Origin of the sequence: Pseudodonghicola xiamenensis DSM 18339 (assembly GCF_000429365.1) — a bacterium.
Taxonomy (GTDB): domain Bacteria; phylum Pseudomonadota; class Alphaproteobacteria; order Rhodobacterales; family Rhodobacteraceae; genus Pseudodonghicola; species Pseudodonghicola xiamenensis.
The window spans coordinates 168,444-396,715 of record NZ_AUBS01000001.1; the positions used below are offsets into that span (position 1 = coordinate 168,444).

General features: G+C 64.3%; 204 protein-coding genes and 2 tRNA genes (2 of these 206 cut by a window edge). 114 read left to right on the forward strand and 92 right to left on the reverse strand.

All coding sequences use genetic code 11. The features are described 5' to 3' along the window. The 4 genes from alr to G455_RS0100825 all read right to left on the reverse strand — a co-directional run. A protein-coding gene (gene alr / locus G455_RS0100810; RefSeq protein WP_028091938.1) for an alanine racemase crosses the window boundary here: on the reverse strand, positions 1-732 show its 5' portion. 309 nt of this gene lie to the left of the window's left edge; only the first 732 of its 1,041 coding nucleotides appear in the window; its start codon is at positions 730-732; the stop codon falls past the left edge of the window. Between the two features lie 161 nt (positions 733-893). Next, positions 894-2,384: a replicative DNA helicase gene (locus G455_RS0100815; protein ID WP_028091939.1), complete on the reverse strand. Its 1,491-nt coding sequence runs from the start codon at positions 2,382-2,384 to the stop codon at positions 894-896. A gap of 301 nt (positions 2,385-2,685) precedes the next feature. Continuing rightward, a complete protein-coding gene (locus G455_RS0100820) occupies positions 2,686-3,363 on the reverse strand; it encodes an orotate phosphoribosyltransferase (protein ID WP_028091940.1) in 678 nt (225 codons plus the stop codon). A 302-nt stretch (positions 3,364-3,665) separates the two neighbouring features. After that, on the reverse strand, positions 3,666-4,754 hold the full coding sequence (locus tag G455_RS0100825) for an alpha/beta hydrolase (RefSeq protein ID WP_028091941.1): 1,089 nt from the start codon (positions 4,752-4,754) through the stop codon (positions 3,666-3,668). Positions 4,755-5,403: 649 nt separating this feature from the next. Here G455_RS0100825 and G455_RS0100830 point away from each other — a divergent pair. The 12 genes from G455_RS0100830 to G455_RS0100885 all read left to right on the forward strand — a co-directional run bounded on the left by G455_RS0100830 (position 5,404) and on the right by G455_RS0100885 (position 19,247). Further along, complete coding sequence (locus G455_RS0100830) at positions 5,404-7,617, forward strand: adenylate/guanylate cyclase domain-containing protein (protein ID WP_028091942.1); 2,214 nt, start codon at positions 5,404-5,406, stop codon at positions 7,615-7,617. Beyond that, positions 7,604-8,311: a methyltransferase domain-containing protein gene (locus G455_RS25405; protein ID WP_051312077.1), complete on the forward strand. Its 708-nt coding sequence runs from the start codon at positions 7,604-7,606 to the stop codon at positions 8,309-8,311. Before G455_RS0100830 ends, G455_RS25405 begins: the two co-directional genes overlap by 14 nt. After that, positions 8,308-9,996 (forward strand): transporter substrate-binding domain-containing protein, encoded by a 1,689-nt coding sequence (locus G455_RS0100840; RefSeq protein WP_028091943.1) that lies wholly within the window; start codon positions 8,308-8,310, stop codon positions 9,994-9,996. The genes G455_RS25405 and G455_RS0100840 overlap by 4 nt, the downstream gene beginning before the upstream one ends. Continuing rightward, a complete protein-coding gene (locus G455_RS0100845) occupies positions 9,993-10,637 on the forward strand; it encodes a hypothetical protein (RefSeq protein WP_028091944.1) in 645 nt (214 codons plus the stop codon). Before G455_RS0100840 ends, G455_RS0100845 begins: the two co-directional genes overlap by 4 nt. Positions 10,638-10,821: 184 nt before the next feature. Further along, entirely contained in the window at positions 10,822-11,742 is a 921-nt protein-coding gene (locus G455_RS0100850; RefSeq protein ID WP_028091945.1) for an NAD-dependent epimerase/dehydratase family protein, read from the forward strand. Between the two features lie 53 nt (positions 11,743-11,795). Further along, positions 11,796-12,911, forward strand: a complete 1,116-nt coding sequence (locus G455_RS25410) for an acyltransferase family protein (RefSeq protein WP_051312078.1) — start codon at positions 11,796-11,798, stop codon at positions 12,909-12,911. Positions 12,912-13,084: 173 nt separating this feature from the next. Continuing rightward, entirely contained in the window at positions 13,085-13,726 is a 642-nt protein-coding gene (locus tag G455_RS25415) for a DUF6962 family protein (protein ID WP_154664311.1), read from the forward strand. Next, a complete protein-coding gene (locus tag G455_RS0100865; RefSeq protein WP_028091947.1) occupies positions 13,723-14,844 on the forward strand; it encodes a cyclic nucleotide-binding domain-containing protein in 1,122 nt (373 codons plus the stop codon). Before G455_RS25415 ends, G455_RS0100865 begins: the two co-directional genes overlap by 4 nt. 86 nt (positions 14,845-14,930) lie before the next feature. Continuing rightward, the gene (locus tag G455_RS0100870) at positions 14,931-15,854 is read left to right on the forward strand and encodes a fatty acid desaturase family protein (protein WP_028091948.1); all 924 of its coding nucleotides are present in this window, start codon (positions 14,931-14,933) and stop codon (positions 15,852-15,854) included. Between the two features lie 41 nt (positions 15,855-15,895). Further along, positions 15,896-17,113, forward strand: a complete 1,218-nt coding sequence (locus G455_RS22995; protein ID WP_051312079.1) for an SAM-dependent methyltransferase — start codon at positions 15,896-15,898, stop codon at positions 17,111-17,113. A gap of 2 nt (positions 17,114-17,115) precedes the next feature. Continuing rightward, positions 17,116-18,315: a glycosyltransferase gene (locus G455_RS0100880; RefSeq protein ID WP_028091949.1), complete on the forward strand. Its 1,200-nt coding sequence runs from the start codon at positions 17,116-17,118 to the stop codon at positions 18,313-18,315. Next, positions 18,315-19,247 (forward strand): diacylglycerol/lipid kinase family protein, encoded by a 933-nt coding sequence (locus G455_RS0100885; protein WP_051312080.1) that lies wholly within the window; start codon positions 18,315-18,317, stop codon positions 19,245-19,247. Before G455_RS0100880 ends, G455_RS0100885 begins: the two co-directional genes overlap by 1 nt. Here G455_RS0100885 and G455_RS0100890 read toward each other — a convergent pair. The 6 genes from G455_RS0100890 to G455_RS0100915 form a co-directional block, all read right to left on the reverse strand. After that, positions 19,244-20,422: a hypothetical protein gene (locus G455_RS0100890; RefSeq protein ID WP_028091951.1), complete on the reverse strand. Its 1,179-nt coding sequence runs from the start codon at positions 20,420-20,422 to the stop codon at positions 19,244-19,246. The genes G455_RS0100885 and G455_RS0100890 overlap by 4 nt on opposite strands. A 163-nt stretch (positions 20,423-20,585) precedes the next feature. Further along, positions 20,586-20,661 (reverse strand) — tRNA-Val (locus tag G455_RS0100895). A 94-nt stretch (positions 20,662-20,755) separates the two neighbouring features. Continuing rightward, positions 20,756-21,343 (reverse strand): DoxX family protein, encoded by a 588-nt coding sequence (locus G455_RS0100900; protein ID WP_229861697.1) that lies wholly within the window; start codon positions 21,341-21,343, stop codon positions 20,756-20,758. Next, a complete protein-coding gene (locus tag G455_RS23000; RefSeq protein ID WP_051312081.1) occupies positions 21,340-22,074 on the reverse strand; it encodes an HvfC/BufC N-terminal domain-containing protein in 735 nt (244 codons plus the stop codon). The genes G455_RS0100900 and G455_RS23000 overlap by 4 nt, the downstream gene beginning before the upstream one ends. Continuing rightward, a complete protein-coding gene (gene bufB, locus G455_RS0100910; protein ID WP_028091953.1) occupies positions 22,071-22,949 on the reverse strand; it encodes an MNIO family bufferin maturase in 879 nt (292 codons plus the stop codon). The genes G455_RS23000 and bufB overlap by 4 nt, the downstream gene beginning before the upstream one ends. A 59-nt stretch (positions 22,950-23,008) precedes the next feature. Continuing rightward, positions 23,009-23,314: a BufA1 family periplasmic bufferin-type metallophore gene (locus G455_RS0100915; RefSeq protein ID WP_028091954.1), complete on the reverse strand. Its 306-nt coding sequence runs from the start codon at positions 23,312-23,314 to the stop codon at positions 23,009-23,011. 155 nt (positions 23,315-23,469) lie between these two features. Here G455_RS0100915 and G455_RS0100920 point away from each other — a divergent pair, with 155 nt between their 5' ends. Continuing rightward, the gene (locus G455_RS0100920) at positions 23,470-24,024 is read left to right on the forward strand and encodes a sigma-70 family RNA polymerase sigma factor (RefSeq protein ID WP_028091955.1); all 555 of its coding nucleotides are present in this window, start codon (positions 23,470-23,472) and stop codon (positions 24,022-24,024) included. Next, complete coding sequence (locus G455_RS0100925) at positions 24,006-24,608, forward strand: NrsF family protein (protein WP_028091956.1); 603 nt, start codon at positions 24,006-24,008, stop codon at positions 24,606-24,608. The genes G455_RS0100920 and G455_RS0100925 overlap by 19 nt, the downstream gene beginning before the upstream one ends. A gap of 21 nt (positions 24,609-24,629) precedes the next feature. Here G455_RS0100925 and G455_RS0100930 read toward each other — a convergent pair whose 3' ends face one another. The 4 genes from G455_RS0100930 to G455_RS0100945 all read right to left on the reverse strand — a co-directional run bounded on the left by G455_RS0100930 (position 24,630) and on the right by G455_RS0100945 (position 29,502). Continuing rightward, the gene (locus G455_RS0100930; protein ID WP_028091957.1) at positions 24,630-26,252 is read right to left on the reverse strand and encodes a thiamine pyrophosphate-binding protein; all 1,623 of its coding nucleotides are present in this window, start codon (positions 26,250-26,252) and stop codon (positions 24,630-24,632) included. A 210-nt stretch (positions 26,253-26,462) separates the two neighbouring features. Then, positions 26,463-28,001 carry a tripartite tricarboxylate transporter permease gene (locus G455_RS0100935; protein ID WP_028091958.1) on the reverse strand — a complete coding sequence of 513 codons (1,539 nt, stop codon included), beginning with the start codon at positions 27,999-28,001 and terminating at the stop codon, positions 26,463-26,465. A gap of 10 nt (positions 28,002-28,011) precedes the next feature. Continuing rightward, the gene (locus tag G455_RS0100940; RefSeq protein WP_028091959.1) at positions 28,012-28,443 is read right to left on the reverse strand and encodes a tripartite tricarboxylate transporter TctB family protein; all 432 of its coding nucleotides are present in this window, start codon (positions 28,441-28,443) and stop codon (positions 28,012-28,014) included. Positions 28,444-28,524: 81 nt separating this feature from the next. Beyond that, on the reverse strand, positions 28,525-29,502 hold the full coding sequence (locus G455_RS0100945) for a Bug family tripartite tricarboxylate transporter substrate binding protein (protein WP_028091960.1): 978 nt from the start codon (positions 29,500-29,502) through the stop codon (positions 28,525-28,527). A 180-nt stretch (positions 29,503-29,682) separates the two neighbouring features. Here G455_RS0100945 and G455_RS0100950 point away from each other — a divergent pair, with 180 nt between their 5' ends. The 3 genes from G455_RS0100950 to G455_RS23005 are packed head-to-tail and all read left to right on the forward strand — an operon-like array spanning position 29,683 to position 32,826. Beyond that, complete coding sequence (locus G455_RS0100950) at positions 29,683-30,354, forward strand: response regulator transcription factor (protein WP_028091961.1); 672 nt, start codon at positions 29,683-29,685, stop codon at positions 30,352-30,354. After that, a complete protein-coding gene (locus G455_RS0100955; protein ID WP_035365883.1) occupies positions 30,347-31,747 on the forward strand; it encodes a sensor histidine kinase in 1,401 nt (466 codons plus the stop codon). Before G455_RS0100950 ends, G455_RS0100955 begins: the two co-directional genes overlap by 8 nt. After that, positions 31,744-32,826: an ABC transporter substrate-binding protein gene (locus G455_RS23005; RefSeq protein WP_084436949.1), complete on the forward strand. Its 1,083-nt coding sequence runs from the start codon at positions 31,744-31,746 to the stop codon at positions 32,824-32,826. Before G455_RS0100955 ends, G455_RS23005 begins: the two co-directional genes overlap by 4 nt. A 21-nt stretch (positions 32,827-32,847) precedes the next feature. Here the strand turns inward: G455_RS23005 and G455_RS23010 are convergent, their stop codons facing one another. The 5 genes from G455_RS23010 to G455_RS0100990 form a co-directional block, all read right to left on the reverse strand. After that, positions 32,848-33,576 carry an NAD(P)H-dependent oxidoreductase gene (locus G455_RS23010; RefSeq protein WP_051312082.1) on the reverse strand — a complete coding sequence of 243 codons (729 nt, stop codon included), beginning with the start codon at positions 33,574-33,576 and terminating at the stop codon, positions 32,848-32,850. Positions 33,577-33,587: 11 nt separating this feature from the next. Next, positions 33,588-34,859, reverse strand: a complete 1,272-nt coding sequence (locus G455_RS0100970; RefSeq protein WP_028091963.1) for a TRAP transporter large permease — start codon at positions 34,857-34,859, stop codon at positions 33,588-33,590. Further along, positions 34,859-35,431, reverse strand: coding sequence for a TRAP transporter small permease (locus G455_RS25420; protein WP_051312083.1), 573 nt, complete (start codon positions 35,429-35,431; stop codon positions 34,859-34,861). Before G455_RS25420 ends, G455_RS0100970 begins: the two co-directional genes overlap by 1 nt. A 62-nt stretch (positions 35,432-35,493) precedes the next feature. Then, entirely contained in the window at positions 35,494-36,492 is a 999-nt protein-coding gene (locus G455_RS0100980) for a TRAP transporter substrate-binding protein (protein WP_051312084.1), read from the reverse strand. 165 nt (positions 36,493-36,657) lie between these two features. Then, positions 36,658-37,560, reverse strand: a complete 903-nt coding sequence (locus G455_RS0100990; RefSeq protein ID WP_028091965.1) for a cupin domain-containing protein — start codon at positions 37,558-37,560, stop codon at positions 36,658-36,660. Positions 37,561-37,818: 258 nt separating this feature from the next. On the opposite strand from G455_RS0100990, the gene G455_RS0101000 reads away from it, so the two are divergent. From G455_RS0101000 to htpX, 5 genes are all read left to right on the forward strand, one after another. After that, the gene (locus G455_RS0101000) at positions 37,819-38,598 is read left to right on the forward strand and encodes an IclR family transcriptional regulator (RefSeq protein WP_028091966.1); all 780 of its coding nucleotides are present in this window, start codon (positions 37,819-37,821) and stop codon (positions 38,596-38,598) included. 338 nt (positions 38,599-38,936) lie between these two features. Then, a complete protein-coding gene (locus G455_RS0101005; RefSeq protein WP_028091967.1) occupies positions 38,937-39,857 on the forward strand; it encodes a DUF6282 family protein in 921 nt (306 codons plus the stop codon). A gap of 96 nt (positions 39,858-39,953) precedes the next feature. Further along, complete coding sequence (locus tag G455_RS0101010) at positions 39,954-40,706, forward strand: HpcH/HpaI aldolase family protein (RefSeq protein WP_028091968.1); 753 nt, start codon at positions 39,954-39,956, stop codon at positions 40,704-40,706. 149 nt (positions 40,707-40,855) lie between these two features. Next, on the forward strand, positions 40,856-42,373 hold the full coding sequence (locus tag G455_RS0101015) for a bifunctional aminoglycoside phosphotransferase/ATP-binding protein (RefSeq protein WP_028091969.1): 1,518 nt from the start codon (positions 40,856-40,858) through the stop codon (positions 42,371-42,373). A gap of 96 nt (positions 42,374-42,469) precedes the next feature. Then, a complete protein-coding gene (gene htpX / locus G455_RS0101020) occupies positions 42,470-43,396 on the forward strand; it encodes a zinc metalloprotease HtpX (protein WP_028091970.1) in 927 nt (308 codons plus the stop codon). A gap of 39 nt (positions 43,397-43,435) precedes the next feature. Here htpX and G455_RS0101025 read toward each other — a convergent pair whose 3' ends face one another. Beyond that, positions 43,436-45,070: an acyl-CoA synthetase gene (locus G455_RS0101025; RefSeq protein ID WP_028091971.1), complete on the reverse strand. Its 1,635-nt coding sequence runs from the start codon at positions 45,068-45,070 to the stop codon at positions 43,436-43,438. 285 nt (positions 45,071-45,355) lie between these two features. On the opposite strand from G455_RS0101025, the gene G455_RS0101030 reads away from it, so the two are divergent. Then, a complete protein-coding gene (locus tag G455_RS0101030; protein WP_229861698.1) occupies positions 45,356-46,267 on the forward strand; it encodes a class I SAM-dependent DNA methyltransferase in 912 nt (303 codons plus the stop codon). An 80-nt stretch (positions 46,268-46,347) separates the two neighbouring features. Here G455_RS0101030 and ilvD (G455_RS0101035) read toward each other — a convergent pair whose 3' ends face one another. Next, entirely contained in the window at positions 46,348-48,198 is a 1,851-nt protein-coding gene (gene ilvD, locus G455_RS0101035; RefSeq protein WP_028091973.1) for a dihydroxy-acid dehydratase, read from the reverse strand. A gap of 102 nt (positions 48,199-48,300) precedes the next feature. On the opposite strand from ilvD (G455_RS0101035), the gene G455_RS0101040 reads away from it, so the two are divergent. From G455_RS0101040 to tig, 3 genes are all read left to right on the forward strand, one after another. Next, positions 48,301-49,230, forward strand: coding sequence for a LysR family transcriptional regulator (locus G455_RS0101040; protein WP_028091974.1), 930 nt, complete (start codon positions 48,301-48,303; stop codon positions 49,228-49,230). 513 nt (positions 49,231-49,743) lie between these two features. Next, a complete protein-coding gene (locus G455_RS0101045; protein ID WP_028091975.1) occupies positions 49,744-50,853 on the forward strand; it encodes a porin in 1,110 nt (369 codons plus the stop codon). Positions 50,854-51,047: 194 nt separating this feature from the next. Then, positions 51,048-52,382 (forward strand): trigger factor, encoded by a 1,335-nt coding sequence (gene tig, locus G455_RS0101050; protein ID WP_028091976.1) that lies wholly within the window; start codon positions 51,048-51,050, stop codon positions 52,380-52,382. A 171-nt stretch (positions 52,383-52,553) separates the two neighbouring features. On the opposite strand, the gene G455_RS23025 is transcribed toward tig, so the two are convergent. The 7 genes from G455_RS23025 to rpsF all read right to left on the reverse strand — a co-directional run bounded on the left by G455_RS23025 (position 52,554) and on the right by rpsF (position 56,912). Continuing rightward, complete coding sequence (locus tag G455_RS23025) at positions 52,554-53,435, reverse strand: acyl-homoserine-lactone synthase (RefSeq protein WP_084436951.1); 882 nt, start codon at positions 53,433-53,435, stop codon at positions 52,554-52,556. Positions 53,436-53,639: 204 nt separating this feature from the next. Beyond that, entirely contained in the window at positions 53,640-54,341 is a 702-nt protein-coding gene (locus G455_RS0101060; protein ID WP_028091977.1) for an autoinducer binding domain-containing protein, read from the reverse strand. Positions 54,342-54,389: 48 nt separating this feature from the next. Further along, positions 54,390-54,791 carry a helix-turn-helix domain-containing protein gene (locus tag G455_RS23030; RefSeq protein WP_051312085.1) on the reverse strand — a complete coding sequence of 134 codons (402 nt, stop codon included), beginning with the start codon at positions 54,789-54,791 and terminating at the stop codon, positions 54,390-54,392. 205 nt (positions 54,792-54,996) lie between these two features. After that, complete coding sequence (locus tag G455_RS0101070; RefSeq protein WP_028091978.1) at positions 54,997-55,479, reverse strand: transglycosylase SLT domain-containing protein; 483 nt, start codon at positions 55,477-55,479, stop codon at positions 54,997-54,999. A 202-nt stretch (positions 55,480-55,681) separates the two neighbouring features. Further along, positions 55,682-56,290: a 50S ribosomal protein L9 gene (gene rplI, locus G455_RS0101075; RefSeq protein ID WP_028091979.1), complete on the reverse strand. Its 609-nt coding sequence runs from the start codon at positions 56,288-56,290 to the stop codon at positions 55,682-55,684. A 12-nt stretch (positions 56,291-56,302) separates the two neighbouring features. Beyond that, a complete protein-coding gene (gene rpsR / locus G455_RS0101080; protein WP_008328567.1) occupies positions 56,303-56,530 on the reverse strand; it encodes a 30S ribosomal protein S18 in 228 nt (75 codons plus the stop codon). Between the two features lie 28 nt (positions 56,531-56,558). Then, positions 56,559-56,912, reverse strand: coding sequence for a 30S ribosomal protein S6 (gene rpsF / locus G455_RS0101085; protein ID WP_028091980.1), 354 nt, complete (start codon positions 56,910-56,912; stop codon positions 56,559-56,561). 383 nt (positions 56,913-57,295) lie between these two features. Between rpsF and G455_RS23035 the strand changes: the two genes are divergently transcribed. Both G455_RS23035 and G455_RS0101095 read left to right on the forward strand, forming a co-directional pair. Then, on the forward strand, positions 57,296-57,772 hold the full coding sequence (locus G455_RS23035; RefSeq protein ID WP_051312086.1) for a hypothetical protein: 477 nt from the start codon (positions 57,296-57,298) through the stop codon (positions 57,770-57,772). Between the two features lie 119 nt (positions 57,773-57,891). Then, positions 57,892-58,470: a YceI family protein gene (locus G455_RS0101095; protein ID WP_028091981.1), complete on the forward strand. Its 579-nt coding sequence runs from the start codon at positions 57,892-57,894 to the stop codon at positions 58,468-58,470. 1,103 nt (positions 58,471-59,573) lie between these two features. On the opposite strand, the gene G455_RS0101105 is transcribed toward G455_RS0101095, so the two are convergent. Beyond that, positions 59,574-60,797: a cytochrome b/b6 domain-containing protein gene (locus tag G455_RS0101105; protein WP_028091983.1), complete on the reverse strand. Its 1,224-nt coding sequence runs from the start codon at positions 60,795-60,797 to the stop codon at positions 59,574-59,576. Between the two features lie 142 nt (positions 60,798-60,939). Between G455_RS0101105 and fabD the strand changes: the two genes are divergently transcribed. The 9 genes from fabD (at position 60,940) to G455_RS0101150 (ending at position 68,493) form a co-directional block, all read left to right on the forward strand. After that, positions 60,940-61,878, forward strand: a complete 939-nt coding sequence (gene fabD, locus G455_RS0101110; RefSeq protein ID WP_028091984.1) for an ACP S-malonyltransferase — start codon at positions 60,940-60,942, stop codon at positions 61,876-61,878. A gap of 92 nt (positions 61,879-61,970) precedes the next feature. Then, the gene (gene fabG / locus G455_RS0101115) at positions 61,971-62,708 is read left to right on the forward strand and encodes a 3-oxoacyl-ACP reductase FabG (protein ID WP_028091985.1); all 738 of its coding nucleotides are present in this window, start codon (positions 61,971-61,973) and stop codon (positions 62,706-62,708) included. Between the two features lie 215 nt (positions 62,709-62,923). Continuing rightward, on the forward strand, positions 62,924-63,157 hold the full coding sequence (locus tag G455_RS0101120) for an acyl carrier protein (RefSeq protein ID WP_028091986.1): 234 nt from the start codon (positions 62,924-62,926) through the stop codon (positions 63,155-63,157). A 264-nt stretch (positions 63,158-63,421) separates the two neighbouring features. After that, on the forward strand, positions 63,422-63,604 hold the full coding sequence (locus tag G455_RS26310) for a hypothetical protein (protein WP_154664313.1): 183 nt from the start codon (positions 63,422-63,424) through the stop codon (positions 63,602-63,604). 119 nt (positions 63,605-63,723) lie between these two features. Next, entirely contained in the window at positions 63,724-64,104 is a 381-nt protein-coding gene (locus tag G455_RS0101130; RefSeq protein ID WP_028091987.1) for an arginase family protein, read from the forward strand. 121 nt (positions 64,105-64,225) lie between these two features. Beyond that, a complete protein-coding gene (fabF, locus tag G455_RS0101135; protein WP_028091988.1) occupies positions 64,226-65,491 on the forward strand; it encodes a beta-ketoacyl-ACP synthase II in 1,266 nt (421 codons plus the stop codon). A gap of 1 nt (position 65,492) precedes the next feature. Beyond that, positions 65,493-66,653: an endolytic transglycosylase MltG gene (gene mltG / locus G455_RS0101140; RefSeq protein ID WP_028091989.1), complete on the forward strand. Its 1,161-nt coding sequence runs from the start codon at positions 65,493-65,495 to the stop codon at positions 66,651-66,653. A 216-nt stretch (positions 66,654-66,869) separates the two neighbouring features. Next, the gene (locus tag G455_RS0101145; RefSeq protein WP_028091990.1) at positions 66,870-67,199 is read left to right on the forward strand and encodes a hypothetical protein; all 330 of its coding nucleotides are present in this window, start codon (positions 66,870-66,872) and stop codon (positions 67,197-67,199) included. After that, the gene (locus tag G455_RS0101150) at positions 67,123-68,493 is read left to right on the forward strand and encodes a DNA-packaging protein (RefSeq protein WP_084436970.1); all 1,371 of its coding nucleotides are present in this window, start codon (positions 67,123-67,125) and stop codon (positions 68,491-68,493) included. Before G455_RS0101145 ends, G455_RS0101150 begins: the two co-directional genes overlap by 77 nt. A 21-nt stretch (positions 68,494-68,514) precedes the next feature. Here the strand turns inward: G455_RS0101150 and G455_RS0101155 are convergent, their stop codons facing one another. Then, positions 68,515-69,519 (reverse strand): hypothetical protein, encoded by a 1,005-nt coding sequence (locus tag G455_RS0101155; protein ID WP_229861699.1) that lies wholly within the window; start codon positions 69,517-69,519, stop codon positions 68,515-68,517. Between the two features lie 133 nt (positions 69,520-69,652). Then, positions 69,653-69,826: a hypothetical protein gene (locus tag G455_RS26315; protein WP_154664314.1), complete on the reverse strand. Its 174-nt coding sequence runs from the start codon at positions 69,824-69,826 to the stop codon at positions 69,653-69,655. Between the two features lie 171 nt (positions 69,827-69,997). Here G455_RS26315 and G455_RS0101165 point away from each other — a divergent pair, with 171 nt between their 5' ends. From G455_RS0101165 to G455_RS23045, 4 genes are all read left to right on the forward strand, one after another. Further along, positions 69,998-71,335 (forward strand): NAD(P)-dependent oxidoreductase, encoded by a 1,338-nt coding sequence (locus G455_RS0101165; RefSeq protein ID WP_028091993.1) that lies wholly within the window; start codon positions 69,998-70,000, stop codon positions 71,333-71,335. A gap of 54 nt (positions 71,336-71,389) precedes the next feature. Then, complete coding sequence (locus G455_RS23040; RefSeq protein WP_051312087.1) at positions 71,390-72,616, forward strand: glycosyltransferase; 1,227 nt, start codon at positions 71,390-71,392, stop codon at positions 72,614-72,616. Further along, positions 72,617-73,921, forward strand: coding sequence for an NAD-dependent dihydropyrimidine dehydrogenase subunit PreA (gene preA / locus G455_RS0101175; RefSeq protein ID WP_028091994.1), 1,305 nt, complete (start codon positions 72,617-72,619; stop codon positions 73,919-73,921). A gap of 236 nt (positions 73,922-74,157) precedes the next feature. Next, on the forward strand, positions 74,158-75,531 hold the full coding sequence (locus G455_RS23045; protein WP_084436952.1) for an MFS transporter: 1,374 nt from the start codon (positions 74,158-74,160) through the stop codon (positions 75,529-75,531). 12 nt (positions 75,532-75,543) lie between these two features. Here the strand turns inward: G455_RS23045 and G455_RS0101185 are convergent, their stop codons facing one another. After that, entirely contained in the window at positions 75,544-76,161 is a 618-nt protein-coding gene (locus tag G455_RS0101185; RefSeq protein ID WP_028091995.1) for a TetR family transcriptional regulator C-terminal domain-containing protein, read from the reverse strand. 188 nt (positions 76,162-76,349) lie between these two features. On the opposite strand from G455_RS0101185, the gene G455_RS0101190 reads away from it, so the two are divergent. From G455_RS0101190 to G455_RS0101215, 6 genes are all read left to right on the forward strand, one after another. After that, positions 76,350-77,600 carry a Zn-dependent hydrolase gene (locus G455_RS0101190; RefSeq protein WP_028091996.1) on the forward strand — a complete coding sequence of 417 codons (1,251 nt, stop codon included), beginning with the start codon at positions 76,350-76,352 and terminating at the stop codon, positions 77,598-77,600. 150 nt (positions 77,601-77,750) lie between these two features. Next, positions 77,751-79,205 carry a dihydropyrimidinase gene (gene hydA / locus G455_RS0101195; protein ID WP_028091997.1) on the forward strand — a complete coding sequence of 485 codons (1,455 nt, stop codon included), beginning with the start codon at positions 77,751-77,753 and terminating at the stop codon, positions 79,203-79,205. Positions 79,206-79,412: 207 nt separating this feature from the next. Beyond that, complete coding sequence (locus tag G455_RS0101200; protein ID WP_028091998.1) at positions 79,413-80,195, forward strand: ABC transporter ATP-binding protein; 783 nt, start codon at positions 79,413-79,415, stop codon at positions 80,193-80,195. Positions 80,196-80,222: 27 nt separating this feature from the next. Then, entirely contained in the window at positions 80,223-81,137 is a 915-nt protein-coding gene (locus G455_RS0101205) for an ABC transporter permease (RefSeq protein ID WP_028091999.1), read from the forward strand. A 55-nt stretch (positions 81,138-81,192) separates the two neighbouring features. After that, complete coding sequence (locus tag G455_RS0101210) at positions 81,193-82,038, forward strand: ABC transporter permease (protein ID WP_028092000.1); 846 nt, start codon at positions 81,193-81,195, stop codon at positions 82,036-82,038. A gap of 81 nt (positions 82,039-82,119) precedes the next feature. Next, positions 82,120-83,109, forward strand: a complete 990-nt coding sequence (locus tag G455_RS0101215) for an ABC transporter substrate-binding protein (protein WP_028092001.1) — start codon at positions 82,120-82,122, stop codon at positions 83,107-83,109. A gap of 284 nt (positions 83,110-83,393) precedes the next feature. On the opposite strand, the gene G455_RS0101220 is transcribed toward G455_RS0101215, so the two are convergent. Beyond that, entirely contained in the window at positions 83,394-84,146 is a 753-nt protein-coding gene (locus tag G455_RS0101220; RefSeq protein ID WP_035365887.1) for a DsbA family protein, read from the reverse strand. A gap of 2 nt (positions 84,147-84,148) precedes the next feature. Then, a complete protein-coding gene (locus tag G455_RS0101225; protein ID WP_028092003.1) occupies positions 84,149-85,519 on the reverse strand; it encodes a M48 family metalloprotease in 1,371 nt (456 codons plus the stop codon). On the opposite strand from G455_RS0101225, the gene G455_RS0101230 reads away from it, so the two are divergent. The 8 genes from G455_RS0101230 to G455_RS23055 all read left to right on the forward strand — a co-directional run bounded on the left by G455_RS0101230 (position 85,518) and on the right by G455_RS23055 (position 98,278). Next, complete coding sequence (locus G455_RS0101230) at positions 85,518-86,663, forward strand: pyridoxal phosphate-dependent aminotransferase (RefSeq protein ID WP_028092004.1); 1,146 nt, start codon at positions 85,518-85,520, stop codon at positions 86,661-86,663. The two genes, G455_RS0101225 and G455_RS0101230, sit on opposite strands and share 2 nt — an antisense overlap. 340 nt (positions 86,664-87,003) lie before the next feature. After that, positions 87,004-88,245, forward strand: a complete 1,242-nt coding sequence (locus tag G455_RS0101235) for an N-acetylmuramoyl-L-alanine amidase (RefSeq protein ID WP_028092005.1) — start codon at positions 87,004-87,006, stop codon at positions 88,243-88,245. A 67-nt stretch (positions 88,246-88,312) separates the two neighbouring features. Then, positions 88,313-89,863: a sulfotransferase gene (locus tag G455_RS26610; RefSeq protein ID WP_161629380.1), complete on the forward strand. Its 1,551-nt coding sequence runs from the start codon at positions 88,313-88,315 to the stop codon at positions 89,861-89,863. A gap of 124 nt (positions 89,864-89,987) precedes the next feature. Continuing rightward, entirely contained in the window at positions 89,988-92,537 is a 2,550-nt protein-coding gene (locus G455_RS0101245; RefSeq protein WP_028092006.1) for a penicillin-binding protein 1A, read from the forward strand. 149 nt (positions 92,538-92,686) lie between these two features. Continuing rightward, positions 92,687-94,645: a calcium-binding protein gene (locus tag G455_RS26320; protein WP_051312088.1), complete on the forward strand. Its 1,959-nt coding sequence runs from the start codon at positions 92,687-92,689 to the stop codon at positions 94,643-94,645. 134 nt (positions 94,646-94,779) lie between these two features. Beyond that, entirely contained in the window at positions 94,780-95,904 is a 1,125-nt protein-coding gene (gene prfB / locus G455_RS0101255) for a peptide chain release factor 2 (protein WP_028092008.1), read from the forward strand. A 130-nt stretch (positions 95,905-96,034) separates the two neighbouring features. Next, positions 96,035-97,441, forward strand: a complete 1,407-nt coding sequence (locus G455_RS0101260) for an amidase (RefSeq protein WP_028092009.1) — start codon at positions 96,035-96,037, stop codon at positions 97,439-97,441. Between the two features lie 30 nt (positions 97,442-97,471). Then, positions 97,472-98,278, forward strand: coding sequence for a DUF2189 domain-containing protein (locus G455_RS23055; protein ID WP_035365888.1), 807 nt, complete (start codon positions 97,472-97,474; stop codon positions 98,276-98,278). Between the two features lie 11 nt (positions 98,279-98,289). Here G455_RS23055 and G455_RS0101270 read toward each other — a convergent pair whose 3' ends face one another. Beyond that, the gene (locus G455_RS0101270; RefSeq protein ID WP_028092010.1) at positions 98,290-99,087 is read right to left on the reverse strand and encodes a helix-turn-helix domain-containing protein; all 798 of its coding nucleotides are present in this window, start codon (positions 99,085-99,087) and stop codon (positions 98,290-98,292) included. 356 nt (positions 99,088-99,443) lie between these two features. Between G455_RS0101270 and G455_RS25430 the strand changes: the two genes are divergently transcribed. Continuing rightward, entirely contained in the window at positions 99,444-99,713 is a 270-nt protein-coding gene (locus G455_RS25430; RefSeq protein WP_154664316.1) for a hypothetical protein, read from the forward strand. Between the two features lie 141 nt (positions 99,714-99,854). Here G455_RS25430 and ilvN read toward each other — a convergent pair whose 3' ends face one another. The 4 genes from ilvN to G455_RS0101295 all read right to left on the reverse strand — a co-directional run bounded on the left by ilvN (position 99,855) and on the right by G455_RS0101295 (position 104,680). Next, positions 99,855-100,415: an acetolactate synthase small subunit gene (gene ilvN / locus G455_RS0101280; RefSeq protein WP_028092011.1), complete on the reverse strand. Its 561-nt coding sequence runs from the start codon at positions 100,413-100,415 to the stop codon at positions 99,855-99,857. Positions 100,416-100,489: 74 nt separating this feature from the next. Then, positions 100,490-102,241: an acetolactate synthase 3 large subunit gene (locus G455_RS0101285; protein WP_028092012.1), complete on the reverse strand. Its 1,752-nt coding sequence runs from the start codon at positions 102,239-102,241 to the stop codon at positions 100,490-100,492. Between the two features lie 331 nt (positions 102,242-102,572). Next, positions 102,573-103,250 (reverse strand): response regulator transcription factor, encoded by a 678-nt coding sequence (locus tag G455_RS0101290; protein ID WP_035365889.1) that lies wholly within the window; start codon positions 103,248-103,250, stop codon positions 102,573-102,575. Beyond that, on the reverse strand, positions 103,247-104,680 hold the full coding sequence (locus tag G455_RS0101295) for a cache domain-containing protein (RefSeq protein WP_028092014.1): 1,434 nt from the start codon (positions 104,678-104,680) through the stop codon (positions 103,247-103,249). Before G455_RS0101295 ends, G455_RS0101290 begins: the two co-directional genes overlap by 4 nt. Before the next feature lie 239 nt (positions 104,681-104,919). Here G455_RS0101295 and G455_RS0101300 point away from each other — a divergent pair, with 239 nt between their 5' ends. The 3 genes from G455_RS0101300 (at position 104,920) to G455_RS0101310 (ending at position 109,454) form a co-directional block, all read left to right on the forward strand. Continuing rightward, positions 104,920-106,008 carry a TRAP transporter substrate-binding protein gene (locus G455_RS0101300; RefSeq protein ID WP_028092015.1) on the forward strand — a complete coding sequence of 363 codons (1,089 nt, stop codon included), beginning with the start codon at positions 104,920-104,922 and terminating at the stop codon, positions 106,006-106,008. A 136-nt stretch (positions 106,009-106,144) separates the two neighbouring features. After that, on the forward strand, positions 106,145-107,080 hold the full coding sequence (locus tag G455_RS0101305) for a TRAP transporter small permease subunit (RefSeq protein WP_028092016.1): 936 nt from the start codon (positions 106,145-106,147) through the stop codon (positions 107,078-107,080). 19 nt (positions 107,081-107,099) lie between these two features. Continuing rightward, on the forward strand, positions 107,100-109,454 hold the full coding sequence (locus G455_RS0101310; protein ID WP_028092017.1) for a TRAP transporter large permease subunit: 2,355 nt from the start codon (positions 107,100-107,102) through the stop codon (positions 109,452-109,454). A gap of 448 nt (positions 109,455-109,902) precedes the next feature. On the opposite strand, the gene G455_RS0101315 is transcribed toward G455_RS0101310, so the two are convergent. The 5 genes from G455_RS0101315 to G455_RS0101335 all read right to left on the reverse strand — a co-directional run bounded on the left by G455_RS0101315 (position 109,903) and on the right by G455_RS0101335 (position 114,108). Then, a complete protein-coding gene (locus G455_RS0101315; RefSeq protein ID WP_028092018.1) occupies positions 109,903-110,724 on the reverse strand; it encodes an arginyltransferase in 822 nt (273 codons plus the stop codon). Positions 110,725-110,804: 80 nt separating this feature from the next. Then, the gene (locus G455_RS0101320; RefSeq protein WP_028092019.1) at positions 110,805-111,260 is read right to left on the reverse strand and encodes an RDD family protein; all 456 of its coding nucleotides are present in this window, start codon (positions 111,258-111,260) and stop codon (positions 110,805-110,807) included. A 73-nt stretch (positions 111,261-111,333) separates the two neighbouring features. Next, positions 111,334-111,804, reverse strand: coding sequence for a DUF2852 domain-containing protein (locus tag G455_RS0101325; RefSeq protein ID WP_028092020.1), 471 nt, complete (start codon positions 111,802-111,804; stop codon positions 111,334-111,336). Positions 111,805-111,943: 139 nt separating this feature from the next. After that, the gene (locus G455_RS23065) at positions 111,944-113,542 is read right to left on the reverse strand and encodes a serine hydrolase (RefSeq protein WP_035365892.1); all 1,599 of its coding nucleotides are present in this window, start codon (positions 113,540-113,542) and stop codon (positions 111,944-111,946) included. A gap of 95 nt (positions 113,543-113,637) precedes the next feature. Next, entirely contained in the window at positions 113,638-114,108 is a 471-nt protein-coding gene (locus G455_RS0101335) for a YbaK/EbsC family protein (protein WP_028092021.1), read from the reverse strand. Positions 114,109-114,191: 83 nt separating this feature from the next. On the opposite strand from G455_RS0101335, the gene G455_RS23070 reads away from it, so the two are divergent. The 4 genes from G455_RS23070 to G455_RS0101355 all read left to right on the forward strand — a co-directional run bounded on the left by G455_RS23070 (position 114,192) and on the right by G455_RS0101355 (position 119,504). Continuing rightward, on the forward strand, positions 114,192-117,035 hold the full coding sequence (locus G455_RS23070) for a [protein-PII] uridylyltransferase family protein (RefSeq protein WP_051312114.1): 2,844 nt from the start codon (positions 114,192-114,194) through the stop codon (positions 117,033-117,035). Then, positions 117,032-117,304, forward strand: a complete 273-nt coding sequence (locus tag G455_RS0101345) for a hypothetical protein (protein ID WP_028092022.1) — start codon at positions 117,032-117,034, stop codon at positions 117,302-117,304. Before G455_RS23070 ends, G455_RS0101345 begins: the two co-directional genes overlap by 4 nt. Positions 117,305-117,765: 461 nt before the next feature. Beyond that, positions 117,766-118,965 (forward strand): RSP_2647 family RNA methyltransferase, encoded by a 1,200-nt coding sequence (locus G455_RS0101350; RefSeq protein ID WP_028092023.1) that lies wholly within the window; start codon positions 117,766-117,768, stop codon positions 118,963-118,965. Next, positions 118,962-119,504 carry an RSP_2648 family PIN domain-containing protein gene (locus tag G455_RS0101355; RefSeq protein WP_028092024.1) on the forward strand — a complete coding sequence of 181 codons (543 nt, stop codon included), beginning with the start codon at positions 118,962-118,964 and terminating at the stop codon, positions 119,502-119,504. The genes G455_RS0101350 and G455_RS0101355 overlap by 4 nt, the downstream gene beginning before the upstream one ends. Before the next feature lie 23 nt (positions 119,505-119,527). Here G455_RS0101355 and G455_RS0101360 read toward each other — a convergent pair whose 3' ends face one another. The 6 genes from G455_RS0101360 to G455_RS0101385 form a co-directional block, all read right to left on the reverse strand. After that, complete coding sequence (locus tag G455_RS0101360) at positions 119,528-120,526, reverse strand: LLM class flavin-dependent oxidoreductase (RefSeq protein ID WP_028092025.1); 999 nt, start codon at positions 120,524-120,526, stop codon at positions 119,528-119,530. A gap of 25 nt (positions 120,527-120,551) precedes the next feature. Continuing rightward, positions 120,552-121,241: a M48 family metallopeptidase gene (locus G455_RS0101365; protein ID WP_028092026.1), complete on the reverse strand. Its 690-nt coding sequence runs from the start codon at positions 121,239-121,241 to the stop codon at positions 120,552-120,554. A 176-nt stretch (positions 121,242-121,417) separates the two neighbouring features. Further along, positions 121,418-122,602 carry a vWA domain-containing protein gene (locus G455_RS0101370; protein WP_028092027.1) on the reverse strand — a complete coding sequence of 395 codons (1,185 nt, stop codon included), beginning with the start codon at positions 122,600-122,602 and terminating at the stop codon, positions 121,418-121,420. A 6-nt stretch (positions 122,603-122,608) separates the two neighbouring features. Next, positions 122,609-122,776, reverse strand: a complete 168-nt coding sequence (locus G455_RS25845; protein ID WP_028092028.1) for a hypothetical protein — start codon at positions 122,774-122,776, stop codon at positions 122,609-122,611. A gap of 6 nt (positions 122,777-122,782) precedes the next feature. Then, positions 122,783-124,201, reverse strand: coding sequence for a DUF2927 domain-containing protein (locus G455_RS0101380; protein WP_084436954.1), 1,419 nt, complete (start codon positions 124,199-124,201; stop codon positions 122,783-122,785). 221 nt (positions 124,202-124,422) lie between these two features. Next, positions 124,423-125,268 carry an AAA family ATPase gene (locus G455_RS0101385; RefSeq protein ID WP_028092030.1) on the reverse strand — a complete coding sequence of 282 codons (846 nt, stop codon included), beginning with the start codon at positions 125,266-125,268 and terminating at the stop codon, positions 124,423-124,425. A gap of 732 nt (positions 125,269-126,000) precedes the next feature. Here G455_RS0101385 and dksA point away from each other — a divergent pair. Then, positions 126,001-126,423: an RNA polymerase-binding protein DksA gene (dksA, locus tag G455_RS0101390; RefSeq protein ID WP_028092031.1), complete on the forward strand. Its 423-nt coding sequence runs from the start codon at positions 126,001-126,003 to the stop codon at positions 126,421-126,423. Positions 126,424-126,553: 130 nt separating this feature from the next. Beyond that, positions 126,554-127,735 (forward strand): FAD-dependent monooxygenase, encoded by a 1,182-nt coding sequence (locus G455_RS0101395; protein WP_028092032.1) that lies wholly within the window; start codon positions 126,554-126,556, stop codon positions 127,733-127,735. Between the two features lie 34 nt (positions 127,736-127,769). Here G455_RS0101395 and xth read toward each other — a convergent pair whose 3' ends face one another. Continuing rightward, a complete protein-coding gene (gene xth / locus G455_RS0101400; protein ID WP_028092033.1) occupies positions 127,770-128,549 on the reverse strand; it encodes an exodeoxyribonuclease III in 780 nt (259 codons plus the stop codon). Between the two features lie 321 nt (positions 128,550-128,870). Between xth and G455_RS0101405 the strand changes: the two genes are divergently transcribed. Genes G455_RS0101405 through G455_RS0101415 form a run of 3 tightly spaced genes read left to right on the forward strand, consistent with a single transcriptional unit; the run spans position 128,871 to position 131,107 of the window. Next, positions 128,871-129,095, forward strand: a complete 225-nt coding sequence (locus tag G455_RS0101405) for a DUF6749 family protein (RefSeq protein WP_028092034.1) — start codon at positions 128,871-128,873, stop codon at positions 129,093-129,095. A 27-nt stretch (positions 129,096-129,122) separates the two neighbouring features. Beyond that, positions 129,123-130,214 carry a DUF6902 family protein gene (locus tag G455_RS0101410; RefSeq protein WP_028092035.1) on the forward strand — a complete coding sequence of 364 codons (1,092 nt, stop codon included), beginning with the start codon at positions 129,123-129,125 and terminating at the stop codon, positions 130,212-130,214. Then, positions 130,211-131,107 (forward strand): DMT family transporter, encoded by an 897-nt coding sequence (locus G455_RS0101415; RefSeq protein ID WP_028092036.1) that lies wholly within the window; start codon positions 130,211-130,213, stop codon positions 131,105-131,107. The genes G455_RS0101410 and G455_RS0101415 overlap by 4 nt, the downstream gene beginning before the upstream one ends. A 33-nt stretch (positions 131,108-131,140) precedes the next feature. Here the strand turns inward: G455_RS0101415 and G455_RS0101420 are convergent, their stop codons facing one another. Next, complete coding sequence (locus tag G455_RS0101420) at positions 131,141-131,464, reverse strand: HesB/IscA family protein (protein ID WP_028092037.1); 324 nt, start codon at positions 131,462-131,464, stop codon at positions 131,141-131,143. 79 nt (positions 131,465-131,543) lie between these two features. Here G455_RS0101420 and G455_RS0101425 point away from each other — a divergent pair, with 79 nt between their 5' ends. The 8 genes from G455_RS0101425 to G455_RS0101460 all read left to right on the forward strand — a co-directional run bounded on the left by G455_RS0101425 (position 131,544) and on the right by G455_RS0101460 (position 140,358). Further along, entirely contained in the window at positions 131,544-132,686 is a 1,143-nt protein-coding gene (locus G455_RS0101425) for a deoxyguanosinetriphosphate triphosphohydrolase (RefSeq protein WP_028092038.1), read from the forward strand. Positions 132,687-132,705: 19 nt separating this feature from the next. Next, positions 132,706-134,550 (forward strand): cation:proton antiporter, encoded by a 1,845-nt coding sequence (locus G455_RS23075; protein ID WP_035365894.1) that lies wholly within the window; start codon positions 132,706-132,708, stop codon positions 134,548-134,550. 118 nt (positions 134,551-134,668) lie between these two features. After that, positions 134,669-136,414: an arginine--tRNA ligase gene (argS, locus tag G455_RS0101435; RefSeq protein ID WP_028092039.1), complete on the forward strand. Its 1,746-nt coding sequence runs from the start codon at positions 134,669-134,671 to the stop codon at positions 136,412-136,414. Positions 136,415-136,504: 90 nt separating this feature from the next. Beyond that, positions 136,505-137,521 carry an SPOR domain-containing protein gene (locus G455_RS0101440; protein WP_028092040.1) on the forward strand — a complete coding sequence of 339 codons (1,017 nt, stop codon included), beginning with the start codon at positions 136,505-136,507 and terminating at the stop codon, positions 137,519-137,521. After that, a complete protein-coding gene (gene nagZ / locus G455_RS0101445; protein WP_028092041.1) occupies positions 137,518-138,525 on the forward strand; it encodes a beta-N-acetylhexosaminidase in 1,008 nt (335 codons plus the stop codon). The genes G455_RS0101440 and nagZ overlap by 4 nt, the downstream gene beginning before the upstream one ends. Continuing rightward, on the forward strand, positions 138,515-139,312 hold the full coding sequence (locus tag G455_RS0101450; protein ID WP_028092042.1) for a segregation and condensation protein A: 798 nt from the start codon (positions 138,515-138,517) through the stop codon (positions 139,310-139,312). Before nagZ ends, G455_RS0101450 begins: the two co-directional genes overlap by 11 nt. Continuing rightward, positions 139,309-139,983 carry an SMC-Scp complex subunit ScpB gene (scpB, locus tag G455_RS0101455; protein WP_028092043.1) on the forward strand — a complete coding sequence of 225 codons (675 nt, stop codon included), beginning with the start codon at positions 139,309-139,311 and terminating at the stop codon, positions 139,981-139,983. The genes G455_RS0101450 and scpB overlap by 4 nt, the downstream gene beginning before the upstream one ends. A 96-nt stretch (positions 139,984-140,079) precedes the next feature. After that, the gene (locus tag G455_RS0101460; RefSeq protein ID WP_028092044.1) at positions 140,080-140,358 is read left to right on the forward strand and encodes a hypothetical protein; all 279 of its coding nucleotides are present in this window, start codon (positions 140,080-140,082) and stop codon (positions 140,356-140,358) included. A 39-nt stretch (positions 140,359-140,397) separates the two neighbouring features. Here the strand turns inward: G455_RS0101460 and G455_RS0101465 are convergent, their stop codons facing one another. From G455_RS0101465 to G455_RS0101500, 8 genes are all read right to left on the reverse strand, one after another. Then, entirely contained in the window at positions 140,398-141,474 is a 1,077-nt protein-coding gene (locus G455_RS0101465; RefSeq protein ID WP_028092045.1) for a 2'-deoxycytidine 5'-triphosphate deaminase, read from the reverse strand. Positions 141,475-141,529: 55 nt separating this feature from the next. Next, positions 141,530-141,606, reverse strand: a tRNA-Pro gene (locus tag G455_RS0101470). A gap of 58 nt (positions 141,607-141,664) precedes the next feature. Continuing rightward, positions 141,665-142,489 (reverse strand): MerR family transcriptional regulator, encoded by an 825-nt coding sequence (locus tag G455_RS25850; RefSeq protein ID WP_028092046.1) that lies wholly within the window; start codon positions 142,487-142,489, stop codon positions 141,665-141,667. A gap of 14 nt (positions 142,490-142,503) precedes the next feature. Then, entirely contained in the window at positions 142,504-142,806 is a 303-nt protein-coding gene (gene ihfA / locus G455_RS0101480) for an integration host factor subunit alpha (RefSeq protein ID WP_028092047.1), read from the reverse strand. A 98-nt stretch (positions 142,807-142,904) separates the two neighbouring features. Then, complete coding sequence (locus tag G455_RS0101485) at positions 142,905-143,876, reverse strand: beta-ketoacyl-ACP synthase III (protein WP_028092048.1); 972 nt, start codon at positions 143,874-143,876, stop codon at positions 142,905-142,907. A 4-nt stretch (positions 143,877-143,880) separates the two neighbouring features. Beyond that, positions 143,881-145,020 (reverse strand): phosphate acyltransferase PlsX, encoded by a 1,140-nt coding sequence (gene plsX / locus G455_RS0101490; protein ID WP_028092049.1) that lies wholly within the window; start codon positions 145,018-145,020, stop codon positions 143,881-143,883. A gap of 22 nt (positions 145,021-145,042) precedes the next feature. Further along, positions 145,043-145,249, reverse strand: coding sequence for a 50S ribosomal protein L32 (gene rpmF, locus G455_RS0101495; protein ID WP_028092050.1), 207 nt, complete (start codon positions 145,247-145,249; stop codon positions 145,043-145,045). Between the two features lie 208 nt (positions 145,250-145,457). Continuing rightward, positions 145,458-145,994 carry a YceD family protein gene (locus G455_RS0101500; protein ID WP_028092051.1) on the reverse strand — a complete coding sequence of 179 codons (537 nt, stop codon included), beginning with the start codon at positions 145,992-145,994 and terminating at the stop codon, positions 145,458-145,460. 108 nt (positions 145,995-146,102) lie between these two features. Here G455_RS0101500 and G455_RS0101505 point away from each other — a divergent pair, with 108 nt between their 5' ends. The 3 genes from G455_RS0101505 to G455_RS0101515 all read left to right on the forward strand — a co-directional run bounded on the left by G455_RS0101505 (position 146,103) and on the right by G455_RS0101515 (position 149,382). Beyond that, positions 146,103-146,570: an outer membrane protein assembly factor BamE gene (locus G455_RS0101505; RefSeq protein ID WP_028092052.1), complete on the forward strand. Its 468-nt coding sequence runs from the start codon at positions 146,103-146,105 to the stop codon at positions 146,568-146,570. A gap of 118 nt (positions 146,571-146,688) precedes the next feature. After that, entirely contained in the window at positions 146,689-147,417 is a 729-nt protein-coding gene (locus tag G455_RS0101510) for a GNAT family N-acetyltransferase (protein WP_028092053.1), read from the forward strand. A gap of 156 nt (positions 147,418-147,573) precedes the next feature. After that, entirely contained in the window at positions 147,574-149,382 is a 1,809-nt protein-coding gene (locus tag G455_RS0101515; protein WP_028092054.1) for an ABC-F family ATP-binding cassette domain-containing protein, read from the forward strand. Positions 149,383-149,389: 7 nt separating this feature from the next. Here the strand turns inward: G455_RS0101515 and G455_RS0101520 are convergent, their stop codons facing one another. From G455_RS0101520 to tyrS, 3 genes are all read right to left on the reverse strand, one after another. Further along, the gene (locus tag G455_RS0101520) at positions 149,390-150,601 is read right to left on the reverse strand and encodes an MFS transporter (RefSeq protein ID WP_028092055.1); all 1,212 of its coding nucleotides are present in this window, start codon (positions 150,599-150,601) and stop codon (positions 149,390-149,392) included. A 135-nt stretch (positions 150,602-150,736) separates the two neighbouring features. After that, positions 150,737-151,492 carry an SDR family NAD(P)-dependent oxidoreductase gene (locus G455_RS0101525; RefSeq protein WP_028092056.1) on the reverse strand — a complete coding sequence of 252 codons (756 nt, stop codon included), beginning with the start codon at positions 151,490-151,492 and terminating at the stop codon, positions 150,737-150,739. A 236-nt stretch (positions 151,493-151,728) separates the two neighbouring features. Next, a complete protein-coding gene (tyrS, locus tag G455_RS0101530; RefSeq protein ID WP_028092057.1) occupies positions 151,729-152,985 on the reverse strand; it encodes a tyrosine--tRNA ligase in 1,257 nt (418 codons plus the stop codon). A gap of 62 nt (positions 152,986-153,047) precedes the next feature. On the opposite strand from tyrS, the gene G455_RS0101535 reads away from it, so the two are divergent. Beyond that, positions 153,048-154,157, forward strand: coding sequence for an anhydro-N-acetylmuramic acid kinase (locus G455_RS0101535; protein WP_028092058.1), 1,110 nt, complete (start codon positions 153,048-153,050; stop codon positions 154,155-154,157). 75 nt (positions 154,158-154,232) lie between these two features. Here G455_RS0101535 and G455_RS0101540 read toward each other — a convergent pair whose 3' ends face one another. Beyond that, entirely contained in the window at positions 154,233-154,652 is a 420-nt protein-coding gene (locus G455_RS0101540) for a cupin domain-containing protein (protein ID WP_028092059.1), read from the reverse strand. Between the two features lie 70 nt (positions 154,653-154,722). On the opposite strand from G455_RS0101540, the gene G455_RS0101545 reads away from it, so the two are divergent. Then, positions 154,723-156,141: a protein adenylyltransferase SelO gene (locus G455_RS0101545; protein WP_028092060.1), complete on the forward strand. Its 1,419-nt coding sequence runs from the start codon at positions 154,723-154,725 to the stop codon at positions 156,139-156,141. A gap of 78 nt (positions 156,142-156,219) precedes the next feature. Here G455_RS0101545 and G455_RS0101550 read toward each other — a convergent pair whose 3' ends face one another. Then, on the reverse strand, positions 156,220-157,113 hold the full coding sequence (locus G455_RS0101550; RefSeq protein ID WP_028092061.1) for a DMT family transporter: 894 nt from the start codon (positions 157,111-157,113) through the stop codon (positions 156,220-156,222). 127 nt (positions 157,114-157,240) lie between these two features. On the opposite strand from G455_RS0101550, the gene G455_RS0101555 reads away from it, so the two are divergent. Then, positions 157,241-157,942 carry an endonuclease/exonuclease/phosphatase family protein gene (locus G455_RS0101555; protein ID WP_028092062.1) on the forward strand — a complete coding sequence of 234 codons (702 nt, stop codon included), beginning with the start codon at positions 157,241-157,243 and terminating at the stop codon, positions 157,940-157,942. Between the two features lie 9 nt (positions 157,943-157,951). Here the strand turns inward: G455_RS0101555 and G455_RS0101560 are convergent, their stop codons facing one another. Further along, complete coding sequence (locus tag G455_RS0101560) at positions 157,952-158,371, reverse strand: Fur family transcriptional regulator (protein ID WP_028092063.1); 420 nt, start codon at positions 158,369-158,371, stop codon at positions 157,952-157,954. Between the two features lie 378 nt (positions 158,372-158,749). Here G455_RS0101560 and G455_RS23080 point away from each other — a divergent pair, with 378 nt between their 5' ends. Both G455_RS23080 and G455_RS23085 read left to right on the forward strand, forming a co-directional pair. Further along, positions 158,750-160,027 carry a DEAD/DEAH box helicase gene (locus G455_RS23080; RefSeq protein WP_035365895.1) on the forward strand — a complete coding sequence of 426 codons (1,278 nt, stop codon included), beginning with the start codon at positions 158,750-158,752 and terminating at the stop codon, positions 160,025-160,027. Positions 160,028-160,224: 197 nt separating this feature from the next. After that, positions 160,225-161,160, forward strand: coding sequence for a bifunctional helix-turn-helix transcriptional regulator/GNAT family N-acetyltransferase (locus tag G455_RS23085; protein ID WP_051312090.1), 936 nt, complete (start codon positions 160,225-160,227; stop codon positions 161,158-161,160). A 32-nt stretch (positions 161,161-161,192) separates the two neighbouring features. Here G455_RS23085 and G455_RS0101575 read toward each other — a convergent pair whose 3' ends face one another. Both G455_RS0101575 and G455_RS0101580 read right to left on the reverse strand, forming a co-directional pair. Continuing rightward, a complete protein-coding gene (locus tag G455_RS0101575; protein WP_051312091.1) occupies positions 161,193-162,236 on the reverse strand; it encodes an AbrB family transcriptional regulator in 1,044 nt (347 codons plus the stop codon). 95 nt (positions 162,237-162,331) lie between these two features. Continuing rightward, positions 162,332-162,721, reverse strand: coding sequence for a GFA family protein (locus tag G455_RS0101580; RefSeq protein WP_028092065.1), 390 nt, complete (start codon positions 162,719-162,721; stop codon positions 162,332-162,334). Positions 162,722-162,885: 164 nt separating this feature from the next. Here G455_RS0101580 and G455_RS0101585 point away from each other — a divergent pair, with 164 nt between their 5' ends. The 3 genes from G455_RS0101585 to G455_RS0101595 all read left to right on the forward strand — a co-directional run bounded on the left by G455_RS0101585 (position 162,886) and on the right by G455_RS0101595 (position 165,974). Continuing rightward, positions 162,886-163,782, forward strand: a complete 897-nt coding sequence (locus tag G455_RS0101585; RefSeq protein ID WP_229861700.1) for a DMT family transporter — start codon at positions 162,886-162,888, stop codon at positions 163,780-163,782. A 67-nt stretch (positions 163,783-163,849) separates the two neighbouring features. Next, positions 163,850-165,127: a phosphopyruvate hydratase gene (gene eno, locus G455_RS0101590; protein ID WP_028092067.1), complete on the forward strand. Its 1,278-nt coding sequence runs from the start codon at positions 163,850-163,852 to the stop codon at positions 165,125-165,127. A gap of 4 nt (positions 165,128-165,131) precedes the next feature. Continuing rightward, entirely contained in the window at positions 165,132-165,974 is an 843-nt protein-coding gene (locus G455_RS0101595; RefSeq protein ID WP_028092068.1) for a sulfotransferase family 2 domain-containing protein, read from the forward strand. A 78-nt stretch (positions 165,975-166,052) separates the two neighbouring features. Here G455_RS0101595 and G455_RS0101600 read toward each other — a convergent pair whose 3' ends face one another. The 3 genes from G455_RS0101600 to mazG form a co-directional block, all read right to left on the reverse strand. Next, positions 166,053-166,502 carry a GNAT family N-acetyltransferase gene (locus G455_RS0101600; protein WP_028092069.1) on the reverse strand — a complete coding sequence of 150 codons (450 nt, stop codon included), beginning with the start codon at positions 166,500-166,502 and terminating at the stop codon, positions 166,053-166,055. Beyond that, on the reverse strand, positions 166,499-167,440 hold the full coding sequence (locus G455_RS0101605; RefSeq protein ID WP_028092070.1) for a nucleoside hydrolase: 942 nt from the start codon (positions 167,438-167,440) through the stop codon (positions 166,499-166,501). Before G455_RS0101605 ends, G455_RS0101600 begins: the two co-directional genes overlap by 4 nt. Before the next feature lie 146 nt (positions 167,441-167,586). After that, positions 167,587-168,408, reverse strand: coding sequence for a nucleoside triphosphate pyrophosphohydrolase (gene mazG, locus G455_RS0101610; RefSeq protein WP_028092071.1), 822 nt, complete (start codon positions 168,406-168,408; stop codon positions 167,587-167,589). A 67-nt stretch (positions 168,409-168,475) separates the two neighbouring features. Here mazG and G455_RS0101615 point away from each other — a divergent pair, with 67 nt between their 5' ends. The 3 genes from G455_RS0101615 to G455_RS0101625 all read left to right on the forward strand — a co-directional run bounded on the left by G455_RS0101615 (position 168,476) and on the right by G455_RS0101625 (position 171,123). Further along, complete coding sequence (locus tag G455_RS0101615; protein ID WP_028092072.1) at positions 168,476-169,642, forward strand: M20 aminoacylase family protein; 1,167 nt, start codon at positions 168,476-168,478, stop codon at positions 169,640-169,642. Positions 169,643-169,666: 24 nt separating this feature from the next. After that, entirely contained in the window at positions 169,667-170,629 is a 963-nt protein-coding gene (speB, locus tag G455_RS0101620) for an agmatinase (RefSeq protein ID WP_028092073.1), read from the forward strand. An 89-nt stretch (positions 170,630-170,718) separates the two neighbouring features. Further along, positions 170,719-171,123, forward strand: coding sequence for a DUF1499 domain-containing protein (locus tag G455_RS0101625; protein ID WP_229861701.1), 405 nt, complete (start codon positions 170,719-170,721; stop codon positions 171,121-171,123). On the opposite strand, the gene G455_RS25855 is transcribed toward G455_RS0101625, so the two are convergent. Beyond that, positions 171,058-171,357, reverse strand: coding sequence for a hypothetical protein (locus G455_RS25855; RefSeq protein WP_084436955.1), 300 nt, complete (start codon positions 171,355-171,357; stop codon positions 171,058-171,060). The two genes, G455_RS0101625 and G455_RS25855, sit on opposite strands and share 66 nt — an antisense overlap. Before the next feature lie 77 nt (positions 171,358-171,434). On the opposite strand from G455_RS25855, the gene prfA reads away from it, so the two are divergent. The 3 genes from prfA (at position 171,435) to G455_RS0101640 (ending at position 174,282) form a co-directional block, all read left to right on the forward strand. Further along, the gene (gene prfA / locus G455_RS0101630) at positions 171,435-172,487 is read left to right on the forward strand and encodes a peptide chain release factor 1 (protein WP_028092075.1); all 1,053 of its coding nucleotides are present in this window, start codon (positions 171,435-171,437) and stop codon (positions 172,485-172,487) included. Continuing rightward, positions 172,484-173,326: a peptide chain release factor N(5)-glutamine methyltransferase gene (gene prmC, locus G455_RS0101635; RefSeq protein ID WP_028092076.1), complete on the forward strand. Its 843-nt coding sequence runs from the start codon at positions 172,484-172,486 to the stop codon at positions 173,324-173,326. The genes prfA and prmC overlap by 4 nt, the downstream gene beginning before the upstream one ends. Positions 173,327-173,562: 236 nt before the next feature. Continuing rightward, a complete protein-coding gene (locus G455_RS0101640; protein ID WP_028092077.1) occupies positions 173,563-174,282 on the forward strand; it encodes a DUF4167 domain-containing protein in 720 nt (239 codons plus the stop codon). 71 nt (positions 174,283-174,353) lie between these two features. Here G455_RS0101640 and rsmA read toward each other — a convergent pair whose 3' ends face one another. The 5 genes from rsmA to lptG form a co-directional block, all read right to left on the reverse strand. Next, on the reverse strand, positions 174,354-175,196 hold the full coding sequence (gene rsmA / locus G455_RS0101645; RefSeq protein ID WP_028092078.1) for a 16S rRNA (adenine(1518)-N(6)/adenine(1519)-N(6))-dimethyltransferase RsmA: 843 nt from the start codon (positions 175,194-175,196) through the stop codon (positions 174,354-174,356). A 109-nt stretch (positions 175,197-175,305) separates the two neighbouring features. Beyond that, entirely contained in the window at positions 175,306-176,277 is a 972-nt protein-coding gene (gene pdxA, locus G455_RS0101655; RefSeq protein WP_028092079.1) for a 4-hydroxythreonine-4-phosphate dehydrogenase PdxA, read from the reverse strand. Next, on the reverse strand, positions 176,274-177,542 hold the full coding sequence (locus G455_RS0101660; protein WP_028092080.1) for a peptidylprolyl isomerase: 1,269 nt from the start codon (positions 177,540-177,542) through the stop codon (positions 176,274-176,276). Before G455_RS0101660 ends, pdxA begins: the two co-directional genes overlap by 4 nt. Continuing rightward, positions 177,527-179,698 (reverse strand): LPS-assembly protein LptD, encoded by a 2,172-nt coding sequence (locus tag G455_RS0101665; protein ID WP_189658317.1) that lies wholly within the window; start codon positions 179,696-179,698, stop codon positions 177,527-177,529. Before G455_RS0101665 ends, G455_RS0101660 begins: the two co-directional genes overlap by 16 nt. Next, a complete protein-coding gene (gene lptG, locus G455_RS0101670; protein ID WP_028092082.1) occupies positions 179,695-180,798 on the reverse strand; it encodes an LPS export ABC transporter permease LptG in 1,104 nt (367 codons plus the stop codon). The genes G455_RS0101665 and lptG overlap by 4 nt, the downstream gene beginning before the upstream one ends. Before the next feature lie 238 nt (positions 180,799-181,036). Between lptG and G455_RS0101675 the strand changes: the two genes are divergently transcribed. Together G455_RS0101675 and G455_RS0101680 are read left to right on the forward strand one after the other, a co-directional pair. Then, positions 181,037-182,515: a leucyl aminopeptidase gene (locus G455_RS0101675; RefSeq protein WP_028092083.1), complete on the forward strand. Its 1,479-nt coding sequence runs from the start codon at positions 181,037-181,039 to the stop codon at positions 182,513-182,515. Positions 182,516-182,520: 5 nt separating this feature from the next. Then, positions 182,521-182,982 (forward strand): DNA polymerase III subunit chi, encoded by a 462-nt coding sequence (locus G455_RS0101680; protein ID WP_028092084.1) that lies wholly within the window; start codon positions 182,521-182,523, stop codon positions 182,980-182,982. A 91-nt stretch (positions 182,983-183,073) separates the two neighbouring features. Here G455_RS0101680 and G455_RS0101685 read toward each other — a convergent pair whose 3' ends face one another. The 3 genes from G455_RS0101685 to G455_RS0101695 all read right to left on the reverse strand — a co-directional run bounded on the left by G455_RS0101685 (position 183,074) and on the right by G455_RS0101695 (position 186,426). After that, the gene (locus G455_RS0101685) at positions 183,074-183,655 is read right to left on the reverse strand and encodes a retropepsin-like aspartic protease family protein (protein WP_028092085.1); all 582 of its coding nucleotides are present in this window, start codon (positions 183,653-183,655) and stop codon (positions 183,074-183,076) included. A 54-nt stretch (positions 183,656-183,709) separates the two neighbouring features. Further along, positions 183,710-184,342 (reverse strand): MarC family protein, encoded by a 633-nt coding sequence (locus tag G455_RS0101690; protein ID WP_028092086.1) that lies wholly within the window; start codon positions 184,340-184,342, stop codon positions 183,710-183,712. Positions 184,343-184,572: 230 nt separating this feature from the next. Then, positions 184,573-186,426: an ABC-F family ATP-binding cassette domain-containing protein gene (locus tag G455_RS0101695; protein WP_028092087.1), complete on the reverse strand. Its 1,854-nt coding sequence runs from the start codon at positions 186,424-186,426 to the stop codon at positions 184,573-184,575. A gap of 119 nt (positions 186,427-186,545) precedes the next feature. Between G455_RS0101695 and G455_RS0101700 the strand changes: the two genes are divergently transcribed. After that, complete coding sequence (locus G455_RS0101700) at positions 186,546-187,751, forward strand: multidrug effflux MFS transporter (protein WP_028092088.1); 1,206 nt, start codon at positions 186,546-186,548, stop codon at positions 187,749-187,751. A gap of 118 nt (positions 187,752-187,869) precedes the next feature. Next, positions 187,870-188,292 (forward strand): nucleoside-diphosphate kinase, encoded by a 423-nt coding sequence (gene ndk / locus G455_RS0101705; RefSeq protein WP_028092089.1) that lies wholly within the window; start codon positions 187,870-187,872, stop codon positions 188,290-188,292. 92 nt (positions 188,293-188,384) lie between these two features. Here ndk and G455_RS0101710 read toward each other — a convergent pair whose 3' ends face one another. Both G455_RS0101710 and G455_RS25440 read right to left on the reverse strand, forming a co-directional pair. Beyond that, entirely contained in the window at positions 188,385-188,726 is a 342-nt protein-coding gene (locus G455_RS0101710; protein WP_028092090.1) for a TfoX/Sxy family protein, read from the reverse strand. Between the two features lie 35 nt (positions 188,727-188,761). Continuing rightward, positions 188,762-189,502: a GntR family transcriptional regulator gene (locus G455_RS25440; RefSeq protein ID WP_051312092.1), complete on the reverse strand. Its 741-nt coding sequence runs from the start codon at positions 189,500-189,502 to the stop codon at positions 188,762-188,764. A 348-nt stretch (positions 189,503-189,850) separates the two neighbouring features. Here G455_RS25440 and G455_RS0101720 point away from each other — a divergent pair, with 348 nt between their 5' ends. The 9 genes from G455_RS0101720 to G455_RS0101760 all read left to right on the forward strand — a co-directional run bounded on the left by G455_RS0101720 (position 189,851) and on the right by G455_RS0101760 (position 204,899). Further along, a complete protein-coding gene (locus tag G455_RS0101720) occupies positions 189,851-191,584 on the forward strand; it encodes an AMP-binding protein (protein ID WP_051312093.1) in 1,734 nt (577 codons plus the stop codon). 23 nt (positions 191,585-191,607) lie between these two features. Further along, on the forward strand, positions 191,608-194,892 hold the full coding sequence (locus G455_RS0101725; RefSeq protein ID WP_028092092.1) for an acetyl-CoA carboxylase family protein: 3,285 nt from the start codon (positions 191,608-191,610) through the stop codon (positions 194,890-194,892). Between the two features lie 191 nt (positions 194,893-195,083). Continuing rightward, positions 195,084-196,199 carry an alpha/beta hydrolase gene (locus G455_RS23095; protein ID WP_035365897.1) on the forward strand — a complete coding sequence of 372 codons (1,116 nt, stop codon included), beginning with the start codon at positions 195,084-195,086 and terminating at the stop codon, positions 196,197-196,199. Between the two features lie 139 nt (positions 196,200-196,338). After that, positions 196,339-197,334, forward strand: a complete 996-nt coding sequence (locus G455_RS25445) for a calcium-binding protein (protein WP_051312094.1) — start codon at positions 196,339-196,341, stop codon at positions 197,332-197,334. Positions 197,335-197,476: 142 nt separating this feature from the next. Next, positions 197,477-199,375 (forward strand): TonB-dependent receptor domain-containing protein, encoded by a 1,899-nt coding sequence (locus tag G455_RS0101740; RefSeq protein ID WP_161629381.1) that lies wholly within the window; start codon positions 197,477-197,479, stop codon positions 199,373-199,375. A gap of 31 nt (positions 199,376-199,406) precedes the next feature. Next, positions 199,407-200,510: a calcium-binding protein gene (locus G455_RS25450; RefSeq protein ID WP_051312095.1), complete on the forward strand. Its 1,104-nt coding sequence runs from the start codon at positions 199,407-199,409 to the stop codon at positions 200,508-200,510. Positions 200,511-200,895: 385 nt separating this feature from the next. Next, the gene (locus G455_RS0101750; RefSeq protein ID WP_205620448.1) at positions 200,896-202,092 is read left to right on the forward strand and encodes a cytochrome c; all 1,197 of its coding nucleotides are present in this window, start codon (positions 200,896-200,898) and stop codon (positions 202,090-202,092) included. Positions 202,093-202,105: 13 nt separating this feature from the next. Next, positions 202,106-202,579: a (2Fe-2S)-binding protein gene (locus G455_RS0101755; protein WP_028092095.1), complete on the forward strand. Its 474-nt coding sequence runs from the start codon at positions 202,106-202,108 to the stop codon at positions 202,577-202,579. Further along, positions 202,572-204,899 carry a xanthine dehydrogenase family protein molybdopterin-binding subunit gene (locus G455_RS0101760; protein ID WP_035365898.1) on the forward strand — a complete coding sequence of 776 codons (2,328 nt, stop codon included), beginning with the start codon at positions 202,572-202,574 and terminating at the stop codon, positions 204,897-204,899. The genes G455_RS0101755 and G455_RS0101760 overlap by 8 nt, the downstream gene beginning before the upstream one ends. Before the next feature lie 76 nt (positions 204,900-204,975). Here the strand turns inward: G455_RS0101760 and mtlD are convergent, their stop codons facing one another. Then, entirely contained in the window at positions 204,976-207,156 is a 2,181-nt protein-coding gene (mtlD, locus tag G455_RS23110; RefSeq protein ID WP_051312096.1) for a bifunctional mannitol-1-phosphate dehydrogenase/phosphatase, read from the reverse strand. A gap of 373 nt (positions 207,157-207,529) precedes the next feature. After that, positions 207,530-208,915, reverse strand: a complete 1,386-nt coding sequence (locus tag G455_RS23115) for an MATE family efflux transporter (RefSeq protein WP_051312097.1) — start codon at positions 208,913-208,915, stop codon at positions 207,530-207,532. 787 nt (positions 208,916-209,702) lie between these two features. Between G455_RS23115 and cyoA the strand changes: the two genes are divergently transcribed. The 6 genes from cyoA (at position 209,703) to G455_RS0101800 (ending at position 215,644) form a co-directional block, all read left to right on the forward strand. Next, complete coding sequence (gene cyoA, locus G455_RS23120; protein ID WP_051312098.1) at positions 209,703-210,776, forward strand: ubiquinol oxidase subunit II; 1,074 nt, start codon at positions 209,703-209,705, stop codon at positions 210,774-210,776. A gap of 1 nt (position 210,777) precedes the next feature. After that, the gene (gene cyoB, locus G455_RS0101780) at positions 210,778-212,760 is read left to right on the forward strand and encodes a cytochrome o ubiquinol oxidase subunit I (RefSeq protein ID WP_028092097.1); all 1,983 of its coding nucleotides are present in this window, start codon (positions 210,778-210,780) and stop codon (positions 212,758-212,760) included. Further along, complete coding sequence (gene cyoC / locus G455_RS0101785) at positions 212,757-213,389, forward strand: cytochrome o ubiquinol oxidase subunit III (protein ID WP_028092098.1); 633 nt, start codon at positions 212,757-212,759, stop codon at positions 213,387-213,389. Before cyoB ends, cyoC begins: the two co-directional genes overlap by 4 nt. Beyond that, complete coding sequence (gene cyoD, locus G455_RS0101790; protein ID WP_028092099.1) at positions 213,389-213,757, forward strand: cytochrome o ubiquinol oxidase subunit IV; 369 nt, start codon at positions 213,389-213,391, stop codon at positions 213,755-213,757. Before cyoC ends, cyoD begins: the two co-directional genes overlap by 1 nt. Positions 213,758-213,824: 67 nt before the next feature. After that, a complete protein-coding gene (locus tag G455_RS0101795; protein ID WP_028092100.1) occupies positions 213,825-214,559 on the forward strand; it encodes an SURF1 family protein in 735 nt (244 codons plus the stop codon). Between the two features lie 245 nt (positions 214,560-214,804). Next, positions 214,805-215,644 carry a tryptophan 2,3-dioxygenase gene (locus G455_RS0101800; protein ID WP_028092101.1) on the forward strand — a complete coding sequence of 280 codons (840 nt, stop codon included), beginning with the start codon at positions 214,805-214,807 and terminating at the stop codon, positions 215,642-215,644. Between the two features lie 76 nt (positions 215,645-215,720). Here G455_RS0101800 and G455_RS0101805 read toward each other — a convergent pair whose 3' ends face one another. Together G455_RS0101805 and ilvD (G455_RS0101810) are read right to left on the reverse strand one after the other, a co-directional pair. Next, positions 215,721-216,596 carry an NAD(P)-dependent oxidoreductase gene (locus G455_RS0101805; protein WP_028092102.1) on the reverse strand — a complete coding sequence of 292 codons (876 nt, stop codon included), beginning with the start codon at positions 216,594-216,596 and terminating at the stop codon, positions 215,721-215,723. Further along, positions 216,593-218,320: a dihydroxy-acid dehydratase gene (gene ilvD / locus G455_RS0101810; RefSeq protein WP_035365900.1), complete on the reverse strand. Its 1,728-nt coding sequence runs from the start codon at positions 218,318-218,320 to the stop codon at positions 216,593-216,595. Before ilvD (G455_RS0101810) ends, G455_RS0101805 begins: the two co-directional genes overlap by 4 nt. A 184-nt stretch (positions 218,321-218,504) precedes the next feature. Here ilvD (G455_RS0101810) and G455_RS25455 point away from each other — a divergent pair, with 184 nt between their 5' ends. Beyond that, positions 218,505-219,284, forward strand: a complete 780-nt coding sequence (locus tag G455_RS25455) for a 2-keto-4-pentenoate hydratase (protein ID WP_028092104.1) — start codon at positions 218,505-218,507, stop codon at positions 219,282-219,284. A 37-nt stretch (positions 219,285-219,321) separates the two neighbouring features. On the opposite strand, the gene G455_RS0101820 is transcribed toward G455_RS25455, so the two are convergent. From G455_RS0101820 to G455_RS0101835, 4 genes are all read right to left on the reverse strand, one after another. Next, positions 219,322-220,614, reverse strand: a complete 1,293-nt coding sequence (locus G455_RS0101820; protein WP_028092105.1) for a TRAP transporter large permease — start codon at positions 220,612-220,614, stop codon at positions 219,322-219,324. Position 220,615: 1 nt separating this feature from the next. After that, positions 220,616-221,137, reverse strand: coding sequence for a TRAP transporter small permease (locus G455_RS23130; protein ID WP_051312099.1), 522 nt, complete (start codon positions 221,135-221,137; stop codon positions 220,616-220,618). A 21-nt stretch (positions 221,138-221,158) separates the two neighbouring features. Then, positions 221,159-222,193 (reverse strand): TRAP transporter substrate-binding protein, encoded by a 1,035-nt coding sequence (locus G455_RS0101830; RefSeq protein WP_051312100.1) that lies wholly within the window; start codon positions 222,191-222,193, stop codon positions 221,159-221,161. 681 nt (positions 222,194-222,874) lie between these two features. After that, positions 222,875-223,840 (reverse strand): 2-hydroxyacid dehydrogenase, encoded by a 966-nt coding sequence (locus tag G455_RS0101835; protein ID WP_028092107.1) that lies wholly within the window; start codon positions 223,838-223,840, stop codon positions 222,875-222,877. A gap of 1,212 nt (positions 223,841-225,052) precedes the next feature. On the opposite strand from G455_RS0101835, the gene G455_RS0101840 reads away from it, so the two are divergent. Then, positions 225,053-227,494, forward strand: a complete 2,442-nt coding sequence (locus tag G455_RS0101840) for a Hint domain-containing protein (protein ID WP_028092108.1) — start codon at positions 225,053-225,055, stop codon at positions 227,492-227,494. A 122-nt stretch (positions 227,495-227,616) separates the two neighbouring features. Here G455_RS0101840 and G455_RS0101845 read toward each other — a convergent pair whose 3' ends face one another. Together G455_RS0101845 and G455_RS0101850 are read right to left on the reverse strand one after the other, a co-directional pair. Beyond that, positions 227,617-228,222 carry a nucleotidyltransferase family protein gene (locus G455_RS0101845; protein WP_028092109.1) on the reverse strand — a complete coding sequence of 202 codons (606 nt, stop codon included), beginning with the start codon at positions 228,220-228,222 and terminating at the stop codon, positions 227,617-227,619. Then, on the reverse strand, positions 228,222-228,272 hold the end of the coding sequence (locus G455_RS0101850) for a winged helix-turn-helix transcriptional regulator (RefSeq protein ID WP_028092110.1). 333 nt of this gene lie beyond the right edge of the window; the window shows 51 of its 384 coding nt (coding positions 334-384); the start codon falls outside the window, past its right edge; its stop codon occupies positions 228,222-228,224. The genes G455_RS0101845 and G455_RS0101850 overlap by 1 nt, the downstream gene beginning before the upstream one ends.

Below are 228,272 nucleotides of genomic sequence, written 5' to 3' on the forward strand. Positions count from 1 at the left end.
ATTGCCATAGCCGACGGATTCGCCCGGGGCGACATCACGGATCTGCGCTACCGGCAGATCCAGCCGCACCACCGTCTTGGCATCTTCATAGGGGCGGCCGCCGTAAAGGCCGATGCCGGGGCGAGTCACGTCGAAGTGGTAGTCCGCCCCCAAGAGCAGCCCGCCAGTCGCCGCCAGCGACCGGGGTACATCCAGGCCATCGGTCATCTCGCGGAAAGCCGTCAGCTGGCGCTGGTTCATGAAATGATCCGGCTCGTCGGCGCAGGCCAGATGCGACATCAGCAGTGCCGGTTTCTGTTTCAGCGCCACATCGCGCAGGGCGGCCCATTCTTCGGGTTCCAATCCCAGCCGGTTCATCCCGGTATCGAGCTGAATGCCGAAGGATTGGCGCGGCAGCGATTCCACATGGCGCAGCACCTGATCGACCGAATTCAGCATCGGTGTCAGAGAGTTGTCGCGGATCAGATCGGTGTCGCCGTCCATATGGCCGGACAATACCGCGATCATCGGCCCGGGGCCCACGGCCTCGCGCACTGCGGCGCCTTCCTCGGCGACGGCAACGAAGAAACGCCGGGCGCCGGCGTCGGCGAGGGTGCGCGCGACGCGGCCCGCCCCCATACCGTAGCCGTTGGCCTTGACCACGGCGGCGGTTTCCACATTCGTTTTTGCGTCCAGCGCGCGCCAGTTGTCGGCGATGGCGCTCAGATCAATGGTAAGATGTCCGGTACTCATGTGCTGTTCATGCCACTGGGGGCGCTAGGGTCAAGCGGAAAACGTTGGCTGCGTCAGCATGGGCGGAAAGCCGGGAGGATCGGGGCGCCATACTGTCCGGATTGCGATCAGATCAGTGTTGGCGGGGTCGCTTCTGACCACCCCGCCACGGTGGGCGCGGCTCAGAACTCGGGGCCCGAATCCTGTTGTTGCCAGGGTTTGACTAGGTTGCCGAAACGGGTGAATTGCGCCTCGAAGGACAGTTCCACCGTACCGATGGGGCCGTGGCGCTGCTTGCCGATGATGACCTCGGCCTTGCCATGCAGCCGCTCCATGTCGGTCATCCATTTTTCCATTGCAGTCAGATCGGCCTCATCGGGCTTTTCGCGTTCCTTGTAGTATTCACCACGATAGACGAAGAGCACGCAGTCGGCGTCCTGTTCGATCGAGCCCGATTCCCGAAGGTCGGACAGCTGCGGTCGCTTGTCGTCGCGGCTTTCCACCTGACGCGACAGCTGCGACAGGGCGATGACCGGGATGTTCAATTCCTTGGCGATGGCCTTCATCCCCATCGAGATTTCGGCGATTTCGTTCACCCGGTTATCGGCGGTGCCGCGGCAGAGCTGCAAGTAGTCGATGATCAGCAGGTCGAGCCCATGGGTTCGTTTCAGCCGTCGTGCCCGGGCAGCAAGCTGGGAGATCGGCAGGGCAGGGGTGTCGTCGATGAAGAGCGGGCAGGATTCCAGCGTCTTCGCCGCCTCGACGAACTGGCGGAATTCGCCTTCGGTCATGTCGCCCTGACGGATCTTGTGGCTCGAGATCTCTGCCGCTTCGGCGAGGATCCGACCGGCAAGCTGTTCGGCGCTCATTTCAAGGCTGAAGAAGCCCACGACACCGCCATCGACCGCACCCTCGGTGCCGTCGTGCTTGACCCCGCGCCGATAGGCCTTGGCGACGTTGAAGGCGATGTTTGTGGCGAGCGAGGTTTTCCCCATCGACGGACGTCCGGCGAGGATCAGAAGGTCAGAGGGGTGCAGACCGCCGAGCTTCTTGTCGAGATCGACCAAGCCGGTGGAAATCCCCGCCATGCCACCGCCGCGCTGATAGGCGGCGTTGGCAACGTTGACCGCATCGGTGACCGCGCGCAGGAAGGATTGGAACCCGCTTTCCGACTGGCCCTGTTCGCCCAGCTTGTAAAGCCGCTGTTCCGCCTCGACGATCTGCTCCTTGGGTTCGGAGGAGACATCGACCTTGCCGGCCTTGCTGGAAATCTCCTGCCCCAGCGCGATCAGCTCGCGGCGGATGGCCAGATCATAGATCATCTGGGCATAGTCGCGCACCGCGAAGGAAGAGATCGCCGCCCCCGCCAGACGCGCCAGATAGGCCGGCCCACCAAGTTCCTTCAGCCCTTCGTCCTGTTCCAGAAACGCCTTCAGCGTCACCGGTGAGGCCAGCGCGTTCTTGGCGATGCGGGCGGCGGCGATTTCGAAGATGCGGGCGTGGACCGGATCATAGAAATGCTGCGGCCCGATAATCGCGGCGATACGGTCGTAGACGTCGTTGTTGGTGAGGATCGCGCCAAGAAGCTGCTGCTCCGCCTCGATCGAATGAGGCATGGTGTCCGGTTGCTCGGTCTCGGGCGTGGCCGGCGTGAGGCTTGTGATCTCGTTCATTTCTGTCCCGTTTGCCTGTCTCTTGCGCCTCTGCACCCCCGTGGTCCGGGGGGTGGTCTGGGGTTCGGTCTTTGTAACCGTTTCCGCCATAAACCCCTATGTGGAAATCCCCGGGGGTAAGCCTGTGGACTGCCTGTGAGTATTCCCGAGCGGGACTCAGGAAGGGCAGGCAATTCCTCCGGTTATGGTAGCATACCCGGAGGTGTCCGCAAAATGTGGTGAGATGAGACGGCGGGAAAATGATTCCCCGCCGGAGTTTTCCACAAAACGCACCCCGGGTTATCCCCAGGGCGCTGCGGGATCACGCCTTATGCGCTTCTTGCCAGCCGCGCGGGTCGTTGAGGAAAGCCTCGACCCCCTCGATGGTGGCCTGATCGAAGGCGCCGGAGGCCTTGGCCTCGGCCAGCACATCCCACCAGGTGCAGAGGTAATGCAGTTTGACGCCGTGATCGCCCAGGGTCTTTTCGGTTTCCGGGAAGATGCCGTAATAGAAGATCACTGCGGTGTGGCCACAGGTGGCGCCGGTGTCGCGGATCGCATCCACGAAACTGAGCTTGGACCCGCCGTCGGTGGTCAGATCCTCGACCAGCAGAACCCGCTGCCCTTCGGTCATCGCGCCCTCGATGCGGGCGTTGCGGCCATAGCCCTTGGGCTTCTTGCGCACATAGGTCATCGGCAGCGCCATCCGCTCGGCCACCAGTGCGGCAAAGGGGATGCCCGCCGTTTCGCCGCCGGCGATATTGTCGAAGGCCTCGAAGCCGGCCTCGCGCATGATCGTGACGGTCAGGAAATCCATCAGCGTCGCGCGGATGCGCGGGAAGGAGATCAGCTTGCGGCAGTCGATATAGGTCGGCGACGGCAGGCCGGAGGCCAGGGTGAACGGCTCGGCCGCGTTCAGATGCACCGCGCCGATTTCCAGAAGCATCCGGGCGGTCAGGCGGGCCATTTCTTCGGAAGAGGGGTAGGAGGAGGGGATCATCGCAAGACTCCTTAGAGGCGGCTGGGTTGCTGCGGGGCTTAGCCGAGCGGCGCGCAAAAGGAAAGCCGGCACGACCCCGTCCTTTCCCTCCCGCAGGACATGGCGTCTCCGGCTCGGCGCAGAGGGGGCTTGGTCGCCGGCGGCGGGGTCTCGGGCCGGTAGCAAACTCTGCCGGCGATGAAAAGCCCCCCTCGCTCTCGGCTGAGGCGTCGATAAACCCGGGGGGCAGCTTATTCGGTCGAGGTCGTGCCGGCCTCGCAACGCGGGACGCCCACCGCCGTGCCGGCAGGCGCCCCCGATGGTTATGCCAGGTGATCGTCGAAGAAGGCCTGAAGCGTGTCGAAGGGGATGATGTCGACCTGATCATAAAGATCGACGTGATCGGCTCCTTCGATGATCATCAGCTGTTTCGGCTCTGCCGCAGCGGAATAGGCATCTTCGCTGAAATAGAGAGAATGCGCCTCGGAGCCGGCGATCAGCAGCATGGGCCGAGGGGCGATTTCCGCGACATAGCTCAGCAGCGGCATATTCATGAACGACAGGGGATTGGTCACCGTCCAGCCGGCGTTCGAGTTCACCGAGCGTTCGTGATAGCCCCGTTCGGTCTTGTAATAGCCGTAGTACATCCGGATCACAGGATCCTCGATCCCGTCCAGGCTGTCCGGCAGCCCCCCGGCCAGAGCCGGCCTGCCGGTCTGCGCGTCGGTCCAGCGTTGGCGGCTCATCTGCTCCAGCGCGGCGGTGCGCTGCTCGGCGGTCATGCTGTCGTAATATCCTTTCGCCATCACGCGGGACATATCGTACATGCTGGCGGTGGCGACCGCCTTGACGCGCTTGTCCGCCGCGACGGCGTTCAGCGCCATGCCGCCGAAGCCGCAGATGCCGATCAGCCCGATCCGCTCGCGGTCGACAGCCGGGTGCAGACCGAGATAATCGACCGCGGCCATGAAGTCCTCGGTGTTGATATCGGGGGAGGCGACATCGCGCACCTCGCCACCACTTTCACCGACATAGGACGGATCGAAGGCCAGGGTGGCAAAGCCGCGCTCGGCCATGGTCTGGGCATAGAGACCGGCGGATTGTTCCTTGACGGCGCCGAACGGGCCGGCCACCGCAAGGGCGGGCAGCGGCTGCTGCCCGCGCGCGACCGGCAGGTAGAGGTCGCCGACAAGGGGGACGCCATAGCGGTTGGTGAAGGTGACCTTCGTGTGTTCAACGGCATCGCTCTTGGCAAAGGTCTTGTCCCAGCCGTCGGCGGCCCGCGCCGGGCTCGGAACTCCGGCGCCTGTCGCGGCTCCCAAGGCGGCAGCGGCGCTCGCCATCTTCAGCAGGGTGCGGCGGTCGGCGGTGTCCGGGGTGAAGTCGGTTTGCGAAGTGGTCCGGTCGGTCATTTTGCGGTCTCCTGACGGGGCAGCGGTTTTCATCAGGTCATATGCCTGCCGCGGAGGCTCATGATTAGGCGGCCAGAGCTGAATGGAGACATGAGGATATTTCATGAATGATCGCGAGGGCGGCGGCGGCAAGTAGACCGACCAGGCGTTCGCCGGGCGGTGCCTTCGATGTGAGCGCTGCTTCGAGAGCATTGCGGGAAGGCCGCTCGATCCCTGGTCTGTGGGGCACTCCCCCTCTTTTGCCCATCTCCTCACAGGCCTTCCTGGCGCGGATCGGAGGTTTCCGGGAGGCGGTCTGCATTTGTTAAGAAATTTTCTTTATCGGTAAGCTATCCAGGACAGTGGAAGATATCCGGGACACCGGGTGCGATGACGGGAGGGAGCAGAGCGATATTCTTGAGCTGGCAGCGGTGACGGTCGTCAGAAGGACGGCGTGGTTTCAGAAAACCGGGCCTATTCCATTCCGATCGTGGCATGATCCTCTGGATGGTCGCCGGGCTCGGTCCCCGGGGGGGAGGCGTTCAACGCCCCCGTGCAATCGTGAAATTGGGGCATGGCGGTGCCGGCGAGGACCGTCGCGAAAGACCACCGGGACGGGGCGGACACAGGCGGAGCCTCTTGTTTGCTGGTCCAAGGACGAAAGCGGAAAATGACAGGCCAGACCTCCGACGACGACTTGACCCTCCGCAAGACCGCCGACCGGCTAGACCCGGTTCAGCGGCGCAGCGGTTTCTCCTTTCCGCTGAAACCGGCGGTTCTCTTGATCGTCATGGCGCTGACGGTTCCGGTTCTGCTCGCTATCATCGAGATCAACTATCGCTCGACCGACCGGGTTGTCCGGGATCACGCCACCGCCCTGGTCGAGCGGTTTCGCCGGGCAACGGTCGAGGATATCGTCAGCGAATTCGACATATTGACTGGGCAGATCGCGGTGGCGGCCGAACTGGGGCGCCAGGAGCCGGGGTTTTTCGCCGAGGATCGTGCGCTTGGATATCTGTTCCGGGTGCTGCAGCACAGCCGAACGGTTCTCAATGTCTATGTCGGGCTCAGCGATGGTTCGTTTCGGCAGGCGCGGCGCATCGGCGATCCGTCGCAGCCGATCCTCGGGGCGGTTCCGCCTCCGGGGACGGAATATGCCTATCGGCTGCTCGACCCCGGGGCGGATGGGCCGTTGCGCGATCGCTATATCTTCCTCGACAAGGCTCAGACCGTGCTGGGGGAGGTGGCAGAGCCGAGCCAGTATGATCCCCGCAACCGCGCCTGGTATCGCGAGGCCGTTGCGGCGGGGAGGACGATGATGACCGATCCCGAACTGTTCTGGGCGCTGGGCCTTGTCGGCTTTTCGGTCGCTGCGCCCTTCGGCCCCGAGGCGGCGCCTGACGGGGTGGTCGCGGTCGATGTGACGCTGGACCGGTTTTCGGATTACCTGGCCGATCATCCGCTCAGCCCCGGCAGCGTGAGCTATCTGCTGGACGAAAGCGGCAATGTCTTGGCGGCCTCGGACGGGGCGGCGATCTATGGCAGCTCGAACCAGGCGGTGCATCTGCGCCATGTGGCGGATGTGGGCAATCGGCTGGTCGCCATGGCTTATGCCAGCCGGCCGCTGGGGGGGGCCGAGACGGTCTATCCGTTTGCGCAGGCCGGTGAGGATTATATCGTTGGCCTGTCGGATTTCGGCGAGGCCTTCGGCAAGCCCTGGCGGTTGCTGGTGGTGACGCCGCTGTCGGATTTCACGGCCGCGCTCAGCCGGCACAACCGGCAGATGGTCGTCTTCGGGCTGTGTGCGGTGGCGGTGCAGCTTCTGGTCATCTACCTGATCGCCAGCCGCGTCGCCTCGCCTCTGCGGGGGCTGGCCGCCAAGGTCGAGCGGATCCGGTCACTGCAGCCGGCGGACGATCTGCCGGTGGTCCGCTCTCCAATCCGCGAGATCGCGGCGCTGTCGCATGCGATCGAGACGCTGGACATCGCGGTGCAGGCCTTCGCCCGTTTCGTGCCGGTCGGCCTGGTCCGCCAGTTGCTGACATCGGATCAGCGGCTCGAGATCGGCGGGCAGAGCAAGTTCCTGACCATCTTCTTCTCGGATATGGAGGGGTTCTCGACCTTGGCCGAACGGATGGCTTCGCGCGAGTTGCTGGACCGGATTTCCACCATGCTCGAACTGGTGTCAAAATGCGTGCATCAGGAGCAGGGAACGATCGACAAATTCGTCGGCGACGGGGTGATGGCCTTTTGGGGCGCGCCGGCGCCGCTTGAGGATCACGCCTGGCACGCCTGCGTGGCGGCGCTCAGGGTGCAGCGGGTTCTGGACCAGCTCAACCAAAGTTGGCGCGATGCCGATGCGCCGCAGATGCGGCTGCGGGTCGGTATTCATTCCGATGCGGTGCTGGTCGGCAATGTCGGGTCGCGCGAACGGATGAGCTATACGGTGTTGGGCGACGGGGTGAATATCGCCGCTAGGCTGGAAACCCTGAACAAGGATTACGGCACTCTGATCTGCATCAGTCAGGACACTTTCCGCGAGGCAGGGGATCGCCTGTGCGTCCGACCCGTTGACGAGGTGTCGCTGAAGGGGCGGCGCGCGCTGACCACGGTCTATGAATTGCTTGGGGTCTGCGGCGCCGAACCCGAACTGGCGCCTGGGGCCGAGGATATCGAGTTGGCGCGGGTGACGCGCCGGGCCTTCGATGCGCTGACCGCCGGAGACCGTGACGCCGCGCTCGCCCGCTATCGCGAGGTATTGGCACTCCGGCCCGAGGACCCGGTGGCGCGGGTACAGATCGCGCGTCTGCTGGCCGGGCATGGGCAAACGGACAGGCAGACCGACGGGGCAAACATCACGGAGATTGCCGATGACGAATATTGACCGAACCGCCGCTGTGGCCGCTTTCCGGCCAAGCATTCATACCTCGGCCGTTCTGCATCAGCTCTTGTTGCAGGGCGACCGGCTGCGCGGTGCCCGGGTGCTGGACATCGGTTGCGGTAGCGGGGTGCTGCTGGAGGCGGCGGCGGAGCGTGGCGCCCAGAGCGTCTTTGGCGTCGATGTCGAAGCCGCTGCCATCGACGAGACGCAACGCCTGCTGTCGGCCTTTGGCAAAGGGGTCGCGGTGGAAACTGCGGTCGGTCATCTTTACGGCCCCGTGGCGGGGCGTCGCTTCGATCTGGTGTTGGCGAACCTGCCGCAATTCCCGATGCGGGCCGCCTCGGTCGATGGGCGGCTGCCGAGCTGGAGCGATGGCGGAGACGACGGGCGCCGGCTGCTGGGGCCGATGGTGGCGGGGCTCGGACAGCACCTGGCGGCAGGCGGCTGTGCGATTGTCGCTCATAATGCCTTTACCGGTTTGGAGGAGACCCGAAGGCTTGCCGCCGCTCAGGGGCTGGTGCCCGAGATTGTCGATACCGTGATGATCCCGCTGGCGCCGGAAAAACTGGCCTGGATGACCCCGGCGGTACTGGACCGCGAGGCCGGGCGGACCATTCACAGGTTTGGCGGGCATGTCTTCGCCGAGCTCGTCGTGCTGTTGATCCAGGCGCCGGGCGGGCGGGAGCGGGGCATTTGATCGGCCGTCTGTTTCTTCGGCCTGTTGCTGCGGTGCTTGTCGCTCTGCTGGCTCTGACGACGGTGCCAGCAGGGGCGGCGCCAGAAGGGGCAGAGCCCGCTGCGGGGCCTGCCGACGTGGCGCTCGACCGTCTGCTGGGCGATGTCCGGGCGCGGCTTCCCGCCGCCTGCGCGGATCCGGCGGCCGACAGGCTGGTGGGGGTGCTGTGTTCGGGGCGGCTGAGGGTCGGGGTGCGCGACACCTACCCGCTCTTCGCTACGGAACAGGGCGGTCGGCGCTCGGGCTATGATATCGACGTGGCCCGCGCGCTTGCGGATCGGCTGGGGGTGGTGCCTGAATGGGTGCCGGTGCGTCCGGCCACACGTATTTCCACTCTCGCCGAAGGCGGCGCCGATGTGGTCATCGCGACGATGGGGCATAATACCCGGCGCGATACCCAGGCGCGGTTCATCCGGCCGCATTATTACCGGTCGGAGACGATCATCGTCGGACCCAGGGAGGTGCCGCTGCGCGGGTGGGGGGATTTGCGCGGTCGGACGGTCTGCACCACCATCGGGAATTACGCCAATGCGCATATCGTGTCGCGCGACGTGCGGGTGATGCTGTTCGACGGCGCCAGCCGGTTGCCCGAGGCGCTGCGCGACGGCACTTGTCGCTTCGCGGCCCATGACGACAGTTTCTTCGCGTCCTACCTCGGGTCCGACGGCGCGCTGCAGCCGGGGTTCGAACGCAAGTTCGGGTTCGATCCGGTTCCCTGGGGGATGGCTGTCGCCGCTGCTGGCAGCGCAGAGCTTGCCCGAGCGCTGGAACTGGTCAGCCAGAGCATGCACCGGGATGGGACGTTTCTGTCTATCGCCCGCAAGACCGGCATCTTCACGACGTTCCTGGAGGATCAGGAACAGCTCTGGCGCAGTCCCGCCTGTGCCCGGACACCGACAGACTGCCTGATCCCGGCGTTGAACACGGTGCCGCCGCCGACCGCTTTCGCCTCCCAGGTCGAACGGGGGCTGGCCTGGTCTGAGCGCCACCTGGGCCTGTCGCCGGCGCTGCCGATGCTGCTGACCCAGCCGGCCTGGGATCTGTTCGTTGCCGGGATCGTCAATTCGATGATCCTGGTCTTGGGAGCCTTGGCCGCCACGCTGGCCTTCGCGCTGCTGGTGGGCATCGTGTCGGCGCTGCCGTTCCGGGCAACCCGTCTGCTGTCCTGGCTGGTGGTGGTGGCGCTGCAATCCTCTCCGGTCCTGCTGACCCTGGTGGTGGTGACCGCGGTCGCGCATGTGCTGTTCACCTATTCCGCCGCGGTGGCGCTGGGCGCGGCGATTGTCGCGCTGGGGCTGATGAATGGCGCCAACGCCGGGCAGGCCATCGGTGAGGCGGCGGAAAGCCTGCGGCGCGAACAGGGGCTTGGCCGCAAGCTGACCCTGCCGCTGTTCGGGGCGGCGCTGATCCGTTCACTGACGCAGATCCTGTCGTTTCTGGTGAATGCTGCCAAGGGCACCCCGGTGGCCAGCTTCACCGGCGCGCCCGAGCTTTTGGCGGCGTTGACCGATATCATGTCCTTTTCGGCCGGGCGCGGCGATACCTATGCGATCGTGCTGGTCTTCTACATCGGGGTGGTGACGCTGGTGGTCTGGGGCTGCAATCGCGCCCGGGCCTATGTCGAAAGAAGGAGCCTGGCGGGATGAGCACGCTTCTTGATCTGCTGCGCTCGGGCTATCCGGGCGATCTGGCCGCCGCGATGGTGGTCAATTTCCGGATCGCCGGTCTGGCGCTTGTCATGGGGTTGGCGCTGGGCCTGCCGTTGGCTGTGGGGCTGGCCGGTGGGCGGGGCTGGCGCCGCATCATCGCTCCGGTTCTCGGGGTCATGCGGGCGGCGCCGACCTTTGTTGTCATGTTCTATCTTCTGAACGTCATTCCCCACGATCTCAGCCTGGCGGGGATCGACCTCGCCCCCTCGGGGCCGATGATCGTTGCGCTGTCGCTGGTGCCCTATGCGGCGGCCTATGGGGCCGACAACGGGGGAGAGGCGCTCTCCAGTTTCCGGCGCGGCTCTGTCGAGGGGGCGCTGCTGTTCCTGCCCAATATCGTGCGGGCCTTTTTCGTACTGGTGATGTCATCGAGCACTGGCGCTGCCATCGGTGTGAGCGAGGGCGTCGCCGTGGTCCTGCGCGAGGCTGACCGCTGGCCGCAGCTCGGTGACAAGCTGATCGTCTTCGCGATCGGGGTTTTCGCCTTCGGCCTGGTGTTCCAGTCGGGCTTTGCCCTGATCCGTCTGGCGGTGCACCGGATCGGTCGGCGTCATCGCCGCGCCGCGGGGTCGGCATGAACGGCAGGTGCGTGGGCCGGGCCGGAGCGGCTGGTTCCATGGGCCGGATCATGGGCGGGCGATCCGGGGAGGAACGTGTTGACGACGGGCGGTCTGAACGGATTACGTTGACTGTAATGCGAATGTCACCTCCGGATGTCGCTGCGCTGGCGGCACCGCAGCATTTCGTTCGAGGAGGAGCGGTTTGAAAATTCTCGTGATCGGAGGATGCGGGTTCATCGGCTCCCATATCGTCGATGCGCTTTGCGCGCGGGGTCTGTCGCTGCGGGTGCTGGACCGCAGCCCGGAGCGGTTTCGCCCGCAGCTGCCGGGGGTGGAATATCTGCTGCACGATCTGACCCGGGCACCGCTTCCGCCCGGGGCGCTGGCCGATGTCGGCACGGTGGTGCATCTGGCCAGCACCACCGTGCCTGCGACCTCGAACCAGGATCCGGGGCTGGATATCGCGGAGAACCTGATCCCGACCGTGCGCCTGATCGAGGCGATGCGGCAGCGGGGGACGCGGCGGCTGATCTTCTTGTCCTCCGGCGGCACCGTCTATGGTGTGCCTGAGCGCGATCCGATCCCCGAGGACCATCCGCTCAACCCGATCAGCTCTTACGGGATCGTCAAGCTGGCGGTCGAGAAATACCTCTACATGGAGCAGCAGTTGCACGGGCTGGACTATGTGGCGTTGCGCGCCTCGAACCCCTATGGGCCGCGCCAGGGACGCAGCGGCGTGCAGGGGGTGATCGGCACCTATCTGAGGCGTCATCTGCACGATGAACCGATCGAGGTCTGGGGCGATGGCAGCGTGGTGCGTGACTTTCTTCATGTGACCGATCTGGCCGAGCTCTGCGCGCGCGCGGTGCTGTCGACACGGACAGGCGTGTTCAACGCCGGCAGCGGCGAGGGCACGTCAATCGCCCGGATCGTCGAGCTCATCGGCAGGATCGTCGGCCGCGAGACTGCGCCGGTCTTCCGCCCCGGGCGCAGCTTTGACGTGCCGCGTGTGGTGCTGGACGTGCGCCGCGCCGCGGAGAGTTTCGGCTGGCAGCCGCAGATCCCCCTGAGCCAGGGGATCGAGGACACATGGGCCTGGGTCCGGCAGCAAGAGGAGCTTTGAGCCGATGCCGCGCGAGGTGGGGAGGACTATCGCATGAAGGGGGGACAGGGATCATGACCGATGGCGTGGGATCCAGCGGCCGGCTGGAACATCTGACCGGCCTGCGGTTTTTCGCGGCGCTTCTGGTGTTCGGAGTGCACTTTCGCTGGGACACCAGCCCCGAGGCGCTGCGGGCCGTCGCCGCTCAGGGCTATGTCGGGGTGTCCTTCTTCTTCATCCTGTCGGGCTTCGTGCTGACGCATTCCTACAGCCACTGCATTCGCGCCGGGCAGATTTCCCTGCTGTCCTACTGTCTGCTCAGGGTAGCGCGGCTGACACCGCTTCACTTCCTGACCGGGCTGCCCTTCGTCTATTTCGCCATCGTGCAGAACGAGGCGATCTATTCGGAACAGTTCGGCATCCTGAAAACGCTGCTGAACCTGAGCTTTCTGCAAAGCTGGGTGCCGGTGTCGGATTACTATTTCTCGCTGAACGCGCCGTCCTGGTCGCTGTCGGACGAGATGTTCTTCTATGTCTGCTTCTTCTTTCTCGTGACGCTGGCACCGGGGCGGCTGGTGAAGCTGACGGCCGCGCTGGGCGGGGTGGTCGTGATGGCGGCGCTGCTGGTTCAGACCTTTGTGGGCGAAACGCAGATCGCCGGGAAATACCCGTTTTCCCATTGGCTGTTCTATGTCTTTCCGGGGTTCCGGATCCTGGAGTTCATGGTCGGCATGCTGCTGCATGATCTCTGGGCGCAGGGGCCGCATCTGCCGACGTGGCTGATCCCGCTGTCTTATCTTCTGCTTTTGGGGGCGATGTGGGGCGCCCCGGAGGTTGCAGCTCCGTTTCGCTATTCGCTCTATTACCTACCGGTGGTCTCGCTGTTCTTCTATGTGCATCTGGCGGATCGCTCTGGCTGGCGGAGCTTCTATTCCAGCCCGCTGATGGTGCTGCTGGGCAATGCCTCTTTCGCGTTCTACCTGATCCATCAGCCGATGCTGCATCTGATGAACCTGTTCCTGCGACCGGCCATGCCGGGAGATGCCGTGTTCTTTCCGGTTTCGTTGACGATCACCGCCATCGCCTCGGTTCTTCTCTATTGGTTTTACGAGATGCCTGCAGAACGGGCGCTCAAGTCGCTGATCCGGCGACGGGCCGGGGGACTGAGACCCTATGTGGCGCGCAGGTAACCCCGGCGGCGGGAATGTCTTGGAGTGAACATTTGTCTCGTATTAAATCGAACCTGAGGGCATGACGATGATGATGAACCGTGATCCGGTGCGTGGCCGTTACCGCAGGCGGAGCGCCAGCAAGGACAACAGGATGCCGCGCCGGGGTGTCGGGCGGCCAGCAGGGGACCGCGATGCTTGACGAACTTGCCCTTTCGGCCTTGACGGATGCGATCCTCGCCTGTGAGCTGTTCTTTCTTGCCGGGCTGAGCCTGCGGGCCGGAGGGCAGCTGCTGTCCCCGGCCTGGTTGTGGGGGATGACCCTGGCCTTGATCGGGCTGGCCTCGTTGCTGGGGACGATAGACCACGGTTTTTTCGAGGCAATCGGCCATCCGGGACATCGCGACATGGTGGTGGCCACGCGGCTTGTCATCGTCGCGGGCAGCTTGGGAATGATCGTGACCTCGGCCATGCAGTATCTGTCCGGGGCCTGGCGCCTGGGGGGGATGGTGCTGGCGGTGGGCGCTGCGCTCTATCCTGTCTCGATGATCCTGACGTCGGATGATTTCCTGTCCGTCATCCTCTATTATTCCGCAGGTTTGCTGTTGCTGCTTGTCCTGAGCGTTCTCAATCTCAGGGGCAACAGGGGGACGGGGCCGATGATCCTGGGCATCGTGCTGACCCTGGGCGTGTCGGGGATGATCCCGGCGCAAAGCGGTGGCTTCTGGGGGCTTGGCCTCTATGGCAGCTATCATGTGCTGCTGATGCCGACTGTGATCTTGCTCTATCTGGGCGGTCGGGGGTTCCGGCAGACACGTGGGGGGCCGGGCAAATGATCGACATGTCGCCACTCAGCCGGGCGGATCTGAAAGAGATCGTCCCGAACCTGACCTCCTTCATGCCCGAAAAGCTGATCGACGCCGTTGGCGCGGTATCGCACGAACTGACAGTGGCGCCGGGCCAGACCCTGATCACCGAGGGAGAGACGAGCAACACGCTCTATCTGATCCGCGAGGGCACTTTCGGCATCTACCGGAGCACCCCGAACGGCGAAGGGGAGATGCGTGTCGCCGAGATCGGCCCGGGCCAGCCCTTCGGCGAAATGGCTCTGCTGGACGGAGAACCGCGCGCGGCCTCGGTTCGGGCCGAAACCGCAGGTCTGCTGTTGGAGATCGCTCCGGAGGCCCTGCGCGCCCAACCCGAGGGAGAGGTCAAGTTCCAGGAGCTCAAGGGCGCGCTGGCGACCTTCGTCACCCGGCGCATGCGCACCACCACGCAAGAACATGTCGAGGCGCTGGAACGCGAACTGGCACTGAAGAGCGAACAGGAGCAATTCGGCCGTTTCTTCATCTATTCTCTGACCATGATGTCCATCGGCACGCTGGTGAACAACGCGCTTGCGCGCAAGGAGGTGGATGTCGACATCTACACGCAGATCTTTGCCTGGCAGTATCTGGCCATCCTTCTGGTGCCGAGCTTTCTGGTGATCCGGCACATGGGAATTTCGATCCAGTCGCTGGGGCTGACCACAAAAGGGCTGAAACGCTCTCTGAGCGAAGGGGCAGTGATTTCGGGCGCGCTCTATGCGCTGACATGGATGATCGCGGCGGGGCTGAGATATTTCGATATGTTGCCGGGCCGGGCGCTGCCCTTCGATCTGCTCGGGACGCTGAGCTATTTTCTGCACAGTGCGCTGCAGGAGATTATCGCGCGTGGCTTCCTGCAATCGTCCTTCCAGCGGTTTCTGGGGGATGCCAATGGCCTGTGGTCGGTGCTGCTGGCCTCGACGCTGTTCGGGATGTTCCACCTGCATTTCGGTATCGCCGCCGTTGTCATGACGATCGCCACCGGCTGCGTTTTCGGCCTGATTTACATGCGCCATCAGAATGTCGCAGGTGTTACACTTGTCCATTATGTGATGGGCGTCGCCGCCTTCAATACGGGATTGATATAATCCAGCTCGAAGTCACCTCATAACGCGGGGCGCGGGCGGCGCATGTGCAGATGCCCGGACACGCCCCCGGAAAGCGATGGGTTTAAATGATTGATCGTACCTTCTTCATTCCACGACCATCCCGGTATTACCGTGATTTCCTGATCTATCTTTTCGGCTTTGCCGCCGCCTTTGTCTGGGGGATCGAGACAAGCTGGCCCATGATCATCCTGCCCTGGGCGCTGGCGGTGCTTTGCCTGCACCGCGCTGGGCTGTTCTGTCACGAGGTGGTTCATCACGGCAAGACCGCCAGCCTGCGCGGGTTCCGGGCGCTTTATACCTGGACCGTTGCACTGATCGTGATGGTTCCGCCGCTGCGGTTCGGGCTGCCGCATCTGGCACACCATCGGCTCGGGGTCTTCGGCACTCACGACGATCCGCAATATCCGCTGGTGCGCGGCAACCGCTTTGCCATGATCATGGTGCTGCTGGTCATTCCCTTCGTGGTGCCTTTCACCAATCTGCTGATGACTGTCACCGGGGCGCTGGGGGCCTTTCGCCTCGAACGCGCGCTGGATCGCTGGTCGACGGAAAAGCTGGGCTTCTCGCTCAGTTCGGAACTCGATGCCGCGCAACAGGCCGAGGTCAGGCGGCACGCCCAGGTGACGCTTGTGCTGTTCGCCGCCTTCGTGCTGCTCTTGCCCGGGGCGCTGCCCTTCTACTATGCCGTTCTGGTGGCCGGCTGGGCGTTGATCACCGCGCGCATCCCGCTGGAACATGAATTGGAACGGCTGGCCCAAAGTTCTGGTCCGCATGATCAGATGGCGGACAGCTTCACCATTGAATCGCCGCTTGCCTTGCTGATCCAGCCGGTGGGGTTCCGCTTTCACACCGCTCATCACATGTATCCCGGGGTGCCCTATCACAACCTGCCGGCGCTGCATGAAGAGCTCAAGCGCAGCTCTCCCGATTATCGCAACAGCATCATTTCGCTGAGGACCGCGATCCGCGGCCCGAAATCCGTTCGCTGAGCCCCCTTGCCGCAAACCAGAGCCACAAGGCAGATTAGTCCATGAAAAACGTTATTCACGAACTCGCCGAGGCCATGACCGCCGCCGAACCCGAGGCCCGGTTCGAAGTCCGATACTGGGACGGAACCGGTTTCAAGATCGGGGAGGAGCCCGAATTCGTCCTGATCTTCAAGACGCCAGCGGCGCTGTCGCGGGTGGTCTCTGACGCCTTCATGGGCTTTGGCGAAAGCTACATGGCCGGAGATATCGAGGTTGAGGGCGATATCAAGAAACTGTTCTATCTCGGCTTCAAGATCGACTTTGCCGAACGCCCGATGTCGCTGATGCTGCGGCTGAAGCTGGCCTATCACTTTCTCAAGGCCCGCAATACCATTGCCAGATCGCGCGAGAATATCTCGTTCAGCTATGACATCGGCAACGATTTCTACGAGCTGCTGCTGGGCCAGGGGATGATCTATACCTGCGCCTATTTCAACTCGCCCGAGGAAAGTCTGGATCAGGCCCAGTGGAACAAGCTGGAGCTGGTCTGCCAGAAGCTCTGCCTGAAGCCGGGCGATCATATCGCCGATCTGGGCTGCGGTTGGGGCGGGTTCCTGATGCATGCCGCCGAAAACCACGGGGTGAGCGGCGTGGGGTTCACCATTTCCGCCGAACAGCGCGAATACGCGATGAAGAAGATCGTCGAACGCGGCCTGTCGGACAAGATCGAGATCCGCCTGCAAGATGCCCGCGAGGCGGATGGGCTTTACGATAAGGTGGCTTCGATCGGGATGATGGAGCACATGGGCAACGCCCAGATCCCGCCAGTGTTCGAGAGGATCGCCAAGTTGTTGAAACCCCAGGGGCTGGCGCTGGTGCACACCATCGGCAACGACATGGAGCGCCCGATCGACCCCTGGATCGACAAATATATTTTCCCCGGCACCCAGGCCTCGCCGCTGACGACGATGGTCAAGGCGATGGCCGACAACGGTCTGGACATGGTCGATCTGGAGAACCTGCGGATGCATTATCCGCCCACGGTGGAATACTGGCTGAAGAATTTCGACGACAATATCGACCGGATCACCGAGATGTACGACGATACCTTCGTCCGCAGCTTCCGGCTCTATCTCGAAGTGGCGAGTTCGTCTTTCAGTTGGGGCGACAACCGGCTTTATCATCTGCTGATGACCAAGGGGCTGAACAACCGTCTTCCCGCGACGCGGGCGCATCTTGTGCCCACGACCTTCAGGCAGCCCACGACCGAAGGCCTGTGACCATGACGTTGCATGTCGCCGTGATCTATACCGATGCCGGCGGCGGCCACCGGGCCAGCGCGCATGCGCTGAAGGCCTGTCTCGAAGCGACCGGTCGCTATCGGGTCAGCCTGATCAACCCCTACAAGGCTCTGATCCCGCATCTGGATATCTTCGCCCGCCTTGGCCGACGCAGCGGCGAGGATGTCTATAACGAGGTGATCCTGAGGCATGGCCGCAGCGGGTTGGCCTGCTGGCTGTTCTACGCCGGGCTGAAGCTGAACTACACGCTCTTCGAAGCGCCGGCGACCCGCATCCTGGCGCATCACTTCGAACGGATAGAACCCGATATCGCGCTGTCGGTAATGCCGCTGAGCAATCGGGTGCTGCTGGATGCGCTGGCCCGCTATCGCGCCACGCGTCGGCGGGGCCGGTTACCGCAGGGCGCGGTGCTGATCACCGATTGGGCAGAGCTGGCCCGGGGCGTCTGGTTCCCCAACCGCAGCGATTATCACGCCATCTGCGGCACCGAGGAGGCGGCGGCCAGCGCCCGCCGGCAACGCCGGCTGGCGCCGCGGGTTCATACCATGGGCGGGCTGCTGGTTCGGCCCGAATTCGCCGCGGCGGCGCGTCGGCCCGCTGCGCATGAAACGCTGGGGCTCGATCCGGCGCGCCCGGTGGTGAGCGTGCTTTACGGCGCTCAGGGCAGTGATCGGATGGTCGATCTGGCAAGCGAAATGGCACGTGTGCCGCACCAGGCCCAGGTGGTGTTCCTCTGTGGTCGCAACCAGGCGATCGCGGCGCGGATCGGGGCGATGGAACTGCCTTATCCGGCGCATGTGGTCGGGTTCACCGAACGGGTCCCCGATTATCTTTCGGTGAGCGATCTGTTCATCGGCAAGCCCGGCCCCGGCAGCGTCAGCGAGGCTCTGGCGCTGGGGGTGCCGGTACTGCTGGACCGAAGCCTCGCCCTGCCACAGGAGAAGGCGGTTCTGCGTCATGTTCTTGCGCAGGAGCGGGGGCAGGCGTTCCGGTCGCTGGAGGAGTTCCGGGCGATGTATCGGGCCGCTTTGTCGGCGGCAAAGGGCGCGCGACCACCAGGGCTGGCCAATACGTCGAACAGCGATGTGGTGAGCATTCTGGACAGGATTGCCGCTGCGCGCGAACCGGTTGCCGCCGGGGCGGGGCCATTCGCCTCCGTGCCCGAGATGAGGCCGGATTGATGAGCGGTCTCGGCGGGGGGCTCGAAGGCGGTATCGGCGGGCCCGGCTCGGAGCGGGTGCTGCGCTTTCGCATCATTCACAACCCCCGTGCGGCGATGAAACGCGCGGTCCGGTTCAACGCGGTTCTGGCCGAACTGCGCGCCGCCGGGCACGAGTATGAGATCGTGACAACCGCCAGGGCGGGGGATGCGGCCTCATTCGCCCGCCAGACGACCCGTGACATGGCCGATGTGCTGGTGGTGGCCGGCGGTGACGGCACGGTGAACGACGCGCTGCAGGGCATCGGGCCCACAACGCCACCATTGGGGATCTTGCCGTTGGGCACCGCGAATGTCCTGGCGCATGAAATCGGCATCGGCACCGATCCGGGGCGGATCGCGCGCTGCCTGATGCAGGGCGCGATCCTGCCGGTGCGTCCGGGGGTGGTGAACGGGCATCGCTTCATGATGATGGCGGGCGTCGGGCTGGACGCGCAGGTGGTCTCGGACCTTAGGCGCGGCATCAAGAGACGGTTTGGCAAGGCGGCCTATCTGATCGAGGTGACCCGAACGCTCAGACGCTGGCCCTGCGATGATATCTGCCTGACTGCCGATGGCGGGGAGGATCATCGTGCCGCCACGGTGGTGATCAGCCGCGGGAAACGCTATGGTGGGCGTTTCGTGCTGGCGCCGGGCGGCGATATCGCCATGCCGCGTTTTCATATCACCCTGTTTCCCACTGGCCGGCCGATATCGGTTTTCGCCCGTTTCGTGGCGATCCCGCTGGGGTTGGTGCATCGGCTCAAGCTGGTGCAGCAGTTCGAGACCGAGGGGGTGATGATCGAAGGCCCGGCCGGTGATCCGGTGCAGGCCGATGGCGATATCGTGGCCAGGCTGCCGGCGCGGATCGGGCTCTGCCCCGAGCCGGTCTATCTCTGTGTGCCCCGAGGTTAGGCGATGGCCGGCTCGGCCCGGGGCGCAGGTGCATCTGTCAATCCGCAGAGCTGGGCCAGCCTGCGGCAGGCCTGCATCCAGTCGAAATCACGCCGCGCTGCCTCCGGCGGTTCGGGAACCTGCGCCACCGCGTGCCGCAAGGCCGCGACCGCACCATCCAGATCATCGTAGAAATGGGCGTTGGGATAGGCGTGGAACGGCAGGTTGCCGGGACATTCCGGCAGCACCACATGGCGCCCGGCCACCAGTGCATCCGCCGTGGCCGTGCACAGAACCTCGCTTTTCGAGGGGTTCAGCATGACGCGATAGCCGCCGATGTCTTCCCAGAACCGGCGGTTTGGTCCCTTGAGAGTCAGTGGTGCGGGCTCGCGGCGCAGAAGGTCGCGAAAGGCGGCCTCATCCCGGCCCGCGCCGATGACATCCATCGGCAGCGCCGCGCGTCTGGCGATCCGGGCCAGATCCTCAAGCCCCTTTTCCCACAGGAAGGCGCCCAGGAAATAGACCGCATCGGTTTCGGGCCCGACTGGCGGCACATGGGCATAGCCGCGCGACACCCCGGTGATCCGCTCGACCGGCATGGTCAGGCCGGGCAGCGTCAGCGCCGGCGACAGGCTGAGCGGCAGGTCGATCCGCAGCCGCACGGCGCGCCCGTGCAGAAAGGACACCAGTTGCGCGACGCGCCCGGGGATGGGCAGGTCGGAGGAGCGGATATAGGTCTCGTAATCGGTCATCGACAGGCCCAGGGTGCGATCCGCCCGGATATGCCCGCGCCGTCGGGTGAACGGATACCAGCACAGATGTTCGGGTTCGCTCGCGATCAGGCTTTGTGCGGGGGGGGCTGCGCCAAACACATCCTCCATTGGCACGATGGACTTCAGCCGGGCGGCATAGGTGCTGCGATAGGGTCTGCATTCGGGCAGCTCGGGACAGCCGAGCGCGGCCGCCTCGGCCCGCAACCAATCCACCTGTTCGCCGAAATCGGCAAACCGCCGTTCGCCCCACAAGCGGTTCTGTGATGCGGCATCGAGCCAGGGCAGAAGATAAGCGACCCGATACCCGAGCGCAGCCAGTCCGCAGGCATGCCAGAGCGAAATGAAGGAGGGGCCGGTCATCCAGGGCAGCGCCGCGGATGTCAGAACCACGGCGTCGTAGCGCCCTGCCTCGCGGTTGCGCATCGGTCTTCCCCCGGTTCCCCAACGGCCCCGGTCAGCTTCCCTTGCGGTGGCGGACAACGCAATGGCAAATCGGCCGGGATCGGCAGATGTTCTGGAAAATTATAGAAAGAGGAAACCCGGGTGGTCCGGAGAGGCGGGCGTGAGGCCCGAAACCGGGAGGGAGTGGTGGGTGATGAGAGACTCGAACTCCCGACATCTTCGGTGTAAACGAAGCGCTCTACCAACTGAGCTAATCACCCGTGGCGCACTGATTACCCATTCGCGGCGAAGGGTGCAAGAGCGGTTTCCACTTCGCTGAGACGATTGCGCGCCCGGTGCGGCGCCAGGCGTGCATCAGTGCCCGGACAGGCCCCCGGCACGGCGCCGGACACGGGCCAAAATGCGGTCGAGCGAGGCATATCCGCCGCCGGTCGTCACCAGCACGGCCAGCAGCCAGACCCAGACCAGCCGTTGGTCGAAGACCACCCCGTCCGGGTGACGGTCGAAGAGCGCGCCCAATGTCTCGGGGCCGATGCCATGGCCATAGATGTCGGTAAGCGTCATCACCACGACAAAGCCGATCATGCCAATCGACGACAGCCGGGTGAAGAGACCGAGCAGGATGAAAAGCGGCAGCATGAACTCGGCCAGGGTGCCGGCGGCGACGATCAGATGGGCGACGGGCCCCAGCGCCGAGACGTCATAGCCGGCCTGTTCGAATTGGCGTGGAAAGATCTGGGCATAGGCGTTCAGCGACAGCCCTCCCATGTCGATCTTGGTTCGGGCCGAGGCCCAGAAATATCCCAGCAGGAGCGAGGAGAACACCAGCCGGCCGGACAGGCCGATCAGCGCGGGCGCACGCCCCGGGGGTGGCGTCTCGAGGCGGATCAGCCGATCGAGCAGATGCCGGGGCATGGGGCGGGACAGGCGACTGTCGGTCATGGGTGGTCTCCTTCGGGGGCGATCAGCGCGCCGGCGGAGAACAGGCAGGCAAAGATCGCTGCATGATCGGCCTGGGTCGGCAGAGCATGGGCCAGGGGTTCGCCTCGGGCAAGGGCCTTCAGGGTGGCATCGGTGCCGCGCGGGGCGGGCTGGGCGCAGACTTCCATCGCCGGGCGGCAGATCAGAACCTCGCCCGCAGGGGCCTGGGCCAGGGCGGGCAGGTCGCTGTTTCGGGCCCAGATCGACAGCGCGGGGTGGCGGGTCACGATCACCCGGGCCGAGGGATGCGGTCGCGGGCGGAGACGGGCGAGCCGGTCGGGGGAGAGCCGCGCCAGATCGCCGCCTGCCAGAGGTGCCGCATCGGCGGCGTGACAGGAGAACCGCAGCGCCTGTTCCAGCATCGCCACCTCGGGCAGATAGAGCAGGGCTGCCACCGGGGGAAAGCTGCGCAGCCAGTCGGGGAAGTCCGCGCCATAGTAGGCCAGGACCGGGCTTTTGGGCGGATGCGCGCGCAGGAACTCCCGCGCCATCGCGGCGAAGAACCGCGCGCCCACCAGGGTTTCGATCACCGGAAACGCCTGCCGCAGCGCGTCGATCAGCGAAACGGTGACGGAATTGCGATAGATGCCGAAACGCGCCTCTGCCGACGGTGCTCGCGGTGCCCGGATGCCATCGGGAACCGGGACCTTTGGTGCCAGCAGCGCCCGGCTGAATGCCGCCTGACGGCTCATGCCGCCCGCCTTGCGCGCAGCAGCGCATCGGCATGGGCGGCCTCGGCCTCGAGGGTCGCGAAATCGGGCACGTCGTTGTCCCGTTCGATCAGTGTCGGGCAGGGGCCGATCCGGGCGAGGGTGCGGGCAAAGAGCGTCCAGACCGGATCGGCGACGGGCTTGCCATGGCTGTCGATCAGCAGCGGCTCGGCGTCGGCGTCGGCGTCGGCGTCGGCGTCGGCGTCGGTGTCGGGGGGGGCCTGTTCTTCATGTCCGGCAAGATGGATTTCGCCGACATGATCCAGCGGATAGGCATCAAGATAGGCCTCGGCTGACAGACCGAGGTTGATCGCGGAAATGAACACGTTGTTGATGTCGAGAAGCAACCCGCAGCCGGTGCGGCGCTGAACCTGCGCCAGGAAATCGGTCTCGGTCATGGTGCTTTCGGCGAAGGCCAGATAGCTGGAGGGGTTTTCCAGCAGCATCTGCCGCCCCAGAACCTGCTGCACCTCGTCCACATGGGCGCAGACGGTGTCGAGTGTCGCGGCCGTATAGGGCAGCGGCAGGAGATCGTTGAAATAGGCGCCGCCGTGCGACGACCAGGCGAGGTGTTCTGAGAACTGCGCTGGTGCGAGCCAGTCCATGAGCGCGCGCAACCGTCCGAGGTGGGTCCGATCCAGCGGCCCATCGCCGCCGATGGACAGGCCGACCCCATGCGCCGAGATCGGAAAGCGGTCGGACAGATCGGCCAGCATGGCGCGGCGGGGACCGCCGTCGAACATGTAGTTTTCGGCGTGGACTTCCAGCCATGTCACCGCGCCCGGTTGGCGCAGGTCGTCGAAATGCTGCGGCTTGAAGCCGATACCGGCGGTAGCGGGCAGGCAGGTGGCGTGCATGTTGTCCTCCTTTCTGGACGGTGGCGCGACGGCTGGGGTGCCGCCGCGCCCCCCGGGGCTCAGCCTTCGGGCAAATCGCGGTCGAGCGCCGTCAGCGAGCCCATGCGCGGGGTGCCGTCGGCCATCGCCGGCAGCTCCATCGTGGTGCAGGTGCCTTCGGGCACCAGCAGCCAGGCGTTGCCCTGGTAATCCAGTTTCGAGGTGCCGGCGCAGGTGGTGCCCGGACCCGCTGCACAGCCGTTCTGCCCCGCCATCGCGACGCCAAAGCATTTCTCCTGGCCAGCGGCATGGGCGGGCAGGGTCATCTGGGCCAGTCCCGCCGCGAGGGCACCGGCAAGCGCGAGGTGTTTGGTTTGGATGCTCATGTCTGGATACTCCGTTTTGAGGTGCAGACTTCGCTGTCTGCATCGGGGTATTCGGGCGCCGGAGCGGATTTGTTACGCGGCTCGCGCGTCTGTGAAAGACCGAAATATTTCCGGTGGGCTGTAACGCGGCGGCCGGACTTCGCGTATACTGGGGTATGACAGCGAAAGATGCCGAGATCGAAGTGTTGATGCGGCAGGGGCTTGCGGGGGATCGCAGAGCCTATGCCCGCTGCCTTGCGCTGTTGGTTCCCAGAATGCGGGCAATGGCGCATCGCGATCTGCCGGCGCATCTGACGCATCTGGTCGAGGATGTGGTCCAGGAGGCCCTGTTGTCGATCCATCTCAAGCGCGGCAGCTGGGATCTGGCGCGCCCCTTGTTGCCCTGGGTCCGGGTGATCATACGCCACAAGGCGATCGACATGCTGCGTGCGACCCCGCGCGCCCGGCATGACCCGATCGAGGATTACGCCGATCTGGGGGCGCCCGAGGTCGATCCGCTGGCGGGGCTGCATCTTGAACAGGCGCTGGCGCGGCTGTCGGATCGTGATGCGGCGTTGGTGCGCCAGCACGCGGTGCAGGGGGTGGATGCGGACAGCCTGTCGCGCAGCTTCGATCTGAGCCCGGGCGCCCTACGGGTGGCCCTGCATCGGGCGCTGCGGCGCCTGGCCGAGGCGGCGAGAAAGGAAGAGGAATGGAAACCGACGAGCTGATCGCCGCCTTGGCGGCGGATGATACCGCCCCAAAACGCCCGCGGCTGGTCTGGCGGCTGTTGCCGGGGGCGGTGGTGTCGGTGATCCTGATGGCGCTGTTCTGGGGTGTCCGGCCCGATTGGGGACAGGCGGTGCAGAACCTGCCGGTGTTGACCAAACAGGGCCTGCCGGTCGTGCTGCTGCTTCTGGCCGCGCTGCTGTTGCGCCAAGGCGCGCCGGGGAGAAAGCCGATGCTTGGCCTTTTCGCGGGGATCGCTGGCGCGGTGGCCCTGGCCTGGGGGATCGCCGTGCTGCGGGGCGGCGATATCATGGGGCAGAGCGCCTGGCAGTGCCTGCTGTCGATCCCGGTACTGGCGCTGCCGATGGCGGTGCCTCTGTTTTGGGGACTGCGCCATCGGGTCGAACCGCAGCCGGCGCGGACCGGCATGGTGGCTGGGCTGTTCGCGGGGGCCGCCGGCGCCGCCATCTACGCGCTGCACTGCGATGAGGACAGCGCAGCGTTTTTCCTGTTGTGGTACGGGCTTGGCATTGCGGCTTGCGGCGTTGCCGGGCGCATCGCGGGGGCCCGGCTGCTCGGGGTTTGAGGGCTGCGGCGGCCCGGCGGCTCAGATGCGCATGCGCGGGACATCGTTTGGATCGAGCCGCAGATCGACCAGCACCGGACGGTCACGTGCTGCGATCGCGGCAAGCGCTGCATCGAGATCGCCGGGAGAGCGCACCTCGATCCCAAGCCCGCCCAGCGAGGTGGCGACCTCGGCGAAGGAGGGCCAGTCGAATTGGGTCAGTCCCGGGTCCATCTGCCGGTCAAGGAACTGGATATGCTCGGCCCCATAGGCGGAGTCGTTGGCGACGATGACGATCAGATCGAGCCCGAGCCTGACAGCCGTGTTGAACTCGTTCAGCCCGCCCATCATGAAACCGCCATCCCCGGTGAACAGCACGACCGGCCGGTCCGGCGCGGCAAGGCCGGCGCCGATCGCTTCTTGCAGGCCGAGCCCGATCGAGCCGAAATTCGCCGTGACCACGAAGCTTTGCGGGTCGGGGGCGGAGATCCGGCACCAGACCTCGGTCATAAAGCGGCCGCCGTCGGTGACCAGGATGCGATCCTTCGGCAGCGCCTGTTCCAGCCGCTCCAGCGTTGGGACATAGCCGATATAGCCTTCGTTGGTGCGCATCGGCGGGGTCGGATGGGCCCTCAGGGTTTCGGTATCGAGCTCTCGGGTGAAGCCGCTCGGCGCGATCTCCGCTTCGTCGAGCCAATAGACGATGGTTTCGGCGGTGAGCCCGGCATCGGCCAGAAGCGCGGCATCGGGATGGGTGCCGCCGCCGATGGCGGTGGGTTCGATATCCACCTGTACGATCCGCTTGTCCCGCATCAGCTTGCCGCGGTCGGTGGTGAAATCATGCAGACCGGTGCCGAAGCAGACGATGCAATCGGCCTTTGCGATCAGATCATAGGCGGCCGGGGTCGACAGGGTGCCGAAGATGTCCATGTTGTAGGGATGCCCGCTGAACAGCCCCTTGGCCTTCAGCGTGGTGGCCAGAGGCGCTTCGAGCCGGTCGGCCAGACGGATCAGCTTGTCTCGCGCCCCGGTGGCGCCAGCGCCGGCCAGGATCAGCGGGCGCCGGGCCGAGGCGATCATGCCGATGGCTTCGTCCAGCGTGTCGCCCTCGGCCACGCCGCCTGGGGTGGTGAAGACATCCAGCACGCGGCAGTCGTGCGTGATCTCGGTCCACATGAAATCGGCAGGCATATTCAGCACCACCGGGCGCCGTTCGACCCGGGCGCGGTAAAAGGCGCGGGCGACATCGCGGCCGGCGGTTTCCGGCGCCCGCAGCTGTTCGAAGCCGGCACCGGTGGCCTTGACCAGCTCGCGCTGGTCGATGCCCTGCAGGTGGCGGGGATTGATGACCGGGGTGTCGCCGGCCAGCAGCACCATGGGGATATGGCCGCGGGCGCCTTCGGTCAGTGCGGTCATGCAGTTGGTCAGGGCCGGTCCGTGGGTGACCGTCGCCACCCCGACCTGACCCGACACATGGGCATAGGCCAGCGCCATCAGGACCGAACTGCCCTCATGGGCGACGGGGACGAACCGTCCGCCGCAGTCGCGCACGAAGTGATCGACCAGGAAGAGATTGGCGTCGCCCATCAGCCCGAACATCGTCCCGGTGCCATGGTCGCACAGGGCGCGGGCAATGGACTGATAAACATGGATCTTGTCACTCATCGGGGTCTCTCCTGCCGGTTTGGGCCTGAATATCCCAAGTCCGATGCGTGGAATGCGCAAACTGAGGCGGCAGGGGCGGGATCTTTGCGTGACATCGGAGGAAAGGCGCCCGCAGGCGCGCAAATCGCGCATGACAGGGGCTGTCGCACGAAAAAGCCGCCGGCCGCAACGTCAACGTCCGGCCGGCGGCGTATCAGCTACGGGCGCGGATCAGTCGCTGATCGCGCCTTCTTCGTCGCCCCGCTCGTGCATCGAGGCCTTGACCTTGCGCCCGACTAGGATCGGCAGGACAAAGCCAGCGATGGCGATCACCCAGAGCGCCATGGCGAGCGGGCTGTCGATCAGCGTCCACCAGTTGCCATTGTCGATGGTGATGGCGCGACGCAGGTTGTTTTCCATCGCGTTGCCCAGCAGCGTGCCCAGGATGACCGGCACCAGTGGCACGTCGAGCTTGCGCAGCAACCAGCCCAGCACGCCGAAGCCGATCATCACCAGCAGGTCGAAGGAGGAACCCGAAATACCGTAGATTCCGACGAAGCTGACCATCGCCACGATGGGCATCAGGATGCGTGGCGGGATCAGCAGCAGCCGGGTGAACAGCCCGACCATCGGGATATTCATCGCAAGCAGCATGATATTGGCGATGAACAGCGCCGCGATCAGCCCCCAGACCACATCGGGATTCTGGGTGAACAGCAACGGACCGGGGGTGATGTTCAGCGACAGCAGCACTGCCAGCAGCACCGCCGTGGTGCCCGACCCGGGCACGCCCAGTGCCAGCATCGGTACCAGCGCACCGCCGGCGGCGGCATTGTTGCCGGCTTCCGGTGCGGCAACGCCGCGCGGATCGCCCGTGCCGAAGCTGTTGTCCTTGTCAACCAGCCGCTTTTCCACCGAATAGGAGATGAAGCTGCCCAGCGAGGCACCGGCACCCGGCAGAACCCCTGCGATGAAGCCAAGAACCGAGGTGCGCAGCATGGTGGGCGTGCAGCTCTTGATCATCTGCCAGGGCGGGGTGAGCCGGCCGATCCGGACGCTGCGGCCCTCGGCATCCGATTGCCCATGGCGCTCTTCGAGGAAGATGAATACCTCGGACAGGGCGAACAGACCGACGATGGCGACGAGGAAATCCAGCCCGTCGTACAGGTGCACCTCTCCGAAGGTGAAGCGCGGCACGCCGGTCTGGGTGTCGACCCCGATCATCGCCAGTCCCAGGCCCAATGCAGCGGCGAAGGCGGATTTCGCCTGGTTGGTCGAGGAAACGCCGCCCAGCGTCATGAAGGCGAGCGCGAAGAGGGCGAAATATTCGGCCGGGCCGAACAGCAGCGCTATCTTGACCAGCTGCGGCGCCAGCAGGATGAGCCCCCAGGTGGCCAGGAATGCACCGACGAAGGAGGCGATGCCCGATAGCGACAGCGCTTCACCGGCCATGCCCTTGCGTGCCATGGGCTGACCGTCGAGAACGGTCATCATCGCCGGTTCGTCGCCGGGAATGCCCAGCAGGATCGAGGAAATCCGCCCGCCGTACATGGCGCCGTAATAGACCGAGGTCAGCAGGATCAGCGAGGGCGTGGCGCCGAGCCCGAGGGTGAAGGCGAGCGGGATCAGGATGGCGACGCCATTTGACGGGCCAAGCCCGGGCAGCGCCCCCATGATGGTGCCGAGAAAGCAGCCCAGTAGTGCCAGCAGCATGTTCTGCCAGGTCAGCGCGACGGCGAAACCGTCGGCGAGATGTGCCAAAGTGTCCATTCCGTCCTCCTCAGAAGCCCAGCGGGCCGCGGGCCAGCGACAGGCCCAGGACCAGGTGGAAAACGACATAGATGCCGATCGATGTGCTGATGCCGGTGATCACCGCCCCGGGGAGCGAACTGCCCAGGCGCCAGGTCAGATAGGTGGCGGCGCAGGCGGTGGCGACGATGAAGCCCACCACTGGCAGCAATTGGGCATAGAGGATCATCACCACCACGGCGGCCGATATCTCGGCCAGACGCAGCAGCGAGGGCCAGCGCGGCTCGGGGTCAGGACGCAGGGCGATCAGGGCGCTCGACAGGCCGAGGATGGCGGCGATGATCAGGGGAAAGGCCTTGGGGCCGACGGCATCGGAAAGAAAGCTCTCCTCGATGGACAGGGCCGCGATCGCGAAGCCGACCGCGAGAAGAATGCCGAAGATCCCGAAGATGCGGTCGCTCATGGCGGACTCCATTTCGGTATGTGGAAAAGAAGCGCCGCAACCGGGTGCGGCGCTTTGGGGCTGTCTCGGTTGGGACAGGCCTTACTTGATGATGCCGATGTCGCGCGAGATCGACTGAATCTGCGCTACGCTGTCGGTTACGAATTGCTGGAAGGCCGCGCCCTGAAGGTCGAGCGGCGCCAGACCGTTGGCCTCCATCACTTGTTTCCATTCGTCCGATGCGTAAAGCGTCGAAAGTTTTTCGACCCAGGCGTCATAGGCCGCGTCCGACATGCCGCCGGGGGCGTAGAAGCCGCGCCAGTTGGCGCCGATCGCGTCCACGCCCTGTTCGCGGGCGGTGGGAAAATCGGCGAAGGCCCCGTCCAGACGCTCGGGCGACAATACGGCGAGGACCCGGATATCGCCGGAATCGACGAAGCCCTTGGCCTCGGAGATATCGCCGGTGAAGGCCTGGACCGACCCGGCCAGAAGCTGGGTCACTGCCTCGCCGCCGCCGTCGAAGGCGATGTATTTGACCTTGCGGACATCTTCGATCCCATAGGCATTGGCCGCGATCAGCACCTTGAGGTGATCCCAGCCGCCCACTGCCGAACCGCCGGCGATCGCGACCGAGCCCGGATCCGCCTTGAGCTTATCGAGCAGTTGCGGCAGGGTTTCGATCTTGCTGTCGGCGGCCACGGCGATAACCCCGTAATCAGCGCCGATGGCGGCCAACCAGCGTACCTGGTCGGTGGTGTTGCCCGGATAGGCGCCCTGGGCCAGCCGCGTGGCGGTGGCGGAGGAGGCCGCGACGATCAGGTTGTCGTCATGGCCGCGCTTGTTCACCACTTCGGCAAAGGCCACACCGCCGCCGCCGCCGGCGCGGTTGACGACCTGCATGGTCTTGTCGATCAGGCCCTCGTCCTGAAGTATCTTGCCGATCTGGCGGCAGGTGAAGTCCCAGCCGCCGCCGGGGTTGGCCGGGGCAATGCATTCCGGGGTTTCCTGCGCCGTCGCGGCAAAGGCCGAAGCCGTCACGAAAGCAGCCGCCAAAAGGCTGCGTGTCAGAGTCTTTTTCATTTGTGTCCTCCTCTTGCCGGGCACGTTCCGCCTCCGTGCGGTGGCCCGATCTGATCCCTGTCGCGGCAGCGGCTTTGCAGCCCTCCTGTCGCGGGGTACAAGGGGAGTACCGAAAGTTGCTGTCACGAACCTGTCAGGATGGCAGTCGGAACGGATGGGATCAGAGAAGAGGCGGGATGGATGCGGGTGCTGATGGTCGAGGATGCCGTCGATCTGGCCGAGGCGGTGATCGCGCGCCTGGCCCGGTCCGGTTTTGTCTGCGATCTGGCGACCGGGGTCGAGACGGCCTGTGATTTCCGTGCGGTGCAGCGATATGATGCGATCATTCTCGATATCAACCTGCCGGATGGTTCGGGCCTGAGCCTGTTGCGCGATCTTCGGGCGGAAGGGGATCGGACCCCTGTCTTGATGCTCACAGCGCTGATCTCGGTCGACGATCGGATCGTCGCATTGGATCAGGGGGCCGACGACTATCTTGGCAAGCCCTTCGATCAGCGCGAGCTGGAGGCCCGGCTGAGGGCGCTGGTGCGGCGCGAGGCCGGCAGCAAGCAGGAACAGATCCATCTTGGTGGGCTGAGCTATTTCCCGGCGGACCGGAGTGCCCTGCTGGATGGGCGCCGGTTGGAATTGACCCGGCGCGAGGCGGCGCTTCTGGACATATTGTTGCGCCATCAGGGCAAATATCTGACCAAGACGCGGCTGTATGATTCCCTTTACGGCTTCGAGGACGCCGATGTCGGAGTGAACGCGATCGAGCTCTATATCGGGCGATTGCGCAAGAAGCTGGCCGGCAGTGGCGTGTCCATCGCCACCCAGCGCGGTGTCGGCTACCGGATTGGCGCCGATGGTTGAATTTCACCTGCCACGCGGTCTTGCCGCGAGGGTGTTGGGGGCGGTGCTACTGCTTCTGCTGACCGGCGGGCTTCTGGTTTCGGGCTCGGCCTGGTTGAACGGGCGCCAGGCGGCACGGCAGGCCTATGATCGCATTCTTCTGGGCGCGGCGAGCGATATTGCCGAATCGACCCGAATCCAGGACGGGCGCCCCGTCGTCGATCTGCCGGTGTCCGCCTTCAAGCTTCTTGCCCAGGCGCCTGAGGATCGTGTCTACTACGCGGTGCATGGCCCGAGCGGCGGTCTCGTTACCGGGCTGGATCTGGCGGCTGTGGTGGCCCCGCGTCCGCGGAGCGGGGCGGCGGCAGAGTATTTCGACGCGCCGCTGCAGGGGGAGCGGGCGCGTTTCGTGCAGCTTGTCCGGCGCTTTGCCGAACGCGACTTCTCGGGTGAGATCGTGGTGATCGTGGGACAGACCTTGCGGGCACGGCGTGGGATGGCGCTGGGGCTGGTGCTGGATGCGCTGTGGCCGATGGCGGCGGCGGGGCTGGCGCTGATGCTTCTGGCCTGGGTCGTCATCCGGTCGGCGCTTCGTCCGCTGAAGGCGCTTTCGGCGGATTTGTCCCATCGCGATCCCTATGATCTAACCCCGATGCCGGCTGAAAGCCTGCCATCGGAGCTGCAGGTGATGATCGAGTCGATGAACCGTTTCATGGGGCGGCTCGACCGTCAGGTCAGGGCGATGCGGACGCTGATTTCGGACAGCGCGCATCAGCTGCGCACGCCGGTCGCCGCGATCCGCATCCAGGCCGAGGCGGCGCTTGAGGAGCCAGAGCCGGAAAGCCGCAATCGGGTCCTTGCGCGGCTGCTGGCGCGGACCCGGTCGCTCAGCACCCTGCTGGATCAGCTATTGTCCCATGCGCTGGTGATGCACCGCGCCGACAGCGCCCCGCGGGCGCTGCTTGATCTGCGTGAGATCGCGCTTGATATCGTCGAACGGCGGGATCACGAGGTTCTGGCGCCCGAGGTCGAATTGCGGCTGGTGATCGGCGAGACCCCGGTGATGGTATGGGCCGATGCGTTTTCCGTGGGCGAGGCGGCGCAGAACCTGCTGGTCAATGCGCTCAAGCACGGTATCGGCCCGGTCACCCTCGGGGTGGAGCAATGCGGCGCCGAGGCCATCTTGTGGGTGCGCGATGCCGGGCACGGGCCCGATCCGGCCATCGCCGAGCGGTTGGGCCGCAGGTTCGAACGCAGCCCGGCTTCGGGGGAAAACAACGTCGGCCTGGGCCTGTCGATCGTCAAGGCGGTGGCCGCCGCCTTTGACGGGCGGATCGGGATGCAGACCGGGGAGCTGGGGTTTCAGGTCTCGTTGATCCTGCCGTCGGCAGATGTGAAGGAGACGGTGGAATGAGGCATGCGGCAAGACGGGGGCTGGCGGACCTGCTGTTGGCGGCGCTGTCGCTGTTGGCCATCCTGACCGCCCCGACGGTGGTGGAGGCGGCTGGCCCCGAACGCGGTGCCGTCTTCGGCGAGGGGGGGACGCCCCTGATCTTCCGTTCGACCACCGACATGACGATCATCCGGCCTGTGCTGGAGCGGTTTGTCGAACGGAATCCGGATCTGGCGGTCCATTATGAACAATGGGCGTCGAACGCGCTGTTCGACAACAGCCGGGCCGCCTGCGAGGGGGAGGGTGGGGGCGATCCTGCCGATGCGGTCCTGTCCTCGGCGGTTCAACATATGGTCTGGCTGGTGAATGCCGCCTGCGGCTCGCCCTATGTGTCGGCGAATACGGCGGCTCTGCCCGAGGCACGGCGCTGGCGGGACGAATTGTGGGGGATCACGGAAGAACCGGCGGTGATCATCTACAACACAGGGGCGATCCGCGGGCAGGATGTGCCTCGCAGCCGGTTTGCCCTGCTCGACATGATGCGGACGCAGCCTGATCTGTTGCGCGGCCGGATCGCCACCTATGATCTTGCCGAGTCCGGGTTGGGCTATCTTTTCGCCCATAGCGACAGTCTCGAAGCGACCAGCTTCGGCGCGCTGCTCGAAGGATTCGCGCGGACCGAAGCCGTTGCCACCTGCTGTTCGTCCGAGATCATTCGGGATGTGGCCGAGGGGAAATTCCTGATCGCCTACAACGTGTTGGGATCCTATGTGACCGAGCGCCGTTCCCCGGAGGTGGGGGTGGTCATGCCCGAGGATTACACGCTTGTCCTGTCGCGGGCCTATATGATTCCGCGTCAGGCCCGCCAGAAGGAGGCCGCGGCCCGGCTGCTGGACTTCCTGTTGTCGCCGGAGGCGCGGAAGATCCTCACAAAGATCGGTCTGGTGGCGCATATGGACCCGGCTGAGACCGGGCTGCCGCTCAGCGCGCGGCGTGCGATTGCGCTGTCGCCCTCCTTGCTGGTGGCGATGGATCGGCATCGCCGGGATCGGCTGTTGTCCCTGTGGGAGGGGGCCTTTGTGCCGCCGTTCCGGCCCTGAACCGCACTTGCCGATGGCTGGTCAGCCCTTGCGGCGCCAGGCGCCTTCGGGCACTTCGTCCAGCGCGGTGCGCCAGGCCTCGGTCCGGGTCACCGGGCGGGCGGCCATGTCCAGCGCTGCCTGGGCCAGTGCATCAATGCTGGCCTGTCGGGTTTCGGCGGTGGTTCTGGGGACGCCATAGGCGACACAGAGATCGGCCACTTCATAGCCCATGTATTCCAGCGCCAGCTTGCGCGTGGGCATCAGCAACGGTTCAATCGGGCCATAGACCCCGTTGTCGGAAAACCGTTCGGGGGTGCCGCCGGTTGTCACGCTGATCAGCGCGCGCCGGCCCTTGAACAGGCCGGTGTCGAAGCGGCGACCGTCGACATAGGCGAAACCATAGCTCAGGACGCGGTCGATCCAGCCTTTCAGAAGCGCCGGCGGGCCGCCCCACCAGATCGGGAATTGCAGGATCAGGTTGTCGGCCTCGGCCACGCGGGCCTGTTCACGCGCGATATCGGGGGCATAGCGGTGATGGCGCGCGGCATGGGCCTGTTCGGCCTGCACGTGAAAGCGATCCGGATCGGCCCTTTCGGTCACGTCATGCGGCCCGATATCGGCCCGGAACCTCTCGGCGGCGAGATCCGAGACGGTGACCCGGTGTCCCGCCGCCCGCAGCGCCTCGGCGGCACCGTCGGCCAGGGCGTGATTGAAAGAGCCTGGATCGGGGTGGGCGACCACGATCAGGACGTTGCGGGGATCAGACATTGGAACGTCCTTCAGAACAGGGAGCGGGGGATGAACAGCGTCAGCGGCGGGATCAGCGCGATCAGCGCCAGGATTGCCAGGCAGATCCCGATCAGCGGCAGCGCCTCGCGGATCACCCGGGTTACCGGTTCTCCGGAAATCGCGGCGGCGATGAACAGCAATATCCCGACAGGTGGGGTTGCCATCCCGACCACCACGTTCAGCACGACCATGGTGCCGAACTGCACCGGATCCATGCCGATCATCGCCTGGAACTGCAGCAGGATCGGCATGGTCAGGATCAGGATCGAGATCGGTTCGAGGAACATCCCCAGGATCAGCAGGAAGATGTTCAGCAACAGCAGGATGATCCAGGGGTTTTCGGTCAGTGACATCATTGCCTGGGCGATCAGCGTTGGCACCTGTTCCAGCGTGAAGACGAAGGAGACGATACTTGCCATCGAGGTGATGAACAGGATCGATGCCGAGACCAGAGAGGTGGCGACCAGGGCCTCCCACACGCGCTTGACGGTGAGATCGCGATAGATGAAGCCGATCAGCAGCGCATAGCCGACGGCGACGGCGGCAGCTTCGGTTGGGGTGAAGATGCCAGCCTTGATCCCGATCAGGATGATCAGGGGCAGGATCAGCGCGGGCAGCGTCCGCTTGGTGGCGGCGAGGCGCGCGCGCCCGTTGATCCGTTCGGTGACCGGAAAGCCGTCGCGCCGGGCGCGCCAGCTTGCATAGGTCAAAAGGCCGGCGGCGATGCCGATCCCCGGCACGACGCCGGCCAGGAAAAGCTGGCCGATCGAGGCGCCGGAAAGCACGCCGTAGATGATCATGGTGATCGAGGGCGGGATGATCGGCCCCATGACCGAGCTGACGGCGATCAGCGCGGCCGCATAGGCGGGGGGCATGCCCTGCCGCGACATCGTGGGGATGAGGATGGTGCCGAGCGCCGAGGCCTCGGCGGTGGCGCTGCCCGAGATGCCGGCGAAGAAGCCCGAGGACAGGATCGACACCGAGGACATGCCGCCCCGGCGGTGCCCGACCATGGCGCGGGCGAAGGCGACGATCCGTTCCGTGACCCCGCCGACGTTCATCAAGGCGCCAGCCAGCAGGAACAGCGGGATGGTGAGCAGGACGAATTGGTCGATCCCGGCCATCATCCGCTGGGGCAGCATCAGCGCCATCATCCCGTTGCCGGACAGATAGAGATAGGCGGTCCCGCCGATACCGAGGGCCAGTGCGATGGGAATGCCGGAAACCAGAAGTCCTGCGAAGATAAGAAAGAAGCTACCCATTATGTGTCTGCCTTGGCGGTCGTGGCGGCATAGTCCGCGGTGTTGTCCAGAAATTGCGGCCGGAATGTCGCGATCAGATCGGCGATCACATGCAGGGCCATCAGCGACAGGCCCACGGTGACCGAGATATAGACGTAGCGGATCGACAGGCCGAGCTCTTCACCCCGCAGGGCGGTCCAGATGAAGTCGAGTGCCGGGATGGTCTGATTGCCGAAGCGGGACGCGAAATCATAACCGTGCCAGGCCATCAGGCCGAGAAAGCCGAGGATGGGCACGGCCATGACCGCGCGCAGCAGCCACCGGCCGCGCGGGGGCAGGGCGGCGGGCAGGAAGTCGAGCGCGACGAATTCACCGCGCGAATAGGCCAGGCCGAGCACGAGGAAGGTCTGCCAGACTAACAGATAGCGGCACAGTTCCTCGGCCCAGATCAGGCTGTCACCGATGACATATCGGGCGAAGACCTGGGCGATCATGATGCCGACGATCAGTGCCATGCAGAGACCCGCGAGAAAGCGGATGACATGCACATAGGCGCCGACTACGCGGGCAAGCGTTGTGTCAGAATGTTGCAAGGGGCTGCTTTCCTCTGCAGAGAAACCCGCGGGGCCGGGGTGGTCCCGCGGGCGATCCGGGCCTAGCTGGACTGATTGGCGGAGGCGATCAGTTCGGCAATGAGCGGATCCTTCGCCGCCCATTCCGAGGTCAACCCGGCGACCCGCTGGCGCATCTGTTCGAGATCGTTCAGCCCGACGACATCGACGCCCCGGGATTTCAGCACTTCGCGGCCTTCCAGGTCCTGGGTCTTGGCGTAAGCCAGCGTCTTGGTGACGGATCGCCGGCCGGCTTCGGTGACGGCGGCCTTTTCCTCGTCGTTGAGCCCGTCCCAATAGCGCTGGGACATCAGCGTCACCATATGCCAGGGATAATGCCCGGTCAGGGTGAAATGCTTGCCGACCTCCCACAGGTTTTCACCCAGCATCGAGGAGACATTGATCTCCACCGCGTCGATCACGCCGGTTTCCAGCGCGCCGTAGACCTCGCCATAGGGTAGCCCGACGGGCGAGCAGCCGACGGTTTCCCAGATCTCCTTGTGCAGCGGAACCGGTACGATGCGGGTTTTCAGGCCGGCGAAGTCGTCCAGTGTCAGAACATCTTTCTTCACCGACAGGAAGTTCCGTTGTCCGGTATCGGCGGTGGCCAGGCCGATCAGGCCCGCAGGTCGCAGATCGTCGAGGATCTTCTGCCCGACATCACTGAGAGCGAGGTCTCCGAAATGATCGTAGTCGCGTATCAGGAAGGGCATTTGCCAGGCGTTCATGCCGGGGCGGCCGGTCACCAGCGGAATCAGCACGCCAGAGACGGCAGTGACGTCCATCGTGCCGGCCACGGTGCCCTCAAGCAGTTGCTTGTCACCGCCCAATTGCCGGTTCGGGAAAATGCTGACCTTGAATGCGCCGGGCATCAGCTCTTCCAGCGCCTCGGCGAAGCTGGTCGCCAGCATATGGCCGGGATGCACCTCGTTCGCACCATGGGCGATGCGCATCATCTTGCCGGCGGCGCGGGCGACATGAGGGGCCGCCAGCACGGCGCCCATGGCGACGCCGGTCTGCAACAGGGTTCTTCTGGTAATCATCGGGTTTCTCCTCCCTAAAAGTCACTTCCGGCCAAGGGGGCCGGGCCTGAATGCGGCCAGGCCGCTGTGTCGGGCCAGGGTCTTGATGCGCAGAGATCTTGATGCGCGGTCTTGCTGTGTGGGCACGCCGGTCAGGCGTGCCATCCTCCTGCTGTCCGGCCCTGGTTATTGCGGCATCGGATAGTCTTCAGCGTTCAGCACCCAACCCGGCTTGTTCGAGAAATCCTCTCGCGGGGGGCTGAAGATGTCGACAAGCAGATTGCTGCCGGCGCCGCTGGCGCGGGTGGTGTGGATGACCGGGGGCGGGATCACCAGAAGCGAGGGCGCCCCCATCGCAAGCGCCTGATCGTCGTGCCAGTCGGCCATGTCGCTGGTCCAGGGCCAGCGTAGATAATGGGTGAACTCCCCCGTCAGCGCCAGTGAACCCTGTTCGAAATCGTCATGGTGGTGGGGCGACATCTTCGACGGATCGCGCGGGCCGTCGAAGGGATCGAGAACATTCACCATCAGCGTGGTGCAGCGGTAAATACGGCCGAACCGCCCCTCTTCCGGCGGCACGTCGAGCGAATAAGAGCGGACTTTCCAGCCGTCTTTCGGTTCCGGCCAGGGTTGGAACGGCGGAATGTGATCGCGCGGCTGATCATAGCCGCGGGCATTGCCGCAGGCTTCGGCCAGATCGGAGTTCTGTGTCGAGAACAGCCGGATCAACTCCCCGCTCTGGGGCAGGCTGACCGTGCTGTCGCCGGGCGGCACGAAGGCGATCGAAAAGCCGGGAACCGCGACGGTTTCGCCGTTCCAGGTGATCTCGGCGCCGGACTTGGGCAGCAGAACGCAATATTCGTCGATCTGGCCTTGACGGGAAAAGATCGCGCCGGGGACGGTCTTGGTATAGGCAACCAGGAAATTTTGCCCGCGGTGCAACCAGCTTTGGCCGGCGTCGTCGTCGATCTGCGGGGCGGTTTCGTAAAACCGCGCCTCCTGCGGTTCGGTCACCAGGCCGGTCTGCGACAGCATGCTGCCCGTCCTGGCCGAGGACAGAGAGGCGCGGGGATCGGATTTGTCGTACATGGATTAGCGTCCTTTTCTCACGGGCGTCATGGTCTGCAGTCGCCGGGCGAGGTGCGCATGGGCCGAACGCTGCCGGATGCTGAAATTCGCGTCGGTCAAGGTCTCCTCCTTCCGTAACCGCATTAATGTTCTGCTAAGCGATACATCGTTCTTTTCATCGGAACATATTTGCGTAATTATCGTGCTGTCAAGCATTGCGTGTTCACTTTGCGTCGCACACCTTTGCCCGACGGTGAAACTTCAAGGGGATCAGGGATCATGACAGCCGAAAGCGCGGAGAAGTCCGACACCATCCAAAGTGTCGTGCTTGCCCTTCAGGTTCTTGAGACATTGGCCAATGCCAATGGCGATATGGGGGTCACCGCGCTGGCCTCGGCGCTCGACACCACCAAAAGCCGCATCCACCGGCATCTGCGTACGCTGGTGTCGCTGGGATATATCTCTCAGTCGGAGTTGACTGAACGCTATCGGATCGGCGCCAGGTTGATCGCATTGGGGCGGGCTGCCTCTGGATCGGCGGATCTGACATCTGTCGCCCAGCGGCATATGCGGGCGCTGCGCGATCGCACCGGCCAGGCGGTGAGCCTGGGCCAGGTCGAGGCAAACGGGATTCGCATTCTCAACACGCTGCCGGGAAAGATGCCGATCGAGGTGGGCGTCCGGCCGGGATCATTGCTGAAGTTCGGCAATTCGGCGCAGGGAAAGGTGGCGCTGGCCTCGATGCCCGAGGCTCGGCGGCAGGAACTGATTCCCGAAACGATCGCGGCGGAGACGGCATTCACCATCACCGACCGGGCGGCCCTGATGTCGCATATCGCCCAGGTTGCGGAATGCGGCTGGGCGACAGCCCCGAACGAGACGATGCTGGGGCTGAATGCGCTGGCCTGTCCGATCCTCAACGCGGATGGTGAGCCGGTTGCCACCGTCGCCATCGTCAGCCTGACGCAATACATCGAAACCCCGCCGCAGGCCGAGCAGATCGAGGCCGTGCGCGAGGCTGCCGCACGGATTTCCAGCGAATTGGGGTATTCCGCCTGAGGCGCCGGGCTGGGCGCGTGCCTGGTCGCAGCAGCCGGGGCGGTGGCACGCCAGCGTTCTGATGGTCATGCCCTCATAGGTCTGCCCCGCTTTGGCGAGAGCAACGGGATCATTTCAAAATTCCTGGCCGGACCCGCAACAGGTTCGCTCCTGTACCCCATCGGGGTGCCGGGAAGCGGCATCCGTGTTTCCCCCGCCCATCGCGGGTTTGGGGCTGATCCTGTGCGGCTTGACATCGCGACGCCGGGAAAATAGCTAATAGATGTTTCGTCTGACAGAACATTGGTTCGCTTAACGTGACGACAGGACGGAAAGTCGGGACCCTCGGGAGGTAAGAGATGACATCCATTGAAACGATCGAGCGCGAGGAAGCAGCGCGGATCAGCGAGATTCTGAAGGGAAGTGTCGATCCGCATGTTCACAGCGGGCCATCGATCGCGCCGCGCGCGATCGATCATCTCGATCTTGCCAAAGTGTATTCCGACGCGGGCTTTGCCGCCGTCGTCACCAAGGATCACGATTATTCCGGCGTGATCTGCGCCCGGATGATCCGGGATCACCACCCTGAGCTGACCACTCAAGTGTTCTCGGGGATCGTGCTGAACAACGTGGTTGGCGGCATCAACCCCTATGCGGTCGAACATACCGCGGCGATGGAGGGGAAAATCGTCTGGCTGCCGACGCTCGCCGCCGAGAATCACCTCGAATGGGAAAAAAGCTCGGGCTGGTCGCATCCGGCCTCGACGCAGAAAATCCGTCCGGCGACGGCGGTGCCGCTGTTCGAAGACGGCAAGCTGCGTCCGGAAGTGCTGGATCTTCTGGATGTGGTCGCCGCGACCGGGATGGCGCTGGCCAGCGGCCATATCCATGTCTCGGAAACCAAGATCGTCTTTGCCGAGGCGCGCAAGCGCGGCATCGAGCGGCTGATCTTCACCCATCCCGAGGATATCGTCGGCGCCTCGCTCGAGGATACCAAGGAACTCGCCGATCTGGGCGCCTATGTGGAACATTCTCTGGCCTTCTTCCTGGAAGGGTCGAAATTCCGCACCCGCAGCAACGAGGAGCTGCAGGTCTTTATCGACCTCGTCGGCGCAGAGCGCACCATCCTGTGTTCCGATCTGGGGCAGGTGGGCACGCTGTCGCCGCTGGAAGGGTTCCGGCGCGGGGTCGCGACCTGTCTGTCGCTCGGGTATTCCGATGCGCAGATCCACGACATGGTGGCGACCAATTCCGCAGCCGTTCTCGGGCTTGATGAGTGAGCGGCGCCGATGAGCCGCATGGCATCCCCCACGGTTCAGGGGGGGGGCGCTGGCGGTTTCGCAGTGCAGAACAGACAGATGTGAGGGAGAGGTGAAATGACCGGGGATCTAAGATCGCGTATTCGCGCCGGAGAGTTGCTGATCGGCAGTTTCATCAAGACGCCGGTGCCGCATATGGTTGAAATCCTGGGACATGTCGGGCTGGATTTCGCAGTGATCGACCAGGAGCATGCTCCGATCGAACTGAGCCAGATGGACATGATGGCAATGGCGGGGCGGTCGGTCGGCCTGCCGTTGCTGTCGCGGCGCTGGGGCGCGCAGACCGACTGGATCGCGCCATTGCTGGATCTGGGGCTGGCCGGGGTGATGGTGCCGCATGTGCTTGACCGCGCCGGAGCAGAGCAAGTCTGTGATGCGGTACGCTTTTCGCGCGGCAAACGCGGGCTGTCGCCATCGCCGCGCGCCGGGAATTACGGCGGGATGAGCATTCCGGCCTATCGCGATCATTGCGATGCCGGCAGCGTCGTCATGGTGCAGATCGAGGATGAAAGCGCACTTGATCATCTCGACGATATCGCGGCGATTGCGGACATCGACCTGATGTTCATCGGGCCGGCGGATCTGTCGCAATCCATGGGGGTGGGCTTTCCCTCGGCTGAATTGGACCAGGCGATCGAAAGGATCATCGCGGCGGGCAAGAAGGCTGGCGTTGCCATCGGTTTGTTCGTGGGCGATGCGGCCCAGATCCCGGCGTGGCACGCGAAGGGGATCACGCTTTTCGTTTGCGGGTCGGATCAGGCTCTGTTGCGCAAATCCGCGACCCAGCTGATGGCGACCGCCCGCGGCTGATATCAGGCCAGGGTCGGACAGATGAAAGCCTCCGGCTCTGGCCGGGGGCTTTGTTGTTTCGGGGTTGATCGTCGTCAAGATGTCGTCCGCCTGATACGGATAGAAGGGATACTGACAGCACCAAACGGCAGGGCGGAGCGCAGAAAGCGATGCAGACAGAAGATCAAAGCGGTGTGATCGGGTTTCTGAGCGATCCGGCCAGCCATGGCGCACCGGGCCCGGTCGAGGTGGTGCAAACCCATATCTCGGTCATCTTCCTGGTGGGCGAGCGTGCCTTCAAGCTCAAGCGTGCGGTGCATCTGCCCTATGCTGATTTCTCCACCCCCGCGATCCGGCTCGCCGCTTGCGAGAAGGAGGTCGCGTTGAACCGGCCCGCCGCGCCTGAGCTGTATCTGGGCGTGCGGCGGATCACCCGGGGGCCCGACGGCCTGGCCTTCGATGGCACGGGAGAGCTGATTGACGCGGTGGTCGAGATGATGCGCTTTGATCAGGACAGGCTGTTCGACCGGATGGCACAGCGGGGCGAACTGGATGCCGGCACGATCCGCGCCCTGTCGTCCGAGATCGCCGCCGCCCATGCCCGGGCCGAGATCGTCCAGGGACAGGGCGGGGCTGCCAATATCGCCGGGGTGCTTGACATCAACCGGGCGGGGTTCGGCGAAAGCGCGGTGTTTTCGGCGGCGGCGGTGGCGGCGCTTGATGATGCCTTTCGGCAGCGGCTTGCCACCCATGCCGATTTGCTGGACGCGCGGGCCAAGGCGGGGCGGATCCGGCGCTGTCATGGGGATCTGCATCTGCGCAACATCTGCCTCTGGCAGGGGCAGCCGCGGCTGTTCGATTGCATCGACTTCAACGATCAACTGGCGACGACAGATGTACTCTATGATCTTGCCTTCGTTGCGATGGACCTTTGGCATCGGGGGTTGAGGGGGTTCGCCAACTTTCTGGTGAACCTCTATCTCGACCGCAGTGGCGACGAGGCGGGCTTTGCGCTGTTGCCCTTCTTCATGGCGTTGCGGGCGGCGGTGCGGGCCCATGTGATCGCCACCCAGGCTGAGACGGGGGCAGCGGATCAGGCAGAGGCGGCGCGCACCACCGCGCGGGAGTATTACGATCTGGCGATGGAAATGCTGGCGCCGCAGCCGGCGCGGCTGGTGGCGATCGGCGGGCTCAGCGGTAGCGGCAAGTCGACAGTGGCCGAGGCACTGGCGCCCTTGATCGGACCGGCACCCGGCGCACGGCTAATCGAAAGCGATCGGGCGAGGAAGGCGTTGTTCGGCGTCTCGCCGGAGACCCGGCTGCCGGACGAGGCTTATCGCGCGGAAGTTTCGGATCAGGTCTATGGCAGCATGGCGGCACGGGCCGGGGGCTTGCTGCAAGGCGGTTGTCCGGTGCTGGCCGATGCGGTCTTCGACCGGGCCGATCGGCGCGCCGCCATCGCCCTGGCGGCGGCAGAGGCGGAGGTACCCTTTACCGGCCTCTGGCTTGACGTTGCGCCCGAGGTTCTGCGGCAGCGCGTAGCGGCCCGCCGGGGCGGTGTTTCGGATGCCACGGTGCAGGTGCTCGAGGCCCAGCTTGCCCGCGATCCAGGGCCGATGGACTGGCTGACAGTCGACGGTGGCCAGCCGGTCGATCAGGTGGTCGCGGCGATGCAGCGTCATCTGTGATCTGCCGCACTGCGGCGATTGCATGGGCGCGATCCATGCCTATATCCAGACCGGGATCGCCCCTCCCACGGGGGGAGGGCTGAAGGACAAGGACCGATGGGGTATTTCAAGACCGCACTTCTGATGGCCGCGATGACGGCGCTGTTCATGGGGCTGGGCTATCTGCTTGGCGGCTCGGGCGGGATGCTGATCGCGCTGATCTTCGCCGGCGGGATGAACGTTTTCACCTGGTGGAACTCCGACCGGATGGTGCTGCGGATGTATAACGCGCGGCTGGTCGGTTCGGCCGATCGCAGCGGGCTGGCGCAACTGGTCGCGGGGCTGGCGCGCAACGCCGGCATTCCGATGCCGGCCGTCTATATCATCGAACAGTCGCAGCCCAACGCCTTCGCCACCGGACGCAACCCGCAGAATGCCGCCGTCGCGGTGACGACCGGCTTGATGCAGAGCCTGTCGCGCGAGGAGTTGGCCGGCGTGATCGCCCACGAGCTGGCGCACATCCGCAACCATGACACCGCGATCATGACGGTGACCGCGACCTTCGCCGGGGCGATTTCGATGCTAGCGAACTTCGCGCTGTTCTTCGGCGGGTCGCGCGAACGCATGGGCATTGTCGGTACGCTGGCGATGATGATCCTGGCGCCGCTGGCTGCGGCTCTGGTGCAGATGGCAATCAGCCGGACGCGTGAATATGCCGCCGACCGGGCGGGGGCGCAGATCTGCGGCAACCCGCTGTGGCTCGCCTCGGCGCTGGAGCGGATCGAGGCCGGCGCGGCCCGGATCGACAACATGGCGGCCGAGCGCAATCCGGCCACCGCGCATATGTTCATCATCAATCCGCTGCATGGGGCAGGGGCGGACAACCTCTTTGCCACCCACCCGGCGACCGCCAACCGCATCGCCGCCCTGCGAAAGATGGCCGCGGCCGCAGGCCAATCCGCACCGCGCTCGGCGCCGCGCAGCAGCACTGCGCCTTGGGGGGCAGGCGGTTCGGACAAATCTTCGCGCGGTCCCTGGGGGTGAGCGAAAGCCCCACCGCCCGAGGGGGCGGCGGGATGCCGATCAGGCCATCAGCTCTTTCGCCCGGTCGCGCAGGACGAATTTCTGGATCTTGCCGGTCGAGGTCTTGGGCAATTCGCCGAAGACGATTGTTTTCGGCGCCTTGAAGTGGGCCATGTGTTCGCGGCAGAAGGCGATGATCGTCGCCGCGTCAGCCTGCTGGCCCGGTTTCAGGGTGACGAAGGCGCAGGGCGTTTCGCCCCATTTCTCGTCGGGGCGGGCAACCACGGCGGCCTCGAGCACCGCCGGGTGGCGGTAAAGCACATCCTCCACTTCGACCGAGGAGATGTTCTCACCGCCCGAGATGATGATGTCTTTCAGCCGGTCCTTCAGTTCGACATAGCCGTCGGGATGCATGACCCCCAGATCGCCCGAGGCGAACCAGCCGCCGCGGAAGGCTTCGGCGGTGGCGGTCGGGTTCTTCAGATACCCGCGCATCACGTTGTTGCCGCGCATGAAGATCTCTCCGATGGTCTGGCCGTCCGAGGGTACTGGCTCCAGCGTTTCGGGATCGGCCACCATCAGTTCGGAAAGCGCGCCGTTCTTCACCCCCTGACGCGCCTTCAGCCGGGCGCGTTGATCGGCAGGCAGGCTGTCCCATTCCGATTTCCAGGCGCAGACCACGGCGGGGCCATAGACTTCGGTCAGCCCGTAGACATGGGTGACCTCGATCGCCATCGCCTCCATCGCTTCGATCACCGCAGCGGGCGGCGAGGCGCCGGCGGTCATTACCTGCACCGGATGGTCGAAGGCCTTGAGGCTGGCGTTTTGCACCAGCATGTTCAGGATGATGGGGGCGCCGCAGAAATGGGTCACGGTTTCAGCGGCGATCAACTCGAAGATCGGCTCGGCGCGGACATGGCGCAGGCAGACGGCAGTGCCGGCATTGGCGGCAATCGCCCAAGGATAGCACCAGCCGTTGCAATGGAACATCGGCAGCGTCCAGAGATAGACCGAATGCAGCGGCATATGCCAGGACTGCAGCTGCGCCAGCGCGTTCAGATGGGCGCCGCGATGGTGATAGACAACACCCTTTGGATTGCCGGTGGTTCCCGACGTGTAGTTGAGCGAGATCGCGTCCCATTCATCGGTGGGCGGCGTCCACTGGAAATCACGGTCGCCCTCGGCCAGCAACGCCTCATAGGTCAGGGCACCAATGCGGCGACCGCCGTCAAAGGTGGGATCCTCGATATCGACGACCAGCCGCTCAGGGCCTTCGGACAGCTCTAGCGCGGCGGCGACCACATCGGCGAATTCGGCATCGACCAGCACGACCTTGGCTTCGCCATGATCGAGGATGAAGGCGATTGCCTCGGCATCGAGCCGGGTGTTGATCGCGTTCAGCACCGCACCGGCCATGGGGACGCCGAAATGGGCTTCGAACATCTCGGGGATATTGGCGGCGATCACCGCGACGGTGTCGTTCTTGCCGATGCCGCGATGCATCAGCGCACTGCCGAGCGCCCGGGTTCGGGCATAGGTTTCGGCCCAGGTCCGGCGTACCGGCCCGTGCACCACCGCCAGACGGTCGGGATAGACCGCTGCCGTCCGTTCGATAAAGCTCAGCGGCGTGAGCCGTTCGTAATTCGCCGCACAGGCGTCGAGATTCTGGTCGTAGATGGATGGTGTCGCGGTCATCTGCTCTCCCCTTGCGAAATCCGATTCGCGTTCTTCGCGTCCCCGCAGCCGGATTGACGGCTGGCGACCGGCTCGGCCGGCTGGCCGACTATCGTGGAAAGCTGCGGTGGTGTCGAGCGGTGCAATGCGCGGAATTGCATGGATAATCCCGGGGAACGGGACAATGCGCAAAGAGCCGCCGGATCGGGGGCAACAGAACTCTTGACCGGGAATGCGGTGCGCGTAAGGGGCGGTGGCGGGCGTTGGGTCCCGTGTTGTTTCGTGACTTCGATGATCCCTGTTTCGATGTCTTCCGGCGATTTGATCGCCGACCGTCGCGCCGATTATGCCGAGGCCTTGCTGCCTGAGGATCCGGTCGCCGCTTGTGATCTATATGCGCAGGCCCTGGAACTGGTGCCGGGCTGGGCCGCCGGCTGGTTCCGGCTGGGAGAAATCCGCGCCGAGGCCGACCTGGCGGGGGCGGCCCATGCGTTCGAACAGGCGCTTGCGGCTGACCCTGACGACCGGCTGGGGGCCAGCCTGCAGCTTGATCTGCTGCGCAATCGGTCGCTGGCCGATACCATGCCCTCGGCCTTTGTCGAGACGCTGTTCGACCAATACGCCGCAGACTTCGACGGTGCGCTGGTCGACAAGCTGGGCTATCGCGCGCCGCAGTTGCTGGCGGCAGGGCTGGTGGCCCCCTTTGGCCGGGTGCTGGATCTGGGCTGTGGTACCGGGCTGATGGGGCGGGAGCTGCGCGCCGGCGCCGATTGGCTGGAAGGCTGGGATATTTCGGCCGAGATGCTGCGGGAGGCGGAGACGAAAGGGCTCTATGACCGGCTGGACAAACGGGATCTGAGCGAACTGGCCCCGGAAGAAGAGCGGTGGGATCTGATCACCGCGGCGGATGTCTTCGCCTATCTCGGTGCGTTGGAGCGGATTGTCGGCTGGGTGGCGCAGGCGCTGCGTCCGGGGGGGCGGTTCGCCTTCACCGTCGAGGCACATGAGGGGCTGGGCGCCTATGTGTTGCGGGACAGCCGGCGGTACGCCCATGCTGCCGGGCCGCTGGTGGCGCTCCTTGATTACGCCGGGTTCGAGGTGCGGATGGAGCGCCGGGTGCTGCGGCAAGATCGCGGTGCGCCGATTTGGGGATTGGTGGTGCAGGCGGTCAAGCGACCGGCGGGGCGCGGCGATGATAGCCCGAGGGTGAAAGCGTGATGCTGAAGGCCTGACTAGGGGACAGAAGAAGAACCCCCGACGGGAAAGACGCCGGAGGCCTGAGCCTCCGGCGCATCACCTTATTTCTTGCCCTGGATCTGGCGTACGTCGCGGACCGCGCCGCGGGCGGCCGAGGTGGTCAGCGCCGCATAGGCCTGCAGCGCGCTCGACACCTTGCGCTTGCGCTGCTCGTCGGGCTGCCAGCCCTTTTCCTCGCGCTTGGCGCGGCGCTCGGCCAGCACCGCATCGTCGACGGCCAGATGGATCTTGCGGTTGGGGATGTCGATCTCGATGATATCGCCTTCCTCGACCAGACCGATGGCACCGCCCTCGGCCGCCTCGGGCGAGACGTGGCCGATCGACAGGCCCGATGAGCCGCCGGAGAACCGCCCGTCGGTGACCAGCGCACAGCTTTTGCCCAGACCCTTCGACTTGAGGTAGGAGGTGGGATAGAGCATTTCCTGCATGCCGGGGCCGCCACGCGGACCTTCATAGCGGATCAGCACCACGTCGCCCGGGTTGATCTTGCCGGTCAGGATGCCGTTCACCGCCGAATCCTGGCTTTCGAAGATGCGCGCAGGTCCCGAGAAGGTGAGGATCGAGTCATCCACACCGGCGGTTTTCACGATGCAGCCATCCTCGGCGATATTGCCATAGAGCACGGCCAGACCGCCATCCTTGGAAAAGGCATGGTCAGCATCGCGGATCACGCCGTTTTCGCGGTCGAGATCGAGCGTGTCGAACCGGCGCGATTGCGAAAAGGCGACTTCGGTCCGCACTCCGCCGGGGGCGGCGCGGAAGAATTCATGCACGCTGTCCGAGTTGGTGCGGGTGATGTCCCAGCGATCCAGAGCATGGGCCAAGCTTTCGGCATGGACCGAATTGACGGTGGTATCCAACAGCCCGGCGTGGTCAAGCTGGCCCAGGATCGACATGATGCCGCCGGCGCGGTGCACGTCTTCCATATGGACGTCGTTCTTGGCAGGCGCCACCTTGCACAGCACCGGAACCTGACGGCTGAGCGCGTCGATATCGGACATGTCGAAATCGACCTCGCCCTCATTCGCGGCGGCCAGCAGGTGCAGCACGGTATTGGTCGACCCGCCCATGGCGATATCGAGCGACATGGCGTTCTTGAAGGCGGGCACCGTGGCGATGTTGCGCGGCAGAACGCTGGCGTCGTCCTGTTCGTAATAGCGCCGCGCCAGATCGACGATCAGGTGGCCGGCCTCGACAAACAGCTTTTCGCGGTCGGCATGGGTGGCGAGCGTCGAGCCGTTGCCCGGCAGCGACAGACCCAGCGCCTCGGTCAGGCAGTTCATCGAGTTGGCGGTGAACATGCCCGAGCACGACCCGCAGGTGGGGCAGGCGGCCTGTTCGATCGCGGCGACCTGTTCGTCGGAATAGCTGTCGTCGGCAGCGGCGACCATGGCATCGACCAGGTCGAGCGCAGTTTCCTTGCCCTCCCAGACGACCTTGCCGGCCTCCATCGGTCCGCCCGAGACGAAGACGACGGGGATGTTCAGCCGCATCGCGGCCATCAGCATGCCGGGGGTGATCTTGTCGCAGTTGGAGATGCAGACCATCGCATCGGCGCAATGGGCGTTGACCATATATTCAACGCTGTCGGCGATGATCTCGCGCGAAGGCAGTGAATAGAGCATGCCATCATGGCCCATGGCGATGCCGTCATCGACCGCGATGGTGTTGAATTCCTTGGCCACGCCGCCGGCCTTTTCGACCTCGCGCGCGACGAGCTGGCCCAGATCCTTCAGATGGACGTGGCCGGGCACGAATTGGGTGAAGCTGTTGACGATGGCGATGATCGGCTTGCCGAAATCGCCGTCCTTCATGCCGGTGGCGCGCCACAGACCCCGGGCGCCCGCCATGTTGCGGCCGTGGGTACTGGTTCTCGAACGATATCTGGGCATCGAACCCTCCCTTTTGAATGAGTCGGCGCACCCTATACGCCTCGCTTCTGCGAGTGAAATATATTATTGTGCGCGAATTGGGTCGGTTGGGATATAAGTGACATGGATGTGCGCCAGCTCAGGCATTTTGTTGCCGTGGCCGAGACCCTGCATTTTGGCCGGGCGGCGGCGCGGCTGGGGATAACGCAGCCGCCTTTGAGCCAGTCGATCCAGGCGCTTGAGCGGGAGCTGGGGGCGCCGTTGTTCGAACGGACCCGCCGCAGTGTGGCGCTGACACCTTTCGGGGCGGACTGGCTGCCACATGTGCAACAGGCGCTGGATGGGGTAGAGGCTCTGGCCGAGACGGCAGATCGGATCCGGCTGGGGCGGGCGGGGCGTTTGGAGCTGTCTTTCGTCAGCACGGCGGACTACAGCATCCTGCCGCTGCTGGTGGCGCGGTTCCGGGCGCTTTACCCTGAGGTGGAAATCGCCCTGACCGAGGCCACCAGCGATCGGCAGGTCACGGCGCTGAGCGAAGGGCACGGGCAGGTCGGGATCATCATTCCACAGGGGGAGGCGGTGTTGCCGGAAGGCTTTGCCTATCGTCGGCTGGTGTCCGAACCGCTGATCGCTGCAGTCCCGGAAAGCTGGATCGAAAGCGGGCGGCTGCGGACGGTGTCGGGGCGGTTGCCGGCGGAGGCGGTGATTTCCTCATCGCTGATCGTCTTTCCCCGGCGTGCGGCGCCCTCGTTCTACGATCTGGTGACGGGCTATTATGCTGCCTGTGGCGGCTCTGCCCATGTGGTGCAGAATGCCATTCAGATGCAGACCATCATCAGCCTGGTGTCCGCCGGCATGGGGATCGCGCTGGTGCCCGCGTCGCTCAGGCACCTGGCGCGCTCCGGCGTGCGGTATCTGCCGCTGGCCGCCGAGGCCCCGCAGTTGGAGACGGGCATCGTCTGGCGGCGCGATGATATGACGCCGACGCTGGGAAATTTCCTGCGGATGATCGACAGCCTGCCCGAGCTTGCCACAGACGAGCCTTCGGGCTGAGCCGGCATGGGGCGTGACAGGACACCATATTATATGATGTATCGTGATGCGTCGCGTCTGAATTTCCCCTTGAAGGGATGAAGGCGGGGCCTGGTCGCTCCGGCAAGCTGTCGCGTCATCGGCCGCGGGCGGACCTGATGTCAGTGACCGCAGACATCAAGATGTTCGCTGCGCTCGGGCGTGACGTTGCGGTCCCGCATCCGAGGATCTCGTGGTGAACAAAAGTTTGTGAACGGTTGCGGACGCCGCTGGCGGAGTTTCGCGCATAGCTGATTTTTGAGATTTGAAAATCTATATATATCAAGGTATAGCGCGGTTCTCTTCGCGCATCTGTGTCCGTTTTTCGTTGTGATCATCTGTGACGGGCATGAGGGTGAAAGCTGTTTGATTCATGCATCTCTCGCCATTTTTTTGCTGCCAGACCTGTTGCTAAACTGAACGTATCTGTTCAGTTGTCCCGCAAGCGCGAGTCGTTCGCGACTCACGCTGGAACACAACTCAGGAGATACACTGATGAGCGATTATTTCCGCGCTGGCCTGTCGGCCGTGGCGCTGGCCGCTGGTTTGGCTGGCCCGGCCCTGGCAGGCCCGACCTACGAGAACGCTTCCGGCGGCACTTTCACCTTCTACGGTCAGTTCGACCCGACCTGGATGTCGTTCGATGACGGTGTGAACAGCTACAACGACCTGGCGGACAACACCAACTCGAACAGCCGCGTGGGTTTCTACGTGCGCCAGCCCTTCGGCGCTTATAAGTTCCAGTTCCACTTTGAAACCGCTCTGGGTCTCAAATCCTCGGCCGCGGTCAACCAGACCACCGAGCCGAAGGACATGAAATGGGATCGCACCCGGCTGCGGCATGTTGATTTCAGCTTGGCCGGCGACTTCGGTAAAGTGTCGGCCGGTCAAGGTAGCATGGCCAGCGATGGCGCTGCTGGTAGCGACCTGTCGGGCACCACTCTGGTCGTGAGCCAATCGCTGATCGACGCCGCCGGCGCCTATCAGCTGACCACCAGCGGCGGTGCGCTGTCGGGCATCAAGCTGGAAGACGCTTTCGCCAACTTCGACGGTGGCCGCAAAGGTCGTATCCGGTATGACACCCCGTCGCTGAACGGCTTCGTCCTGTCGGCGGCCTATGGTACCGAAATCCTGAAGTCCAACGTCGATGACGACTATTACGACATCGCCGTGCGCTACAACAACAAGTTCGGCGACTACGAACTGGCAAGCTCGCTGGCCGTCGCTTGGACCGACCGTGACAGCGCAGACGACATCCGCGATACCGTCGCATCGGTTTCGGTCAAGCACGCATCGGGCCTGAACGGCACCGTGACCTATGGCGACCGCGACACCACCGGCAACTATTACTATGCCAAGCTCGGCTATGAAGCCCGGTTCTTCTCGGTCGGGACCACCTCGATGGCGGTGGATTATTACAGCGGCGACGATCTGATCTCCAGCGGGTCGGAATCCGAATCCTGGGGCGTCGGTGTGGTGCAGAAGTTCGACAACTATAACGTCGAGGCCTATGCCAGCTATCGTGACTACAGCTTTTCGGACAACAGCGGCACGTCCTATAACGACGCCAACCTGGTTCTGGTCGGCGCTCGCTGGAAATTCTGATCCGGCAATCTGACCTGAAGGTCTTTTTTCGGCCCGCCGCGACATGCGGCGGGCCGTTTTGTTTGTGCCATCGCCCCCGGGTTTTCAGCGCCAAAGCCGCAATGGGCCTTGCACAGCGGGGCAGGGGCACATAGAAGGCGACAAATTTGCTGTGCGCGCGGGTTTCGCGCGCTTTCGACTCTATGGGGAATAGGATGCAGGTCACCGAAACGCTGAACGAAGGGCTCAAGCGCGCCTACACGCTGATGGTCACGGCGCAGGAGCTGGACGAGAAAGTGAACGAGAAGCTGCTCGAGGCCCAGCCGGAAATCGAGATGAAGGGCTTCCGTAAAGGCAAGGTTCCGATGGCGCTGCTGAAAAAGCAGTTCGGCCAGCGTCTTCTGGGCGAAGCCATGCAGGAAACCATCGACGGTGCGATGAACCAGCACTTTGAAGACAGCGGCGACCGCCCCGCGGTCCAGCCCGAGGTCAAGATGACCAACGAGGACTGGAAAGAGGGCGACGACGTTCACGTCGAGATGTCCTATGAAAAGCTGCCGGAAATCCCCGAGGTCGATCTGGCTTCGATCAGCCTGGAGCGCCTGGTCGTCAAAGCCGATGACGCATCGGTGGACGAGGCCCTGTCCAATCTGGCCGATGCCGCCAAGGATTACAAAGCCCGTGATGAAGGCGCCGCCGCCGAGGATGGCGATCAGGTCGTCTTCGATTTCGTCGGCAAGGTCGACGGCGAGGCATTCGAGGGCGGTTCCGCCGAAGATTACCCGCTGGTCCTGGGCTCGGGCCAATTCATTCCCGGCTTCGAAGAGCAGCTCGTGGGTGTGAAGGCCGGCGAGGAAAAAGACGTTACCGTCACCTTCCCCGAAGAATATCAAGCCGAACATCTGGCCGGTAAGGAAGCCGTGTTCACCTGCACCATCAAAGAGGTGAAGGCGCCGGCGGCGGCCGAGCTGGACGATGAGCTGGCGAAGAAATTCGGGGCCGAAGATCTCGATGGGCTGAAAGGTCAGATTCGCGAACGCCTGGAAGCTGAATATGCCGGCGCCGCCCGTGCCGTTCTGAAGCGTGATCTGCTGGACAAGCTGGACGCGCTGGTCAGCTTTGAGCTGCCGCCGAGCCTGGTCGAGGCGGAAGCCGGCCAGATCGCCCATCAGCTCTATCATGAAGAGCACCCGGACGATCACGGCCATGATCACGGCTCGATCGAGACGACTGACGAGCACAAGAAGTTGGCCGAACGCCGCGTGCGTCTGGGCCTGCTGCTGGCCGAGCTGGGCCAGAAAGCCGAAGTGCAGGTGACCGACGCCGAGATGACGCAGGCGATCATGAACCAGGCTCGCCAATACCCGGGTCAGGAACGTCAGTTCTTTGAATTCGTGCAACAGAACGCCCAGATGCAGCAGCAACTGCGCGCGCCGATCTTCGAAGACAAAGTCATCGACTATGTCTGCGAGCTGGCGAAGGTTGACGACAAGGAAGTCAGCAAGGACGATCTGGAGAAGGCCGTCGAAGCGCTGGAAAGCGACGACTGATCATTTAGGATCGGGTACCGTCCTGTCGGGCCGCCCCAGTGGGGCGGCCTTTTTCGTACCGTCCACCGGGAGGAGAGGCGTGGCGCCACGAAAAAGGGCCGCCCCGAAGAGCTGGCCCTTTTCCAGATGAAGATCGCAGGTGCCGTTCGCTGGGGAGCTGTCGGCTGGGGCTCAGTCAGTCGGTGCCGCGATCGAGCTTTCCTGGCGGCGTTCGGCCCTTGCCTGGCTCAGTTGCTTGAGTTTTTCCGAGGGCGGGATGCCCATGTTCCGTGACAGGGTCTCGGCCAGGGCGAGCGCGGCGTTCATTTCTTCCGGGCTGTCCGCCTGGGTCACCTGTTCATAGCAGTATTGTTGCAGCGCGCCGAGGCTGTCGTCTCCGGTGCTGTCGATCGGCGCCGGCTTGTGCGTCTTGTCGAACAGGGCGCGGGCCTGATCGTCTGTCAGGAAGACGTCGTGATCGATGCCGGCGAATTCGCGGATGCCGTCGATCCGCTCGTCGGAACAATCCATCAGCGCTGCCATGGCGGTCACCACGCCCATCGGCTTCGGCGTGCCCAAATAATCGTATGGGGCATTGCGCGAACGTTTCATCACCCGGTTCATCACCGGGTCGATCACCGCCACCGCATCCAATACACCAGCCTCGCGCGCGTATTCGAAGGCACCAACCATGACCTCGCTGGTGACATAGGAGATCGAGTTGCGCTTCTTCGTGCCGGTCAGTTTCTTGGTATCGACACAGAACCGGGTGGCTTCCCAGATCCGGGAGCTGCGCAGCGGCGGCTCGCCATCGAGAAGTTGATAAAACACATCGGCCAGCATGTGTGGCCCGGTGGTTTGAAGAAGGCGCATGCATCCCACGACATCGCCATCCTCGTCCAGACAGACCACATGCGCGGGATCGAGCGCGTCGAATTCGTCGATCTCCTTGCCGTCGGTCACATGAACGTCCCACCCAAGGCGTCCCTCAAAAACCCGTGCCCTTAGGCGATACATCTCGTCCAGGATGTCCGGGAACTTATGTTTGTTTAAGCCGTCGATCACGATAATCATGGTTTTCCCCTACCGCATAGTCGTGTGTTTACGGATCGTTAGCTATATTGGACGATTTCTCCATTAGGGGATTCCCGTAAACGCCGTTACGTGGTTGGGGGAGGCATGGCGATGGGAGGCCCGGCTTCAGCCTAGACGCGGAAAAATCCATATTTTACAAGAAGGTGTTGGGGATGTCGGTCGGACGGCGGGTTTCCGCGCAGCTTATGCGGGATAGATCAGTCCGAGGCCGATTGCACGACCGACAGCCTGCGCAGTGGTCAGCGCGCTAAGCTTTTCTCGACCCGATCGCAGGTGCACTTCAACGGTGCGGTGAGAGATCGACAGGATATCTCCGATGTCCTGCTGGCTTTTGCCCGCAGCGGTCCACTGCAGGATCTGCAGCTCGCGGCTGGAGAGGGTGGGGCGACGCAGCGCCGAATGCAGTACGCCCGAGCGCATGACATTGTCGTGCATGTGAACGGCCGCGAACTGCAGTTCACCGATGACCTCGCGCTTGAGCTTTTTCCAATCGGTTTCTGAGCAATCGCGGGTAACGCTGAGCAGCCCGCATTCGCCATAGGGGCCGCGTACCGGGACGGTCAGGCCGCGATTGGTGATGCCGAAGTCGCGGGCATCATAAAAGACGGCGCGAAACTTCTCATCATCGGCAAAGCGGCTCCAGTCCACGGGGGCGATGCTGCGCACGCTTTGATAGATGGTTGGGTCGAAGCGGTGCATCCCCTGTTTCATATAGTGGAATTTCCACTGCTCGGGGTAATTGGCATAGCCCTGCACATCGCCGGTAATGGGATGGGTCGTGGCGTAAGAGGCGTAATCGAATTCCAGCTTGTCGCAGAGCTCGTCCAGGAAGGCGGTGAAATTATCCTCCGCCTCGGGAACGGCGCTCAGATCGATCAGATCCAATTCGATGACTCCTTGTTCCGGGCCCCCGTGCCCCGGATGGGGGAGGGCTTAGCTGGCCAGCCCCATATTCTTCTGCTTTGGGTTAACAACAAGTGACTGCATGAAGCTCAGAACAGCATTTCGTTGCGGCCCGGGCAATTTTCTGAACAATTCCATCATCAGGATGGCGTCGTGGTCGGACAGAAACTCCAGGTGATCGACGGCATCGTCGGTGTCGATGCTGCCGTCTTCGGCGGGGCGAATGCCTTCGAAGAAATAAAGCACGTCAACACCGAGCTTTTCAGCCACCGCCCAGAGCCGGGAGGCGCTGACCCGGTTGGCGCCGGTTTCATATTTCTGAATTTGCTGGAATTTTACCCCGATGGCGTCGCCCAGCTCTGTCTGGCTGATGCCGAGAGCATAGCGACGGGCGCGAATGCGCTGTCCGACGAGAACATCAATCTTGTTCATACTTATCACCTGCAGTTTGCGATTGGCATGGGCGCGATCAGCAGCACTAAATAACATTTTCCCCCACGTCTTCAGCCGGTAGGAGCCGGCAAGACGCGCATTATCTTGCCGCAAGGCAAGCGTTAAAACAATTGAAATCGCCTTAGAGTTGTTCTCTTTCTCGTGTTCTGGGGCTGTCGCATGACGACAGGGAAGGGGGGCGGCGTCAGATCAGCCCGGTTTCCTGCAGCAGTCCGCGTCGCTTGGCCTCGTAATAATAGCCGCGGGCATACCAGCTGACGGCCCTGTCATAGCTGCCGTCGGACACCAGCCAGGCGCCGCGCAGGTATTTGACGGCATATTTCAGGTTGGTATCGGCATCGAGAAGCTGCCTGTCGCGACCGCGAAAGCCCATGCCGCGCGCGGTCCGGGGATGGATTTGCATCAGCCCGTAATAGGGACCGTTGCGCGCCTCAGGGCGGTGGGTGCTTTCGCGAATGACGACGCGCTGAACCAGAGGGCGGGGAACATCGTAATGATCGGCCCATTTGTTGATCAGCCGGCGCAGCTCGGGTGTTTCGTTCGGATAGAGCGGCGGGTCGGCGGGGTCGTTGCGGCTGGAGCGGTGCAGGCGCGGACCGCAGGCGGCGGCCAGAAGCGGCGAGGCAAGCAGTAGAAGAGCACGGCGGCGGCTGGGACTGTGTGGCATGAGACCATCCGGAGTGATGAGCGTCCCGCGATTATAGCGGAAAGCCGCGTTCACAAGAAGGTGCGCCGCTATCTGGCCGGTATCGTGGGCGGCGGATTGCCTGATGAGATGCCCGCGGTGCGGTGACCGGTGCCAGAACCGGCCACGAAAAAGGCCACGCGAGCGATCGCGTGGCCTTGGTGTTCCTGTGATCCGGAGCGGATCAGGACGCGCTGTCTTCCGCCGCCGGAGCGGGGGCTTCGTCGTCGTCCGAGGCTGCGCCGCCGATATCGTCGAACAGTTCCGAGATCTCGAACTCGGCTTGCGCCTCTTCTTCGGCCGCCAGTTCCTGGATCGACTTGCCCGACGCTTGCAGCTCGGCCTCTTCGGGCGAGCGGGCGACGTTGACGGTGATCACGACGTCGACTTCGGGGTGCAGGGTCACATGCACGGCATGCAGACCCAGTTCCTTGATCGGGGTCGGGATGACGACTTGCTTGCGGTCGATGGTGAAACCGGCTTCGGTGGCGACCTCAGCGGCGTCGCGCGGGGTGACCGAACCGTAGAGGTTGCCGCCATCGGAGGCGGAGCGAATCACCACGAATTGCTGACCGTCCAGCTTTTCGGCCAGAGCCTCGGCTTCTTTCTTGGTCTCGAGGTTGCGTGCCTCGAGCTGGGCCTTTTGCACTTCGAAAGCCGCGATATTGGCTTCCGATGCGGTCAGGGCCTTTTTCTGCGGCAGCAGATAGTTGCGGGCGTAGCCGGACTTGACGTCGACCACATCGCCCATCTGACCCAGTTTGGCCACACGTTCCAGAAGGATAACTTGCATCTGCCTATCTCCTTACTTCACGGCGTAGGGCAGCAGGGCGAGGAAGCGGGCGCGCTTGATAGCGCGGGCCAGTTCACGCTGCTTCTTGGCCGAAACGGCGGTGATACGCGACGGCACGATCTTGCCGCGTTCGCTGATGTAGCGCTGCAGCAGCTTGGTGTCTTTATAGTCGATCTTGGGTGCATTGTCGCCCGAGAAGGGGCAGACCTTGCGGCGGCGGAAAAACGGTTTTGCAGCCATGTCTTAGCGTCCTTTCTTCAAGCGTTGATCAGCGGCGTTCGCGGCGGTTGTCCCGCTCGTCACGCTTTTGCATCTGGATCGAGGGGCCTTCTTCGTGGGCGTCGACCTTGATGGTCAGGACGCGCATCACGTCGTCATGCAGACGCATCAGGCGCTCCATCTCCTGAACTGCGGCGGCGGGCGCATCGCTTTTCAGGAAGGAATAGTGGCCCTTGCGGTTCTTGTTGATCTTGTAGGCCATCGTCTTGACGCCCCAGTACTCGCTGTCGACGATCTTGCCGCCGTTATCAGCCAGAATGGCGCCGAAATGTTCGATGAGGCCTTCAGCCTGCGCGTTGGAAAGATCCTGACGCGCGATCATGACATGCTCGTAGAGGGGCATGTAGACTCCTGTTTCTGTCAAGGCGCATTTCATAGGTGGGGCCCGATCCTTCCGCGGCCCCGCCACGAGAGACTGCGCGGTTATCGAATGATGCGAAAGGATGGCCCCGTATACAGGTTTTCCGGGGCGGGGCAACCCCCAGGGGCCGGATGGTCTGAACTGTTCGGCGCGGGTGATGAAGCGCCGCGCTGAAACGGTTTCGGGCGGACCTGGGCCCGGTGGCGGCTTGCCCGGCGAATGCCCGGGGGAGGCCGCATTAATGCCCTTTTTCAGAGCAGACTGGTGGATGTGGCGCAAGTGCTGCGAGATCGTCCGTCATCGCGGGCGGAAGGACCGGAGAGGGGCGGATCATGCCGAATAGCCGAATTGCAGGACGCTGGCCGATGTCTCCGGTGGTCCGGAGTCGGGCGCTTGCTGTCGCCTTCTGGCCCTGGCCTGTGCTGGCGGCGGCGCTGTTTCGCGGTCTTGGCAGCCTCATGGTGGTGACCGCTGCGGCGATGTGGTTCCTGCCGGGAAGCCAGACCGAGGCCGATCTCGTGATTATGAAGCTGGGGGTGTCGTTGTTCTTCCTGCTGTCGGGACTGACGGTGATGATGATCTATGACGCGGTGCCGCGTCCGACCGTCTGGTTCGATCCGGTCCGTCGCGAGGTTCGGGTGCTGGCGCCGGGCGCCGGGGGGCGGCCGATGACGGTGTCGCGGCGCAGCTATGAAAGCCTGGGGCGGGTGCGCTTCGATCGTCGTAGTGTTGCGCTTTACGATATGGACGGGCGGCTGCTGCTGAGAGTGGGGCTTAGGGATGTTGGCCAGCGTGCGGCATTGCGCGCGCAACTTTCGAGACTTGTGAATATTTGCAACTGACATTTCGGCGATTGTTCGCCAAATCACAGATCCTGTTGGATTTTGTGACCTTGCCTTGACGCGTGGGGACGTCATGTTGGGGGCCATGTGAAATCGCACATCCAATGGAGATGCTGAAGATGAAAACCCCCCTTCTGGCCGCCGCCTTCGCGACCCTTGCTGCCACCGCCGCCTTCGCGGCCCCTGAGAAATATGTGCTTGATTCGAGCCACAGCCAGATCGTGTTCCATTACAACCACCTTGGCTTTTCGACCGGCTACGGCATGTTCTCGGGCTTCGAGGGCACCATCATGTTCGATCAGGACGAGCCCGCCAACTCGAGCGTCGAAGTGTCGATGCCGGTCAGCTCGATGATCACCGGCTGGGAACCGCGCTATGAACATTTCATGTCGGCGGACTTCTTCGGTGCCAGCGAGGACAAGACCGTTACCTTCAAGTCCACCGGCATCGAGGTGACCGGCGAGAAAGAAGCGCTGATCACCGGCGATCTGACCCTGAACGGCGTTACCAAATCGGTGGTTCTGGACGCGGTGCTGACCCAGGCCGGCGAACATCCGATGGCGAACAAGCCCTGGGCCGGGTTCACCGCCACCACCACGCTGATCCGCAGCGATTATAACCTGGGCATGTTCGCGCCCTATGTGAGCGACGAGGTGGAAGTGAACATCTCGATCGAAGCGATGAAGGCAGAAGACTGATCTGACCTGATCCGTTTCGGAACGACCTTCGGAAGCGACAGACCGCCGGTCCCCTTGGGGCCGGCGGTTTCTGTTTCGGGGCTGGGATGGGGAGACTGTCCGGGCGATGGCGATGTTTGTCGCGGCGCAGAGGGGGCGCTGCCCCCAACGGCCTCTGGCCGTTTCCCCCGGGATATTTGTATCCAGGTCGAAGGCGGGCGCGTTGATTTGGGGGGTGCTGGCGAGGGGGAGTTGCCCGCCGCCGGGCCCTGGGCTGCGGAGACATCAATCCACGTCCCGAGACGGGAGGATGCGAGGAGGAGGGCGGCCACGCAATTGCGCGCAGTTTGCCGTATTGCGTTGCGATCTTGCGAAGATGTTTGAACGTTTTGAAGACGCGCGCGATAGGGCGCCGCGTCAACCATGCGTTCCCCTTTGCGGCCCGGCTGTGTCGGGGCATGCCATGAGCTGCTAAGAGCTCAGGGATGGCGCGCGCATCGTGATCACGGTCGGCCACCGCCCCGTCGGGCGCGGGGTGGGCGGTGAGGAGAGCGCCGAGGGCAGCCTTGTCGGAGGTCTGGCCTGGCGACCGCGTGATCGCCGCAGGCAGGCCACTGATCGATCATCGTGTTGATCCTGGCGCCCAGTCCGCCGAGAGAACGCGCCTCGCGGCAGATTATTCGGGGGGAGGCGCCCGCAAGCCGAGGGATGGCGGGATCTTTCTCTGCTTTGCGCCCATGACCATCATGCTGATGGGCGCGGATGATCGGGTTATCGGCGATCTGCAGGTTGTCCGGGGTTTTCCGCGAGGGAGCAAAGATCTGCACCGGGACATCGGCCTTGATCCAAGGGGCGATTGTGGGGGGCGTCGTGCGCAGGCCGGTCGCGCCAGGGGACGCCGGTTCTCAACTCTTGGAAAATGCCATTGAGGCCTTGCGGGCCATGCCGCCTGGTTTGGTGGCTTGGTGGGGGTGGTTTATCCCGCTCCTGAGGTCGTTCAAAACAAGACGGGCCATGCCCGCCTTCGTTGTGGAGCGAGGGGCCGCCTCTCCGGGGATGCCCGTTCATGGGGGCATGTCCTGGTGCTGAGGCCGCCGCATAGGTTTGCGACGGCCTCAGGGGGATCAGTGGTCGCGCGTGGCGGTCAGGTCGACATCGACTTTTACGTTGAAGCCCAGCGAACTTTCGTTGGCCATGTTGGAGCCGATGCCGAAGGCCATGCGGTCCAGCGTGGTCGAGCCCTTCATCGTCGCGCTGTCGCCGTCGAGCGTCAGGCTAAAGGGGAGGCTGATGTCGACGGTGGCACCTTTGAGGCTGAGCGGTCCGGTGGCGATATAGCCGTCGGCAGTTTTCTCGATCTTGCCGGAGAAGGCCGCAGTCGGAAACTTCTCGGCGTCGAAGAAATCGGTGCCCATGGCCTGCGAGGTCACCGAGCCGAGGGTGAGCGAGCCGATGGCGATCTGTACGTCGACCGTGCCGGCAGGGCCAGGGGCGGCGGGATCGTCGAAGGTGATCGCCGCGGTCCAGTCAGCGAAGCTGCCCTCGATCGGCTTGCCCATCTGCTGGACGGTGATGGCGAGCGTGCCGTTTTCGACCTGCCAATCGGAGGCGACTTCGGCCAGTTTGGTGGCTTGCGGCGTGCCCTCGGGCGGGGTCAGCATGCCGGTGGCCGCACCACTGCCGAGGGCGAAGATCCAGATGGCGAGGGCCAGAACGGCGGGCAGCAACCCGTGGTGGCTCGCGGGCGGCTGCGGGCCTTCACCACAACCGGGCAGCATCCGTTGCAGGGTGAAGTCGCGGTCGATGACGAAGTGTTTCAGGGCACCGCCGATATGGGCGGCCAATGAGCCGACCAGCACCCACATGAGGATGACATGCAGCCCTCCGGCAACATAGGAGACTGCATCGCTCTTGGGGACGAAGGGTAGCGACTGGCCGAAGGGCCAGAGGATCGGAGCAAAGCCGCTGTGGGCGGCGTGGTCGATCCAGCCGGTCAGAGGCACCAGCACCAACGAGCCATAGAGCAGCCAATGGGCGATTTCGGCCGCCGTCGCCTCGAGCCGGTTCTCGGCGTTCAGCAGGCCTGGTTTTTTCTGGGTCAGCGCCCAGAGAATGCGGAGCAGCGCCACGAAGAAGATGGAGACGCCGATGGTCTTGTGCAGCGAAAACACCAGCGCCGCGCGGGCAACGTCGGCATCGGTGGCGGTATAGGCCGGATCGCGGATTTGTTCGGACAGTTCCGAGGCGAACCAGCCGAGTGGTAGGACGCTCAGGATCAGCAGGGCAGTGAGCCAGTGAAAGGTTTTGGTCACGCCACCGTAACTGCGTGGGGTATTGGCGAGGGTCATGAATGCTCTCCTAGCAATTTGTTGCAAGGTAGTATGGGCTTAAGGGATTCGGGCAATGCCCCGGTTAGCACAATCGGGGCGCGCCATTGCACAGAGCTGGCGCGCAGTCTATTTCGAATGCGAATTAATCAGGAGGATCGGCATGAACCGTGCATTCGTTTTCCCCGGGCAGGGGGCGCAGACCATCGGCATGGGGCAGGCGCTGGCTGCGGCCTATCCGGCTGCCAAGGCCGTGTTTGATGAGGTGGATGAGGCCCTGGGCGAAAGCCTGAGCAGCCTGATCTGGGAGGGTGATATCGAAACCCTGACCCTGACCCAGAATGCCCAGCCGGCTCTGATGGCGACTTCGCTGGCGGCGATGCGCGCGCTCGAGGCCGAGGGGATCACGATCGCGTTAGCGGCCTTTGTGGCGGGGCATTCCTTGGGCGAATATTCGGCATTGGCCGCTGCCGGGGCGATTTCGGTCGCGGATACGGCCCGGCTGCTGCGCACCCGTGGTCAGGCGATGCAAAGCGCGGTGCCAGTCGGCGAGGGGGCGATGGCGGCGATCCTGGGGCTCGATCTGGAGGCGGTGCGCGCCGTGGCCGAAGAGGCTGCCCAGGGCGAGGTTTGCCAGGCGGCGAACGACAATGATCCGACGCAGGTCGTGGTGTCGGGTGCCAAGGCGGCGGTGGAACGTGCTGCGGTTATCGCCAAGGAGAAGGGCGCCAAACGGGCGATCATGCTGCCGGTGAGCGCCCCGTTCCATTGCGCCCTGATGCAGCCTGCCGCGGATGTGATGGCCGAGGCGTTGGCCGGGGTCGAGATCGCTGCGCCGGCGGTGCCGCTGATCGCCAATGTGCGCGCCGAGGCGGTGAGTGATCCCGATCTGATCCGGGCGCTGCTGGTCGAGCAGGTGACCGGCTCGGTCCGCTGGCGTGAGAGCGTGCAGTACATGGCTGCCCAAGGGGTGACCGAGGCCTGGGAAATCGGTGCCGGCAAGGCATTGTCCGGCATGATCCGCAAGATCGACCGGGAGATCGCCTGCAAGGCAGTGGGCACGCCGGAGGATGTGAAGGCCGTGGTGGAGAGCCTGGGCTGACCATTCGCGGTTAAGCGCCGAGATTTTTCAAAAAATCTTGGCAAAAGTTTTTGAAAACTTTTGCGCCGCCGGGGGCGGCTGGGAGAGATGAGATGTTCGATTTGATGGGGAAAACGGCGCTGATTACGGGCGCTTCGGGCGGTATCGGCGGGGCGATTGCCAAGGCGCTGCATGGCGCGGGCGCTACCGTGGCGCTGTCCGGCACGCGCGAGGCGCCGTTGCAGGAACTGGCCGCCGAACTGGGCGAACGTACCTTTGTGCTGCCTTGTAACCTGAGCGATGCAGCCGAGGTCGAGGCGCTGCCGAAGCGCGCCGCCGAGGCGATGGGCAGCGTCGACATCCTGGTCAACAACGCCGGGATCACCCGTGACAATCTGTTCATGCGGATGTCCGATGACGAATGGCAATCGGTGCTGGACGTCAACCTGACCGCGGCGATGAAGCTGAGCAAGGGCGTGATGCGCGGCATGATGAAGGCGCGTTGGGGGCGGATCGTGAATATCTCCTCGATCGTCGGGGCCACCGGCAATCCGGGGCAGGCCAATTATGCAGCCGCCAAGGCGGGGCTGATCGGCATGTCGAAATCGTTGGCCTATGAGGTCGCCAGCCGGGGAATCACCGTCAATGCGGTGGCGCCGGGCTTCATCGCTACTCCGATGACCGACAAGCTGACTGACGATCAGAAAGCCAAGATCGACGCGCAGATTCCCGCCGGCCGGATGGGCCAACCCGAGGAAATCGCGGCGGCGGTTCTGTACCTTGCCAGCCCAGAAGCGGGCTATGTCACCGGTGCGACCTTGCATGTGAACGGCGGAATGGCCATGCTTTAAGGGACGGTGCGGCGGGGAAGCGAAAGCGTTTGCCTCTGCGCCGGACTGTGCTATAGGCGGCGAATATTTGGGGCGGTTCCCGTGTCGCGGGCGACCGTCCGTCCATATCCCGGCCCACCGGGATCGAGCCGCCCGACCGGGCATATATCGACAGCCATCCCGACCGGGTAAGGGCGAAACTGGGGCGCAAAGCCCCGATGGAATGAGGAAGAGACATGAGCGACGTCGCAGATCGCGTGAAGAAGATCGTTGTTGAGCATCTGGGTGTTGAAGAGGACAAAGTGACCGAGAACGCGTCGTTCATCGACGATCTGGGCGCTGACAGCCTTGACACCGTTGAGCTGGTGATGGCCTTCGAAGAAGAGTTCGGCATTGAAATCCCGGACGATGCGGCCGAAACCATCCAGACCTTCGGCGACGCGGTGAAATTCATCACCGAAGCCTCCTGATCTGACCTCGGATCACTGGAATTCGAAAGGCGCTTTCCCATAGGGGGAGGCGCCTTTTTCCTGTTTGATCATTGCTTTTCCTGGCAGTGGGCTCTTGTCCGGCGTTCCCTGCGGGCATCTTTTCGGCGTTGCGGCAGGAAAGGATAAGAGGTGATGGCGCAGCTGGGGGATATGTTCGGCGCGGCGAGGTTTCGTGGTCTCCGTGGGGGCCGGCGGCGGAACTCGAGGCACTGGAGGCCGATATCGTGATCTTGGGAGCCGATTGTGCCACGCCTTCCCCCCTCGATTGGTGCTTGTTGTGCTGGTGGAGCCGCGACGATCCGGGCCGGGGCTGCAGCCTATTCCGGCGATCCGGGCAAGGTGAGCTTTGATCTTCTGGGGCCGGTCCTGCCCGAAGGGGTGCGGGTGGTCGACGCTGGCGAACTGGCGGTCGATCCCGACGGGTAGTGCGGGCAACCGGGCTGCCATTGCCGTGGTGACGCGGCAGATTCTCGCCGCCGGGGCAGAGCTGGTGCTGCTGGGCGGTGATGATTCCCTGACAGTCCCGCTGATCGAGGAGCTTGGCGATGGGGGGCGAGCCTTTGACCATTGTGCAGATCGACGCCCCTGTCGACTGGCGCGAGTCGGTCGAGGGGGAACTGCAGGGGGCGCGACTGGGGGCATCTGATCGCGGCGCATCAGTTCGGCGATCCGCAGGCGGTGGTCGATTTGATCCCCAAGGGCGCGCGGGGGGGGCGATCTGCCTTGATTGCGATGCACTTGATCCCTTGATCATGGCGGTGGTGATCGCACCGATGGCTGGCGGCTTGAGCTATGGCCAGGGGCTGGGGTTGATCCGGGCGGTGGCGGCGCGGGGGCAGATCGTTTCCTTTGAGATGCTGGAGTTCACGGCCGCGCGCGATCGCGACGGCGAAGGCGCCCGCACGGCGGCGCAGCTTCTGACCTAGGTCCCGGGGGTGATCGGCGGGTGACGATAGGGGATTGGGCGATTATGCCGTTTCTCTTGCCCCCGGGGGCGAGGGCGGGGTAAGAGCGGTTCTCAAACGAATTGAGGCAAGAGGGCTGTAGATGCGCAGAGTCGTTGTAACCGGGCTGGGATTGGTGACTCCGCTGGCCTGCGGGGTCGAGGAAACCTGGACCCGGCTGCTGGCAGGACAATCCGGCGCGGGTCCGATCACGCGGTTCGATGCGAAGGCGAGCGGCGTGAGCACCACCTATGCCTGCGAGGTTCCGCTGGGCGATGGAACGGACGGCACCTTCAATGCCGACGACTGGATGTTGCCGAAGGAACGGCGCAAGGTGGATGACTTCATCCTTTATGGTGTCGCAGCGGCCGATATGGCGGTGCGCGATGCCGGCTGGATGCCGGAAGATGAGGAAAGCCGCGAGCGCACCGGTGTGATGATCGGGTCGGGGATCGGCGGGTTGAATTCGATCGCGGAAACCGCGGTGCTGATCAAGGAACGCGGCCCCCGCCGGGTGTCGCCCTTCTTTATTCCAGGCGCGCTGATCAACTTGATTTCCGGGCAGGTCAGTATCCGTTTCGGCTTCAAGGGGCCGAACCACGCGGTGGTGACTGCCTGTTCGACCGGGGCGCATGCCATCGGCGACGCCACCCGTCTGATCAAATACGGCGACGCCGACGTGATGATCGCCGGCGGCGCCGAGGCCGCGATCAGCGAGATCGGGATTGCCGGGTTCAACGCCTGCAAGGCGCTGTCGACAAAGTACGGCGACAACCCGCAGGCGGCCAGCCGCCCCTATGACGCCGATCGCGATGGCTTTGTGATGGGCGAGGGCGCCGGTATCGTGGTGCTTGAAGAATATGAACATGCCAAGGCCCGTGGCGCCAAGATCTATGCCGAGGTGCTGGGCTATGGGCTGTCGGGCGACGCCTATCACATTACTGCTCCGGCGGAGGATGGCGATGGCGCCGAACGGTCGATGCGGGCGGCGCTGAAGCACGCCGGGCTGGAGCCGGGCGATGTCGATTACATCAATGCGCATGGCACCTCGACCATGGCCGATACCATCGAGCTGGGCGCGGTCGAGCGGCTGCTGGGCAATGCGGCCGCCAAGGTCACCATGTCGTCGACCAAGTCGATGACCGGGCATCTTCTGGGGGCTGCGGGTGCGATCGAGGCGATCTTCTCGATCCTGGCGATCCGCGATCAGGTGGCGCCGCCGACCATCAACCTGGACAATCCGGCGGTGGATACGCCGGTCGATCTGGCGCCGAACCAGAAGCGTGAACGCGAGATCAATATCGCGCTGTCGAACAGCTTCGGGTTCGGCGGCACCAACGCGAGTGTGCTGTTCGGAAAGATCGACTGACATGTGGCGCAGCCTGGCTTCTAATATGTTGACGGTTCTGGCCGTCGCGCTGTTCCTTCTGGGGGGGCTGATCCTCTGGGGGCAGAGGGAATATGTTGCCCAGGGGCCGCAGGATCACGCGGTTTGCGTGCGGGTCCCGGGGGGCGCGACCATGGGGCGGATCAGTCAGGAGCTGGAGGAGCAGGGCACCATCAGCAGCGGCACGATCTTCCGGCTGGGCGCGCAATATACCGAGAAGAGCAGCCAGTTGAAGGCGGGCAACTTCCTGGTGCCGGCGCATGCCTCGATGGAGGAGATCGTCGACGCGGTCACCCGGGGCGGGGCCAGCACCTGCGGCGCCGAGGTGGTTTATCGCATCGGGGTGACGCGCAGCCGCGCCGAATTGCGCGAGTTGGACCCCGAGACCATGGCCGAGGTGGAACTGGCGAAGTTCGATCTGGGCAGCGCCGAGGTGCCGGAAATCTTTTCGCAGAAGGCTGCGGCGCCCGATACCGCCTTCCGTATCGCGGTGGCCGAAGGGGTGACCAACTGGCAGGTGGTCGAGGCGCTGAAGGCGATCGACATCCTGAGCGGGGCGGTGACCGATGTGCCTGCTGAGGGCATGCTGGCACCGCACAGCTATGAGATCACCCGCGGCACCGAGCGCGAGGCGCTGCTGGGCCAGATGCAGGCGCTGCAGCAACAGCGGATCGACGAGGCCTGGGCCAAACGTCAGGAAGGGCTGCCCTTCGACACGCCGGAACAGATGCTGGTGCTGGCCTCGATCATCGAGAAGGAGACCGGTATCCCCGATGAGCGCGGCGCGGTCGCCAGCGTTTTCGTCAACCGGTTGAAATCGGGCATGCGGTTGCAGACCGATCCGACGGTGATCTATGGGATTACCAAGGGCGAAGGGGTTTTGGGGCGCGGTTTGCGGCAGAGCGAACTTCGTCGTGTAACGCCTTGGAATACATACGTGATCGAAGGCCTGCCCCCGACGCCTATCGCCAATCCCGGGCTGGCCAGCCTGGAGGCGGCGGTGAACCCGGATCAGACCGACTATGTGTTCTTCGTGGCCGACGGGACCGGTGGCCATCTGTTTTCCTCGACCTTGGCCGAGCACAATCGGAATGTCGCCAAATGGCGCCAGATCGAGGCTGAACGGGCGAAACAGAACGACTGATCCTGCAGCTCCGATTGGGTTCCAATCAGGAAATTGTTAAGAGGACCGTGCGGTTAGCCGCCGGTCCTCATTTCGTTCCGGCTTGACTTTGCGTGCGGTTTCTCCTATAGGTTGTGTCATGCTAGAGGAATTGGACATCGGCCGCGGGGGTTCCCGCCGGCCGTTTTTTCGTTCTCTCGTGCGGAGATCACGCAGGCATGAGGTCAATGGACACAGATGATCCTGATTACCCCGGAGGAGCGGGTTTCGAAGACTGCTGATCTGCTGCGCTCGCTCGAACAATCGGTGCAAGAGCTGCGGCAGGTGGCGGAAGGCCTGAAGGCGAATATCGAGGCCGGGGAGCACACAGATGTCGCCGCACGCACGCGCGAATTGGAACAGGCGGGGCGCCTGATCCGGTCCTGTCAGAAAGTGGAGGAATGTTTTGTCGAACAGCAACAACGCCAAACCGGTATCGCTCAGGGCGGATATGCGCTCGACCTCGATGCCGCCAGACTTGAGATCGGGTGCCGTCTGGCTCGCCTCCGCGCCTGCTGCGATCCGTGAGCAGTTCCTGGAGGAAATCGGTGAGGGAGGGCTTTGTGCCCTCCCTTTTTTGTTCGAGTTCTGGGCCTTGCCGCATCAGCTCCCGCCCGGGGGGGACTGGCGCGCCTGGGTGATCATGGGCGGGCGCGGGGCCGGAAAGACCCGGGCCGGTGCCGAATGGGTGCGCGCGCAGGTCGAGGGCGCGCGGCCGCTGGACAAGGGGCGGTGCCGGAGGCTGGCGCTCTTGGGCGAGACCTATGATCAGGTGCGCGACGTGATGATCAAGGGCGACAGCGGCATTCTGGCCTGTTCGCCGTCGGATCGGCGGCCGGTCTGGAAGGCGTCGGAACGGCGGCTGATCTGGCCCAACGGTGCCGAGGCGCAGGCGTTTTCGGCGCAGGACCCCGACGGGCTGCGCGGTCCGCAATTCGATGCCGCCTGGGCTGACGAACTGGCGAAGTGGCCGAAGGCGGAGGAGCCTTGGGACATGCTGCAATTCGCGCTGCGGCTGGGGGACGATCCGCGCGTCTGCGTCACCACCACACCGAGGAACGTCACGGCGCTGAAATCGCTGCTCGCCGCGTCCTCGACCGTGGTGACCCAGGCCCCGACCGAGGCGAACCGGGCCAATCTGGCAGCCTCGTTCCTGGCCGAGGTGCGGGCGCGCTATGCCGGCACGCGGCTGGGGCGGCAGGAGCTGGACGGGGTGCTGCTGGAGGATGCGGAAGGCGCACTTTGGACCTCAGGCATGCTCGAGGGCGCGCGGGTCGACAAGGTGCCGGCGCTGGATCGGGTGGTGGTGGCGCTGGATCCGGCAGTGACGGGTGGGGCCGCGGCGGACGCCTGTGGTATCGTGGTGGTCGGTGCGCAATTGCAGGGGCCGCCGCAGGACTGGCGCGCCTATGTGCTGGCGGATCGGACGGTGCGCGGCGTCGGTCCGGCGGATTGGGCGCGGGCCGCCATCCGCGCGATGGAGGAGTTCGGCGCCGAACGGCTGGTGGCCGAGGTCAATCAGGGCGGCCAACTGGTCGAGGAAGTGCTGCGCCAGGTCGACCCGCTGGTGCCGTTTCGTGCGGTGCGAGCGAGCCGGGGCAAGGTGGCGCGGGCAGAGCCGGTGGCGGCGCTCTACGAACAGGGGCGGGTGATGCATCTGCGCGGGCTGGTGGCACTGGAGGAGCAGATGTGCCGGATGACCCAGCGCGGATACGACGGGCCGGGATCTCCCGATCGTGTGGATGCGCTGGTCTGGGCGTTGCATGATCTGATGGTTGCCCCGGCGTCGCGGTGGCGACGGCCCCGGCTCAGGGTCTTGTGACGGGCGGGCGGCTTCTGGTGGTTAGCGCATCCAGAAGCCGTTTGCCTTGATCCTGTTGCGGATCGCCTGTTCCTTGCGGGGCAGGTTGTCCTGCTCGAACAGCGCACGGACCTTCTGACCTCGCCCCTGATAGATCAGCCGTTTGATCGGCTCATATTGCTTGAGCACCTTCTTGATCCTGTTGGGGGCTGTCACCTGGTCGAGCACCTCGATCACCCGGTCGCTTTCGCGCGCATAAAGCAGCGGGAACATGCGATAATGGCAGCTCACCTCACCATCCAAAAGCCCTTCGGGCAGCGCATCGCGCCCCCCGCCGAAGGAATGGATCACCAAGGGCAGCGCCACCTGGTCGAGCCAGGGATCGAGGCTCTGGCCCACCAGTTCGCGCGGCGGGTTGTCGCGGATCGACAGCGTATAATCGGTGAACCGGTCGCCGAAGAGCTTCGGGCAGCGATAGAAGAACCAGCCAGCGTTGAAATAAAGATAGCGTTGCCAATATTCGTCCGGTTGGCTCAGGTCGAGGCTGCTGTCGAAATCCAGCCCGAAACGGTCATAGAGGGATTTCCAGATCGCGCCGAAGCCCGGGCCGTATAGCGTCGGTTCTGGCCAGGTTCCTTCGCGCCTGAGCGAGGCGCCGGGATAGGAGAAGTCGAAGGGCACGCGCATCAGATCGCCGGTGATCAGCGTATCACTGTCGAAAAAGACGAAAGGCTCTCCTTCGGGCAGGAGTGCGAGTGCTTCGATCTTGTTGCCCTGAGGGTAGCTTTCGCCAAAATGACGGCTGTCGAAGGGCAGCACCTCGGCCCCGAGTTCCCCCAGCGCGGAGAGCACCTCGGCGTTGCGGATTGTCGGGTCGCCCGACCATAGCGGTCCGGGTTGTGGCACGGCGACGATCAGCCGACCGGGAAAACCCGGGCTCATCGCGCGCAGCGAGGCGGCGAAAAGCAGTGCCTCGTATTGTAGCCGGCCAGATTGGCCGATGATCAGAATATTGAAGCTTTGGCTCGACACTGGTTCTTTCGCCATAATTTTCCTGCCGCTCCGGTATTTTCATGGCACCTGTCTTTGCGGTCAGTATAGGGGGGGTGGCCTGCGCTCAAAAGACCGCAATTGCATTGTTTCCGAGATCGGGCTTGCGGGGATGGGGCCATGTTCGCCATCACGACAGCAACGTCAGCCCGAATTCCATCATCCGGGATGATGTGGCCCAGGTGGGGAATGTCCTTGTCGCTTTGTCGGTGGCTTCGTGGTGCCGGTCCTGTTCGGTGACCGGATCACCGGTCGCGCCGGCTTTCGGCAAACGGATCGGCTGATGTCCTGTCAGAGCTTTCACGCGGCCCCTGGACCGGGACAGGCGTTGTCGGCGGCTGCCCGTTTTCGCGGCATGTCTGCCGGGACGGTGCATTTTCTTGTGTCGAGCTAAATTTTACCAATTGATAAAAAATGTGGCTGTGGCAGTCTGACCCAAAAGATCAAAACAAAGATCAGAACAGGGAGACACCCAATGGCGAACGGCCATCAGGCATCCGGGGTTGCGGCGCATCGCTTGCCGCCCGAAGAGATTGCCACCAACTTCACCGATCTGCATGCCCCGCTGGCCCCGCATGAGGCGGCGGTCGCGGCGGACCGCTGCTATTTTTGCTATGACGCGCCCTGCATGACAGCGTGTCCCACGAGCATCGACATCCCGATGTTCATCCGGGAGATCCAGACCGGCCACCCCGAGGCCGCGGCGCGCACGATCCTGGCCCAGAACATACTGGGCGGCATGTGTGCTCGGGTCTGCCCGACCGAGACGCTGTGCGAAGAGGCCTGTGTGCGCGAGACGGCGGAGGGCAGCCCGGTCGAGATCGGCCGGCTGCAACGTTATGCAACCGACCGGCTTATGGCCTCGGGCGTGCATCCCTTCACCCGCGCCGACGCCACCGGCAAGACCGTGGCGGTGGTGGGGGCGGGGCCCGCGGGGCTGGCCTGTGCGCATCGCCTGGCCATGCTGGGCCATGACGTCACCCTGTTCGATGCCAAGCCTAAGGCGGGCGGGCTGAACGAATACGGTATCGCCGCCTACAAGAGCACCGATGATTTTGCCGCGCAGGAGGTGGAGTGGCTGTTGAAGATCGGCGGGATCACCGTCGAGACCGGCAAGGCGCTGGGGGCGGGGCTGACGCTCGATGCGCTCAAGGCCGATTACGATGCCGTCTTCCTCGGCATCGGTCTGGCCGGGGTGAATGCCCTGTGTCTGGCGGGCGAAGACATGGAAGGGGTGCGGGACGCGGTGGAATTCATCGCCGATCTGCGCCAGGCGGGGGATCGGTCTGCCATCGCGGTAGGGCGCAACGTGGTTGTCATCGGTGGTGGTATGACGGCGGTGGATGCTGCCGTTCAGGCCAAGCTGCTGGGCGCCGAAACGGTTACCATCGCCTATCGTCGCGACCGCGAGGCAATGCCGGCCAGCCGCTATGAGCAGGACCTGGCGGCCTCGAAAGGGGTCAGGCTGATGTTCAACGTCATGCCCCGGGCGCTGATCGGTGAGGCCGAGGTCGAAGGCGTGATGCTGGAATATACCGATGTGGTCGACGGGTGTGTCTCGGGCACCGGCGAAACTCTGCCGTTGCACGCCGATCAGGTGTTCAAGGCGATTGGCCAGACCCTTCTTGGCGCGCCGGAGGGGCTGGAGATCGCAGGCGGAAAGATTGCGGTGGACGCGCAGGGGCGGACCAGCGTCGCGGGCATCTGGGCCGGCGGCGACTGCGCCAGCGGCGGCGAGGATCTGACCGTGACCGCGGTTGCCGAGGGGCGGGATGCGGCGATGAATATCCATGAAGAGCTGACATCGTGCTAGGATCGGGGGCGGGCGTTGGTTCGCCCACCCATCCTCGAGCCAGGAGGCAGCATTTTGGAGACTCTTTTCCTCACGCTGGGAGCAGTGTTTTACCGTCACAACGGCCGTTTGTTCATCGAGGCGCAGACCGCCAGTGGCCTGAAGGCGTGGCATCAGCATTTCGACAGGGTGATCGCCTGTTCGATCTGCAAGGCCGGCTTGCCTCCGAAGGGCTGGGTCGATGCGGAGGCTGAGGGGATCGTTCTGCCCGAGTTCGAGTTGATCGAGTTGCCGGACGGGTATCACCTGCCGGTGTTCCTGAAGACGCGGGCCGAGGTGCGTCAGATCATGCTCGATGCGCTGTGCCGTGCCGATTACCGGCTGTTCGCCATCGGTGGGTGGGTTGGCGACTGGGGCGTTGTCGGCGCGCGATTGGCCAGCGACAACGGGTTGCCGCACGGTATTTGGTTCGACCGGGTGGAATCCCAGGTCTTCGCGGCCTCGCATGATGGCAGCCTGAAGGGGCGGCTGAAAGCGCGGATCAAATCGGCGATCACCGCCAGGACCGAGCTGGAGTTGCTGGGCCGGGCCGATCTGGCGCTGCTGCACGGGCAAACCGTCTATGACAGCTTCGTAGACTGGACCCGAAATGCGCAGATTGTCGAGGATATCCATCTGGAAGCCTCGGATCATATCCCGGAGGCGGAGCTGGCGGAAAAGCTTGGAAGCGCCGAAACGGATGTGTTGCGGATCGCCTATGTCGGTCGGGCGGACCGGATGAAGGGCGGGCTGCTCTGGGTCGAGGCCCTGGCGCGGCTGGCCAAGACCGGGGTGGATTTCGTGGCGGAATGGGCCGGTGATGGCCCGTTGCTGGAGGAAATGCGCGATCTGGCCGATCAGCGAGGGATCGCGGATCGGATCCGCTTCCATGGTTTTGTGTCGGATCGCCAAAAGGTGCTCGGCATCCTGCGGCGGGCGCATCTGCTGCTCTTCTGTCACATGACGGATGAATCGCCCCGCAACCTGATCGAGGCGCTGTTTGCGGCGACGCCGCTGATCGGGTTCCGGGACACTTATGCCGGGCGTCTTGTTTCTGAACAGGGCGCTGGAATTCTGGTCGACCGCAGTGATGTGGCGGCGCTGGCCGAAGCCCTGTCCGGGCTGGAGGCTGACCGCGCGAAACTGTGTGATCTGATTGAAAAGGCGGGCCGTTCCGGTCTGCACCTGACGCGGAGCCAGGTCTTCGCGCATCGGGCAAAAATAGTCAAAGACAACCTGGGACACGATAGGGAGGCCGCTTAGATGGCTGATTTGACGACTGAATTTCTGGGTATTACCAGCCCGAACCCGTTCTGGCTGGCTTCGGCGCCGCCTACCGACAAGGAATACAACGTCCGCCGCGCCTATGAGGCCGGATGGGGTGGTGTGGTGTGGAAGACGCTGGGCTCGGAGGGGCCGCCGGTGGTGAACGTCAACGGGCCGCGCTATGGCGCGATCTATGGCGCCGACCGTCGCCTGCTGGGTCTGAACAACATCGAACTGATCACCGACCGGCCGCTGCAGACCAATCTGGAGGAGATCACCCGGGTCAAGAAGGACTATCCCGACCGGGCGCTGATCGTCTCGATTATGGTGCCCTGCGACGAGGAGAGCTGGAAGGCGATCCTGCCGCTGGTCGAGGAAACCGGTGCTGACGGGATCGAGCTGAACTTCGGCTGCCCGCACGGCATGGCCGAACGCGGCATGGGCTCGGCCGTGGGGCAGGTGCCGGAATATATCCAGATGGTGACCGAGTGGTGCAAGAAATACTACTCCAAGCCGGTGATCGTGAAGCTGACGCCGAACATCACCGACATCCGCAACCCGGCGCGGGCGGCCTTCGCCGGCAATGCCGATGCGGTATCGTTGATCAATACCATCAACTCGATCACCTCGGTCGATCTGGACCTGATGGCACCGCAGCCCACCATCGACGGCAAGGGCACCCACGGCGGCTATTGCGGCCCCGCAGTGAAGCCCATCGCGCTGAACATGGTGGCCGAGATCGCCCGCGATCCGCAGACCCATGGCAAGCCGATCAGCGCCATCGGCGGCGTGACGACTTGGCGCGATGCCGCCGAGTTCATGGTGATGGGGGCCGGCAATGTGCAGGTCTGCACCGCTGCCATGACTTATGGCTTCAAGGTGGTGCAGGAGATGATCTCGGGCCTCAGCCAGTGGATGGATGAAAAGGGCTATAGCTCGACCGCCGATTTCATCGGTCAGGCGGTGCCCAATGTCACCGACTGGCAGCATTTGAACCTGAACTACATCGCCAAGGCCAAGATCGACCAGGACGCCTGCATCAAATGCGGCCGTTGCTATGCCGCCTGCGAGGATACCAGCCACCAGGCGATCTGGATGAAGGAAGGTCGGGTGTTCGAGGTCAATGATGCCGAATGCGTCGCCTGCAACCTCTGCGTCGATGTCTGCCCGATCGAGAATTGCATCAGCATGGAGCAGATGGCGCCCGGCGCTGTCGATCCGCGCACCGGCAAGGTGGTGCCGGCGGAATATGCCAACTGGACCACGCATCCGAACAACCCTGCCGCCGTCGCGGCGGAATAGGACTGAAACCCCTTTGCGGGGCAGGGCGCGTGGACGGACGGTTCGCGCGCCCTTTTTGCATCCGCTTCCCGCGGCTGCGTCGATGTCTTGCCGCCCCCGACATATACCCCCTTGCAGTCGTCGGGCGGAGGGCAGATATGCGCGCCGTCGCCAATCCGGCACCATCATGGCAGCTCTGGCCTTGAAACTGCGACCGGAGATAGGCAGGCTGCACGAAATTTACTGGTAACGGGCTGATGGTTCGACAGATTCTTCCGATTTCCGCCCTGTTGCTCGGTTCCGCGCTGCTGCTGTTCGCCGGCGGGATGAATGTGCTGATTCTGCCGATGCGGGGCACTTTCGAAGGATTCAGCGCCGCCTCTCTGGGGCTTTTGGGCTCGGGCTGGGCAGTGGGCTATGTGCTGGGCTGCGTGTTCATGGCGCGGCTGGTGGCACGGGTCGGGCATATCCGATCGTTCAGCGTGATGGCGGCCTTCGCGGCGATCGCGGTTCTGCTGTCGCTTCTGATTCTGACTCCCTGGGCCTGGGTGCCGTTGCGCGCGCTTTCAGGCTTTTGTTTCGCCGGGGCCGCCATGATCGTCGAAAGCTGGCTGGGAGAGCGCGCCGAGCCGCAATCACGCGGGCGCATCTTCGGGATCTACACCATGGTCAACCTCGCTGCCTCGACCGCCGGGCAACTAGTGCTGACGCTGGGGGACACCACTGGGATCGTATTTTTCGTGTTGCCGGCGATCTTCTATTGCCTGGCGCTGGTGCCGACGGCGATTTCCTCCTCGGCCAGTCCGCGGCCTCTGGCGCGGGTCAGCTTGGATCTGCGTGCGCTTTGGCGCAATTCGCCGGTGGCGGTGTTCGCGGTCTTCTGCATCGGCATTTCCAACGGCGCTTTCGGTACGCTTTCGGCAGTCTATGCCAATGAGGTGGGGCTGCATCTGACCGCGGTGGCGCTGTTCGCCAGCCTGCCGGTCCTGGCCGGCGCGCTCAGTCAGGTGCCGATCGGCCTGGTTTCGGACCGGATGGACCGGCGGCTGGTTTTGGTGCTGGTGGCGGTGTTGGCGCTGGTGGCAGATCTGGCGTTTATCTTCCTGCGGCCCGATGGGCGGCTGGAAAACCTTGTCATGGCCTCGGTGTTCGGGGCGGCGATCTATGCGATGTATCCGATCATCATCGCCCATGCCAACGACCATGCCGCAGAGGGCAGCGCGATCCAGGTCAGCGGTGGGCTTCTGATGGTCTTCGGGCTGGGCTCGATCGCCGGGCCGATGGCGGCGGGCTACAGCATGGCGGCGTTCGGTCAGACCGGGCTGTTCGTCACATCGGCGGTGGCGCATGTGCTGATCATCCTGTTCGGTGCAATACGGATGTCAATGCGCGCGCCGGTGCATGAGGCCGAGAAAGCGGCCTTTGTCACCGTACCGCAGGGGCGCATGGCCACGCCCGAGACCCATGTTCTGGCCGCCAGCCCGGAGGAGGCGGAAGAAATCATCGCCGCCGAGGAGGATCGCCTGGCCGAAGAGGGCACCGGGCCGGCGCATGAGGCGGCCGCAGCGGCCACGGCGGCGGTGGCGGCGGCGACAGAACGGCCGCCTCGGGTGTCTGAGGAAGAGCCCTGAGAGGGGCGCAGGTCAGGCGCCGGCGGGGCTGAGCAGGCGGCGATAGAGCGTTTCGACGAAATCCGGCGCCGCTGCGAACGGATCCTCCTGGCCCAGGACCGCCCGCACCTGCACGTCGAAATCGGCGTAATGCTGCGTCAGCGACCAGATCGAGAAGATCAGATGATAGGGGTGAACCGGCGCCAGTCGCCCGGCGTCGATCCAGCCCTGGATCACTGCGGCTTTCTCGTCGACCAGTTGTTTCAGGTCGGTCGCGAGCACCTGGTGGATGCGGGGGGCGCCTTGGACGATCTCATTGGCGAAGAGCCGGCTTTCGCGCGGATAATTCCGGCTCATCTCCAGCTTGAGACGCACGTAGGAGAGAATTTCCTCCAGCGGATCGCCCTCCGGGGTCAGCGTGCGCAGCGGGTCGAGCCAGGTGTAGAGAAGCTGCGACAGAACCGCATCATACATCGCCTCTTTCGAGGGGAAATAATACAGCAGGTTCGGTTTGCTCAGCCCCGCGACCGCGGCGATCTGGTCGACGGTCGCGCCGCGAAATCCCTGGGAGGAAAACACATCGAGCGCTGCCTCCAGAATGGTCAGACGGTTCTTGCGCTGAATGCGTGTGGGGGCTTTGTCCTTGGGCATTGGCGCTGCCATCTCCGTTCTGTCCGTCTGTGCCTGTTTTCTTGTCGCGCCACTTTGCGGCGTCGGCGATTTCTTTACCGGATTACGGCAATTTCTTGACTGGTTCGCAACCCGTGTTAGCCTCGGTTTGACCGTTTGGTCAAATCAAAGAACCAGGACACATAATAGACGGGGAGCCAGTTTCAGCCATGTCCGCTCCGGCAGAAAATCTCAAAATCAACAGTGACCGGCTGTGGGACAGCCTTATGGAGATGGCCAAGATCGGCCCCGGTGTTGCCGGTGGCAACAATCGCCAGACCCTGACCGATGAAGATGCCGAGGGTCGCGCGCTGTTCCAGAAATGGTGCGAAGACGCGGGAATGGCCATGGGTGTCGATAAAATGGGCACCATGTTCATGACGCGCCCCGGAGAGGATCCCGATGCGCTGCCGGTCTATATGGGCAGCCACCTCGATACCCAGCCGACGGGCGGCAAATACGATGGCGTCCTGGGCGTGCTCGGCGCGCTGGAGGCGGTGCGTACGATGAACGATCTGGGGCTGAAGACCAAACACCCGATCGTCGTCACCAACTGGGCCAATGAAGAGGGCGCGCGCTTTGCCCCGGCGATGCTGGCCTCGGGCGTCTTCGCCGGCATGCATTCGCTGGATTATGCCTATGGTCGCGCCGATCTCGAGGGCAAGACCTATGGTGAGGAGCTGAAGCGGATCGGCTGGCAGGGCGAGGAAGAGGTCGGCGCCCGCAAGATGCACGCCTATTACGAGCTGCACATCGAGCAGGGCCCGATCCTCGAGGCCGAGGGCAAGGACATCGGTGTCGTCACCCATTGCCAGGGTCTGTGGTGGCTGGAATTCACCCTGACCGGCACCGCGGCGCATACCGGATCGACCCCGATGCCGATGCGGGTGAATGCGGGCCTTGCCATGAGCCGTATCTTCGAGATGGTACAGGCGGTGGCGATGGAGAACCAGCCGAACGCCGTGGGCGGTGTGGGGCAGGTGACCTTCACCCCCAATTCGCGCAACGTGCTGCCGGGCAAGGTGGTTTTTACCGTCGACATCCGCACCCCCGATCAGACCAAGCTGGACGCCATGCGCGCCAAGATCGAGGCGGAAGCGGCCAAGATCTGCGAAGCCCTGGGCGTCGGCTGTTCGGTCGAGGCGGTCGGTCACTTCGATCCTGTCACCTTCACGCCGGAGCTGGTGAGCAATGTGCGCAACGCCGCCGAGCGTCTGGGCTATAGCCACATGGATATCATCTCGGGCGCCGGTCACGATGCCTGCTGGGCCGCCAAGATGGCGCCCACCACGATGATCATGTGTCCCTGCGTTGACGGATTGTCGCATAACGAGGCCGAAGAGATCTCCAAGGACTGGGCGGCGGCGGGCACCGATGTTCTGCTGCATGCGGTGCTGGAGACGGCTGAGATCGTCGAGTGAGGCCCGGAGACTGAGGGCGCTGGGGGCGCTGCCCCCAGACCCCCGGGATATTTGAAGCCAGAAAAAGAAGGGCGCGGTTGAACGCCCGGCGGCGGTCATGACGTCAGGAGCGGTGACTGGCCTGTCAGAAACAACATGGGAGTTCTGAAGATGAGCAAAGTGATCAAGGGCGGCACGGTGGTGACCGCGGATCTTACCTATAAGGCGGATGTGAAGATCGAGGATGGCAAGATCGTCGAGATCGGTCCCGATCTGAGTGGCGACGAGATCCTGGATGCGGCAGGTTGTTATGTGATGCCGGGCGGGATCGACCCGCATACCCATCTGGAAATGCCCTTCATGGGAACGCATTCGTCGGATGATTTCTATGCCGGGACGCGTGCGGCGCTGGCGGGCGGCACCACCATGGTGGTCGATTTCGCGCTGCCCGATCCGGGCGAGAGCCTGCTGGACGCGGTGAAGAAATGGGACAACAAATCAGCCCGCGCCTGCTGCGATTATTCCTTCCACATGGCGATCACCTGGTGGGGTGAGCAGGTCTTCAACGAGATGAAGATCATCACTGAAGAGAAGGGCATCAACACCTTCAAGCATTTCATGGCCTACAAGGGCAGCCTGATGGTGAACGACGACGAGATGTTCGCCAGTTTCAAGCGCTGTGCCGAGCTGGGCGCGACGCCTCTGGTGCATGCCGAGAACGGCGATCTGGTGGCGGAGATGACCGCCAAGTTGCTGGCCGAGGGCAATACCGGGCCGGAGGGCCATGCCTATTCCCGCCCGCCGCAGGTGGAGGGCGAAGCCACCAATCGTGCCATCATGATCGCCGATATGGCGGGCGCGCCGCTTTATGTGGTGCATACTTCCTGCGAGGAGAGCCACGAGGCGATCCGGCGCGCCAAGCTGGCCGGCAAGCGGGTCTGGGGGGAGCCCCTGATCCAGCATTTGGTGCTGGATGAGAGCGAATACTTCAATGAGGATTGGGATCATGCCGCCCGCCGGGTGATGTCGCCGCCCTTCCGCAACAAGAAGCATCAGGACAGCCTGTGGGCCGGGCTTGCCTCCGGCACGCTCTCCTGCGTGGCGACCGATCACTGCGCCTTCACCACCGAGCAGAAACGCTATGGCGTCGGCGATTTCTCGAAGATCCCGAATGGCACCGGCGGGCTGGAGGACCGGATGCCGGTTCTGTGGACCTACGGGGTCGAGACGGGGCGGATCACCATGAACGAATTCGTCGCCGTCACCTCGACCAATATCGCGAAAATCCTGAACTGCTATCCGCAGAAGGGGGCGATCCTGGTGGGGGCGGATGCCGATATCGTGGTGATGGATCCGTCGATGGGCAAGACCATCACGGCAGAGGCGCAGGCCTCTTCGATCGACTATAACGTCTTCGAGGGAATCGAGGTCAGTGCTCTGCCGCGTTTCGTGCTGAGCCGCGGCTACGTGGCGGTGGAGAATGGCGAGCTGAAGGCCAAGGAAGGCCATGGCGAATTCGTCGCGCGCGATCCGAACGCGACGGTGAACACCGCGCTGAGCAAGTGGAAGGAGCTGACCGCGCCGCGGCCCGTTGTGCGTGCCGGTATTCCGGCGACCGGGGTGTGAGCCGATACCGCCCGGTCATGCTGTTGCATCATCGGGCGGTCGGTCTGTTGCCGGGCGCGGCGGTTTCGCTGTCTCGTCGTTCTTGGCGACAGAGGCAGGTCGGGCCTATGTTGACGAAAGGGCCGTTTGCCTCGGGGACGGGGCCGCGGTTCAGGACAACCGACCAGATAATAATCAAGAACAAGATCGCCCGCCGAGGGGAGTGGCATGACAACAACCGTGATCGAGGCCTCGGGTCTTGAACTGACATTTCAGACCAGCGATGGGCCGGTGCACGCGCTGAAAGATGTGAACTTGCAGATCGAAAAGGGCGATTTCGTCAGTTTCATCGGCCCCTCGGGTTGTGGCAAGACCACCTTTCTGCGGGTGATGGCGGCGCTGGAACAGCCGACTGGCGGCAGCATCACCGTCAATGGCATGACGCCGGAGGAGGCGCGCAAGAACCGGGCATACGGCTATGTGTTCCAGGCTGCCGGGCTTTATCCATGGCGGACGATTGCCAAGAATATCAAGTTGCCGTTGGAGATCATGGGCTATTCCAGGGCCGATCAGGATGCGCGTGTCGAGGCGGTGCTGAAGCTTGTCGATCTGGAAGGGTTCGGTGGAAAATATCCCTGGCAATTGTCGGGCGGTATGCAACAGCGGGCCAGTATCGCGCGGGCGCTGGCCTTTGATGCCGATATCCTGCTGATGGACGAACCCTTCGGCGCGCTTGACGAGATCGTGCGCGATCACTTGAACGAACAGCTTCTGCAGCTCTGGGCGCGAACCGAGAAGACCATCGGATTTGTCACCCATTCGATCCCGGAGGCGGTTTATCTGTCGACCAAGATCGTGGTGATGAGCCCGCGGCCGGGGCGGATCACCGATGTGATCGAAAGCCCGCTGCCGAAGGAGAGGCCGCTTGAGATCCGCGATACGCCTGAGTTCATCGAGATCGCCCACCGCGTGCGCGAGGGGCTGAGGGCGGGGCATTCCTATGACGAGTGATCTGCCGAAGATCGGGGAGGGGTGGGCATGAAATCTGTCCTGGCCGTCCTGACCGTGCTCGCCGCCATCGTGGCGATCTGGTACGCCGCCTGCGTGCCGATGAATATCAAAGGGGTGCTGACCGATCTTGAGCGCGCCGGGGCGCAGGTGGTGCCCGAAGGCGCCGTCGCCCGCCGCGACAGGGGCGCCTTCGGACTGGTGGCGAAGAACAGCTTTGCCATTTCCGCCACCTGGGCGCAGGAGCGTCCGCGTCTGCCGGCACCGCATCAGGTGGCGGTGGAGCTGTGGCAGACCACGGTGATGAAGAAGATCACCTCGAAACGCAGCCTGGTCTTTCACGCCTGGGTGACCTTGAGCGCAACGCTGATGGGCTTTGCCATCGGCACCGGTCTTGGCATCCTGCTGGCAGTGGGCATCGTGCACAGCCGGGTGATGGACATGTCGGTGATGCCCTGGGCCATCGTCAGCCAGACCATCCCGATCATCGCGCTCGCACCGATGATCATCGTGGTGCTGTATTCCATCGGGGTGCAGGGGATCCTGCCGAAGGCGATCATCTCGGCCTATCTCAGCTTCTTTCCGGTCGTCGTCGGTATGGTGAAGGGGCTCAGAAGCCCCGACGCGATGCAGATCGATCTGTTGAAGACCTATAACGCCAGCCCGGCGCAGGGGTTCTGGAAGCTGCGGCTTCCCTCGTCGATGCCCTATCTTTTCGCCTCTTTGAAGATCGGTATCGCCTCCTCCCTGGTCGGGGCCATCGTGGCCGAGCTGCCGACCGGTGCGGTCGCGGGGCTGGGCGCGCGGCTGCTGGCGGGCAGCTATTATGGTCAGACCATCCAGATCTGGTCGGCGCTGTTTGCCGCGGCGATCCTGGCCTCGGTGCTGGTCGGACTCCTCGGGGTGATCCAGCGGATCACGCTGAAGCGGATGGGGATGGCATGATGGCGGATGAGAATTTGACGGTCTTTGCCGAGATGCTGCAGGGGAGGGCGCCGCGATGATCGAGGTGATCCTGGCCCTGATCCTCTGGGCTTTCGGTTGGTGGGTGAACGTGCGGCTGGCCGAGGGGCCTATGGCCCGGACCCGGGCGGTCAGGCTGGCGGTACCGGTGATCTTCGGCATCACCGTGCTGCTGGTCTGGGAATTGCTGGTGCGTGGGTTGAACGTGCCGATGGTGATCCTGCCGGCGCCTTCGCTGATCGTGACACGCTTCGTCACCAGCCTGCCGGTGCTCTGGGTCGATTTCCGCCAGACCATCCTCAAGGGGGCGCTGTCGGGCTATGTGATCGGCTGCGGCGCGGCGCTGCTGGTGGCGGTGTTGGTCGACCGCAGCGATTTCCTGCGCCGCGGGCTGTTGCCGGTGGGCAATCTGGTCGCGGCGCTGCCGATCATCGGCACCGCGCCGATCCTGGTGATGTGGTTCGGCTTCGACTGGCAGTCCAAGGCGGCGGTGGTCGTGGTCTCGGTGTTCTTCCCGATGCTGGTGAATACCGTCGCGGGGTTGGCCCAGACCAGCGCCATGCAGCGCGATCTGATGCGCACCTATGCCGCCGGATATTGGCAGAGCTTTTTCAAGCTGCGGTTGCCGGCGGCGATGCCTTTCATCTTCAACGGGCTCAAGATTTCCTCGACGCTGGCCCTGATCGGCGCCATCGTGGCCGAGTTCTTCGGCTCGCCCACCATGGGGATGGGGTTCCGCATCTCGACCAGCGTGGGGCAACTGGCGCTGGATATGGTCTGGGCCGAAATCGTGGTGGCCGCCCTGGCTGGGACCGCCTTCTACGGCATTCTGGCAGCGATGGAGCGGGCGGTGACCTTCTGGCACCCGTCGCAGCGGGGCTGAAACAGACAAGTGATACAAGACCCCGGTCAGCGGGGCTTATGAAATAACCAAGAAGATACCCAACAAGGAGTGGTAAGACAGATGAAAAAACTGATTGGTGGGGCGATCGCCGCCTTCGCGCTCAGCACCAGCGCGGCGCTGGCGGCCGATGCGGTCAAGCTGCAGCTGAAATGGGTCACCCAGGCGCAGTTCGCCGGCTATTACGTGGCCAAGGACAAGGGCTTTTATTCCGACGAGGATCTGGATGTCACCATCCTGCCGGGCGGCCCCGATATCGCACCGACCCAGGTGATCGCCGGCGGCGGTGCCGATGTGATGATCGATTGGATGCCCTCGGCGCTGGCGGCACGGGAAAAGGGGCTGCCGCTGGTCAATATCGCCCAGCCCTACAAGCATTCCGGCATGATGCTGACCTGCTGGAAGGATGCCGGCATCGAAAAACCGATGGATCTGGTCAATCGCACCCTGGGCGTCTGGTTCTATGGCAATGAATACCCGTTCCTCAGCTGGATGGCGCATCTGGGTATCAAGACCGACGGCAAGGGCCCCGACAGCGTCGAGGTGCTGAAGCAGGGCTTCAACGTCGATCCGCTGCTGCAGCGCCAGGCCGATTGCATCTCGACCATGACCTATAACGAATATTGGCAGGTCATCGACGCCGGCGTCACGCCTGAGGAGCTGATTACCTTCAAATACGAGGATCAGGGCGTCGCCACACTGGAGGACGGTCTTTACGTGATGGAGGAAAAGCTCTCCGATCCGGCCTTCGAGGACAAGATGGTCCGCTTCGTGCGCGCCTCGATGAAGGGCTGGAAATACGCCGAGGAAAACCCTGACGAGGCGGCCGAGATCGTGCTCGACAACGATGCCTCCGGCGCCCAGACCGAAAAGCATCAGAAGCGCATGATGCGCGAGGTCGCCAAGCTGACCGCAGATTCCAACGGCACGCTCGACCCGGCGGATTACGAACGTACGGTGAAAACGTTGCTGTCGGGCGGCTCCGATCCGGTCATCACCAAGGAGCCCGAAGGCGCCTGGACCCATGTCATCACCGACAAGGCCCTGAACTGAGCCTGATCCCGATCGCGCCCGCGTGACCGGACAGATTGCGCCGCCCGTTCCGGTTCGTCGGGGCGGGCGGCTTTCAGTGAAGGGAGGGCGGGCGCCATCCGGTCGGCGCCGAAGTCAGTCTATTCGCCACTGAACCGCTTGCGGGATTTCGTTGCACGCCTCCCGGGGCTCCGCCCGTTCGTGGCGTCCAGTCTTTTTCTGGCCTCAAATATCCTTGGGGGGAGGCCGGGCTGTAAGGCCCGGTCCGGGGGGCAGACAGCCCCCCGCGCGGCCGGGGCTGCGCCTCAGCCGTCCTTGCGCTTCTCGGCGACGATGCGGGCCATCTGCGCTGCCGGCAGATAGCCACGCAGCATCTCGTCTTGCAGCACGAAGGTCGGCGTGCCCGAGATCTTCAGCTTCTGCGCCAGCGCGTGATTGCGGCGCAGCTCCTCGTTGACTTGATCGCTGTTCATCTCGGCCAGGATGGCATCGGCATCCAGCCCCAGCCCCTCGGCTAGGCGCGACAGGACCACATTGGTGGTATCGCCCTGCATCTCCATCAGCGCGTCATGCACCTGGGCATAGGCGTCGGGGCCGGCGACGATGCGGGTGGCGATGGCAAAGCGCGACGAGGCGACCGAGGCCTCGCCTAGGATCGGAAATTCCTTGACGATCAGGCGGATATTGCCGTCCTTGCGCAGCAGCTCGGCAACCTCGGGCACCGCCTTGCGGCAATAACCGCAGCGATAATCCATGAATTCGACCAGGGTGATATCGCCTTCGGGGTTACCTCCAACCCAGGAATAGCCATCGTTGAAGATCGCGTCGTGATTGGCCTGGACCATATCCACATCGGCCTGGGCCGCGGCCTGGGCCTGACGTTGCTCCAGCGCGTTGACCGCCTCCAGGATCACTTCCGGGTTCTCCATCAGATACTCCCGAACCTCGTTGCGGAAGGCGGCGCGGTCCTCGTCGCTCATCGCAGTCAGTTCGGTGGCCTGTGCCTGTCCGGTCAGAAGGGCCAGTGCGGTCACGGCCGGAGCGGCAAATCGGATCATGATTATTTCCTTTTCTGGAGCTTGTCTGATGTAGTCAGCACATCCTGCGCCCGTTGCCAAGGTGGCGATCCGCGCGGCAATTGCATCGCCGCCCGGCGGGCATGGATCGCCGCATCCTCAGGCCTGCCCTGCAGGGCATAGCGTTCGGCGGTCAGCAGCGCGGCCATGCCGGGCTGGCCATCCTGGGCATAGGCCAGGGCCAGATCGTGCATCACCCGGACATCTCGGAAATCGCGGGCGCGGGCCGCCTCCAGGCTTTTCAGCCCGGCTTTGCGCTGGCCGGCGGCCCGTTGCGCCCGGCCCAGCCCGGCCAGGATCAGCGGTTCGTTGGGGGCCAGCGCATTGGCTTGCTCATAGGCCGCGACCGCGCTTTTCCAGTTGCGCGTCTCCATCAGGAACTGGCCCTTGAGATCGTAATAATAGCCGTCCTCGGGCCGCAGCGCGATCGCCGCGTCGATCGCGGCCAGCGCGCGCGGCAACTGGTTCAGCCGGTGATAGGCCACCGCCTGGCGCATCAGTCGAATATCGTCATAGGGGTCGTCCTTGGCACGCAAGAGCGTCCAGTTCGGGGCCCTGGTGAAGGCGGATAATTTGCCGCGAACCCGGGCGAACCAATATTCGTGCTGCGGGTTCGGCGCAAAGCTGCGGGTCTGGGCGGCGACAAAATCCTGGGCGGCGCGCAGCCTGTCCCGGGTCAGTGGGTGGCTTTGCATATAGGGATCCTGGTTCGCCACGCTCAACATCTCCTGCCCGGCGAAGGCCTCGTGCAGGTCGACCAGCCCCTGGGGATCGACGCCGGCGTAACTCAGATAGGCCTCTGCCGCCTGATCCGCAGCCGATTCCTCGGCCCGGGTATGGGCCAGGAACGATCGCAGCGCCGAGGATTGCGTTCCCAGTGCCAGCCCGACGGCCCCCTGGCTGCCTCCGGCAGCAGCCGCGGCCAGCGCCAGCAGCGCCCCGAGACCGGCAGCGCTGCGGGCGTTTTGCATATTGGCCATCCGGCGTGCCAGATGACCGTTGGTGATATGACCCAGCTCGTGGGCGATCACCGCCTGCAGCATCGGCGCGCGGTCGATCTTCAGGATCAGCCCGGAATGAACGAAGACCGTCCGGTGATCCAGCACGAAGGCGTTGAAGGTGGGGTCGTCGACCACCAGAACCTGCACCTGCCGCGAACTCAGCCCGGCGGCGCGCAGGATCGGAAAGGACAATTCGGTCAGCCCATGTTCGATATCGGCATCGCGAAGCAAGCCAAATGCCGCCGCGGGCCGGCTCCAGGCCAGGCTCAGCAGCGCGCAAAGAATTAGCGCCGGGATTGACGCCGGCCGGAAGAAACGGTCAAAACCCATGCCGCAACCATGGGAGCAGATCATGCGAAACTCAACCCGATCCCAGGTCGATCCCTTCATTGTGATGGACGTGATGGAGGCCGCTCGCCAGGCCGAGGAGGCCGGCCGCCACATCATCCATATGGAGGTGGGACAGCCCAGCACCGGTGCCCCAAAAGGCGCGACCGAGGCGCTTAAGCGTGCGCTCGACAGCGATGCGCTCGGCTATACCGTGGCGCTCGGCCTGCCGGCGCTGCGCGCTCGTGTCGCACAGCTTTACGGGGAATGGTACAACGTCGATCTGAACCCGGAGCGGGTCGTGATCACCCCGGGCTCGTCTGGTGGCTTCATCCTGGCCTTCACCGCGCTTTTCGATTCGGGCGACCGGGTTGGCATCGGCGCACCGGGCTATCCCTCCTATCGTCAGATCCTCAAGGCGCTGGGGATGGTGCCCGTCGATCTGCCGGCCGCGCCGGAAAACCGCTATCAGCCGGTGCCCGCCGATTTCGCCGGGATGGATCTGGCCGGCCTCATGGTCGCCTCGCCCGCCAATCCCACCGGCACCATGCTGGATCACGCCAGCCTCGGCGCGCTGATCGAGGCGGCGCAGGGGCAGGGCGCGTCCTTCATCAGCGATGAAATCTACCATGGCCTAGAATACGAGGCGAAGGCGGTCACCGCGCTGGAACTCTCGGATGACGTCTATGTCATCAACTCCTTCTCGAAATATTTCTCGATGACCGGCTGGCGCGCCGGCTGGCTGGTGGTGCCCGAGGATCACGTCCGGGTGCTGGAACGCATCGCCCAGAACATGTTCATCTGCGCCCCGCACGCCAGCCAGGTGGCGGCCCTGGCCGCGATGGATTGCACCGAGGAGCTGCAGGCCAACCTCGCGGTCTATGCGAAGAACCGCGCGCTGATGCTCGATGGTCTGCCGAAGGCCGGCTTCGACAAGATCGCGCCGCCCGATGGCGCCTTCTACATCTACGCCGATGTCTCCGAGCTGACCCAGGACAGCCGCGCCTTTGCTGCCGAAATCCTCGACAAGGCCGGCGTCGCCGTCACCCCGGGGCTCGATTTCGATCCCCTGCGCGGCGCCACCACGCTGCGCTTCTCCTATGCCCGTTCCACCGCGGATATCGAAGAAGGCCTGGCCCGCCTCGCAGCCTTCATGGCAGCGCGGGGCTGAGCAGAAAAGGCTCCGGGGGCGGGACATGGTCACTGGGCTGCTCCCAGCGCCTCCCGGGGTTCCGCCCGTTCGCGGCTGAAACGCTCCTCTGGAACGTTTCCAAGACGCCACGCGCCCCCCCCTTTTTCTGGCTGCAAATATCCCCGGGGGCGCGGCAACGCTGCGGCGGGGGCGGCGCCCCCGTCCTGCAATCGACCAGCTTCCGCCGGCTGGCCGCTCTGCGGTGGGCGGGCATAGGGTTAAATCCGACATTTCCAACCTCCACGGCCTCCGCTATCCTGCGCGGCAACGGCATTCGACAAGGCCGGAGCAGAAATGTCCGAGTAGGCGGGGCGCGGTTTTGAACAGGATTTTCGCGGCGATATTTGTCGTTCTCGCCCTCGTGGTATCGGTGGAGCCGGCGGTGGCGCAACAGGGGCCGGAACGGTTCTCGGCGTTGGCGCGGATCAATCCGGGCCACAGCTCCATTGTTGCCGCAGGACGCCATGGGGTGCGGGTCGGCCTGGGGATGAGCCAGGGGGTGCCCTATCGCCTGTTCACCCTCGACGGGCCGCCACGGCTGGTTCTCGACTTCCAGGAAATCGACTGGACCGGGCTGACCCCGGGGGCCTTGCTGCAGACCGATCGCATCCTGCGGGCTCAATTCGGCTCTTATGTGCCGGGCTGGTCGCGCATGGTGCTGGAACTGGCGCAGCCGATGGCGGTGACCCGTGCCGGAATGGCGATCTCCCCCGAGACCGGGGCGGCGGAGCTGACGCTGGAGCTGATGCCGGTGACCCAGGCCGACTTTGCCGCGCAGGTGGGGGCGCCGCGGGACGCGCGTTGGGATTTGCCGGCGCCGCAGGAGTTGCCGAAACCGGCTCCGAAACAGGCCGACGCGCCGCTGCGGGTGGTGATCGACCCGGGCCATGGCGGCATTGACCCGGGGGCCGAGGCTGGCGGCAGTTCGGAAAAGGATCTGATGCTGACCCTGGCGCGAGAATTGCGCGAGGTCTTGCTGCGTTCGGGCGGGTTCGATGTGGTGATGACCCGCGACGATGATCGTTTCGTGTCGCTGGAGCGGCGGGTGACGCTGACCCATCAGGCCGGGGCCGATGTCTTCATCTCGCTGCACGCCGATTCGCTCTCCGAGGGGCTGGCGCATGGGGCGACGGTCTATCTCCTGGCCGAGGACGCCTCGGACGTGGCATCGGCGCTGCTGGCGGAACGCCACGACCGTGCCAATCTGCTGTCGGGCGCCGATCTGAGCGAGGCGGACGACGAGATCACCGATGTGATGCTCGATCTGGCCCGGCAGGAGACCCGACCAAGGACCGAGGCGCTGGCTCAGGCGCTGCTGTCGGGGATGACCAATGTGGGCGGGCCGATGAACCGGCGGCCTTTGCGGGGGGCATCCTTTTCGGTGCTGAAAGCTGCCGATATCCCTTCGGTTCTGATCGAGGTGGGGTTTCTGTCCAGTCCGCGGGATCTGAAGAACCTGCAGGATCCAGACTGGCGCGCGGGGATCGCGCGGGGCATCCGCAACGGGCTGGTGAACTGGCGCAAGACCGATTTGGCGCGCCAGCCGCTGGTGCGGCAATAAAGGCCAGCCGCTGGTGCGGTGATAAAAGCCAGCCGCTGGTGCAGTGATGAAAACAGGGAAAGAAATCATGGACGAACGCCTGCGCATCATCAATCTGGGCCTGCCCAAATCCGGCACCACCACGTTGGGGGTGGCGCTGTCTCAGGCCGGGCTGAAGGTTGCGGATTGGCGTATCCGGGCGGGACAGACCGAGGACCGCGAGATCCTGTTCGGTTTTGTAGGTGATCACCTCTATCGCGGCTATTACGAGACCGGCGACCCGCTGGCGCTGTTGTCCGAATTCGACGCGGTGACTGAGATGAGCATCGCCTCGCATGGGTTTTCTCTCTGGCCGCAAACGGATTGGGGGTTGATCGAGGCAATCCGCAGGCACCATCCGAATACCAAATTCCTGCTCAGCCATCGGGAACCGGAGGCCCTGGTGAAATCCATGTTGGGGTGGTCGAACCTGGGAACCCTGCGCCTGCCGGAACAGAGCGTGCCCGGTCTTCCCGCCGGATACGGTGTGACACCGGCGCAGCTCGTGCGGTGGGTGGAGGGGCATTATTCCTTTTGTCGCAGGGTATTCCGGGGGGATGCCGATTTTCTGGAGTATGATCTGACCGATCCGGAGGCCTCGGGCAAGATCAGTGCCTTTCTGGGGATCGAGCTGCCCTGGTGGGGGCGCGCCAATGCCAAGGACCGCGGTGAGGAAAAAGACATGCCCTCGCCGGCGGTGCAGCGGAGCGGGGCGGCGCCGCGACGGCGGGTTTCTCTGCACGTCGGGGCGCATTATTGCGGAGCTACCGGCTTGCAGGCCTGTCTGCGGACCAACCGCGCGGCGCTGGCCGAAAAGGGCTGCGCGGTTGCCCTGCCGGACACTGGCGGCGAGGGGCTGCGTCTGAAGTTGCCTGAGCTGCGCCACCCGGCAGAGGAGGTGGATCAGATCACGTCTCGCGCCCGGCGCGAGATCAACCGCTTTGCAGGCAAGGCGGACAGGTTGATTCTGTCGGACGTGGGCATCCCCGGGCGCACGGTGCATTTCTATGGTGGCCGGTTTTATCCCGCGACGGAGGTGAGGACGGCGGCTCTGGCCCGGGCATTTGGTCAAGACCTGGATCATCTTCTTTATGTCATAAGCCCTTATGATGTGTTTTTCAGCCGCTTTCACCGGCAGCGCGCAGGCCGTCGGGCGGTGCCTGAGATCGCCGAATTCACTGCCGGGCTCGATGGGATGGACCGTGGTTGGCCTGAGCTGCTCGAGATCCTGCAAACGGCTTTCCGACCGAAGCGTTTCACCGTGATCGAGGCTGGGGCCGAGACCGGCTCCGATCTGGCGGTACGGTTGCTGGGGGGGCAGGCGCTGCCGGTTGCCGCCCAGGTCGATCCGGCGGGAGAGGCGACCGGCGGTGTCTCGATTACCGACCGTGCGCTGGTGGCCATCCAGCAGGGGTTCGCCGCGGATCCCAAGCTTTCCCGGGAAGAGATCGACCGGCTGATCGCCAGCCATGCCGAAGACCACAGTGATCTGGGATTCGCCCGCCTGCCGGAAGCCGCCGCGCACCGCTGGCGCGATCGTTACATGGCCGATCTTGACCGCATCGCCACGATGCCGGATATCGCGCTGGTGCGTTGCTGATCGGGCGGTCCCGGTCGGTTCCTGCGTGATCCCTGCGCCAACCGGCGCCGATGGCCGGTTCGTGTTTTGACCCCCGCAACGCGGATGCCTATATAGGGGCACCTGTGCGATAAAAGGCTTCATAGTGCTTCGGTTCATCTTTTCCTTCTTCGGGGCGATCTTCAGCTTCGTGACCCTGAGCATCTTCATGGTGGCGCTGCTGATCGGGGGCATCTTCTGGATGTATGCCCGGGATTTGCCCAGCTATGCGGCGCTGGCGCAGTATCGTCCGCCCACCATCAGCCGGATTTATTCCGGCGAAGGGCAGTTGATCGACGAATTCGCGCAGGAACGCCGGCTGTTCACCCCGTCGGACGAAATTCCCGATCTGGTGAAAGAGGCCTTCATCTCGGCCGAGGACAAGAATTTCTACACGCACAAGGGCTACGATCCGCGCGGCATTCTCGCAGCGGGGTTCGAGGCGATTCGTTCGCGCGGCAAGAACGTGCGCGGCGCCTCGACCATCACCCAGCAGGTGATGAAGAACTTCCTGCTGTCCGGCGATCGCCAGGCCGAACGCAAGATCAAGGAAATCATCCTGGCCGCCCGCGTCGAACACGCGCTGAGCAAGGATCAGATCCTCGAGCTGTATCTCAACGAGATTTTCCTGGGGCAGAACTCCTATGGCGTCACGGCCGCGGCTCAGACCTATTTCAACAAGACGCTGAGCGAACTGGCCCCGCATGAGGCGGCCTTCCTGGCCGCGATGCCCAAGGCGCCGTCTGATTTCCACCCGGTACGCAACAAGGCGCGGTTGAAGCTGCGCCGCGACTACGTGCTGCGCGAGATGAGGGAAAACGGCTATATCGACCAGGCGACCTATGAACACGAGGTCGCCCAGCCGGTGCGTTCGGTTCAGAATGGCGATTTCCCCAGCTTCAAGAGCAACCTGCCGCCGCGCGATTATTTCACCGATGAAATCCGCCGCCAGCTCAGCCAGGATTTCGGTGAGGGGGAATTCTTCACCGGTGGCTTTACCGTGCGCGCCACCGTCGATCGGGAGATGCAGATCGACGCTGCCCGCGCCCTGCGCGAACAGCTCGAACGCTATGACCGCGGGCGCGGTGTCTGGCGCGGCACCGGCAAGACGATTGCCGCCGATGAGCTGACCAGCGAAGAGGCCTGGCGCGCGGCGCTGGCCAAGATCGAGGTCCCGCGTGATGTCGAACTGCCCAGCCGGTGGTATCCCGCCGTGGTGCTGTCGGTCGGCAAGACCGATGCGCGGATCGGCATCGAAGATGTGCCAGAGGACCAGGATGGTCACTGGATTCCGGCGCAGGACGTGCAATGGGCCCGCAAGCGGCTCGAGGGCGGCAGGCTGTCGTCCAAGGCCAAGGTGGCCGGAGATCTGCTCTCGGTCGGCGATGTGGTGCTGGTGCGTCAGGTCACCGACAAGGAGGGTGCCTTTGTCCGCTGGTCGCTGCGCCAGGTGCCCGAGGTGCAGGGCGGCTTTATGGCGATGGACGTCAACACCGGCCGGGTGATCGCCATGCAGGGCGGGTTCTCCTATCAGGATTCCGTGTTCAACCGGGCCACTCAGGCGATGCGCCAGCCGGGCTCGTCCTTCAAGCCCTTCGTCTATGCCGCCGCGCTCGACAGTGGCTATAGCCCGGCGACCATCGTGGTCGACGCGCCGATCGAGATCAACACGCCGCAGGGTCTGTGGCGGCCGCGGAACTCTTCCAACAAGTTCTATGGCCCGACCCCGCTCAGGACCGGGATCGAGATGAGCCGGAACCTGATGACCATCCGTCTGGCGCAGGAGGTCGGCATGCCGACCGTCGCCAGCTATGCCGAGCGGTTCGGTGTCTATGATCACATGGGGCAGTATCTGGCCAATTCTCTGGGCGCCGAGGAGACCACGCTCTATCGTATGGTCGCGGCCTATGCGATGTTCGCAAACGGTGGTGAGCGGGTGGAACCCACGCTGGTCGACCGGATTCAGGACCGCTATGGCAAGACCATCTATCGTCACGACAAGCGCGACTGTGTCGATTGCGAAATTCGCAACCTGCCATCGGGCGAGGGCCCCGAAATCGTCTCGAACCGCAGCCGGGTGATCGACGCGATCACCGCCTATCAGCTGACCTCGATGATGAAGGGGGTGGTCGATCGCGGCACCGCGAGCGGTGTGGTTAAGCTGCCGGTTCCGACCGCGGGCAAGACCGGCACCACCAATGACGCCCGCGATGTCTGGTTCATCGGCTTCACCTCGAACGTGGTGGCGGGCTGCTATATCGGTTTCGATACGCCGCGGCCACTGGGGCGCAGCGCCTATGGATCGTCGATGTGCGGCCCGGTGTTCCAGGAATTCATGCAGCAGGCGGTGAAGAAATTCGGCGGTGGCCCCTTCGATGTGCCGCCGGGGGGGCATTTCATCAAGATTGACCGCTATACGGGTGCGCGACTGTCGGACGATGCCGGCGGCCCGGCGGTTGTGGCGGAATATTTCCGTGATGGCGAAGAGCCGATCTTCGGCCTGGCCTATGATGGGGGCTTTGCCATGGGCTCCAACCTGCCGCTGGTCGACGAAGTCACCTCGGGCGGGCGGCAAGTCACCACCTCGACCGGCGAAAAGGCGGTGGTCGGTCCCAAGGCCGATTTCGGCACCGTCAGCTCGGGCGGGTTGTATTGATCTCTGGCTGCCCTCTGCGCCGGCAGATGGCAGCCGATAATCCTTAGATCAGAGAGAGTTGCCTTTCCGGGTACATGAGTGCTTGCCGGCGACTGCACTGCACATATAGCGTGGCGAAGACCGCCAAAGCTATATGTGGAAGTTATGACATGATGTCTCTGGGCTCTCTCGCCGTTACCGATGTGCTCGAAGGATATGCGCCGCTGTCGGCGCTGAAGGCCCGCAACGCAGGAGTTGCCGAAGTCGACGGCAGGACATTGGTCTATCTGGGCGGCTATACTGACGGCACGACGCCGGTCTTCGAGCTGGGAGCGGACGGCCGTCTGGCGGCGCTTGCAGGCAGCGAGGGCGAGGGGCTTGACGCCAATGGCATATCTTCCGCGATCACGGTGAAGGGCAAGCCGTTCCTGTTGGTGGCGGAACCGTCCAGCCATTGGGTCATTTCCTATCGCATCGTGAAATCGGGCGACAATCAGGGCAGCCTGAGATACGCTGATCTGCTGGGCAACATCGACGGCTATGATTTCGAGCATGTAGACGAGGTGGTGCCGTTCAAAACCGGCGGCACGCAGTATTTCGCGGTGACGGGCTCGACTTCGATGTCGGTTTTCTCGGTCGGGCCCTATGGGGACATGAGTTTCCAAGCCAGCGTCGATGCCTCGGAGATCCCTGCGCTCGACGGGGTCGTCGGGGTGGCGGTCACGCAGGTCGATGGCCAGACCATCGCCATCGCGGGATGGGCCGAGGCGGTCGGGGCCTGGGACCATGTCGGCGGCGTCAGCAGTTTCATCGTCGGTGAGGATGGTACGCTTGCGGAGGCGGAGACCTTGGCGCTTCCCGGGGTGGGCTATCCCGCAGATATCGTTGCGGTCGAGGCGGGGGGAACATCCTTCGCGATTTTCCACATGGCGGAAAGCGATCTGCTGCGGGTCTATGCGCTCGATGCCGAGGGCCACATGACCGAGCAGTCTTCCTATGATCTCTTTGCCTCGGACGGCTTGACCGACCTTGCCGATCTCAAGGCGACCGAACTGGACGGTGTTCCGGTCCTTGTCGCCAGCGCACCGGGGCAGGACACGCTGGCGATCTATGGCGTGGCAGCGGACGGATCGCTGGTCTTGTTGCAAAAGCTGGTCGATGCGGTGGCCCTCGACGAGATCGACGATCTGAGCCTGGCCAATGTCGACGGGCATTATTTCGTACTGGCCGACGGCGCCGGCTTCTACGATATCGCGGTGACGACGGTCGAAATCGCCGGTGGCGACGATGTGGTGAAGGGGACGGCCAGAGCCGATACGCTGCTGGGGCTTGCCGGCGCCGACCAACTGGTCGGGCTGGGCGGTAACGACTGGTTGCTTGGCGGTATCGGGGACGATCTGTTGAAAGGCGGTAATGGCGCCGACTGGCTTGAGGGCAGCGCCGGTGATGATCGGCTGATCGGCGGCAAGGGCTCGGATCGGCTCGAGGGCGGCGTGGGGGGCGACCTGCTGCGCGGCGATGGCGGTGTTGATACCGTCAGCTATGCTGGCTCCGGCGCGGCGGTCGCGGTCAACCTCAGGGCCGGGACCGCGACCGGAGGGGACGCCACCGGCGATCGTCTCTTATCGATCGAGAATCTGGTCGGCACCGGCTTTGCCGACAAGCTGACCGGTTCCAACAAGGCCAACCTTCTTGATGGCGGCGATCGCAAGGATGTGCTCAAGGGGCTTGGCGGCGACGATCTGCTGCTGGGCGGGAATGGCAACGATCGGCTTGAGGGTAGCCGCGGCGACGACATCCTCGACGGCGGCGACGGCGACGATGTGCTTTTGGGCGGCGCAGGGAACGACCGCATCATCGGAGGCCCCGGCTTCGATGTCGCCAAGGGCGGCGCCGGGGATGATATCTTCGTCTTCGACGATCGCAGCCTTTACCTGAAGATCAAGGACTTCACCCCGGGCGAGGATCGGATCGACCTGTCGGGGCTGAGCGCGCTTGACAGTTTCGACGCGGTCCTGGACCGGCTTGAGGACACCACGGACGGGGCCTCGATTTTGGCCGGCGGGCAGATGATCATGCTGTCCGGTGTTCCGCTGGCCGAACTCGGGGCAGAAGACTTCCTGTTCTGATTTCGCCGGGGGCTCTCAGGGCAGGGCCGCACGAGAGTGGCCGTTTTTGTCTTTCCTGACGCCGGGGTGCTTGCCCGCATCCCGGCGCTGGTCTATCACCCACTCTCAATTCACGCACTACTGCAGGATCTCCCATGCGCGCCGAGACGCAGAACATCGTTTCCGACATCGAGAAATCGCTGAACCTTCTGGGGCAGCGGATGAACCGCGAGACCGCGCCGCACCGGCTGGAGGAGTTCAACGCGCGGGTCGAGGACCCGAACCTCTGGGACGATCCCGAAGCGGCACAGAAGCTGATGCGCGACCGGCAGCTTCTGGTTGACGCGATGGGCATCTATGACGGCATCCAGCAGGAACTGTCCGACAATGTCGAGCTGATCGAGCTGGGCGAGATGGAAGAGGATGACGAGGTCATCAAGGAGGCCGAAGAGGCGCTGAAGGCACTGCGGGAGACCGCCGCGCAGAAAGAGCTCGAGGCGTTGCTGGACGGCGAGGCCGACGCCAACGACACATTCCTGGAAATCAATGCCGGCGCCGGCGGGACCGAGGCCTGCGATTGGGCGGCGATGCTGCAACGGATGTATGTTCGCTGGGCCGAAAAGCGCGGCTACAAGGTGGAACTGCAATCGGAAGAAGCGGGCGCCGAGGCGGGGATCAAATCCTGCGCCTACAAGATTTCCGGCCATAATGCCTATGGCTGGCTTAAGTCCGAAAGCGGCGTGCACCGGCTGGTGCGGATTTCGCCTTTCGGAAAGGGCACGCGCGAAACCTCTTTCGCCTCCGTCTGGGTCTATCCGGTGGTCGACGACAATATCGAAATCGAGGTGAACCCGGCCGATATCCGGATCGACACCTTCCGGTCGTCGGGGGCGGGCGGTCAGCACGTCAATACCACCGACTCGGCGGTGCGGATCACCCACTTCCCCACCGGCATCGTGGTGACCAGCTCAGAGAAGTCGCAACACCAGAACCGCGACATCGCCATGAAGGCCCTGAAATCGCGGCTCTATCAGCTCGAACTCGACAAGCGGAACGCGGCCATCAACGAGGCGCATGAAAGTAAGGGCTCGGCCGGTTGGGGCAATCAGATCCGGTCTTATGTGCTGCAGCCCTATCAGATGGTGAAGGACCTGCGCACCGAACACGAGACCTCGGACACCAAGGGCGTGCTTGATGGTGATCTCGATGGCTTCATGGCGGCGACGCTGGCGATGAACGCCACCGGCAAGAGCCGGGCCGAGGCGCGCGGCGAAGGCTGAAAAAAGGTGCGCTGACTGGGGCTTGGGCCTTGGCATGCGGGCCGTTCCTCATTGTTGCGCAGCTTAGGGTTCCCATGCTCATTTGTCGCGTCTAGGGTGAACTCGTCATCTCCCTGAAGACGAGTATTTCATGACCCTGACCCGACTGAGTGCCGCGCAACTCCTGGCCGACCTCGGCTCCCGCCGCGTGTCCGCGGAGGAGCTTATGCAGGAAACCCTTGCAAGGATCGACGCGGTGAACCCCGCCGTCAACGCCATCGTGGCGCTGCGCGATTCCGATGAGTTGATGGAAGAGGCGCGCGCCGCCGATCAGGGGCCGCCTCGCGGCCCGTTGCATGGTCTGCCGATCGCGGTGAAGGATCTGGTCGACGTCGCTGGTATCGTATCGTGCCATGGCTCGGCCGCCATGGCGGGCCATATCCCCAAGGCGGACGAACTGCTGGCTGCGCGGCTGCGGGCCGCCGGCGCCATTCTGATCGGCAAGACCAACGTGCCGGAATTCGGCCTTGGCTCGCATACGTTCAACGCCGTCTATGGTGCTACCAAGAACCCCTATGACCCGGCGATGAGCTGCGGCGGGTCCTCGGGCGGGGCAGCGGTGGCACTTGCCACCGGCATGACCGCGCTGGCCGATGGATCGGACATGATGGGATCGCTGCGCAACCCGGCGGCCTGGAACAATGTCTATGGCTTCCGGCCGAGCTGGGGGCTCGTACCCTCTGAGCCGGCTGGCGACCTTTTCCTGCATCAGCTTGCCACGCTGGGGCCGATGGGGCGCAGCCCCGAGGATATCGCGCTGTTGCTGGATGTGATCGCCGGCCCCGATCCGCGCCAGCCGAACAATCTGCGGCATCAGCCGGCGGCGCCGCTGACACCGGTGGACCCGAAGGGGATGCGTATCGGCTGGCTGGGCGACTGGGGCGGCGCCTATGCGATGGAGCCGGGAATTATCGAACTTTGCGAAAGCGGTCTGAAGGTCTTCGAGGAGATGGGCGCGCATGTCGAGACGCTGGCGCCGCCGTTCTCTGCCGCAGCCCTGTGGGAGGCCTGGATCACCCTGCGTTCCTGGCAGGTGGGTGCCGGGCTGGCGCCGCTGATGGAGCAGCCGGCGCAACGCGCCAAGCTGAAGGATACCGCCATCTGGGAGGCCGAACGCGGCCTGGGGCTGAGCGCGATGGAGGTGCATCGTGCCAGTGTCATCCGCTCCGACTGGTTCCGCAAGGTGGTCGCGCTGCTCGAGGATTACGACGCCCTGGTGTTGCCCACCGCCCAGGCCTGGCCGTTCGACGTGAACGTCCCTTGGCCGACCTCGATCGCGGGGCGGGCGATGGATACCTATCACCGCTGGATGGAAGTGGTGGTACCGGTCAGCATCACCGGCCTGCCTTCGCTCGCCGTGCCCGCTGGCTTCGGCGATCAGGGACTGCCGATGGGCTTTCAGATTTTCGGCCGTCGCGGCGCGGATGTTCAGATCCTCGCGCTCGGGGCGGCTTACCACGCGGCGACCGAATGGCCGCAGAAGAGGCCGGCCATGTAGACCGCACCAAAGGGAGGAGGACCCACATCAATGGAAAAGCAACTGGGGGCGCCGCCGCTCAGGCCGATGACTTTTGCCATGCTGGCAGAGGCTCTGGCCTGCGGTTGGGCCGATTTTCGCCGCGCGCCGCTCTGCGGGGTGATCTTTGCGGGGGTCTATGTTCTGGCCGGCTGGGCCATGCTGGCCGTGACCTATGCCACCGGCACCACCTTTTGGCTGGTTCTGGCGGGGATCGGCTTTCCCCTGCTGGGGCCCTTCGCGGCGGTGGGGCTTTACGAGATTTCCCATCGGCTGGAGCGGGGAGAGCCGTTGCGGTTCGGTCCGGTGATGGGGGTGGTGCTGCATCAGCGGCGCCGGCAATTGCCGTCGATCTGCGCCGTTATTGTGATGGTGTTCCTGTTCTGGTTCTTCCTTGGGCACATGATCTTTGCCTTGTTTCTTGGGCTTTCGACGATGACCAATATCTCCAGCTCCTTCGAAGTGTTCATGACGGTGGACGGGATGAAGATGCTGGCCTTCGGCACCTTGGTGGGCGCGCTCTTCGCCTTGCTCGTCTACATGATCACTGTGCTGTCGCTGCCGATCCTGCTGGATCGCGAGGTCGATTTCGTCACCGCCATGATCACCAGTTTTGCCTATGTGCGCGATAACCCCGTCACCATGATCAGCTGGGGGGCCTTGGTTGCGGCGCTTACCTTCGTGGCGATGGTTCCGGGGTTTCTGGGTCTTCTGATCGTCTTGCCACTGTTGGGGCATGCGACCTGGCATGTCTATCGTCTGGCGCGTCAGCCCGAGACGGCGACCGCGGGCACATCGACCGGAAGGGAACGGGCCTGATCTGGCAGGGGCTATCTGAACGGCGTGTCGATCTGGAGCAGGCGACGGTGAAATGGTAGCAGCCCGTCGGCGGTGACGAAACCGGAGCCGCGCGCGGCTTCGAGCGCGGGGCCGATCTTGCGGCCCAGATATTCAAAGGTCATCCGGGTCATGCGGGTGCTGGTCAGCGTTTCGCGCATGGCACGGGTGGTATAGCCGACCCAGAAGTTGTTTTCGAAGGAAGGCACCCGGTACATGTAGTTGTAGGAGCCGGTCAGGCTGTTGCGCCGCGACAAGATCATGGCGATACCGTCCTCCTGCAGAGAGATATAGCCGCGAAATTCCCGGGTGCGGGCGTCGCAGGGTAGGCCTTGCGCGCGCATCGCCTCTTTCGCCTCGAACCCGCGCACCAGGGTCAGGCCGCCCTCGCGGAAGGCATAGATCAGACCGACCACGAATTGCGACTGGTCGGTGAAGCTGCGCCGTGAGAAGCGGTAGAAGCCTGAGGGGAGCTGTTGCTGTGAAATGGTGACCGAGGCTTTGCCCATGAATTCAGCCAGGAACGGGCTGCCGAGGAACTGGGTATTCTGGGTCAGCCCGTCGACCGGTTCCAACAGAATACGGGCATCGACATCGAAGAACTGGCAGATGCGGTCGAGCACGTCGGGGCGGGGAAAGCTTTCGCCCGAGAGGTAGCGATTCAATTGCGTCCGGTTGATGCCCAACTGCCGGGAGAGATCCGAGATGGAGGCGTATTTCTTCGATAGAATGCGCAGGTTGGCGCCGAACATGTTGCGAAGCTCGGAGGGGGAACGCGAAGACTTGTACATGGCGGCACCAGGTCGGTAAGAAAGCAATTTCTGCGAATGATAATCTATCGCAGGTTGAGCTCGGCTATTGCCAGTTTCCTCTAAAATGGTACAGAATTACTGGACATGCAACAGAGACCTGACGCTAATTAAGGTCAATTCTGTCTTTGTCTGACACAAATTTCTCCACCCCGATACGGTTTTTCCCATATTACGGTCGCCCGGTTTTGTCCCAGAATTGACCTCATGTGCGGAGCGGGGTTCGGACAATGTTTGGTGTAGTTCTTTGGAGTGATTCAGCGGACCGCAAGGCGGTAATCTGGTGCGAAGACCACGGCGAGCTGGCGTATTATCGGCAGTCGGCGCCGGGGGAAAGGGTGGCCTTCGATGTCGGCGACTGGGTTCAGTTCGACGTGACGATGGAGAGCCATATGCGGTACGCCCATAATCCGCGGCTGGTGGCTGAGGGGATGTTCGATGGGTTGCCGCAGTCTCTGACGGGCGCGTCGGAGGCGGGGGCAGAGCGGGCGGTCGTGCGGCCGATTCCGACACCGCCAGGGGCGGAGGTGATCCGCTTTTCCCTTGATCGAAAACGCGGAAAGAAAAACATGGTGACGAATACGGACTGGGCCTGCAACCGGGCCTAGGATCGTCATATTCGGGTCTGGTGGGGGACGGACGGGCCGACGTCCGGGGAACAAGTTCTCCGGACGTCGGTTCGAAACGCCGCCCCGTGCCTGACTGCCGTTTGGCTGCCGGCGGGGACGATGCGCTGAGGAGGATGTGTTTCAGTCGCCGCGCAGAAGTGCGGCCACGCCAGTACGGGCCACTTCGGTCAGCCCCAGCGGCCGCATCAGATCGGCGAAGGCGTCGATCTTCTCCGGGGCGCCGGTGATCTCGAAGATGAAGCTGCTCAGCGTGCTGTCGACCACGTTTGCGCGGAAGATATCCGCCAGCCGCAGGGCCTCGACCCGCTTGTCGCCTTGGCCGACCACCTTCAGGATCGCCAGTTCGCGTTCGACCGAGGCGCCATCCACGGTGAGGTCGTGCACCTCATGCACCGGTACGATGCGGCCAAGCTGGGCCTTGATCTGTTCGATCACCTGAGGCGTGCCGGTGGTGACGATGGTGATGCGCGACCGGTGGCCGGTATGATCAACCTCGGCCACCGTGAGGCTGTCGATGTTATAGCCACGGCCCGAGAACAGGCCGATGACCCGGGCCAACACACCGGGTTCGTTTTCCACCAGCACCGCCAGCGTGTGGCGTTCGATCACGTCGGAGAAAGTGGGGCGCAGGTTATAGGCGGAATGCTTGCTTGCGCCTTTTTTAATATGTAGGGCAGACATCTTGTCCCTTTCCTTGTCTCGCAGATCGCCAAGAAAATTCGAATTTTCTTGGCAAAATTCTTCGAAGAATTTTGCTACACCAGCGCCGCGCCCTGGGTGTCGATCACCCCTTGCGTCTCCGCCTCACCCAGCAGCATTTCGTTATGCGCCTTGCCCGAGGGGATCATCGGGAAGCAGTTTTCGTGCTTCTCGACCAGACAGTCGAACAGGACCGGCCCGTCATAGGTGATCATCTCCATGATGGCGTCGTCCAGATCGGCGGGATCGGAACAGAGGATACCCTTGGCACCGAAGGCTTCGGCCAGCTTGACGAAATCGGGCAGGGCCTCGGACCAGCTGTGCGAATAGCGCGATCCGTGCAGCAGCTCCTGCCATTGCCGCACCATGCCCAGCCGTTCGTTGTTGAGGATGAACTGTTTCACCGGCAGGCGGAATTGTGCCGCGGTGCCCAGTTCCTGCATGTTCATCAGCCACGAGGCCTCGCCGGCGACGTTGATCACCAGCGCGTCCGGATGGGCGATCTGCGCCCCGATCGAGGCAGGGAAGCCATAGCCCATGGTGCCCAGGCCGCCCGAGGTCATCCAGCGGTTCGGTTCGTCGAAGTTCAGGAACTGCGCCGCCCACATCTGGTGTTGGCCCACCTCGGTGGTGATGTAACGGTCGTATTTCTTGGTCAGCTCTTCCAGGCGCTGCAGCGCATATTGCGGCTTGATGGTCTTTTCGCTGCCCTTGTAGGACAGGCAGTTCACCGCGCGCCATTTGGAGATCTGTTCCTGCCAGCCGGCCACCGCCTGCGCGTTGGTCTTGCGCCCGCGCGATTTCCAGATCTTGAGGATATCTTCCAGCACATGGCCGACGTCGCCGACGATCGGGATATCGATCCGGATGATCTTGTTGATCGACGAGGGGTCAATGTCGATATGGGCTTTTTTCGACTTCGGGCTGAAGGCATCCGTGCGGCCGGTGATCCGGTCGTCGAAACGTGCCCCGATGGCGATCATCAGATCGCAATCGTGCATCGCCATATTTGCCTCGTAAAGCCCGTGCATCCCCAGCATGCCCAGCCAGTTCGACCCAGAGGCCGGATAGGCGCCAAGCCCCATCAGCGTCGAGGTGATCGGAAAGCCGGTGGCATCGACCAGTTCGCGCAACAACTGGCTCGCGCCGGGGCCCGAGTTGATGACGCCGCCGCCGGTGTAGAACACCGGGCGCTTGGCGGTTTCCATCGCGGCCACCAGTTCGGTGATCTCTTCCAGATCGCCCTTGAGCTTGGGGTGGTAATGTGAGGTCGAGGGGTTCGGCCGCTCATAGTGGCCGGTGGCGAATTGCACATCTTTCGGAATGTCGATCAACACCGGGCCCGGGCGGCCGGCGGTGGCGACATGAAAGGCCTCGTGAATAGTCGCCGACAGGCTGTCAGGATCCTTCACCAGCCAGTTGTGCTTGGTGCAGGGGCGGGTGATGCCGACCGTATCGGCCTCCTGGAAGGCGTCCGAGCCGATCAGGAAGGTCGGGACCTGGCCGGTCAGAACGACGATCGGGATCGAATCCAGCAATGCATCGGTCAGCCCGGTCACCGCATTGGTTGCCCCGGGGCCCGAGGTGACAAGAACGACGCCGGGCTTGCCGGTGGACCGGGCATAGCCTTCGGCTGCATGCACTGCCCCCTGTTCGTGCCGTACAAGAATGTGACGGATATCATTTTGCAGGAAGATTTCGTCATAAATCGGCAGCACTGCGCCGCCGGGATAGCCGAATACCGTGTCCACACCCTGATCCTTCAGGGCCTGAACCACCATTTTCGCTCCGGTCATCTCACGTGTCATCTGCTTTGCTCCATCCGCGACATCGTTTGCCTCTTTGGGCTTGCCTTGCTGGCCTCGGGGGTCAGCGCAAAAAAAAACCCTCGTTGTGAACGAGGGCGCATGGGTCAGATTATGGTCTACCGTTACCGGCCCATGCGCTTGGATCCTACAATTACGATTAGTGCGGCCATGGCCACGGGCTCCTCTTTGCTGCGGCGCAGATTAGGAGCGGGCGCAAGGGGCGTCAACCTGCAAAATGGGATTAAAATGTCGCTCTCTGCGGCAAAACGTTTCATTTGTTGCTTGGGTCGCGGGAAGTCGGGAAATTTCCGGCAATCTAGGGCTGTGGGCCTTACAGGCGAACGACTCCGGTGCCTTGCAGAACGCCATGTTCCAGCGCGTAGCGCGTCAGCCCTGCGGTCGAGGAAATGCCAAGCTTGCGCTTGATGTTCTTGCGGTGGGTCTCGACCGTGCGGACCGAGATATCGAGCAGCTGCGCCACCTCCTTGTTGGATTTGCCCTGGGCAAGCTGCAACAGGATGGTCTGTTCACGGTCGGTCAGCTGTTCCCGTTCGCCCCCGGCCACCGGCGCCAGCGATCCGAGCGCACCGGTGCAGAAGTACTGCTCGCCGCGCATTACCGCGTCGATCGCCTGCTTGATCTCCTCCGTGGGCACGTCCTTGAGCACATAACCCACCGCGCCATGCGAGACGGCAGAAGAGACATATTCCGGGCTGTTGTGCATCGACAGGATCAGGATGCGGGCGTTCGGTGCCCGTTCCAGCAGCATTTCCGTGGCACTCAGTCCGCCAAGACGGGGCATGTTCAGATCCATCAGGATCACGTCGGGCGCAAGCGCCTGCGCCCGGTCCACCGCCTCTTGCCCGTCGCAGAGTGCCCCGACCACCTCGATATCGTCATAGCTTTCCAGGATGGCTTCCAGCCCCTCGACCACCATGGGATGATCGTCGACGATCAGGATGCGCACGGGAGTGGAGGAGGCGGGCCGGTCCGGCTCGGCAAGGGTCATGTGGCGGCGTCCATATTGTTGGTTTGGGTGTCTTCGGGGGGCAGCAGGTGGCTCAGAGGCAGATGGGCCTGAATCTCGGTGCCGCCATGCGCGCCGCGTGATGACAGAATGCGCAATGTGCCGTCAAGCTGCTCGACCCGTTCCTGCATGTTGCGCAGGCCCAGACCGGGGCCTTTACGGTCGGCCTGGGCGGGCAGGCCGCGGCCGTTGTCGGAAATGGTCAGTGTCACCCCTTTCTTATGCGCCCGCAGATGCAGCTGTACGAGGGTGGCGCCAGAGTGGCGTTCGATATTGGTGAGCGCCTCTTGGGCGATACGATAGAGGGCGATCTTGGCCTCCTGATCCAGGCGGTTGCGGAACACCACGGTCGAGAAACTGACGGGGATGCCTGTCTGGTCCTGAAAGGTCTCGGCCAGCGCCTTCAGGGCCGGACCCAGGCCCAGATCGTCCAGCACGCCGGGGCGCAGATCGCGGCTGATGCGGCGCACCTCTGAAATCGCGTTGCCAAGATAATCTATTCCTTTGTCGAGCGGTATCAGCGCCTTTTCGGGGGCGCCTCGCGCCAGACGTCGCCTCGCGTTGTCGAGCGCATAGCGCACACCGACCAGGATCTGGCTGATGCCGTCGTGCAATTCGCGCGCGACGCGGCGGCGTTCTTCCTCCTGGGCATCAAAGACCCGCTGGGTCAGCTTCTTCAGCTTGGCGTCGGCCAGCCGGCGTTCGTGGATGTTCAGCGTCAGCCCCGATGAAAAGACCAGAAGCAACGCCGCCAGCGTGATGACACCGATATAGAGAAAGGTGCGCCGGATGCGGGCCTGCACCTCGGCGCGGGAGGCGGTGATCGAGGCCAGGACGTCGTCGATGTAGACCCCGGTTCCCACCACCCATTGCCAGTCCTGCAAGCCCAGAACATAGGTGATCATCCGGGCGTCTTCCCCGGTAGAGGGCTTGGGCCAGAGATGTTCGTGCCAGCCCGCGCCATGGCGGGCGATGCGGATGAACTCGTCGACGATGGGGGTGCCTTCGCTGTCCTTGAGACCGGCCCAGTTGCGGCCGATGAATTCGGTCTGGCGCGGTGAAACCAGATTGTTGCCGTCGTAATCATAGACGAAGAAGAAGCCTTCCTCGCCATAGATCATTGCCGACAGGATTTGCAGCACCCGCTCCTTGGAACGTTCGTCATCGGGCGCGGCGGGGCCATAGATGAAATAGAACGCGTTGCGGGCCTGGGTGACGTAATTGCGCAGCTCCTGCTTCTTGGCCTCGATCAGCTTGGTTTCCAGAGACTTGATTTCGCTTTCGGCCAGTTGGCGCGCCTGGCCTGCCACCAGAAGGGCAATCGCACTGGCGGCCAGGACCAGCGGCAGCGCGGTCAGCAGGAACAGCTTTTGCGGATAGCTCAATGACAGGCGGAAGGGCAGTCGCGACATGGGCGCACAATCGCGCAGAGCCGGAATCGAATCAATGGGCCAGATTGCTGTGTGTCAAAGCCGGGGGGCTGCGTAAAACTTATGCGTAAAAAGCGGTCAGTATGGCCGGTTTCGCGCAGATTTCCCGCATCGTCTACCGAGTACTTGGTATTCCGCGACACCGGTCGACCGGATAACTTGCTCCGATCTGCCCCGCCTCCGGTGGGGCCGAGATCTGTTTCAAGGGGAGGAAAACCGTAATGGATCGTCGCTCGTTTCTGAAAAACTCCGCTCTAGGGGGCACTGCTGCAGCCGCCACCGCCCTGGCCGCGCCGGCCTATGCGCAGGGCAAGCGTACCCTGACGCTGGTCACCACCTGGGGCCGCGGTCTGGCCGGCGTGCATGACAGCGCGCAATATGCCGCCGACATGATCACCGCCATGAGCGATGGCGATCTGACTGTCGAGGTGAAGGCCGCGGGCGAGTTGGTCGGTGCGTTTGAAGTCTTCGATGCCGTCTCTTCGGGGCAGGCCGACATGTATCATGGTGTCGACTATTACTTCCTGGGGCAGCACCCGGCGCTCTCGTTCTTCTCGAACGTGCCCTTTGGCATGACCTTCCAAGAATTCAACAACTGGTACTATCACCAGGGCGGTCAGGAGCTGCAGGACCAAGTGTCGGAAATCTTCGGCCTGAAGACCTTTGCCACCGGCAACACCGGCCCGCAGTCGGGCGGCTGGTTCCGCAAGGAAATCCATGGCCCCGAAGATTTCCAGGGCCTCAAGTTCCGGATGCCGGGGCAGGGTGGTCTGGTGCTGGGCAAGCTGGGCGCCAGCGTGCAGAACCTTCCCGGCTCGGAAGTGTATCAGGCGCTGTCTTCGGGCGCGATCGACGGCACCGAGTGGATCGGTCCCTGGGCCGACGAAAAGGCCGGTTTCCAGGAGATCACCAAGATCTATTACACCGCCGGCTTCCATGAATCCGGTCCGAACCTGTCGCTGGCGATGAACCGCGACGTTTATGACTCGCTGACCCCGGCACAGAAGCAGATCGTGGCGCAGACCGCCGCGGCCTCGAACATCTGGACGATGTCGCTGTTCATGGCCAACAACGCTTCGGCGCTGCAGCGTCTGCAGGCCTCGGGCGTGAAGATCATGGAATTCCCGGATTCGGTGTGGGATGCCTTCGGCAAGGCCTCTGCCGAGGTGATCGCCGAGCATATGGACGATCCGCTCTATGCCGAGATTCACGATAGCTACATGAGCTCGATGAAGTCCTCGGCCGACTGGATCCAGCGGTCGGAAGGCACCTATACCCAGCAACGTAACCGCGTCATGGCTGCGATGTAATCGCATCCGCGCGCGCAATTCGGTCCCCGCCCCTCTGGGCGGGGCCTTTTGCCTTCCCGAGACGTGACGCCGGCACAGACTGGCGGCGTCTTGTGAAGGTTCGGCAATTTCGCAAAACGCGATGGGGAGACTAACCATGCAGGATGGTGAGGTCGTAGGCCTGGCCGATGTATTTGCCGCCATCGGCCACGGGCTGGTGCTGCTGGCACAAAACATCGCCATGTCCTTCTACAATTTCGGCTATGCGGTGTCGCACCCGCAGCTCTGGCTGGACTGGTCCGATAAACAGGCGATCATGCGTTTCGTCTATTATGGTGGCTCGTCAGAGTTCTTCTTCGTGGTGTTCACGGCCTTTCTGCTGCTGACCATCGCCGGGCTGATCTGGCGCCCGGTCATGTGGGGCACGGTTCGGGTGCTCGAAGGTTTTGCCAACACGGTCGGACGGTTCTTTGCCTGGGCCGGTTTGCTGATGGTGTTGCAGCAGATCCTGATCGTCTTCGTTCAGCGCATCTTCGCCCGCCCCGATATCTCGATCGGGCTGGGCATTCCTATCGACATGGATATCAGTTGGTTTGCCGAGGAACTGAAGCTTTACAACGCCATGGTGGTCACCCTCTGCGTCGCTTACGCCTTCGTGCAAGGCTCTCATGTGCGGGTCGATCTGTTCTATTCCGTCGTCAGCTATCGCACCAAGCGGATCATCGACATGGTCGGGTCTATGATCTTCATGATGCCGATGGCGGTGTTGGTCTGGCTCTATGGTTGGTTCTTCCTGTGGCGGCATCTGATCGTGCCGAAACCCTCGGCCAGCGATCAGCTCGACCGGTTGCTGATGAAGGCCCGGGCGCTGCGCTGGAACGTGGAAACCATCGGTTTCAGCCCGAATGGCTTCAACGGCTATTTCCTGTTCAAGATCCTGCTTTGCTGCTTTGCCGCGATGGTCTTCCTGCACGCGATTGCGGTGTTCTACCGGGCCTATCTCGAGTTCCGCGAAGGGCCGGAAAGCGAAAACAAATACCTCGACCGCGACACGCTCGGCGAGGGCGAAGAAGCCTACGAAGGCGCGCATTAAACCTTAAAGGGCAGCTCACATGCTATTCGGACTTGATGGCGTCGAAATCGGCCTGATCATTCTGTTCCTCTGCCTCTTCGGAGGTATCCTTTCCGGCTTCCCGGTGGCCTTTGCCATCGGCGGTGCCGGGATCATCTCTTTCGGAATCATCGCCGGGCTCGACAGCGCCGGGCTGTTGATCCACCAGGCGATTGATACCGGATCGCAGGCCTATCACGATCTGATCGGCGCCGGCATCCGGCCCGATGACATATCGGTGTTCCGATACCCCGACCTGCCACGGATCGCCGAGCCGGTGTTCAATGGCGGCTGGCAACAGGCGATGGACCGCAACATCTCGTTTATCGTCAATCGGATGAATGAACGCGTCCTGGCCGGCCAGTCGATCGAGACGCTGCTGGCTGTGCTGATGTTCGTGATGATGGGCATCACGCTGGAACGCTCCAAGATCGCCAACGATCTGCTGACCACCATGGCGCGGGTCTTCGGCCCGCTGCCGGGCGGCCTGGCGGTGTCCATCGTGGTGGTCGGTGCCTTCCTGGCCGCCTCGACCGGCATCGTCGGCGCCACCGTTGTGACGATGGGGCTTCTGGCGCTGCCGACCATGCTCAGGAACAACTATTCGCCGGAACTGGCCACAGGCGTGATTGCCGCCTCGGGGACGTTGGGGCAGATCATCCCGCCCTCGATCGTCATCGTGCTGCTGGGCACGCTGGCCGGCGATCTCTATGCCACCGCGCAGGAGACCCGGGCGACGGTGGCGGGCTGTACCGATGCGTTGACCTATCTGGGCAAGCCGGCGGTGGTTTCGGTGGGCACCCTGTTCCAGGCGGCATTGCTGCCGGGTATCCTGCTGGCGCTGCTCTATGCGCTTTATGCCTTCGGCTTCGCACTGCTGAACCCGCACAAGGCGCCGGCGGTGTCGATCGAAGGCGGCCATAACGAACCGATCACCCGGGGCGAGGCGCTGGGCTGGTTCCTGGCCGCGCCCATCGGCCTGATCGGCGGCGCCATCCTGCTGGCCAACGTCGGGCTGATCGGCAGCCAGGATCTGACGGTGTCGAGCTATTCCAACATCGGCGAGGCGGCGAGCCTACGCACCAATGTTTCGGATCAGTGCAAGGCCTCGATGATCGAGCTGCACGGTCAATCGGCCTGGGACAAGGCGGTTGCCGAACAGGCCGCGATCGACGCCAGGGGGGGCGATCTGGAAAGCCACAAGCTGAGCGAGGAGGAACTGGCGCAGGCCCGAGCTGACAAGATCGCCGCCGCGGCACCGATTGGCACCGGTATCGGCATCCTGATCGTGATGCTGGGTCTGGTGCTGGTGCTGGCGCGGGGGATCTCGCCGTCCTCCGATCCCAAGCCGCTGATCGTCGGGGCGGTGGGGCTGTTGCTGGCCGCGCTTGTCGACGTGATGCTGATCGCGCCGACCGCCTCGTCGGGGGTCACCGTGCTGCTGGAGGCGATCCCCTTCGCGCTGGCGCTTTATGGCGCCAAGCATGGTGCTGCGCGGCTGGCCAGAAACGATCTGATCCGGGTGGTTTTCCCGCCGCTGGTGCTGATCGTGGCGGTGCTGGGCTCGATCCTGGGCGGGATCACCAACCCGACGCCGGCGGCGGCGCTGGGGGCGGGCGGTGCCATCATGCTGGCGGCCTATCGCCGGCTGCAGGACGAGGGCCGCTCGGGCCAGATCATCATCTGGTCGACCTTCGCGATCATCATCTGCGTGCTGATCGGGGTGAATTTCGATCTGCGGGTGAATCAGGACGGGGCCAGCGTCGAGAGCTGGATCGCTTTCCTGGCCGCCTATGGCGCCTATCTCTACGCGCTGTTCGGTCTGATCTATGGCTGCTGGGTGCTATATGCCGGCGGTGTGCTGACCCCGGTGGTGCGCGAGACGGCGAAAGTCAGCTCGATGGTCTTCACCATCCTGATCGGATCGCAACTGCTGAACCTGGTGGTGATCTCCTTCGGGGGCGAGCATTACATCCAGCAGTTTTTGAAGAGCTTCGACAATGAGTTCACGGTCTTCCTGATCGTGATGCTGGTGCTGTTCCTGCTGGGCTTCGTGCTGGATTTCCTTGAAATCATCTACATCGTGATCCCGATCGTCGGGCCGGTGATCTATGGCGGCTCGTTCGATCCGAAATGGGTGACCATCATGGTGGCGGTGAACCTGCAGACCTCGTTCCTGACACCGCCCTTCGGCTTTGCGCTGTTCTATCTGCGCGGCGTGGCGCCGGCCGAGGTGACGACAGGCCATATCTATCGCGGCGTGCTGCCCTTCGTGCTGATCCAGGTCGCGGGGCTGGCGCTGTTGTGGTTCTTCCCCGGCATCGTCACCATCGTGCCGGAGCTGATGCCGAAATAGGCCAGTCGCGGACAGAGAGATCGAAAAGGGCCCTGCGGGGCCCTTTTCACGTTCGGGCCGGGGCGAAGGTGCCGGCCTTGGGGGGGCAGGGGTGCTGCCCCTCTGCGCCTTGCGGCGCATTCACCCCGGGATATTTGCAGCCAGAAAAAGGGGGAGCCCCGTCTTGGAAACGCTGCGGTGGAGCGTTTCAGGGGCGAGCGGGCGGCGCCCCGGAAGGCGCAGGGAAAATAGTCCTGAGGACTGTTTCAGCCACGAACGGGCGGAGCCTCGGGGAGGCGCCCGGACAGACGTTCAGCGGCCGGTTCGGCGGGAAAACCCTATCCCCGGAGCAGTCTTGGTTCCTCCTCGGGCCTGTGGCGCCCGGGGGGAGGCGGTTGGCACGCAACGAGGGGGCGATGTCGCCGGGACCGGCACCTAGAAGGGCCGCGGTTGGCAGGGCAGGCCCGGATCAGCGCCGGGTCGGGTGGCGGTCGGGCAGCGAGATATTGGCGACCTGTTCGGCGATCGGATCGGTCGAGAGCGGGTGGATGGTGGCGGAGAAGGTCTCCGGATCGGTCATCTTCTGCCACTGGCCGCCGACGTAGACCTCGAGCCCGGAGAACTTGGACTTGTAGCCCATCTTCGGGCTGCCCGGCACCCAATAGCCGAGATAGACATAGGGAAGATCGTTTTCTCGCGCGATCTCGATATGATCGAGGATCATCCAGGTGCCGAGCGAGGCCTTGGGCTGGTCCGGGGTGTAGAAGGAATAGACCATGCTGAGCCCGTCATCGAGCACATCGGTCAGCGAGACTGCGATGAGCGCGCGACTGGCCGGGTCGGTATATTCGATCACCCGGCTGCGGATCGGGGTTTCCTCGATCATCGCGGCGAATTCGAAGACATCCATATCGGCCATGCCGCCATCGGCGTGGCGCGCATCCAGATAGCGGCGGAAGAGATCATATTGATCCTCCGTCGCCCAGGGCGAGGTGGCGCGGCGGCTGAGATGGGCGTTGCGCCTGGCGATGCGCTTCTGTGTCTTGGTGGGGGTGAAGGCCGCGACGTCGATCCGGGCCGAGAGGCAGGCGGCGCAATCGGAACAGGAGGGGCGGTAAAGCACGTTCTGCGACCGGCGGAACCCCTGTTGCGACAGCGCGTTGTTGAGCCGCTCCGCCCCTTCGCCCTGCAGCGCGGTGAACAGCTTACGCTCCATTCTGCCGGCCAGATAGGGGCAGGGTTGCGGGGCCGTGACGTAGAATTGCGGCGCGATGGGAAGTGTATGGCGCATGGGTCTTCCGCGGCTGTGTGACGGGATGATAACAACCGATTTCAGACCCGCCAAGTGGCGATTGCGTGACCTTTTCGTCCCTAGAATGTGGCGCGACGGTTCAGCATGACTGTGTTGACGAAGAGGTCGGGCAGCCCCTGGCCGCGGGCGCTGGTCAGCATCATCACCACCGAGATCAGTTGAAAGATCGGCAGCGCGATGCAGACGCTGAAACCGAGCGTGTGCAGGAAGGCCTGTCCGAGATCGAGCCTCTGGCCGCCGCCATCGCGCAATTCGATCCCGGCGAAGCGCATGCCCCAGGTGGCCGAGCCGTTGGCCAGCGTCACCAGGCGATAGGCGAAGCCGAGGGTGACAAACAGGAAGGGCCAGATCAGCAGGCCGACGAAGGCGGTCACCAGCACCACCCCGAGGGTCAGCGCCAGGGTGATCAGACTGTCGACGAGCCAGGCAATAAGCCGTCTGCTGGCAACCCCCTGATAGAATTGCGGCTGGCGGTCGGGGTCCGGCAGATGCGGGCTCGGGGCGGTATAGGTCATCGGGGCGTGATCTTGTGTAGGGGGGAAAGAAGGCCCCGGCGGGTGCCGGGGCCCTTGAAAGAGCCGGTCGGGATCAGCGCTGTTGGTCCGGCGCCTCATCGGCCTCGGTCGAGGCCTCTTCGGCGGCGCGGCGGGTGCGATCGTCCATGAACTGGTCGAATTCGGCCTTGTCCTTGGCCTCGCGCAGGCGGGTCAGGAAGGCTTCGAAATCGGTCTGCTCCTGCTCCAGCCGGCGCAGGGTTTCCGCGCGATAGGCGTCAAAGGCGCTGTTGCCCGAGGACATGGCGAGCCCGCTGTGCCGGCCCATGCCACGACCATGGCCGAAACCGTGACGGGAGGAGCGGTGCGAGCAGGACGAGCGGAACATGTGTTTTCCCCAGATCATATAGAACAGAATAGCAAGGCCAACCGGCCAGAAGAGGACGAAGCCAAGAACCATGACAGCGATCCAGGCGCCTTTGCCCTTGCTGTCTAGCCAGCCTTCGATCCGCGAAAACCAGCCGTAACGGGCGTAGCCGGCGGCTGGGTCGGTAAGCATGGTCATTGTCGGTGTCTCCAGAACAGATGCGATGTGAATGCCTTTCACATTATCGAAGATCGGAACCCGACAGCCGGTTTGCAAGAGGTATGTGAATGTTTTTTACATTTGCCTGAAGTTTCCTTTTGGAACAAATATTTGCGACCTATTTGTGGGTCTTGAACTGACCCAGGCCGTTTTCGTTCAGGTGTTCGACCGTCATCAGGAAGGGCCTGTCGTCGTCCTCGGACTGGAAATCCACCCGGGAGATCGAGCCGGCGGGCTGGTTCTCGGTCACCGGGTAGACGACGAAACTGTCACCGTCCCAATGGGTCATCGGCAGGACGCGGCCGTCGGGGCCGAGCCGCAGGATCAGCCCCTGATCGCTGGCCTCGACCAGGGCGGTGCCGAAATAGGGGCTGGCGTATTCCGCTATGTAGGTGGCGTCGGGGCGGGCGGGAACCGGGTTGGCCGGGGGGCTGACGCCGACCAGGCTGCCGACCGGGGCGGAGAGTGCCGCCATGCGCGGGGCGTAGCCTGCGAACCAGTCACGGCTGTCGACCCCGAGTTCGGCGCGGTCCGCGAAGGAGGCGGCGATCGCCTCGGGTGCGCCGGTGGGTAGCGCATTGCTCAGCACCACGATCCCGAGGTCAAGATCGGGGATCAGCATATAGGTGGTGGAGGCCCCTAGGGCGAAGGCGCCGGAATGGCTGATCACCACCCGTCCGCTGGGCCGGGTGCCGACGCCGAAGCCATAGCCATAGAGGCTGGGGCGCGCATCGGGCGATATCGGCAGCCCGTCGATCGCCTGCGGCGAGATCGCCGGGATCAGCGCATCGGCGGCAATCAGTTGCCGGTCGCCGACCTTGCCGGTGGCCAGCACCATCGCCATCCAGCGCGCCATGTCGTTGACTGAGGAGCTGACGCCGCCCGCCGGGCTTTGCGCATCGGGCTGGCGCTGGTCGGAGACGGTGAAATGGTCTCCGTCACGCACATGGCTGGCCGCCCGGTTGGGACGGGCCATGTAATCGGCGTGGCGCGAGCTGGTCGATCCCATCCCGAGCGGGGTGTAGATCGCCTGCTCCGACAGACTGGCCCAGTCGGTGCCGGCGGCCACGGCCACCGCCTCGGCGCCGGCGGTCAGGCCGAAGTTGGTATAGGCGTAATGGGCGCGGAACGGGTATCGGGGCAGGATCGCCAGCCGGTCGAAGATCGCGCGGCGGTCATAGCCGATATCCTCCAGATCGTCGCCGGCATGATCAGGCAGGCCGGAGCGGTGAGCATAGAGATCGCCAATGGTCACATGGTCGTCGATCCAGGGATCGCCCAGGTCGAACCAGGGCAGGAAATCATGCACCGGGCTGTCCCAGCGGACCGTGCCGGCCCCGACCTCGGCGGCGACCACGGTGGCGCCAACCGATTTCGACAGCGAGGCGAGCAGGAAGACAGTGTCGGCATCGACGGGTTCGGGCTGGTCCACCGCGCGCAAGCCGAAGCCACGGGCATAGACGGTCTGGCCGTGATGCACTACCGCGATGGCCAGGCCGGGCACGCCGCTGCGCTCAAGTATCTGCTGGCCCAGATCATCGAGCGTGGCGATGGCCGCGTCGATCCGGCTGTCGGGCACCGGCAACAGAATGGTCTGAGGCGGCGCCGGCATCGGATCGGGCAGGGCCAGGGGGGGCAAGGTGACATCGGCCCGGGCGGCCGTCAGGCTCAGCCCGAGGATAAGCGCCACGGGGGCACCAAAACGCTGAAAATACAATACATTTGTCCTTCGTCGAGGGATGCCAACAGCGGCACCTGCGAAAGACATTAGCCGCCGCGCAGGCTTCGGCCAAGCCTGGGGACGGCCCAGTGTTAGCCAGCGGTAAATTCAGCCTTGCGCGCGCCGGTCAGCCGTTCGAGATCGTCGATCGAGATCGGAAAGACGTGATGCGGCGTTCCGGCGGCGGCCCAGACCAGGTTGAACGCTTCGAGCCGCGGATCGAGGAAGGCGCGGATCGGATTGAGATGCCCGACAGGAGAGACGCCGCCGATGGCAAATCCGGTCTGCGCCCGCACCAGCGCCGCATCGGCCTTGCCCAGCGGTTCGCCGGCGATTTCGGCCGCTTTGGCGGCATCGACCTGATTGCCGCCGGCGGTCAGGAACAGGATTGCCTCGCCGCTCTCTTCGCCCTTGAAGATGATCGACTTGGCAATCTGGTCGACTTCGCAGCCGATGGCGGCCGCAGCGTCGGCGGCGGTCCGGGCCAGCTCGGTTTCACGGATTTGCGGATCAAGTCCGGCGGCCTCCAGGGCGGCACGGACGCGTTTCATGCTTTTGCTCATGGGCGCAGGATTGCCGCCTGGCAGCCAGAGTTCAAGCGTTTCCCGCATTGACGCCACGCCCGTCGCGCCGCACCCTGCGGCGCATGACCAACCCGCTGAATATCGCGCGGCTGCCGCGCCCCTTCGATCCGGCGCTGGGGGAGGAAACCCGCGCCACCCTGCCGGGGGTAACCGGTGATCACGCGCGGCTGATTGCCGGCGCCGGCGGGACCAGCCCCTATCTGAAGGGGCTGATCACGCGCGAGGCCGCATGGCTGGAGGCGGCGCTCGACGATCCCGAGGCCGCGGCGGCGGCGGTGCTGGAGGAGTGTCGCGAACTCGCCCCCGATCAGTTGAAAGCCGGCCTGCGCCAGGCCAAGCGGCGGGTGGCGCTGATCACCGCGCTGGCCGATCTGGCCGGTGCCTGGCCGCTGGAGCAGGTGACCGGGCTGTTGACCGATTTCGCAGGGCTCGCCTGCGATCTGGCGCTGAAGGCTGAAATCGCCGCGCTGATCCGGCGCGGAAAGCTGCCCGGGCAGGGGCCCGAGGATGTGGCCGAGGCTGCCGGTCTCACCGTGTTGGCGATGGGTAAGATGGGTGCGCACGAGCTGAACTACAGTTCCGACATCGACCTGATCTGCCTGTTCGACGAGACCCGATATGGCCTTGATGAGTATCAGGAGGCGCGCGCCAGCCTGATCCGCGCCACCCGCAACATGGCGGCGCTGTTGTCGGACAAGACGGCGGATGGCTATGTCTTTCGCACCGATCTGAGGCTTCGGCCCGATCCTTCGGTCACTCCGGTCTGCATCTCGATGGCGGCGGCGGAAACCTATTACGAAAGCCTCGGGCGCACCTGGGAGCGCGCCGCCTATATCAAGGCGCGGCCCTGTGCCGGCGACCTGGTGGCGGGAGAGCGGTTCCTGCAGACCCTGCGTCCCTTCGTCTGGCGCCGGCATCTGGATTTCGCCGCCATTCAGGATGCCCATGACATGCGGCTGCGCATTCGGGCGAACAAGGGCACCGGCGGGCCGATCGTGGTGCCGGGGCATGACATGAAACTGGGCCGTGGCGGCATCCGCGAGATCGAATTCTTCACCCAGACCCGGCAATTGATCGCCGGCGGTCGCGATCCCGATCTGCGCCTGCGCGGCACGGTCGAGGGGCTGGCCGCGCTGGCCGGCAAGGGCTGGGTGGAACCCGAGATCGCCAGGGAACTGACCGACCATTACCGCGCCCATCGCGAGGTGGAGCACCGGATCCAGATGATCCACGACGCCCAGACCCACCGCATGCCGGCAACCGAAGACGGGATCGAACGGATCGCCTGCCTGATGGGGATGTCGCAGCAGGAGCTGCGCAACCAGGTGGCCGACCGGCTGGCCCGCGTTCACGCGCTGACCGAGGATTTCTTCGCCCCTGACGCGGTGCCGGAACCGGAAGCAGAGGAAGAGGCGGCCGAGGGGCTCGATACCTCGATCATGGCGCGCTGGCCCGGCTATCCGGCGCTGAGATCGCAGCGGGCGCAGCATATTTTCGACCGGCTGAAACCCGATCTGCTGGCGCGGATGGCCCATACCGCCAAACCCGAGGAAACCCTTCTGGCCTTCGACGGTTTCCTGTCGGGCCTGCCGGCCGGGGTGCAGGTGTTTTCGCTGTTCGAGGCCAATCCGCAGTTGATCGACTTGCTGATCGACATCGCTGGCACCTCGCATGCGCTGGCGCAATATCTGTCGCGCAATTCCAGTGTCTTCGATGCGGTGATCGGGGGCGCTTTCTTCAGCGACTGGCCGGGAGAAGCCGCGCTCAGGGCTGAACTGGAGGCGCGGCTGGCGGCAGAGACGGATTATGAAACCCAGCTTGATGCGGCGCGGCGCTGGATGAAGGAATGGCGGTTTCGCATCGGCGTGCATCTGCTGCGCGGGCTGATCCCGGCGGATCGGGCCGGTGGGCAATATGCCGAACTGGCCGGCGCGGTGATCGCTGCGGTCACGCCGCTGGTGATCCGGCAGTTCGCTGCCAAGCATGGTACCCCGCCGGGGCGTGGCGCGGCGGTGCTGGGCATGGGATCGCTGGGGGCGCGGCGACTGAACGCCAATTCGGATCTGGATCTGATCGTGATCTATGACCCGCAAGAGGCCGAAATGTCGGATGGGCCGCGGCCCCTGGCGGTTCGGCCCTATTATGCCCGGCTGACCCAGGCGCTGGTCACTGCCCTGAGCGCGCCGATGGCGGAAGGGCGGCTCTATGAGGTCGATATGCGGCTGCGCCCCTCGGGCAGCCAGGGGCCGGTGGCGACGAGCTGGGCCAGTTTCACCCATTACCAGCGCCAGGAGGCCTGGAGCTGGGAGCATCTGGCGCTGACCCGGGCGCGGGTGGTGGCGGGCGACGCGGAGCTGGGGCGCGATATCGAGGCATTCCGCCGCGAGATTGTCGGTGGCCCGCACGACCGGGCCGGGCTGATCGCCGATGTGGCCGAGATGCGCGAGAGGATCGCCGCGGCCAAGGTGCCGGCGGGGCTGTGGGATGCCAAGACTGGCGCCGGGCGGATGCTGGATCTCGAACTGGTGGCGCAGACCGGCGCATTGCTGTCTGGCAGCGCTACGCGGGATGTGGCGTCGGGGCTCAAGGGGGCGGTGGCGGTGAATTGGCTCAGTGCTGAGGCGGCGCTGGTGTTGGAACGCGCCTATGAGCTGTGTTGGTCGGTCAACACCGCGGCCCGGTTGATTTCCTCCGACGGGATCAGGGACGAAGTCCTGGGCGAAGGGGCGGCGGCCTTCCTGTGCCGCGCCACCGGTTCCGAGACGCTTGATGGCTTGCGGCAGCGGCTGGCGCATGGGTACGAGAGGGCGGCGGCAGTGATCGACGCGGCGATGGTGGGCGAGCGGGACGATGACGGTGTCCCCGGGGCCGGCGATGACAGCATATCGAAAGGAAGTGCAGCATGAAGGGCGATCATCCCGCCGATCCGAAGGCACTGATCCGCGAAGCCTATCGGATCGAAGGCATCAGCGAACCGGAATGTCGGATCATCTTCCTCGACTGGGCGCTGGGGCTGCCCGAGGGCTGGGCGCAACCTGCTGCGGTGGAGGCGATGCTTGAGTTCTATGGGGCAGGGGCGCCGGACCACCCGATGACCAGCGTCTTGCGCGCCGGTTTGCTGCCCGGCGCGGCGCCCCGCCGGCGCGGCGGCTGGCGCGGCCGACGCGAGGGGTGAGCGGCGCCAGGAAAACAGTCCAGTGGACTGTTTTCAGCCGCGAACGGGCGTAGCCCCGGGGAGGCGCCGGGAGGCGTTAGGTTGCAGTCTTGTGCAGGGGGTACGAGGCGGGGGACTCTGCCCCCCATGTCCTGCGGCCTCCCCCCCCGGGATATTTGCAGCCAGAAAAAGATGCTGGACTGTTTCCCGCCGTGAACGGGTGGAGCCCCGGGGAGGCGCAGGGGCACACAGTCCGGTGGGCTGTTTTCAGCGGCGAATGAGCCGGGCCCAGAGAGGGCCGTGCGCAAAGCGCTCCCCTGGAGTGGTTCTTCGGTGCCCGAGATCAGCCGCGATCGGTGGTGGCATGGCAAAGGGGCACCTCGTTGTGGAGCTCAGGCGCGTTCGGGGACACTTTTTGTCTCGGCCTCTGAGGGCGCGCAGTCCCTCTTTCCAGCCGCCTGCATTGGGCTTATGAGGGCGACATGACAACCGATGATCTTCCCCGCGTTCGACTGATGCCCAAGGCCAATGCCCGGGCGATCCGTCATGGTTTTCCCTGGGTCTATGCCAATGAGCTGGTCACCGATCGGCGCACCAGGGCGCTGTCGCCCGGCAGTCTTGCGGTGCTGGAGGACAGCACCCGGGTCGAGATGGGGGTGGTGGCGGTCAATCCCGCCTCGCGCATCATCTGCCGCATGCTGGATCGTGATCCGGCGGCGGTGATCGATCGGGCCTGGTTCGCCGCCCGGATCGCCCGCGCGCTGGAACTGCGCAAACGGCTGTATGACCAGCCCTTCTATCGGCTGATCCATGCCGAGGCCGACGGGTTGCCCGGGGTGGTGATCGACCGCTTCGGCGATGCGGCGGTGATCCAACCCAATGCCGCCTGGGCCGAGGTTCTGGTCGAGGAACTGGCCGCCGCGCTGATCGAGGTTACCGGCGTGAGCACGGTTCTGAAGAACGCCTCTGGCCGTACCCGGGTGCTGGAGGGGCTGGATGATACCAGTGCGGTTCTGCGGGGCGTGGCGCCGGCGGCGGCAGTGCCGGTGCCGATGAACGGGGCCACCTATATGGCCGATCTGACCGGCGGGCAGAAGACCGGGCTGTTCTATGATCAGCGACCGAACCATGGCTTTGCCGCCCGTCTGGTGGCGCCGGGCGCACGGGTGCTGGATGTATTCTCTCATGTCGGGGGCTTTGGGCTCGCGATGCTGGCGGCCGGCGCCGGCCAGGCGCTGGCAGTCGACGGCTCCGCCCCGGCGCTGGAGCTGGCCGAGGCGGGCGCCGATGCGGGCGGCATGGCCGAGCGGTTCGCGATCCGGCAGGGCGATGCCTTTGACGTGATGGCGGCACTGGCCGCCGAGGGGGCGCAATTCGACGTGGTGGTCTGCGATCCGCCTGCCTTTGCGCCGAACAAGCAGGCACTGGATGCGGGGCTGCGGGCCTATGAGAGGGTGGCGCGGCTGGCGGCGGCGTTGGTGGTGCCGGGCGGCTATCTGGGGCTGTGTTCCTGTTCCCATGCCGCCGATCTGGCGAATTTCCGTGCCGCCTCTGCTCGCGGCATCGGCAAGGCCGGGCGGCGCGGGCAGCTCTTGCACACCGGCTTTGCCGGACCGGATCATCCGCAATTGCCGCAACTGGCCGAGACGGCGTATCTCAAGGCGCTGTTCTTCCGGCTGTGAAGATCGTTCTGGATACCTGCGTGCTTTACCCCACGGTGATGCGCGAGATGCTGTTGGGGGCGGCCAAGCTTGGGCACTACGCGCCGCTCTGGTCGGCGCGTATCCTTGAGGAATGGGCGCGCGCGGCGATCAAGCTGGGCCCCGCGGGCGAGGCGCAGGCGCGGGGGGAAATCGCGTTGTTGCGCGCCGACTGGCCGGGGGCGGAGGTGCCGCCGGCCCCGGGGATCGAGGCGCGGCTCTGGCTGCCCGATCCGGCGGATGTGCATGTCCTGGCGGTTGCCGTGGCCTCCTCCGCCGATGCGATCCTGACTGTGAACCGGCAGGATTTCCCCAGAAATATCCTGTCCGAGGAAGGGCTTGATCGGCTGGAGCCCGACGGTTTTCTGCATGGTCTGTGGCAGACGGACCCGGGCGGCATGGCCGGTGTCGGCGCCCGGGTGCTGGCGCAGGCCAATGCGATGGCCGGCGGCGGCTGGGATATTCGCGGGCTGATGAAGAAGGCGCGGCTGCCGCGCCTGGGCAAGGCGCTGGCCGGGTAGGCCCGGCCAGATGCGCCGGGGGGTCAGCTGGGCTCCGCCCCGAGGCTTTGCATCACCTCGGCCGCGATTTCGAAAGATCGGATGCGCGCTTGCGGATCGTGGATTTGGCCCGAGATCATGACCTCATCCGGCTGATAGGCTTCGATCAGACGGGCGGTCTGTTCCCTCACCTGGAGGGCGTCGCCTGTCGCGCTGACCGATAGCGCATGATCGACGCGCGCAATCCAGCCCGCCGGTGCCACCTCCTCGATCCGCTCGACCGGGCGCGGCAGCTTGCTGGGCTGGCCCGAGCGCAGCCGGATAAAGGCCTGCTGCATTGAGGTTTTCAGAAAGACCGCGTGATCCGGCGTATCGGCGGCGAAGATGTTCATCGCCATCATGAAATGCGGCGCGGAGAGGACTTCCGAGGGCTTGAAATCGCGGCGATAGACCTCGGCGGCCTGGCCCAGCATGTCGGGGGCGAAATGCGAGGCGAAGGCGTAGGGCAGCCCCAGATGCGCGGCCAGTTGCGCGCCATAGAGCGAGGAGCCGAGGATCCAGACCGGCACCTTGCTGCCTTCGCCCGGGATCGCATGCAGTTTCTGTCCCGGCTCGGGATCGCCCAGATAGGCCATCAGTTCCAGCACATCCTGCGGGAAGGTATCTTGCGCCGCCATGTTGCGGCGCAGCGCCCGGGCGGTCTCCATATCGGTGCCAGGCGCGCGACCGAGCCCAAGGTCGATGCGGGGGCCGTGAATGGCGGCCAGGGTGCCGAATTGCTCGGCGATCACCAGCGGCGAATGATTGGGCAGCATCACGCCCCCCGATCCCACCCGCATCCGTTTGGTATGGGCGGCGATATGGCCGATCATCACCGCTGTGGCCGAAGAGGCGATGCCGGGCATGTTGTGATGCTCCGCCAGCCAGTAGCGGTGATACCCCAATCCTTCTGCCGCCTGCGCCAGGGCGGTGGAATTGCGGATCGACTGGGCGGCATCGGCGCCTTCAGGGATCGGCGCCAGATCGAGCAGAGAGTAACGCATGGGAAATCCTTCGGGAGTGATCGGGTCAGCGGGTGGTTTGCCAACGGGCTTCCAGCCGTTCGAGCGCGGCGATGCGCTCGGTGGTTTTCGGGTGGCTCATCAGCCAGGCGGGGGCGACGCCAGCGCGCGATTGGGTGAGCTCCTCCAGCTTGGCGAAAAGCGATTTCTGCGGGGCGATGCCGATGCCGGCCTTGGTCAGCAGCGCGGCGGCATATTCGTCGGCTTCGTATTCGTCGCCACGCGACAGCCGGGCCGCCAGAAGCGAGGTGAGCATATTGGCGATCCAGACGCCGGCCACCGGAATGATCCGTCCCAATACCATGATCAGCGCGGTCCTGAGCGCATTCTGGCCGGAAAAATCGAGCATCCGCCGCCGTGCGTGCCCCAGCGCCACATGGCCTAGCTCATGGGCGATGACGCTGGCCATCTCCTCGCCCGACACCTCGCCGTTGCGGTATTTGCGATAGAAGCCGCGGGTGATGAAGATGCGCCCGTCCGGCGCTGCCAAGCCGTTCACCGGGTCGATTTCATAGATATAGACCGGGATTCTCGCCAGCCCCAGTGCGGCGGCAAGCCGGTCGGTCAACGCCTTCAGCCCCGGGTCGGCCAATTCTGTCGAACGCGCGTCCAGCTCGCGATGGGTGCGCCAGGTCGAAAGACGGTACATCACCAACGCGTAGAGAATGGCCAGAAGAATGGGGGTAATACGGATCATGGGGGGAATATGGGGCGCCGGCGCGTCGGCGGCAAGCACACAGGGGGGGCGAGCCGCAGGTTCGGCCGATGCCGCCCCGTCATGACGCCCGGGCGCTGCTCCGGTCTTTTTCTGGCCACCAATATCCCCGCCGGAGGCAGGGCGCGAAGCGCCCTTTCAGACGGGGCACACCGCGATCAGCGCGTCAGCTCCTTCATGCCCTTTTCCAGACCCGAAAGCGTCATCGGCACCATGCGGCTATCGAAGATCTCGCGGATCATCTGGATCGAATGGGTATAGTCCCAGTATTTCTCGGGCACCGGGTTGATCCAGAGGTTGTCTTTCCACTGCTCGCGGGCGCGGGCAAGCCAGACCTGACCAGCCTCGGCATTCCAATGTTCGTTGGCGCCGCCGGCATAGGCGATCTCGTAGGGCGACATCGAGGCATCGCCGACAAAGATGCATTTGTAATCCGGCCCATAGGTGCGCAGCACCTCTTCGGTCGGGGTCTGGGCATCCCAGCGGCGGCGATTGTCGCGCCAGACGCCTTCGTAGAGGCAATTGTGGAAATAGAAATATTCCAGATGCTTGAATTCGGTCCGCGCCGCCGAGAACAGTTCTTCGACCACCTTGATATGGGGGTCCATCGAGCCGCCGACATCGAGAAACAGCAGCACCTTGACCGCATTGTGCCGTTCGGGGCGGGTCTTGACGTCGAGATAGCCGTTCTCGGCAGTGGCGCGGATGGTGCCGTCCAGATCCAGCTCCTCCGCCGCGCCCTCGCGGGCCCAGCGGCGCAGCCGTTTCAGCGCCACCTTGATGTTGCGGGTGCCCAGTTCGACGGTATCGTCAAGGTTCTTGAATTCGCGCTTGTCCCAGACCTTGACTGCGCGGCGGTGGCGGCTTTCGTCCTGGCCGATGCGCACCCCTTCGGGGTTGTAGCCATGGGCGCCGAAGGGCGAGGTGCCGGCGGTGCCGATCCACTTGTTACCGCCCTGATGGCGGCCCTGCTGTTCCTTCAGGCGCTCTTTCAGCGTCTCCATCAGCTTTTCGAAGCCGCCCAGTGACTCGATCTCGGCCTTTTCTTCTTCGCTCAGGTGTTTTTCAGCCATCTTGGCCAGCCAGTCGGCGGGCAGATCGACGGCCTCCAGCACCTGATCGAAGCTGATCTGTTCTAGCCCCTTGAAGCTGGCGGCAAAGGCGCGGTCGAATTTGTCGAGATTGCGTTCGTCCTTCACCATCACCGTGCGGGCGAGGTAATAGAACGCCTCGACGTCATAGGTGGCGAGCCCCGCCTTCATGCCTTCGAGAAAGGCGAGATACTCCCGAAGCGAGACGGGAATGCCGGCCTTGCGGAGGTTTTCGAAGAAGGGAAGGAACATTGGACCTCACAGGGCTGCGCGGTGGATCAGGATCGTCGCGATCACCCCGATAATAGCGAAGGCAATCGCATAGCCAGCAGCATATTGCGCGATATCGGCCGGTTTGCCGTCACGTTTCCGGGCGGTGAAACCGCCGATCAGGGCGCCGATCACGGCGGCTAAAAGAACGATCATGCCGGGTTACCCCTGATTTGCTTTGCCGGGATTGAGCGCCGCGATCTCGCGCATCTTCGAGCGCACGGCCCAGTCGGAACCGAATCCGTAGCGCGCCCAGCCCAGGCTGTCCAGCCGCAGCGTTTCGGCCTGCCTGTGGTCTCCGGCCTCGTCCAGCGCTTCGGCTTTCAGCATCATCAGCGTCGCCAGCAGGGCGGCGTTTTCCGATTGTCTGGCCAGCGGCAGCATCGGGTCGATCTGGGCCAGGGCCTGCTGCGGCTGCCCCCGGGCGATGGCATAGGCGGCGGTCTGGGTAATGATCAGCGCCTTGTGAAGCTGGGTGTCGGGGCTGCGGTTCAGCACCGCTTCGGCGGCGCGGAACTGCGTTTGCGCCTGATCCGGATCGGTAAGCTGCAGGATGCGCCCCTGAAGGTAATAGCTGAAGGCCAGCCGCTGATCCGCCCAGCCCTGTTCCTGGGCAATGCGGGTGGCGGTGGCGGCGGCGCCGCGCCGGGCGGGAAGCGGGACATCGGGCCCCAGCGCGGTCTGCACCGCGTCGATCCAGGCGCGGGGTGTCAGGCTGACAGGTCGGGGCGCCACCCGGTCGCCGGCTGGGTTCAGCCGCGACAGGATGGCCGGCAGCCGCGCCGCCACCTGGCCCTCGGTCATGCCGGAATGTAGCCCTTGCGCATAAGTCGCGCGCAGGATCAGCATGTCAAAGCCGGTCAGCACCGTATGCACATTGTCGTCGTTGAAGACCGAATCCGGCAGCCGGTAAAGATCGTTCAGCGGCCCAAGTGCCTGGGCCAGTTCCTCGTGCAGACAATCGCGCAGCTCCTGCGGGGTGCTGTCATAGGGTACGAAGATGCCCATTCGTGTGCGCTCGTGCAGTGCCGACCAACTGGTCTTGGGTTTGCGGCGGTCACGGCGGAATTCATCGAAGCTCGAGACATTGGGCACCACGAAACAGGCCGCCTGGGGCAGGGTACGGCGAATTTCGGCGCGGCTGACCGTCTCGATGGTGATGTTGGCGGGGCCCTGGTCGATCTCGTGGATGTCGATGCCGGCCTCGCGCCGCAGCCGAAGCAGAAGCCGGCGCAGATCGGGCGCCAGGCTGGCCGGTGGTTTCCCGGTGACACGCACGGTGATCGGGGTTTCGAAGCGGGTGAAGGTCTGGAGTTTGCGGCCACTTTCCAGTTGGAAATGCAGCGCCAGGAAATCGGCGGCGATATTGGCGTTCGACCGGCTTGGCGCCTGCGGCTGCGGCGTGGCAAAGGCCTTCATCGGCGGCAGGGTGCTGTCGGCGATGCGTGCGCGGGTCGGGGTATCCTCCAGCGGGACCACCGAACAGGCACCGAGCAGAGCCAGCCCGAGACCGGCAAGGCCGGCACGCCAGGAATGTCGCCGAAGCCGGGCTGCGGCAGGAAATGGGACTGCATCGGTCATCGTGCTCGCCGGATCGTAAACGCCTAAACACCCGTACCGGATGCCTCTGACCGGGACGGGGATACTCTATCCTGTCGACGATAGGCCCGATCGCGCCGCGTCGCAACGGGTCTGCACGCCAGGCACCATCTCGGGCCGAAGGCCGCGCCCCGGCTGGGGCGCAGCGGAATTTTCCGAAAAATTCCGGGTCATTTTCTTTGCAAGAAAATGGAGCGGCGCGCTTATCGCTGGCTGCGGGCCATGAAGGCGAGGCGTTCGAACAGATGCACGTCCTGTTCGTTCTTCAGAAGCGCTCCGTGCAGTTTGGGCAGGGCATTCGCCCCGTCGCGCCGGAGATCCTCGGCATCCATATCCTCGGCCAGCAACAGTTTTAGCCAGTCGAGCACCTCGGAAGTCGAGGGTTTCTTTTTCAGCCCGGAGGTTTCGCGCAGTTCATAGAACTGCGTCAGTGCGGCGGTCAGCAGGCTGGCCTTGATGCCGGGGTGGTGTACCTCGACGATCTTGCGCATGGTCTGTTCGTCGGGGAAGCGGATATAATGGAAGAAGCAGCGGCGCAGGAAGGCGTCGGGCAGCTCTTTCTCGTTGTTCGAGGTGATGATGACGATCGGTCGTTGCCGCGCCTTGACGGTTTCACCGGTCTCGTAGACGAAGAATTCCATCTTATCGAGCTCTTGCAGCAGGTCGTTCGGAAACTCGATATCCGCCTTGTCGATCTCGTCGATCAGCAGCACGACCTTTTCGTCGGCCTCGAAGGCCTGCCAGAGCTTGCCCTTCTTGATGTAGTTCTTGACGTCATAGACCCGCTCGTCGCCGAGCTGGCTGTCGCGCAGCCGACTGACCGCGTCATATTCATAAAGACCCTGCTGCGCGCGGGTGGTGGATTTGATGTTCCATTCGATCATCGGCAGCCCGAGAGAGGCGGCCACCTGTTTGGCGAGTTCGGTCTTGCCGGTGCCGGGTTCGCCCTTGACCAACAGCGGTCGTTCCAGCGTGACGGCGGCATTGACAGCGATCGTCAGATCGTCGGTTGCAACGTAATCCTTGGTACTTTCGAAACGTGCGGTCATCCGGCTCTCCCTCCTGTGCCCAAGGATTGGGGATACTCAGAGGTCGGTGGCTTTGCAAGCGTCAGCCCCGGTACGGCCGTTGTGCCGTTGGGGCGCTGGCGGGCATGAGGGCACTGGGAGGGCGCAGAAGCGACCGTGTTCGGGGGGGGGGGGGCGGAACCCCGGGGGACCGGTCGGGCGGAAGAGACGGAAATGATCCGCACCGGGGGGCGCCATCCAAAGTCCGAACGCCTTCCGTTTCGGACGGTTCAGGGGGCATCCGTTCGGGGGCCGCGACCCAGGCATTGCCGGCACCTGTGCGAATTTGGCCCGAACGCGGATTTCACGCTGGTCTTGCTCCGGAAAAAAGAAAGAAATACCGGCGCGAGGGGCGGTTTCTTATGGCCAGTTCCATGGCTCGGGGCGTAATCTATCGAATTGCCCCGGTATTTTGAAATTTATATGTAATTTTGTGACAATTGAATTGTTGTTTTGATTGTTTCCAAAAAAAACTTCAAACTTTCCAGTCATATGCGCGCATGATGCTTGTCAGGACGGTGGGTGGCACCACCGTCGATCCTTCATGCGGCGGGGCGACCGAAACAGGGTCTGTCGGCGCTGCATGAGGAGAACCCCGGCCAGAGGGATATTTGTGTAGTGACAACCCTGCTGCCTTGGGCTAAACGCAGCCGCATGAGAGCACGGGTGAATGACGTGACATCTACAGACAGACCCGGGCCGGAAGGAGAAGGTATGAAAGCCGAAGTTTTCTTGCCGGAGGATTACCGCCCGGCCGAAGACGAACCGTTTATGAACGATCGGCAGCTAGAGTGGTTCCGCCGTGAATTGTTGCGCCAGAAGGGGGAGTTGCTGAATGAAAGCAAGTCCACCATCGCCGGCCTGCAGGACGGAACCCGCAATATCCCGGATATCGCGGATAGGGCCAGCGAGGAGACTGACCGGGCGCTTGAACTGAGGATCCGGGATCGCCAGCGCAAACTGGTGGCAAAGATCGACAGTGCCCTGCGCCGCATCGACGAGGGCGAGTTCGGATATTGCCAGGAAACCGGTGAACCGATTTCGTTGAAGCGTTTGGTGGCGCGTCCGACAACGACGCTGAGCCTTGAAGCGCAGGAACGGCATGAGCGCCGCGAGCGGGTTCACCGCGACGATTGATTTTGCGGGGCCTTGGCTGCGCAACGGCAAACGCCGGGGCCCGCGCCCTGGCGTTTTTTCTTAGAAGAAACCGGTCGGGCAGGCCGGAACAGCCGGGCAAACCCGGCGGACATCGGGCGGAAGGAAAAAGATGGCGCTGAGCGGCCGTCATATTGTCGTGGCAGGAGCCGGCATCGGAGGATTGGCGGCGGCGCTTGCCTTGCGCGCGCGGGGGGCCGAAGTCACCGTATTGGAGCGTGCCGGTGAGATCGCCGAGGTCGGCGCCGGTCTGCAGATCAGCCCCAACGGGGCCGCGGTTCTGTCGGCGCTGGGGCTTGGTCCGTCAATGGCGCGGGTGGCAATGCGCAATCGGGCGGTGGTCCTGCGCGATTGGCGCCGTCCCGGAGAGGTGCTGCGTCTCGACCTGGAACAGCATGCGCCGGGGCAGGATTTCTTTCTGGTGCATCGCGCCGATCTGATCGGGTTGTTGGCCACCGCTGCGCGCGGTGCTGGGGTGCATCTGAGATTGCTGCAAAAGATCGACCGGGTCGAACCCGGCCCGCAACCGGTCGTGTACCTGTGCAACGGGGCGCAGGCAGCGCGGGCCGATCTGGTGGTCGGGGCGGACGGGCTGCATTCGCGGGCACGGGTGGCGCTGAACGGCGAGGACCGGCCATTCTTCACTGGCCAGGTGGCCTGGCGCGCCATCGTGCCCAATGATCTGGGGCTTCCGGCCGAGGCCTCGATCTATATGGGGCCGGGCCGGCATCTTGTCTGCTATCCGCTGCGTGAGGGGACGATGATGAATATCGTCGCCGTGCAGGAGCGTCGCGACTGGGCCGACGAGGGGTGGCATCACCGCGACGATCCGGCCAATCTGCGGGCCGCTTTTGCCGGTTTCCAGGGCGTGCCGGCTGAGCTGTTGAAGCGGGTCGAGGACACCGCGCTCTGGGGGCTGTTTCGCCATCCGGTGGCTCCACGCTGGCAAGGCGGCCGTGTCGCGCTGCTGGGGGATGCGGCGCATCCGACGCTGCCGTTCCTGGCGCAGGGGGCGAATTTGGCACTGGAAGACGCCTGGGTGCTGGCTGATTGTCTTGAACGCGAATCCGATCCGGTGACGGCGCTGGCGATGTATCAGGCGCGTCGGCGTGACAGGGCGGTTCGGGTGATCCAGGCTGCCAACGGCAATGCATGGAAATACCATTTCCGCCTGTCCCCCTTTCGGGAACTGGGGCATCTGGCGTTGCGGCTGGCCGGATCGCTGGCTCCGGCACAGGCGGTGCGGCAATTCGACTGGGTCTATCGCCACGATGTGACGCGCGCGGCGGTCTAGCACCCCGGCGCGGGCCGGGGCACAGGTCGGGTGATCAGAGATCGAGCTCGGCCCAGACCGGAACGTGATCTGACGGCTTGTCGTAGCCGCGAATTTCCTTGTCGATGCCGCAATCGGTCATCAGGTCGGCGGCCTGCGGGCTGAGCAGAAGATGGTCAATGCGGATGCCGTTGTTCCGCTGCCAGGCGCCGGCCTGATAATCCCAGAAACTGTAAAGTCCGGCGCCGGGATGACGGGCGCGGATCGCATCGGTGAGCCCCAGGTTGGTGATCCGCTGGAAGGCGGCACGGCTTTCGGGCAGAAACAGCGCGTCCTTTTCCCAGGCCTCGGGTTTGGCGGCATCCATCGGCTGCGGGATGATGTTGTAATCTCCGGCCATAACAAAGGGCGCCTCGCTTTTCAGAAGCTCGATCGCCCGGGCGCGCAGCCGCTCCATCCAGGCCAGCTTGTAGTCGTATTTCGGCCCTGGCACAGGGTTGCCATTGGGCAGGTAGAGACCGCAGAGCCGCAGCGCCGTCTTGCCGATCACCGTTGCCTCGATCCAGCGGGCCTGCTCGTCATTGTCATCGCCGGGCAGGCCGCGACGGACATCCTCAAGCGGCAGTTTCGACAGGATCGCCACGCCGTTGAAGCTTTTCTGCCCGTGGGTTTCGACCGAATAGCCGCGCTCTTCGATCAGCTCGCGGGGGAAGGCCTCGTCGACCGATTTGATCTCCTGCAGCAGCGCCACATCGGGCTGGGCGCTGTCCAGCCAATCGCAAAGCGCCTGAGCGCGGGCCTTGATGCCGTTGATGTTGAAGCTGGCGATCTTCATGTGGGGCCTCCTTCGGGGATCGCCGATCTATCGCCCATCGGAGGCGGTAGGGCAAGCCGGGTGCGATTCGCTTAATTTGATTAAATATTAAGCATAATTTGCGGATTCTCTTGGATTTGCTGTTTCGTATCAATTGTGTGGATAAGTTTTTTCGTCTTGTGGACGGGTTTCTCCTTTCGATTGTATGGGCGGATTTTGATGCACGTAATTGATGTGGGTAACTGCCCTGGTCCGGCGGTGGCTCTGACAAAAGATGTTTTGTGGTCGGCGACGTGGATGTCAGCCTGAGGGGGTGTCAACAGTCAAACATGGGGGATTGATATGACCGCACTGCGCAAATTCGACCAAAATACCCGCGTTGATGTCGCGACCAGCCTGTTCGACGGGGCTGAAACGGGGCTGTTCCCGTCGGGCTCCGGTCCGCAAGCTGTGGGTGATCTGATGGCGGGCGAGGCTGTTTCTCTGTTCCCGTCGGGGTCGGGCCCGGTGATGGGCGGCGCGATGACCGCTGGCGAGGGGACGCGTCTGTTCCCTTCGGGAAGCTGAACGGGCGGCCGGAGCGGAGAGAAAAAGATGTCTAAAATCATCCGACTGAACGTTCCGGCCCGGGCAGAGGGCGAGGCCGCGCGACGCGCGGCCTTGCTTTGTTGCTTTGCATTCCACCGCCGATCCGAGGCCGATGTTTTCTGGCTGAAGGAAAATGCCGAGCTTTTGAATATCCTCGAATGTACAGGCGCGCGGCCCGATCCGGCCGAATTGGCGCCGCTTTCGCATTTTTACGAAACCGTCGAAAAACGGCTGATCTTCTTTCCGCAATATTATCGGTTTCTCTTGTCTCTGGCCCTGGATCTGGAGGAGCTGGGTCTGCCCGGTGATACCGCCGAACGGCTGTGTGCCCGAGTGGCGGCGGAGGGGCTGGCCGGAGCCGAGCTTTCCGATCTTCAGCGTGCCGAAGCGCGCCGGTTGCTGGCGCGACGCGGTGTTGCGGTGCCGGCAGATCCTGGTCTGGATGATCGGTTGCATGCCTTTCTGGGGCGGCCTGAGACCTTCGCGCTGCCGAACAAGAAGGCGGCTTACGAACTGACCCATATTGTCTTCTATCTCAGCGAATATGGTCGGCGTGATCCGGGATTGGCCCCAGAGGCGATTGTCAGCCTCGAAAACGCCGGCATCCTGTCCTATCTGGAGCAGAACGCCGATCTGCTGGCCGAAATCTGTATCGCGCTGCGATTTGCGGGGGTGCTGCCGTCACCGATCTGGGAGGATTGGCTGACTGCGGAGCTGACCGGGTTTTCCGTTTTCGAAGGCGCCCAGGCCAGGCCGGAACCGGATGAGTATCACGATTACCTGATGTGCGCCTGGGCAGATCGGTTGCGGGGTGGGGTGGGGTTCGTCAAACCGGCCTCTGCCGGACGGATGAGCTTTTGGCGCGGCGCTGGCGGCGCCGGGGCGCTCAGGCAGATGTCGGAATGCCTGTTCCAGCTCGACAATGCGCGGTCTGACGACTGGCCTGCAATGGCGCCGCGTCTGCGCGCCGCGCTCAGCGCTCCCGCGCGGGAGGTTCTCTCTGCCGCCGAGGCCAGTAGCCCGCGGTTTGCCGAATTCTTTGCCGATTTCGCCCGGCCTGAAAGCCGGACAGAGACCCGACGGGGGTGTGGGGCATGAGCGCGGCGCGACGGACGGCGTTGATCGGGGCAGGGCTGACGGTGATATACACCGGGCTGATTGCCGCGGCCGATGCCATCACCAAACTGATCGCAGGCAGCTACGAGGCGCCGCAGATGTTCGCCGTTTCCGGCGCGATCGTCGTCGCCCTGAGCCTGTTGACCGCGCGGCGGCGGGGGGAGCGGCTGGTCACGGGATATCCCCGGGCAATGGCGATGCGGTCAGGGGCAACGGTGCTGGCGGCATTATCGTTTTTCGAAGCCTTCCGGCTGTTGCCATTTTCCGAGGTTTTCCTGTTCATCGCGCTGATGCCGATCCTGGCGGCGTTGATGTCGGGGCCGATCCTGAACGAACATGTGCGACCAGCAGCCTGGGGCGCGCTGGCCGCCGGAGCCATCGGGGTGATCTGTCTTTTCCCCGACCAGGCACTAGAGGATGGCACTGGTTACATCTGGGCCGGAGCTGCTGCGCTGTCAGGTACATTTTCCATGGTTATGTCGCGCTTTATCGGTCAGTTTGAAAGTAATACATCAGCACAGGTGTTCTTCCCTAACCTGGCGCTCCTGGGAGGCTCGGTGTTGGTTCTGCCCGTGGTATGGCAGCCTATGGCGCTGGCCGATCTGGGGTGGATTGCGGCTTATGCCGGGCTGTTGTTCCTGGCACGCTGGTTCTCGGTGGTGGCGCTGCGCTCGCTTCCCGCCTATGTGGTCACGCCGCTGATGAACCTGCAGTTTGTCTGGATGGTGGCGCTAGGTGCTCTGGCCTTTGGAGAGTGGCCAGGGCTGGAGACCCTGCTTGGTGCCGCAGTGGTGGTGGCGAGCGGCCTTTACCTGCTGTGGGATCGGATGTTTCCGCAGGTTCGCTTGATGGATAAGGTTAGAAACTTCCTGTAACCATCTGCAAACAGGTGGAAATGGAAGACATTCTTACATCGCGAAGGAGGTGCCGCAACCGCAGGACGAGGTGGCGTTCGGATTGTCGATCACGAAGCGGGCGCCGATCAGCTCCTCGGTGAAGTCGATGGTGGCATTGGCCAGAAACGGCAGCGACACGGAATCGACCACGACCTTTTCGCCCTGGCTTTCCAGCACCAGATCATCCGAGGCCGGATCGTCCAGCAAGATATTGTACTGGAACCCGGAACAGCCACCGCCTTCGACTGCAACGCGCAAGGCTTTGCCCTGGTCGGCGGCACCGATTTCGGACAGGCGGGCAAAGGCGCGCTCGGTCACTTTCGGGGGCAGGTTCATGGAACTCTCCGGCGGTTTGAATTTCTTGGTAAGTCCAATATAGATGCCTGTGACAATTGGACAAGGACAAGGACCGCAGATGCTTGCGCCCTACGCCTCGAAGCCCGAACAAAGCCGTGGCCGGCTGGTTCCGGAAGAGGAAAGCCATTTCCGGTCGCCGTTCCAGCGCGACCGTGACCGGATCATCCACGCCAGCGCCTTTCGCCGGCTGAAGCACAAGACGCAGGTCTTCGTCGAACATGAGGGCGACAATTATCGCACTCGGCTGACCCATTCGATCGAGGTCGGGCAGGTGGCGCGCACCGTGGCCGGTGCCCTTGGCCTGAACCAGGAGCTGACCGAGGCGGTGGCGCTGGCCCATGATCTGGGTCACACACCCTTCGGCCACACCGGAGAGGACGCGCTGCACGCGTTGATGGAGCCCTACGGCGGTTTTGACCACAATGCCCAGGCCATCCGTATCGTCACAAAGCTGGAACGGCATTACGCCGAATTCGACGGGCTGAACCTGACTTGGGAAACGCTTGAGGCGATTGCCAAGCACAATGGGCCGGTGGAGGGGGCGCTTCCCTGGGCGTTGGCCGAATGCAACGCCGCCCTCGACCTTGAGCTTCATACCCATGCCAGTGCCGAGGCGCAGGTGGCGGCCTTGGCCGATGATATCGCCTATAACAATCACGATCTGCACGACGGGTTGCGCGCCGGTCTCTTCACTGATGAGGAGATCACCGCATTGCCGATGATCGGCCCGGCCTATGCCGAGGTCGACGCGAAATACCCCGGGCTCGACTGGAACCGTCGCCGGCACGAGGCCCTGCGGCGGGGGTTCGGGGGGATGGTCGGCGATGTGATCGACACTTCGCGCGCGCGGTTGGCCGAAAGCGGCGCCAGCTCGGTCGAGGAGATCCGCGCGCTTGGTCGCCCGGTGGTGCAATTCTCGCCCGAAATCTGGACGCAACTCAAGGATATCCGCGAATTTCTGTTCCGCCGGATGTATCGCGCCCCCAGTGTGATGGTGATCCGCAAGCAGGTTGCCGTGGTGGTGGAGGAGCTGTTCGATCTGTTCCTGCATGATCCCGGGCTGTTGCCGGAGCGCTGGCTGCATGATCTGGCAATGGCCGAAGGGGACGAGACCGCAGTGGCGCGGATCATTTCGGATTACATCGCCGGGATGACCGACCGCTTCGCGCTGCATGAACACGAACGGCTGATGAAACCCTGAACAGAGGAGGGCGCCCTTCATGGTCTCCCCCGCAGATGGTGCCCTGTCGCCGGTGACCGCCTTCGCCCTTGTCGGTGCGCTTGGCGTCGGGTCGCAATGGCTGGCCTGGAAGCTGCGACTTCCGGCAATCGTGCTGATGCTGCTGGCCGGGCTGCTGATCGGTCCGGTGCTGGGGGTCTTCGATCCGGCCCGGGATATCGGCGATCTGATGGCGCCGATGATCTCGATCGCGGTGGCGATCATCCTGTTCGAGGGCGGTCTGACGCTGAACTTCCACTCGCTCGCTGGCGCGGCGGAAGGTGTGCGCCGGCTGGTGGTGCTCGGGGCGCCGCTGGGCTGGCTGACCTCGGCGCTGGCGCTGCATTTCGTGGCCGGGCTCGGCTGGGAAAGCGCTGCGGTCTTCGGTGGCATCCTGATCGTGACTGGCCCCACGGTGATCGCGCCTTTGCTGCGCACCGCACGGCTGCAAAAACGCCCCTCGGCGCTGCTGCAATGGGAGGCGATCGTCAACGATCCTGTCGGCGCGCTGGCGGCGGTTCTGGCCTTCGAGGTGGTGGTCGTCGTTCATGCCGATGCCAGTGCCGCCTTTGCCATCTGGGAGCTGTTGCGCGGTATCGCCTTCGCCGCAGTGATCGGGGTGGCCGGGGGCTGGGGGCTTGCCCGCGCCTTTGAACGTGGCGGGGTTCCCGAATACATGAAGGTGCCGGTGCTCTTTGCCGCGCTGCTGGCAGGCTTTGCTCTGGCCGATGCGCTGTTGCATGAAAGCGGGCTGCTGACGGTGACGATCATGGGCATCTGGATCGCCAACGCCGGCTTGCCGTCTTACGAGGAAATCCGGCGGTTCAAGGAACATGCCACCATCCTGCTGGTCTCCGGCGTTTTCATCCTGCTGGCGGCGGGGATGAACCTCGATACGCTTTCGGTGCTCGATTGGCGGGCGGCGGTCTTCGTTGTGGTCCTGATCCTGATTGCGCGGCCCCTGGCGGTGCTGACGGCGCTGGCCTTCACCAAGGTGCCAAAGCGCGAACGGCTGCTGGTGGCCTTTACCGGCCCGCGCGGTGTGGTGCTGGTGGCGGTCGCGGGGCTGTTCGGGGAACGGCTGGTGACGCTGGGGGTGGAGGATGCGGGGCGCGTCGCGCCGCTGGCCTTTGTCATCGTTTCCGCCACAGTGGTGCTGCACGGCTTTACCCTGGCACCGCTGGCGCGGTTGCTGGGGCTGACCGCGACGGGGCGGGGCGGGGTAGTGCTGGTCGGTGGCTCCAGTTTTTCGACCGCGCTGGGGGAGGCGCTGGAAAAGCTGGAGATCCCCGTGCTGGTGACCGATACCAATATCATCCGTCTGCGCAGCGCGCGGAATGCGGGGCTCAAGACCTTTTATGGCGATATCCTGTCCGAAAGCGCCGAATATGGTCTGGATCTGATCGGCTATGACCGGGTGCTCGCCCTCAGCGAGAACGATGCCTACAACACGCTGGTCGCCACCGATCTGGCGACGGAATACGGCCGGACCCGTGTGTTCCAGTTGCGCCGCGAGGCGCAGGAGACCCGCCGCCACACCCTGCGCACTACATTGGGGGGGCGACGGCTGGCAGGCGGTTTGACCTTTGGCGCGCTGAACCGGTGCATGCATCAGGGCTGGCGTATCCGCACCACCCGGCTGAGCGAGGAGTTCGGCTATCGCGCCTTCCGCGAGGCTTTTCCCGACAGTGTGCTGATCGGTGAGCTGCCCGAGCGCGGCGACCTTCGCCTGTTCGAGCCGCGCGAGGATGACAGCGATCCGAAACTGACCACCGGGGCGCAGGTGATCCATCTGGCACCGCCCGAGGCCGAAGCGGATGCCGCAGCCGCCTCAGCCAGGGCATAGATCGGCCCGGAAGACTGCGATCGGGGGGGGCGCTCAGGATTGACCTTGGTGGCAAAGATGCTAGACCCGGCGCGCTCCGGTACTGCCACCACTGCCGTCCTTGAAGGAAATCTAAGGTATGAACATTTTCGCCGATATCCGCGCGCTCGTGCTAGACAACCTGGCCGTCATGACCTCCGAGGGGCTGCTGCCCGCCGGTCTGTCGTTTGACAACGTCACGGTGGAACCGCCGCGCGACGCCGCGCATGGGGATATGGCGACCAACGCCGCCATGGTGCTGGCCAAGCCTGCCAAGATGAAACCCCGCGATATTGCCGAGGCGCTGGCCGCCCGGCTGACCGCCGATGACCGGATCGCGGGGGCCGAGGTGGCCGGCCCCGGTTTTCTGAACCTGCGGATCGAGACGCGGGTATGGCAGGGGCTGATCGGTGCGGTGCTGGCCGAAGGGACGGCCTATGGCCGGTCGGACCTCGGGCATGGGATGAAGGTCAACGTCGAATATGTCAGCGCCAACCCGACCGGCCCGCTGCACGTGGGCCATACCCGGGGCGCGGTCTTCGGCGATGCACTGGCGAGCCTGCTGGATTATTCCGGCCATGATGTCACCCGCGAATATTACATCAACGACGGCGGTGCTCAGGTCGATGTGCTGGCCCGGTCGGTCTATCTGCGCTATCTCGAAGCGCTGGGGGCCGAGGTCGATTTCCCCGATGGCACCTATCCCGGCGAATATCTGATCGAGGTCGGCAAGACCCTGGCCGAGGAGATCGGCGATCGTTACGTCGATCAACCCGAATCCGTCTGGCTGGCAGAGCTGCGCGAGTACGCCACCGGCAAGATGATGGCGCTGATCCGCGAGGATCTGGCGGCGCTTGGCGTCAAGATGGATGTCTTCTTCTCGGAAAAGTCGCTCTATGGCACCGGCAAGATCGAAGATGCGATCGAACATCTGCGCGCCAAGGGGCTGATCTATCGCGGTGTGCTGGAACCGCCGAAGGGCAAGACCCCGGAAGATTGGGAGCCGCGCGAACAGACGCTGTTCAAGTCGACCGATCATGGCGACGACGTCGACCGGCCGATCATGAAATCGGACGGCAGTTGGACCTATTTCGCCCCCGATATCGCCTATCACTATGACAAGATCACCCGCGGTTTCGATGAGTTGATCGACATCTTCGGGGCCGATCACGGCGGCTATGTCAAACGGATGAAGGCGGCTGTTTCGGCGCTGTCCGAAGGCAAGGTGCCGGTCGACATCAAGCTGACCCAGCTGGTGAAGCTGTGGAAGAACGGCGAGCCGTTCAAGATGTCGAAGCGGGCAGGGAACTTTGTCACCCTGCGCGACGTGGTCGATCAGGTCGGCCCCGATGTGACCCGTTTCGTCATGCTGACCCGCAAGAACGACGCGCCGCTGGATTTCGACTTCGACAAGGTGCTGGAGCAAAGCCGCGAGAACCCGGTGTTCTACGTGCAATACGCCAACGCCCGGGTGATGAGCGTGATGCGCAAGGCGACCGAGGCGGGGATCGCCGTCGATGATGCCACGCTGCGGGCTGCCGATCTGGGACTGATCGGCCATGACGCCGAACTGACGGTGGCCAAGAAGCTGGCCGAATGGCCGCGTCTGGTGGAAACCGCTGCCCGCGCGCATGAACCGCATCGGATCGCCTTCTACCTCAACGAACTGGCCAGCGATTTCCACGCGCTGTGGAACCGCGGCAACGATGTGGTCGAGCTGCGTTTCGTGCAAGAGGGCGATGCGGCAACAAGCCAGGCAAAAATGGCCCTGGCACGCGCCGTTTCCGTTGTTATTTCCGCAGGCCTTGGTATTCTTGGGGTCACGCCGGCGCAGGAGATGCGATAAGCAAATCGCCCGAACCGCCGGCCCGAGGCAGTTAAGCAAGTGAACCCGGAGCGTGGGACATGACCTGCGCCACAGGGCAGTGAGGCGGATATGGCGGATAACGAGTACACCTATGGCGTGTATGGGGAAGAGCTCTATGCGGAGGATTACGCTCCGCAGGAGGGCGCGAACCTTGCACCGGCACGGGAAGGGCGCGGTTTCAGTCGTGTCGTGAACATCGCCGGGGCGGTGGCTTCTCTGGCGCTGGTGGTGGGCGTTGGCGTCTGGGGCTACAAGCTGATGGTCCGCGATGTCAGCGGCGTACCGGTGGTGCGCGCGCTGGCGGGGCCGATGCGGGTGTCCCCCGAGGACCCGGGCGGTCAGCCGGCTGATCACATGGGGCTTGCCGTCAACGAGATCGCCGCCGGCCAAGGCGCCAGCGAGGAACTGCCCGAACGGCTGACGCTGGCACCGCGCCCGGTGCATCTGTCCGATGAGGACACGCCGATGACTGGCGAGGAGGAAACTGTCGTTGCCGCCTCAGCCGATGCGCAGGCGGTTGAAAAATTCCGGGATGGGTCGATTGACGCCTTGGTGCGGCAGTTGACCGATGGCGTCGACCCGCTTGATGGGGGCGAGGATGCCGATGAGACCATGGCCATGGGCGAGGAAACTGCTGATGATCGGATCGGAGCCGAGCTTGCCGGGCTCGATCCCGAACTTCTGAACGCGCCGGGCATCAAGGTCTCGCCGCGCCCGATGGAGCGGCCGCTGCGTCTGGCCTCTGCGCGGGCCGATGTGGCCGAGGCACTGGAGACGGCGCAAAACGTGATGGCCTCGAGCGGGGCGGCTGAGATCGAGGCAAGCTCTCTGTCTGCCGGCACCCGTCTGGCCCAGCTCGGGGCTTATGATAGCCCCGAGATTGCGCGCGAGGAATGGGAAAAGCTGTTCGGCCGGTTCGGGGATTACATGGACGGCAAGAAACGGGTGATCCAGAAGGCCAGCAGTGGCGGGCGCACCTTCTATCGGCTGCGTGCCATGGGCTTCGATGACCTGAGCGATGCGCGCCGGTTCTGTTCCGCCCTGGTCGCCGAAAATGCCGATTGCATCCCGGTGACCGTGCGGTGAGGTTCGGTGCTACGATTCTGGATGCCGAGGGGCTGCGCCTCTCGGCTGACGAGATTTCCCTGTTTCGTGACACCAACCCTTTCGGGTTCATCCTGTTCGCGCGCAATATCGACGGTCCGGATCAGATCCGGGCGCTGTGCGATGACATGCGCGAGGCGGTCGGGCGCGAGGCGCCGATCCTGATCGACCAGGAAGGCGGTCGGGTGCAGCGGCTGCGCGCGCCGCTCTGGCGCGAATGGTTGCCGCCGCTGGATCACGTCGCGCGCGCCGGTGAGGATGCCGAGCGGGCGATGTTCCTGCGCTATCGTCTGATCGCGGCTGAACTGCGCGATCTGGGCATCGACACCGATTGTGCCCCGATGGCCGATCTGGCCGGCGCAGAGACGCATCCCTTCCTGAAGAACCGCTGCTATGGCTCTGATCCCGAAACCGTGGCGCGGCTGGCGCGCGCGGTGGCCGATGGGCTGATGGCGGGCGGTGTGTTGCCGGTGCTGAAACATATCCCCGGCCATGGCCGCGCCACCCAGGACAGCCATTTCGATCTGCCCCATGTCGCTGCCGATGCCGAAGAGCTGGACGATACCGATTTCGCCGCCTTTCGCATGCTGAACGATCTGCCGATGGGGATGACCGCGCATCTGGTCTATGAGGCGCTTGATGATCGCCCGGCGACGCTGTCGCCTGCGGTGATGGCGATGATCCGCGATCAGATCGGCTTTGACGGGCTGATCATGACGGACGATATCTCGATGAAGGCGCTCAGGGGAGATTTGGCCGATCTGTCGCGTGCCTCGCTGGCTGCGGGCTGCGGTGTGGTGCTCTTGTGCAATGCCTCGCTGGAGGAGCGCCGCGCCGTGGCCGAGGCCGCCGGAGAGATGACCGAGACCGCCCAGGCCCGGGCCGAGGCTGCGCTTGCCGCCCGTCAGGCGCCCGAAACGCTTGACATTCAGGCCGCCGAAGACGAGCTTTCCCGCCTCATGGGCGGACAGGTCTATGGCGGATAGAGACCTTTTTGAAGAAGATGACCGGCTGTCAGTGACCGAACGCCTCGCGGCGGAGGCGCTGATTGTCGATGTCGATGGGTTCGAAGGCCCGTTGGACGTGCTGCTGATGCTGTCGCGCACGCAAAAGGTCGATCTGCGCAAGATTTCGGTGCTGCATCTGGCGCGGCAATACCTGTCCTTTGTCGAAAGGGCGAAGGCGCTCAGGATCGAGCTGGCCGCTGACTATCTGGTGATGGCGGCCTGGCTGGCCTTTCTCAAATCGCGGCTGCTGCTGCCGCCCGATCCCACCGAAGACGGCCCCTCGGGCGAGGAACTGGCGGCGCATCTGGCCTTTCAACTGGAACGGTTGCAGGCGATGCGCGATGTGGCGGCGCGCCTGATGGCCCGCGATCAGAAGGGCCGTGATTTCTTTGTGCGCGGGCAGGGCGAGGATGTGATGCGCATCCGCACCGTCACTTATTCGGCGACACTGCTCGATCTGATGCAGGGCTATGCCCGGGTGCGCACACGGGATGAATTCCGCCCCTTCGTGATGGACCGTCACAACGTTTTCACCATGGAACAGGCCCTGGACCGGATGCGGCCGCTGATCGGCTTTGCCGGCGACTGGACCGATCTGACCAGCTATCTGCCCGATGGTTGGGAGAATGATCCAGTGCGCCGTCGCTCGGCCACGGCGGCGACCTTTGCCGCCTCGCTGGAGCTGGTCAAGGAGGGGCATATGGAGATCCGGCAGACCGAGACCTTCGCCCCGATCCAGTTGCGCAGAAAGGACAAGTCAGAGTGAGCGACCAGCAGGAGCGTGAGGAGCCCAGAGAGGCCCCCCTTTTCGAAGCGCCGCCGATCGAGGAACAGGAACGTATGGTCGAGGCGGTGTTGTTCGCCAGCGCCGAGCCGGTCACCGTGCGTGATCTCGAAGCGCGAATGCCGCACGGCTGCGATCCGGCCGAGGCGCTGGTGCGCCTGCGCCAGCGTTATCAGGGGCGCGGCGTGCAGGTGGTGCGGGTCGGCGATGCCTGGGCGATCCGGACCGCCCCCGACATGGGCTTTCTGATGCAGAAGGAAACGGTGGAGGTGCGCAAGCTGTCGCGCGCCGCGATCGAGACGCTTGCCATCGTCGCCTATCATCAGCCCTGTACCCGGGCGGAGATCGAGGAAATCCGCGGTGTGTCGGTCAGCAGGGGCACCATCGACCAGCTTCTTGAAATGGAATGGATCCGCTTTGGCCGCCGTAAGATGACGCCAGGGCGTCCGGTCACCTTCGTGGTGACCGAGGAGTTTCTCGATCACTTCGGGTTGGAAACCGCCCGCGATCTGCCGGGGCTGAAGGATCTGCGGGCCGCAGGCCTGCTGGAGAACCGTCCGCCGCCGGGCGCGATCCCTCTTGGCAAGAGCGAGGACGACGAGGACGAGCTGAACAGCCCGGAAACCGGCCAGACCGAGCTGTTCGAGGATTAATTTTCCCGAAAAGTCGGCGGCAGGCCCTGAAATTCGCACATTTCACGCTTAGGTTAGGGATCAGCCGCCAGGGACAGAAACGAAGGACGTGCCGGAATGAACTTGAATCAGATCATCAACATGATCCTGCGGCAGGTGATGCATCGGCTCGTTCGCGGCGGGGTGAACGCGGGTATCGATGCGGCCTCTTCCCTGGGCAAGAAGCAAAGGCGTCGCTCGCCGCAGGCGGGGCCGGATCGCTATGGTCAGGGCGCGGATGAGGCCACCCGGGCCGAGATGGGGCAACAGCAGCAGACCAGCGCGGAAGAACGCGAACGTATTCGCCGCATTCGTCAGGCACGCCGCGCCGCCCGCGCCGCTGACAACAAGCACTGAAATCGGTTCGCCTGTCCGCGGAACCGGGGCGCGCCGGGCTCAGTCGGCGCGGAAGTGCTTTGACAGCTTCAGTCCCTGGCCCTGATAGTTCGACGCGATCCCGGCGCCATAGAGGCGGCTGGGGGGCTGAGACATGTGTTCATAGACCAGACGGCCCACCACTTGCCCGTGTTCCAGCACGAAGGGCGCCTCGTGGCAGCGGACTTCGAGCACACCGCGCGCCCCGGCACCACCAGCCCCGGCGTGGCCAAAGCCTGGATCGAAGAAGCCGGCGTAATGGACACGGAATTCCCCCACCATGGCGACATAGGGCGCCATCTCGGCGGCATAGTCGGGCGGGATATGCACCGCCTCGCGGCTGACCAGGATATAGAAGGCGCCCGGGTCCAGGATGATATGGCCGGTGGTCGTGCGGATCTCTTCCCAGAATTCGGCGGGATCATAGGCGCCAATGCGGTCGAGGTCGATCACCCCGGTGTGGGGCTTGGCGCGATAGCCGACCAGATCGGAGCCCCGCGGGTGCAGGTCGACGGAAAACCCCAGCCCCTGTTCGATCACCGCAGGCCCGTCGACCAGCGGGGTTTCGGCGTGCAGGGTGCGCAGGGCGTCGTCGCTGAGCATGGATTGACCGCGTCGGAAGCGAATCTGATTGAGCCGCATGCCAGGCCGCACCAGGACCGAAAAGCTGCGCGGGCAGATTTCGGCATAAAGCGGGCCGTGATACCCGGCGGGAATCCTGTCGAATTCGGTGCCTTCGTCGATGATCGTCCGGGTCAGCAGATCGAGCCGCCCGGTGGAGCTTTTGGCGTTGGCGACAGCCGTCATGTCGTCGGGCAGGGCCAGCGATTCGGCCAGCGGCACCAGATAGACGCAACCCTTTTCCAGTACTGCGCCATGGGTCAGGTCGATTCGGTGCATTTCGAATTCGCGCAGACGGTCTTCGACGCTATGGCCCTGGCCAGCAAGGAAGGAGGCGCGCACGCGATAGGCGACAGTGCCCAGTCGCAGATCGAGACTGGCGGGCTGGACCTGTGCGTCCAGTACCGGATCTTCGGCATGGATCGCGCCGCTGGCCAGCATGTCGCGGATTTGATGATCGGGGCAAACGCCTGTCATAAGCCTGTCCTGTCCTGTTGTGGAAGGCGGCTGAAGTGGTAACGCTTGTAGAATTTGGTCGGGCTAGCAGGACTCGAACCTGCGACCTTCCGTCCCCCAGACGGACGCGCTACCAGGCTGCGCCATAGCCCGACGTGGGGGTCTTCATACTGTATTTGGGGGCAGGGGCAAGGGGGTGAAACAAAGATTTTCATTCCCCGAGCGCTTTTTCCTGACGGTCGTACCAATCGCGGAGCGCGCGGGTGAAGGGGGCGATGCGCGCGGCCTCCAGAGGGGTCAATTTCGCGATGCCGGCAAGATGCCCAAGAAGGCCCGGAGCATGGGACGAGGCGGCCTCAGGCGCGGCGGTGGCGATCTCCGCGGTCTCGGCGGGCAGGCTTTCGGCCGGGGCGCTGTCCTGCTGCGGAGAGGCGGCCGCATCATCGCTCTGTTTCGGGGTCTGTTCCGGCATAGCCGTCCCGACGGTCTCGCCCTGCGGCTCGAAGCGGGGCAGGCCACCGGCGGTGTCGGGCGATTCTGTCCCGGTCCGGGGCGGCTCTTCCACGGTCTCCTCTGCCGGCGGGGCGGGCGGGGGAGCATCGGGCGGGATGTCTTCGGTGATTTCGCCGGTGGCAGCGGGCCCGACCGCGGCAGGGCCGCTGGGCTTGGCCTTGAAGGCGAGCACGGTGCCGCGTTCCTCTGCCGGTGCAGCGGCGGCGGCAGGGGGGATGGCAATAGGGGGAATCACCAGATCCTCGGCATCCAGAGGCGGCGACAGCGTCGCCACATGGGCCACCCCCTGTTCGCGCAGGATTTTCTGCACGCCCTTGATGGTCATGCCGTCATCATGCAGCAATGTCTTGATGCCGCCGATCAGCCGCATGTCCGAAGGACGATAATAGCGCCGCCCGCCAGCGCGCTTGACGGGTTTCACCTGGGTGAACTTACTTTCCCAGAATCGCAAGACATGCGCCTGCACCCCGAGCCAGGCCGCGACTTCACTAATGGTGCGGAAGGCATCCGGGGACTTAGTCATTATGTCAGGCCTGTTCAGTCGCGGTTGCCGTCGGCGACGCGGTCTTTCATCAGATGCGAGGGCCGGAAGGTCAGCACGCGGCGCGGCTGGATCGGCACCTCTTCCCCGGTTTTCGGGTTGCGGCCCACGCGGGCGGATTTATCCCGCACGCTGAAGGTGCCGAAGGAAGAGATTTTCACCTGCTCTCCCCGCACCAGCGCATCTGAAATATGGTCCAGCATGCTTTCGACAAGCTGGGCACTTTCGTTACGTGACAGACCGACTTCGCGAAACACGGCTTCGCTCAGGTCCATACGTGTCAGAGTTTTCGAGCCCATACCAATCCCCTTGAGTTCTCCTCAGAATAGGGCCAGGGCAATTTCGCTGTCAATATCAATGAATTGCAGGGGAAAGTTATGCGGCAGTGCAGCATGACCTACCAGCGCAGCACCACCGACCCCCAGGCCAGCCCACCGCCGATTGCCTCGGTCACGAGCAAATCTCCCGGTTTGATCTGGCCTCGCGTCTTGCCAACGGAAAGTGCCAGTGGAATCGACGCGGCCGAGGTATTGCCATGATCCTGCACCGTCACCACGACTTTCTCCATCGGCAGGCCCATTTTCTTGGCGGTGCCCTGGATGATGCGGATATTGGCCTGATGCGGCACGATCCAATCGACGTCCTCGGGCGTCAACCCGGCACGTTCCAGCGCCTCTTCGGCGGTCTTGGCCAGCTTTTCAACCGCGTGGCGGAACACCTGGTTGCCCTGCATCCTGAGATAGCCCGACGTGCCGGTCGACACGCCGCCATCGACGAAGAGCAGATCCTTGTATCGTCCGTCCGAATGCAGATCGACGGAAAGGATACCCCGATCCGAGGGCATGCCGGGTTCTTCCCGGCCCTCGAGGACCAGAGCCCCGGCACCGTCCCCGAACAACACGCAGGTCGAACGGTCGGTCCAGTCCATGATGCGTGAAAAGGTTTCGGCGCCGATCACGAGCACCCGCTGCGCCTGACCCGACAGAATCAGCGCATTGGCAGTCGACAACGCATAGATGAAGCCGGCGCAGACCGCCTGGACATCGAAGGCGAAGCCATGCGTCATCTCCAGCCGCGCCTGCACCATGGTGGCGGCGGAGGGGAAGGTCAGATCGGCCGTTGATGTGGCCAGGACGATGGCGTCGATACCGTCGGCATTGATGCCTGCATCGGCCAGCGCGGCCTTGGCGGCATGAGTCGCCAGATCCGAGGTCATTTCACCTTCGGCGGTGAAGTGACGCCGCTCGATGCCCGACCGGGTGCGAATCCATTCGTCCGATGTGTCGAGAGTCTTCTCGAATTCCGAGTTGGGAACGACGCGCTCGGGGAGGTAGTGGCCGACCCCGATCACGACGGAACGCTTCACCATGATGTTATGCCTGCCCTTTGTCGTCTTTTTCTTTTGTGGCGGAGTTGACGCCACGTCCATCGGCATCTTGTGTAAGCTCGGCAGTCGATGCAACCCGTGCCGCCAGCTTTTCGGCAAAACCCGACTGGGCAAGCTGAAAGGCCAGTTTGATCGCGGCCGAAACGCTGGTGGCATCGGAGCCACCGTGAGATTTCACCACCGTGCCGTTGAGGCCGAGGAAAATGCCACCGTTCGATCGGCGTGGGTCGATCCGCTTTTTCAGCCGCCGGAGCGATGTGATCGCCAGGATCGAGGCCAGCCGCGACAGTAGTGAATAGCGGAACGCTTCGCGCAGAGCCTGGCCGATCATGCTGGCGGTGCCTTCGCCGGTCTTGATCGCGACATTGCCGGTAAAGCCATCGGTCACGATCACATCGGCGACATCGCCGGGGATGTCGCTGCCTTCGACAAAGCCGACGAAATCGAAATTCGCCTTGTCGGCGAACTGGCCGATCAGCGCGTGCGCCTCTTTCAGCTCGGGCCGGCCCTTGTGTTCCTCGGTGCCGACATTCAGCAGGCCCACACGGGGGCGGCGCAGATCCATGCCATTTCTGGCATAGGAGGCGCCCATCATCGCGTATTGCAGCAGATCGCGGGCATCGGCGCGCACATCGGCACCGACATCCAGCATCACATTGGCGCCTTGCGGATTGCGTGACGGCCAGTGAATCGCGATCGCCGGCCGGCTGATCCCGGGCAGGCGACGCAGGCATAGCATGCTCAGCGCCATCAGGGCGCCGGTATTGCCACAGGACACCGCCCCATGTGCCTTGCCATCACGCACGGATTCGATCGCGGTCCACATCGAGGTGCCGCGCCCATGGCGCATGACGTGACTGGGCTTGTCTTCCATGGTGACCACTTCGGTCACGTCATGAAAGGCAACACGCCCCGCAAGCGAGCGGCGGCGCGCGACCAGCGGTTTGAGCTGGTCCTCCGGTCCATGCAGAATGAAGCCGATATCGGGATTCTTGCGGGCGGAAAGATCCATGCCCGCAACGACCACGCCGGGCCCGGCATCCCCCCCCATGGCGTCGACCGATACGACGATTCGTCCAGCCTCGGGGCTGGACGGGTCAGGCATCTGGTCGGGCATGGGGGTCATGCGCGAAAGCTACTGGCGTGGCTCAAGCCGCGTCTTCGTCCAGCTCGATCTCGTCGCTCATCGCGACGACTTCACGGTCGTCGTAATGGCCGCAGGACGGGCACACGTGGTGCGGGCGCTTCAGTTCGCCGCAGTTCGAGCATTCGTTGGGGTTTGCAGCAACCAGAGCGTCATGCGCCCGGCGGTTGTTGCGGCGCGACTTGGATACTTTGTTCTGTTGGACAGCCATGTCTCAACCCTTGTCTGATCTGGGGCTGCGAGCGGTCTCGCGAGCCGTGTTTCGATTCCGTGTTATACGGTGTGACGTGCGTTTAGGCCGGGGCCCGCAGCTTGTCCAACCCTAAATCCGATGAGCGGGCGAAAATACTGCGAATTCTTGCCGGCGCAAGGGGTTTTTCCGCGAATTCGCGAAACCGCCCCGGCCGGTCGGTGGCGGATCAGGGTTTATCCTTCAGGGCGTCGCGCAATGAGGCAAGCCCGGCGAAGGGGCGGGTATCCTCGTCGCGCATCGCCTGTTTGTCCGGTTCGGTGAAGACGGCTTCGCCCAGGGCTGCGCCTTCGGCACGGGGGTAGAGCGGCAGCGCCAGTTCCAGCGCCTCGATCATCACCGCCGCGGCGTCGATCTCCGGGCCGAGCGGTTCGGCGTTGTCATCTTCGGGCATCTCGATCTCAATACCCTCGGGCGGGGCGCTCTCGGCCACATAGAGCCGTCGCACTGCCGTGTCGATGCGGGTGGTCACCGGTTCCAGGGTGACGACGCAGGGCTGCACCACCGTGGCGCCGAGCTGGCCTTCGAGCAGCCAGTCGCGCCGGCCCTGGGCAGTGATCTTGCCGGTAAAGCGCAGCTTGCGCAGCGCGGAGAGATCAAGTTCTGCCGCGATCCGGGCGCGGGCCTCGGCATCGGGAGAGAAATCGAAGGCAGTGGCGGCGTTCTGCGGCAGCTCGGCCACCCGGAAGGCGTGGGTTTCGGTCATCGCGGTCTATCGGCTTTCTTCTGGTTGTGGCTTCGCAATCTTGAACCAAGGGCCCAGTTTATATAATCGGGAGGTCAGGCGCATTAAAGCCAAGGCGAGAGGGCAGTTATGACTGTATTCGTACCACCGCTCAAGACGGGTCTGCGGGCCACCCTGCTGGGGATAGCCCTGTTGGCCATGACGGGCTGCGTGGCGATCTACCGCAATCATGGCTATGTGCCGCCCGAGGACGAGCTGAACGCGATCAAGGTGGGTGTCGATACCCGCGATACCGTGCTTGAGCAGGTCGGCCCGCCGACATCCTCCGGCGTGCTGAAGGATAGCGGATTCTATTACGTCGAATCGCGGATGCGCCATTACGGGCCGATGGAGCCGAAGGTGGTTTCGCGCGAGGTGGTGGCCATCAACTTCGACAAGCGTGGCGTGGTCAGTGGCATCGAGCGCTACGGGCTGGAAGACGGCAAGGTGATTCCGCTGCAGCGGCGGGTGACCTCCTCGAGCGTCGACGACAAGACCTTCCTGCGCCAGCTTCTGGGCAACCTCGGTCGCTTCAACCCCGCCAACGCGCTGGAATAAGGCGCGCGCGGAGGGGCTGACAGGGCGGCCTCCGGCGTCACCGCCCTGTCATGTCTTGTGTGATAGGGGCCGCGTGACTAGATTTCACCCAGAGGTCACGCCGGGGGCTGTAGATATCATGCCGCTTTTGATCAAAGGCCGTTATCGCGCGCGTCTGGCCGAGGGGGCGGAGGATGTGGTCGCCGCCCAGGCGCTGCGGACGTTGTCCTTCCGCACCTCGGCGCCGGACCGTGATGGGTTTGACGATATCTGTTCGCATATCCTGGTGCACGATACGCGCAGCGGCGCGCTGGTCTGTTGTTTCCGCATGCTGGTGCTGGAAGGCGGCGGCGATCTGGCGCGCAGCTATTCGGCGCAGTTCTATGAGCTCGAGGGGCTGCGCAGCTTCGAGGGCCGCATGGTAGAGATGGGGCGATTCTGCATCCACCCCGACTGGCACGATCCCGATATCCTGCGGGTCGCCTGGGGGGCGATGACGCGGTTTGTCGACGAACAGCGGATCGAGATGCTGTTCGGCTGTTCCTCCTTCGCGGGGACGGAGACCGGAGAATACCTCGATGCTTTCGCGATGCTGAAACACCGCCATCTGGGGCCGAAACGCTGGTTGCCCCGGGTCAAGGCACCTGATGTGTTCCGGTTCGCCGCGCGGCTGCGGCGCAAGCCTGATGCGAAAAAGGCCATGCTGAGGATGCCGCCCTTGCTGCGTACCTATCTGCTGATGGGCGGCTGGGTCAGCGATCATGCGGTGGTCGACCGGCAGATGAATACGCTGCATGTCTTCACCGGGCTGGAGATCGGGGCGATTCCCCCGGCGCGCAAGCGTCTTCTGCGCGCCGTGGCGGGGTGAGGCGCCGGACCTTGGAGGTTCGGGAACGGCCCGAGGTCTGGATTTCCGTATTTGGGACGAGAAGAAGCAGGGGCGGCGGCCCCGGAATTCGTCTGACGGTAACGGGGAGCCGTTGCAGAGATTGACGGCGACCGTCGGCGCGGATAGCTGGCAGGCATGGCACGTGTACCTCTTCTTCAGCTCAATGGCATTTCCCTCACCTTCGGGGGCGAGCCGGTATTTTCAGACCTTGATCTCGTGGTGCAGCCGGGTGATCGGGTGGCATTGGTCGGGCGCAACGGATCGGGCAAGTCCACCCTGATGAAGGTGATGGCCGGTCTGGTCGAGCCCGACCGGGGCGATGTGGTCGTCGGTCCCGGGGTGTCGGTCGGGTATATGGAGCAGGATCCGGAGATGGCGGGATTCGCCACGCTGGGTGATTTTGCTTCGGCTGGGCTGGCGCCGGGGGATCTCTATAAGGTCGAGCGCGCCGGCGAGGGGCTGAAATTCGATCCCGCCCGTCCGGTCGAGACCGCCTCGGGCGGGGAGCGGCGACGCGCGGCGCTGGCGCGGCTGATGGCCGAGGCGCCCGAGCTGATGCTGCTGGACGAACCGACCAACCATCTGGATATCGAGGCGATCGGCTGGCTTGAGCGTGAGCTTGCCGCCACCCGGGCCGGTTTCGTGCTGATCAGCCACGATCGCGCCTTTCTGCGCAACCTGACCCGCGCCACGCTGTGGATCGACCGGGGCCAGGTGCGGCGGCAGGAGAAGGGGTTCGAGCACTTCGAGGCCTGGCGCGATACGCTCTGGGAAGAAGAGGATCAGCAGCGCCACAAGCTGGATCGGTTGATCAAGTCCGAAGGCCGCTGGGCTGTCGAGGGCATCAGTGCACGACGCAAGCGGAACCAGGGCCGGGTGCGGGCGCTGCAGGCGCTCAGGGCTGAACGTGCCGGTCAGATCAAGCGCCAGGGCACTGCTGCCATGGCGCTGGAGGCCGGTCCGAAATCCGGCCGCAAGGTGATCGAGGCGGAAGGTATTTCAAAGACTTACGGCGACAAGGTGATCCTGCGAGATTTCTCGATCCGGATTTTGCGCGGTGATCGGGTGGCCTTTGTCGGCCCCAATGGCGCCGGCAAGACGACCTTGTTGAAAATCCTGCTGGGCGAGATCGAGCCGGATACTGGGACGGTCAGCCTTGGCACCAATCTGGAGATCGCGGTCTTCGATCAGGCGCGCGCCCAGCTCGACCCTGATGCGACGCTTTGGGACAGCCTGACCAGCGATCCGTCGATGCGGGTTTCGGGCAAGGCCGATCAGGTCATGGTGCGCGGCGTGCCGAAACATGTGGTGGCCTATCTCAAGGATTTCCTCTTTGACGAACGTCAGGCGCGGGCGCCGGTGCGGTCGCTGTCGGGGGGAGAGAAGGCGCGGCTGTTGCTGGCGCGGCTGATGGCGCAGAGCTCGAACCTGCTGGTGTTGGACGAACCGACCAACGATCTCGATGTCGAGACGCTGGATCTGTTGCAGGAGATTCTCGACGATTACGATGGCACCGTGTTGCTGGTCAGCCACGACCGGGATTTCCTGGATCGCGTGGCGGCGACGACCGTGGTGATGGAGGGCGACGGCAAGGCGACGATCTATGCCGGCGGCTGGTCCGACTATCAGGCTTTGAAGCCGAGTGTGATTTCGGAAAAGTCTGAAAAGCCAAGGGACAACAAGGCAAAGGTAAAGCAAGACGTGAAGGTGAAGCCTGGGCTCTCCTTCACTGAAAAGCATCGGCTTGAAGCCTTGCCGGCGGAGATCGAGCGGCTTGAAGCCGAGATCGTCAAGCTTGAGGCGCTGATGGCCGATCCGGAGCTTTACAGTCGCGAGCCGGTCAAGTTCCAGAAGGCGACCGAGGCACTGGTGCAGCGGCAGGAAAAGCTGGCCGCCGCCGAGGAGGAATGGCTGGAGCTGGAGGACAAGGCCTCGACCTCCTGATCCGGGGTTACCGTGCCCCGGCCCGTTGCGTGCCGGCTTGGGCCAGCAGCAGAACCGCGGTAAGCGCGGCAAACCCCGCGCCCGCCAGGAAGGTGGCCGAGGGGCCGAGGCGATCCCACAACAGCCCGGCAATGAGGCTGGCGGCCAGCATTGCCACTCCGGTGGCGGAGTTGAAGACGCCAAAGGCCGATCCCCGCAAGGTCTTCGGCGCGTGCTGGGCCACCAGTTTCGACAGCAACCCTTGGCTCAGCGCCATGTGAATGCCCCAGAGGGCGAGGCCGGCAAAGGTCCAGACCAGGCCGGAGACCAGTGCCAAGAGCAGATCGGCACAGATCAGGGCGGCAAGGCCGGTCAGCAGCAGTACCGCGGGAGAGGTCTGATCGGACCAAGCGCCGGCCGGATAGGCGCCCAGCGAATAGACGATGTTCATCGTCACCAGAACCAGCGGCGCCAACAGCAGCGGCAGGCCCTGCTCATGCGCCTTGAGGATGAGAAACGCCTCGCTGAACCGGGCGAGGGTGAAGAATACGCCGATCACCACCACGCCCCAGAAGGCCGGGCTGAACTGACGGATGTCGCGCAGCGGGATCGGCGGGGCGCTTGGTGGCTTGTCGGCACCGGAGGAGCGATCCTCCACCCCCAGAAGGACGCAGGCGACAGCCAGCAGGCCCGGGATTATGGCGAACCAGAAGACGGTGCGCATGTTGTCATCGAACAGCGCCATCAGCGCGATCGCCAGCAGCGGACCGATGAAGGCGCCGGCGGTATCCAGCCCCTGGCGCAGCCCATAGGCGCGACCGCGGATTTCGGGCGGGACGACATCGGCGATCAGCGCATCGCGCGGGGCGCCACGGATGCCCTTGCCGATTCGGTCGACGAAGTGGGCGGCAAAGACCGGGGCCGGGGCTCCGGCGATGGCAAAGAAGGGTTTTGACAGTGCGCCCAGGCCATAGCCGATCAGAATCAGCGGCTTGCGTCGCCCGATCCGGTCGGAGAGATAGCCGGAGAAGACTTTGACGATGGCGGCGGTTGCTTCCGCGATGCCTTCCAGGATGCCGACAAAGACCACACTGGCACCCAATGTCGTGGTCAGGAACAGCGGCAGCAGCGCATGGATCATCTCGGAGGAGATATCCATGAACAGGCTGACCAGCCCAAGGGCCCAGATGGTGCGTGGCAGGGCGGGGCGGGTCGATGTCGTGGGGGTCTTTGCGGTCATCGCGGCAAGCTTTCGGCTATCACCAGGCGTCGAGCGCGACGATAGGCCCGCACTTGCCGTGGCGCCAGTGCCGCCCGGGGCAGCGCGCGATGTCGTGAAGGGGGCTGCGCGCAAAACCGGCACAGCCCCGAAGCCTCAGCGCATTCTGAGCGCGCCGTCGATGCGGATCACCTCGCCATTGAGGTATCCCATCTCGACGATGAAGCCGGCCAGGCGGCCGTATTCCTCGGGCCGGCCCAGACGCGGCGGGTTCGGCACATCGGCGGCCAGTTGCTGTTGTGCCGGCTCGGGCAGGCCCATCAACATCGGCGTCAGAAAGATGCCCGGCGCGATCGCCATCACCCGGATGTTGTCGCGCGCCAGATCGCGCGCCATCGGCAGGGTCATGCCGACGATACCGCCCTTGGACGCCGAATAGGGCACCTGGCCCTTTTGCCCGTCGAAGGCCGCGACCGAGGCGGTGTTGATGATCACGCCGCGCTCGCCATCGGCATCGGGGGCGTTCTTGGCCATCTCGGCGGCGGCCAGACGGGCGACGTTGAAGCTGCCCACCAGATTGACGTCCACGGTGATCTGGAAGGTCGACAGCGGCAGCGGGCCGTCCTTGCCCAGGGTCTTGCCAACGGTGCCGATGCCGGCGCAATTCACCGCGGCGGTGATCTTGCCCATCTTCTCGACCGCATGGGCGATCGCCTTGGCGACAGACTCGTCGCTGGTCACATCGGTTTGCACGAAATACCCGCCGATCTCGGCTGCGACCTTTTCGCCGCGCTCGGCGTCGCGGTCCAGCAGGGTGACCTGCGCACCCTGGCTCGCGAAATAGCGCGCGGTGGCTTCGCCAAGACCGGACGCGCCGCCGGTGATCACCGCGGCCGTATCACTGAGTTTCATTGGGGGCTCCTCCCTCGATTTGAACACCTGTTCAGATAACAGCGCCAGGCCGCCGGGATCCAGCCCGCAAATCAGGAACGCCACGGCGTGCCGCTTCTTCTCGGCTCAAATACGGCCGCCGGAGGCTCCAGCGGGCGGGGCCGTGCCGGGGCTCGGAAACTCGGGGTGCCGCGCCAAACGCGAAACGCCCCGGCTTTGGGGCCGGGGCGTCGCAGAATCTCGGATCGCAGAGGGGCTCAGCCCGCCAGTTGCACCAGTGCGTGGCGTTTCTTGCCCGCTGACAGCTTGATCGGGCTGGCCAGCGCCGCGGCATCCAGCATAAGCCCCGCATCGGTCAGCGGCGCGTCGTCGATCCGGGCGCCATTCTCGGCGATCAGCCGCTTGGCCTCCTTGCCGGATTTCGCCAGGCCGGCCTTCACGATCACCTGCACGATGGAAATGCCGTCACCGGCCACGTCCTCCGTGGTCAGCTCCAGCGTCGGCAGGTCGTCGCCGACGCCGCCCTTCTCGAAGACCTCGCGCGCGGTGGCCTCGGCCGCCGCCGCCGCCTCGGTGCCGTGCAAAAGGCTCGTCACCTCATTGGCCAGGATGATCTTGGCGGCGTTGATCTCGGAGCCCGCCAGCGCGCCCAGACGGTCGCATTCCGCCACCGGCAGCTCGGTATAAAGCTTCAGGAACCGGCCCACGTCGGCGTCGGTGGTATTGCGCCAGAACTGCCAGAACTCGTAAGGGCTCAGCATCTCTGCGTTCAGCCACATGGCGCCGCCCTGGCTCTTGCCCATCTTGCGCCCGTCCGAGGTGGTCAGCAGCGGCGAGGTCAGCCCAAAGATGGTATTGTCCAGCACCCGGCGCGTCAGGTCGATGCCGTTGACGATATTGCCCCACTGGTCCGACCCGCCCATCTGCAGCAGGCAGCCATAGCGGCGGTTCAACTCCAGGAAGTCATAGGCCTGCAGGATCATGTAGTTGAATTCGAGGAACGACAGTGATTGTTCGCGATCCAGCCGCGATTTCACAGATTCAAACGACAGCATCCGGTTGACGCTGAAATGCCGGCCGATGTCGCGCAGGAACTCGAGATAGTTCAGGTCGTCCAGCCATTCGGCGTTATTCAGCATCATGGCGCCGTTCGGACCGTCGCCATAGGCGAGGTATTTGGCGAAGACCTTCTTCATTCCGCCGATATTGGCGTCGATTTGCTCCGGGCTCAGCAGCGGGCGCTCGTCCGAGCGGAAGCTCGGATCGCCCACCTTGGTGGTGCCGCCGCCCATCAGGGTGATCGGCCGATGCCCGGTCTTCTGCAGCCAGCGCAGCATCATGATGTTCAGCAGATGGCCTACGTGCAGCGATTTCGCCGTGGCGTCATACCCGATATAGGCCGTCACCACCCCCGAGGTCAGCGCGTTGTCGAGCCCCTCGTAATCGGTGCAGTCGGCCAGATAGCCGCGTTCCATCATCACCTGCAGGAAGTCGGATTTGGGATGGTATGTCATGGCTTGCCTCGGGGTTGATTTGCGGGGAGTGTATAGGCGGCAGTGAGACAAAGGAAAAGGCCATGAATAAGGCCGGCAAGACGGGCGCGCCGCTCAGGGCGCTCGGTGCGATGAGCGGCACCTCTCTCGATGGCGTCGATGCCGCGGTGGTCGAAACCGACGGGCGGCGGATCCTCGGCTTCGGCAAGACGGGCTATCGCCCCTATAGTGCTGAGGAACGCGGGGTTCTGCATGCGGCCCTCGGCCAGTGGAGCGGGCCCGAGGCCGAGGCGGCGGGCGATGTGGTCGATGCCGCCCATGCAGCGCTTTTGTCGCAATTCGACGATGTCGATATCGTCGGTTATCACGGTCAGACTCTGGCGCATGAGCCGCGCGGGCGCGGCACCTGTCAGGTCGGCGATGGTGCGGCTCTTGCGCAGGCGCTGGGGCTGCCAGTGGTCTGGGATTTCCGCACGGACGACGTGGCGCTGGGGGGCGAGGGGGCGCCGCTGGCGCCGTTTTTTCATTTCGCCTGCGCCAAATGGATCGGAGCGACAGAACCGCTGTGCTTTCTGAACCTGGGCGGGGTGGGCAATATCACGTATGTCGATCCTTCGCTCGAGGCGCCGGAACAGCCCGGCGCGCTGCTGGCCTTCGACACCGGGCCGGCCAATGCTCCGGTCAACGATCTGATGCAGGCGCGTCTTGGTCTGCCGATGGACGAGGGCGGCCAGGTGGCGGCCCGGGGACAGGTTGAAGAGGGCGCGCTGGAATTGTTCCTGGCCGAGCCATATTTCGCAAGGATTCCTCCCAAGTCGCTGGATCGGAACGATTTTTCCGAGATGATCGGCCTGGTGGGCGAATTGGCCGATGCCGATGCCGCCGCGACCCTGACGGCGATGTGCGCGGCGGGCGTGCTGCAGGGGATGGAACATTGCCCGTGCCCGCCTGCGCGGCTGCTGGTCACCGGCGGTGGCCGGCACAATCCGGTGCTGATGGAGATGCTGCGCGTCTCGCTCGACTGCCCGGTCGAACCGGTCGAGGCGGTGGGGCTCGATGGCGACATGCTCGAGGCGCAGGCCTTCGCCTATCTCGCCGTTCGCGTGGCCTATGGGCTGCCGACCTCTTGCCCCGGCACCACAGGGGTGGGGGCGCTGGTCGGCGGTGGCGTTGTCAGCCGGCCGGGCGATTAGGGGGCGCTGCCCCCGCCGCGCTGCGCGCGCCTCCCCCGGGATATTTGCCGCCAGAAAAAGGAGTGGCGCCCAGACTCAGGCGCGCGGGATGTCGAAACCGGGGGGCGCCAGGGTGAAGCCTGCGAAATCGAACCCCGGCGAAACGGTGCAGGAGACCAGCGTATAGGCGCCGGTGCTGCGGGCGGCCTGCCAGTGCTGTTCGGGCACGATCAGATGCGGCAGGCCTTTGCCCAGATCGGCGCAGAGCAGGTGATCGCTGGCCGGGCCAGCCTCGTCCGGGCTGATCGACAGGATCAGTGGCGCGCCGGCGTGATAGTGCCAGATCTCGGTGGCGTCGACCCTATGCCAATGGCTGGCTTCGCCCTTGGCCAGCAGGAAGAAGATGCAGGTGCCGCTGGGCCGGCCTTCGCCTGCGGCGCGCCAGGTCTCCCGGAACCAGCCCCCTTCGGGATGGCGGGCGAGCTGCAGCTTTGCGATGATCTCTTCGGCGGTCATGGCGGCAGTATGCGGGGTTTGTGAGCTGGAGGCTATGGCAATTCAGCAGGTTCGCGTTATCTATGCGAGCATGAGCCTGCATATCCCCTTTGATAACTCCTTCGCGCGCCTGCCGGGTGCCTTTTTCAGTGCCCAGGCGCCGCAGCCGGTCACCGCACCAAGGTTGATTGCCTTCAACGCCGATCTGGCCCGACTGATGGGTATCGCGTTGGGCGAGGTGGAGGAGATGGCGCAGGTCTTCGCCGGCAACGCGATCCCTGAGGGGGCGGAGCCCTTGGCGCAGCTTTATTCCGGGCATCAGTTCGGTCAGTACAACCCGCAGCTGGGCGATGGTCGCGCGGTGCTGCTGGGCGAGGTCGTGGGCCTCGACGGGCAACGGCGCGACATTCAGCTCAAGGGCGCGGGGCGCACCGCCTGGTCGCGCGGCGGCGATGGTCGTGCCTGGCTGGGTCCGGTCTTGCGCGAATATGTGGTCTCCGAGGCGATGCACGCGCTCGGCATCCCCACCACCCGGGCGTTGGCGGCGGTGGAGACCGGCGAGCCGGTCTATCGCGATCGCGCCTTGCCCGGGGCGGTCCTGACCCGGGTGGCGGCCAGCCATCTGCGCGTCGGCACCTTCCAGGTCTTTGCGGCGCGCGGCGATCTTGCCAGCCTCGAACGGCTCACCGATTACGCCATCGCCCGCCATTATCCCGAGGCGCAGGGGCCAATGGGCCTATTGCGGGCGGTGTGCACGGCGCAGGCACGGCTGGTGGCGCAGTGGCTGTCGGTCGGTTTCATCCACGGGGTGATGAACACCGACAATTGCGCCATCTCGGGCGAGACGATCGATTATGGTCCTTGTGCCTTTCTCGACAGCTATCATCCGCAGACGGTCTACAGCTCGATCGACCGCTATGGCCGCTATGCCTATGATCGGCAGGCGGATATCGTGGTCTGGAACATGGCGCAATTCGCCACCGCGCTGATCCAGCAGATGGAGGATCGCGAGGCCGCGGTGGAGGAGGCAACGGAGATCGTCCATGCCATGCCCGGTCAGATTGAAGCGCAGCGGCTCGAACGTTTCGGCGCCAAGCTGGCGCTGGCAGATGCGCGTGAGGGCGATGCCGAACTGCTTAGCGATCTGCTGGACTGTATGGCGGAAAATCAGGCCGATTTCACCAATACTTTCCGCGCCCTTGGCACGTTGCAGGCGCGCGATCAGTTCACCGATCCGATGGCCTTCGACAGTTGGGAGGCCGGTTGGCGCGCCCGTCGCGCTGGCCAGCCGGACCCTATGCCGCTGATTGCCGCGGCTAACCCTGCCTTCATTCCGCGCAACCACCGGATGGAACAGATGATCGAGGACGCCGTCGCTGGCGATTACAGGCTCTTCGAACGGCTCACTCAAGTGCTGGCGCACCCCTATGACGATCAACCCGAGGCCGCCGATCTCAAGCGCCCGCCGCTGCCCAGCGAAGTGGTGCAGGCCACCTTTTGCGGCACTTGATCGTGGTTCGGCCTTTTTCTGGCCGGAAATATCCTCGGGGGTGAGGGGCCGTGGGCCCCGAGGGGGCAGAAAGCCCCCTTACGCCCCGGGTCGGGCCGGCATGCGGTTGATCAGTACGATCCCCGCCGCCACCAGCGCCAGTGCGCCCCAGATGCCGGGGCCGACCTGCTCGCCCAGCAGAAGCCATCCGAGTGCGACCGAGAAGACCGGCGACAGGAAGCTGAAGGAGGCGACCGAGGAGGCGCGGTAGATTGACAGCAGGTGCAGCCAGAACACGAAGCCCAGCCCCATGACGAGGATGCCCTGGAACAGCAGGCCCGCCACATGGGCCAGATGCGGTTCACGCCAGAGATCGCCGAACAGCGGCGCCAGCCCCAGCATGACCGGGGCGGAAATCACCGCCTGGAAGAACAGCTGAACCGAAGGCTGGACCGTGCTCAGCGGGGTGACCCGGGTCAGCAGTGCCACGGTTGCCCAGCCAAGTGCGCCGGCGAGCGCCAGCAGATCACCCCAAAGGCTTGCCGACCCGCCACTGCGGTCGAGCATCGCCAATGCCACGCCGGCCATGGCCAGCGCCATGCCGACCAGCCGCGCGCCGCTCAGTTTCTCGCCCGGCAGCCACAGATGCGCCGCCAGCCCCAGCCAGACCGGCATCGAATAGAAGATCACTGAGGCGCGCGATACCGTGGTCAGATCGAGCGCGATGAAAAGCGCGATGAACTGGAAGGTGAAGATCAGCCCGCTGACACTGGCCCAGGCCAGGGTGGCGGGGGTCATCCGCAGGCTGATGCCTCGCGCTCGGATCCAGATCAGCAGCACGATGGCGGCCAGGGCCGAGCGGAGCCCGGCCTGGAACACCGGCGCGATCCCCGTGGCGGTCAGCTTGATCACCACCTGATTGAAGGACAGAAGCAGCGCGAACCCCGTCAGGGTCGCCGCCCCGAACAAGTCGATTGCGCGTTTCTCTACCATGAGCGCCAAAGGATGCTGTGTGCATGCATTTGTCAAGAACATGTAAATCGGCGCCTTTTCGCTCCGGGGGTTGCGCCGCGCTGCGGCATGGGCACAATTGCCGCATGAAATTCCGGAACTCCTCGGTATGACCGATCCCGCCCGCCTGCGTCTTGCCAGCTACAACATCCAGAAATGCGTCGGCCTCGATCTGCGCCGACAGCCGCGGCGTACCCTACAGGTGGTCGACCGGCTGGGTGCCGATATCGTGGCGCTGCAGGAGGCCGACAAGCGGCTGCCGCCGCGCCCGGCCGCCCTGCCGCATTTCGTGCTGGAGGAGGCAGGGTGGCAGATCGCCGATCTGGGCGGTGCCGGTTCGCTTGGCTGGCATGGCAACGCGGTGATCTGGCGCGGTAGGGCACTGGCGCTTACGGGCATGGGGCACCTGCCGCTGCCCGGGCTCGAGCCGCGTGGCGCGGTCTGGGCCAGTTTCGACACTCCGATCGGGCCGCTGCGGGTGGTGGGCATGCATCTCGGGCTGGTGGGCAGCTATCGCTATCGCCAGGTGCGGCAGGTGGCGCAGCACTGCGCCCGGTTGACGCCTATGCCCACGGTCTGGGCCGGGGATTTCAACGAATGGTCGATGCGCCCGGTGCTCGATCCGCTGGCGCCGCAGATGCGGTTTCTGCCGCCACGGCCCAGTTTTCCGGCGCTGCGCCCGCTCGGACCGTTGGACCGGATCGCGCTGGGGCCGGGGCTCAGGGTTGCGGCGCATGGGGTGTTCGAGGAACAGCCGGCGCAGATTGCATCGGATCACTTGCCGATCTGGGCCGACCTGATGCGCGATTAGGGGCGCGGATCAGTCTTTCGGTTTTGTCACCGGTACGCCGTAAAGCTCCATCCGGTGGCCGTGCAGCTCATATCCCAGTCGGGCGGCGATCCTGGCTTGCAGCTCCTCGATCTCGGGATCGGTGAATTCCACCACGGCACCGCTTTCGAGGTCGATCAGATGGCCGTGGTGGTGGCGTTCGGCGTCCTCGTATCGCGCACGCCCGTCGCCGAATTCGCGGCGCTCCAGGATGCCCGCCTCTTCGAACAGCTTCACGGTGCGATAGACCGTGGCGATCGAGATGCCCGGGTCCAGCGCATTGGCGCGGGCATGCAATTCCTCGGCGTCGGGATGATCTTCGCTTGCTTCCAGCGCCCGTGCGATGGTGCGGCGCTGCCCGGTCATGCGCAGCCCCTTGGCTTCGCAGCGGGAAAGGATGGTTTCGGGCATTGGCTGGTTCCTGGCTGATCCCCGTCGCTCTAGGTCTCAGGGTTTAGCCTGTGTTTCTCGTGCAGGCCACCGGCTTTTGCGCCAGCGATGGTTGACATTTTCGCTGCATGGGTCCATCTCGCACTCATGGTGCCGTCTTCTGCCGCGTGAGCAGATGACACAGAGGAGCGGAGCGATATCCGCCCGGCCGGGTCCCGAGGGGCCGGCTTCAGACATCCCGGGACGGTGCCAGGCGTTCCCAAAATCACGCGTGGGGCCAAAGCGTAGGCCGGTTCCTTGGCATGTGGCCAGGGGGCAGAGGTCCGCGCCCCACCCGCGTCGCCCGTGGAAGGCGGCAAAGACAGGGTTCACGCAAGGCGGGGCCCGAAAGGACGAGATTTGAACCAATTCGAAATGATGGGCCTGCCGGCTCACCTGCTGACACGTCTGGCTGCGATGGGCCTGAGCGAACCGACCCCGATCCAGAGCCGGGCGATCCCGCTGGCTCTGGAAGGTCGCGACGTGATGGGGCTGGCGCAGACCGGCACCGGCAAGACCGCCGCCTTCGGCCTGCCGCTGGTGGCCAAGATGCTGGAATATGGCCGCAAGCCGGCCCGCTATACCGCACGCGCGCTGGTGCTGGCACCGACGCGGGAACTGGCCAACCAGATCAGTGAAACCCTGCGCGCCCTTGTCGACGGCACGCCGCTTAAGGTGGGGTATGTGGTCGGCGGCCAGTCGATCAACGCACAGATGAAGCGCCTGGAGCGCGGCACCGATATTCTGGTGGCGACGCCGGGGCGGCTGATCGACCTGCTGGACCGCAATGCGGTGACGTTGGAGGATTGCGATTTCCTGGTGCTGGACGAAGCCGACCAGATGCTGGATCTGGGCTTTATCCACGCGCTGCGCAAGATCGCGGCCCTGCTGCCCTCCGAGCGGCAGACGCTGCTGTTCTCGGCCACCATGCCGAAGCAGATGAACGAGATCGCCCAAAGCTATCTGCAGAACCCCACGCGGGTCGAGGTGACGCCGCCGGGCAAGGCCGCCGACAAGATCACCCAATCGGTGCATTTCATCGCCAAGGCGGCCAAGACCGATCTGTTGATTGAACTCCTGGACGGTCACAAGGACGATCTGGCGCTGGTCTTCGCCCGCACCAAGCACGGTTCCGACCGGCTGATGAAGGCGCTGGACCGTGCCGGTTTCGCCACAGCGGCGATCCATGGCAACAAGAGCCAGGGCCAGCGTGACCGGGCGCTGGCCGCCTTCAAGTCCGGGGAAATCCGGGTGCTGGTGGCCACCGATGTGGCGGCGCGTGGGCTCGATATCCCCGACGTGAAGCATGTCTATAACTACGAGCTGCCGAATGTGCCGGATTCCTATGTCCACCGGATTGGTCGGACCGCACGGGCCGGCAAGGATGGCGCCGCGATCGCGTTTTGCGCGCCCGACGAGATGGACGAGCTGAAGGCGATCCAGAAGGTCATGAAAATGACTATTCCGGTGGCCTCCGGGCGCCCGTGGGAGGTTCTGCCCGATCCGACCAAGAGCGGCGGGCGGCCCGGTGGTCGTGGCGGCAATGGCGGCGCTGGAAAACCCGGTGCAGGTGGCCCGCGCCGGCGGCGTCGGGGCCCCCCGCGCAGCGGTGGACGCGGCGCGCCGAAGGCGGCCTGATCGGATCGCATCCGGGCTCGGTTTCGGCCCGCCTGCCTGCTGGCTGACAGCGGCGGCGGCTGTGATCGGGAGGCCCGGAACACCCGTATTGAAAACATGCAGAGGCGTCCGCGTTGGCGGGCGCCTTTGCGCATAGGGGCTTGCGTTTCTTCGCAATATATCTGACTAAAGTCAGGTATATCAGCCGGAGAGAGCCCATGTTGTCGGATCCGATCGCCCGCATTCGCCGTTTCCATCGTGCCGTGACCTCGGAGGTCGGCGTTCTCGATGCATCCTTCCTGGGGCGGGGGCGCCCGCTGGGCCCGGCGCGGGTTCTGAATGCGATCGGCAGCGGTCGGAGGGATATTCGTGACATCCGTGCCTATCTTGGGCTGGATTCGGGGCTGATGAGCCGGCTGTTGCGCAGCCTCGAGGCCGAGGGGCTGATCGAGATCGAGGGCAATGCCTCTGACAGCCGGCGGCGCAGTGCGCGGCTGACCGGGGCCGGGGCCCTCGAATATGCTGCCTATGAGGCGCTCTCGGATGCGCAGGCGGCTGAGATTCTGGATAAGCATCAGGCGCGAGAACGTTTGCTGGCGGCGATGGACCTGATCGCCACGACCCTGGGGCGGGACCGCATCGTGATCGAGGAGGCGCGCCCGGGAGACCCACGTTCGCAATCTTGTCTGAGCGCCTATTACGGGGAATTGGCGGCGCGTTTCGAGCGGGGGTTCGATGTTTCGCTTTCAGCCGACCCCGAGGCCCGCGACATGGAGCGCCCGCGTGGCAGTTTCCTGCTGGCGGTGTCGGATGGGCTGCCGGTCGGTTGCGTCGGGCTCAAGGGGACTGACAAGGGTTATGCCGAGGTCAAGCGGCTGTGGATCGCACCGGCAGCGCGGGGGCTGGGGCTGTCGCGGCGGTTGATGGAGGAACTGGAGCGCATCGCGATCGAGCTGGGCTATGACCGCCTGCGCCTGGATACCAACAGTGCGCTGCCCGAGGCCGTGGGCCTGTATCGTAACAGCGGCTGGACGGAAATCGCGCGGTTCAACGACGATCCCTATCCGGATCTGTTCTTTGAACGGATCATTGCAGGGGCCGGGGCTAGGACCGGGGCCAGTACCGGGGTGGGGGCCGAACCGGCCGCGGGCTGAGCTCGGAGAGGCCGAGGACGGGGGCGGGCGGTTCAGGCCGCGCCGCTCCGTCGCAGCGACAGCGGAATGAGCAGGCTCAGGATCAGCAATCTGAGGATATGACAGGCGGCGATGAAACCGGGGTTCGCCCCCATCGCCGCACCGAGCGCCACCATCGTTTCCAGGCCGCCGGGGGCGAAACCGGTCAGCACATGTGGCGCCGGCATGGCCAGCACCAGGGCGACCGGCATGGCGGCAAGGGCGGAGACGCCGACGCTGATCAGGGTGATCGCCAATCCCGCCAGGCCGGCCTGGCGCAATTGCGACAGGCTCATGCCGGAAAAGCGGGTGCCGATCAGCGTGCCCATGGCTAGAAAGGCCGGCATCAGCAGCCAGCCGGGCAGGGTGCCTGTGGTCAGTCCGCTGACATGGCCAAGCGCCGAGGCCACCATCGGCCCCAGCAAAAGGGGCGCCGGCAGGCGCAGCCGCCGGGCTCCCAACCCCAGAGCGAGACCCGCCGCTGCCAACCCCAGCAGTTGCGGCAAGGGCATCGCCGCGCCGGGGGGCATCACGCCCGGGGCCATGGTGATGCCCATCGCCAGGGCGACGAAGGGCACGCTCAGGGTAAGGGCCAGCAGACGCACCGATTGCACCACCGCGATGCGTGGCAGGTCGCCGCCGGTATCCGCGGCTGCGGCCAGCGCGAAGCTCAGGTGACCGGGCGCCGAGGCCAGCGCGGCGCTGAGCGTGTCGAACGCGAAAAGCCGCGTCAGCACCAGCCGCCCGAGGCTCATGATGATCAACAGCGCCACTGCCAGCGCGGCGAAAGCCAGCGGCCAGCGCAGCAGCGCGCTGCCTGCCTCTGCGGTAAAGCCGCTTCCGACGCCCATGCCCAGCACCACGAAACAAACCTGCATCAGCGGTTGCGACAGGCGCATGCGCAGCCCGGCGATGGCCGCCGCCGTCACCGTCAGCGCCGGGCCGATCAGCAGCGCGGCAGGCACCGAGGCGGCATAGGCCAGCGCCGCCCCCAAGGCGCCGATGCCCAGGGTGCGCAGGTTCATCCAGATCAGGCGGAGCGGGAGAATGTTTGTCATGAGTGCTGACCTATCACTCCGCGCGGCGGGCAACAATTGCGCGATTGATCGGTCGTTTGGGGCTGGGTCTGCAGCGTCCCCGTTCGAGGGATGCCTCAGATGTCGTCGTTTCCCGCCACCCGGTTGCCGGTGAACTGTCGGGCCCCCGCGACCGGGCGCAGCCAGGATTCGCGGCGGCTGACCCAAAGCTCATAGCTCGGGACAAAGCGGTCGGGCGTGTCGAGCGCCCCCAGATGCACCTCGATCTCATCATCGCTTGTCGAAAAGACCGAAGAGCCGCAGCGGGGGCAGAAGAACCGGCCCTGGTAGTGTCGCGGGCTGCCGGTGATCGCGACCGCTGCGCGTGGAAAGACGGCGGCGGCGTAAAACACCGCGCCGTGATGTTTGCGGCAGGCCAGGCAATGACAGATCCCGACCCGGCGCGGCGGGCCGCTCAGCGTGATCTGAATGTCGCCGCACAGGCAGCCACCCGTGATACCCGTCATTTGGTGATCCCCCTGTTTGGCGATCAGTCTAGCCGGTACCGCCGCTTCGGCAATAGGGCTGAGGCGCCGTCCCCTGGTGGCCTTGGCGCGGCCCTTCGGGACGGGCGCCGATTTACCAGCCCGCTTGCGGCGGCTGGGGAATTGGGCCATTGCGGGGCGGTCATATGTCCCTGATGGCGGAACCTTTCCCGATGGAGAACCTGCGCGGTGCCGTTCTGATGACGGTTGCGATGCTCGGCTTTGCAGTCGAGGATGTGCTGATCAAGCTGCTTGCCGATCGTCTGCCGGGTTGGGAGATCATGTTGTTCCTGGGGGCAGGGGCGGCAACGATCTTTGCGGTCTTGACCCGCGCCTCGGGCCGGAGGCTGTGGACCCGCGGCTATCTGCGCCGACCGGTCTTGATCCGCAACGGCGGCGAATTGGTCAGTTCCTTCTCGATGATCATGGCATTGGCGCTGGCGCCGTTGTCGGTGGCCTCGGCGATTCTGCAGGCCAATCCGCTGCTGGTGACCCTGGGGGCGGCCATCTTTCTTGGCGAACCCGTCGGCTGGCGCCGCTGGGGGGCCATCCTCGTCGGGTTCGTCGGCGTGCTGCTGGTGGTCCAGCCGGGCGGTGCCGGTTTCGAGGCGCCGGCGCTGTTCGCGGTGGCCGCCGCCATCAGCCTGGCAGTGCGCGATCTTGCGACTAGAGTCATCGCGCGCGAGACGACATCGTTTCAGGTCAGTTTCCTGGCCTTCGCGCTGCAGGTGCCCTCGGCGCTGATCCTGTCGACGGTCATGGCCGAGCCCTTCGTGCGCCCGGACATGGCCGACGGGCTGAAACTGGTCGGTGTGGTCGCGCTGGGGGCGGTTTCCTACCATGCGCTGGTGTCTGCGATGCGGGCAGGAGAGGTATCATTCGTCACCCCGTTCCGCTACACCCGCATTCTGTTCGCGCTCGGTTTTGCCTTCGTGGTGTTTTCCGAACGCCCCAACGGCCTGATGCTGTTCGGTACGGGTATCATTGTCGCTTCCGGCATCTATACCCTCTGGCGTGAGCGCAAACATCGGCTCAAGGCCTGACAGCCCCCTTTTCCTGCGGCTTTCAGACGGTTATGAGGCAGGCAATCAATTCATCGGGGTGTATCACATGAGCACGATTATCGACATTCACGCGCGCGAAATTCTCGACAGCCGGGGCAATCCGACCGTCGAGGTCGACGTGATCCTGGAAGACGGCACCATGGGCCGTGCCGCCGTGCCCTCGGGCGCCTCGACCGGTGCCTATGAGGCGGTGGAAAAGCGTGACGGCGACAAGTCGCGTTACATGGGCAAGGGCGTGCTCGAGGCCGTCGCCGCCGTCAACGGCGAGATCGCCGAAGAGCTTCTGGGCTTTGACGCGCTGGAGCAGGTCGGCATCGACCAGGTGATGATCGAGCTGGACGGCACCGACAACAAGGGCCGTCTGGGCGCCAATGCCATCCTCGGCGTGTCGCTGGCGGTGGCCAAGGCGGCGGCGGATTTCACCTCGCAACCGCTCTACCGCTATGTCGGCGGCACCTCGGCCCGCGTCCTGCCGGTGCCGATGATGAACATCATCAACGGCGGCGAACATGCCGACAACCCGATCGACATCCAGGAATTCATGATCATGCCGGTGGCGGCGGAGAACATCCGTGATGCCGTGCGCATGGGCTCCGAAGTCTTCCATACCCTGAAAAAGGAACTGTCGGCTGCGGGCATGTCCACCGGTCTGGGCGACGAGGGCGGCTTTGCCCCGGCGCTGGCCTCGACCCGCGACGCGCTGGATTTCGTGCTGAAGTCGATCGAAAAGGCCGGCTACAAGCCGGGCGAGGATATCTATCTGGCGCTGGACTGTGCCTCGACCGAATATTTCGAGGGCGGCAAATACAATATGAAGGGCGAGGGCAAGATCCTCACCTCCGAGGAAAACGTCGCCTATCTGGCCGATCTGGTCGCCAACTATCCGATCATTTCGATCGAGGATGGCTGTGCCGAAGATGACTGGGACGGCTGGAAGATCCTGACCGACACGCTGGGCGGCAAGGTGCAACTGGTCGGTGACGACCTGTTTGTGACCAACCCCGCGCGTCTGGCCGAAGGCATCAAGAAGGGCGTCGCCAACTCGATGCTGGTCAAGGTGAATCAGATCGGGTCGCTGACCGAGACGCTGCAGGCGGTCGAAATGGCCCATCGCGCGCGCTATACCAACGTGATGTCGCACCGTTCCGGCGAGACCGAGGATGCCACCATCGCCGACCTCGCCGTCGCCACCAACTGCGGCCAGATCAAGACCGGTTCGCTGGCGCGGTCGGACCGGCTGGCGAAATACAACCAGCTGATCCGCATCGAGGAAATGCTGGGCGATGTGGCCGAATACGCTGGCCGCTCGATCCTGAAGGCCTAAGGCGATGAATGGTTTCCCCGAATATCAGTTGTTCGGGGAGGCCGCGAGCTCTGCCGAAAAGAAGAGAGCGGTGCGTGAAAGCGCGCCGCTTTTTGCTGCCGGCACCTCGGAGCAGGTGATCCGCAGTTATCTGAACCTGGTCATCCTCGGTCCCGCCTGTCGCTGGGGTTTCCTGTCGATCGGCAAGACGGGGTCCAGCAGCACCCTGCGCGCGCTCTATGAGATGGAGTTCGGCCACCCGCTGACGGTGCGCTATGCCTCGCCTATCGACATCAACCCCTCTGCCGTGATCCATCAGCTCTCTGACGCCGGCGTTTTCGCCCGGGCGCTGGATCGCGGGATGTCGGCGGTGGAGGTCCGCGACGCCGACATGCTGCGCCTGATGGTGGTGCGCGATCCGCTGGCGCGCGCGGTCTCCGCTTACCGGTATTTCTGTCGCTCGAATGCCGAGGCCGCGCCCTGGTTCGTGCGTGATCGGCTCAGGATCGACGCTGCGGTCGGGTTCGACTGGACCCATATGCCGGGCACCGTCGAGGGGTTCCGCCGCTTCCTGCGCTATATCGAGCTCGAGATCGAGCTCTCGGGTGCCCCAGCGCTCGATTCGCACTGGCGGCCGCAAACAGCCTTTGCCCCGACTGATGTCTGGGTCCCGGGGCTGATTGGCCGGATGGAGGCGATGGATGACTTCTATGCCGAATTGGCCGGGCGCCTGGACAAACCGGCACCGTCCCGCATCCCGCGCGAAAACCGTCAGGACGGCAATGCGGAGGATTTGATGAGCGACAGCGATGCCCGCCGCATGGTCGAGGCGATCTATCGCGCCGATTACGTGACCTTCGGGTATTAAGGGGGCGCCTTGCGCCCGGAAGGCCGGTGTTTGCCGCCCCCTCGGAACCGGGGCGAATGTGGTCTGCGCTGACGATCTCTAAAGCTTGCGCGTCATCACCCGGGTGCCGTCCTCTTCGCGGAAACGGGCGCGGGCGAACAGATCGCGGGTGCGGTCCGAGGTCGGTCCCAGATGCAGGTGGATCGCCTTGACGCCGGCCTGGGCCAGGGCGCGGGGCAGGCTGCCCAGCACCTCGGTCGCGATGCCGCGGCCGCGCACCGGGGGGCGAATGTACAGCTCTTCCACCCGCGCCTCCATGCCGGCCAGCGGCAGCGACCAGCCGAAGCTGAGCACGATATAGCCCAAGGGCGCCCGCGCCGGCCCGATCAGATAGATCGCCCCCTGCGGCATGCCGTCCAGCAGCGGCTGCATCCCGGCGCAGCGCTCGTCGTCGCTGCGCTCGAGGCCGAGTTCGTGGTGACAGGCAGAGGACAGCGTCAGAAGCCGGTCCAGATCTTCTGGGCGCGCCAGATGCAGGGCGGTGGTCACAGCCGGGCCAGCCTTTCCGTGAGAAGGGTGAAGAAACCATCGGCATCGACATCGCCGATGAACAGCGCATTGGGCTCGCGCCCGCTGACCCGCCACCAGTCGGCCACTGTCATCCCCAGGGTAAGGGAAGACTGGGTCTCGATCTCGACATTGATGAAGCGGCCGGTGAACAGATCGGGCCGGATCAGATAGGCGATCACGCAAGGATCGTGCAGCGGCGCGCCGAGGCTTCCGTATTTCTCCTTGTCGAAACGTTCGAAGAAATCGGTCATCTCGGCCACCGCCTGGCCCGCCGGGGTTCCCAGCCCGCGAAAGGCATCGTTGCGTGGCTTGGTCACCAGCGCCTTATGGGTGACGTCTAGCGGCATCATCACGATGGGCGCGCCGGATTTGAACACGATTTCAGCGGCTTCTGGGTCGACATAGATGTTGAATTCTGCCGTTGGCGTGATGTTTCCCACCTCGAAATAGGCGCCGCCCATCAATACGACCTCACGCAGCCGGGGGATGATGTCGGGGGCGTCGCGGAAGGCGGTGGCGATATTGGTCAGGGGCCCCAGCGGGCAGAGGGTGACGCTGCCTTCGGGTTCGCGGCGCAGGGTTTCAATGATGAAATCCACGCCATGTTCGGGGCGCAGCTCCATCGTCGGCGCTGGCAGCGTCGGGCCGTCGAGCCCGGTCTTGCCATGCACATGTTCGGCGGTGATCAGCGGCCGTGACAGCGGTTCATCGCAGCCCGCATAGACCGCCATGTCGGGCCGCCCGGCCAGTTCGCAGACGATGCGCGCGTTCCGGGCGGTCAGCGGCAGCGGTACGTTGCCGGCGACCGCGGTGATCCCCAGCACCTCGATCTCCTCGGGGCTGGCCAGCGCCAACAGGATGGCGACAGCGTCGTCCTGGCCTGGATCGGTGTCGATGATGATCTTGCGCAAGCTCATGCCGCCCTCTTGGTTTCCCGCGAAAGTCGCAGGGCGCGGGGGCAATGTCCAGCGGCCTGCATGCGGTCGGCGGCGGATCGCGCCCCGGCGGGGCGCGGCCTCCGGCGGCCGTATTTGTCATGAGAAGAAGCCAGGCGGGCGCCCGGTCAGCCGCGGTCCTTCTCCAGCGCCTTCACCTCGTCCCAAAGCGCGTCCATCTCGGTCAGGTCACTGTCTTGCGGACGTTTTCCTCGGACTGCAAGTTTATCCTCCACCCCCTTGAAGCGGCGGGTGAATTTGGCATTGGCTCGGCGCAGGGCAGCCTCGGGTTCGACGCCCAGGTGACGGCCCAGATTGACCATGACGAAGAGAAGATCGCCGAATTCCTCTTCGATCTCATCGGCGCCGAGGCTGTCGCGCGCCTCGGTCAGTTCGTTGGCCTCTTCGGCGATCTTGGCCAGGACGTCCTCGGCATCGGGCCAGTCGAAGCCGACGCGGGCGGCGCGTTTCTGCAGTTTGTAGGCGCGCAACAGTGCCGGCAGATTGGCGGTCAGCCCGTCGAGCGCGCCTTTCTGTTCCTTGCCTGCGCGTTCGGTTGCCTTGATCGCTTCCCAATCGGCGGTCTGCTGCTCGGCGCTCTTGTCGCGGCTCTCCTCGCCGAAGACATGCGGGTGGCGCGCGATCATCTTGTCCGAGATCGCCCTGACCACGCTGTCGAAGCTGAACAGCCCGGCTTCTTCGGCCATCTGGGTGTGATAGACGGTCTGGAACATCAGATCGCCCAATTCGCCCTCGAGCTCGTCCCAGGCCCGGCGTTCGATCGCATCGGCGACTTCATAGCCTTCCTCGATGGTATAGGGGGCGATCGAAGCAAAGTCCTGCTCCAGATCCCAGGGGCAGCCGGTTTCGGGATCGCGCAGCCGCCGCATGATCTGGCGCAGTCGGGCGATGCCCTCGGGGATATCGAAGATCGGGTCCTGTTCGGGCATTGCTCTGGCTCCTCATCCGGTGTCAGATGCATCAATTCCGGATGAGGCCGAAGGAGTCCAGCCCACCATGCCCGTGGTCAACCGTATTGCCGACTATGCCGAGGAGATGACCGCATGGCGCCGGCATCTTCACCAGATCCCAGAACTGGGGTTCGATTGCCCCGAAACCGCGGCCTTCATCGCCGCGCGGTTGCGGGACTTTGGGGTGGATGAGATCCACGAGGGGATCGCCAAGACCGGCATTGTCGCGATCATCGAGGGCAGGGGTCAGGGGCCGACCATCGGGCTCAGGGCCGATTTCGATGCGCTGCCGATCCCTGAGGCGACCGGGGCGGACTATGCCTCGACCCACCCGGGCAAGATGCACGCCTGTGGTCATGACGGCCATACCACCATGCTGCTTGGCGCCGCCAAATATCTGGCCGAGACGCGCAATTTCTCTGGCCGTGTGGCGCTGATCTTCCAGCCGGCGGAAGAGGATGGCGGCGGTGCGGGCGTGATGGTCGAGGAAGGCATGCTCGACCGGTTCGACATCACCCAGGTCTACGCGCTGCATAATGCGCCGGGCTTCGTGGCGGGGGGCTTTTATACCACGCCCGGGGCCTTGATGGCGGCGGTCGATCAGTTCCATGTCCATATCAAGGGCGTCGGCGGCCATGGCGCCATGCCGCAGGAGACCCGCGATCCGGTTGTCGCGGCGATCTCGATCGCGCAGGCGTTCCAGACCATCGTCAGCCGCAACAATTGTGCGCTGGACGATCTGGTGATCTCGGTCACGCAGATCCATGCCGGCACCACCGATAACGTGATCCCGGAAACGGCCTATCTGAACGGCACCGTGCGGACCTTCGATCCTCGGGTGCAGCGGATGGTGATGCGGCGGATGCAGGCCATCGTCGAGGGCCAGGCGCTGAGTTTCGAGGTCAAGGCTAAGCTGGATTACGAGGTCGGCTATCCCGCCACTATCAACGACGCCGACAAGACCGGTTTCGCCGTCGAGGTGGCCGAGGAGATCTCCGGCAAGGACCGGGTTCTTGGCGATGTCGGCCGCGAGATGGGGGCGGAGGATTTCGCCTATATGCTGGAAAAGCGCCCCGGTGCCTATCTGTTCATCGGCCAGGGCGAGACGGCGGGGCTGCACCAGCCCGATTACGATTTCAACGACGATATCGCGCCGGTGGGCGCATCCTTTTTCGCGCGGCTGGTCGAACGGGCCCAGCCGGTGGCGAAATAGGATCAAGACAGGGGAGATGCCTGAATGGCGATGAGTGATGTGGAAAACGAGATCGACGCCGGGTTCACCCGCGAGGATCTGCGTGGCATCAATCTGGAGGCGGCCTATGCTGGCGCGCCCTCGTTTCTGAAGCGGCGCTATACTAAGGATCTGAGCGGGGCGCAGATCGCGGTGACGGGCGTACCCTTCGATCTGGCGGTGTCGAACCGGCCCGGCACCCGCCTGGGCCCGCGCGGCATTCGCGAGGCATCGAGCTTTCAGCCCTATGACGAGCCCTATGGCTGGCCATTTAGGGCGCTGAGCGATCTGGCCATCGTCGATTACGGGGATTTGGCCTATGATTACGCCAATATCCCGGCCTTTCCGCCGGCGCTGACCGCCCATATCGCCAAGATCCTCGCCGCCGGGGTGGCGCCGGTGACACTGGGGGGGGATCATTACATCACCTATCCGATCCTCAAGGCCTTTGCCGAGAAATACGGGCCGATGTCACTGGTGCAGTTCGATGCCCATACGGACACCTGGGCCGATGACGATCCGGCCCGGATCGACCATGGCACCATGTTCTACAAGGCGGTGAAGGAGGGGATCGTCGATCCCACGCGCTCGGTCCAGGTCGGCATCCGCACCTACAATGACGATACGCTGGGGGTAAATATCATCGACGCGGCTGAGGTGCATGAGATCGGCCCGCAGGCGGTGCTCGAGAAGGTGCGCGGTATTATCAGCGATTATCCCACCTATCTGACCTTCGATATCGACTGTCTTGACCCGGCTTTCGCTCCTGGAACCGGCACGCCGGTCTGGGGGGGCTTGAGTTCGGCGCAGGCCGCGGCCATCCTGCGAGGGTTGGGAGGGATCAATATCAAGGGGGGCGATGTTGTGGAGGTATCGCCGCCTTTCGACCCCAGTGGCATCACTTCGGTCGCCGGTGCCCATGTGGCGACCGCGATCATTTGTCTGCTGGGCTGGACCATGCTCATGTGAGTAGGATGCGAGGGAGGAGGGGCCGGTCGCTCAGGCCGGCCCCAGAGACTTAGCCAGCCGAAAGAGGAGGGACAATGGGGCGCATCGCGATGCTCATCTGGATAGTGCTGCTGCTGGTGGTGATCGCGTTGGGGTATATCCGTCTGGCACCCAGTGATCCGGCGGTCTGGCATCGGGCACCGGAGGTGCGGGGGAATGTCGATCTGGCCGGCGGTGTCACGCGGCAGGTCGAGGTTGGCCCTGACGGTCTGGCCCGGCTGGATCGGATCATCCGCGCCACGCCGCGCACCCGGGTTCTGGCCGGCACCGTGCCAGAGGGGATGGTGACTTACATCACCCGGTCCATGGTCTTCGGGTTTCCCGATTACACCACGGTGCAGCAGGCCGGTAACGCGCTGGAGATCTTCGCCCGGCTGCGCTTTGGCCGGTCAGATCTTGGCGTGAACCGCGCCCGGGTCGATCAATGGCTGCAGGCGTTGCATAAGACCGGATGACAGGCAGCCTGGGTTGACCTCGCGCCACATTGGCACGTTCAGCGACATCTGGCATTGTGCCATGAACATCCGCCCGTCGACCCGCAGGCAGATGATCTCTCCCAGCTCCACCCGACTGCCCGAACCGTCGGTGCAATAGCAATCCTGCACCTTGCCGCCAGGGCCGATGACATCGGCGGCGGCGATCTGGGGCAGGGCGGTGCCCAGGGCAAGGATCAGGCCGTGAAAGCGCATGAGGTTGTCGTCTCCCGCAGGGAGGATAACACAGCACGGCTCTTGACCAAAGCGCCGGGATGGAGGACACCGCGCCAATGGTTCCCGAAGAACGACTAGAGCAGATCCGACAGAGGTTTCAGTACCTCGAAGCCGCGATGGCAGAGGCCAGCGGCAGCGATATCGCCACGCTTGCCCGCGAATATTCCGACCTGAAGCCGGTGGTCGAACAGATCGAGGGCTGGCGCGGCCTGCGTGCCGATCTGGCCGAGGCCGAGGCGATGCTGGCCGACCCCGACATGCGCGAGCTGGCGGAAGAGGAAATCCCGGCATTGAAGGCGCGGCTGCCTGACGCCGAACATGCGCTGGAGCTGGCGCTGTTGCCCAAGGACGAGGCCGACAGCCGTCCCGCCGTTCTGGAAATCCGTCCCGGTACCGGCGGCGACGAGGCAGCGCTTTTCGCCGGCGACCTGCTGCGCATGTATCAGCGCTATGCCGAGGCACGGGGCTGGCGCTGGGAGGTGATCGAGCTGCAGGAAACCGAGCTTGGCGGCGTCAAGGAGGCGGTCGTGCGCATCGGCGGCGACAATGTCTTTGCCCGGCTGAAATACGAATCCGGTGTGCACCGGGTGCAGCGGGTTCCCAGCACGGAAAGCGGTGGGCGTATCCATACCTCGGCCGCCACCGTCGCGGTGCTGCCCGAGGCGCAGGATGTCGATGTGAAGATTGACCCCAACGATATCCGCATCGACACCATGCGCAGCTCGGGCGCCGGGGGGCAGCACGTCAACACCACCGATTCCGCCGTGCGGATCACCCATATGCCCTCGGGCATCGTGGTGACCTCATCCGAGAAGTCGCAGCACAGGAACCGTGAGATCGCCATGCAGGTGCTGCGCACCCGGCTGTTCGATCTGGAGCGGCAGAAGGTGCATGACGCCCGCTCAGAGGCGCGCAAATCCCAGGTTGGATCGGGCGATCGCAGCGAACGCATCCGCACCTATAACTTCCCGCAGGGCCGGATGACCGATCACCGTATCAATCTGACGCTCTACAAGCTCGATCAGGTGATGCAGGGCGATCTGGACGAGGTGATCGACGCGCTGACCGCCGATGATCAGGCCCGCATGCTTGCGGAGATGGGGCAATGACCGGGGCGCTGACTGCCGCGCAGGCGATGGCCGCTGCCGCTGCCCGTCTGCGCGCCGCTGGGGTCGATAATCCGGCGCGCGATGCCCGGGTGCTGCTGGCCCATGCCGCACGGATCGAAGCGGCGCGGGTCACCCTGATCGCGCCCGAGGAACTGGAGCATGATGTCGCCGAACGCTATGAGCAGCTGATCGCGCTGCGCGCCATCCGGGTGCCGGTGTCGCATCTGCTGGGGGAGCGTGAATTCTATGGCCGCCGTTTCAAGGTGTCCTCGGACGTGCTCGACCCGCGCCCTGAGACCGAGACACTGGTCGAGGCGGCGTTGGCCGAGCCTTTCGAGCGGGTGCTCGATCTCGGGGTCGGCTCCGGCTGTATCCTGGTGACGCTGCTGGCGGAGCGGACCGATGCCTGCGGGCTGGGCGTCGATCTCTCCGAGGCCGCCTGCCTGCAGGCCAGCGCCAATGCGGTGCTGCACCGGGTCGAGGCGCGGGCGGATATTCGCCAGTCCGACTGGTTCGGCGCGGTCGATGGCCAATTCGATCTGATCGTCTCGAACCCGCCCTATATCGCGCTGGAGGAGATGGCAGGCCTGTCCGAGGAGGTGCGCGGGCACGAACCGCATCTGGCGCTGACCGATGGTGGTGACGGGCTGGGCGCTTATCGGCACATCGCCGCCGGTGTGGCGGCGCATCTGGCCCCGAAAGGCCGGCTGATCGTCGAAATCGGACCGACCCAGGCGCAGGCGGTCTGCGACGTTTTCGCACAGGTCGGCTTTGAGGACCTGGTGGTGGTGCCGGATCTCGATGGGCGGGATCGGGTGATTTGCGCCCGGTTGCGCTAACATCCGGGGGGACCGGCAACAGATCGCCGGAGCGGCTGAAAAAATGTCATTTTTTTCTTACTTCCTCTTGTCTGAGCCGTCAGGACATGTTTACTCAAGACCGTTGCTCTGGCCGAGGCACAAGCTGCTTCCCGGCAACGCCAAGCCCGAAAAGTCGACGATCCGGTCCATTCAACTGAGCGCATGAGGCGCGGTCCGGATTATAACGGCACGAATACAAGGCTGACGTTAGGTATATGAGATCGTCTAAATCCCGTTCGCGGTCGAAGTCGAACCGCAACCGTCCTTCTGGTGGCAATGTCGTCAATCGCGTTTTTGACAGTTCAGGCCCCGAGGGGAAGGTGCGCGGCACGCCGCAGCAGATCATCGACAAATACAACCAGCTTGCCCGTGATGCGCAACTGGGCAATGACCGCGTGGCGGCCGAGAATTTTCAGCAGCATGCCGAACATTATCTGCGTCTGCTGAGCGAGGCTCAGCGCGAACAGGATCAACGCCGCGAGGAGCAGGAGCGGCAGAACCGCGAACGCCAGGCCGAGCGGGATCGCGACCGGGCCGAACGTCAGGAGCGGGAGGGCAACAGCCCCGCCGGGTCTGAAACGGTCGCTGAACAGCCTGCGACGCCGCCGGTGAACGCGCCGCAGCCTGATCTGCTGGGTCTGGAGCCGATTGACATCGGCAGCGGCGAGGAAAGCGGCCTGGTGGAAACCCCGGAAGACAAGCCCAAGAAGGCGTCGAGCCCGCGCAAGCCGCGCTCGACCGGCGCGTCGAGCCGGTCGAAAAGCAGCGCCAAGCCCAAGGATGAACCGGCAGGGGAAGAGGCGGCAGAGAAACCTGCGCCCAAGTCCTCCACATCGCGCAGCCGCAAGCCTGCGGCCAAGAAGGTGGCTGAAGCCGATACCGCCGATGCCGCGCCTGCCAGCGGCGGTGAAGGACCTTCGGAAGCCGCCGAATAGGCGCCGCTTCTACTCGGAAATGCAATGAGGAAAAGGCCGAAGCATTTGCTTCGGCCTTGTTCTTTTTTGGGTCAGCCCTGTTGCAGGGCGCGGGCGAGGGCACAGAATTGTTCCAGCCCGATCTGTTCGGCCCTTTCTGTCGGCGCGATCCCGACCGAGATCAGGCGATCCTCGATATCCGGTGCAAGACCCTTCAGCGCGGCGCGCAGCATCTTGCGGCGCTGGTTGAAGGCGGCGGCGACCACTCGTGACAGCACCGCTGCATCGGCGGGATAGCGCGGCTCGGGCAGGGCTTCGAGATGCACCACCGCGCTGGAGATCTTGGGGGGCGGGGTAAAGGCTTCCGGCGGCAGGCTCAGGACGATCCGGGCGTTGGCGCGCCATTGCGCCAGAATCGCCAGCCGGCCATAGGCCTTGGAGCCGGGGCGGGCGACGATTCGTTCGGCCACTTCGCGCTGGAACATCAGCGTCAGGCTCTGCCAGAACGGCGGCCAGTCCTTCGGCGTCAACCAGCGCACCAGCAGCTCGGTGCCGATGTTATAGGGCAGGTTGGCCGCGACCCGGATCGGAGGCGTCAGATGTGCCAGCGGATCGACCTCGAGTGCATCCCCGTTGATCACCTGCAGCCGGCCCGGATAGGCGGCGGCGATTTCCTCCAGCGCCGGCAGGCAACGCTCGTCCTTCTCGATCGCCAGCACCCGGCGGGCGCCCTCCGCCAGCAGCCCGCGGGTCAGCCCGCCGGGGCCAGGGCCGATTTCCAGCACGTCGCAGTGGCTCAGATCGCCGGCCTGGCGGGCGATTTTCGCGGTCAGGTTCAGGTCGAGCAGGAAGTTCTGCCCGAGTGCCTTCTTGGCGGATAGCCCGTGATCGGCGATCACCTGGCGCAGCGGCGGGAGGCTGTCGATAGCGCTCATGTCTTTTTCTGGCTCCAAATATCCCCGCCGGAGGCGAGAATTCCGATTCCGGCGCCGAAAGATTTCATGCCTCCGGCGGGGATATTTCCGGCCAGAAAAAGGCCGCTGGTCATGTTTGTGCGCCCATCTTCTGCGCCAGCCGAAGCGCGGCGATCAGGCTGGCGGGGTTGGCGATCCCCTTGCCGGCGATATCGAAGGCAGTACCGTGATCGGGCGAGGTGCGCACGAAGGGCAGTCCCAGGGTGACATTCACCCCCTGATCGAAATCCAGCGTCTTGATCGGGATCAGCGCCTGATCATGATACATGGCGATCGCGGCATCATAGCGCGCCCGCGCGGCGGCATGGAACATGGTATCGGCGGGATGCGGGCCGGTGACGGTGAAGTCCGTCTGCGGCAGCTCCGCCAGAAGCGGCGTGATCCAGTCGATCTCCTCGCGCCCCATGGCGCCGCCTTCGCCGGCATGCGGGTTCAGCCCGGCGACTGCCAGCCGCGGATGGGCAATGCCAAAGCGGGTGCGCAGGTCGTGGGCGGTGATCTCGATGGTCTCGCGCAAGAGGTCGGGGGTCAACCGTCTGGGGACCTCGGACAGGGCCATGTGGATGGTGGTCGGCACGACGCGGAGCCGCTCGGAGGCCAGCATCATCACCACCCGCTCGACCCCGGCCAGGGCTGCGAGGAATTCGGTATGGCCGGGATAGGCAAAGCCGGCGCCGTCGATCAGGGCCTTCTTGTGGATGGGCGCGGTGCAGACGGCGCTGGCGTGACCCTGCTGCACCAGCTCCACCGCCTTTTCGATGGCGGCGATGGTGCCGCGGGCATTGGCCGGATCGGTCTGCCCCGGGGAGGTCGGCGCCGCGAAATCGAGCCGCAGCACCGGCAGGGCACGGGCGCAGGCGATCACCGTCTCGGCCAGATCGTCGAGTTCGGCGACGGGTGTGCCGGCGGGCAGGTGGCGCGGATCGCCGATCCAGACAAAGGGGCAGTCGGTTCCGAGCGACTGCCAGGCCTTGACGGCAAGCTCGGGCCCGATGCCCGCCGGTTCACCGCAGCTCAGCGCGACGGGGCGGCGGGGGCTCATTGCTCTACGATCAGCGCATCGGCCTTGAGCTGGGAGAGCTGGCTTTGCGCGTAATTCTGCAGCCGCTGTTCCATCAGGCTCTGGCCGATCTGTTCCTTGCTGACATCGGCGACGGATTCGGCGGTGCGACCGCAGAGCATCAGCAGCACCAGCGTCTGGCCGTTGTTCCGGGTCAGCGCGGTGGAGAATTCGCCGGGATCGAGCTTGGACAATTCAAGCGCGATGTCGCGCGACAACTTGCCGGGGGCCAGCTCCTCGCGCTCCAGGATCTCGGGCGGCTGACCCTTGGCGATGCCATAGAGATCGTCGCAGGTATCTGCGGTTTGCTCGATCCTGGTCGCGGTTGCCAGCGCCTCGGGGCTGCGGCCGCCGGGAATGTAATAGGCGGCGTAGTCAATCTTGGCGTAGCGCGGTTCGGCAACGCCGCTTTCGCGCAGGCCGCGCATCTGGAACAGGGCGACGGCATTGGGCAACATGACCGGATCGCTGACGTCGCCAGTCTTGAGCCCCATGATCATCGGCTGCAGCGCCGGGGGCAGACGGGTCAGCGGCAACCAGGATAGCCGGCCGCCGTTGGCGCGGCTTTCACTGGCAGAATATTGCGCGGCGGCGGAGGAAAAGGCCTCTGGCGTCTTAAGCTGGGAGATCTGGCGGGCCAGTTCATCGACCTGGTCGAGCGTCTGCGGCGTGACCGGAATGATGATTTCGGACAGCAGCACCTGCAGCCCGCCGCCCTGGCCGGCCTGGCTGATGGCGCGGTCGATTTCGCTGGGGGTGGGGCGAGCCTGCGCGCCAAAGCGGGCGCCGATATAGTTCCGCCAGATCAGCGTGGACGAGACGAAATCACGCAGGGTTTCCTGCGAGACGCCGCCCTGCTTCATCGCTTCGGTGAACTGTTCTGAGGTCATATTGGCGCGTTGGGCCATCTCGTCCAGGCCGCGCTGTACCTCTTCGGGGGCGACGGTGATATCCATCGTCTTCGCCGCCTGTTCCTTGAGACGGTCTTCGATCAGCGCCTCGCGCGCCAGTTGCGCCGGATTGCCGGGCGCATTCAGCAGTTGCATCATCCGTTCCCGCTGATCGAGCTCGTATCGGGTGATGACATCGCCATTTACGGTGATCGCGGGCGAAAACAGGCCCTGCGCCGCCACCGGCCGAGGAAGGACCGTTGCGGCGACCGGGACAAGCCCGATCAGGGCCGCCAGACAGAGGCTGCCGGCGCGCCGGGTCAGAGAATGCTGCAGAGGGGTCAGGATTTTCCGCATGATCGCCTGTATTTTTCTGTTCCGCTCTCCACGGCGAAGCCGCTGAGAGCGATGGTAAATCCGAAATTGGTCGAAGGCTCAACACTTGTCGACGATGTATAGCGCCGGTTGAGCGAAAGATCGACCGTCACGCATTCGTTGCGATAGATCAGTCCGACCCCGGCATAGGTGGCATTATCCGAGGCGATATCGTAGCGCAGGTTCGCGGTGGCGGTCCAGCTCGGGTTCACCTTATAGCTGCCGTCGACCCAGAACTCGGAGACCTCGGCCATGCGGCTTTCCTGGGGGTCGATGCCGAGCCAGAGGTAAGAGCCACTGAGCGTGGTGCGCCGGTGCGACCAGTCGCTGCGCAATTCGACCTTGGAAAAGCTGAAGGAATCGTTCAGCAGCCCGCGGGCGGTGAAGGCGATGCCGCTGGCGTTCTTGATCTGGGCGGCCAGCAGCAGATCGGAATCCTTGCCGGCCAGGCCCGAGCTGATCGAGAAATCCGGATCTGCGACCGATCGGAAGACTTGCCCGGCGGAGGCCGAGACCTGCCAGCCCGAGGGGGCGAACCGGGCCCAATTCACCCCGATCGCCAACGCGGTGCCGTCTTCGCGGGCATCTTCCGAGGGAAACCGCGATAGCGCCAGCAGATTGCCCTGGTCGAATTCGACGAACCGGCTTTCGTCGATCGGCGGCGTGCCACCATGGACATCGCTCCAGCCCAGTTGCACCACCGGTTCAAGGAAATGGGTGACGCCGGTGCCGGTGGTCATCGTCATCGGATAGCGCAGGCTCAGCGCCGCCCGGGGGGTCGATCGGGTGACATGGTTGCCATAGGTGCTGTCGTTGGAAATCTTGAAGATATCCGCCGAAAACCCCATCTCCCAATCCGCCCTCAGGCCGGAGGCGGTGATCCAGTGGCGCCGCCATTCGGCATCGGCCGTGGCACGTGTCACGTCACGACCGACGATATTGGCCGAGGAGGTGCGCTCATAGGCGCGGCTGTTCAGGCTCAGCCTGAATTCTCCGCCCAGACGGGTGGGGAACAGTCGGTGCTCATAGCTGACATCGGCGATCCGTGTGGGGATCTCGTCTTCGATCTCGCTGTCGCGCAGCGAATCGTAATGGATCAGTGCGCCGCGAAAGGCGCTGTCTCGGGTGGTCCGGGTCAGCTCGATCTCGCTGCGGAGCCGGTCGTAATCGGGCAGCCCGTAGTCGACCAGATAGGCATCGTCCGCCACTGTTTTCAGATCGAAACTCAGCTTGTAGCGGTTGCCCAGGTCGAAGCCGCCGGTGGCAAAGAGATAGCCGCGGCTATCGTCATCCGTCAGATCGTCGCGGGTATAGGCGCCTTTGATCTCGATCCCGCCGTGGCGGAAGGCCTGGCGGTACCGCAGGTCCATCGTCTTGGTATGGGGTGAGACATAGGGCGTCACCGTCAGATCGCGGCTGTCGCCGATCCGGAAGAAATAGGGCACCTTGATCCCTGTGCCGAGCTGCGATGTGGTTCGGATGGAGGGCTTGAGAAAGCCCGAGGCGCGGTCAAGCGTCGGATCGGGCAGGCGCAGCGCGGGAAAATAGAACACCGGCACATCGAGGACGCGCAGCTGAGCGCCTTCGAAATAAAGCTGCCGCTCGAGCTGGTCGTGGGTGACGCTGCGGGCGCGGATCTGCCACAGCGGCGGCTTGCCATTCTCGCAGACGTGGCAGGAGGTGACTGAGGTCTTGTAAAGCTGGGTGTAGCGCCCGCCGACACGCACCATCTGCAGAGAGGCCAATTGCACCTGCTGATCGAAGACCAGCCGCGCGCCTTTCAGCAACCCGTTCTGCAGCCCCTGATCGAGATCGGCTGCCTCCGCCAGGATGGTCATGCGACCGTCCTGGTCGATCCGGATTGGTCCCTCGATCTCGAGCTTGCCGCTGGCTCTGTCAAAGGTGATCTTGCGGGCCGACAGCCGGGTGGTGCCCTGGAAGGCTTCGACATTGCCCTCGGCGACGAGCTGGCGCTCGGGGGTGATAAAGACCTGATCTGCCACCAGCATCGCCGGGAGCTGGTCCTGCGCGGTTTCGGCTGCCGGGGTGCCGGGGCTTTGCGCGTGCAGGCTGGCCGGCATCGCCGGGATCAGCATCCAGGTAGCAAGGGTCAGAAGCAGGGCGGAACGCAGTTTCATCCGTCCTCCGCGTGAAGAAGAAGTCCGAGAGACAGGAAAACGGCCGCAAGTGGCGGCGCCCAGGCGGCCAAGGTGATCGGCAATTGGCCGTTTTCCCCCAAAATCTGAGCAAAGTTGCGTATGAAATAGAGCGCGAAGCCGAGAAGGACCGCAGTCAGGACCGCCACGCCGGTGCCGCCGAACCGAGTGTGGCGCATGGTGAAGGCGGCGCCGACCAGCACCATGGCAACCAGAAACAGCGGCCGCGCTAGGGCGACCTGATACCAGACCCGCTGCCGACGGGTGGAGAACCCGGCTTCGTCGAGCTGGCGGATGGTGTCGGGCAGATTGTAGATCGACACGCTTTCCACCCGGCCAAGGGTTTCGCGGATGCGTTCGTGGGTCAGGGTAGTGGCGATGCTCATGGTGGCGTGGACGCTGGAATCCGCCTCGGGGTTGATGCCGGCGCTCAGCGGCCAGACCTTCGCATTGGTCAGCGTCCAGCTATCGTCTTCAAGCCGGGCGCTTTCGGCCAGGATGCGGCGGACCGGCACGCCATTGGGCGAATAGCTCAGGATGGTGACGCCATAAAGCACGGTAGCATCGGGATCATGGCCATCGGCATGGATCACCGATTGCCCGCTCTGGCTGCCCTGGCGCAGCCAGAGCCCTTCGCCGCTGACCGACAGCACAGAAGAGGAGGCACCGGTGCCGCGCGCTTGGGCCGAAAGCTGATCGTAACGGTTCGACGTGGCCGCGACGATCGGGTTCAGCAACATGACCGCAAGCAGGCCGATCACCGCCGCCACCGTTACCGGCGCGGCGAGCGACCGGATGCCCGATCGACCGATGGCGCGGCTGACCACAAGTTCGCTGCTGCGGGCAAGCCCGACGAACAGCACCACCGCCGACAGGATCATGATCAGCGGCAGAAGCTCGCTCATCGCGGCGGGGGCATTCAGCAGCGACAGATGCAGCAACTTGCCCAGCCCCAGCCTCATCCCTTCGAACCGGCGAAGCTGTTCGATCAGGTCGATCAGCATGATCAGGGCGAAGAATATGCCCGCAATCAGTCCGAACGCCTGCAAAAAGCGCCGCGTGAAGTAACGGTCGAGAATCATCCGGCACACCCCGAAAGAGGCGGCCGGATCACCGCAGCGGCAGGTTGCAGAATCGGCCGGTTCGGACCGAAAGCATTCGTAGGCACTACAATCCCCCCGGAGCCGGCCTTTGTCTTTCGCGGGACCTTAATGCAATTGCCTGGCGGGGAAAACTGCTATCTGGTCAAGCGCGAAGGCCCGCGTTACCCATGGGGGACGGGCCGAGCGCCCGACTGTCCGCAATGTCCAGGAGACCGATATGAGCAGCATTCCGACCATCCGTTTTTCCCAGCTCGATCTGTCCGATCTGGCGACGGCAGAGGGCCGTGTCTCGGTCCTGGCGACGCCCGAGGGGGGCCTGGATCGGGCGGGCCGTCGGGCCGACCGGCTGTCCCGGGGGGCGCTGAAGCGGCTGATCGAAAGCGCACAATTCACCAGGGCGAAAACCGGAGAGGTGCTGACCCTGGCCTTTCCCGCCGGCATGGCGGCCGAGGCGCTTGATGTGCTGGTGATCGACAAGAAGGCCTCGGCGCTCGAGGCGCGGCGGGCCGGTGCGGCGCTGGCCAAACGAGCCGATGGTGCGGCGATCACCCTGGCCGCGGACAGCCATAAGCGGGCCGCCGAACTGGCGCTGGGGCTGGGGCTGCGCAGCTATGGCTTTCTGGCCCACAAGACCGGCGAGGCCGCTGAAAAGACGCTGGGTGAAATCACCCTGCTGCTGCGCGATCCGGCCGCTGTCGAGGCCGAGGCGGCGCCGCTTCTTGCCGTGGCGCAAGGCGCCCATCTGACCCGCGATCTGATCAACGAACCCGCCAACGTCCTGACGACGACGGTGTTTGCCGACCGTCTGCAGGAGCTTTCGGCGCTGGGGATCGAGGTCGAGGTGCTGGAAGAACCCGATCTGGAACGGCTCGGCATGCGCATGCTGCTGAGCGTTGGCCAGGGCTCGGTCACGCCGACCAAGGTGGTGGTGATGCAGTGGAATGGCGGCGAGGCCGGCGCGGCGCCGCTGGCGCTGGTTGGCAAGGGGGTGGTATTCGACACCGGCGGCATCAGCCTGAAGCCGGGCGCCGGGATGGAAGACATGACCATGGACATGGGCGGCGCTGGCACCGTCGCCGGCACCATGATGGCCCTGGCATTGCGCAAGGCTCCGGCCAATGTCGTGGGCCTGGTGGGGCTGGTCGAAAACATGCCCTCGGGCGAGGCCACCCGGCCGGGCGATGTCGTCACCTCGATGAAGGGTGATACCGTCGAGATCATCAATACGGATGCCGAGGGGCGGCTGGTGCTGGGCGATGTGCTCTGGTACGCGCAGGAGCGTTTCGCGCCGGCGGGCGTGATCGACCTCGCCACGCTGACCGGGGCGATCATCATCGGCCTTGGTCACGAGAACGCCGGGGTGTTTTCGAATGACGACACGCTTTGCGGCAATTTCCTCAAGGCGGCGGCGGCCGAGGGCGAAGGCGCCTGGCGGATGCCGATGGGGCCGGCCTATGACCGGCAACTGAAGTCCCGCATCGCCGATATGAAGAACGTCGGTGGCCGTCCTGCAGGCTCGATCACCGCGGCGCAGTTCCTGCAGCACTTCGTGAAAGAGGACACGCCCTGGATCCACCTCGACATCGCGGGCGTGGCGCATGTCAAGGAGGATACCGCCTATGCCCCCGCCGGGGCCACCGGCTGGGGCGTTCTGGCGCTGAACCGTCTGGTGCGGGACGCCTTCGAGGCGGGATGAGGACGATGGGCGCCGCCTTCTTCTATCACCTGACCCGGCATCCGCTGGATCACACGCTGGCGGTGCTGCTGGGCAAGGCGCGGGGGGCCGGCTGGCGTATCGCCGTGCGCGGCACAGATGCGGGGCGGATGGAATGGCTGGATGAAAAGCTCTGGCAGGGCCCGGACGAAGGTTTCCTGGCCCATGGACTGGCCGGTGGGCCGCATGATGCGCTGCAACCGATCCTGCTGACCGCGGATCGCGGCCCGGCACTCAATGATCCCGCTTGTCTCATGACACTCGACGGCGCCGAGGTGGCGCCGGAGGAGGTCACCGCACTGGAACGGGTATGCATCCTGTTCGACGGCCACGACCCCGAGGCGGTACAACGCGCCCGAGGGCAATGGAAGGCGCTGACCGGGGCAGGCTGTTCGGCGCAATACTGGTCCGAGGAGACGGGGCGCTGGGAGAAGAAGGCCGAACGTTAGACCGCTGTCCGGAAAACATGGCGTTTTCCGGTGCGGCGCCTGCATCCGTGGCTTGGGGGCCGGCCGAGGCAGAGCCGGCGGGGCCAATTCGTCAGCGCTGCAGCACCAGATCGCCGCCGCTGATCTCGATCTTGCCCCAGCGTTCGAGATAGGACATGCCCAGCAGGGATTTGTCCATCTCCCCCTCGTTCACCCAACCGCGCAGGTTGCGATCCTCCACCGGCCCGAGCGAGATGCGGTCAATTTTCACCGGCGCGGTGCGCACGGTGCCATTGGCGGTATTGGCGCGGCCGGAATAGGCCAGACCGGCCGTGTCGATGCCGGCGTGGCGGGCGTCCTGGGCCCTGAGCACCACGCCCGAGGCGCCGGTGTCGATCATGAAATCGACCGGCGCGTCATTGACCAGCATGGTCAGGTAATAATGCCCGTCGGAGGCGCGCGGAACCTCGATCCGACCGCTGCTGACTGCGGCGGCCCGGCCCGGCATCACCTCGCGCCGGATGTCGTCCCACAGGCCGACGGCGGCGATCACTCCGATGAAGATCAGCCCCCAGCCGGCCAGATGCTGCAGCTTCTTGCCCAAGCCTGCGCGGTTCTGCACGAACAGCCAGAAGACCAGCACCGCCCCCAGCAGGACAAGATAGGTCAGGTTGCCGAAATTCCAGGAATCCATCGTCGCGCGCGCCTCTTCTTGATATGCCTGCTATGTAAGCGCAGCCCTGCGCTGTTACCAGTTCGCCAACCCGTAGGCGCGCAGCCCGTCCAGCACGAATTGTACCGACAGCGCTGCCAGCAACATGCCCAGAAGCCGGGTTACCACCACGATGCCGGTCTTGCCCAGCAGCCGCTCGAACAGCCCGGCGATCAGGAAGAGGCAAAAGAGCAGCCCCAGCACCGCCAGCATCACCGCGACAACCGTCGCCAACCCGCCCAGCCCCGGCCTTTCGCCGGCCAGCAAGATCATCGAGGCAATGGCGCCGGGGCCGGCGATCAGCGGAATGGCCAGGGGAAAGACCGAAGGGTCGGGATGATCTTCCGCCTCGCTCTGACCCTCGGCCTGATCCTCGCGTCGCTTGGTGCGGCGCTCGAACAGCATGTCGAGGGCGGTCAGGAACAGCAAGATGCCGCCGGCGATGCGGAAGGCCGGCATGGTGATGCCGACAAAACCCAGCACCGCCTCGCCGAAGGCAGCGAAGACGGTCAGCAGCACGGCAGCGACCAGACAGGCCCTCAACCCGATGCTGCGCCGTTGCCGCTGGGGCATCCCCTGCGTCATCGCCAGGAACAGCGGCATCAGCCCGATCGGGTCGACGATCACGAAAAGCGTCGCGAAGGCTGAGATCAGAAAGGCGCTGTCCATATGGGTCCTTCATCGGATATTTGCCGTCCAGCTTGGCGCGGCCTGTGGCAAAAGGAAAGCCCCAGTGAGTGAGCAGATTGTCCCCTGCGGTGCAGGCCTCCGGCGGCCGTATTTGGGACGAAGAGAAAGGCCGCTTCTTTTTTGCGCCTTCTTCTCGTTGCAAATACGGCCGGGGGAAGCGCGGCAGGGCCGCGCTGGGGGCGGGAGCCCCCTGGCAGAGGGGGATGAGATCAGCCCTCGGCCACCTCAAGGCGCTCTTGTGCCTTCAGCCAGAGCGCCTCGGCCTTGTCCATCGCTTCGCTCAGCTCGGCGTATTTGCGGTTCCAGACCTCGAGCTCCCCGACGCGCTCTGATTCATAGAGCGCCGGGTCGGCCAGTTTCGCCGCCAGCTTGTCCTGCATCTCGGCCAGTTTTGCGACCCGATCCTCGCATTTGCGGACATCGGCGCGCAGCGCCAGAAGGGTTTCACGCGGCGCGCGCTTGGGCTTTTCTGTCTCGGCCGGCTTCGCGGGTTTGGCCGGGGTGTCGCGTTGCAGCAGCTCGGCGCGATAGGTTTCCAGATCGCCCTCATAGGGGGCGACGCGGCCGCCCTTGACCAGCCACAGCCGGTCGGCGACGAGGCTCAGCAGGTGCATGTCGTGGCTGACCAGGATCACCGCGCCGGAATAGGCGGTCAGCGCCTCGACCAGCGCCTCGCGGCTTTCGATATCCAGGTGGTTGGTCGGCTCGTCGAGGATCAGCATATGGGGCGCGTCGATGGTCGCCAGCAGCAGAGACAGTCGCGCCTTCTGGCCGCCCGAAAGCTGGCCGACCAGCGTCTCCGCCTGATCTGCGCCCAGTCCGAAGCCTGCCAGTCGCGCCCTGAGCTTGGATTGTTGTTCCTCGGGGCGGGCGCGCTGCAGGTGTTGCAGCGGGGTTTCATCGACATGAAGTTCGTCGACCTGGTGCTGGGCGAAGAAGCCGATGCGCAGCTTGGACGATCGGGTCATCTTGCCGTCGATCAGCGGCAGCCGGTCCGACAGCATCTTCGACAGCGTTGACTTGCCTTCTCCGTTGCGGCCCAGAAGCGCGATGCGGTCGTCCTGGTCGATCCTGAGCGTCATGCCGCGCAGGATCACCGTGTCGCCATAGCCGGTCGATGCGCCTTCGAGCGAGATGATCGGCGGCGATAGCTCTTCGGGTTCGGGGAAGGTGAAGACGGTGCGCGCCGCATCTTCGGGCGCGGTGATCTTCTCCATCTTCTCGAGCATCTTGACCCGAGACTGCGCCTGTTTGGCCTTGCTGGCCTTGGCCTTGAAACGATCGACGAAGCTTTGCAGATGCGCCCGGCGGGCGTCCTGCTTCTTGGCCGCGGTGGTTTGCAGCGCGCGCTGTTCGGCGCGTTGGCGGGCGAATTGGTCGTAAGTGCCGCTGTAGAGGGTGAGCTTCTTGCCCTCGAGATGCAGGATCGAGCCCACCGCGCGGTTCAAAAGGCCGCGGTCGTGGCTGATGATGATGACCGTATGGGGGTAGCGCGCCAGGTAGCTTTCCAGCCAGAGCGCGCCTTCGAGGTCGAGATAGTTGGTCGGTTCGTCCAGCAGCAGCAGATCGGGCTGGGCGAACAGCACTCCGGCCAGCGCCACCCGCATCCGCCAGCCGCCGGAGTAATCCGAACAGGGGCGTTGCTGGTCGGCGTCGTCGAATCCCAGCCCCTTGAGGATCGAGGCGGCGCGCGCCTCGGCGCCCCAGGCGTCGATATCGGTCAGCCGCATCTGCACCTCGGCGATGCGATGGGGGTCTTGGGTGCTTTCGGCCTCCGCCAAGAGGGCGGCGCGTTCGGTGTCGGCCGCCAGCACGGTGTCGATCAGCGAGGTGGAGGAGGAGGGTACCTCTTGTGCGACGCCGCCGATGCGGGCACGGGCGGGCAGGGAGATCGCGCCCGATTCCAGCGCCAGTTCTCCGCGCAGCAGGCGGAACAGCGTGGTCTTGCCGGCGCCGTTGCGCCCGACCAGGCCCACCTTGTGGCCATCGGGAATCGTGGCGCTGGCGCCTTCGAAGAGGGTGCGGCCCGCGACCGCATAGGAAATGTTCTCAATTCGCAGCATGAAGCGCTCATAGCAGAGGGTTCGCGCCGCCGCCAGCGGTCAAGGGATGGTCAACCAGAACCGGGCGTGATAGCGGCGAAATGCCATCTTTCTCCCCCCTCCGTCGTCCCGAGGCTTTCATGCGTCCCGCCACCACTCCGCCCCATTTGTTGACATTGATCCTGGCCAACGCGCTATCGGTGCTGACGTTGAACATGTTCCTGCCATCGCTGGCCAAGATGGCCGAGGCCCTGAACGCGGATTACGGGCTGGTGAACCTGTCGGTCGCCGGATACCTGGCGATTTCGGCAGTGTTGCAACTGGCGATGGGGCCGCTGTCCGACCGGTATGGCCGGCGGCCGGTGATGGTGCTGACAACGGCGATTTTCGTGCTGGCGTCGGTCGGCTGTGCGCTGGCGCAGAATGTCTGGGTGTTTCTCGGGTTTCGGATGCTGCAGGCGGGGATCGTGTCGGGGCAGGTGCTGTCGCGCGCGGTGATCCGGGACATGCACGCGCCCAAGGATGCGGCGAAGATGTTGGGACATGTCGCCATGGCAATGGCGCTGGCGCCGATGTTGGGGCCGATGCTGGGCGGGGCGCTCGACATGGCGTTCGGCTGGCGGTCCTCCTTCGTTCTTTATTCGCTGCTGGGGGCGGTGATGCTGGTGATCCTCTGGGCCGATCTGGGCGAGACCAATGCTGCGGCGGCCAGCTTCAGTTTCCGTGACCAGATCCACGATTATCCCGAATTGTTCCGCTCGCGCCGATTCTGGGGCTATAGCCTGTGCTATGCCTTCGCGGTGGCGGGATTCTTCGCTTTCATCACCGGGGCGCCGCTGGTGGCGGCCGCCTGGTACGATTTGAGCCCGGCGGCGCTGGGGCTGGGGATCGGCATCATCACCGTGGGGTTCATGGTGGGGAATTTCGTCTCGGGTCTGGTGGGCGCGCGGGCAGAGCTGGTGACAATGGTGCTGGTGGGGCGGATCTTTGCCACCCTGGGGCCGATCGGTGGCCTGGCGCTGTTCTTTTCGGGGGCCGGCACGCTTTGGGTGTTCTTCGGCTCGGCTATCGTGGTGGGCTTTGGCAACGGGCTGACCAACGCCAATGCCAACGCGGGCGTGATGTCGGTGCGTCCGCGGCTGGCGGGCAGTGCTTCGGGGTTGTCGGGGGCGATGACGGTGGCGCTGGGGGCGATTATGACCAGCCTGACCGGTGCGCTGGTGACGCCGGACCATGCGCCCTACATCGTTTTGTCGATCATGCTGGTCACCAGCGCTCTGGGGCTGATCGCGGCGCTTTATGTGCGCTGGGTGGACCGGCGCGATCCGCTGCCGCTGGGAGTGTGAACGCTTCGGGCGGCAGGTGGGTCAGAAGCCTTTTCAATCGCGCCCGCGCATGTTAGGCGGCGCCAATATCATCCCCGCCCGCGCTGCTGCCGGGCGACCAGTCTTAGGAGCAAGCCCCATGGCACTGGAACGCACGTTCTCGATCATCAAACCCGATGCAACCCGCCGCAACCTGACCGGCAAGATCAACGCCAAATTCGAGGAAGCTGGTCTGCGCATCGTCGCCCAGAAGCGCATCCTTATGACCAAGGCGCAGGCCGGTGAATTCTACGGTGTGCACAAGGAACGTCCCTTCTACGACGAACTGTGTGAATTCATGTCGTCCGGCCCGGTCGTGGTGCAGGTTCTGGAAGGTGAAAACGCCATCGCCAAGAACCGTGAAGTGATGGGCGCCACCAACCCGGCCGATGCTGCCGCCGGCACCATCCGCGCCGAATTCGCCGAATCCGTGGGCGAGAACTCGGTCCACGGCTCGGACGCGCCGGAAACCGCGGCGGTCGAGATCGCCTATTTCTTTGCCGGCACCGAAATCGTCGGCTGAGACGGGATCACATCCGTTTCGAAAGGGGGTCTTCGGGCCCCCTTTTGTTTTTGGGGAGGGCGCGGCGCCTCCGGGCGCATACCGGTAAGGGCTTATCGCCGCCGTTCGATCACCCCGATCTCGTCCAGCGCTGCCTCAAGCGCGCCAAGCGCCGGATCGCCCGTGCCGCGCACCTCGGCGCAGATGGCGTCGAAACGAACGCGCAGCGCCTTCTTCTCGTCGCCCTGACAATCGTTCCAGGGGCGCCCCTGCAACCCCATGACCATGGCGTAATAGCCGATGAAATGCGGCCGGCTGCCGGCCTGCAACAGCCGGCGATAGGCGGCGTCCGGGCCAAGGGCGCGCAGCTCCTCGGCGGAATGGATGCCGGCGCGGGCATAGGGGGCGACCGAGGCGGGGCCGAGATTGCGGATGGCGGAAACGGGCTCTGACATGGGCCGACCTTAGCGCCGCGCGGGCGCGCTGCCAATCAGGTGCTTGGACTGCGCAACTGGCGGCGCGGGTCGGTGTCTCCGGCCAATCCCATGACCGTCAGCGCCTCGTCCCGGCATTGAAAGATCAGCTCGCGTGTTGCGGTTTCTGCCGCCAGATCGGCGCGGGCCTCCACATGGGTCAGCACCTGGCGCCAGATCGCGGCATTCTCCTGTCGCCTCTCCGGGGTGCGGAAATCGACATGGAATTCGCGCCAGAGCAGCGCCCAGACGATATCGTTGGCATTGCTGCGGATGGTGCGCAGCAGCATTGGGCTGTCAGCGCAGAGCGCCAGCGCGGTGCCGATCCGGCCCGAGCTCAGCGCGAAGCGCATCGGTTTGCAGGTTTCCTCCCGCGCCAGCGCCTCCAGTGCCTCGACCCGGCGGCGCATCTCGGCCAGATCCGGGCCCGTCCACATCAGCGCCGCATAGCGGGCGCTGAGCCCCAGAAGAGAGGCATAGACGTTCATCGCGTCGGCCAGGGTGTCGCGGTCGAACCGGCCCACCACGGCGCCGCGTCGGGGGAAGAGATCGGCCAGCCCGCGGTTGGTCAGGATGCGCAGCGCGTCGCGGACGGGGCCGCGGCTGACTTGATAATAGGCGGCCAGATCGGTTTCGACCAGCCGGTCGCCCTCGCTCAGTTCGCCGGCCATGATCCGTCGGGTCAGGTCATCCGAAATCCTCTCGGGCAGGTCGCGGTGGCCGCGCCAGGTCAGCGGATCGTCGGACGACTCACTCATGGCGGAACGTCGAAACGGAACGGCGGAAGGCATCGGATCACCTCGTGATACTGCGTAATGAGAATACTAACATGCTGAGATAAATCATAAAACAAATAAATTGAAGACAATTGACGAAATACGGTCTTTGGTCTTACTCTTCCCCCGTGGCCCGCGCCCGGGGAGGAACGGGCTGGCCGCAGTCATCGGGAGGAGAAGCCTCATGTCATCAGTCCGCTGCAACGCGGGCGCGGTCGGTTTCGGTCGCGCTCTGGGTTTGCTTTGCGTCGCGCGCTTGCCGTGCCCTCGGCGCGGGCCGGGCTGGGATGCTGTCCGCTTTCCCCGTCAGCCCCAAGAAAGGACCGCAGAATGACCCCGCCCAACGATTTTGCCCTGGCAGACACCGCGCCGCTGACCGAAGCCGAGTATCTGGCAAGGGTGCGCGCCGCCCAGGCGGCGATCTGGCCCAGGGAGGTGCCGACCGAGCCGTTCTATCCGCATGGTGAGGTCGGCATCACCGATTACCTGCGCGCCTGGGCCGCGGTGCAGCCGGACAAGGTGCTTTACAATTTCTACGGCGGCACCCTGACCTATGGCGAGATGGACCGGCTGTCGGATCGCTTTGCTGCGCGTCTGGCCGCCGACGGCGTAAAGCCGGGCGACCGGGTGGCGGTGCTGATGGGTAATTGCCCGCAATTCGCCATCGCCTTCTTTGGTATCCTCAAGGCCGGCGCCGTGCATGTGCCGGTGAACCCGATGTTCCGCGAGGCGGAGCTGATCTATGAGCTGAACGACGCGGATGCTGAGATCATCCTGGCCGCCGACATCCTGGTGCCGCTGGTCATGGCGGTGCGCGATCAGGTCACCCTGCGCAAGATCTATTCGACCGGCATGGCCGACTGGATCCCCGCGACCCCGGCCTTCCATTGTCCGGCCTCGATCACGTCGGGCGAGGTAACGCCGGAGGGGACCGAGGATTTCATCAAGGCCCTGGAGGCCTGCGACGCCCCGGTGCCGCAGATTGCAACCGATCTGGATGCGGTGGCGGCGCTGAACTATACCGGCGGCACCACTGGCATGCCGAAGGGCTGTGTCCATACCCAGCGGCATATGATCTATACCGCAGCCACCACCTGCACCATGGGGGCAGAGCTGACGCAGGACAACGTGGCGATCTGCTTCCATCCGCTGTTCTGGATCGCGGGAGAGGACATGGGGCTGCTGTTCCCGGTCTTCTCGGGCTGCACCTGCATCCTGCTGGGCCGCTGGGACGTGGTCAGCTTCATGTCCGCTGTCGACCGGCTGAAACCCGATCAGGCGAGCTTGCTGGTCGACAACGCGGTCGAGGTGCTGGAGCATCCCGAGGCCAGCCGCTACGATCTGGGTTCGATCAAGACCACGCGGGTATCCTCCTTCGTCAAGAAGCTGAACCACGACTATCGCACCCGCTGGTTCGAGCGCACTGGGTCGATCATGGCCGAAGCCGCTTGGGGTATGACCGAAACCCATACCTGCGACACCTTCACCACCGGCTTTCAGCACGACGATTGGGATCTGGACCAGCAGCCGGTCTTCGTGGGCATGCCTTGCCCGGGGACCGAGTTCAAGATTTGCGACTTCGACACCGGCGCGCTGATGCCGCTGGGGGCTGAGGGCGAGATCTGCGTGCGCTCGCCCTCGCTGCTGAGCTCCTATTGGAACAAGCCCGAGGCGACGGCGGATCTAATGCGGGGCGGCTGGCTGCATACCGGGGACATCGGCGTGCTCGATGACAACGGGCTGCTGCATTTCCTCGGCCGCCGGAAAGAGATGCTCAAGGTCAAGGGCATGTCGGTCTTCCCGGCCGAGCTTGAGGCGATGCTGGGCCGGCATCCGGCGATAATCGGCTCGGGCGTGATCGGGCGCCCTGATGCCGACAAGGGGCAGGTGCCGGTGGCCTTCGTGACGCTCGCCGAGGGCAAGGAGGCCACCGCGGTCGAGATCGAGGCCTGGTGCGCCGATGAGATGGCCATCTACAAACGCCCGGAGGTCCGCATCGTCGCGACCCTGCCGATGACCGCCACGGGCAAGGTGAAGAAGGACGAACTGGCCAAGCTTCTGTAAGCGCCGGCCGGGAGGGGACAAGAATGACGACGACAGTGAAGACGATCCTGATCGCCAACCGGGGCGAGATCGCGTTGCGGATCGCCGATGCGGTGGCCGGGCTGGGGATGGAGCCGGTGGCGCTCTATTCCGAGGACGACGCCGAGGCGCTGCATGTGTTGCGCGCGCCGCGTGCCATGGCGCTGCCGGGCAAGGGCGCGCGGGCCTATCTCGATATCGCGGCGGTGATCGCCGCCGCCCGCGCGGCGGGCGCCGAGGCGGTGCATCCGGGCTATGGCTTTCTGAGCGAAAGCGCCGAATTCGCCCGAGAGGTGGCGGCAGCCGGGATGATCTTCATCGGCCCGTCGCCCGAGGCGCTGGAGGAGCTGGGCGACAAGACCAGCGCCCGGCGTCTGGCGCAGAAGGTCGGCGCGCCGGTGAACCCGGGGCTCGACCGCGCCGCCGATCCAGCGGAACTGCTCGCCTTCATGGAAGGCTTGGGCGGTGCGCCGATCGTGCTGAAGGCGGTCGCCGGTGGCGGTGGTCGGGGCATGAGGATCGTCCGCGAGCCGGGCCAGTTGGTTGCCGCCTATGAGGAGGCCAGCGCCGAGGCGGAGGCCGCCTTCGGCAATGCCGACATCTATGCCGAACGTTTCCTTGAAAACGCCCGCCATATCGAGGTTCAGGTACTGGGGGACGGCAGCGATGCCGTGCACCTGTGGGAACGCGACTGCACCTTGCAGCGGCGTTATCAGAAGCTGGTCGAGATCGCGCCGGCCCCGGCGCTTGACCCCGATCTGCGGCGGCAGCTGCTGGACAGTGCCGTGCAGATGGCCCGCGCGGTGGGCTATCGCGGGCTCGGCACCTTCGAATATCTGGTGGGCGAGGGCGGCGCGCTGGCCTTTATCGAGGCCAATCCGCGGCTGCAGGTGGAACATACCATCACCGAAGAGATCACCGGCGTCGATCTGGTGCAGGCCCAGATCCGCGTCGTGCTGGGGGCGAGCCTGTTCGAACTTGGCCTGACCCAGGATCAGGTGCCTCAGCCGCGCGGACATGCGGTTCAGCTTCGGGTCAATATGGAGACGATGACGGCCGAGGGTGGCGCGCTGCCCGCCGGTGGCAGGCTTTCGGTCTATGAGGCGCCGGGTGGGCCGGGGGTGCGGGTCGATGGGGCGGGCTATGCTGGCTGGCGGCCGTCGCCGGCCTTCGACAGCCTGCTGGCCAAGCTGATCGTGCACGGCCCCGGGCATCTGGCGGATGTGCTGGCCCGCGCCCGCCGGGCGCTCGCGGCTTTCCGGATCGCGGGGGTGGAGACCAATATCCCCTATCTGATGGCGCTGCTGGACCTGCCGGAACTGGCCGAGGGGCGAAGCCACACGCGGATGGTCGAAGAGCGTGCCGCCGATCTGTTCGCCGCCGCCGGGCGGATCGCGGCGGACCGCGTCGCCACGGCCCTCGCCGCGCCGGAAGGGCTGGGTGAGGAGGCGCCGAAGGTGCTGGCCGAAGGGGTCACCGGCGCGCCGATGCAGGGCACCATCCTGGCGGTCAAGGCCGGCCCCGGCACTGCGCTGCCCGCCGGTGGCGCCGTGCTGGTGATGGAGGCGATGAAGATGCAGCACACCATCCTGGCCGAGGTGTCGGGGCGGCTGCGCGATATCTTCGTGGCGCCCGGTGATACCGTCTTCCTTGGCGATCCGCTCTTCGCGCTGGACCCCGACGAGAGCCTCGTCTTCGAGGCCGAGGAGGAGGAGGTGCGTGACCCTGACCACATTCGCGCCGATCTGGCCGAGTTGCTGGAACGGCGCGCGCTGACCCGGGACGCGGCGCGCCCCGAGGCGATCGCCAAGCGCCACGCGCAGGGCAAACGCTCGGCCCGGGAGAATATCGCGCAACTCTGCGATCCGGACAGTTTCGTCGAATACGGCGATCTGGTGATCGCGGCGCAGCGGACCCGGCGCAGCCTGGACGATCTGATCCGCAACACCCCGGCCGACGGGCTGATCACCGGCTTCGGTCAGGTCAATGGCGGGCTGTTCGGCGAGGCGGGCACCCGCACCGCGGTGCTGCATTACGACTATACCGTTCTGGCCGGCACCCAGGGCCATATGAACCACGAAAAGACAGATCGCATGCTGCATGTGATCGAGAAGAGCCGCACGCCGATGATCTTCTTCTGCGAAGGCGGTGGCGGTCGGCCGGGGGATGTGGATGTCAACATGATCTCCGGTCTGCAGGTGATGACCTTCGCGCTGCAGGCGCGGCTGTCGGGGCTGGTGCCGATGGTGGGCATCGGTTCGGGCCGGGTGTTTGCCGGCAATGCCGCACTTCTGGGCTGCTGCGACGTGGTGATCGCCACCCGGGATTCGACCATCGGCATGGGTGGCCCCGCGATGATCGAGGGCGGCGGTCTTGGCGTCTATCGTCCCGAGGAGGTCGGCCCCAGCGACGTTCATGCTGCCAATGGGGTGATCGACATCCTGGTCGAGGATGAGGAGGAGGCGGTCGAGGTCGCCAAGACATATCTGTCCTACTTCCAGGGGCGGCTGACCGACTGGCAGGCCCCCGATCCGCGCGCCCTGCGCCATGTGGTGCCGGAAAACCGGATGGAGGCCTATGACGTCCACGCGGCGATCGAGGGGATTGCCGATCTCGGCTCGGTGCTGGAACTGCGCGCGGGCTTCGCGCCGGGCATGGTCACCGCGCTGATCCGGGTGGCGGGCCGCCCGATGGGGGTGGTCGCCAACAACCCGCGCCATATGGCCGGCGCGATCGACACGCCGGGCGCAGACAAGGCGGCGCGGTTCCTGCAGCTTTGCGATGCCCACGATCTGCCGGTGATGTTCCTCTGCGACACGCCCGGCATGATGGTGGGCCCCGAGATCGAGAAGACCGCGCTGGTGCGCCATTGTTCGCGGCTTTTCGTGATCGGCGCCAATCTGGAGGTGCCGACCTTCACCTTCGTGCTGCGCAAGGCCTATGGGCTGGGCGCCCAGGCGATGGCGGGGGGATCGTTCCGGGCGCCGCAATTCGTCGCCGCCTGGCCGACCGGGGAATTCGGCGGCATGGGGCTCGAAGGCGCCGTTCGGCTCGGGTTCCGCAAGGAACTGGAGGCGGTCGAGGAACTGGCCGAGCGTCAGGCGCTGTTCGAGAAGATGGTCGCCAAGCTCTATGAACGCGGCAAGGCGATCAATACCGCCAGCATGCTCGAGATCGACGCGGTGATCGACCCGGCCGAAACGCGCGACTGGATTCTCTCTGCTCTGCAGGCCGCACCGGCGCCGCAGCCGCGCAGGGCCAAGAAACGGCCCTGGGTCGATCCCTGGTAAAGATGCGTCGGGCAAAATGGCTCCCCCGCGATGGCGCGGGGGGTGCTCCTTGATGCCGGTTTGCCTCTTCTTCATATTTCTCCTGCAGGTTGCATGACAGGAGTGCCCGGATGGGTTGACAGCCCGGGCCCGGGTATCGGGATATTACGGGGTGCCCGAAGGGCCACTGCACAGAGCCGGAGACCGCCGTCATGTTCATCCTGTCCCGTTTGGCCGCCGTTATCCTTGTCATCGGCGTTATGGGGGTGACGGGTTGCACCCGCTCGGCTGAGCTGATCGGGGTGGATAACAAGGCTGTGCCGGTGCTGAGCTTTGCCGAGGCTGCGCACCACAGGATCTACATCACCACCAGCCGGGCGCGATCGGACAGGGTCGGCGCATTCTATTCGGGAGAGAGATCGCAAAATCTGGGCCTGGCCTCGGTTCTGTTGACGGTGCCGCCCGATCACGTTCCCGGCGAGGTCGAGCGCCCCAAGACCCTGCCGCCCGACCCGCGCCGGGAGTTCGCGGTGGTGGAACCCGAGGTCTATGATCGGGAGCAGGGGTTCATTCGCGCTATCAACGCGGAGCTGGCAAAGCGCGCGCCAAAGGACCGGACCCTTCTGTTCTTTGTGCATGGCTATAACATGACATTGAGCGACGCGGTGCTGCGGGTCGGCCAATTCGTGCAGGATTCGGGGTTTGCCGGCGTGCCGGTGGTCTTTTCCTGGGCCTCTGCCGGGAGAGAGACGCTCTATGCCTATGATCTCAACAGCACGCTTGCCGCGCGTAGCCAGATCGAACAGGCGCTGGAAATAGTGTCGAGAACCAATGCCCGGGGCTTTGATGTCTTCGCCCATTCGATGGGCGGGTTCGCGATGATGGAGGTGATGGTTCAATCGGGCCTGTCGGGTATGCTCGACACCAGTGGCAAGCTCAACAACATCATGCTGGCGGCGCCGGATATCGACATCGACGTCTTTCGCAGCCAACTGGCACAGATCCGGGGGCAGGTGGGGAACATTTATGTGCTGGTGTCACAGGACGATTTCGCCCTGCGCCTGTCGCGCCGGGTCTCGGGTGGGGTGGTGCGTGTCGGCGCGGCCAACGCGGAGGAACTGGCGAAGCTCGGGGTGACCGTCATTGATCTCAGCCGGGTTCATGATTCCATCATCGGCACGCACAGCAAGTTCGCAGGCTCGCCCGAGGTTGTGCAGATGATCGGTTCCGCCCTGCGGCATCATGGGTATGATCAGCCCCCGCGCGACCCGAGCACGCTTGAGATACTGGAGGGAGTGCCGGTGTTGCGCGACTTTATCCCGGGGTGAATGCAGCCACCGGAAAGAGAATGTATGTGATTAGTTGACAAAAAAGCTTGGTATAAATAGGGTCGCGCCAATCGCATGCAGCAAGCCATTTCCTGCCAGTCAGCATGTTGTTCCGCATATCTGACTGACAGGAAAAACCATGGCTCAGACGATCACCATCGACGCCTCGGCGTTGACGACCGGATTCAATTCGAAAACCTATATCAGCGATTATTTCTCCTCGCTCGCCAGTTCCGTTGCCAAGAGCTTCTATGGTGGCGAGCCTGATTCCGCCTTTGGCGGCACCTATTACATGAACGGTTCGCAGGTGGTGTTCAGCTATGCTGACGGCGAAGAGACCCCGCTGGCGTCGACGATCATCATGGAAGGCGACGGACTGGCCTATGACTTCATCCACAATGGATCGGAATATGGCCATGGCATCACCGGAGCGGTCGATGCGCTGGTCTTCGGCGATTGGGTCGATGGGGTGACCTCGGGCACCCAGGGCATCGGCGAAGAGGGCGCGGTGACCGGGCTTGACACCGGGCTGGTGATCGAGGGGCTCGGGCTCGACGTGGCGCCGGGCGGTGGCAACGATGTGGAGACCAATCCGGTCTATGCGGTCTATACCGCGCTGGGCACGATGGATGCCGCTCTGCTGAACAGCGTGCTCGATGATTACGCGGTCGAAATGTACGGCACCATTCACAACGACCGCCTGTTCGGCTCCGCCTATGACGACACTCTGGTCGGCGGCGCCGGCAACGACGTGCTGAAGGGCAAGGCGGGCGATGACCTGCTGCTGGGCGGTCGGGGCGATGACAAGCTGGTCGGCGGCAAGGGCAATGACACGCTGATCGGCGGCGCTGGCGACGATATCCTCAAGGGCGGCAAGGGCAACGACACTCTGACCGGCGGCGCTGGTGAGGATACCTTTGTGATCGTTTCGGGCGGTGCCCGCAACATTGACACCATCACCGACTTCACCATTGGTGAAGATGTGATCGACGTCACCGCGCTGGAACTGGGCGCTGCCAGCGATTTCACGGCATCGGAAACCGACGCTGGTCTGGTGCTGAGCGCGGAAGGGGCGACCATCGTGCTCGAGAACCTGACCTCGGCCGATCTGTCGGATGACATGTTCCTGTTCTGACAGGCCTTCTTGACCAAAACGGCCGGGCGACCCGCTGAGTTGTTGCCCGGCCCTTTCCAGTTCTCCCCCCTCACTCTCTCCCGCCCGAGGCATCCCCATGTCCCACCCAATACGTGCCGCACTGGCCGTAACCAGTCTTGTTATGTCTCCTCTTGCCGTTCGATCGCAGGAGGTGATCGCGCTGGATGAGATCACGGTCGCGGTCGGGCCGGGGGCACAGGCGACCGCCTCGCAGACCACGGTCGGCGAGGAACGGCTTGAAACCGAATATCAGGGTGCGAGCCTTGGCACGGTACTGCGCGATATGGCCGGGGTCACCACCCAGGGTGGGGGCGGCGATGACGGCGCCGAAATGGCGGTGAATATTCGCGGGCTGCAGGATCATGGCCGGGTTGCGGTGACGGTCGACGGCATGCGGCAGAACTTTGCGCGCTCGGGCCATGGCGCCAATGGCACGTTCTCGGTCGATCAGGAGATGCTGCGCGAGGTGACGGTCACCCGGGGGAGCGGCGCCAAGGCCGGTGCCATCGGCGGCGCGGTGGAACTGCGCCGGGTCACGGCAGAAGATATCCTGCGTGAGGGGGCGAGCACAGGCGGCGAATTTCGTCTGCGCTATGGATCGCTAACCAAGACTCCCACGGTACATGGCGAGCTGGCGGCGAAACTGAGCGAGGCGGTCGACCTCATGGTGGCGGGTACCCATTCCGAGAAGGATGATTATACCGCCCCCGACGGAACCAGGGTCTATGCCGGGCAGACCAAGCGCAGCGGCCTGGCGACACTGGGCTTCAACACCGAGAACGGTCAGCGCTTCACGCTCAGCTACGACCGGATGGAACAGGAGTATTCCACCGGAGTCGCCGCAGGGACGCCGCGCGACAACGATCTGCGGACCGAAAGCCTGCGGCTGGGCTGGCAGGCCGAGGACCTGGCCGGCTGGTCTGTCGAAGGGGCGCTTTACAAGACCGACACCAAGCTGGAACAGCAATCCCTGAGCGCCGCTCTGACGCCCACCGGCACCGGCCGGACCTATGATACCAGCACCACCGGCCTGCTTCTGAGCGCACAGCGCTTTCTGATGATCGGCGGGCGCGATCACGATCTGACCGTGACCTTGGAGGGCTTCCGGGACGAGGCCGATGTGAATGATACCACGGGCAGCCTGACCCCTTCGGGGAGCCGGGATATCTGGTCGCTGGGGCTGGAGGATCGTTTCGAGCTGGGCCGCGCGCGGGTCACCCTGGGACTAACGGCGGACAGCTACAGCCTGGACAGCGATGACGGTTCCGCCTCGGGGCAGGCGGTGTCGCCGCGGCTGGCGGTCGATGTGCCTTTGGGCAATTGGGTCACCTTCCACGCCGCGGCCTCGATGGGGTATCGTCCGCCGTCGCTTAACGAAACCCTGGTCTCGGGCATGCACCCGGAGCCGGCGGATTTCGAGATCCGCCCCAATCCCGACCTCAAGCCGGAAAAATCGCAGGCCTTCGAAATCGGGCTCGGCTATGGGCGCGAGGGGCTGTTTGTCCCGGGCGACAGTTTTGACGTCCGTGCGACCCTCTTCCAGAACACGGTGCGTGACTATATCGGGCTGGAGCGGGTCGGGTCGCTGTTCGACAGCTATTATCGCTATAACAATATCGACAAGGTTCGTCTGCGCGGTCTGGAACTGGAGGCGCGCTATGATTCAGGGCAGATCTTTGCCGGTCTGGCCGGTCAGATCCTCGATGGCACCGACCGCACGACCGGAGAAGACCTTGACAGCACGCCGCCCGACCGGGTGGTGGTGACTGCCGGGCTGCGCAGCGCTGACCTGCGGCGCGAGGTCGGAACCAGGGTCACCTTCACCGACTCCAAGCATGGCGGCACGTTGTCTTCGGACGCTTGGCGGACTGTCGATCTCTTCTTCCGGCAGGAGATCAGCAAGAATGTCGAGTTCGGCCTGGCGCTGAACAACATCTTTGACGCGAATTACACCCCTCATCTCGATACCCAGCCTCAGCCAGGGTTCAACGCGCAGGCTTCGCTGACCCTGAGGTTCTGACCCGGGAACGGCAGGCGGAAAGGACACCCACATGACTATCACCATCAAACTGAAGGGCAACGGCGTCGACTTCAACGCTGCGCTCGATACCTTCTTTGAAGGCTTCACTCCCTATGGCATGCCGTTGTTCATGCCCGCGAGCGGGACTTCGAAGCAGATCGTGCATCTCGATACTCCGACTGCAGGAGAAGAGGCCGACACCCGCGCCGTGGTGCTGGGCGGGGACGATTTCTTCTATACCTTCTCGAACCATTCGGTCAGCGGCACCATCGACACGGTCGAACTGGGCACGCTGGGCAGCGCCTATGACAGTGACAGCGGCGATCTGGTGGTCAATGACGACGGGCTGGCCGAAATCGACGCGGCGATCACCCTGTCGGGGCTTGGCATTACCAACGAGGCCGGGGTGAAGGGCGATGTGCACGAGATCGTCGCCGGGCTGATGGGGGGCGGACCGGATGGCACCTCGGTCGATGCCGCACCGCTGCTGGACGCGCTCTGGGGCGAGGGCCACGATTTCTATGGCACCGCCGGAGCCGATACCTACCGGGGCACCGACTATGACGACGTCGTTCGTGGTGGGGCAGGCAATGACAAGCTCTTTGGCGGCAAGGGCGACGACAAGCTGATCGGCGGCGCCGGCAAGGACACGCTCAATGGCGGTGCCGGCAACGACACGCTGATTGGCGGGGGTGGCCGGGACAAGCTTGTCGGTGGCGCCGGCGACGATGTGCTGAAGGGCGGCGGCGGGCGCGACAGGCTGATTGGTGGGGCCGGCGACGACCGGCTCGACGGTGGCAAGGGGGCTGACGTGCTGACCGGGGGCAAGGGGGCGGACACCTTCATCTTCGCCACGGCGAAACAGGCCGATGGCGACAGGATCACCGATTTCAGTTCCAAGCAGGGCGATGTGATCGACCTGTCGAAGATCGACGCGGATATCACCATGAAGGGAAACCAGGAGTTCACCCTGATCGGCGATGCAGAGTTTTCGGGCGCGGCAGGTGAATTGCGCGCCTGGCATGATGGCGACAACACGCTGGTCGGCGGCGATGTCGACGGTGATGGCATCGCGGATTTCACTATCACGCTGAACGGTCTCTATGATCTCGCCAGTTCGGACTTCCTGCTCTGATCCGACAGGATCGAGGCAGTCGTGACATTTTGCGCCGCGCCCCTGGGGGGGGGGCGGCGTCTTGCTGTTTGAAACGGGATCACGCCGCCAGGATGGCGCATCGGGCCGGGGCGGGCTGGTCGGTGCGATTGGGCTGAGTCGCTCCTGCCGTCGCCGCATGTGACGGGGGCAAGGGAGGTAATCACACGTTAAAGTGACACAGTATACGCTTGAATACTTCGTGATCCGGGCTACAACCTGCTAGCTTGGAAAACCTCAAGCTAAATAGCTAAGGGATTGATGCAAAATGCTTAAATCCGCAGCCAGAGCCCTTCTTGCCATCGTCGTCCTGGCGGTGGCTGGATTTGCTTTCTATGCATATCATTCATCTTTACCGGAAATGAGCGTGGCCGAACGGCCCCAATTTACTTCCGAACAGATCGAAAAGGGCCGGGTGCTTGCCGCCGCTGGCTATTGCGCAGAATGTCACACCCCCGCCGGCGGTGCGGCGTTTTCGGGCAATTATCCGATCGAGACCGATTATGGCGTGATCTACGGATCGAACATCACGCCCGACCCCGAAACCGGCATTGGCGCCTGGTCGCCCGAGGCCTTCCGCAGGGCCATGTGGCAGGGCGTCGATCGTGAAGGGCGGCATCTGTTCCCGGCGCTGCCCTACGATCACTTCACCAAGATGACCGCCGAGGATGTGGATGCCATCTATGCCTATCTGATGACCGAGGTGAAACCGGTTCACTCCGTCACCAAGGCGGCTGGCATTCCTTTCCCGCTGAACCAGCGTATCCTTCAGGCGGGCTGGAAGATGCTGTTCTTCAAGGAAGGGCGGTATGAGAATGACTTGTCGAAGTCGGAGGAGTGGAACCGCGGCGCCTATCTGGTCGAGGGCGTGACCCACTGCGGCGCCTGCCACACCCCGCGCAACAAGCTCGGCGCCGAGGAGGCGAGCCAGACCTTCGCCGGGGCCCATATCGACAAGTGGATCGCGCCGGCGCTGACTGCTGCCAACCCCTCGGCCGTGCCCTGGAGCGCATCCGAATTCACCCGTTACCTGGCCTCCGGCGCAGGCGTCTATCACGGTGTCGCTGCCGGGCCGATGGGGCCGGTGGTTCATGCCGGTCTGCGCGAGCTGCCGGAAAGCGATCTGAAGGCGATCGGGATCTATCTGGGCGATATCGTCGGCGCACCCGACAGCGATCCGGCGCAGTCTGCCGTGGTTCAGGCCAGCCTCGCTGCAGGCAGGCCCGATCCGGCCTATCGTCGCGATCAGGGGGAACGGCTCTATGCCACCGCCTGCGCCGCATGCCATTACAATGCAGAACAGGTGTTGGCCGGTCGGCCCGATCTGGGCATCAACTCGGCCACCCGGCTCGATGATCCGACCAACCTGATCCACGTCATGCTTGACGGGGTCAGCGCCGAAGAGGGCACCAAGGGGCTGGTGATGCCGGCCTTCCGCCACGCGCTGAGCGATCAGGAAATCGCCGCCATCGCCGCCTATCTGCGCGACGATCGCAGCAAGCTGGCCCCCTGGCCCGACCTTGACGCCAAGGTCGCCGCCATCCGCGCCGAAGCCACCCAGTGACGAGGGAAGCAAGATGATTGAATTCACGTTGAACGGACGCCCTGTCAGTCTGGACGTCGAGGCGGATACCCCGCTTTTGTGGGTGATCCGGGACGAGCTGGGCTATACCGGCACCAAATTCGGTTGTGGCATCGGCATGTGCGGTGCCTGCACCGTGCATGTCGGCGGTCAGGCGACACGGTCCTGCATCACCGAGGTCGGCGATGTCGCCGGTGCCGAGGTGACCACCATCGAGGGGCTCGATCCGCAGGGCAATCACCCGGTGCAACAGGCCTGGCGCGATCTGAAGGTGCCGCAATGCGGCTATTGCCAGTCGGGCCAGATCATGCAGGCCGCCGCCTTTCTCAAGGACATCCCCAATCCGACGGACGACGATATCGACGCGGTGATGACCGGCAACCTCTGCCGCTGCATGACCTACACCCGGATCCGCGCCGCCGTGCGCGAGGCCGCTGCGATGATGAGGGGGGAAAGCTCCAATGGCTAACGACATCTTCCGCGCCCGCCTGGGCGCCGCCGTCGATGACGGGCTGAGGCTGAACCGCCGCGGCTTTCTGATCTCTGCCTTCGCCAGCGGTGTCGCCTTCGGGTTCCCTGCCGCGTCAAAGGCCGCGATGGACCCTGCCGCCGCCGATGGCCTGCCGGTTGCCGCCGATGGCACCCCCTTCGCGCCGACGATCTGGTACTGGATCGACGACAAGGGCAAGGTCAACGTCCATATCATCCGGGCCGAAATGGGCCAGCATGTCGGCACCGCCATCGCCCGTATCCTCGCCGATGAACTCGGCGCCAACTGGGACGACGTGTCGATTGAACATGTCGACACCGACCCCAAATGGGGGCTGATGGTGACGGGCGGCAGCTGGTCGGTCTGGCAAAGCTGGCCGGTCTATCGCCAGGCCGGCGCCGCCGGCCGGGTTGCGCTGGCCGAAAAGGCCGCCGCGCTCTGGGGCGTCGATGTGGCCGAGGTGACGGTTGTCAACGGCCAGGTGTCCGCACCGGGCCACTCCGCCGGGTTTGGCGAACTGGTGGCCGAAGGGCTCGACCGCAGCTTTACCGAGGATGAGTTGAAGGCGTTGCCGCTGAAACCGGTGTCTGAGCTGACGCTGGTGGGCAAGGATGTCACCGCGCTCGACATCCCGAACAAGACCACCGGCCAGACCATCTTTGGCATCGACGCCAAGATCGACGGCATGGTCTATGCCGCCCCGATCCTGCCACCGACCCGCTATGGCAGCGAGATCACCGCGATCGACGACAGCGCCGCGAAGTCGGTCAAGGGCTATCGGCAGACGCTGAAGATCGACGATCCTTCGGGCACGGCACCGGGCTGGGCCATGGTCATCGCCGACAGCCAATGGGCCGCCTGGAAGGCCGCCGACAAGGTCAAGGTGAGCTGGACTGCAGGCGCTGCCGCGACACTGGGCGAGGCGGATTTCCAGAAGGAAAACCGCAAACTTATCGCGGATGCGGCCTCCGGCGCGGTGCTCGACACCGGGAACTCCGATGTCGATCCGGTGTTCTCCGGCGCCGCCGACACGTTCGAGGCGGAATATGACACCGCGACCGTGCTGCACTTCCAGCTCGAGCCGCTGAATGCCACCGTCTTCCGCAATGCCGAAGGCATCTGGGAAGTGCACACCGGCAATCAGTGGCAATCGCTTTGCCTGCCCTGGATCCAGCAGGCGCTGGAGGTGGGCGATGGCGAGGTCATCATGCGCACCTACATGCTGGGCGGCGGCTTCGGCCGGCGGCTGAACGGCGATTACGCTATCCCGGTGGCGCTGGCGTCGAAGGCGCTCGGCGGCAAGCCGGTGAAGATGGTGATGAAGCGCGAGGATGACGCGCGGTTCGACAGTCCGCGCTCGCCTTCCGTCTCGAAGATGCGGATGGCCTTCGATGCCGACAAGAGGGTCATCGCCATGGACAGTGCCGTGGCCTCGGGTTGGCCGACCAAGGTGATGATCCCGGGCTTCATGCCCAAGGGCACCAATGGAGAACCCTATGATCCCTTCGCCTCCGACGGGGTGGATCACTGGTACGAGGTTGGCGCGCAACGGGCGCGGGCGATTTCGAACGAACTGGCCGAAAGTGCCTTTCGCCCGGGCTGGCTGCGCTCGGTCTCGCCGGGGTGGATCAACTTCGCGGTGGAAAGTTTCATGGACGAGGCGGCGCGCCACATCGGCGCCGATCCGCTGCAGTTCCGGCTGGATCACTTCACCGCCGAAGGCCGCAACGCCGGCAGCGCGCCGGATTCCGTCGGAGGCGCCAAGCGTCAGGCCGCGGCGCTGAGCCGGGTGGCCGAGATGTCGGGCTATGGCCGCAGCGATCTGCCCGCCGATACCGCCATCGGCATCGCCACCACCTATGGCCAGTCGCGCGGCATGCCCACCTGGGTCGGCGGCGCAGCACAGGTGCATGTCGATCGCAAGACCGGCCGGGTCGAAGTGCAAAAGCTCTGGCTGGCGGTCGATTGCGGCATCGCGGTCGATCCCGACGGGGCGCGGGCGCAGATCGAGGGCGGCGCGCTCTGGGGGCTGTCGATGGCGCTCTACGAGGGGACGGAATTCGAGGCGGGCCAGGTCCGCGATCGCAACCTCAACAGCTACACGCCGCTCCGGATGATCGACGCACCGGAAATCGAGGTCGAGGTGATGGAAAGCACCGAGGCGCCGGTGGGGCTGGGTGAGCCCGGCACCACCGTGGTGGCCCCGGCCATTGCCAACGCGATCTTTGCCGCGACCGGCGCCCGGCTGCGCAGCCTGCCGATCACCCCGGACAAGGTTCTGGCCGCGCTTCAAGGCTGAGGCGCCCTCTCTCTCGGGCCAGTGCGGCCGGCCCTTCGGGGCCGGCCGTTTTCGTTTGCGGAAGGAACGCCAGGGTCTATTCGGCCGCGATGCTCTTGCGGGGGAGGGAGATGGCGCTCTCATGGCGGGATCGAATCGGCCAGTCCCAGTGGTCGCTTTGCGGCTCCTGCAATGCTGCGACATGGGCGGTGATCCGGCGGATCAGGGCGCCGTCGGCTTTGCGATCCAGACCAGGGTAAGGGGCGCCGTTATAGGAACCGTCATAGGCCAGCACGTCCTCGATCCGGCCGGTTTGGGCGTAAATCTCCTGGATCTTGCGACATTCCTTGACCGGTGCCTCGGCCTTCAGTGCGAACAGCACGGCAAGGGCGGCGCCGTATTCCAGTGCGTCGCTGGACAGGCCGTGCCGGCGCGCCATGTCTATGGTGCCGAAGATGCGTTCGCGGCGCTGCAACTTGCGCAGCGGGTCACGGCCCACCCGCGCCGTGGTATCCTTGAACGAACTGCGGCAACGGGTCACGAAGGTCTTTGCAAATCCCGGCAGCAAGGGTGCCGCCGCCGGAAACTCTGCCAGCAGCGCCGGGCGAACCTCATCTTCCAGCAACCGGTCGACCAGGGCCGCGACGCGCGGATCGCTCATGCCCTGGCCGATGGTGTCATGGCCCAGAAGCGAGGCGTACCAGGCGGTGATCGCATGGGTGCCGTTCCACAGCCGGTTCTTGATCATCTGCACCATATGGATGTCGTCGACGGTATGGATCTGACGCAGGCGTGACAGGATCGGGGCGCCGGCTTCGGCATAAAGCGCCATGTCAGGCTCGCTGTGATAGAGCACCAGATTGAGCTGATCGAGCGCCCGGGCGGTTTCGGCTGCCTCATGCAGCCGTTGTGCCGAGCGGGTAAGGCGGGCGGGCATCTCGGGTGCGATCTCTACGGGAGCCGGGGCGGGGCGGGTCAGCTCATCGAATATCTTCAGCTTAATCTTGGCCTGACGCATCACCGCCGCCTTGCTCAGCCGCGAGACGATGCGGTTCACCACGGTCTCGGGAATCCGCGTCTTGGCCATGATCCGGTCGCTCAGGTCCGGCGCCTCGGCGCGCAGAGCGGCTTCCACCACGTCGCGAATGAAGTGCGCGCCATGCACCTTGTTGACGATCGGCAGGATCACCAGATCATCGCCGCCGGCGGCGTGCCGCGCCAGCAGCCCGCGCGCGATCAGCGGCGCCTGCTGGCGGATTGCCCCTTCGGGCAGGCTGAGGCCGACAATCGCAGCCTCGCTATACATCCGGCAGATCGCCGCCTCGTCATCGCTGTCGATCAGCCGAATGGTGTCGATGGTCTGATCGAAGGCCAGTCCGCCGTAGCGCACGGTGTATTTCCCGAAGGAGTTCACCAATTCGCGCAGCACCGGATCGCCGGTGACACCGATGATCTCCTGCGGGCGGGTATAGCCATCCCAATGGGCGAAGATCTGCGCCAGATAGCCTCCGCCCATCGCGCCGAAGCCATGGATGCCGACCTTGGCCTCGTTCAGCGTGTCGGGAAAGGGATCTGTCAGCTTCGGGATGGGCAGCGCCGGGGTGGTCTGGCGCAGATCGTGCAGAAAGCCTTCCATCCCGTCCTCATAGCCGCGAAAGGCGCGGGCGCGGATATCGGGGTGCGGTGGTTTGATATCCCGGACATAGATCGGCAGCCCGCCAGCCGCGTCGGCCGCGCGCAACCCGTTTTCGCTGTCTTCCATGATCAGGCAGCTGTCCGGCGCACAGCCCAGATCGCGCGCCGCGCGCAGGAAGATCTCCGGATCGGGCTTGCCGTTCACCACCTCATCGCCGCAGACGGTGATATCAAAGTATTTCAACACATTGGCGTTGATCAGATATTCCTCGGCGATAGCGCGGCGGGACGATGTGGCGACCGCCAGCGACAGCCCGTTGCGGCGCAACCGTTCCAGCACCTCGTAAAGCCCGGGCTTGACCGGGACGCCATGACGACGGACATGCTCCAGTTCCAGCTCGTCCGCGCGTTCGCGGATGGCCTGATAGGGATAAGCGGCGCCGTTGTGGTCTTTCGCCAGTTCCTCGGCGCGCAGGGCGCTGAGCCCGAGTGATCCGATAAGGGTGGCGTCAGCGATTGGCTTGCCGGTCAGCTCGACCGAGGCCTGGCGGATGGTGTCGAACCGCAGGCGTTCGGTGTCGAACATCGTGCCGTCCATATCGAAGATGACTGCGTGTATCGGTTTTTGGCCGAACTGTATCATTCTGGATCCTGTGTTGCCTCATGTGGCTCCTCCCAGATCGTCTAGGGTGAGGATATGCCGCAGCCTTCTCCTCCAAGGCGACGGGGCCCTCGATGGATTGTCTTTCGGCCCGGCGCACGCGGGGGCGCATGCGGGGCCTGCCTGCGGGTGATGAATTGAGGACGGTCCAGGACCTGTCCTCAGGCAGAGCGATAGAGTGCAGGCAACGGGCGCGATAGGTGAACGGCCCGGGCTCCGCCCGTCGGCAAATGTGCCGAATGTGCCTGTTAACGGTAACGGGCAGGGGGAAACCTGTCAAACGACGGGCAGGGAAATCCCGGCGGCGGGCATCTTTCGGGGCCGGAGTGCCACAAGTTTGGGCACTGCGGCGGGATCAGGCGGCAGGAGGTTTTTCGATCACCATGTCATGTTCGGCGCGCCAGTTGCCGAAGACGTAGAGCAGCGTCGCCATCATCAGCGTCGCCACCAGAGCCGCGGGAAAGCTGAACCACAGCGCATCGACGCCCAGCCAGCCCTGCAAGCCATAGGCCACCCCCAGCCGCACCGGAAACATCGAGATGAAGAGGATGATCAGAGGCCAGAGCACCTGACCGTTGGCGCGGATGGTGGCGAAAAGCACCATGGTCACGCCGAAGGGGATGAAGCCCCAGGTGGCGAGCTTGGCGATATGGCGGCCGATCTCGACCGCCGCGGCCTCGTCGCCCAGAAACAGCCGCATCGCCGATCCGTCGGCCCACAGAAGCAGCGCCACCAGCCCGCCGGTCAGGATCAGGTTGAACACAATGCCCGATCCGGTGATCCGGCTGACCCGATCCCAACGTCCGGCGCCGATGTTCTGTGCCGTCATCGCGCTGACGGCCGCGCCGAGCGCCATCGCCGGCATCTGCACATAGGTCCAGAGCTGCTGGGTCGCGCCGAAGGCGGCGGTGGTGTCGATCCCCTGGCGGTTAACCAGATTCATCATCGCCAGCATCGAACTGGAGACGACGATCATCTGCACCCCCATCGGCAGCCCCTTGACCAGCATCAGCTTCAGGATCGCCGGATCGGGGCGCAGGTATTTCAGCTCCGCCCCGCGCAGCCGCAGCGGCAGGTCGCGGGCGTAGACATAGCCCAGCATGGCGACAAGCGCGGTGTAATTTGCGATCGCCGTCGCCAGGGCCGAGCCGCCGATGCCGAGGGTCGGGAAGGGGCCGAGCCCGAGGATCAGCACCGGGTTCAGCCCTATATCCAGAACCACCGCCAGCGCCATGAAGATCAATGGGGTGATCGCATCGCCGCTGCCGCGCAGCGTCATCATCAGCATCGTCATCGTCAGGATGGCGGGGAAGGCCAGAAAGGTGACACGCAGAAAGTCCCGGGCCAGGGGCGCGATCTCCGGCTCGGTTCCAAGCAGGTTCAGCACATGGGGCGCGACGAACCAGCCCGCCACCGCCAGCAGAAGCGCCAGAGGAACGAAAGCGCCGATGGCGCTGCCGGCGACCCGGCGCGCGGCGGCGATGTCGCCGCGCCCGACCGACTGACCGACCAGGATGGTCGCGGCCATGCCAAAGCCGAAGACGAAGGCAGTCAGCAGAAACATCACCAGATTGCCGTTGGTGGTGGCTGCCAGCGCATCGCTGCCCAGCAGCCGGCCGACCCAGACCGCGTCAATCGACCCATTGGCCGATTGCAGGATCGAAGACAGCAGCGTTGGAAGGGCAAAGGCCAGCAGCGTCGGGCCGATCGCCGCAGTGACCAGATTGTTCCGGGTCTTCAAGGGGCTGCCTCCGACAGGGATGCTGTTGGCGACAGGCGTATCAGTCGACGGCGGGCAGGTAAATCGCCGGTTCAGCGGGCAGGCCGGCTGTTGCCGTTCGGGGCCACGCGGGGATGCGGGTATCCGAAGACTGGCGGCGTGGGGGCCCGACCGGGACCGATAGGCCGGATGTGGCTTTCTCTCTGCCCTCCGCCCGGAACTGCCCTGTATCGCCACCTGTTCCGGGCCGGGCATGGGATAACGGCCGACAAAACGGATGGAACGACGACAAGCCGGCGCCGGTTGGAATAGGTTGGGGGGACCGAAAGACAGAGCGCATATCGAAAACACCTCATAAATCAGCCTTCCGCGTTCCGCGAGAAGGGCAAATCTATGACCACGGTGTCCGGACTCGACATGCGGGGCCGCATCTAAGCATTTCGGCGGTTTGGGTCGGAAACCGCCAGTCTTCGAACCGGTTCAGTTAGGGAAAGACCGGCGGGCCTGTCAAGGCGGTTTGCGCATCTCATAAGCCGCAGGGTCTGAGGTGGCCCTGGCTGGGCCAGATCGCGACCGCGAGGCGTGGGGCCGGGTAGGTGGCGCTGCGGGCGCGGAAACCAATTCGGGCTGTCACGGGGATGTCAAAATCGTGTGATTTCATCGCAAAAATCGGGGGTCGCGACAGTACGCCGCAGTGCAGAACCGACCAATCGGCCTTAGGCGCGGGGGCGTACCAAAAGTTCCGGTTTGCCGGCCCTCTCTCGCACTCTTGTTTGCCGGCGGCTCGGACAAGAACAAGAGGCTCGCCTTGCAACTTAAAAACCTCCTGCTGGCAGGGGTTGGCGCTTTTGCGCTTTCCGGATGTCAGTACCATGTTCTGTCACCGCAGGGATGGGTGGGGGATCAGGAACGCAACCTCCTGATCATTTCCACACTTCTCATGCTGATCGTGATCATTCCCGTTCTGGTGATGTCGGTCTATTTCCCGCTGAAATATCGCGCGGATCGGGCTGATACCTCGGATTATGATCCCCATTTTGAACACTCCACCAAGCTGGAGCTGGTGATCTGGGGCGTTCCGATCCTGATCATCATCGCGCTGGGGTGGTTCACCTATGTCTATACCCACCGGCTCGACCCCTATCGCCCGCTGGATCATCTCGAGGCCGGCAAGCCGGTCGAGGTTCAGGCGGTGTCGCTCGATTGGAAATGGCTGTTCATCTATCCCGAATTCGGTGTTGCCTCGGTCAACGAACTGGCAATTCCCGCAGGTCGTCCGGTGAACTTCAGCCTGACCTCCTCGACGGTGATGAACACCCTGTCGATCCCGGCGCTTGGTGGCATGGTCTATTCGATGGCCGGCATGGAGACCAAGCTGCACCTGATCTCGGACAGCACCGGCACCTTCGCCGGCCGTTCGGCGCATTATTCGGGCCCGGGCTTCGCACAGATGACCTTCGATACGCTGTCTATGAACGACAGTGACTTCAACGCCTGGATCGAAAAGGTTCGCGCCGAGGGCACTCCGCTGACCCGCGACACCTATCTGACCCTGGAGAAACCCAGCATCGCCACGCCGGTTCGCTACTACGGTACGGTCGAAAAGGATCTGTTCCAGCGCGTGGTCGAGCTTTGCGTCGAAGACGGCAAGGTCTGCATGGGTGAGATGATGATGCAGGACGAGATGGGCGGCGGCGGCATCGCCGGTATCCCGAATGCAGCGGCCTATGATTACGACCGCCCGCGCGCCATCGACGGTTTCGGCAATCCGATTGATCTGCCGTCCAACCTGCCGGAACTCGATACCCAGGCGTTCCTGTTCTCGCCCGACCAGATTTGCAGCGTCGCCGAACTCAAGGAGACGACCACCAATGTCAACTAACATGACACAACCCAGCGAGACGCTGTCGCCGATCTTCGGCCGCCTCAGCCTCGACTGGATTCCCTACCACGAACCGATCCTGATCGGCACTTTCGCGGGCGTTGCGCTCGGCGGGCTGCTGGTGCTGGGTCTGATGACCTATTTCCGCCTTTGGGTTCCGCTGTGGAAGAACTGGATCACCACGGTCGACCATAAGAAGATCGGCATCATGTATATGGTGCTGGGCTTCATCATGATGGTGCGCGGTTTTGCCGACGCGCTGATGATGCGGGCGCAGCAGGCGATGGCCGCCGGCGGCGCCGAAGGCTATCTGCCGCCGCACCACTTTGATCAGGTGTTCACCGCCCACGGCGTGATCATGATCTTCTTCGTGGCGATGGCTTTCGTCACTGGCATCATGAACTATGTCATGCCGCTGCAGATCGGGGCCCGTGACGTGGCTTTCCCGTTCCTGAACAACTTCTCGTTCTGGATGACGGTGGCCGGGGCGCTGCTGGTCAACATCTCGCTCTTCATCGGGGAATTCGCCCGGGTCGGCTGGCTGGCCTTTCCGCCCTTGTCGGGCTCGGCCTTCAGTCATGGGCCTGGGGTGGATTATTACCTCTGGGCGCTGCAGATCGCCGGTGTCGGCACGACCCTGTCGGGCATCAACCTGATCGCGACCATCCTGAAGATGCGCGCGCCGGGCATGAAGATGATGGACATGCCGATCTTCGCCTGGACCTCGCTGATCACCAACGTGCTGATCGTCATCTCCTTCCCGGTGCTGACGGCGACGCTGGCGTTGCTGACGCTCGACCGCTATCTCGGGTTCCACTTCTTCACCAACGACTTTGGTGGGAACGCGATGATGTACATCAACCTGATCTGGATCTGGGGTCACCCCGAGGTCTATATCCTGATCATCCCCTGCTTCGGCGTCTTCTCGGAAATCGTGTCGACCTTCTCGGGTAAGCCGATCTTCGGCTACAAGACCATGGTCTGGGCTACCGCCTGCATCATGGTGCTGAGCTTCGTCGTCTGGTTGCACCACTTCTTCACCATGGGGTCGGGGGCGAACGTCAACACCTTCTTCGGCATTACCACGATGATCATCGCGGTGCCGACGGGCGTGAAGATCTTCAACTGGCTGTTCACCATGTACAAGGGCCGCGTGCGGCTTGAAGTTCCCATGCTGTGGACCATCGGCTTCCTGATCACCTTCACCATTGGTGGGATGACCGGGGTTCTGCTGGCGGTTCCGCCGGTCGACTTCCAACTGCACAACACGCTGTTCCTGATCGCCCACTTCCATAACGTCATCATCGGCGGCGTGGTCTTCGCAGTCTATGCGGCAGTGACCTACTGGTGGCCCAAGGCCTTCGGCTTCAAGCTGAGCGAGAAATGGGGCCGTCGGTCGTTCTGGTTCTGGTTCGTCGGCTTCTATTTCGCCTTCATGCCGCTTTATGCGCTGGGGCTGATGGGGGCGACGCGTCGGGTCAACATGTACCCCGATGCCGGCTGGCAGCCGTATTTCATCGTCGCCGCCTTCGGGGCCTTCCTGATCCTGCTGGGGATCGTCTGCACCTTCATCAACTTCTACGTGTCGATCATGAACCGCAAGGCGCTGGCCTGTGGCAATGACCCTTGGGATGGCCGGACGCTGGAATGGGCGACCCAATCGCCGCCTGCGCCCTACAACTTCCCGCAGGAGATCCATGTGCGCGGCCGTGAGGAGTTCTGGCGGATGAAGCAAGAGGGCTTCGCCTGGTCCAAGGACTATGCGCCGATCCATATGCCCAAGGGCACCGCGACGGGCGCCCTTCTGGCTGCTGGTGCGCTGGTCTTCGGCTTTGCCATGGTCTGGTACATCTGGTGGCTCGCCATCGCCAGCTTCCTGGGCATGCTGATCATCGGCATCGGCCATACCTTCAACTACAACCGCGACTACTACATCCCCGTGGATGAGGTTGCCGAGACCGAAGCGAAAGGAGCCCTGGCATGAGCCCGCTCGACGCGACCCGGACCCCTGCTTCGGGGGCCGGCCACGCCGTGACCGATCACGATCACGGCGGCCATCACGCCAGCCCGACGCCGATCGGGTTCTGGATCTACCTGATGAGCGACTGCATCATCTTCGGTGCGTTGTTCGCGACCTATGCGGTGCTGGGCTACGGCTATGCCGGCGGCCCGGGACCCAAGGACCTGTTCGAACCGGGCTTTGTCGCGGTGGAAACCGCGCTGCTGCTGTTCTCGTCCATCACCTTCGGGCTGGCGATGCTGCAGGCCGACAAGGGCAAGCGCGACGGCACGCTGATGTGGCTGGCCGTCACCGGGGTCCTCGGCCTGGGCTTCATCGCAATGGAAGTCTACGAGTTCCGCCACCTGGTCCATATCGGTGCCGGTCCTGACCGTTCGGCCTTCCTGTCGGCCTTCTTCGCGCTGGTCGGCACCCACGGTCTGCACGTGACCGCCGGCACCATCTGGCTGGTGACGCTGATGGTGCAGATCGGCATGCATGGGCTGATTGGTGCCAACATGCGGCGTCTGGGGACGCTCAGCATGTTCTGGCACTTCCTCGACCTGATCTGGATCGGGGTCTTCTCCTTCGTCTATCTGGTGAGGTTGGTCTGATGAGCGAACATTCCCAACACGGTAGCCATGGCACCATGGGCCGGCTGATGGTCGGCTTCGCGCTGGCCGCGATCCTGACCATCATTCCCTTCGCCCTGGTGATGGGCGAGGTCGAGATGGAGCGGACCACGCTGATCGGCATCATCATGGGCCTGGGCGCGGTGCAGATCATCGTGCATCTGGTCTACTTCCTGCATGTCAGCGGTGACTCGGAAGAGGGCTGGACGCTCGGCTCGACGCTGCTGGCATTGATCATCCTAGGTATCGTTCTGGCCGGCTCGCTCTGGGTCATGCACAATATGAACGAGAACATGATGCCCCAACATGATATGGACAAGATGATGAACCTTCAGTCCCAACAGGGCTGAACCGTTCTGATTTGATCCCAGCCGGGGCCGTTCGTTCGGCCCCGGCTTTTTCGTGGAGAAAGACCAAATGACCCGAGAGTCCCTTCCCGCCATTCGCTGGCCGCGTCTGATGATCGTTACCCTGATCGCTCTGATCGGGGTCGGAGGCTTTGCCCGGCTGGGCATCTGGCAAGTGCATCGGCTGCACTGGAAGCTCGATCTGATCGAGCGGGTCGAGGCCCGTGTCGATGCGGATCCGGTGCCGGCCCCGGGGCCGGAGGCCTGGCCGGCGATCACCGCAGCGAGCGACGAATATCGCCGGGTGAGCCTGCAGGGGCAGTTCCGTAACGATCAGACGGTGCTGATCTACACTCCCTCGGATTTCGGTCCGGCCGATTGGGTGCTGACGCCGCTGGAACGCGACGATGGCACCGTGGTGATGATCAACCGCGGCCTGGTGCCCGAGGACCTGGCGCTGGCCGGCAGCTTCGATGCCGCGCCGGAGGGTGAGGTGATGGTCACCGGCCTGCTGCGGATATCCGAGGACAAGGGCTGGCTGTTCTCGCGCAAGAACGATCCGGAGAATGGCAAATGGTATCGCCGTGACATCGGGTCGATCACCAGTGCCAAGGGGCTCGAGCGCGCAGCGCCCTATTTCGTCGATCAGCAGCTTGGCGACCCGAAGGCCTGGCCGAGGGGCGGGCAGACGGTGGTTTCCTTCCGCAACGCGCATCTGAGCTATGCCCTGACCTGGTTCGCGCTGTCTCTGCTGGTGCTGGGCGCCTGGGTTTTCGTCCTCTGGACCGAGTTGCGCCGCCGCTGAGGCGGCAGGGGGCGGATAACGGAAAGGCCGGAGGGGCAGTGATATGCCCCTTCATTCCTGTCGGCGCGGGCATGGGGCGCTGTGTGCTTTTTTGCCAGAGGTGGGCAGGGCGCGTTCTTGCCTGGGACGGCAGCGCCACGCGCCGGCAGGGGCCTGCCTGGGGTGCAAACGTCAAGCATCAGTTGCGTTTGCCGCGGATTTGGCGAAAACCGAAATCAGAAAAAAAATCGCAGGAAGGACGAGAGATGAGTGAAGACGCCTATGATCCGGGAACAGAAGGCGCCCGGATGAGTTTTGCCGATGCCATGTCCTACGGCGATTATCTCAATCTCGACGGACTTCTGGCACAGCAAAAGCCGCTGAGCGGTGCACATGACGAGATGTTGTTCATCATCCAGCACCAGACCAGTGAGCTGTGGATGAAGCTGGCCATTCATGAGCTGGCCGCCGCGCGCAGCGCGATGAATGCCGGGCAGATGAGCCATGTGTTCAAGATGCTGGCCCGGGTCAGCCGGATTTTCGAACAGCTCAATAATGCCTGGGACGTGCTGCGCACCATGACGCCCGCTGATTACACCCGATTCCGCGACGCGTTGGGGCCATCGTCGGGGTTCCAGTCCTATCAATACAGAATGATCGAATATATTCTGGGCAACCGGAATCCGAACATGCTGAAACCCCATGCGCACAGCCCCGAGGTGCAGCAGATGCTGCAGGCGGAGCTCGCACGGCCAAGCTTCTATGACGATGTGATCCGGTTGCTGTTCGTTACCATCGACGGGCCGGATGCCGATGTCCCGGCGCCGCAACTGGGCCAGCCGCACAAGCCGGTCGAGGCGGTGCAGGAGAAATGGACCCAAGTCTATCAGGATGTCGATCGCTGGTGGACGCTCTATGAACTGGGCGAGAAGCTGGTCGATCTCGAGGATTATTTCCGTCGCTGGCGGTTCAATCACGTGACCACGGTCGAAAGGGTGATCGGTTTCAAGCGCGGCACCGGCGGCACGTCGGGGGTGCAATATCTGCGCCGCATGCTCGAAGTCGAGCTGTTCCCGGAACTCTGGCATTTGCGCGGCGGTTTGTAACCCGCTGCCAACAGGTGAATGGCGGTGTGGGCGGAGATGGCCTTGACCTCCTCCGCCCCGAGGCCGTGATTGCTGTTCAGGGTTGTCCCTTCAGCGTGAGGATGAGGGTTGAGATATCGTCCTCGGCATGACCCAGATCACAGGTGGCCTGCATCAGGGCGCGGGCGCTGTCGGTCATCGGCAGCTCGGCCTCAGCCCCGCCCACCGCCGCGATGGTGTCGAGATCCTTCAGCATCATCGCCACCGTGCCCAGCGGGTTTTCGAAGCTTTCCGTCGCCATCCGCGGCGCCAGAAGCTGGAAGGGCTTGGAATCGGCGAAGCCCCCCGCCAGTGCCTCGGTCAGCCGGGTGGCATCCACCCCCATGACTCGCGCGAAATTCACCGCCTCGGCCACCACCGCCATGGTGCAGCCTGCAATGATCTGGTTGACCAGCTTGGTCATCTGCCCGGCGCCGAGATCGCCCATATGGGTCACCTTCTGCGCCAGGGGCGCCATCAGCGGCTCGGCACGGGCGAAATCCGCCGCGCTGCCGCCGGCCATGATGGTCAGCGTTCCCGCCGTCGCCGCCGGCGTGCCGCCGGAGACCGGGGCATCGACCCAGCCCATGCCATTGGCCGCGCGCAGACGCGCGCCGAATTCTCGCGTCAGCCCCGGATCCATTGAGGAAAAGTCGATGAACATCTCCGGCCCCGTCACCTCGGCCACGCCATTCTCGCCGAACAGCACGGCCTCGACGGCGGCGGCATTGGTCAGACAGGCCATGACCACATCGCTCTGGCGTGCCAGATCGGCGGGGCTTTCGGCGCGCCGGGCGCCAGCGGCCACCGCCGCATCGCATTTCGACGCGGTGCGGTTCCAGACGGTGACCTCATAGCCCGCCTTCAGCAGGTTCATCACCATCGGCTCGCCCATCAGCCCGGTGCCGAGGTACCCCAGACGCGGCATCGTCATTCCTCCACCTCGTCCACCGGCCAATCGACCGCGCCGGAATGGGTGATCGCCCCGTAATAGGCGCTTTTCACCTGGGCCGCGTATTTCTCATGGGCGCCGGCCAGGCGGCGGGGCGGACGGGCGGCCAGCGCCTTGCGGCGCGCCTCCAACACCTCTGCATCGACCAACAGGTCGATGACGCGCGCCTCGCGGGTGTCGATGCGGATCATATCGCCATTCTCGACCAGCCCCAGCGGGCCGCCGTTATAGGCCTCGGGCGAGAGATAGCCGATGCACATCCCCCGCGTCGCCCCGGAGAAGCGGCCATCGGTGACCAGCGCCACCTTTTCGCCCATGCCCTGACCATAGATCACCGCGGTCGGCCCCAACATCTCGCGCATGCCGGGGCCTCCGGCGGGGCCCTCGTTGCGGATGATGATCACGTCGCCCTCCTGGTAATCGCGCTTGCGGACGGCGGCCATGCAGTCCTCCTCGCTCTCGAACACGCGGGCCGGGCCCTCGTGCACCCGGACCTTGAGGCCCGCGACCTTGATGAAGGCGCCCTCGGGGGCGAGGTTGCCCTTGAGCACGATCACCCCGCCCGAGCTGTCGCGCGGGTTGTCGACCGATCGGATCACCTCGCCATCGGGTGCCGGCGCATCGGCCACCGCCTCGGCCAGGGTCTGACCCGACAGCGTCAGCGTATCGCCATGCATGTGACCCGAGCGGATCAGTTCCTTGATGATCACCGGCACGCCGCCCAGACAGTGCACGTCCAGCGCGTAATATTGCCCGCCGGGGCGCAGGTTGCCGATCAGCGGCGTGCGTTCGAAGACGGCGCCTACATCGTCCATGGTAAAGAGGATGCCGGCCTCATGCGCGATGGCCGAGATATGCATGCCGGCATTGGTCGACCCGCCGGTGGCGGCGACGATGGCGCAGGCGTTTTCCAGCGACTTGCGGGTGATCAGATCGCGCGGCAGCGGGCCGCCACGGTCGAGGATCTCCATCACCATCTGTCCCGCGTGGCGCCCCAGCGCCACCCGTTCGGAATAGACCGCCGGCATGGTGGCGCTGCCGAGGGGGGCGATGCCCAGCACCTCTGAGACCATGCCCATGGTATTGGCGGTGAACTGGCCGGGGCAGGCGCCGATGGTGGGCATGGCGACCCGCTCCATCGCGTCCAGATCCTCCTGGCTCATCTCTCCGGTCATCACCGCGCCGGCGCCTTCGTAGGTATCGAGGATCGAGACGGTCTTGCCCTTGTACATCCCCGGCAGGGTCGAGCCGCCGAAGACGAAAACCGAAGGCACGTTCAGCCGCACCATCGCCATGATCAGTGCCGGCAGGTTCTTGTCGCAGCCGCCGTAGCCCACCAGCCCGTCATAGGCATGGCCGCGCATCACCAGTTCGACCGAATCCGCGATCAGGTCGCGCGACATCAGCGAATTCTTCATCCCCTGATGGTTCATTGAAAACCCGTCCGAGACCGAGATGGTGGTGAATTCGCGCGGTGTGCCGCCGGCCTCCTGCACGCCACGATAGGCATAGCGCGCCTGATCGCCCAGATTGGCGTTGCAGGGCGAGGTCTCGCCGGCGGTGGAGACCACGCCGATCATCGGCCGCGCCATGGCGTCATCGTCGAGGCCCTGGCCGCGATAGAAGGCGCGGTGCGGCACCCGGTCGAGCCCGTCCACGGTGATGCGGGAACGTAGCTTGCGGTTGCTGGCCTTGGGGTCTGTCATCTTGGTGTTCCTTCTGTCTTCTGGGGTCTTCGCGTTGGCGGGCGCGGGCGTTGGGGCGATCTTAGCCGCATGATCGGCGGTGTGGAGTGAAATCGGCGCGGCGCGGGGCTGGGCTCTGGTCATTGGCGGGGGCAGGCGCCAACATGCGCGGCGACACCTCAGGACCGGAATGGGAGAGTGAAAATTGATCCTCGATATCGAAACCGCCGCCACCGCCATGGCCGCAGCCCGGCGCGATCTGGCGCCCTATGATCTGCCGCAGGGGCTGGGCAGTGCGCCCTTTGCCGATGGCTACGCCTTTCAGGACGCCTATGTCGCTGCCATCGGCGCGCCGGTGGCAGGGTACAAACTGGCGGTGAACGGCAAACCGCAGCAGGCGCATTTTGGCGTCAGTGAACCGGCCTGGGCGCGGGTTCTGGCGCCGGAGGTGCACCCGAGCGGCGTGGTCCTGCCCAAGGGCGCCTTCGGTGAACTTTGCATCGAGGCGGAGATCACCGCGATTCTGGGGCAGGGCGTGACCGAGCTGACGGGAGTGGTGACGCCGGAGCAGGCGAAGGGCGTGATCGAGAGCCTGCGCGCCTCGATCGAACTGATCGACCAGCGCGGCGTTTCCATCGCCGGGCTCGAGCTGGGCCAGGCCATCGCTGCCAATGTCTTCAACGCCGGCTGCGTGCTGGGCGAGGGCGGTATCGCCCCGGAGGCCCTGGAACTGGAACATCTTCATGTCACCCTGACTGTCGACGGGGAAGTGGCGGGCGAGGCCACCGGGGCGGCCCCGCAGGATCCCTTCGAGGCGGTGGCCTGGTTGCTGAGCACGCTGAACGCGCGCGGCACCGAGGTTGCGCCGGGGATGTTGGTCATGTGCGGAACTCATCTTCCGTTGAAGGTTCTGGACCCGGGCGTGACCCGCGTCGAGGTGGGCATGGGGCCGCTCGGCAGCGTCGCTTTCTCGCGCAGGGAGTGAGAGGAACCGGGGCCGGCGCGAAACCGGCCCCGATCCGTCAGGCCACGTAAGAGGCCAGCCAGGTCGACAGCACCGGAACCACCACGATCAGCGTCAGCCGGAAGATATCGGCGACCCAGAAGGGGGTGACCCCGCGGAAGATGGTGCCGGTGCTCACATCCGGCAGAACGCCACGCAGCACGAAGACGTTCAGCCCCACCGGCGGGGTGATCAGGCTGATCTCGGTCACCACCACGACGACGATGCCGAACCAGATCGGATCATAGCCGAGCTGCATCACCAGCGGATAGAAGATCGGCACCGTCAGCAGGATCATCGACATGCTTTCGAACACGCAGCCCAGCAGCAGGTAGATCACCAGAATGGCGACGATCACCAACCAGGGCGTGTCGGAGAATTTCATCGCAAAGCTCACCAGCCCCTGCGGGAAATCGGTGAAGTTGATGAAATTCGCGAACAGCAGCGCCCCGATCAGCACGGTGAACAGCATGGCTGTGGTTTCGACGCTTTCGACCAGGATCTCTTTCAGCACCTTCCAGCTCAGCGCGCCGCGCAGCAGCGCGAAGAGGAAGGAGCCGAGCGCGCCGATGCCAGCGGCCTCGGTCGGGCTGAAGACACCGCCATAGATACCGCCCATCACCACGATGAACAGAACCAGGACCCCCCAGACATTCCTGAGCGCGGTCAACCGTTGAGCCCAGGTCTGGCGTTCGGCGGCGGGGCCTTCTGAGGGACGCCGCCAGGTGACCCAGCGCACCGCCAGCAGATAGAACATCATGCCGATGGCACCGGGCAGGATGCCGGCAGCAAACAGCTTGCCGATGCTCTGCTGGGTCAGGATGCCGTACATCACCAGCATGACGGAGGGCGGGATCAGAATGCCCAGCGTACCGCCGGCGGCGATCGAGCCGGTGGCCAGGGCATCGGAGTAGCCGAACCGCCGCATCGACGGCATGGCGACCTTCGACATGGTGGCGGCAGTGGCCAGAGACGATCCGCAGATGGCGGAAAATCCGCCGCAGGCCACCACGGTGGCCATGGCGAGCCCACCCTTCCGGTGCCCGAGAAAGGCGTTCGAGGCATTGTAAAGCTCGGCGGCGAGGCGGGCACGGGCGACGAAATTGCCCATCAGCACGAAGAGCGGCACCACCGAGAGTTCATAGTTGATGGCGGCGTCGAAGGCGGTCTGTCCGACGTTGAAGAGGGCGGCTGTCGGGCTCATCACCCAGGCCATGCCGGAGAATCCCACCAGCGCCATGACAAAGGCGATGGGGATGCGCAGGAAGGCGAGCAGCAGAAGAACGGCAAGGCCGATGAGGGCTTCGGTCATGTCACTTGCCCCCCGGGATTTTGCGGCCGCCGAGGGTCAGGATGACATTGGCCAGCGCGGCGAGGGTTGCGATTGTGCAGAGTACGGCCATCAGTGCACTGAACGGCCACATCGGCAGGAACAGCTCATCCGTGATCTCTTCATATTCGAATTGGCTCATTGACTTGATGACCAATCTCCAGGCGATCAGCCCGAGCGCGGCTGTGCTGAACAGATGCACGAAAACGGCCTGCACCCTGGCCATCGGCCGCGGGATGATATCGTCCAGCAGATCGACGGTGACGTGGTTTTCGTTCAGCACCGTCAGCGGCAGGGCGCAGAAGATGATGGCGGGCATCATCAGCGACACGACTTCATAGGTCGCGGGCAGGGGGGCGGAAAAGAGATACCGCCCCATCACATCGGCGAAGGTCAGAAGCATCATCGCGAACAGCAGGATGCAGGCGACATAGGTCAGAACCCCGGCCAGGGGAGAGAGACCGCGGATATGATCCGCGGCCCCTTGGGGATGTTGAATGTCCAATATGGATACTCCCGGCAGGCCTTATTTGGCCTCGGCTTCAAGCTCTTTCACCTGCTCCTGGAAATAGGCGTAGATGGCCTTGCCATCGACACCTTCCTCCGCTGCGGTGGTGTAATACTCCGCAAGGAACTGGTCGCGCAGTTCGGTGATCGCCGCCAGCAGCTCGGGCGAGGCATCGGCGATGGTGTTGCCGTTGGCCTTCAGATCGGCGAGCCCCTTGGCATTGACCACATCCCAGCCATGGCCGGCCATCTTGGCGAAGGTTTCCCCTGAAAACTGGTCGATGATCGCCTTTTCGTCCGGCGGCAGGCGATCATAGGCTTTCTTGTTCATGATCAGGAAATGGCTGGAGGAATACCAGCCGCCCGGTACGTTGGTCGAGAATTTGGTGACATCGGTCAGGTTGAAGCTGGTCACGCTCTCGTAGGGGAACATGATGCCGTCGGCGATGCCGCTGGAGAGGATTTCATAGGATTTCGACGAGGGCTGGCTGATCGAGACGCCGCCCCAGGCCTCGGTGATCGCCTTGGGAATGACGCCACCGGTGCGCATCTTCTGGCCTTCCATGTCGGCGGGGCTTTCGATCAGTTTCGTGGTGTGATGGACCTGGCCCGGACCATGGGTCATCATGCCCACCAGATAGAGCCCCTTGTACATCCCCTTGTCGGCGAGAAACTTGTCATGGGTGCGCTGCAGCGCGACCGAGGTGATTTCGGCGCTGTCGCCCAGAAGCGGCAGTTCGGCGAAGAGATAGGGGGCGAACTGCTTGCGGGCATAGGCATGGACCGAGAAGGAGACATCGGCCTGACCGGTGCGCACGGCGTCGAGCGATCCCTGCGGCGAGGCAATCGCCTTGGGCAGCCGCTTGAAGGTGATCTTCCCGTTCGAAGCCTTTTCGACCGCTTCGATCCAGGGGATATAGACGTTCACGTTCACCGGGTGGGTCCAGGGGATCCAGGACGAATAGGTCAGCTCGGTGGCGAGGGCCGCGCTGGCCGACAGCGCTGCGGCGGCGATGCCGGCCGAAACGGTCGCGATCAGGCGTTTCATCATCATTGTCTTACTCCTGTTGGTGTCAGCCCCTCCGCGGGAGCGTATGATCGTATGATGCCAGGGTGAGCGGTAGTTTCTGTTACTGGTAAACAAAGGCAAACCCCCAATCGACGGTTGTGGCCACAATTGCAGTGTTCCGGCCCCGGCGTCACCGCGGGCAAGGGGGCGTTGCCCGGTGAGGCAGCAACTTCGGGCCTGCAATCGAGCAGAAGCGTATCGGAGATATTGCTTGGCTCACCGCGGCGGCCAAGCAGGATTCGTCGCCTCCGCGCCGTCTCAGAGCGGCGGTTGTGTCATGATCGCGCCGCAGCTTGTCGGATCGGACCCGGGACCGCGTGGTCGGAACGCTGCGAGGTGGGGGAGGAGAGGGGCGCTGCCCCTCTGCGCCTGCGGCACATTCACCCCGGGATATTTGAGCCAGATCAAAGGGGCCAGGAGGCCGCATGCCAACCGGGTTCTCCGCAAATGACGTGGCGGCGAAGGGGCTGGTGCGCATCGCTTTCTTTCGAGGTCCTGGGAATGGAGCGGATGGGAGAGCGGCTTCCTATGGCGGCGGCCTTAGGCCGAACCTGGGGAGCAGCTCCCCGCTGCGCGTCTTGCCGGTCCGTTTGCAGAGACCCGGAGTGGGGCGACGCATCGAGACAGTCGGCGAGACAGTCGGGGAGCCGGGGCGCGGCGGCGCGATCAGACCATGTCGCGGCATTCCGGCACTGGGGTCAGCGCCGCGCCATCGGCGAAATAGGCCCGCAGATTATCGGCGGTCAGATCGAACATCGCCCGGCGGGTTTCGACCGTGGCGCTGGCGGCATGCGGTGTCAGGGTGACGCGGTCGTTGTTGCAAAGCGCAGCGGGAATGTTCGGTTCATTTTCGAACACGTCGAGCGCGGCACGCCCGAGACGACCGGTTTCCAGCGCCCGGATCAGTGCGGTTTCGTCCAGCACCGATCCGCGGGCGACATTGACCAGGATGCCGTTGGGCCCCAGGGCCTCGATCACCTGGGCGTCGATGATGCGGTCGGTCCCGGCGCCGCCGGGCAACAACAGGATCAGCGCATCGCAGCGCCGTGCCATCGCGACCAGATCGGGACAATATTCATAGGGTACGTCCGGTTGCGCGTGTCGCCCGTGATAGAGGATCGGGCCGCCGAAGATCTCAAGCTTCTTCGCCAGGGTTCGACCGATCCGACCAGGCCCGACGATGCCCAGGGTTGCGCCTTCGAGCGTGGAGGTCAGCGCGGCGCGCCCCTCGCGGGCCCAGCGGCCCGAACGGGCGTAGTTTTCCTGCTGGATCAGGTCGCGGCTTGCCGCCAGCAGCAGGAGCAGCGCGTAATTGGCCACATCGGCGTTCAGCACATCGGGGGTATGGGTGACCAGGATGCCGCGCGCGCGGGCGGCGGCAACGTCGATGTTGTCGTAGCCGACACCCAGAGTGGAGATGATCCTGAGGTTGGGCAGACAATCCATCAGATCGGCCCCGAGCGGGGTGAAACTGGCGTTGGCCAGGCCAGTGATACGGGGGCCTAATTGGGCCAGCCAGTCCGTTGAGGGCATCTGCCCGGGATCGCGATGCAGGGTGAACTCTGCCGATAGCCGGTTGTCCAGATGCGGCGGCAACACGCCACGCCCGTAGATTTCGATGTCTTTGCTCATGGAGGGTCCTTGTTGTTGCGCGCGGGGGCGATACAGTCTTGGCCGGAGGCTGCCAGAGGTTGCGCTGGAGTACCAGTGGCTTGCAGATGGCTGCCGCCTGAGAGGCCGGTCCGAGAGACTGAGCCGGCCTGAGCCGGGGCGTGATCGTTGCCGGTGCGATCTGGATGGGCGGGCCTGCGCCTGCCAGCGCGATGGGGGGCGCGCCGCTGATCCGCCTGCCGCCCCGGGGGCCGCTGCGCGGGCAGGGGGCCAGCCCCCTCCGCGCGCCCGCGGGCGCGCGTTCACCCCCGGGATATTTGCGACCAGGAAAAGAGCGGAACAGGCAATGAGCGATCCGACATCCGGTCATGGGCCCGAAAACCCGGCCCGTGGGAACTGGTTGAAGCGGTGCGTAATTCGGGCCGGCAAGCATCTGTCGCATCCCTTGGGCGGTGGTTTTCCTGTGTCGGCGGTCCTGCCGAGGCCTGCCAGGTAAGCCCTGGGCGGTTTCGCTGCGGGCTGGTTGAGTATCCTGGCGAGGGGGCTGGCGGAGAGCGAGACACGGGCCCCGTCGGCCTGGGCTGGGGGGATTGGGCTGGCCGAATCACCAGTCGAGACCCGACACTGTTTTCAGATCCGCGGAGATATGTCGAAATTTCATTCATTGGTTCGCGATTTTTCGGAGGTCTCGGCGGTGTCTGGAAAAACAGTGGCCGTTTCGACTGACGCCGATGGCGGAGCGTATCCGTTTTGATTGTCGGTTTCTGGGAAACAGTTTGTTAGGGGATCACTATTCAAGCTGCTTTTCGGGCGACAGGTTGCCAGAAGATTAATGGAAAACCCGCAATTTGATGGAAACAATGTAATCCGGTTGCCATGACGCAAGGGAAGCGTCCGACTGCTTTGTCAGGTTTTTCAGAGAAACCGACGTTAATTTTGTTCGAATTTTCGTTTTGTCAGTTTTCCCGGGTCCGGTAATTTTAGTCTGCCTGCTTGGGGGGCACTGTCTGAAGGGTCACGACGATGACCCTCCGATCGTATCGGAGAAGACATCAAAATTCGGGAGCCTGCCGGGAATTCCGGGCAGAACGCAGAGGTTGGGGGCCGCTGCGAGCGGATTGTCGATATCCGAAGACTGCTGTGACCGGAAAGGGTCCGGCAGTTCTCCAGTCCAGGCGCATTTGGGCCATTCCGGCCCGCGATTCAGGCGTGGGCCGAAAAGGAGATTGAGTCATGGCAGTCAGCCCCAAAAGCACGAGTGGTATCGTCGACGGCGATGCTGGCGACAATCGTATCGACCTGGCTTATACCGGCGACCCCGAAGGCGATGTGATCGACGGCAGCGATGCGCCGGCCCCGGGGATGAATGACGACATCGTCAATGCCGGTCCGGGCAACGATTATGTCGAGGCGGGCGAGGGCGACGATACGGTCTATGCCGGCAGCGGCGATGATGAGGTCTATGGCCAGGGCGGCAACGATATCATCTATGGCGACAGCGACGGGCCAGGCACGGATTACAACGGTGGCCGCGAGGTGCTCCAGTGGGACGAGGCGCCCGACCCCGACGATGGCGGCCAGATCGACCCCTTCGATTCCCTCAAGGGCGGCTTTACCCAGAACACAGGCAGCGTCGATGTGACCTTCGCGGTCACCGGGTCAGATGGCAACACCAATACCGCGCTGTCCGCCGAAGCCGAGAATGTCGAGGGGATCGTCACCGATGGCGCCGCAGCCTCGGCCACCAGCGGGCTGGATTCCCTGACCAATGGCGAAGGCAATAGCGTCGGCTACGAGCTGTCCTTTTCGGACGAGGTCGAAAACGTTTCCTTCCGGATCAACGATGTCGATGGCGACGGGATCGTCAAATTGCAGGCCTTCGACGCGGCAGGCAACCCGGTCGAGGTGACGTTGAGCGCCGGATCGGGGGTGACGCTGCTGGATACCGATACGGTGACCGGCGCCGATACCGCAGATTCCAACGGTGGCTATGATGCCAATGACAGCTCGACCTATTCGGTTCTGGTGACCATCGAGGGCCCGGTATCGCGGTTGACCATTGATCACAGCCAGGATGGGATCAATAACTCGGGCATCACCGTCACTGACGTCTATTTTGATACCGGCGCCTCCGAGGTCGATCTGCAGCCGGGTGACGATTACCTCGACGGCGGTGATGGCGATGACACCATTTATGGCGAGGCCGGGGATGACACGCTGATCGGCGGCGCCGGCAATGATACGATCTATGGCGGCGACGGCAGCGATACGGTCTATGGCGGCGACGGCGACGATTATATCGACACCTCTTCGACCAGCGGTATCCCGCTGCCTGATCGTGGCTTTCCGTCTTACATGGGGCTGCCCGAAGTGCCCGCCGACAGCGATCCCTATGACGATCGCGATACTGTCTATGGCGGCGCCGGCAATGACACCATCCTGACCGGTGACGATAATGACGTCATCTATGGCGGTGACGGCAACGATTATATCGACGGCGGTCTTGACGACGATTACATTGAGGGCGGCGAGGGCGACGATTTCATCATCGGCGGCGAAGGCTCGGACGAGATCTATGGCGGCGGCGGTGACGATATCATCTATGGCGGCCTGCCGCCCAGCTATCCCGACGGGATGAACATCCCCGATGACGGCAGCGTCGGCGACCCCGATCCGGTGACCGACAACGGCAAGGATGTCATCTATGGCGGGGATGGCAACGACACCATCTTTGGCCAGGACGATGACGACATCCTCTATGGCGGTGAGGGGAACGATTATCTCGACGGTGGCATCGACGACGATTATCTCGACGGTGGCGAGGGCGACGATACGCTGGTTGGCGGCGAAGGCGCCGATATCATGCTGGGCGGATCTGGCCGTGATAATTTCATCGGCGTCACCGATGGCGATGTGATCGACGGAGGCACCACTGGCGACGATTTCGACACGCTCTATATGGGCGGTCAGCGCTATCGCATCATTTCCGAGACCACCGATGCCGATGGGGATTCGACATCAGGCACGATGGAGTTGCTGGACGAACACGGCAATGTCACCGGCACCGTCCAGTTCAACGAGATCGAAAAGATCGTCCCCTGTTTCACGCCCGGCACCCGGATCGCAACGCCCGAGGGTGAGCGTCTGGTCGAGGATCTGCAGATCGGCGATCTGGTGATGACCCGCGATAACGGCATCCAGGAAATCCGCTGGATCGGCGAGCGGGAGCTGGCCGGTGCCGAAATGGCCGAGCATCTGCAGCCGGTGCTGATCGGCAAGGGCGCGCTGGGGAACGGCCTGCCTGAGCGTGACATGATGGTCAGCCCGCAGCACCGGGTGCTGATCGCCAGCGACCGTAATGCGCTGTATTTCGAAGAGCGCGAGGTGCTGGTGGCGGCCAAGCATCTGACCTGGATGAAGGGGGTCGAGCGGGTGGAGTGCGCCAGCGTCACTTATATCCACTTCATGTTCGACCAGCACGAGGTGGTGTTGTCTGATGGTGCCTGGACCGAAAGCTTCCAGCCCGGCGATCTGACGCTTGGGGGCATGGACAGCGCCCAGCGGATGGAAATTCTGGAGCTTTTCCCGGATCTCAAGACCCGCGAGGGGATGGCGGCCTATCCCGCGGCCCGACGGTCGCTGAAACGGCATGAGGCGGTGCTGCTGATGCATTGATTGATGCTGTCATCCGATCTGGCCGGGGCGGTCGGCGGATAATAGATATCCTTGATATGTATTGCCGCTGAGGGACCTGGTCCTGGGCGGTTCCGGAAGGCGGGGCATCGTCCCGCCTTTCGTCATTCCGGATGGCGGCTGCGCCAAGCCGTCCAGGCCTCGGGCGTATCCAGATCGCAGATCGCGTGGTCGCCGGGCAGCGGTACCAGGGCCACCCTGTCCTTGTGGCGGCGCAACACCGGCTGGGCGCCGGTGTCGCCGGAAAGGCTGGACAGTTCAGGAAACAGCGCACGAGACAGGATCACCGGGTGACCTGGCTGGCCTGCGCTCGTGCCGCGCCATATCATGTTTTTTGATTTTGGATCAAAGGCTTTCGCGACAGACCTCAAGTCATCCACTGTCAGGTCGGGTAGATCGGCCAACAGGATCATGACCGCCGGCGCCGAGGGCGGCAGTGCTGCCAGACCACGGCGCAGACTGGCAGACATGCCCTCTGCTGCGTCGGGGACCGCGACCGGCGTGATGGCGAGGCCGTCGATTACGCCATAGCGCGGATGCGGGGCGATCGGCAGTGCCACCAGTACCGGACCGAGTCGCGCTGCCAGCGCCCGTTCGGCCATCCGACGCAGCAACGGCTGGCCATCAACAGGGGCCAGAAGCTTGTCACGCCCGCGCATCCGGCGCGACTGGCCTGCGGCAAGCAGCAGGATGGGCAGAGGCTCGGCCATCAGGCCGATTTATCTGTCTTAACATCAAACTGCAGTCGCGCCTTGGCCAC

What these genes read in the sequence shown, in the direction of transcription:
- G455_RS0100815 (WP_028091939.1), bottom strand. Translation starts at nt 2,384, where the DNA reads ATGAACGAGATCACAAGCCTCACGCCGGCCACGCCCGAGACCGAGCAA.
- G455_RS0100820 (WP_028091940.1), bottom strand. Translation starts at nt 3,363, where the DNA reads ATGATCCCCTCCTCCTACCCCTCTTCCGAAGAAATGGCCCGCCTGACC.
- G455_RS0100825 (WP_028091941.1), bottom strand. Translation starts at nt 4,754, where the DNA reads ATGACCGACCGGACCACTTCGCAAACCGACTTCACCCCGGACACCGCC.
- G455_RS0100830 (WP_028091942.1), top strand. Translation starts at nt 5,404, where the DNA reads ATGACAGGCCAGACCTCCGACGACGACTTGACCCTCCGCAAGACCGCC.
- G455_RS25405 (WP_051312077.1), top strand. Translation starts at nt 7,604, where the DNA reads ATGACGAATATTGACCGAACCGCCGCTGTGGCCGCTTTCCGGCCAAGC.
- G455_RS0100845 (WP_028091944.1), top strand. Translation starts at nt 9,993, where the DNA reads ATGAGCACGCTTCTTGATCTGCTGCGCTCGGGCTATCCGGGCGATCTG.
- G455_RS25410 (WP_051312078.1), top strand. Translation starts at nt 11,796, where the DNA reads ATGACCGATGGCGTGGGATCCAGCGGCCGGCTGGAACATCTGACCGGC.
- G455_RS25415 (WP_154664311.1), top strand. Translation starts at nt 13,085, where the DNA reads ATGCTTGACGAACTTGCCCTTTCGGCCTTGACGGATGCGATCCTCGCC.
- G455_RS0100865 (WP_028091947.1), top strand. Translation starts at nt 13,723, where the DNA reads ATGATCGACATGTCGCCACTCAGCCGGGCGGATCTGAAAGAGATCGTC.
- G455_RS0100870 (WP_028091948.1), top strand. Translation starts at nt 14,931, where the DNA reads ATGATTGATCGTACCTTCTTCATTCCACGACCATCCCGGTATTACCGT.
- G455_RS22995 (WP_051312079.1), top strand. Translation starts at nt 15,896, where the DNA reads ATGAAAAACGTTATTCACGAACTCGCCGAGGCCATGACCGCCGCCGAA.
- G455_RS0100880 (WP_028091949.1), top strand. Translation starts at nt 17,116, where the DNA reads ATGACGTTGCATGTCGCCGTGATCTATACCGATGCCGGCGGCGGCCAC.
- G455_RS0100885 (WP_051312080.1), top strand. Translation starts at nt 18,315, where the DNA reads ATGAGCGGTCTCGGCGGGGGGCTCGAAGGCGGTATCGGCGGGCCCGGC.
- G455_RS0100890 (WP_028091951.1), bottom strand. Translation starts at nt 20,422, where the DNA reads ATGCGCAACCGCGAGGCAGGGCGCTACGACGCCGTGGTTCTGACATCC.
- G455_RS0100900 (WP_229861697.1), bottom strand. Translation starts at nt 21,343, where the DNA reads ATGACCGACAGTCGCCTGTCCCGCCCCATGCCCCGGCATCTGCTCGAT.
- G455_RS23000 (WP_051312081.1), bottom strand. Translation starts at nt 22,074, where the DNA reads ATGAGCCGTCAGGCGGCATTCAGCCGGGCGCTGCTGGCACCAAAGGTC.
- bufB (WP_028091953.1), bottom strand. Translation starts at nt 22,949, where the DNA reads ATGCACGCCACCTGCCTGCCCGCTACCGCCGGTATCGGCTTCAAGCCG.
- G455_RS0100915 (WP_028091954.1), bottom strand. Translation starts at nt 23,314, where the DNA reads ATGAGCATCCAAACCAAACACCTCGCGCTTGCCGGTGCCCTCGCGGCG.
- G455_RS0100920 (WP_028091955.1), top strand. Translation starts at nt 23,470, where the DNA reads ATGACAGCGAAAGATGCCGAGATCGAAGTGTTGATGCGGCAGGGGCTT.
- G455_RS0100925 (WP_028091956.1), top strand. Translation starts at nt 24,006, where the DNA reads ATGGAAACCGACGAGCTGATCGCCGCCTTGGCGGCGGATGATACCGCC.
- G455_RS0100930 (WP_028091957.1), bottom strand. Translation starts at nt 26,252, where the DNA reads ATGAGTGACAAGATCCATGTTTATCAGTCCATTGCCCGCGCCCTGTGC.
- G455_RS0100935 (WP_028091958.1), bottom strand. Translation starts at nt 28,001, where the DNA reads ATGGACACTTTGGCACATCTCGCCGACGGTTTCGCCGTCGCGCTGACC.
- G455_RS0100940 (WP_028091959.1), bottom strand. Translation starts at nt 28,443, where the DNA reads ATGAGCGACCGCATCTTCGGGATCTTCGGCATTCTTCTCGCGGTCGGC.
- G455_RS0100945 (WP_028091960.1), bottom strand. Translation starts at nt 29,502, where the DNA reads ATGAAAAAGACTCTGACACGCAGCCTTTTGGCGGCTGCTTTCGTGACG.
- G455_RS0100950 (WP_028091961.1), top strand. Translation starts at nt 29,683, where the DNA reads ATGCGGGTGCTGATGGTCGAGGATGCCGTCGATCTGGCCGAGGCGGTG.
- G455_RS0100955 (WP_035365883.1), top strand. Translation starts at nt 30,347, where the DNA reads ATGGTTGAATTTCACCTGCCACGCGGTCTTGCCGCGAGGGTGTTGGGG.
- G455_RS23005 (WP_084436949.1), top strand. Translation starts at nt 31,744, where the DNA reads ATGAGGCATGCGGCAAGACGGGGGCTGGCGGACCTGCTGTTGGCGGCG.
- G455_RS23010 (WP_051312082.1), bottom strand. Translation starts at nt 33,576, where the DNA reads ATGTCTGATCCCCGCAACGTCCTGATCGTGGTCGCCCACCCCGATCCA.
- G455_RS0100970 (WP_028091963.1), bottom strand. Translation starts at nt 34,859, where the DNA reads ATGGGTAGCTTCTTTCTTATCTTCGCAGGACTTCTGGTTTCCGGCATT.
- G455_RS0100980 (WP_051312084.1), bottom strand. Translation starts at nt 36,492, where the DNA reads ATGATTACCAGAAGAACCCTGTTGCAGACCGGCGTCGCCATGGGCGCC.
- G455_RS0100990 (WP_028091965.1), bottom strand. Translation starts at nt 37,560, where the DNA reads ATGTACGACAAATCCGATCCCCGCGCCTCTCTGTCCTCGGCCAGGACG.
- G455_RS0101000 (WP_028091966.1), top strand. Translation starts at nt 37,819, where the DNA reads ATGACAGCCGAAAGCGCGGAGAAGTCCGACACCATCCAAAGTGTCGTG.
- G455_RS0101005 (WP_028091967.1), top strand. Translation starts at nt 38,937, where the DNA reads ATGACATCCATTGAAACGATCGAGCGCGAGGAAGCAGCGCGGATCAGC.
- G455_RS0101010 (WP_028091968.1), top strand. Translation starts at nt 39,954, where the DNA reads ATGACCGGGGATCTAAGATCGCGTATTCGCGCCGGAGAGTTGCTGATC.
- G455_RS0101015 (WP_028091969.1), top strand. Translation starts at nt 40,856, where the DNA reads ATGCAGACAGAAGATCAAAGCGGTGTGATCGGGTTTCTGAGCGATCCG.
- htpX (WP_028091970.1), top strand. Translation starts at nt 42,470, where the DNA reads ATGGGGTATTTCAAGACCGCACTTCTGATGGCCGCGATGACGGCGCTG.
- G455_RS0101025 (WP_028091971.1), bottom strand. Translation starts at nt 45,070, where the DNA reads ATGACCGCGACACCATCCATCTACGACCAGAATCTCGACGCCTGTGCG.
- G455_RS0101030 (WP_229861698.1), top strand. Translation starts at nt 45,356, where the DNA reads ATGTCTTCCGGCGATTTGATCGCCGACCGTCGCGCCGATTATGCCGAG.
- ilvD (WP_028091973.1), bottom strand. Translation starts at nt 48,198, where the DNA reads ATGCCCAGATATCGTTCGAGAACCAGTACCCACGGCCGCAACATGGCG.
- G455_RS0101040 (WP_028091974.1), top strand. Translation starts at nt 48,301, where the DNA reads ATGGATGTGCGCCAGCTCAGGCATTTTGTTGCCGTGGCCGAGACCCTG.
- G455_RS0101045 (WP_028091975.1), top strand. Translation starts at nt 49,744, where the DNA reads ATGAGCGATTATTTCCGCGCTGGCCTGTCGGCCGTGGCGCTGGCCGCT.
- tig (WP_028091976.1), top strand. Translation starts at nt 51,048, where the DNA reads ATGCAGGTCACCGAAACGCTGAACGAAGGGCTCAAGCGCGCCTACACG.
- G455_RS23025 (WP_084436951.1), bottom strand. Translation starts at nt 53,435, where the DNA reads ATGATTATCGTGATCGACGGCTTAAACAAACATAAGTTCCCGGACATC.
- G455_RS23030 (WP_051312085.1), bottom strand. Translation starts at nt 54,791, where the DNA reads ATGAACAAGATTGATGTTCTCGTCGGACAGCGCATTCGCGCCCGTCGC.
- G455_RS0101070 (WP_028091978.1), bottom strand. Translation starts at nt 55,479, where the DNA reads ATGCCACACAGTCCCAGCCGCCGCCGTGCTCTTCTACTGCTTGCCTCG.
- rplI (WP_028091979.1), bottom strand. Translation starts at nt 56,290, where the DNA reads ATGCAAGTTATCCTTCTGGAACGTGTGGCCAAACTGGGTCAGATGGGC.
- rpsR (WP_008328567.1), bottom strand. Translation starts at nt 56,530, where the DNA reads ATGGCTGCAAAACCGTTTTTCCGCCGCCGCAAGGTCTGCCCCTTCTCG.
- rpsF (WP_028091980.1), bottom strand. Translation starts at nt 56,912, where the DNA reads ATGCCCCTCTACGAGCATGTCATGATCGCGCGTCAGGATCTTTCCAAC.
- G455_RS23035 (WP_051312086.1), top strand. Translation starts at nt 57,296, where the DNA reads ATGTCTCCGGTGGTCCGGAGTCGGGCGCTTGCTGTCGCCTTCTGGCCC.
- G455_RS0101095 (WP_028091981.1), top strand. Translation starts at nt 57,892, where the DNA reads ATGAAAACCCCCCTTCTGGCCGCCGCCTTCGCGACCCTTGCTGCCACC.
- G455_RS0101105 (WP_028091983.1), bottom strand. Translation starts at nt 60,797, where the DNA reads ATGACCCTCGCCAATACCCCACGCAGTTACGGTGGCGTGACCAAAACC.
- fabD (WP_028091984.1), top strand. Translation starts at nt 60,940, where the DNA reads ATGAACCGTGCATTCGTTTTCCCCGGGCAGGGGGCGCAGACCATCGGC.
- fabG (WP_028091985.1), top strand. Translation starts at nt 61,971, where the DNA reads ATGTTCGATTTGATGGGGAAAACGGCGCTGATTACGGGCGCTTCGGGC.
- G455_RS0101120 (WP_028091986.1), top strand. Translation starts at nt 62,924, where the DNA reads ATGAGCGACGTCGCAGATCGCGTGAAGAAGATCGTTGTTGAGCATCTG.
- G455_RS0101130 (WP_028091987.1), top strand. Translation starts at nt 63,724, where the DNA reads ATGGGGGGCGAGCCTTTGACCATTGTGCAGATCGACGCCCCTGTCGAC.
- fabF (WP_028091988.1), top strand. Translation starts at nt 64,226, where the DNA reads ATGCGCAGAGTCGTTGTAACCGGGCTGGGATTGGTGACTCCGCTGGCC.
- mltG (WP_028091989.1), top strand. Translation starts at nt 65,493, where the DNA reads ATGTGGCGCAGCCTGGCTTCTAATATGTTGACGGTTCTGGCCGTCGCG.
- G455_RS0101145 (WP_028091990.1), top strand. Translation starts at nt 66,870, where the DNA reads ATGATCCTGATTACCCCGGAGGAGCGGGTTTCGAAGACTGCTGATCTG.
- G455_RS0101150 (WP_084436970.1), top strand. Translation starts at nt 67,123, where the DNA reads ATGCGCTCGACCTCGATGCCGCCAGACTTGAGATCGGGTGCCGTCTGG.
- G455_RS0101155 (WP_229861699.1), bottom strand. Translation starts at nt 69,519, where the DNA reads ATGGCGAAAGAACCAGTGTCGAGCCAAAGCTTCAATATTCTGATCATC.
- G455_RS0101165 (WP_028091993.1), top strand. Translation starts at nt 69,998, where the DNA reads ATGGCGAACGGCCATCAGGCATCCGGGGTTGCGGCGCATCGCTTGCCG.
- preA (WP_028091994.1), top strand. Translation starts at nt 72,617, where the DNA reads ATGGCTGATTTGACGACTGAATTTCTGGGTATTACCAGCCCGAACCCG.
- G455_RS23045 (WP_084436952.1), top strand. Translation starts at nt 74,158, where the DNA reads ATGGTTCGACAGATTCTTCCGATTTCCGCCCTGTTGCTCGGTTCCGCG.
- G455_RS0101185 (WP_028091995.1), bottom strand. Translation starts at nt 76,161, where the DNA reads ATGCCCAAGGACAAAGCCCCCACACGCATTCAGCGCAAGAACCGTCTG.
- G455_RS0101190 (WP_028091996.1), top strand. Translation starts at nt 76,350, where the DNA reads ATGTCCGCTCCGGCAGAAAATCTCAAAATCAACAGTGACCGGCTGTGG.
- hydA (WP_028091997.1), top strand. Translation starts at nt 77,751, where the DNA reads ATGAGCAAAGTGATCAAGGGCGGCACGGTGGTGACCGCGGATCTTACC.
- G455_RS0101200 (WP_028091998.1), top strand. Translation starts at nt 79,413, where the DNA reads ATGACAACAACCGTGATCGAGGCCTCGGGTCTTGAACTGACATTTCAG.
- G455_RS0101205 (WP_028091999.1), top strand. Translation starts at nt 80,223, where the DNA reads ATGAAATCTGTCCTGGCCGTCCTGACCGTGCTCGCCGCCATCGTGGCG.
- G455_RS0101210 (WP_028092000.1), top strand. Translation starts at nt 81,193, where the DNA reads ATGATCGAGGTGATCCTGGCCCTGATCCTCTGGGCTTTCGGTTGGTGG.
- G455_RS0101215 (WP_028092001.1), top strand. Translation starts at nt 82,120, where the DNA reads ATGAAAAAACTGATTGGTGGGGCGATCGCCGCCTTCGCGCTCAGCACC.
- G455_RS0101220 (WP_035365887.1), bottom strand. Translation starts at nt 84,146, where the DNA reads ATGATCCGATTTGCCGCTCCGGCCGTGACCGCACTGGCCCTTCTGACC.
- G455_RS0101230 (WP_028092004.1), top strand. Translation starts at nt 85,518, where the DNA reads ATGCGAAACTCAACCCGATCCCAGGTCGATCCCTTCATTGTGATGGAC.
- G455_RS0101225 (WP_028092003.1), bottom strand. Translation starts at nt 85,519, where the DNA reads ATGATCTGCTCCCATGGTTGCGGCATGGGTTTTGACCGTTTCTTCCGG.
- G455_RS26610 (WP_161629380.1), top strand. Translation starts at nt 88,313, where the DNA reads ATGGACGAACGCCTGCGCATCATCAATCTGGGCCTGCCCAAATCCGGC.
- G455_RS26320 (WP_051312088.1), top strand. Translation starts at nt 92,687, where the DNA reads ATGATGTCTCTGGGCTCTCTCGCCGTTACCGATGTGCTCGAAGGATAT.
- prfB (WP_028092008.1), top strand. Translation starts at nt 94,780, where the DNA reads ATGCGCGCCGAGACGCAGAACATCGTTTCCGACATCGAGAAATCGCTG.
- G455_RS0101260 (WP_028092009.1), top strand. Translation starts at nt 96,035, where the DNA reads ATGACCCTGACCCGACTGAGTGCCGCGCAACTCCTGGCCGACCTCGGC.
- G455_RS23055 (WP_035365888.1), top strand. Translation starts at nt 97,472, where the DNA reads ATGGAAAAGCAACTGGGGGCGCCGCCGCTCAGGCCGATGACTTTTGCC.
- G455_RS0101270 (WP_028092010.1), bottom strand. Translation starts at nt 99,087, where the DNA reads ATGTACAAGTCTTCGCGTTCCCCCTCCGAGCTTCGCAACATGTTCGGC.
- ilvN (WP_028092011.1), bottom strand. Translation starts at nt 100,415, where the DNA reads ATGTCTGCCCTACATATTAAAAAAGGCGCAAGCAAGCATTCCGCCTAT.
- G455_RS0101285 (WP_028092012.1), bottom strand. Translation starts at nt 102,241, where the DNA reads ATGACACGTGAGATGACCGGAGCGAAAATGGTGGTTCAGGCCCTGAAG.
- G455_RS0101290 (WP_035365889.1), bottom strand. Translation starts at nt 103,250, where the DNA reads ATGACCCTTGCCGAGCCGGACCGGCCCGCCTCCTCCACTCCCGTGCGC.
- G455_RS0101295 (WP_028092014.1), bottom strand. Translation starts at nt 104,680, where the DNA reads ATGTCGCGACTGCCCTTCCGCCTGTCATTGAGCTATCCGCAAAAGCTG.
- G455_RS0101300 (WP_028092015.1), top strand. Translation starts at nt 104,920, where the DNA reads ATGGATCGTCGCTCGTTTCTGAAAAACTCCGCTCTAGGGGGCACTGCT.
- G455_RS0101305 (WP_028092016.1), top strand. Translation starts at nt 106,145, where the DNA reads ATGCAGGATGGTGAGGTCGTAGGCCTGGCCGATGTATTTGCCGCCATC.
- G455_RS0101310 (WP_028092017.1), top strand. Translation starts at nt 107,100, where the DNA reads ATGCTATTCGGACTTGATGGCGTCGAAATCGGCCTGATCATTCTGTTC.
- G455_RS0101315 (WP_028092018.1), bottom strand. Translation starts at nt 110,724, where the DNA reads ATGCGCCATACACTTCCCATCGCGCCGCAATTCTACGTCACGGCCCCG.
- G455_RS0101320 (WP_028092019.1), bottom strand. Translation starts at nt 111,260, where the DNA reads ATGACCTATACCGCCCCGAGCCCGCATCTGCCGGACCCCGACCGCCAG.
- G455_RS0101325 (WP_028092020.1), bottom strand. Translation starts at nt 111,804, where the DNA reads ATGACCATGCTTACCGACCCAGCCGCCGGCTACGCCCGTTACGGCTGG.
- G455_RS0101335 (WP_028092021.1), bottom strand. Translation starts at nt 114,108, where the DNA reads ATGAGCAAAAGCATGAAACGCGTCCGTGCCGCCCTGGAGGCCGCCGGA.
- G455_RS23070 (WP_051312114.1), top strand. Translation starts at nt 114,192, where the DNA reads ATGACCAACCCGCTGAATATCGCGCGGCTGCCGCGCCCCTTCGATCCG.
- G455_RS0101345 (WP_028092022.1), top strand. Translation starts at nt 117,032, where the DNA reads ATGAAGGGCGATCATCCCGCCGATCCGAAGGCACTGATCCGCGAAGCC.
- G455_RS0101350 (WP_028092023.1), top strand. Translation starts at nt 117,766, where the DNA reads ATGACAACCGATGATCTTCCCCGCGTTCGACTGATGCCCAAGGCCAAT.
- G455_RS0101360 (WP_028092025.1), bottom strand. Translation starts at nt 120,526, where the DNA reads ATGCGTTACTCTCTGCTCGATCTGGCGCCGATCCCTGAAGGCGCCGAT.
- G455_RS0101365 (WP_028092026.1), bottom strand. Translation starts at nt 121,241, where the DNA reads ATGATCCGTATTACCCCCATTCTTCTGGCCATTCTCTACGCGTTGGTG.
- G455_RS0101370 (WP_028092027.1), bottom strand. Translation starts at nt 122,602, where the DNA reads ATGTTCCTTCCCTTCTTCGAAAACCTCCGCAAGGCCGGCATTCCCGTC.
- G455_RS25845 (WP_028092028.1), bottom strand. Translation starts at nt 122,776, where the DNA reads ATGATCGTTCTTTTAGCCGCCGTGATCGGCGCCCTGATCGGCGGTTTC.
- G455_RS0101380 (WP_084436954.1), bottom strand. Translation starts at nt 124,201, where the DNA reads ATGACCGATGCAGTCCCATTTCCTGCCGCAGCCCGGCTTCGGCGACAT.
- G455_RS0101385 (WP_028092030.1), bottom strand. Translation starts at nt 125,268, where the DNA reads ATGACCGCACGTTTCGAAAGTACCAAGGATTACGTTGCAACCGACGAT.
- dksA (WP_028092031.1), top strand. Translation starts at nt 126,001, where the DNA reads ATGAAAGCCGAAGTTTTCTTGCCGGAGGATTACCGCCCGGCCGAAGAC.
- G455_RS0101395 (WP_028092032.1), top strand. Translation starts at nt 126,554, where the DNA reads ATGGCGCTGAGCGGCCGTCATATTGTCGTGGCAGGAGCCGGCATCGGA.
- xth (WP_028092033.1), bottom strand. Translation starts at nt 128,549, where the DNA reads ATGAAGATCGCCAGCTTCAACATCAACGGCATCAAGGCCCGCGCTCAG.
- G455_RS0101405 (WP_028092034.1), top strand. Translation starts at nt 128,871, where the DNA reads ATGACCGCACTGCGCAAATTCGACCAAAATACCCGCGTTGATGTCGCG.
- G455_RS0101410 (WP_028092035.1), top strand. Translation starts at nt 129,123, where the DNA reads ATGTCTAAAATCATCCGACTGAACGTTCCGGCCCGGGCAGAGGGCGAG.
- G455_RS0101415 (WP_028092036.1), top strand. Translation starts at nt 130,211, where the DNA reads ATGAGCGCGGCGCGACGGACGGCGTTGATCGGGGCAGGGCTGACGGTG.
- G455_RS0101420 (WP_028092037.1), bottom strand. Translation starts at nt 131,464, where the DNA reads ATGAACCTGCCCCCGAAAGTGACCGAGCGCGCCTTTGCCCGCCTGTCC.
- G455_RS0101425 (WP_028092038.1), top strand. Translation starts at nt 131,544, where the DNA reads ATGCTTGCGCCCTACGCCTCGAAGCCCGAACAAAGCCGTGGCCGGCTG.
- G455_RS23075 (WP_035365894.1), top strand. Translation starts at nt 132,706, where the DNA reads ATGGTCTCCCCCGCAGATGGTGCCCTGTCGCCGGTGACCGCCTTCGCC.
- argS (WP_028092039.1), top strand. Translation starts at nt 134,669, where the DNA reads ATGAACATTTTCGCCGATATCCGCGCGCTCGTGCTAGACAACCTGGCC.
- G455_RS0101440 (WP_028092040.1), top strand. Translation starts at nt 136,505, where the DNA reads ATGGCGGATAACGAGTACACCTATGGCGTGTATGGGGAAGAGCTCTAT.
- G455_RS0101450 (WP_028092042.1), top strand. Translation starts at nt 138,515, where the DNA reads ATGGCGGATAGAGACCTTTTTGAAGAAGATGACCGGCTGTCAGTGACC.
- G455_RS0101460 (WP_028092044.1), top strand. Translation starts at nt 140,080, where the DNA reads ATGAACTTGAATCAGATCATCAACATGATCCTGCGGCAGGTGATGCAT.
- G455_RS0101465 (WP_028092045.1), bottom strand. Translation starts at nt 141,474, where the DNA reads ATGACAGGCGTTTGCCCCGATCATCAAATCCGCGACATGCTGGCCAGC.
- G455_RS25850 (WP_028092046.1), bottom strand. Translation starts at nt 142,489, where the DNA reads ATGACTAAGTCCCCGGATGCCTTCCGCACCATTAGTGAAGTCGCGGCC.
- ihfA (WP_028092047.1), bottom strand. Translation starts at nt 142,806, where the DNA reads ATGGGCTCGAAAACTCTGACACGTATGGACCTGAGCGAAGCCGTGTTT.
- G455_RS0101485 (WP_028092048.1), bottom strand. Translation starts at nt 143,876, where the DNA reads ATGGTGAAGCGTTCCGTCGTGATCGGGGTCGGCCACTACCTCCCCGAG.
- plsX (WP_028092049.1), bottom strand. Translation starts at nt 145,020, where the DNA reads ATGACCCCCATGCCCGACCAGATGCCTGACCCGTCCAGCCCCGAGGCT.
- rpmF (WP_028092050.1), bottom strand. Translation starts at nt 145,249, where the DNA reads ATGGCTGTCCAACAGAACAAAGTATCCAAGTCGCGCCGCAACAACCGC.
- G455_RS0101500 (WP_028092051.1), bottom strand. Translation starts at nt 145,994, where the DNA reads ATGACCGAAACCCACGCCTTCCGGGTGGCCGAGCTGCCGCAGAACGCC.
- G455_RS0101505 (WP_028092052.1), top strand. Translation starts at nt 146,103, where the DNA reads ATGACTGTATTCGTACCACCGCTCAAGACGGGTCTGCGGGCCACCCTG.
- G455_RS0101510 (WP_028092053.1), top strand. Translation starts at nt 146,689, where the DNA reads ATGCCGCTTTTGATCAAAGGCCGTTATCGCGCGCGTCTGGCCGAGGGG.
- G455_RS0101515 (WP_028092054.1), top strand. Translation starts at nt 147,574, where the DNA reads ATGGCACGTGTACCTCTTCTTCAGCTCAATGGCATTTCCCTCACCTTC.
- G455_RS0101520 (WP_028092055.1), bottom strand. Translation starts at nt 150,601, where the DNA reads ATGACCGCAAAGACCCCCACGACATCGACCCGCCCCGCCCTGCCACGC.
- G455_RS0101525 (WP_028092056.1), bottom strand. Translation starts at nt 151,492, where the DNA reads ATGAAACTCAGTGATACGGCCGCGGTGATCACCGGCGGCGCGTCCGGT.
- tyrS (WP_028092057.1), bottom strand. Translation starts at nt 152,985, where the DNA reads ATGACATACCATCCCAAATCCGACTTCCTGCAGGTGATGATGGAACGC.
- G455_RS0101535 (WP_028092058.1), top strand. Translation starts at nt 153,048, where the DNA reads ATGAATAAGGCCGGCAAGACGGGCGCGCCGCTCAGGGCGCTCGGTGCG.
- G455_RS0101540 (WP_028092059.1), bottom strand. Translation starts at nt 154,652, where the DNA reads ATGACCGCCGAAGAGATCATCGCAAAGCTGCAGCTCGCCCGCCATCCC.
- G455_RS0101545 (WP_028092060.1), top strand. Translation starts at nt 154,723, where the DNA reads ATGAGCCTGCATATCCCCTTTGATAACTCCTTCGCGCGCCTGCCGGGT.
- G455_RS0101550 (WP_028092061.1), bottom strand. Translation starts at nt 157,113, where the DNA reads ATGGTAGAGAAACGCGCAATCGACTTGTTCGGGGCGGCGACCCTGACG.
- G455_RS0101555 (WP_028092062.1), top strand. Translation starts at nt 157,241, where the DNA reads ATGACCGATCCCGCCCGCCTGCGTCTTGCCAGCTACAACATCCAGAAA.
- G455_RS0101560 (WP_028092063.1), bottom strand. Translation starts at nt 158,371, where the DNA reads ATGCCCGAAACCATCCTTTCCCGCTGCGAAGCCAAGGGGCTGCGCATG.
- G455_RS23085 (WP_051312090.1), top strand. Translation starts at nt 160,225, where the DNA reads ATGTTGTCGGATCCGATCGCCCGCATTCGCCGTTTCCATCGTGCCGTG.
- G455_RS0101575 (WP_051312091.1), bottom strand. Translation starts at nt 162,236, where the DNA reads ATGACAAACATTCTCCCGCTCCGCCTGATCTGGATGAACCTGCGCACC.
- G455_RS0101580 (WP_028092065.1), bottom strand. Translation starts at nt 162,721, where the DNA reads ATGACGGGTATCACGGGTGGCTGCCTGTGCGGCGACATTCAGATCACG.
- G455_RS0101585 (WP_229861700.1), top strand. Translation starts at nt 162,886, where the DNA reads ATGTCCCTGATGGCGGAACCTTTCCCGATGGAGAACCTGCGCGGTGCC.
- eno (WP_028092067.1), top strand. Translation starts at nt 163,850, where the DNA reads ATGAGCACGATTATCGACATTCACGCGCGCGAAATTCTCGACAGCCGG.
- G455_RS0101595 (WP_028092068.1), top strand. Translation starts at nt 165,132, where the DNA reads ATGAATGGTTTCCCCGAATATCAGTTGTTCGGGGAGGCCGCGAGCTCT.
- G455_RS0101605 (WP_028092070.1), bottom strand. Translation starts at nt 167,440, where the DNA reads ATGAGCTTGCGCAAGATCATCATCGACACCGATCCAGGCCAGGACGAC.
- mazG (WP_028092071.1), bottom strand. Translation starts at nt 168,408, where the DNA reads ATGCCCGAACAGGACCCGATCTTCGATATCCCCGAGGGCATCGCCCGA.
- G455_RS0101615 (WP_028092072.1), top strand. Translation starts at nt 168,476, where the DNA reads ATGCCCGTGGTCAACCGTATTGCCGACTATGCCGAGGAGATGACCGCA.
- speB (WP_028092073.1), top strand. Translation starts at nt 169,667, where the DNA reads ATGGCGATGAGTGATGTGGAAAACGAGATCGACGCCGGGTTCACCCGC.
- G455_RS0101625 (WP_229861701.1), top strand. Translation starts at nt 170,719, where the DNA reads ATGCTCATCTGGATAGTGCTGCTGCTGGTGGTGATCGCGTTGGGGTAT.
- G455_RS25855 (WP_084436955.1), bottom strand. Translation starts at nt 171,357, where the DNA reads ATGCGCTTTCACGGCCTGATCCTTGCCCTGGGCACCGCCCTGCCCCAG.
- prfA (WP_028092075.1), top strand. Translation starts at nt 171,435, where the DNA reads ATGGTTCCCGAAGAACGACTAGAGCAGATCCGACAGAGGTTTCAGTAC.
- prmC (WP_028092076.1), top strand. Translation starts at nt 172,484, where the DNA reads ATGACCGGGGCGCTGACTGCCGCGCAGGCGATGGCCGCTGCCGCTGCC.
- G455_RS0101640 (WP_028092077.1), top strand. Translation starts at nt 173,563, where the DNA reads ATGAGATCGTCTAAATCCCGTTCGCGGTCGAAGTCGAACCGCAACCGT.
- rsmA (WP_028092078.1), bottom strand. Translation starts at nt 175,196, where the DNA reads ATGAGCGCTATCGACAGCCTCCCGCCGCTGCGCCAGGTGATCGCCGAT.
- pdxA (WP_028092079.1), bottom strand. Translation starts at nt 176,277, where the DNA reads ATGAGCCCCCGCCGCCCCGTCGCGCTGAGCTGCGGTGAACCGGCGGGC.
- G455_RS0101660 (WP_028092080.1), bottom strand. Translation starts at nt 177,542, where the DNA reads ATGCGGAAAATCCTGACCCCTCTGCAGCATTCTCTGACCCGGCGCGCC.
- G455_RS0101665 (WP_189658317.1), bottom strand. Translation starts at nt 179,698, where the DNA reads ATGAAACTGCGTTCCGCCCTGCTTCTGACCCTTGCTACCTGGATGCTG.
- lptG (WP_028092082.1), bottom strand. Translation starts at nt 180,798, where the DNA reads ATGATTCTCGACCGTTACTTCACGCGGCGCTTTTTGCAGGCGTTCGGA.
- G455_RS0101675 (WP_028092083.1), top strand. Translation starts at nt 181,037, where the DNA reads ATGAGCAGCATTCCGACCATCCGTTTTTCCCAGCTCGATCTGTCCGAT.
- G455_RS0101680 (WP_028092084.1), top strand. Translation starts at nt 182,521, where the DNA reads ATGGGCGCCGCCTTCTTCTATCACCTGACCCGGCATCCGCTGGATCAC.
- G455_RS0101685 (WP_028092085.1), bottom strand. Translation starts at nt 183,655, where the DNA reads ATGGATTCCTGGAATTTCGGCAACCTGACCTATCTTGTCCTGCTGGGG.
- G455_RS0101690 (WP_028092086.1), bottom strand. Translation starts at nt 184,342, where the DNA reads ATGGACAGCGCCTTTCTGATCTCAGCCTTCGCGACGCTTTTCGTGATC.
- G455_RS0101695 (WP_028092087.1), bottom strand. Translation starts at nt 186,426, where the DNA reads ATGCTGCGAATTGAGAACATTTCCTATGCGGTCGCGGGCCGCACCCTC.
- G455_RS0101700 (WP_028092088.1), top strand. Translation starts at nt 186,546, where the DNA reads ATGCGTCCCGCCACCACTCCGCCCCATTTGTTGACATTGATCCTGGCC.
- ndk (WP_028092089.1), top strand. Translation starts at nt 187,870, where the DNA reads ATGGCACTGGAACGCACGTTCTCGATCATCAAACCCGATGCAACCCGC.
- G455_RS0101710 (WP_028092090.1), bottom strand. Translation starts at nt 188,726, where the DNA reads ATGTCAGAGCCCGTTTCCGCCATCCGCAATCTCGGCCCCGCCTCGGTC.
- G455_RS25440 (WP_051312092.1), bottom strand. Translation starts at nt 189,502, where the DNA reads ATGAGTGAGTCGTCCGACGATCCGCTGACCTGGCGCGGCCACCGCGAC.
- G455_RS0101720 (WP_051312093.1), top strand. Translation starts at nt 189,851, where the DNA reads ATGACCCCGCCCAACGATTTTGCCCTGGCAGACACCGCGCCGCTGACC.
- G455_RS0101725 (WP_028092092.1), top strand. Translation starts at nt 191,608, where the DNA reads ATGACGACGACAGTGAAGACGATCCTGATCGCCAACCGGGGCGAGATC.
- G455_RS23095 (WP_035365897.1), top strand. Translation starts at nt 195,084, where the DNA reads ATGTTCATCCTGTCCCGTTTGGCCGCCGTTATCCTTGTCATCGGCGTT.
- G455_RS25445 (WP_051312094.1), top strand. Translation starts at nt 196,339, where the DNA reads ATGGCTCAGACGATCACCATCGACGCCTCGGCGTTGACGACCGGATTC.
- G455_RS0101740 (WP_161629381.1), top strand. Translation starts at nt 197,477, where the DNA reads ATGTCTCCTCTTGCCGTTCGATCGCAGGAGGTGATCGCGCTGGATGAG.
- G455_RS25450 (WP_051312095.1), top strand. Translation starts at nt 199,407, where the DNA reads ATGACTATCACCATCAAACTGAAGGGCAACGGCGTCGACTTCAACGCT.
- G455_RS0101755 (WP_028092095.1), top strand. Translation starts at nt 202,106, where the DNA reads ATGATTGAATTCACGTTGAACGGACGCCCTGTCAGTCTGGACGTCGAG.
- G455_RS0101760 (WP_035365898.1), top strand. Translation starts at nt 202,572, where the DNA reads ATGGCTAACGACATCTTCCGCGCCCGCCTGGGCGCCGCCGTCGATGAC.
- mtlD (WP_051312096.1), bottom strand. Translation starts at nt 207,156, where the DNA reads ATGATACAGTTCGGCCAAAAACCGATACACGCAGTCATCTTCGATATG.
- cyoB (WP_028092097.1), top strand. Translation starts at nt 210,778, where the DNA reads ATGACACAACCCAGCGAGACGCTGTCGCCGATCTTCGGCCGCCTCAGC.
- cyoC (WP_028092098.1), top strand. Translation starts at nt 212,757, where the DNA reads ATGAGCCCGCTCGACGCGACCCGGACCCCTGCTTCGGGGGCCGGCCAC.
- cyoD (WP_028092099.1), top strand. Translation starts at nt 213,389, where the DNA reads ATGAGCGAACATTCCCAACACGGTAGCCATGGCACCATGGGCCGGCTG.
- G455_RS0101795 (WP_028092100.1), top strand. Translation starts at nt 213,825, where the DNA reads ATGACCCGAGAGTCCCTTCCCGCCATTCGCTGGCCGCGTCTGATGATC.
- G455_RS0101800 (WP_028092101.1), top strand. Translation starts at nt 214,805, where the DNA reads ATGAGTGAAGACGCCTATGATCCGGGAACAGAAGGCGCCCGGATGAGT.
- G455_RS0101805 (WP_028092102.1), bottom strand. Translation starts at nt 216,596, where the DNA reads ATGACGATGCCGCGTCTGGGGTACCTCGGCACCGGGCTGATGGGCGAG.
- ilvD (WP_035365900.1), bottom strand. Translation starts at nt 218,320, where the DNA reads ATGACAGACCCCAAGGCCAGCAACCGCAAGCTACGTTCCCGCATCACC.
- G455_RS0101820 (WP_028092105.1), bottom strand. Translation starts at nt 220,614, where the DNA reads ATGACCGAAGCCCTCATCGGCCTTGCCGTTCTTCTGCTGCTCGCCTTC.
- G455_RS0101830 (WP_051312100.1), bottom strand. Translation starts at nt 222,193, where the DNA reads ATGATGATGAAACGCCTGATCGCGACCGTTTCGGCCGGCATCGCCGCC.
- G455_RS0101835 (WP_028092107.1), bottom strand. Translation starts at nt 223,840, where the DNA reads ATGAGCAAAGACATCGAAATCTACGGGCGTGGCGTGTTGCCGCCGCAT.
- G455_RS0101840 (WP_028092108.1), top strand. Translation starts at nt 225,053, where the DNA reads ATGGCAGTCAGCCCCAAAAGCACGAGTGGTATCGTCGACGGCGATGCT.
- G455_RS0101845 (WP_028092109.1), bottom strand. Translation starts at nt 228,222, where the DNA reads ATGGCCGAGCCTCTGCCCATCCTGCTGCTTGCCGCAGGCCAGTCGCGC.